This is a genomic window from Polymorphospora sp. NPDC051019 (genome assembly GCF_040683055.1).
Lineage (GTDB): Bacteria > Actinomycetota > Actinomycetes > Mycobacteriales > Micromonosporaceae > Polymorphospora > Polymorphospora lycopeni.
The window spans coordinates 1-208454 of record NZ_JBFBCH010000015.1 but is presented as its reverse complement, the minus strand read 5'-3'; the positions used below and the strand labels follow the sequence as shown (position 1 = coordinate 208454).

Sequence of the window (208454 nt, the reverse complement as noted above, 5' to 3'; positions counted from 1 at the left end):
GTCTTCGCCCTGCGGGCCGCGACCGCTTCGCGGCGCGGTCCTCGGGCTCCAGACGGTGCGGCGGCGCTCGGTCGACTCGCGACTCTGGTCGCGGTCAGCCCTGTCCGTCGATTGCTTCGTCGAGCGTCCGGGTCTTCGGTGGTCACCGCCGTCGCGCGGCTGGCGACCACTGTCCACTTTGTCGGGATCGTGGGCGGTGAACGTTGTTGATCTGAGCGGGAGGGACCTTATCCGGCGCGGGTAGGGTCCCTCCCGCTCAGATCAACGTCACGCCCGGCAGTACCCGTGCGAGGTTGCCGTGGCGGTTGTCCCTTTTGTTCCGGTCAGGGCTGTGGGCGGGCGGTGCGGCGGTCAGGGTGAGCGCCAGCGGGTCCTACCGGGCGACCGGTCGCGGACCCGCGACGTTCGGCGAAGCAAGCGACGGACAGGGCCAACCGTGACCAGAGTCGCGAGTCGACCGAGCGCCGCCGCACCGTCTGGAGCCCGAGGACATGCGGCGAAGCCGTCATGCCCGCAGGGTGAAGACGGTGCACTTGGGCGGCGCGAAGCGGAGCGAGCCAGCCGAGCCGAAGGCGAGGCCAACAAACACAGCTCACTCCATCAGGCGGGCCAGGCCGGCGACGTTCAGGGCGTGGCGGACGTACGGCTGGGCGCCGGTGAGTCGTAGCCGTACCCCGGTGCTGCGGGCGGCCTCCTGGCCGGCGAAGAGTGCCGCTATGCCGGTGGCGTCGAGCAGCGGCACGTCGCCGAGTCCGACGACGACCTCGGCGGGCCGGCCGGTCGTGACGGCCTCGACGACGGTCTGCCGGAGCCGGTGCGAGTTGTCGCGGTCGATCTCGCCGCCGAGTTCGACGACGACGTGGTCGCCGGTACGGCGGGTGGTGACGCGCAGGTCGTGCGGGTCGGTGTCGGTGGGGCTGGCGTGCCAGGGCGGCGGGGCCTCGTTGAGCATCGCCTGCCGGAGCCAGGTGAGGGCGCGTGACAGCAGCCGGGAGACGTGCATCTGGGAGATGCCGAACCGGGCGGCGATCTCGGCCTGGGTCTGGTTGCCGTAGAAGCGCATGGCGAGGATGCGTCGTTCGCGCCACGGCAGCCGGTGCAGCAGCCCACTGACGGTGACCCGGTCGTCGACGGATTCGAGGTCGTTGTCCCATTCGCCGACGAGGTCGCCGAACTCGGCGGAGCTTTCCCCGCCGACGGGTGCGTTGAGCGAGGCGGGGCTGTACCCGGCCGCGGACTCGAGGGCGGCGAGGATCTCCTCCTGCGGGGTGTCGAGCCGTCCGGCGACCTCGGCGATCGTCGGTGCCCGGGACAGTTCGCTGGTGAGGGCGGCCGTGGTCTGGCCGACCTCGAGGATGAGGTCGCGCAGCCGGCGGGGTACGTGCACGCCCCAGGTGCGGTCGCGGAAGTGTCGTTTGATCTCGCCGACGATGGTGATGGCGGCGTAGGCGGTGAACGAGCCGCGTTCGGGGTCGTACCGGTCGACGGCGTTGACGAGGCCGAGTCGGGCGACCTGTTCGAGGTCCTCGAGTGGTTCGCCGCGGCCGCGGTAGCGGCGGGCGAGGCGGCCGGCGAACGGGAGCGCGAAGCGCACCAGGTCGTCGCGGGCGGCCTGGCGTCCGCTGGGCGGCAGGCCGGCGATGCGGGCCGCGTACGCGAGTGCGGCGCTGTCGAGGTCTTCGAGCACCCGTTCGTTCGGTGGCGGTGCGGTCGTGGTGCCGGTGCCCGCGTTGCCGGTGGTGCGAGCCGTGCCGGTGCCGCTCTTGACGGTGCCGGTCGTGGCGGTGGTTCCGAACATTCGCGCCCCCTGGAAAGGTTGCCCGCCCAGCGTGGATCCGCCTTGGCAGTCGGCAGACCGCGACAGCCGGGCTGGTAGCGAATTGGTGTCGGGTTAAGCGTTCGAGCACCGGCCCGTGGCCGCCGTGCTCCACCCATGAAGCACGCTACTTCCCGATCCGGGGGGTCGTATTCGGGCCAAGATAAGTTTCGCCAGTCAGAAAATCCCCCAGGAACCACCTCAAGCGGCGACAAGTCAGCATATGAGGAGGCCCTGTTGCGTACCGCTGTCCCGCAGGCCGGTCAGCGCGTCCACGATCCGCAGGCGCTGGGGCGCCGGCAGGTCGTACGGCTGGTTGCGGAGCACCTCGGTGGCGTGCCGGGTCGGTACGGCCGAGGTGGGGTAGCCACGGGCGGCGAGCCGGTCGACGGCGCCCCGGCGGCGGCCGAACGAGGCGGCGGCCCGCCACTGCGGCAGTCCGGCGAGCACCGGTGACGCCATGCCGGGCGGGTCGGGCAGTACGTCGACCGAACTGAACGCCGAGCTGCCGGCGAGCCACAGTTCGGCGCCGGCGACGCTGCGCCGGGTGGCGTTCTCGCACCAGTACGGCACCAGGCCGGCCCGGACCACCTGCCACGGGTCGAGCTGCCGCCCGCATTCGACGACGGCGCGGTCGCCGCTCTTGCCGGCGGCGCGCAACCACAGGCGGTAGACGTCGGCGGTGGCCGCGCTGAGCGCGTCGGGGCGGGTGAACAGCACCCGGTGCAGGGGGCGGCCGGCGCCGGCCAGCCAGTCGCGCAGGCTGGTCTCCAGGCCGGGGTCGATGCCGTGTTCGGCGTACGCGTCGGGGCAGGACGCGGCGGGCGGGTCCCAGCGTGCCCCGTCGCCTCCGACGGAGCGCAGCACCCGGTCGAACAGGTCGCTGTGGCAGCGCAGCTCGGCGGCGTCGAGGCCGCTGCCGGGGGCGCCGACCTGGAAGGTGTGCCCGCCGCCGGCGTCGAGTACCGGCCAGGTCCGGGCGTCGCGCAGCAGCAGGACCGGGGTGGCCGGGGCGAGCCGGTCGCGCAGGAAGCCGCGGTAGGCGTCCGGCAGCCGCGACCACCGTACGAAGAGGGTGAGGGTGGCGCCGGCGAGCACGCCACGGCCGGCGGGATCGTGCACCTGCCGTACGGCGATGGCCGCGGGGTTGGCGGCGAGCAGGCCGGGGGCGACCCGGGAGCCGTGGGCCAGCGCGCGGGCGGGGTCGTCGACGGCGCCGCCGGGCCACTGTACGGAGATCTCGAACCCGGCGGGCAGCCATGGCACGCCGAGCGCGGTCGCGAGGTGTACGGCCGCCCCGTGGGGTGAGCCGATGACGACGCCGGGGTAGTCGCGGCGCGGGTAGTGGTCGACGATCCAGCGGGCGACCGCCTCGACGTCGACCTCGGCGACCTGTGGCGGGGCCAGGGCGGCGCGGGTGCCGGCGCGGGCGACCGCGGCCCGGCGCACCGGTTCGGGGGCGCCCCGGAAGCGGGTCAGCAGCGGCAGGTACGCCAGGTCGGCGCAGTCCCGGCCGCGTAGTGCCCGGGACGTGGCGGCCAGCAGCACCCGGCTGGTGCTGTCGGGCGCCATCACCCGTTCCGGTTCCGGTGGGCCGCCGGTGACCAGCCAGTCCTGCATCTCCCGCACCGGGTGCCCGCCTCTCCTCGCGCTCCTGTCGCGGCGCGGCTTCCCGTCGGACCGGACTTCAAACGTTCCGGGTCCGGTTCGGCACGTTCCGGCATTCGCGGGGCGACGCGGGTGGTGGGCGGGCCCGGCCGACCGGGTGGGTGGGCCGGCCGGGGCGGGTCGTCACGGCCGCTGGTGGACCGTGGAGGTGCTGGCGTCGACGTAGCGCAGGACGGCGCCGAGGCCGTCGTCGAGGGGTGCCTCGTCGGGGTCGACGAGCACCAGGTCGGCGTCGGTGCCGGCGAGGGCACGGACCAGGGCGGCGTCGGCGCGTACCTGGACGGGGTCGGCGACGGCCATCTGCCGCAGCCGGTCGGCGTCGGTGGCGATCTGGGTCGGTTCGGGGCCGATCCAGAGCCGGGCGGTCGAGGACGGGTCGTCGACCAGCAGGAGCGTGTCGACCTGGGCCCGCTGGAGGGCGTCGACGACGGCGGTCAGGCCGGTGGCGGCCTCCTGCTGTACGCCGTACCGGTCGAGGGCGTCGGTGGTGTGCCGCTCGGCGATGTCGGCGACGGCCTGGATGGTGATGTCGTCGAGGTGGCCGCGATCGCCGCCGGGGGCCCGGGAGCCGATGTCGGTCTCCACGACCCGGCTGCGCCAGTAGGCCGGGAGCTGGTCGACCAGCATCCGGCGGGCCTGCGGGTCGCCGCCGACGACGACGACCTCGGCGCCGACGGTTCCGGCGAGTTCGGCCGTCGCGGCGGCGCTGTCCCCGGCGTTGCGCTTCCAGACGGTGACCGCCTCGCGCTGGAAGCGGGACTGGGCCCAGCCGCCGGGCTTGACCCGCCGGATGGGGTAGCTCTCGCTGCCCCGGATCTGGGCGCGCCGGGCGAGGGAGCCGCTGTGTACGCCGTCGACGCTGGCGCCGGTGCGGTCGGCGACGACGCGCAGCCAGGCGACCTCCTCGCCGCGGCCGGCGACGGCGGGCATGGCGTGCGGCAGCGGGGCGTACGCGGCCAGGTCGACGCGGGGCGGGGCGGGCAGGTACTGCAGGAGGGCGACCTCGCCGTCGGCGGCGAACGCGGCGATGCCGTACGTGCCGGTACGGGGCGAGTGTCCGAGTACGGCGCGTTCGAGGGCGCGGACGGTGTGGGCCGGGGCTCCGGCGGCCTCGAGCTGCTCACGCTGGCCCCGCCAGCGCAGTTCGAAGCTGATCGCGCCGTCCTCGGTGTTACGGGAGGCGTCCAGGTAGACCGAGGCCCACGGCCCGGGGCGGGCGTAGATCGGCTGCAGGAACGACAGGTCCATGGTCAACCCCTCTCCGTCTGGGAGCGGCATACCCGCGCCGGACGGCCTGTCACCGGAACATGAGCGGAATTCATTCATTCCATTCACCCACACCGATCGATACAATCCGTAAGGGATCGCGGACGCTGGGTGCTAGCGATAGCTGGTGACGGCGGCGGTCCGACGGGTGGTCGCCGACCGGCGAAGCGGCCGACCGATGCTTGGGGGGGGCGGGATGGACAGGGAACTCTTTCCCGAACGTGTGGTGCATCCCCGCGCCCGGATCGTCACCGGCCGGGTCAGCCGGCTCAACCCCGGCTACGCCCGCGAGATCAAGGTCGGCCAGCCCGTACTGATGGCGGTCCTCGCCGCCGCCGGCGTCGCCCAGATGGCGGCGCTGCTGGTCAAGTCGGTGCTCCAGGCCGGCACCGGCCGCGCCGGCACCCGGCGGCGCTGGAAGCAGCTGCGTAAGGGACCGGAGTTCCTGGTCACGCCGCTGCGGATGCGCGACGGCGACGGCGTCCTGCACGAGGTCGAGATCCACGGCCACCTGCCGCAGAGCGCCCTGGAACCGGCCGACCACATCCAGGTGACCGTACGCCGGCAGAAGGACGGCGACCTGCCGCCGCGGGTGGAACGGATCGTCAACCTGACCACCGGCCAACTGCTGACCCCGCGGATCCCGACCGTCTGGTCGCACCTGGGGCCGGCGCTGGTGCTGCAGGCCATCCTCGGGCTGATGCTGGTCGGCGCGGTGGCCGCCTGCACCCTCACCCGCTGACAGCCGCGCGGCCGGAGCCGGCGGCGTCGCAACCGGCCGCTCAGCCGGCCGGTGCCGGGGCGGGTTCGGGCTCACGCCCGGCGCGCAGCATCCCACGCCGCTGCGCCCACCGCTCGAACACCAGCGTGGCGAACGGCGGCACCGCGCAGGCCAGCGCCACGAGCGTCGCCGGCCAGCTCCACCGGTTCAGCCGCGACACCACCAGCACCAGGGCGACGTAGACCATGAACAGCCCGCCGTGGATCGGGCCGAAGATCTGCACCCCGATCTCGTTCTGCGGCGGGCCGTACTTGGCCGCCATGCCGGCGAGCAGGGCCAGCCAGGAGATCGCCTCCGCGATCGCCGCGACCACGAACAGCGTCATCGCCGTACGGCGCATGGTTCCTCCCGAAGTCGTCGAGCCGGAATCCTAGGCGGCCGGCGCGCGGCGGCCGGCACCGGCCGCACCCCGGCGAGAGCCCGGTCACCCTGAGGTAGGAGACGACGGTACGACGTACGACAGCCGGCGTACGCCGACTGCCACCGGGTGGTGGACGCGGACGGCCCGCCCGGCGAGCATCATGTGTTCATGATCCGCCTCCAGGTCACCCGCCCGTGAACACCGGCGACCTTCCGACACCCGGCGGCCTGCTGGCCGCCGCCCCGCTGCCCGCCGGTGACCTGCCCGCGGGCGCCCTGTTGATCTCGGTCGCGCTGGCGGTGGCGTCGGCGGGCGCGTACGCGCTGGGCGCGGTGCTCCAGCAGCGGCTGGCGGCCGGCCCGGCGCCGCTGCTGCGGCTGATGACCCGGCGCGGCTGGTGGTACTCGGTGGCGCTCAACGGCGCGGGTGGCCTGCTGCACGTCGGCGCCCTCGCCTACGGCCCGCTGTCGGTGGTACAGCCCCTGGGCGTACTCACCCTGGTCCTGGCGCTGCCGATCGGCGCGTTCCTGGTCGGGCGGCGGGTCGCGGCCGTGCACTGGCGGGGCGCGCTGGCGACGGTGGCCGGCCTGGTCGTCCTGCTGCTCCTGATCGCGCCGGCGAGCGGCGGCGAGTCGCTCGGCACCGGCGGGGCGTGGACCGTGGTGGCGGTCGCGACGGCGGCGGTCGTCACGCTGTGCCTGCTGGCCCGCGGCGCCCGGCCGGCGCTGCGCGCGGTGCTGTACGCGACCGCGTCCGGGGTGTCGTTCGCGGTCGCGTCCGCGCTGACCCAGACCGTCACCCGGCGGTTCGCCGAGGACGGGACGGCCGGTCTGCTGTCGCCGCTGTCGGTGGCGCTGGCCGCCATGGCGACCGCGGGGCTGCTGCTGTCGCAGGTCGCCTACCGCGGGTCGGGGCTCGGCGCTCCCCTGGCCGTGGTCACGCTCTCCAACCCGGTCGCCTCGGCGGTGATCGGCGTGACGATGCTCGGCGAGGGGTCGGTCGCCGGCTTCGCCGGTGCGCTGGTGGCACTGGCCGCGGCGGCGCTGGCCGCGCACGGCGTCGTCCTGCTGTCCCGCCCCGCCCCGGCACCGGCGCCACCCGCTCCGGTTCCGGCCGGCGTCGCCGGGCACGCGGAACCGGGCACTGCCACCGGGCCGGCGATCATCGTCGCCCCGGTCGCGGCCGGCCCGGTCGTCGCCGAGGCGGTGGAGGCCACCGGCCCGGCGGGCGGCTGACCGGCGGGGCCGGCGCCGGCCCGGACGCCCGGAACCGGCGGCGGTTCAGGAGGCGGCGACGACCACCGCCGACTCCGGCGGAAGCTCGACCACGTCCCGCATCACCGTGACCCCGCCGCGGCTGGCCAGCAGCACCGACCGCACCAGGCCGGGCAGGGTGATCCGCTGCGCCCGCGGCGCCAGGTTCGCGGCGACCACGGTACGGCCGCGCCGTACGACGACGAACTGGTCGCCGTGGCGCACCTCGACCCGGTCCAGCCGGGGATCGGTGAGATCCGGCCGGCTCTTGCGCAACGCGATCAGCCGCCGGTGGAAGTCGTACGTCTCGCGGTGCTCGGGCTTGTCGAGTTCGGCCCAGTCGAGCCGGGACCGGGCGAACGTGCCCGGGTCCTGCGGGTCGGGCACGTCACCCTCGGGCCAGCCGTGCGCGGCGAACTCGCGGCGCCGGCCGTCGGCGACCGCGGCGGCCAGTTCCGGCTCCGGGTGGCTGGTGAAGAACTGCCACGGCGTGGTGGCCCCCCACTCCTCCCCCATGAACAGCATCGGGGTGAACGGGGCGGTCATCAGCAGCGTCGCGCCGACCCGCAGCAGGTGCGGCGACAGGGTGGCCGAGATCCGGTCGCCGGTGGCCCGGTTGCCGATCTGGTCGTGGTTCTGGAGGTAGGCGACGAACCGGTGGCCGGCGGTGCGGGTGCGGTCGACCGGCCGGCCGTGCACCCGGCCCCGGAAGCTGGACCAGGTGCCGGCGTGGAAGAAGGCGCCGGTGAGCACGTCGGACAGGCACTGCAGCGAGCCGAAGTCGCCGTAGTAGCCCTGCCGCTCGCCGGTGAGCAGGCTGTGCAGGGCGTGGTGGGCGTCGTCGTTCCACTGGGCGTGCAGGCCGTGGCCGCCGGCCTCGCGCGGGGTGATCAGCTTGGGGTCGTTGAGGTCGGACTCGGCGATCAGCGACAACGGCCGGCCGACGTGCGTCGACAGCGCCTCGACCTCGACGGCGAGTTCCTCGAGCAGGTGCACGGCGCCGTGGTCGCGGAGCGCGTGCACGGCGTCGAGGCGCAGCCCGTCGACGTGGTAGTCGCGCAGCCACATCAGCACGCTGTCGATGATGTAGCGGCGTACCTCGCCGGAGTGCGGGCCGTCGAGGTTGATCGTGCGTCCCCAGGTGTTGCCGCCGGTCTCGGCCAGGTACGGCCCGAACATCGGCGCGTACGCCCCGGAGGGCCCGAAATGGTTGTAGACGACGTCGAGGACCACCCCCAGGCCCCGCCGGTGGCAGGCGTCGACGAAGCGTTTGAGCCCGTCCGGGCCGCCGTACATCTGGTGCGGGGCGAACCAGCAGACGCCGTCGTAGCCCCAGTTGTGGTCGCCGTTGAAGGCGTTGACCGGCAGCAACTCGACCAGGTCGACGCCGAGTTCGACGAGGTGGTCGAGGCGTTCGATCGCCGAGTCGAAGGTGCCCTCCGGGGTGAACGTGCCGATGTGCAGCTCGTAGAGGACGCTGCCGGGCAGTTGGCGGCCGGTCCAGCCCTGGTCGCCCCAGCGGTGGGTGGCGTGGTCGTAGACCCGGCTCGGCCCGTGCACGCCGGCCGGTTGCCAGGCCGAACGGGGGTCGGGCAGGGCCTGCTCGTCGTCGTCGAGCAGGTAGACGTAGTCGGTGCCGGGTCCGGCGTCGGGTACGTCGAGCGTCCACCAGCCACCGTCACCGGCGGTGAGGTCGCGGTCGGGCTCTCCGATGATCCGCAGGCGCACCCGGGATGCCGCCGGCGCCCAAACACAGAATTCAGTCATGGCCTCACCAGTGGACGAGCAGGGGTTTCGGCGGGCGTGAGCAGGGCGACGGGATACCGGTCGAGCAGTTCGGCAACGGCTATCCGGGACTCACTGTAGACCCGTCCTGTGAACGTATCGACAACGGACCGTGATGAGGGAAGGAATGTGTGATCCCATCCGCCGAGGCGGGTCAGGCCGAGCGGCAGCCGGGTGGCGACGGCGACCGCGCCGCCCCGGTCGTACGCGACGACGTGGTCGGCCGCCGGCCCGTCGGCGGCCACCGGCCGGTATCCGGTGAACAGGTCGGGCCGGTCCCGGCGCAGCCGCAGGGTCCGGGCCACGACCAGCAGTTTCGCCGCGCCGGTGGCGTCGACGTCGGGCTGCCGGCCGGCGTCGACGCGGGCGAGCAGGTCGCGGCGGGCCGCGAAGTCGACCGGGCGCCGGTTGTCGGGGTCGACGAGGCTGTTCTGCCACAGCTCGGTGCCCTGGTAGACGTCGGGTACGCCGGGCATCGTGAGCTGCACGAGTTTCTGCCCCAGCGCGTTCGACCAGCCGGCGGGGGTGATCGTGTCGACCAGGTCGGTCACGTCGGCGCGCAGCGCCGGGTCGTCGTAGATCCGGTCGACGACGGCGTGCAGGGTCCGTTCGAAGTCGACGTCGGGGCTGGTCCAGTTCGTCGAGGCGGCCGCCTCGCGGGCCGCCTTCTCGACGTACGCGTGGAGCCGTTCGCGTTCGATCGGCCAGGCGCCGGCGACGGTCTGCCACAGCAGGTGGGCGAAGGCCGGGTCGGGCAGCGGTGCGGCGGCCGTCCACCGGTCGACGGCGGCGGCCCAGGTCCCGGGCATCTCGGCGAGTACGGCGAGCCGGGCCCGGACGTCCTCGCCACGTTTGGTGTCGTGGGTGGAGAGCGTCGTCATGCCGAGCGGGAACCGTTCCTGGCGGCGGGCGGCGGCGGTGTGGAAGTCGGCGACGGGGCGGCCGAAGCGGGCCGGGTCGCCGCCGACCTCGTTGAGGGCGACGAACCGGGTCCACCGGTAGTAGGCGGTGTCCTCGACGCCCTTGGCCATGACGGCGCCGGAGAACTGCGGGAACCGGGCGGCGAGTTCGTCGCCGGGGTCGCGCAGCCGGGCGGTCAGCGTGTCGAGGGTGGCGGCGAGGTCGGGCCGGCGCCGGCCGGCCTCGGCGCGGGCGGTGGCGAGATGTCGCAGCCCGTCCGGCGGGTACGACCGGTAGACGGGGTAGTTGGCGGCGAGTTCGGCGAGCGCCGGCCCGGCGTCGGGCAGGTCGGGGGCGAGCCGGGCGAGCCGGCGCAGTTCGGTGGCGAGCAGTTCGGTGGCGGCGGCGAGCCGGCCGGCGTGGGTCAGTTCGGGCCAGGACGTGGCCCGCCCGGTGAGCCGGGTGTCCAGGGTGGTGAAGGCGGCCTCGCCGGCCGGGTCGACGAAGAGGTCGGTCACCTCGGCGAGCGCGTCGTAGCCGGTGGTGCCGTCGACCGGCCAGGCCGGCAGTTCCTCGCCGGGTTCGAGGATCTTCTCGATCAGCAGCCAGGCGTGCGGGGCGGCGGCGCGCAGCCGGGCGAGGTAGCCGGCCGGGTCGCGCAGCCCGTCGGGGTGGTCGACCCGGATCCCGTCGACGTCGCCGGCGGCGACCCAGCGCAGGATCTCGGCGTGGGTGGCGGCGAAGACGGCGGGGTCCTCGACGCGCAGGCCGGCCAGTTCGGAGACGGCGAAGAACCGCCGGTACGTCAGTTCGGCGTCGCCGCGCCGCCAGGAGACCAGCTCGTAGTGCTGCCGGTCGTGGACCCGGCGGGCGGTGCCGGGGGTGTCCGGGGCACCGTCCGGGCCGGTGCCGTCGACGATCGGGAAGCGGTGTTCGTGGTAGCGCAGCTCACCGTCGACGATCTTGAGGTCGTCGAGGGCGTCGGGCTGGTCGGCCAGCACCGGCAGGAGCAGCCGGCCGCGGGACCAGTCGATGTCGAACCAGGTGGCGTACGGCGATTCGCGGCCGGCGCGCAGCACGTCCCACCAGGCCGGGTTGGCCGCCGGTACGGCGACGCCGGCGTGGTTGGGCACGATGTCGACCAGCAGCCGCAGGCCGTGGTCGCGCAGGGCGGCGGCGAGCTGCCGGCGGCCGGCCTCGCCGCCGATCTCCGGGCCGACCCGCCGGTGGTCGACGACGTCGTAGCAGTGCGCGGAGCCGGGGGCGGCGGTCAGCAGCGGCGAGGTGTAGAGGTGGCTGGCGCCGAGGTCGGCGAGGTAGTCGGCGAGGGCGGCGGTCGCGCCGAGGTCGAAGCCGGGCCGCACCTGCACCCGGTAGGTGGCCGTCGGCGCGGTGCGGCCGGCGGGGCCGAGGCCGTCGGCGGGCGGGGATGCGGCGGCGGGCATCTCAGATGGTCCGGTCGAGCACGACGAGGCAGCGGTCGGGTACGACGACCGTCCCGCCGGCCTCGAACACCTTCGGTTCGTCCGGTCCGGGCTCCGCGGTGGTGATCACCCGTTCCCACTTCTGGCCGTGGTCGTGGCCGGGTACGACGAAGTCCAGCGGCTGGTCGTGGGCGTTGAACAGCAGCAGGAACGAGCTGTCGACGTGGCGCTGGCCGTACGGGCCGCGTTCCTTGATCCCCTCACCGTTGACGAAGAGCATGACGGCACGGCCGAAGTCGTTGCCCCAGTCCTCGCCGGTCATCTCCCGCCCGCCGGGGGTGAACCAGGCCAGGTCGGGCAGCGGTGCCCCGGCGGTGCGGGTCCTGACCGGCAGCCCGGTGAAGAAGCGGCGGCGGCGGAAGACCTGGTGCCGGGCCCGGAAGGCGGTCAGCTCGCGGGTGAAGGCCATCAGCTGCTCGTCGACGTTGTCCCAGTCGATCCAGGCCAGTTCGCTGTCCTGGCAGTAGGCGTTGTTGTTGCCGTGCTGGGTGCGGCCGAGTTCGTCGCCGTGCCCGATCATCGGCACGCCCTGCGACAGCATGAGGGTGGCCAGGAAGTTGCGCCGCTGCCGGGCCCGTAGCGCCAGCACGTCGGGGTCGTCGGTGGGTCCCTCGACCCCGCAGTTCCAGGACCGGTTGTGGCTCTCGCCGTCGCGGTTGTCCTCGCCGTTGGCCTGGTTGTGCTTGTCGTTGTAGGACACCAGGTCGGCCAGGGTGAACCCGTCGTGGCAGGTGACGAAGTTGATGCTGGCGACCGGTCGGCGGCCGTCGTCCTGGTAGAGGTCGGCGGAGCCGGAGATCCGGGAGGCGAACTCCGCGAGGGTGTTCGGTTCGCCGCGCCAGAAGTCGCGTACGGTGTCGCGGTACTTGCCGTTCCACTCGGTCCACACCGGCGGGAAGTTGCCGACCTGGTAGCCGCCGGGGCCGATGTCCCACGGTTCGGCGATCAGCTTGACCTGGCTGATCACCGGGTCCTGCTGGATGACCTCGAAGAACGTCGAGAGCCGGTCGACGTCGTAGAACTCGCGGGCGAGGGTGGCGGCCAGGTCGAACCGGAACCCGTCGACGTGCATCTCCTGCACCCAGTACCGCAGCGAATCCATGATCAGTTGCAGCGAGTGCGGGCTGCGTACGTTGAGGCTGTTGCCGGTGCCGGTGTAGTCGACGTAGTGCTCCGGGGACTCCTCGGACAGCCGGTAGTAGCTGCGGTTGTCGACACCCTTGAAGCCGAGCGTCGGGCCGAGGTGGTTGCCCTCGGCGGTGTGGTTGTAGACCACGTCGAGGATGACCTCGATGCCGGCGGCGTGCAGGGCCCGGACCATGCCACGGAACTCCTGGACCTGCTGGCCGAGGTTCCCCAGGGCGGAATAGCCGTGGTACGGGGCGAAGAAGCTGAGCGTGTTGTAGCCCCAGTAGTTGCGCATCCCCATGTCGACCAGCCGGTGGTCGTGGACGAACTGGTGCACCGGCATCAGCTCGATCGCGGTGACGCCGAGACGGGTGAGGTGCTTGATCATGTCGGGGTGCGCGATGCCGGCGTACGTGCCGCGCAGCTCCGGCGGGATGGCGGGGTGGCGCATGGTCAGCCCGCGCACGTGCGCCTCGTAGATCACCGAACGGTGGTACGGGATCCTCGGCAGCCGGTCGTTGGCCCAGTCGAAGTACGGGTTCACCACGACGGACTTCGGCACGTACGGCGCCGAGTCGGCCTGCGACATCCGGCCGGGGTCGTCCAGCTCGTAGCCGTAGACCGCCGGGTGCCAGTGGACGTCGCCGTCGACCGCCTTGGCGTACGGGTCGACCAGCAGCTTGTTCGGGTTGCACCGCAGTCCCCGCGCCGGGTCGTACGGGCCGTGGACGCGGTAGCCGTAGCGTTGTCCGGGCTGGACGCCGGGCAGGTAGCCGTGCCAGACGTAGGCGTCGACCTCGTGCAGCTTCACCCGGCGCTCGTTGCCCAGCCCCCACTCGTCGAACAGGCACAGCTCGACCGACTCGGCGACCTCGGAGAAGATCGCGAAGTTGGTTCCGGTGCCGTCGTACGTGGCGCCCAACGGATACCGCTGACCCGGCCAGACCTGCATGGTGCTCCTCGTTTACGCGGGGTCGCCAAGCACGCCGGTGACGCGGGCCACCGGCGTGCGGCAGGACTAATGCCCAGTCGACGGTAGCCTCAATCCAGCCGTTCGACCGATTGCGACAGGCCCACGCTTGCACCATGACAATCGATCGGGTGTCATCGGTCACCATCCGGGCGTTTCAGGATGCGATTCGCGGTGGCGTGCCGTTTCCTTGTAGCGGGAACGAGCGACGCACCGCGGCGGCGCCGGACCCACCCGGCCTTTCGGCCACCCTTTTCCAACCCACCAGGCCGTTCGGCCACACCTCAACCTGCTCGCGCCGTCAGTGGTGCCGGCGAAACACGCGCCAATTCATGGATGGAGATCGATGTGACGACCCTGCGGGTCGGCGCCGACAACGCCCCGGTCACGACGGACGGCCCCTGCCGTCCGAACCTCACCTCCCGCACGCACCACGCCGCCCCCGCCACCGGTCTGCCGACCGCCGGCGGGATGGCCCCCGACAGCCGCCGCCGCATCCTGATGCTGTCCTGGGAGTACCCACCGGTACTCGTCGGCGGGCTGGGTCGTCACGTACACGCGCTCTCCGTCGCCCTGGCCGCCGCCGGCCACGAGGTCACCGTCGTCACCCGGCACGCCGAGGGCGCGCCGCTGGAGGAGTACGCCGAAGGGGTCCGCATCGTCCGCGCCCCCGAGGACCCGGTGACGTTCCCGCTGGCCACCTCCCACCTGCTGGCCTGGACCATGGCGTTCAACCACACCCTGACCCGGGCCGCGCTGCGGGCCGCGCAGTCCGGCGAGTACGACGTCATCCACGCCCACGACTGGCTGGTCGCGCACACCGCCGTCTCGCTGTCCGAGCACCTCGACCTGCCGCTGGTCACCACCATCCACGCCACCGAGGCCGGCCGGCACCAGGGCTGGCTGCCCGAGGAGATGAACCGGTCGATCCACTCCATGGAGTGGTGGCTGTCGCAGGAGTCCGACCGGGTCATCGTCTGCTCCGGCTACATGCGCGACGAGGTCACCGGCCTGTTCGACGTACCGGCCGGCCGGGTCGACGTCGTACCCAACGGGGTCGAGACGCACCGCTGGCAGGTACCGGCCAGCGCCGTCGCCGCCGCCCGGCAGCGCTTCGCCGGCGACGGCCCGCTGGTCACCTTCGCCGGCCGGCTGGTCTACGAGAAGGGCGTCCAGCACCTGATCGCCGGCCTGCCCAAGCTGAAGGAACAGCACCCGGGCCTGCGCGTCGTCATCGCCGGCGACGGGCCGTACCGGCAGGAACTGGAGAACGACATCGACCGCCTCGGACTGCGTGAGACGGTCAGCTTCCCCGGCTTCCTCGGCGGGGTCGAACTGCCGGCGATGATGGCCGCCTCGGACTGCTTCGCGGTGCCCAGCATCTACGAGCCGTTCGGCATGGTCGCGCTGGAGGGCGCCGCCGCCGGCGTACCGCTGGCCGTCGCCGCCACCGGCGGGCTCGCCGAGATCATCGAGCCCGGCGTCAACGGCATGACCTTCGCCCCGAAGGACCCGCAAGGCCTCGCCGACGCGGTCAGCTCCCTGCTCTCCGACGGCGACCGGGCCCGCCGGCTCGCCCGGGAGGCCCGCACCATGGTCCACGACCGGTACGGCTGGTCGTCGATCGCACACCGCACCGCCGCGACGTACTCCGCCGCCATCGCGCACGCCCCGGCGTTCGCCGCCGAGCAGGCCGAGGCCCGGATGGCCCAGGGCCGCCCCCAGCTCAAGATCCGCGAGGGCAACCTGCTCGCGGCGGTCGGCGGCCGATGATCGACCCGCTGCACCCGGCCCGGCCCGCCACGGCGCACCCCGCCGCGGTGGGCCGGCCCGCGAATACCGCGTCGGGGACCGACGTGCCGCACGCGGCATCGGCCCCGGTGCCCAATACTGTTTCGATGATCGGCGAACTCGACCTCTACCTGTTCGCGCAGGGCCGCCACGAACGACTCTGGCAGATGCTCGGCGCCCACCCCGGCGACGGCGGCACCCGGTTCTCGGTGTGGGCGCCCCACGCCCGCGAGGTACGGGTCGTCGGCGACGCCACCGGCTGGGGCCCGTACGACGGCGCGGTGATGGACCGCGTCGGCGACAGCGGCGTCTGGTCGGTGTTCGTCCCCGGCGCCGAACCCGGCCAGCGCTACAAGCTGCGGATACACGGCGCCGACGGGCAGTGGGTCGACCACGCCGACCCGATGGCCCGCGGCACCGAGAGCCCCCCGTTCAACTCGTCGGTCATCACCACCTCGCGGTACCGCTGGGACGACGGCGACTGGCTCGCCGAACGCCGCGTCGCCACCAACCACCACGCCCGCCCGATGTCGGTCTACGAGGTGCACCTCGGCTCCTGGCGCCCCGGCCTGAACTACCGCGAACTCGCCGACCAGCTCACCGCGTACGTCACCGACCTCGGCTTCACCCACGTCGAACTGATGCCGGTCATGGAGCACCCGTACGGCGGCTCCTGGGGCTACCAGGTCACCGGCTACTACGCCCCGACCGCGCGGTTCGGCTCCCCCGACGACTTCCGCTACCTCGTCGACCGGCTGCACCGGGCCGGCATCGGCGTACTGCTCGACTGGGTGCCGGCCCACTTCCCGCGCGACGCCTGGGCGCTGGCCCGCTTCGACGGCACCCCGCTGTACGAGCACCCCGACCCGCGCCGCGGCGAACACCCCGACTGGGGCAGCCTGGTCTTCGACTACGGCCGGCCCGAGGTCCGCAACTTCCTGATCGCCAACGCGCTGTACTGGCTGGAGGAGTTCCACATCGACGGCCTACGGGTCGACGCCGTCGCCTCCATGCTCTACCTCGACTACTCCCGCGGCTCCGGGCAGTGGCTGCCCAACGCCGAGGGCGGCAACTCGCACACCGAGGCGATCGCCCTGCTGCGCGACCTCAACTCCGCCGTCTACCGGCTGCACCCCGGCGTCGTCATGATCGCCGAGGAGTCCACCGCCTGGCCCAAGGTCTCCCGCCCCGTCGACTGGGACGGCCTCGGCTTCGGCCTGAAGTGGAACATGGGCTGGATGCACGACACCCTGCACTACCTGTCGCGCGACCCGCTCTACCGCTCCTACCACCACGGCGAACTGACCTTCCCCGGCATCTACGCCTTCGACGAGCAGTTCCTGCTCCCGATCAGCCACGACGAGGTCGTACACGGCAAGGGTTCGCTGACCGCGAAGTTCCCCGGCGACCGCTGGCAGCGCCTCGCCGGCCTGCGCGGCTTCCTCGCCTACATGTGGTCCTTCCCCGGCAAGCAACTGCTCTTCATGGGCAGCGAACTCGCCGACGAGCGCGAGTGGAGCGAGCACCGCGGCCTCGACTGGGGCCTGCTCGCCGATCCCGGCGCCCGCGGCGTCACCGACCTGCTGCGCGACCTCAACCGGATCTACCGCGACGGCCCCGAACTGTGGTCGCAGGACACCGTCCCGGCCGGCTTCCGGATGATCGCCGGCGACGACGCCACCAACAGCGTGCTCAGCTTCCTGCGGTACGGCGCCGACGGGTCGGTGCTCGCCTGCGTGGTCAACTTCTCCGGGGTGCCGCGCAACGACTACCGGATCGGGCTGCCCGTCGAGGGGCGCTGGGACGAGGTCCTCAACACCGACGCGGCCACGTACGGCGGCTCCGGGGTCGGCAACTTCGGCGCCGTCGACGCCGACGGGCCGGCGACGCACGGCCTGCGGACGTCGGCGACGGTGCAGGTCGGCCCGTACGCCGCGGTCTGGTTCCGCCCGTCAAAGCCCACCCAGGAGTGACCGGCGCGCCCCTCTGCGCGCGCGGCCCTCTGCGCCCAGGCGGCCCTCTGCGCGCGGCCCTCTGCGCGCGGCCCTCTGCGCGCAGGCAGCCTCTGCGCGCGTTGATCAAGGAGAAGTCGTGGGTCGCTCCGGGTGTTTTGCCCGGCACATCCCCTTGATCGCGCCGGAGGTGCGGCGGACCCGCCCCGCTCGCGTTGATCGAGGACTAGTCGTGGGTCGCGGCGGCCGCTTTGCCCGATACATCCCCTTGATCGCGCCAGAACTGCGGCGCGCCCCACGCACAGAGCCCGCCGACCCCGCACGCGACCGCCATCCGCCGCGCACACGCGACCGCCGCCCGGGTGCGCTGATCAAGGGGCAATCGTGGGTCACACGGGGCGACCCGTCCGATACATCCCCTTGATCGGCGCGCGGGCGGCGGCGGAGGTGGCGCGGTGGCCGGCGTGCCTACACGGGCGGCACGGCGGCCGGGTCGAGCGTCGGGTCAGCGCTTCTCGATCGGGACGAACTCGCGTTCCGGCGAACCGATGTAGAGCTGGCGCGGGCGACCGATCTTGGTCTCCGGGTCGTTGATCATCTCCCGCCACTGCGCGATCCAGCCGGGCAGCCGGCCGAGCGCGAACAGCACGGTGAACATCTTCGTCGGGAAGCCCATCGCCTTGTAGATCAGGCCGGTGTAGAAGTCGACGTTCGGGTAGAGCTTGCGCGAGACGAAGAAGTCGTCGGCGAGCGCGATCTCCTCGAGCTTCATCGCGATGTCGAGCAGCGGGTCCGGCTTGGCCATCCGGGACAGCACGTCCTGGGCGGCCTGCTTGACGATCGCGGCCCGCGGGTCGTAGTTCTTGTAGACCCGGTGCCCGAAGCCCATGAGCTTGACGCCCTGTTCCTTGGCCTTGACCCGGCGTACGAAGTTCGCCGCGTCACCGCCGTCGGCCTGGATGGCGCCGAGCATCTGCAGGACCGCCTCGTTGGCGCCGCCGTGCAGCGGGCCGAAAAGGGCGTTCACACCGGCCGACACCGACGCGAACAGGTTGGCCTGGCCGGAGCCGACCAGCCGTACGGTCGAGGTCGAGCAGTTCTGCTCGTGGTCGGCGTGCAGGACCAGCAGCATGTCCAGCACCTTGGCGACGACCGGGTCGACCTCGTACTGCGCGGCCGGCACCCCGAAGGTCATGCGCAGGAAGTTGTCGACGTAGCCGAACGCGTTGTCCGGGTAGAGCAGCGGCTGGCCGATCGAGGTCTTGTAGGCGTACGACGCGATCGTCGGCACCTTCGCCATCAGCCGTACCGTGGAGATCTCGACCTGGTCGGCGTCGAACGGGTCGAGGCTGTCCTGGTAGAAGGTCGACAGCGCGGAGACCGCCGACGACAGTACCGGCATCGGGTGGGCGTCGCGGGGGAAGCCGTCGAAGAACCGCTTGAAGTCCTCGTGCAGCATCGTGTGCAACTGGACCTTCTCGGTGAAGGCCGCGAGCTGGTCGGCGGTCGGCAGCTCGCCGTAGATCAGCAGGTACGACGTCTCCAGGAACGACGCCTTACCGGCCAGCTCGTTGATCGGGTAGCCGCGGTAACGCAGGATACCGGCGTCACCGTCGATGTATGTGATCTTCGACGAACAGGCCGCCGTGTTGACGAACCCCGGGTCGTATGTGACGTGACCTGTCTCCGCCAGGAGCTTACCGACGCCGATTCCCGCGGGACCCTCGACGGCCGGGTTCACCGGCATCGAAAGCTGTCCGCCAGGGTGTTCGAGCTTGACATCTGTCATGTGGTCCCTCGCTTCGCCGGCAGATCTTCGTTGAAAGCCCATGTTTACGGTAAACGTGCGTGACGGAAACCCGACAGCGATGGTTTTGGGTGAGGTCTGCGTCACGCATGTTGCGAACCGGTTCCGAACCGGGTACCCGGAGGGGTTGCGCGGCACACCGGTCCGATTCGTTCAAGACCCCGCCCCCCGACCGCCGCTAGCGTGAGCCACATGGCAGTCAAATTCGACTTTATCGGACTTCTCGTCGCCGACATGGGCCGCTCGCTCGCCTTCTACCGGCGCCTCGGCCTGGACATCCCCGCCGCCGCCGACACCGAGCAGCACGTCGAGGTCACCCTCGACGGCGGCTTCCGGCTCGCCTGGGACACCGAGGAGGTGGCCCGCCAGATCGATCCCGGCTTCACCCCGCCGCCGGCCAGGGCGGGCCGGATCAGCCTCGCCTTCCGCTGCGACAGACCGGCCGACGTCGACCGGGTCCACGCCGAGCTGACCGCCAGCGGCCACGAGAGCCACCGCGAGCCGTGGGACGCCTTCTGGGGCCAGCGGTACGCCATCGTCTACGACCCGGACGGCAACAGCGTCGACCTCTACGCCGCGCTCGGCTGACCCGCACCGCCGCGACCGCGCCCCGGACCGCGGTCGGCCGGTCAGCCCACCGCGCCCGGCCTGCCCCTCGCGGTGGGCCGGTTCGCTGCCGCAGCGGGCTGGTCTGCCCGCCGCGGTGGGCCGGTCAGGCCGCCGCGACCGGCCGGTCAGGTCGCCGCGGGCGCAGCACCCCGAGCGGCACCCCGGCCAGCGCCTTGATCTCCCGGGCCAGGTGCGCCTGGTCGGCGTATCCGGCGGTCACGGCCACCTCGGCCGCCGCCCGGCCGGCGTCGACCAGCGCCAGCGCCCGACGCATCCGCAGGATCCGGGCCAGCGTCTTCGGGCCGTACCCGAAAAGGGCGTGGCTGCGGCGGTGCAGCAGCCGCTCCCCCAGGCCGACCGCGGCGGCGGTCGCGGCCACCGACCGCCCGGCGCGCAGCCGGGCGACGACCTCACCGGCGAGCGGGTCCGGGCCCGGTCCGGCCCGCAGCCGGTCCAGCGCCGCCGCCTCCAGGACCCGACCCGGGTACGGCGAGCGGGCCACCAGCCCGGCCAGCCGGCGTACGTCCGCGGCCGGCCACAGGTCGGCCAGCGGCACCCGCTGATCACGCAACTCGTGGGCGGCCAGCCCGAACACGGCCGGGCCGGTGCCGGGCGGGAACCGTAGCCCGATCGAGGTCTCCCCGGCGCGCCGGGTCGCCAGGTGCGCCACCGTGTCCGGGCCGGCGACCAGCAGCCCGCCGCGGTCGGACCACATCAGGTCCATGCAGCCGTCCGGCAGTACCCGCACCTCGTGGTCGTCACCGACGCCAGCGCCGCGCCACCGGACCGTGCCGGGGACGGCGGAGGGCTGTTCGCCGTACACGGTGTGTCAGGGCCGGTCGGGATCGGTGCCCTGGTCGGCGCCGCTGCCACGGCCGCCGCCGGCGCCGACCGCGACCCCGAACGCCACGCCGAGGGCGACACCTATCCCCAGCCCGATCGCCAGGTTGTCCATGGCGAAGCCGATCATGGCGCCCATCACGATGCCGAACACCATTCCGGTGGCGAGCGAACCGCCCTTGCCTTCCACGAGAGCCCTCCCTGGTCCTGTTGAGGACATCATTCCCTGCCGCGCCCGCCGCCGAACCGCAGGTCGGCGCCGTTCAACCACGCCTGCCGCTACGCCACCCACCTCGTCGCCGTGCGCGACGGTCGCATCGTCGCCCAGGGCGCCCCCGCCGACATCGTCGACGCTGACGTCGTAGGCGAGGTCTTCGGCCTGCCCTGCCGCGTCATCCCGACCCGGAGACCGGCAGCCCGCTCGTCGTATCCGCGGCCCGCCGCAGCCTGAACACCGTCCACACCGCCACCCCCGTCACGCCTCGCCACCGCCTGCTCTTCGAGCCTGATCCGACGCGCGGTCAAACACGGTCGGGCAGAGCCGACAGCCCTTGGCGTAGACACTCGGCCAGCCGTACGGCGATTCGTCCGTCGGGGTCGAGGCGGGGGTTGAAGATTGTCACGTCGAGGCCGACCGCTTGACCGCTCGACATCGCCGTCCGCAGTACGGTCTCCAGCTCGGCCCAGGTCAGCCCGTCAGGCAGACGGTAGTCAACGGCGGGCATGACGGCGTCGTCGAGGACGTCGACGTCGAGATGGACCCAGTAGCCGGAGCCGGGACCGGCAGAAAGCCAGTCGACGGCCTGCCGCGCCGCCATCGCCGCGCCGGCTGCGCGTACACCCTCGAGATCGATCGTGCGCAGCGACGGCGGCAGCGGCTGCATCCCGGCCCGCGCCGACTCCGCGCTGTCACGGAAGCCGAAGGCCACTACGTCCTCGTCGCGCACCAGTGGCCCGCGACCCTCGATGTCACTGAGCACCTGCGGCCCTCGGCCCGTCGCCAGCGCGAGATCCATCGACGCCGCCTCGCCGGTCGGCTCGACGGCCGGCTGGTAGAAGTCGGTGTGCCCATCGACGAAGAGCAGGCTGTGATGCCCACGGCGGCGCAGGGCGAGCAGGTTGCCGAGCAGGATGGTGCAGTCACCGCCGAGGACCACGGGAAAGCGACCGCGGGCGAGGGCCGCGCCGACCACGTCAGCCAGCGCGACGCTGTATCGCGCGATCCCGCCGCCGTTGAGAATCCCCGTTTCGGGGTCCCGCTCCGGGTCGTACGCCGGCGCCTCGACCCGGCCGCCCGGCACCGCTCCAGGAAGGTCTCGCAGACCGGCGTCGAGCAGCGCCGCCGGCAGGTCCTCCACGCCACCGGGCCGCAGCCCCAGCACTGAAGGCGCCTCGATCATCGCCAGTTCCGGCACCGTCGACTCCCTCGCCAGCCAGGCGCGCGGACCACTTCCGCACGCCGTCACGCGCCGCACCACCACGCCGGCCGGGTCGCTCCAGCCGCGCCTGCCGCCCTGCCCGCACACCTGGCCTGCACGCTAACGGCAGGTTCCGTGCCCAGGCCGGTCTTTCACCGATCCCGACCCCGCCCCTGAGCGGCACCCAGGTTCGGATCCGGGCCGGTCCCGTACCTGCTGAGCACGGCGGATACGACATCCGATGGCCCGCACAGGTGCTACACAGAGAACATCCAGTGCCGGCACAGCGGGCGCGGCCAGGATGAGGGCATGGTGACCATGGATGCCCGATCGGCCGGTGCCGCCCGATCCACCAAGCATGTCGAGTTGCGGCGCCCGGACGGTGATCCCGTACGGGTGCTGGTCGTCGACGACGAGCCGACGCTGGCCGACCTGCTGTCGATGGCGCTGCGCTACGAGGGCTGGGAGGTGCGCAGCGCCCCGGACGGCATGGCGGCGCTGCGTACGGCGAAGCAGTTCCAGCCGGACGCGGTCGTACTCGACGTGATGTTGCCGGACCTGGACGGGTTCGAGGTGTTGCGGCGGCTGCGGGGGCAGGCGCCGTCGGTGCCGGTGCTGTTCCTGACGGCGAAGGACGCGGTCGAGGACCGGGTGGCGGGGCTGACGGTCGGCGGTGACGACTATGTCACCAAGCCGTTCAGTCTGGAGGAGGTCGTGGCGCGGCTGCGGGCGTTGATGCGGCGGTCGGGGGTCGGCGTGACGGCCCGGGACGAGGCGGTGCTGGTCGTCGGCGACCTGAGTCTCGACGAGGACAGCCACGAGGTGCGCCGGGGCGGCGACCTGATCACGCTGACGGCGACCGAGTTCGAGCTGCTGCGCTATCTGATGCGTAATCCGCGCCGGGTGTTGAGCAAGGCGCAGATCCTGGACCGGGTGTGGAGCTACGACTTCGGGGGGCAGGCCAACGTCGTCGAGCTGTACATCTCGTACCTCCGGAAGAAGATCGACGTGGGCCGGCAGCCGATGATCCACACGCTGCGAGGCGCCGGGTATGTCCTCAAGCCCGCGGTCTGACGGCGGGCCGGAGGGCGGCCGGCGGTGGCGGCCGCTGGCCGGGTGGTCGTTGCGGGCGAAGCTGCTCGCCGCCGTCATCGGGCTGCTCGCCGCCGTCTGTCTGGGCGTGGGTGTGGTCACCACGGTCGCGTTGCGGCACACGCTGGTCGACCAGGTCGACCGGCAGTTGACGGCCACCGAGCGGCGTGGCGGGCCGCCGCGTGACCTGCGCCCGGACTTCGAGCTGCGGCGGCAGCTCGTCGGCCAGCCGCCGGGCACGCTGGCCGCGGTCGTCGGGGACGGGCGGGTGGCGGCGGCCGTACGCGACGTCGACAGCACCGGTGGTGTGTCGGACGTGCCGGGCGACGCCCGGGTGACGCTGGCGGCACTGCCGCCGGACGGCGAGCCGCGCAGCCGCGACCTGGGTACGCTCGGCCGCTACCGACTGCTGGCGAGGGAGCTGCCGAACGGTGCCGTGACGGTGACCGGGTTGCCGCTGTCGAGCGTCGAGGACACCCTGCTCGGCATGGTGGCGGCGGAGGCCACGATCGCCGGGGCCGGGCTGCTGCTGGCCGGGGGCGCCGGCGTGTTGATCATCGGCCGGGCGTTGCGGCCGTTGCGCCGGCTCGCGGCGACGGCGGGCCGGGTCGCCGAGTTGCCGCTCGACCGGGGCGAGGTGGCGCTGTCCGTACGGGTGCCGGCGGCGGACACCGATCCGCGGACCGAGGTCGGTCAGGTGGGCGCGGCGCTGAACCGGATGCTGGGGCACGTCGGCGCGGCGCTCGCCGCGCGGCAGGCCAGCGAGACCCGGGTACGCCAGTTCGTCGCCGATGCCAGCCACGAGTTGCGTACGCCGCTGGCGGCGATCCGCGGCTACGCGGAGGTGACGCGGCGGGGGCGGGACGCGGTGCCGCCCGACGTGGCGCACGCGCTGCGCCGGGTGGAGTCGGAGAGCCTGCGGATGACGGTGCTCGTCGACGACCTGCTGCTGCTCGCCCGGCTCGACACCGGCCGGCCGCTGGCGAGCGAGCCGGTGGACCTGTCGGCGCCGGTCGTCGACGCGGTCAGTGACGCGCACGTGGCCGGTCCGGAGCACCGGTGGAACCTGGTGCTGCCGGAGGAGGCGGTGACGGTCGCCGGGGACCGGGCACGGCTGCACCAGGTGTTGGCGAACCTGCTGGCGAACGCACGTACGCACACCCCGGCGGGGACGACGGTGACCGTGACGCTGGCGGCGGAGCCGGCGGGTGGCGCGGTGTTGACGGTGGCCGACGACGGGCCGGGGATTCCGGCGGAGTTGCAGCCGGAGGTGTTCGAGCGGTTCGCGCGGGGTGACACGTCGCGGTCCCGGGCGGCCGGCAGTACGGGGCTGGGCCTGGCGATCGTGGCGGCGGTGGTGGAGGCGCATGCCGGGCGGGTGGGTGTGGACAGCCGCCCGGGTCGGACGGTCTTCACGGTGCGGCTGCCGGCCTAGGTCCGCGCTGGCCGGACCTGCGCCGGCGACGGGTCGGAACCCCGGCGCCGAACGGGAGCCCACCGCCGCACAGGAGCCCGCTGCCGCACAGGAGTCCGCGGCCAGCCGGGACCCAGGCCGGAAGAGGGCCGGCGGTGTCCGGCGCGGGAGCACAGGATCCGCACAGCGTCGGCGAAGCCGGCCGGAAGGCGGCGGGTCCACGGTGGATGACATGACGAACTCGATGACGCAGCCCAGCGGTCCGACCACCTGTCCGGGCGGACGCCCGCCGTCGGCCGGATCCCGCTCGCCGCCGGCGGTGCCCCCGTCACCGTCGGCCCCTCGGTGCCGGGTGGGCCGCACGCGCCGGCCTCGGTGGCGTGGTCCGCCGGTCCGGTGCCGGTACCGACCGGTGCGGCTCCCGTCCCGCCGGCGCCGGCCGCTGCCGGGGTTCCGGCCGTACCGCCAGCGCCGGCCGCTACCGGAATGCCGGCCGTACCACCGGTCGCGACGGCGCGGCCGGGCCGGCGGCGCATCCTGGTCGTGGCGGTCGCGCTGGCCGGCGGGGCCGGCGGCGGGGCGCTCGCGGCCCGGCTCGCCGAGCCGCGTACGACGTCGGTCGTCACCGCCGGCACGGTCTCGACGGGCGGTGTGGTGGATCTCGCCGCCGTCGCGTCGTCGGTCGCGCCGAGCGTGGTCACCGTCGAGGTCGCCACCCGCGGCGGCGCCGTGACCGGATCGGGCGTGGTCCTGAGCGACGACGGCCGGATCCTGACGAACGACCACGTGGTGGCGGACGCGACGGGGCCGGTGACGGTGCGGCTGGCGGACGGGCGTACGGCGCGGGCGACCGTGGTCGGCGGCGATCCGGAGACCGACCTGGCGGTGTTGCGGGCCGAGGGGGTCGACGGGCTGACGCCGGCGGTGTTCGGGGACAGCTCGGCGGTACGGGTCGGCGGCACGGTGCTGGCGCTGGGCAGCCCGCTGGGGCTGGAGGGGACGGTGACGGCCGGGATCGTGTCGGCCGTCGACCGTACGGCGGACTGGCTGACGGGTCTGATCCAGACGGACGCGCCGGTCGACGCCGGCAGCTCCGGTGGGGCGGTGGTCGGCACCGCCGGGCGGGTCGTCGGGATCACGGTGGCGATCGCCACCACCGGTGCGGACACCGGGAACATCGGTGTGGGCTTCGCGATCCCGTCGGACACCGCCGGGTCGGTCGTCACCCGGCTGCTCGCGCAGGCCGGTCAGGGCTCGTGATGATCCGCGTGATCAGGGGGTTTCGGGCGCGGCGCGCCGCCGACACGCGCGACGTACTCCCTGATCACGCGGATCAGGGTGAGCTGGTGGCGGGTGCTAGGCGCCGTTGGTGGACGGCTCCGGCTCATCCGCGGGCGCGGGGTGCATCGCGATGTTGAAGACGGTGAGCGCGAAGAACATGACCGCGCCGAAGAAGATGGCGATGTCGGCGACGTTGCCGATGAACCAGTCGAAGTACGCGATGAAGTCGACGACGTGTCCCTGCCCGAACGACGGCTCACGCAGCAGCCGGTCGAGCAGGTGGGTGGTCGCCCCGCCGAGCACCAGGCCGAGGCAGATCGCCCACACCCGGGACCGCACCCGCCAGGCGTACCAGGCCGCCGCGACCACACCGACGGCGGTCAGGACCGTGAAGATCCACGTCGCGCCCGAGCCGATCGAGAAGGCCGCGCCCGGGTTGTAGGTGAGCTGGATACCCAGCGCGTCGCCGACGAGCGGGGTGCGCTCGCCACGGGTGAGGCTGCCTTCCGCCCACATCTTCGAGAGCTGGTCGGTGGTGATCACCGTGACCGCGATGAGGGCCGCGATCCACGGCGCGTGGTGGGTCCACCGCTGCGCCCGGGGCGTGGTCGTGGTGGTGTCGACGGCCGCGGGGGCGGCGTCGTCGGTCTTCGACTGCTCGTCCGTCACCCGACGATCCTCTCACTGTTCGTCCGCAGGCCGGCCCGGCGCCTTCCGCGCCGCCCCCCGCCCTCCGCCCGGCCGGCCCCGCCCGCGTGCCGGCCCCGGCCCGCCCTGCGTGCAGGCTCGGCGGGCCGCCCCCCGCCGATCGAGGACCAATCATGCCCGGTTCGCACTTTTCGTCGCACAACAACTCCTTGATCAACGCTCCCGGCCGCGCGCGCTCCCGCGACCCGCGCTCCCGGCCCGCCGGCGCGGGTGGGGTGCGGTCGTTAGGTGGGGCGTTGGGCGGGTAGGCCCGATGGCGGAGAAGCGGGAGGTCGTGACCATGGCGCACAGGGAGTCGACCGGGGACGGGGCGTTCGAGGCCAGCGCGACGGCCGAGGGCGGCCGGGTCCGTACCGACGACGGGGAGCTGTCCACGGCGCTGGCGTCGCCGCTGGCGGACCACTGCACCGGGCTGACGCCGGAGCAGCTTCTCGCCGCCGCGTTCGCGTCCTGCCTGCATCACGCGGCGGTGGAGGCGGCGGCGGGCATCGGCGACGAGTCGCACACCGTACGGGTGAACGCGCGGGCGAGGCTGGCCCGGGACCCCGACGGGCGCTACCGGGCCGAGGTGCAGGCCACGGTCGGCTCGGCGGGGCTGACCCGGCAGCAGTTGACCGATCTGGCGCGGGGCGCGGACCGGCTGTGGCCGTTCCCGAGCACCGGCGAGCCGCGGCACACGCTGACCGTCGTACCGGCGGTCGTCTCCGGCGGGTGACGGCCGCCGCCGGATGTGGCGGCGGTCAGAAGCGGAAGCCGGCGGTGACCGCGCGGTGGTCGCTGCCGGGGGTACGCACCACGCCGGCGGACGCGGCGGTCAGGCCGCGGTAGAGCACGTGGTCGGGGCGGGTGACCGGCAGTGCCGAGGGCCAGGTGAACCCCATTCCCCAGCCGGCGTCGGCCTGCGCGTCGGAGAGCTGGTCGGTCAGTGGAGTGATCACCCGGTCGCTGGCGGCGGTGTTGAGGTCGCCGAGGACGACGAGCCGTTCGGCGTCGTCGCCGCGCAGTTGGCCGGCGAGGGTGGCGATGGTGTGGTCGCGGACGCTGGTGTCGCCGATCCGGGCGGAGCCGAGGTGCGCGACGTAGACGACGACATCGCCCTGCGGGGCGGCGACGACGGCCCGCAGGGCGCGGGTCCAGTCGAGGCCGGTGTCGACGCCGACGTAGCCGCGGATCGGGAAGCGGCTCCACAGTGCGACGGTGGAGACGTACGCCTGGTGCGGGTAGCGGTCGGCGAGGGTGTCGGCGATGGTGCCGCGGATGCCGCCGGACACCTCTTGCAGGCCGATGATGTCGGCGTCGATGTCGACGAGGGCGCGCACGGCGCCGTCCGGCTCGGGATTGCCGGCCTGGAGGTTCTGGCTGACGACGCGGAGTTGGACCGGCCCGCCGCCGCCGAACGGCAGCCAGGCGGCGCCGAAGAGGCCGGCCCACAGCAGGCCGGGCACGAGGACGACGGCCAGGGCGAGGCGGGCCCGGCGCAGCAGGGCGATCAGGGCCAGGATCGGTACGGCGATGCCGAGGAACGGGGCGACGCTGTCGAGCATGCTGCCCAGGCCGCGCACGTTGGGCACGAAACGGTAGCCGGCGAGCAGGAGGGCCAGGAGCAGCGCGGCGGTGATGACGAGTCCGCCGCGACGGGACGGGGTGGGTGCCGGTGGCCGGCCGGCCGAGTTGTTGATCTTGCTCAAGACCACGGCAGGATCGTACCCGGCAAAAGGGTGAGCAAGACCGCCACCCGCCCGACCGACCCGACTATCAGCCACTCAGCCGAGTCGTGGATCGGCCGGACGGGCGAGGCGCCCGGATCGCACCGACCGAAGGAAACGGCCGACGGAATCACCCGGGCCCACCCGGTAAGCCGGACATGCCAGATTTGATCGACTGGCTACATTGACCCTGATTTGAAGCTATTATTGGCATCCCATTGGTGAAAATTGTGGGAAGAGCCATAACCGGTACGGTTTTCGCTGGCCGGGATCCTGCCTAGTTTCGGCGGGTGCACCCCGACGACGCCCCCCATCAGCAGCCCTCCCCCGCCCCCTGGCATACCCGTTCGGTGGAGCCGGGGTCCGACGGTCGTCGCCGTGGCCGGCACCGCGCCGCACGGCACCGCCGGCGGACCTCCACCCCGGTCCGGATCTGCCTCGCCGCCGGCCTGACCTGCTGTCTCGGCGTCGTGGCGGTGGCCCAGCTCCGCGACTTCGACCCGGCCGTCGACGACGTACGCACCGACCGGGCCGCCGTCGCCGACCGGGCCGCCGCGGCCGGCGACGACGCCGCGTCCCGGTCGTACGACCGTTCACCCGCACCCGGCCCGTCGCCCAGCCCGTCGGCCAGCGCCGCACCGAGCAGCCCCGCGCCGCCGGCGAAACCGAAGCCGGTCGCCGGGCTCAACCAGACCCAGATGGACAACGCGCACACGATCGTCAAGGTCGGCCGCGAACTCGACATCCCCACCGACGGGCTGGTCGTCGCGGTCGCCACCGCCATGCAGGAGACCAACCTGCGCAACCTGGCCAGCGACGTCGTGCCGGAGTCGAAGAAGTACCCGCACGAGGGCACCGGATCCGACCACGACTCGGTCGGCCTGTTCCAGCAGCGGCCGAGCACCGGCTGGGGCAGCGTCCGCGACCTGATGGACCCCGAGTACGCCGCCCGCCGCTTCTACGAGGCACTGAAGAAGGTCGACGGCTGGCAGCGGCTCAGCCTCACCGCCGCCGCCCAGGCCGTCCAGAAGTCCGCCTACCCCGGCGCGTACGCCAAGCACGAGAGCCGGGCGACGACGATCGTCAAGGCGCTGACCTGACCGGCACCGCCTCCCCCGCCCGGTAGACGTCCTCCTCGTCGGCGACGAGTTCCACCTCGCCGACCGGCTCCGGGAAGCCGTCGATCATCCGCAGGACGCGGTCCGTGTCGCGCTCGCGGCACCGGCGGGCGTGCAGGGCGGCCTCGAAGTCGCGGCGGGCCTGCACCGCCTCCTCGTACGTCCGCTCGCGCAGTTCGATCGCCGCCCGCTGGGCGTCGGCGAGTTCGTCGTACGCCTGCGACACGATCTCGGCCGCTTCCTCCTCGGCCATCGTCAGCATCTGCTGGATGCGTTGCGAACCCTGGTAGACCGCCGGCCGGCCGTGCAGCATGGCGCGCAGCCGGCGGATCTCCGCGCGGGCGTCACCCAGTTCGCCGTACGCCGCCTCGACCTGCTCGGTCTGGGCACTGAGCCGGGCCAGCTGCCGGCCCAGATCGGCCAGGCAGCAGTTGACCTGCTCCGGGTCGTAGCCCCCGTCCACGACCGCGAACTCCATGCCCTGTTCCCGTACACCGCCAGACATCGTCCCCTCCTGGCATCGCTGCTTCACCGGTCCGCGCGGCATTCCCGGAAAACCCGGGCAGTAGAGCCCGCACTCTGGGAATTCACGGCCGATTTCCACGCCCCGTGTTCGGGCATCATCGGTCGCGTGGCGGGTAGTGGAGGTCGTCGGCCCGCTGGTACGGCCGACGGCCGCCACCTGCCGGGGGGAACGTGATGCGCGCCGTACGGTTGACCGGGCCGGGAACGTTGGAGCTGATGGACGTGCCGGTGCCCGAGCCGGGGCCGGGCGAGGTGCGGATCAAGGTCGGTGCGGCCGGCGCCTGCCACTCCGACCTGCACATCCTCGACGCGCCGGCCGGGGCGTACCCGGTCCCGATGACGCTCGGCCACGAGATCGCCGGCACGGTCGACCGGGCCGGTGACGGGGTCACCGCCTGGCGGCCCGGCGACCGGGCCGCGATCTACGGCATCCAGGGCTGCGGGCACTGCCGGGGCTGCCTGAGCGGGCGGGAGAACCAGTGCCGGACGGTGCCGGTCGGCGGGGTCGGCCTCAGCCGCGACGGCGGGCTCGCCGAGTACGTCGTCGTGCCGGCGTCACGGCTGCTGCCCACCGGCGACCTGGAGCTGACCCAGGCGGCGCCGCTGACCGACGCCGGGCTGACCCCGTACCACGCCGTCGAACTGGTCCGGCCGGCGCTGCGGCCCGGCACGTTCTGCGTCGTCATCGGCATCGGCGGTCTCGGCCACATGGCGGTGCAGATCCTGGCCGCGACGACCGCGGTCACCGTCATCGCGGTCGACACCAGCGACGCCGCGCTGGAACTGGCGACCCGGGTCGGCGCCCACCACACGTTCCGTTCCGACGCCGAGGCGGCCGGCCGGATCCGTGCCCTGGTCGGCGACCCGCCGGACGGCGCGGACGTGGTGCTCGACTTCGTCTCCGTCGACGCCACCACCCGGCTCGGCCGGACCGTGGTCGCCACCGGCGGGCACCTGCTGCTGGTCGGGCTCGGCGGCGGCCAGCTCACCCTGAAGCCGACCGCGGAGGAGCCGCCGCCGGTGCCGCTGGAGGTGACCGCCCGGATCCCGTTCTGGGGCACCCGCGCCGAGTTGCAGGAGGTGATCGCGCTGGCCCGGCTGGGGCGGGTGCACACCGAGGTCGAGACGTTCCCGCTGGAGGAGACCGTGCGCGCGTACGAGCGGCTGCGGGCCGGCGACATCCGCGGCCGGGCGGTGATCGTGCCCTGAGCGGACCGCCCGGCCGGGCGCCGGCCGGGCGGGGCACCGTCCGGGCGGTCCTGGGTCAGCGGAGCATCGACAGGGCGGCCCGGACCGGCGCCCGCCGTACCAGGCGGTCGAATCCGGGCTCGCCGCGGCAGAAGCGGGTGAACACCCGCCAGCCGGGCGGGGTGGCGAGCACGCGGTGGAACATCCCGGGCCGGCGGGTGAACGCGGCGAGCAGGTCGCGGCCGGCCCGCATCGACGGCACCAGCGAATCGTGTACGGCCGTCACGTAGCCGTCGAGGTCGCCGCGGGCGGCGGCCGCTCCGGCCAGCGCACCCGAGCGCAGCGCGAAGCTGATCCCCTCGCGGGTCCACGGTTCGAGCAGTCCGGCGGCGTCACCGGCGACGACGACCCGCCCGGCGCGCAGCGGTGACGTGTCGGTGCGGCAGCGGGTCAGGTGGCCGGAGTCGTGGGCCGGTTCGATGCCGGACAGGCCCAGCCGGTCGACGAAGCGGCGCAGGTAGGCGCGGGTCTCGTCGCCCTGGCCACGGGCGGCGATGACGCCGACGGTGAGCCGGTCGCCCTTGGGGAAGACCCACGCGTACGAGCCGGGGATCGGGCCCCAGTCGATGAGCAGCCGCCCGCACCACCGCCCCTGTACGTCGCGCGACACCGGCAGTTCGACCTCCAGGCCGAGGTCGACCTGGCCGTACTCGACCCCGACGTGGCGGGCGGTGATCCCCGACGAGCCGTCGGCGCCGACGACCACGCCGGCGGTCACCTCCGAGCCGTCGGCGAGGCGTACCCGTACCCGGTCGGTCTCCTGTTCGAGGGCGCGGACGGCGACCCGCTGGCGGACCTCGGCACCGGCGGCGACCGCGGCGGCGCGCAGCCGGTCGTCGAACTCCTCCCGGCGCACCATCGCGACCAGGGTGCGGCCGGGCTCGCGGCGGGTGAACTCGCGGCGGCCGTCGTGGGTGAAGGTGACCGCGTCGACGTGGTCGTGGGCCGGGATCTCGATCCGGTCGCCGAGCGCGTCGAGCGACAGTCCGATCAGGCCGCCGCCGCAGGTCTTGTAGCGCGGGTGTTCGGCCCGCTCCAGGACGATCACGCCCGCCCCGGCGCGGGCGGCCGTGTAGGCGGCGGAAAGGCCGGCGGGCCCGGCGCCGACGACGGCTACGTCATACGCGGTCACGCGGGCAGCGTAAGGCACCCGGCTGGGCGGGCAAGATCAGGCCGCCGGGTATCCGGCGCGGGGGCGGCCCCGGCCGCCGGGGCGGAAAGCGCGCCAGGAAACGGATTTGCAGGATTGTTGCATAACGTTGACACCCATCAAATCAAAAGTTACGTTCTGATTTCAGGAATGCGCTTTCCTAGTCAGTTCACATTATCCGGACGGACGGTCCGAATTCCCGCTCAAAGGAAGGTCCACCATGGATCAGCGTGGTCTCCCGCGCCCGAAATCCAGGCGGAAGATACCCGTCGTCGCCGCCACGATCGGCGCGCTGACCGCCGCCGCCGTCGCCTTCTCCCCCGCCGCCAGCGCGGCCACCGAGTTCAGCGCCAACTTCGAGGACCGCAACATCAGCGGCTGGGCGAAGTCCGGCGGCACCTGGGCCGTCGTCGCCGACGGATCGCAGGTCGCCCGGCAGTCCAAGACCGACAGTGAGAACGCCCGCCTCTTCAACGCCTCGACCAGCCTGACCAACTACACCGTCCAGGCCCGGGTCAAGCCGGTCAGCCTCGGCTCCAACGGATTCGTCGGCCTGCTGTCACGGGCCTCCGGGTCGACCACGTTCTACCGGCTGGCGTTGCTGCCCGGCCGGGCCGAACTACAGGCGGTCCGGGGCAGCTCGGTGACCGTACTCGGCAGTTCCTCGCGCACCGTCGCGAACGGCACCTTGTACACCCTGTCGATCACCACGAACGGCACCACCGTCAGCGGGTCGGTCAACGGCGCGCAGTTCGCCTCCGGCACCAGCTCGGTGTCGTCCGCGGGCCGCATCGGGCTGCAGACGTCGCACTCCTCGGCCTCCTTCGACGACGTGGTGGTGACCAGCGGCGGCACGGCCCCGCCCACCACGCCACCGCCGACCACGCCGCCCCCGACCGGCCAGCCGACGACTCCCCCGCCCACCACCCCGCCCCCGACGACGCCGACCACGCCGCCGCCGACCGGCCAGCCGGGCAACGTGGACGGTCTGATCGGCTTCGCCACCGTCAGCGGGTACGGCCGTACCGGCACCACCGGCGGCGCCGGCGGGCCGACCGTGACCGTGACCAGCTACGCGCAACTGGCGGCCGCCGTCGCCGACGACGTGCCACGGATCGTCCGCGTCTCCGGCACCATCACCGGCTCCGGCGCCGACATGCTCGACATCGGCTCCAACAAGACGATCATCGGCGTCGGCACGAACGCGACGATCAGCGGATTCGGGCTCGACATCAACGGCTGGGGGCCGGACGAGATCGCGTGGGGCGGCGACATCTGCGACCCCGCCGAACGCGACCGGTTCACCCCCGTCCAGAACGTGATCGTCCGCAACCTGTCCTTCCGCAACTCGCCGGACGACTCGGTGAACGTGCAGTGCTACTCGCACCACGTGTGGATCGACCACAACACGTTCCACCCGTCCAACGACGGCTCGCTGGACATCAAGCGCGGCTCCGACCTGGTGACCGCCTCGTACAACCGGTTCGTCGGCACGGACAAGTCGATGCTGCTCGGCCACAGCGACAACAACGGCGCCCAGGACCGCGGCTACCTGCGGGTGACGTACCACCACAACTGGATGGACGGCTCCAACACCCGGCACCCGCGGGTCCGGTTCGGCTACGCCCACCTCTTCGCCAACTACGTCGAGGTCGACGACTACTTTGTCGGGCTCGGTGTCGGCGGCCAGGTGTACGCCGACGCGAACTACGTGGTGAGCGCCAAGACGATCACCGAGGACTTCGGCGACACCCGGCTGACCTGGACGGACAACAACTGGTACGACCCGGCCACCATCACCCGGGCCAACGACAGCGGCAAGGAGAAGGACGACTGGCTGCGCGAGGACGACACCGTCGCCCGGCCGCCGTACAGCTACCCGGCCGGCAACGCGTCGGCCACTCCCCCGGCGGCCGGCGCGGGCGTACCCGGCGCCGACCGAATCCCCTGACCCGTAGCCCCAAGTCGTCCCACCTCATGATCCGCGTGATCAGGGAGTAGGTCGGGCGTGTCGTCGGCGCGCCTCGATGCAAACTCCCTGATCACGCGGATCTCGGGGTCAGTGGCGGCGGGTGGGGGCGTGCAGCAGGCGGAACAGGGTCAGCCACTGCTCCGGCCACACGTCGGCGACGACCGTGGCCCGGTCCAGCCGAACCGCCCGGAACGCGGCATCCAGCCGGCCGACCGGATGGTGCCGGCGCAGTGAGGCGTACAGCGAACCGCCGGCACCGCCGAACCCGATCCCGACAAGCCGCTCGTACGCCGGCAACGCCGTGGATGGGAGCAGCGGCCGCGGGCGGCGCTCCAACCGCAGCACCCCGGCGTCGACGCGGGGCACCGGGCGGAACGCCGTGCGGGGCACCCGGCCGGCCAGCCGCCACTCGAACGACGGCCAGGTGAGCACGGTCAACCGGCTCCACCGGCCGTAGCCGCCGGTGCGCTTGCGGGCGTACTCCCACTGGGTGAGCAGGGTCGCCGCCGTCAGCGTCGGCGCGGCCAGGCACCAGTCGACGACCGCGGCGGTCATCGCCCACGGGATGTTGCCCGCCAGCGCGAACGGTCCGCGCGGCGGCCGGGCCAGCAGGAAGTCCTCGATCCGGCAGGTGACGTTGGGCAGGGTCCGGCACGTCGCCGCCAGGTCCGCGGCGAGACCGGGATCGACCTCGTACGCGACGACCCGCCCCGCGGCGCCGGCCAGCGCCCGGGTCAGGTGGCCCCGACCGGCGCCGACCTCGACGACGAGGTCGTCCGGGCCGGGCCGGGCGGCACGTACGAAGCTCTCGACGACGGCCGGGTCGGTGAGGAAGTTCTGCGACAGGATCCGGCGCGTCCGGTCGACACCGGTACGGTTCGGCGCCCGGCGCGGCGGGAAGCCACCGGAGCCGCCGGACTGCCGGTCCGGGGCGGGAACGGTGTGCCGACCGGGGGCCGGATCAGGGACGGACCGTCGACCCGGGTCCGGCTCACGGCCGGCACGTCGATCGGAGTCCGGCGCGGCGGAGCGCCGCCGGAAGTCGGATGCCGAGGGCTGGCGGCCGACGTCGTCGGATCGCCCGGTGCCGGGAGTGTCCGGGTACGACTCCGAGTGCTGCGGGGGGTGGGAGGCGGCGGGTCGCCGCCCGGGGTTCGGGAGATTGGGGCGCGAAGCGCGTGGTGCCACAGCCGGTGTCCTGTCTGCCGGCCGGCGGGGACGCCGGGCGGCGGGCGTGGACAGGCAGCACGAAGCGGGGCCTGTCCGAGCGGATCTGGACTCGGATGGCCCTGGCGTGCGCGGTGACGCGCGGGAAGCTGGGTGAGGTCAGTCAGTCGCCGACGCGTCCTGGCGGGCCAGGGCGGGCCGGATCCGGGGGCGCGACACGAGCAGCGAGCCGTACCGGACCGGCGCGGCGCTGTTGATCAGAGCGTGCGTGGCTGCCATGCCGGCCACGCTAAGCCAACCCCACGCCGTCCCCCAACCGATTTCCCGCCGGCCCGCCCCGCCGGCCCGCCCCACCGGCCGGGCCCGACAGCCGCGGCCCTCAGGCCGGCCGATCAAGGAGAAGACGTGGGCGTTTCGCCGAATTTGTCGCGTAACTTCTCCTTGATCAACGCCCCGACCCCGCGCCGCCCCCGCGCGCCGCCCCCGCGCGCCGCCCCCGCGCGCCGCCCCCGCGCGCCGCCCCCGCGCGCCGCCCCCGCGCGCCGCCCCCGCGCGCCGCCCCCGCGGACGGTACGCGGACGGCACGGGGGCGGTGCGGGGGCGGTGCGGGGGAAAACGGCCCGGTGGGGACGGGTGGCTGCATACGCTCGTGGGCGTGACAGTCATGACGGCGCGACGGTACGACGTGCACGAGCCCGGATCGGTGGAGTTCCCGACGGCGGTGTTGCCCAACGTCGGCGGCGGGGGCCCGGTCCCGGGCGCCGATCCGGCGCCGGAACCGGCGTCGGCGCCGGGCGAGACCACCGAGGGTGACATCGACGACGACGGCTGGGATCCCGATCTCGACAGGCTGCCGCAGACCGACTGACCGCCCCGGCGGCGGTGGCCGTCGGCGCTGGTGGAGCCGGCCGGGGGAGGCCGGTTTCGGCCGCCTGGACCGAGGCCGTAAAGTCGCCCGGTGGCTGACATACGGGTAGATGTGGACCTATCCCACCCCGCCACCCGGGTATGGCGTGCGCTGACCGAGCCTCGCCTGCTCGGGCAGTGGTTCGGGGAGACGGACATGGTCCCGCGGATCGGCTCGCAGTTCCAGCTACGCCCGACCGACATGCCCGGCTTCAACGGCCCGGTCGCGGCCCGGCTCCTCGAGTACGGCGAGCCGCGCCGGCTGTCCATGGAGTGGCGGCTGGACCGCGTGCAGACCCTGGTCGTCTACGAGCTGGAGCCGACCGACGCCGGTTCCCGGCTCACCCTGCACCAGTCGTGTTTCGTCAACCAGTGGTACGACGAGCACCGCGAGCAGCTGGAGGAGACGTACGAGCACGTCCTGACCGGGCGCCTGCCGGCCGTGCTCGACTGGCTCGCGTTCTCCGAGGTCGATCTCGCCGGCCCGGCCGAGCCGGCCGGCGCGGGTGATGCCGGCGGGGTGGGCCCGGTGACGCGGCGTGGCGGTGCCCGGCGGGCGCTGCCGTCGGGACCATTGGCGACACTGGCCGGCAAGGGCCGCGCGGTGCTGGCCGGCAACAGGCGCGCGGTGCTGGCCGGCGGCGCGGTCGCGGTCGCCCTGCTCGCCGCCGGGCTGGTCGCGGTGGTCGCGCTGTCCGGTGGCGACGACGCGGACCGGTCGGCGAGGCCGGCGCCCGGCTCGGGGCCCTACCTGCCGGCGCCGCTGGCGTCGGGGCCCGGCGAGGTGACGGCGACCCCGACGCGGCCGCCGCTGGCGGCGTCGGCCGCGCCCACGGCGTCGCCGTCGGCGAGCCCGAGCGGGTCCTCGTCGGCGCGGCCCACCGCCGGCGTGCCGGCCGCGGTACCCCTCCAGGCCGAGTTCAACCGGCTGTCGACGGCGGCGTTCGGCTATCGCGGCGAGGTCACCGTCGAGAATCCGGGAGACACCGCCGCCCGCTGGACGGTCACGATCACCCTCACCGACTCGGGGACGGTGGGCGGGGTCACCGGGGCGGAGTACACCCAGGAGGGTCGTACGGTGACGTTCACCGGCGCGGCGGCGCCGCCCGGCGGGTCGGCCCGGTTCCGGTTCGACGTCACCGGCGAGTCGGTGTTCGGCCCGAAGCGCCCCGCCGGTTGCACCATCGACGGGCGGCCGTGCAGCGGCCTGTGACGCCGCGCCTCAGCCGGCGACGACCACGTCCGGCACGTGTTCACGCAGGGCCGCCAGCGCGTCGTCCGGGGTGCCGGGGTCGGTGACCACGGTGTGTGCCCGGTCCAGGGCCGCGATCGACGAGATCCCGACGGTGTCCCACTTGGTGTGGTCGGCGAGCACCACCAGCCGGTCGGCCGCCGCGACCAGGGCCCGGTCGGTGTCGGCCTCCATCAGGTTCGGCGTGGTGTAGCCGGCCCGCACGCTCATCCCGTGCACGCCGAGGAACAGCAGGTCCAGGTGCAGGGTCCGGATCGCGGCCACCGCGACCGGCCCGACCAGGGCGTCGGACGGGGTGCGTACGCCGCCGGTCAGCACCACGGTGTGGTCGGGCCGGGCGGCCCGGTGCAGGATGTCGGCCGCCGGGATCGAGTTCGTCACCACCGTCAACCCGGGCACGTCGACCAGACACCGGGCGAGTTCGGCGGTGGTGGTGCCGGCGGACAGGGCGACGGCCATGCCGGGGCGTACGAGGTGGGCGGCGCGGGCGGCGATCGCGGCCTTCTCGCCGCGCTGGCGGTCGGACTTGGCCGCGAATCCGGGCTCGTCGGTGGCGCCGGGGTGGACGGTCGTCGCCCCGCCGTGCACCTTGGCGAGCAGGCCGCGGTCGGCGAGCACCTCGAGGTCGCGGCGGATCGTCATGTCGGAGACGCCGAACTCGGCGGCGAGGTCGGTGACGCGTACGCCGCCGGTGAGCCGTACCCGGTCCAGGATCACCGCCTGGCGCTGCTGGGCGAGCATCCTAGGAGCGTACGGCGGCGCGGCCGGCGTGCAGGAACCGGTGGGCGCGCGGGAAGTCGTGCAGCGTCTCGGCGTAGACGTCGAGGACGCGGTCGAGGGTGTGCGGCGGCACCTTCCGGCTGTCGAGCACCTCGACCATCCAGGCGATGAACGAGGTGAACAGGGCGTCGTCGTCGACGTAGACGGCGGCGGTGAGGAAGTCGACGATGTGGCCGAGGTCGCTGACCGTCGAGTCGAACTGGGCGGTGGTGTAGTCCGCCATCGAGGGCACCCGGGCGGTGAGGTCGCGCAGGCCGGTGTCGATGAGGTCGGCGCGGCTCTTGACCAGGCCGGGGTATTCGTCGTCGGCGAGGTGGTCGAGGTCTTCCGACGGCGGCCGGTGCAGCCGCCGCTCGTCGGCGAGCAGGTCGGCGGCGGCGGTCGCGTCGCCGGCCCAGTGGACGCCGAGGCGACGTGCCCACCGGCCGTCGGGGCCGAAGCCGCGGCCGCCGACGAGGATCGGTACGTCGGCGCGCCGGCACGCCTCGATCATCCGGTGGGCGTCCGGCAGCCGCATCGGCAGCGCGCAGGCCAGCGCGACCGCGTGCGCGTCGTCGCGGTGCAGGTAGGACACCAGGTGGGCGGCGGGCACGCTGGCGCCGAGGAACGCGACGTCCCAGCCGCGCAGCCGGAGCACCTCGCCGACCAGGCGGGCCGGCAGGGCGTGCCACTCGCCGTCCATGCACGACACGACGACCCGGCCGAGGTGCGGGCGTACCCGGGTGTGGGCGGCGACGGCGGCGACCGCCCGCTCGCTGACGTGGGTGGCGGCGTGTTCCTGGGCGACCGACCACACGTTGCGCTGCCACCACCGGCCGACCTGTTCCTGGGCGGGCGCGATCAGGTCGAGCAGCACCCGTTCGGCGGGTACGCCCTCTTCGAGCAGCCGCAGGGCGACGTCGGTGGCGGCGTATTCGTCGGCGGCGGCGAGGCAGTCGAGGAATTCCGGATATGCCTCGACGGGGCCGGCGGCGGTCGGTGCGGGGGCGGTCACTGGCGCTGGTCCTCCGGTGCGGTGGCGCGGGGCGGGCCCGCCTCGGCGGCGGCCGGCCGGGCGGACGGGGCCGGTTCGGGCCCGGGCCGCTGATCGGGTACGGCGTGCAGGTGCCGGGCGGCCGACGTGCGGCGGCCGCCGGCCGGGTGGGCCTTGACGGTCAGCACCGCGATGTCGTCGTGGTCGCGTCCGGCGAGCCAGTCGCAGGTCACCTGTTCGACGCGCTCGGCGAGGGCGGGGGCGGGCATGGTGTGGCAGCCGGTGACGGCCTCGACGAGACGGGTGGCCCCGTACTGCTCGTCGCCGTAGCGGCCGCCGCGGGCCTCGGTGACGCCGTCGCTGTAGAGCAGGCACGTCTCGCCGGCCGCGAGGTGCACGGTGGCCTGGCCGATCCGCGGGTCGGGGACGACACCGATCAGCATGCCCTTGAGGGTGACGGCCTCGATCTCGCCGTCGGCGCGCAGCAGCAGCGGTGGCAGGTGGCCGCCGCCGGCCAGGGTGAGGGTCAGGCCGCCGTCGCGGGCGGGATGGGCGACGCCGAGCACGATGGTGGCGAAGCGGCCCTGCCCGTGCGCCCGGGTGGATTCGAGGACGGAGTCGTTGAGCAACTGCAGCAGCCGTCTCGGGTCGCTCTCGACCCGGCGCAGGGCCTGGATGCCCTGCCGGAGCTGGCCGGTGAAGACGGCCGCCTCCACGCCCTTGCCGGAGACGTCGCCGAGGAAGAACAGCGAGCCGCCGTCGGGCAGCGGGTGCGCGCCGTAGAAGTCGCCGCCGATGCGCAGGGTGGCCTGCGCCGGCCGGTAGGCGGTGCCCCACTGCAGGCCGGGCACCGGTTCGGGCTGTGCGGGCAGCAGGCTGGCCTGGAGCGTCTCGGCGATCTCGGCCTGGTCGCGGTAGAGGACGGCGGCGTTGAGGGCGGCCCCGGCGCGGGCCGCGAAGCCGCGCAGGGTCTGCAGGTCGGGATCGTCGAACGCTTCGTCGGCGGGCCGGGCGACGACCAGCGCGCCGGTCGGCGCGCCGCTGCCGGGCAGCGTGACCGCCCGGGCGGTGACGTCGGGTACGGCCAGTCCGGGCAGCCAGCCGGCCTCGGTGAGCTGGTCTTCGAGCCAGTCGGCGGCGTGCGCCTCGACCCCGGCGAGCGCCTGCGCGACGGCGTCGGGCAGGGCGTCCTCGGGCAGGGTGCCGCCGTCGACGGTGGTGGTGTCGTCGTCGGCCCCGGTCGCGCGCCACCACCGGACCCGGCCCTTGCGGGGTGACAGCACCAGTACGGCGACGTCACCGAGGGTGGGTACGGCGAGACGGACGGCGGCGCGGGCCGCCCGGTCCTCGTGCAGGGGGTTGCCGAGCTTCTGGCTGGCGCTGGCCAGGAACCGGGACCGGGACCGCTCGGCGAGAAGGGCGTCGGCGCGCTCGACGGAGTCGGTGACGTCCTCGACGTACCAGGCGAAGCGGTGGGAGGTGAGCGGCACCCGGCGGGCCCGCAGCCGGCGGCCGCCGTGGCCGAACTCGACGGCCGGCACGTCGTCGCCGCCGGGGGCGTCGCGCAGCGGACCCACGGTGACGAGTTCTCCGGCGGTCAGCTCGGGCAGCAGCCGGGCGGCGACCTGGCTGATGTAGCGGACCACGTGCGCGGCGTCGCAGATGACCAGGCCCTCGCGGAAGTTGTCGGCGACCCGGGGCCAGCCGGCCGCGCCGGGGGCGTCACCGCCGGCTCCGGCGGCGGGCGCGGACGGGGTGGCCGGAGCCGTGCGGGCCCGGCCCGGCGCGTCGCCCGGATCCGACGTGCGGATCCGGGTCCCGCCCGGGTCAGTGTCCCTGGCCTCGGTGTCCACCTGCTCCGGCCCCACTCCTTCGCTGGACAACTACGTCTGCTGTGTGGGGCGGCCGGGTCGCCGGGGCCCGCGTCAACCACCCTACGCCGATCCGTCCGGGCCGCCACCGGAGCACCGCCGGGGTGGTTCCGGGCCGGGACCGGCCCGTACGGACGGGCGGGCTCGGGTTAGGCTGAGCCATCATCCGGCTGTATCCCGCCACTCGAAGGTCCGGAAGGGCGTGATTGGCATGCTTCGTGGCGAACGCGCCGGAGGCACGCCGCTCGCCGTCCGCGTCGATGTGACCGACCCCACCCGCCCCGTCGTGACGGTCGGCGGCGACCTCGACTTCCAGACCTCCGGTGTGCTGCAGGACGAACTCGCCCGGCTGGTCGCCGGCGAGCCGTCGCTGGTCACCGTCGACGTGGCCGGCCTGCGGTTCATCGACAGCACCGGCCTGGCCGTGATCGTGCACGGCTGGCGGGTCGGCCACGAGGCGGGCACCACCCTCGAACTGCGTGGCACGCCGCCGTTCCTGGCCGCGATCCTGGAGGTCACCGGCGTCGGCGACCTCCTCGCCCGGCCGCCGGGCCGGCCCGGCGCGGCGTGGGGTGCCGCCGAAGGCGCCTGGGAGTCGACCGGATGAGCGACATCCGGAATCCAGGACAGGTTTCCGGCCCGTCCGAGGACGGGTATCACTCCCCGATGGCACCGGACACGCTCACCGTCGAGGTCGTCCGCCGGCCGCCCCGGTCGGCGCGGCTGAGCCTCTCCGGGGACCTCGACTACGACAGTGCCGACCACCTGCTGCGCGTGGCCGGGCAGGTGGTGCGCGACGGCTGCCGAGACCTGGTCGTCGACCTGTCCACGCTGGGCATCTGCGACTCGTCGGGGCTCGGGGCCCTGATCGAGGTGTCCCACCTGTGCCGCACCGCCGACGGCCGGATGCGGCTCGCCGGGGCCGGCCCGCACCTGCGGCAACTGCTGGCGCGTACCGGGCTCGACGAGGTGTTCGAGATTCAGGCACGCACCGGACTCGGCCCCTCGACGTCGGCACCCACCGGGTTGGACGCGTCGTCGGGTTCGCCCGCCTCGGGCGCCTGATAGACATACCGGACGAAGTCCCACCCGCTCTCGTTGTCGTCGGCGCCCGGCCACTGGCCGATCGAGTCGACCCCGACCACCTCACGCGTCGGCACGTCGGTGTCCTCGACCAGCGCCCACACCGTGACCGGGTACGAGCGGGTCGCCTCCGGCGACTGCCGCCAGCGGGCGTACCAGCCGGGTCGGGCGGGAACGATCTCGATGATGCGTTTCATGGCCGGCCTCTCGACGCGGGATCATGGCTTCCGCCACGATCGTCGCGCCGCGCCGGGTGACCGGCCCTCCCCCGGTGCGGATGAGTCGGGTCAGCGGGCCAGCGGCAGCTTGGAGCCGCCGAGCGCCCCCTCCGGGTTGTGGACCGCGCACATCACGTCCCGGTCGCCGTTCGCCCAGGTCTCCTCGGTCGGCAGGATCGGGTAGAAGTCCAGGCCGGACTCGTCACGGCTGCCCCACCGGGCCTGGAAGTCGCGTTCACAGCCGGCCCAGGCGAACGCCGCCAGCGCCGGGCGGTTCCAGGGGCCGTCGGGGGCGTGCAGGAAGCCGTACGACTGGTTGTAGGCCCCGTCGTCGCAGGACCGGTAGAGCACGACGACGTCCCCGGCACGGGCCAGGTATGCCGGGTCGGAGAAGCACTCGCCGCCCTCGATGTCGAGGATGCCGGCGGTCTGGGCGTCGATGAAGTTGTCGCCCTTGACGGGCGCGGCCCGCAGCGGCTCGGTCGCCGGCAGCAGCGCCAGCACCACGGCCAGCCCGAGCAGCGGCCAGCGCAGCCGGCGCCAGCCGGGCGCCGTGGTCGCATCCGACGCCGCTTCCTCCCCAACCACGCCCGACCTCCCACGGATCCGGGGCACCCGCCCGCGGCGACGCGTGTCGATGGCGTCCTGCCGGGGCGTACGCCCTGCTCAGAGCGTTCCGTTCGGACCGCTCGCCGGATCCTAGGCGGCCCAGGGTGAACGGTTCACGGACCTCAGGTTGATCATGGACGGCCGCCCGGTTACGGGACCGTTCAAGCTGGTCAGGACCATGATCAATTCATCTGTTGGCCAACCTGACGTCGCACCTGCGTCGGTCGCTCCCGGCTGAATGCGGTTGTCCGCCGGCACCCCTGCCGGTGGGCCAGTTGCAATCGGAGAAGGGTGACGACCCCTTGAGCAACATCAAGACACGGTGGGTGAGCGCGCCGAACAAGGCCAAGCTCGCCGCGATCGGCGCCGCCGCGCTGCTCGTCGGCGGCTTCGCGATGAGCCCGGCCGCGTTCGGTGACTCGCCGCCGGCGAAGTTCCCCGCCGCGGAGATCCACAAGCCGAGCCCGGTTCCGGACCGGATCATCCTCATCCCGACCACCACACCGTCGACCTCGCAGAAGGTGACCTGGCGCGCCGAGGCGCCGGCGAACTGGGCGCAGGCCGAGATCATCGAGGCCCCGCGGGCCTTCGTGAGCGGCAACGTCCCGTCCGGCACCACCGCGACCAAGGTGATGGCCTCGGCCACCAACTCGGTCAACACCTCGCTGGGCTACGCCTCGACGCACCACACCGTCGAGTTCACCGGCCTGAAGGCGGACACCCGCTACTCCTACCGGGTCGGTGACGGCACCAACTGGAGCGAGTGGATCGACTTCACCACGGCCGCCGCGGACGCCTCGCCGTTCTCGTTCATCTACTACGGTGACGCGCAGAACAACATCGACACCGCCGTGCCGCGGGTCTTCCGGCAGGCGTTCGCCGACCGGCCGGAGGCCAAGGTCATCGTCAACGCCGGTGACCTGATCGACCACGCCAACAGCGAAGAGCAGTGGGGCCAGTGGCACAACGCCGACGGCTTCATCAACAGCCAGATCAACAGCATCTCGGTGCCGGGTAACCACGAGTACAGCGGTGGCCTGTCGCAGTTCTGGCGGCCGCAGTTCCCGTACCCGGACAACGGCCCGGGTGCCGCGGAGCTGAAGCAGACCGTCTACTACGTCGACTACCAGGGCGTACGGTTCGTCGGTCTGGACACGAACTACCAGAGCAACGCCACCCTGATGGCCGCGCAGACCGCGTGGCTGGAGGGTGTGCTGGCGGACAACCCGAACAAGTGGACGGTCGTCACCTTCCACCACCCGGTCTACTCCACCACCGGCTCGCGCAACAACCCCAACGTGCGTGCCCAGTGGGGCCCGCTGTTCGAGAAGTACGGCGTGGACCTCGTCCTGCAGGGCCACGACCACTCGTACGGCCGGGGCAACCTCCAGACCGCGCGCAAGTCGACCACCGTCCACAACGGTGTCGCCTACGTCGTCTCGGTGTCCGGCGGCAAGATGTACGCCCTCAACAACGGTCAGAACTGGACCGGCAACGGTGCCGAGGTACGCAGCACCAGCCAGAACACCCAGCTCTACCAGATGATCGACGTGGACAAGGACCAGATCCGGTTCGAGGCCCGCTACGCCAACGGCGAGCACCACGACGGTTTCACCATCCGCAAGAACGACGCCGGCGAGCGGACCGTCAACGACTTCCGCACCCCGGAGAACACCAAGGGTGAGCAGGTCGAGGTCGCCAAGACCGACATCCAGCAGCTCAGCAAGCTCGGTTTCAAGGCCTACGGCTACGACCCGGGCGAGGACGTGACGGTGTACTTCCGGCGCACCACCGAGCCGGAGGACAAGAACGGCACCCGGATCGCGGTCAAGAAGGCCGACGAGCTGGGCAAGTTCAACTACACCTTCACCCTGCCGTCCGGTGCCAAGCCGGGCGACACCTACCAGGTGTACCTGGTCAGCAAGAACCAGCAGATCACCAGCCCGGTTCTCACCATCACCAAGTGACACCGTGCCGGGGGCGGGCCGGGCGACCGGCCCGCCCCCGGTCGGCACGGAACAGGAGATACGCGTGACGACGCGTACGCTGGCGGGCGCCCTGCTCGCCGCCGCGGCCGGGCTGGTGGGCGCGCTGTCGCTCGCCCCGGCCGCTCCCGCCTCGGCTCACCCGTTCGGGCCGCCGTCGACCGCCGACGTACGCGTCGACGGCTCGCGGATCGAACTGGTGTGGAAGGCGGCCGAGGACGACTGGGTCGCGCTCGGCCAGTCGCTCGGCGCGTTCGAGGACCCGACCACCGGCCCGGTCGACGTCACGCTGACCGGCGAGCAGAAGCTGGAGCGTTCCGAGGCCGTACGCGGCTACCTGCTGGCGAACCTCACCGTCAGCCAGACCGGCAACGCCTGCGAGGGGTCGCTGGACACCCTCGACCGGCTGCTCGAGCGCGGTGCCCGGTTCACCTTCGACTGCCCCGCGCCGGTCACCGAGGTCGACGTCACGCTGCGTACGCTGACCGACCTGAACCCGGCGTACCGCACGATGCTCACCGCCAAGGCGGCGCCGGCACAGACCCTCTTCACCGGCGAGGCGACCACCCACCAGATCCGGTTCGACCCGTCCGGCGGCGGCATGACCACGGCCGTCACGACGGTCGCGGCCGGCACCGGGGTCGCCGCGGTCGGCATCATCACCTTCTTCCTCGTACGCCGCCGTCGCGGGCGGCGGGCGTGAACGACCCCAGCGACCGAGAGGACCCCCGGCGATGAACGGGCTTGGCGGGATCGAGGGCCGGCTGGTCGCCCTCTTCGACAGCGGTGCCGTGTTCTGGCTGGCACTGCTGGTGGCGCTCGGGGTCGGGGCCGCCCACGCGGTCGCCCCCGGACACGGCAAGAGCGTGACCGCGGCGTACCTGGTCGGCACCCGCGGCCGGTACCGGGACGCGCTGCGGCTCGGGCTGATCGTCGCGATCATGCACACCTTCTCGGTGCTGGTACTCGCGGTGGCCTGGGTCGGCGTCAGCGGCCTGGCCGGGTTCGGCACCGAGCGGGTCACCGCCTGGATGCAGGTGCTGGCCGGCCTGGTGGTGATCGGGGTCGGGGTGCACCTCACCTACCGCCACATCAGGGGCGGCGGCCACTCCCACTCGCACGGCCACGGCCACTCGCACGGCCATTCGCACGATCACGGGCACTCGCACGGGCACGGCCACTCGCACGATCACGGGCACGGCCACTCGCATGACCACGGGCACGGGCACGACCACCCGCACTCCCCGGCCGGCCCGGCCGGTGGCCAGGAGGCCGGCCAAGTCGTCGTCGCCGAGCGGGCGGCCGAAGCCCCGGCCACGCCCGCCGAGCCCGCGGCCCCCGCCCCCGCGCCGACCGACCCGTGGTCGCGCCGTGGCCTGGTCGCCCTCGGCCTGTCCGGCGGCCTGCTGCCCTCCCCCTCGGCCTTCCTGGTGCTGGTCAGCGGCCTGCTCACCGGGCGGGCGCTGGACGCCGTCCTGCTCGTCATCGCCTTCGGGGTGGGCATGGCGCTCACCCTCACCGGGGTCGGCGTGATCACCATCCGCGGCTTCGCGCTGCTGTCCGGCCGTACGAGCCGGTGGGCCTGGGCGTCGACGCTGGTGGCCTGGCTGCCCGCGGCCGCCGGGGTGGCGGTCGCGATCGGCGGCTGCCTCTACCTGGTCGCCGCCGCGGGCTCGCTCGCCGGCTGACGACGGAACCCGGGGCACCGGAGGGTGCCCCGGGCCCGCTCAGCCCGGGATGTACTCCATGATCCGGTGGTCGGACCAGGCCCGGCGCCGGGCGCCGGGCGCCGGTGATCATGCCGATCGCGGCGAGGACCGCGGCCCCCGGGTTGAGCTGGGTCAGCGGCGGCAGGGCGGTGGGACCGGCCGTAGTCGCCGGACTGGGACATGCCGCAGATCATGTTCGCGATCCGGCAGGTCTCCCCCGCCGGAGGGACGTCGACCCGGTTCTCGTCGTACGTCCGAACGGGACCGGGACCGCCCGGTCATCCAGGAGCACCCGGTGCGGGAGGTCGTCGCCTGACCCCGGCCGGCGCGCCGGCCGGATCGGCGGCCGCCGCCTCGTGCACCAGCGGCAGCACCCGGTACGGGATCTGGGTCTGCAGCGCGATGGTGCTGGCGGCCCGCTCGATCGCGGCGGTGGCGACCAGCCGGTCGATGACCCGCTGGAGGTCGGCGTTCGACCGGGCGACGACCCGCAGCAGCATGTCGGCGGTGCCGGTGATGGTGTGCGCCTCCAGCACCTCCGGGATGTCCACCAGCAGGCCGGCGACGGCCTCGTGCCCCACCGACTGGGTGATCTCGACGCTGACGAACGCGGTCACCGGATAGCCGAGTGCCGCCGGGTCGACCTCCGGGGCGAAGGAGCGGATCACCCCACGGGCGAGCAGCCGGTCGAGCCGGGCCTGGACCGTGCCCCGGGCCACCCGCAGTTGCCGGGACGCTTCGAGGACCCCGATCCGGGGCTCGCGGCTGAACAGGTCGAGCAGCCGGGCGTCGAGATGGTCGAGTTCCGTACTCACCCGCACCACGATAGTCATCCTGCACAGTGATCCGACGAGGTGGCTTCGCATTCTGTACACCCTGACCAGCACACGGTCGAACTGTTGCACAACACCGGAGGATGCGGTTCGCTCGCCACATCGGCGTACGACGACCAACCCCGGAGGTGGACCGATGACGATCCAGCCGACCCTCACCCCGCAGGAACGCCAGGCCGACCTGGACCTCCAGCAGCTCAAGCAGCTCGTGGGCCTGGTCGAGTACGACGCGAGCGGCGACCCGTTCCCGGTCACCGGCTGGGACGCGGTCGTCTTCGTCGTCGGCAACGCGACCCAGACCGCGCACTTCTACCAGTCGGCGTTCGGGATGGAACTCGTCGCGTACAGCGGACCGGAGACCGGCAACCGCGACCACAAGGCGTACGTCCTCAAGAGCGGCTCGTGCCGGTTCGTGGTCTCCGGTGGGGTCGACCCGGCCAGCCCGCTGCACGACCACCACCGCCGGCACGGCGACGGGGTCAGCGACATCGCGCTGGAGGTGCCCGACGTCGACCGGTGCGTGGCGCACGCCCGCGCGCAGGGGGCGAAGGTGCTGGAGGAACCGCACGACGTCTCCGACGAGCACGGCACGGTGCGGATCGCCGCGATCGGCGCGTACGGCGACACCCGGCACACGCTGGTCGACCGGTCCCGCTACACCGGCGTCTACCTGCCCGGTTACGTCGCCCGGCAGTCCGAGTACGTCCGGCGCGACGGCGCGCCGAAGCGGCTCTTCCAGGCGCTGGACCACGTGGTCGGCAACGTCGAACTCGGCGAGATGGACAACTGGGTCGCCTTCTACAACCGGGTGATGGGCTTCGTCAACATGGCCGAGTTCATCGGCGACGACATCGCCACCGACTACTCGGCGCTGATGAGCAAGGTGGTCGCCAACGGCAACCACCGGGTGAAGTTCCCGCTCAACGAGCCGGCCGTGGCCCGCAAGCGGTCGCAGATCGACGAGTTCCTGGACTTCTACGGCGGACCGGGCGCGCAGCACCTGGCGCTGGCGACCAACGACATCCTCCGCACCGTCGACGCGATGCGGGCCGAGGGCGTGGAGTTCCTGTCGACGCCGGACTCCTACTACGAGGACCCGGCGCTGCGGGCCCGGATCGGGCAGGTCCGGGTGCCGATCGAGGAGCTGAAGAAGCGCGGCATCCTGGTCGACCGGGACGAGGACGGCTACCTGCTGCAGATCTTCACCAAGCCGGTCGGGGACCGGCCGACGGTGTTCTTCGAGCTGATCGAGCGGCACGGCTCGCTCGGGTTCGGCAAGGGCAACTTCAAGGCGCTGTTCGAAGCGATCGAGCGCGAGCAGGAGCGGCGCGGCAATCTCTGACCGGCATCAGGTGTAGGCCGGCCCGTCCGGTGGGTACCTGTACCCGCGCGCCGGGTCGGCTCTCGCTCTGTTCGATCCCCGGCGGCTGGATATGCGTGGACGGGGTTTGAGCGTGGACGGGCGATGAGGGCCTTCGCGGTGATGTCGGCGGACGTGGAGTCGGGGGCGCTTCTGCTCACCCTGCGCGGGCCACTGACGATGCCGGCGGTGGCCGCGTCGTGGTTCGCCCTGCAGCGGTGCCTGGCGCACTTCCCCCGGGCGGTCGTCGTGGACCTGTCGGACGTGGTGATGGTGGGTGCGGTGGCGGCCACGCTGCTGCCGGTGGTGCTGCGTCGCGGCGCCCGGCTACCCGGCGTGTCGGTACTGGCACACGGTGCCACGCCGAGGCTCGCCGGTCGGCTGGCGGCCGGCCGGCACGGGCCCCGGGTGCTCCCGGCCCGGGCGCAGGCGGTCGCGGCGGCCGGCGCGCTGCCCGACGTGCCCGGCGTCCGGCGGACGCACGCCCGGCTCGCCGCGGCGCCGCAGGCCCCCGGCCGGGCCAGGGAGCTGGTCGACGGCGCCTGCCGGAGCTGGGGCCTGGAGCACGTCGTCGACGACGCCAAGCTGATCGTCTCCGAGCTGGTGAGCAACGCCGTCGAGCACGCCGGGACCGATATCGACGTGACCGTACGGTGCCACCGGGGACTGTTGCGGCTGGGGGTGGCCGACCGCAGCGCGGTGGCGCCGGTGCCCGCGACCCGGGACGGCGACGGCCCGGCGGTCGCCGGGCCGGTCGCGTTGCGGGGCCGTGGGCTGCCGATGGTGGCGTCGCAGTCGCGTGCCTGGGGGGTCATCCCCGCCCCGGGCGGCAAGATCGTCTGGGCGGCGCTGCCCACGGCACGCGGATAGCGCGTCGCGTCAGGCGGTCGCGAGCTGGCGGGCCTGCGCGTAGCTGCCGTCGAGTTCGATCCGGGCCAGCGCCCCGACCAGCCAGGCCAGCTTCTCCGACTCCCGGCGCCCGGTCAGGTCGGCCAGGTCCTGTGCCGAACTGCCGAGCCCGAGCCGGCGGGCGGCGGTGAGGGCGTTCCGGTCGGCGAACGGGCCGATCTCCGGCCACAGCACCTGGACGTCGCGGAAGAACAGGTCGACCACGCCGTCGTCGACGCCCGGCAGTTCGCGCAGCAGAGCCCGTTCGGCGGCCGGGTCGCGGCGGGCGGCGGTCCGCAGCCGGCGCGGGTCGCCGCCGTACCGTTCGGCCAGGGCGGCCGCGGTCGCGCCGAGCCGTCGCGCGAGCGTGCCGGCGGCCCGCTGGTCGTACGCGCGCAGCACGGCGGCCCGTTCCCCGTCCGGGCTGGCGGCCATCCGGGCGGCGGTGTTCCAGCCCCGGTCGCGCAGTGCCCGGGCGGCGGCGGTCGCCCGCCGGTGGTCGGCCGATCCGCGCAGGATCTGGGCCAGGCTGAGCAACTGGTAGAGGTTGGCCGGGTTGTTCAGCACTGGGAGGCCGTACTCCTCGGCGAAGCCGCGCCCGCCGTGGCGGACGAGTTGCCGTACGAACCGGCGCCGGTCCGGGATCTGTGCTGCCATACCGGTCGGCTACCCGCGCCACGGCGGCGTAGTCGTGCCGTCCCGGGTGCCCCGCGCCTCCCGCCGGCATAGTCCGGCTGCCGGCGGGAAGGCGCCGGACGGAGGTGCGTGATGCGCGTGATGGACCTGGTGGAGCCCGTCGAGGACACCGAGACCGACCTGATCACGGCGCTGCAACTGGTGCTGGAGAACAGTTGGCGGATGGACGCGTACGCGCGCGAGGCCGACCGGGCCGGCGACGCCGAGCTGGCGGGGTGGCTGCGGGGGGTCCGCGACGACAGCGAGCGGGCCGGCGACCGGGGCAAGGTGCTGCTGGCACACCGGCTGGACCGGGCCGGGCGGTGAGCGTGATGGCGAGTTTCCGACACCGGATCGCCGAGAACCACGCTCGGTGCCCTCTCGACTACCGGCCGACTTAGGTTAACCTAACCCTATGACGGATCGCAGGACGCCTCAGGTCCACCAGGCCACGGTGGTACACACCGAATGGCTCACGCCGCACATGATCCGTGTGGTGTTCGGCGGTCCGGGGCTCGCCGGGTTCAGCGCCGGCACCTACTCCGACCACTACCTGAAGCTGCTGTTCCCGGTCCCGGGGGTCGCCTACCCGGCCCCGTTCGACATCGCGGCGATCCGCCGCGACATGCCGCGCGAGCAGTGGCCGCGGACCCGGACCTACACCGTGCGCCGCTGGGACCCGACGGTCGGCGAGCTGACGGTCGACTTCGTCCACCACGGCGACGTGGGGCTGGCCGGCCCGTGGGCGGCCGCCGCCCGGCCGGGTGACGAGATCATGTTCCTCGGCCCCGGTGGCGCGTACGCCCCGGCCGATGACGCCGACTGGCACCTGCTGGCCGGCGACGAGAGTGCCCTGCCGGCCATCGCCGCGTCGGTCGAGCGGCTGCCCGCGGGAGCCCTGGCGAAGGTGTTCATCGAGGTGTCCGGGCCGGACGAGGAGCAGAAGCTCTCCACGTACGGGCGGGCCGAGGTGGTGTGGCTGCACCGGGGTGACCGGCCGGTCGGCGCGGCGCTGGTCGAGGCGGTCCGGGCGCTGGAGTTCCCGCCCGGGACCCTGCAGGCGTTCGTGCACGGCGAGGCGCACTTCGTGAAGGAGCTGCGCCGGTTCCTGCGGGTCGAGCACGGCGTGACCAGGGAGCGGTTGTCGATCTCGGGCTACTGGCGGCTCGGGGCCGACGAGGACGGCTGGCAGTCGTCGAAGGCGGACTGGAACCGCCGGGTGGAAGAGGAAGAGGCCGCCGCGGTCGGCTGACCGCCGGGCGCGACGCCCTCATCCACCGCCACCGGCGGGGTTGCGCGAACGGCGGGTGCCGCGGGCGTCCGTACGCCCGCGGCACCCGCCGGGTGGGATCAGAACGCGGCCAGCACCGAGCCCTGGTACTTGTCGGCGATGAACTGCTTGACCTGCGCGGAGTGCAGCAGCTTCTCCAGCTTCACGATCCGCTCGTCGGTCTCGTCGCCGGCCCGCACCACGACCAGGTTCGCGAACGGGTTGTTCTCGCCGCTCTCCAGCGCCAGCGCGTCGGTGGCCGGGTTGAGCCCGGTCGCGATCGCGTAGTTGCCGTTGATGACCGAGATCGCGGTGTCGTCGAGGCTGCGCGGCAGTTGCGCGGCCTCCAGCGCCTCGAACTTGAGGTTCTTCGGGTTGGTGACGATGTCGGCCTCGGTGGCCTTGACGCCGACGCCGTCCTTGAGGGTGAGCAGGCCGTTCACGGCCAGCAGGTTCAGCGCCCGGCCGGAGTTCGCCGGGTCGTTCGGGATGGCGACCACGCCGCCGTCGGGCACCTCGGCCAGGCTCTTGACCTTCTTGGAGTAGACGCCGAGCGGCTCGATGTGCACCGGGGCCAGGGCGGTGAAGTCGTACCCCTTGGCCGCCTTCTCCTCGTCGAGGTACGGGATGTGCTGGAAGTAGTTGGCGTCGAGCTGCTCGTCGCGCAGGGCCACGTTGGGCTGGATGTAGTCGTTGAACTCGACGATCTCCAGCTCGAGCCCTTCGGCGGCGGCCAGGTTGTCCTGGACGTACTTGAGGATCTCGCCGTGCGGCACCGGGCTGACGCCAACCTTCAGCGGGCCGGTCCCGGCCGCGCCGTCGCCGGAGTCGGAGCCGCAGGCGGCCGCACCCAGGACGAGGGTGGCCGCGGTGAGCAGGGTGAGGACGGTGCGTCGCACGGGAAAGGCCTTTCTTTCGGTTCGCCGGTGGCTTCTCCACCGGTTGGCGAGCAATGCGGGAATGCGGTCAGCGGTGGGACAGGCGGCGGGCGACCCAGTCGCCGAAGCTCTGGGTCAGCTGCACGAAGACGACGAGCAGCACGACGGTGGCGATCATGACCTCCGTCTCGAAGCGCTGGTAGCCGTAGCGGATGGCCAGGTCGCCGAGGCCGCCGCCACCGACCGCGCCGGCCATCGCGGAATAGCCCACGAGGGCGACCAGGGTGATGGTGAGACCGGCGACCAGGCCCGGCCGGGCCTCCCGGAGCAGGACCTTGACCACGATCGCGGTCCGCGACGCGCCCATGGCACGGGCGGCGGCGACCACGCCGGGGTCGACCTCGCGGATCGCGGTCTCGACGATCCGGGCGTAGAACGGGATCGCGCCGATGGTCAGCGGCACGATCGCCGCGGTGGTGCCGATGGTGGTCCCGACCACCGCCCGGGTGAACGGGATCACGGCGACCAGCAGGATGATGAACGGCAGCGAGCGGCCGATGTTGACGACCAGGCCGAGCAGGGCGTTGACCGGCCGGGCGGCGAGCAGCCCGCCCCGGTCGGTCAGCACCAGCAGCACGCCGATCAGCAGCCCGCCGACCGCGGTGACGGCGGTCGACACGCCGACCATGTAGGCGGTCTCCTTGCTGCCCTCCCACAGCAGGGGCAGCATGTCTTCCCAGGTCATCGGGGGTCCTCCACGAGAATGCCGGCGCCGCCCAGGTATTCGCGGGGCCCGTCGGTGGCCGCCGCCGCTCCGGACAGCGCCAGCCGCAGCCGGCCGGCGCGGGTGCCGGCGAGGCTCTCCACTCCCCCGGCGACGATGCGTACGTCGAGGTCGAAGCGGCGGGCGAGGTCGGAGACGAAGGTGCCGTCGGCGGCGGCGCCGACCACGGTGACGTCGAGCAGGGTCGCGCCCTTCAGCGGTGGGGGCGGGCCGAGCGGGAAGATCCCCCGGGTGAGTTCGGCGCCGGGGCGCAGCAGCAGGTCGGCGACCCGGCCGCTCTCGGTGATCCGGCCGTCGTGCATGACCGCGGCGGAGTCGCAGATCCGCTTGACCACCTCCATCTCGTGGGTGATCAGCAGGACGGTCAGCCCGAGCCGCTGGCTGAGGTCGCGCAGCAGGTCGAGGATCGAGCCGGTGGTCTCCGGGTCGAGCGCGGAGGTGGCCTCGTCGGAGAGCAGCACGGTGGGCCGGCCGGCGAGCGCCCGGGCGATGCCGACCCGCTGCTTCTGGCCGCCGGAGAGCTGGGCCGGGTAGGCGCCGGCCCGGTTGGCGAGGCCGACGAGGTCGAGCAGTTCGCGGACGCGTTCGGCCCGTTCGGTCCGGGACACCCCCATGATCTCCAGCGGGAACGCGACGTTGCCGGCGGCGGTGCGCGACCCGAGCAGCGCGAAGTGCTGGTGGATCATGCCGATCCGCTGCCGGGCCCGGCGCAGCCCGTCCTCGCGCAGGCCGCCGAGGTCGACGCCGTCCACGACGACCCGCCCGGCGTCGGGGCGCTCGAGCATGTTGACGCAGCGCAGCAGGGTGCTCTTGCCGGCACCGCTGCGGCCGAGGACGCCGTACACCTCGCCCTTGGCGACGGTCAGGTCGACGCCGTCGACCGCGGCTACCTCGGTGCGGCGGGTCCGGTAGACCTTGCGCAGACCGGTTATCTGGATCACGGAGGGGGTTTCCTGTCGCGGGGCATGGCTCGGCACCGCAGACGAAGCGGGCGCCCGGACGGGACGCCCGCCGGCCGGCGGTGCGCGATGGGTTTGTGCGGATGGTGGTGTCGACCGGACCGCTGTCAGCGGGCGGCGGACCCGGGACGGGGTCCAGCCGTCAGGCGGCCCCGTGCGGGGACCGGGTAGGCGGCGGGCACGCCGGTCCGGCCGGCGGGCACGCCGGCGGTGTCACTGGCAACAGCGCGCCGTGGAGACCAACCCGTAGTCGACCACCCGGCGCCTGGTCAGGTCAGCCGCACCCTTCATGCGCCCCACTATTCAGGTAGGAATACCCAAAGGAAAATCCGGTCCCAGAGAATGGGACAGCGCAGCTCAGCCGCCACAGACGAAGCGGGGCTCGGCGTCGTAACGCCAACTGAACTTCTCCCGCTTGAGTTCCTTGCCGTCCTTGCGGAAGATCCGCCAGGCGTCCTGGGTGAAACCGTCGATGCCGTTGGTGGCGATGCACGACGGTCCGGGTTCCAGGTGGACCACCCGCGGCTTGGTGATGTTGCGCCGGGGCCCCCACTCGGTCTTCACGCTGTCGTAGATCTTCGTGCTCCAGATCGACACCGTGATCGAGTCGCTCGTCCACGACGTGTCGATCAACACCCCGTACGGGGTGTCGTTGCGGAACTTGAAGTCCAGGTTCGGGTAGAAGATCGTCGACTCGATCACCGGCGGGTAACGGCTGAACCAGTACGAGTGCGGCTTGTGCTCGACGTCTTCCAGCCCGGCGTAGTAGGTCGCGTTGAACAGGGTGGTCGTGAACTGCGACGTACCGCCGCCGACCCCCGGCACCAGCTTGCCGTCCATGATCACCGGCGCGTCCTTGTAGCCCTGCGCGTAGCTGCGCTCCCCGGTGTGCCCGTTGAGCGAGAAGGTCTCCCCCGGCTGCACGATCGTCCCGTCGACGTCCCTGGCGATCGTCACGATGTTGTTGCTGCGCGGTGCCGACAGCCCGCCGGTGAAGTTGGTGGTGAACGTGGAGACCCGCTCCCTGATCCCCAGCGCCGCCGCCTGCTCGTCGGTCATCGCCGGCCGCGCCGCCGTCAGCGTCCCGGCCACCCGCCGGTCGGCCGTACGGGGCAGCACGGCGAGCAGGTCGCGGCCCAGGGCGGCGGTGTCGAGTCGCTGCCCGTCGGTGCCGGGCACCACCTTCGGCTTCCCGCCGTCGAGGACGACCGTCGCGTCCTTCGGCGCCACCTCCACCTCGCGCAGCCCGGTGCCGAGCGCCGACCGCAACGCCTTCTCGTCGACGCGCGGCTCGATGCGGCCGCTGTCGTCGGCGGCGAACACGAGACTCTTGGCGATCGCGGCCGGCGGCACCGGCAGGTCGCCACGGTCCGTGGTGACCGTGACCGGTCCGCTCACCGCGGGCCTGGCCAGTTCGGCGAGCAGCCGGTCGACGTCGGCGGTGGTGGTGGCCGGGTGCACGTCGAGCAGCGGCACGGTCACCTCGCGGGCGTCCGGCCAGCCGGCGCGCAGCGCCCCGGCGGCCGTCGCGGGGTCGAGGACCCGGCCGGACTCCGGGTAGACCGGGCGGGGCGTGGTGCCGTCGTACGTGATGGCGGGCGCCACCACCGGCTGCCCGACGTCGCCGACCGCCGCCCGCAACGCCGCGTCGAGCCGGCCCTGGTCGACGGCCACGACCGGGTCGACGGTGGGCGAGCCGAACAGGCGCGCGAACACCCCGGGCCGGGCGTCGGCGGCGGCGGCGACGGTGGCGTCCACGTCGACGGCCAGCCCGACGGCCGACGGGTCCACCCGCGCCGTCCGGTCCTCGACACGTACGGTGACCGGCGCCGCCAGGTCGGCGGACCGCCGGGCGAGTTCGGCGCGCAGCGCCTCGCCGGCCGCCGCCCGGTCGAGCCCGCCCAGGTCGACACCGAGGACGGTCACCCCGCGCGGCACCTCACCGGTGTAGGCGTAGCCGACGGCGGCCCCGGCCGGCAGCAGCACCGCCGCGGCGACGGCCGCCGCGACCAGCGCCCGGCGGCGTGTCGGCCGCTTCGCGTCCGGCGGGCTGGTGGATACGTCGGTACGCCGCACGTCGTCGGGCTGCACGTGGAAAACCTCGCAGGCGGTGGTCTGAAATGTCGGAACGCCGAGTGAGGATCATATTGGGCGCCCGGACACGCCGGGACCGCCACCACGTACGGGTGACGGTCCCGGCGGTCGGATCGGCCGGATCAGCCGGGTCGGCCGGTCGGCCGGGCCGGTCAGGTCGCCGGGCCGGCCGGATCAGCCGGCCAGCAGGTCGGCGCAGTCGGTCTCGTCGGGCAGCAACGGGCGCAGGTGGACCGTGAAGCTCTTGCCCTCCGAGGTCCACGGGGTGGCCGAGGTCGCCGTACCGGCCGCCGACAGGACCTTCGTGGCGGCCTCGCCGTCGGCGCTCACGCAACCGACCTCCAGGCCGGGGCCGACCGGCTTGCCGGGCAGCGCCGGGCCGGGCCAGGCGACCTCCGGCGGGGCGGGCAGGGCCGGGTCGCCGGCCACCCACGGCTCGGCGATCGCGGCGACAGCGGTCGGCACGTACGGCTGGGGCGCGCCGACCGCGCCGGCACCGAGCGTGCCGGACAGGTCGTTCAGCGACGCCACGAACTCCTTGACCTTGGCGCGGGCGTCGACCTGCGTGGCGTTCAGCCCGGCGCCGTCCTCGGGCGTCTCCTCGAGCGCGTAGACCTCGAGCACCTTCTCGCCGTCACTGGTCGTGACGGTGATCCGGGTCGAGGCGGCGTCGGCGACCGGCGGCTGGCCGAAGTCGGTGGCCTGGCCCACCCCGGCGGCCAGGGCCCGCTCGATCAGGGCGTCGACGTCGTTGGCGTTGATCGTCTGCACCTGGAGATTGGGCAGCGCGGGGCCGGGATAGACCATGACCTGCGGGCCCTGGGTGATGACCCGGCCGTCGCCGTAGACGGCGATCAGCGGTAGCCGGGCGGCGATCATGCCCGGGGTGCTGAAGCCCCCGGTGTAGTCGACCCGGATGGCGGCCACGTCGGACTCCAGGGACACCGGGCCGGGGTCGGGACCGCCGGCGTCGTTGCCACCTTGGGCGCAGGCGGCGGCGGTCAGCAAAAGTACGGACAGGGTTGCGGTGGCACGAATGCGGCGAAAGATAGTCACCCCACTGTGACGGTGCCGGTCCCCGTCCGGTTCCCGCTGTCATGGGCGGCAACCGGACGGGTGAACCGGCGCAGGTCAGCGCAGGGCGTACTCCTTGTCGGCCGTCCCGATCTCGTCGGACTCCTGCAGACCGGCGGCCTGCTGGAGCCTGCGCAACGGTCCGGGCGCCCACCAGACGGCGTCGCCGAGCAGGCGCATGACCGCCGGTACGAGCAGCATCCGGACCACGGTCGCGTCGAGCACGAGCGCGATGATCATTCCGACGCCGATGAACCGCATCATGGCGACGGTGGCGAACGCGAACGCCCCGGTCACCACCACCAGCAGCAGCGCGGCGGCGCTGATCACCCGTCCGGTGCGGACCAGGCCGGTGGTGACCGCCTCGACGGTGCTGACCCCCTTGGCGCGGGCCTCGACCATCCGCGACAGCAGGAACACCTCGTAGTCGGTGGACAGGCCGAACACCACCGCCGCCATGAGGACCACGATGCCGACCTCCAGCGGTGCCGGGGTCACCCGCAGCCAGCTCTCGCCGTGCCCCTCCTGGAAGAGCCAGACCAGGATGCCGAACGTCGCCGACAGGCTGAGCACGCTCATCAGGATGGCCTTGATCGGCAGCAGGATCGAGCCGAAGGCGAGGAACATCAGCACGAAGGTGGCACCGGCGAGCAGGCCCGCCATCAGCGGCAGCTTGGCGATGGTGGCGTCGAGGCTGTCGACGTTGCGGGCGGTGGTGCCGCCGACCAGCAGGTCGGTGCCGGCGGGCGGGGTCAGCGCGCGGATGTCGGCGACGGTGTCCCGGGCGGTGTCGCTGAGCGGGTCGCGGTCGGCCAGCGTCGCCGTCAGCACCACGAGGTCGCCGCCGGCGCCACCGGGGTTGACCGCCTCGACGCCCGGGACGGCGCCGACCCGGCCGGCGAACGCCTGCGTCGCGGCCTGGTCGGGGGCGGTGCCGCCGGTGCCGCGCAGCACCACCTGTACGCCGTTGCCGCTCATCGCCGGGAATTCGGTCTTCAGCGTCTCGATCGCCTGCCGGGCCGGGTCGCTGGCCGGCAGCACCCGCTCGTCGACCTCGCCGAACCGGACCTGGCCGATCGGCAGCGCGAGCAGCACCAGGACGGCGAGGATCGGGGCGGCGACCAGGATCGGGCGGCGCATGACGACGGCGGCCAGCCGGGCCCAGCCGCCTCCGCCGGCCGCCGCCCGGCGCCGGGGCAGCCGTACGGCGAGCTTGTCGACGCGCGGTCCGAGGATGCCCAGCAGGGCGGGCAGCAGGGTCAGCGAGACGACCGCGGCGAGCGCGACGGCCGCCATGCCGCCGTACGACAGCGACTTGAGGAAGCCCTGCGGGAAGAGCAGCAGGCCGGCGAGCGCGATGATCAGCAGGGTCGCGGAGAACATCACGGTACGGCCGGCGGTGGCCACGGTGTGCCGTACGGCGACCTCGGGCGAGCGGCCGGCGGCCATCTCCTCGCGGAACCGCCCGACCATGAACAGGCCGTAGTCGATCGCCATGCCGAGGCCGAGCAGGCTGGCGACGTTGACCGCGAACGAGTTGACCTCGGTGGCCAGGGCCACGACGTGCAGGATGCCGAGCGAGCCGAGCACGGCCAGGCCGCCGACCAGCACCGGCAGCGAGGCGGCGACCAGCGAGCCGAAGATCAGGACGAGCAGGATCAGCACGATCGGCAGCGAGACGAGTTCGGCGCGGGTGAGGTCGGTCTTGGACCGGTTGGAGGTCGAGTCCTGCAACGGCCCGCTGCCGGCGATCTGCGTCCTGGCCCCGTCGACGGCCAGTTCGTCCTTGATGGCCCGGTAGGACTCGAGCTTGGCGTTCTCGTCGTCGCCGGCGAGCGTGATGACGGCCAGTGCGCTGGTCTTGTCGGGGGTGGCCAGCTGCGGAGCGCCGGTCTGCCAGTAGCTGCTGACGTCGAGCACCGCCGAGTCGGGCAGCGCGTCGAGCCGGGCGGTCACCCGCTGGGCCAGGCCGGGGTCGTCGACGGTGCCGGACTCCGGGGTGTAGATGGCCACGACGTCGCCGCCCTGCGGGCCGAGCGCCGACTCGACCGCGGCGGCGGCCTTGGCCGACTCGCTGCCCGGGTCGATGTAGCCGCCCTCGGTGAGCTGGTTGAAGACCCCGAGCCCCCAGATGCCGGACCCGACGACCACCACGGCGACGACCGCGAGGACGGTCCAGCGCAGGCGGTAGGTGAATGATCCCCAGGAAGCGAACACGACCCGTCCCCCGGTCACGATGAGAGTGCGATGGCACGGACTGCCTAAAGTGAATGCCGTTCACCGCGAACGCTAGGTCGCGGCCGCCGCCGTCGGCTACCCGGATCCCCGGTTGATAACCAACGTCACAGCACACCGGCGGTCGGCAGGGCGCCGCCACGCCCCCTCGATGTGCTAGGAGTGCCGGGCCCGCACGACCGCCCGTACGGTCAGCAACGCCACCACCATGACGATCTGGCCGCCGAGGATCACCTTGTTCAGGTCGAGCGCCGGATGCCAGCGGACCCGGCCGTCCCGCAGCACGAACACCCCGATCGGGCGCGCCGACAACCGCATCCCGGCGCCCGAGCCACCGCCCGCGTGCGCCGCCGGTCCGCCCCCCGACCCGTTGCCCTGCTTGGCCTGACCGGCGGCCGCGGGATCGGCGTTGCCGCCGCCACCGCCTCCACCCCCGTGCCCCTTGACCCGGGCCACCGGGATCACGGTGACGTCACCGCGGGTGACCGGCTCACCGAACACCGTGCCCGCCGTCGTCTCACCGACCGCCCGCTTGACCAGGTCCAGGACGGCCACGCCCATCGCGTTCGTCATCTCACCACCCCCTGCGGCCATCGTGGCCCAGCCGGCGAAGATCAGGCGGCCGAACCGGCGGCATCGCCGCGCCGGGCCGGGACGTCCGCCCGACCCGCGAATCGCTGGTACGGGGCTGGAACCGCCGCTGTCGGGTTGGCATCAAAGTGGGAGTCCAACCGACGGATCATGACCTAGCGTTGCCGTCAACACAGAGCGGGAACCGAAAAAGGAGAAAGTGAAATGTCCGAGGTCTTCATGGAGGACGTCAACGGTGACGGCGTCGAGGACATCGTCGCGTACGAGCAGTTGCCGGACGGCGGGATCATCGCCGGTGCCGACACCGACGGTGACGGCCTGATCGACGTCATGACCTACGACCAGGACGGCGACGGCGTCGCCGAGCAGGTCTGGGAAGAGGGCGTCGGCACCTACGACGTCGCGCCGACCGAGCCGACCACCGAGGCCGCCCCGGACTACACGGCGGACTACTCGTCGGACAGCGCGCCGGTGGAGTCCGGCGGGTACTACGACGCCGCCGCGGTCTCGGACATGCTGGCCACCCAGCACGAGGCCTCGATGTCGATCATCAACAACATCTGATCCACCCCATACCGCCACGGGCGCGGCACCGGTTCGGTGCCGCGCCCGTGCGCTGTGCGGGGGTCGGTGCCCCGCCGGTTTCCGGCGTCAGCGGTGCGCGGCCAGCGCCTCGCCGGCCATCGTCACCGCGCCCAGCAGCGCCGCGTCGTCGGCGAACGTCGACAGGACCACGTCCGGCCGGTGCGGCAGCACCGCGGTCAGCCGTTCGGCGAGCAGTTCACGGACCAGGTCGTTGCGGGCCACTCCCCCGACCAGCACGACCCGCCGCGGGTCGACCAGCAGGCAGCAGGTGGCCAGGTGGCGGGCCAGCTCGTCGACCCGGGCGAGCAGCGCGACCCGGGCCGGCCCCGGCCGCTCGGCGTGCCGGCACAACTCCTCGGCCCCGCCGGTCAGCCCGAGATCGGCGGCGAGCAGATCGAGGGCCCGGCCGGAGAAGACCGCCTCCAGCATCACGTCGTGCGGGTCGGCGGGCCAGTCGGCGCCGGTGACGGCGTACGCGATCTCGCCCGCCGCGCCCCGGTGCCCGGCGACCACGGTCCCGGCGACGGTCAGCGCCGTCGCGACGCCGGTGCCCAGGCCGACCACGAGCCCGGGGTCGGCGTCGCGCAGCGCGCCGAGGCGCAACTCGGCCAGGGCGGCGGCGTTGAGGTCGTTGCCGACCTCGACCAGGGATACCGGCAGCGCGGCGCGGACCGCGTCGGCCAGCCGCAGCCGCTCCCAGCCCGGCACGTTCGGGGCCAGGTCGATGCCGTCGTCACGGACCACGCCGGGCGACGCGATCCCGGCCGCGGCCAGCGAGCCGCCGACGTCCGAGACGAGCCGGCCGGCCAGCTCCAGCGCCCGGTCCAGCGCCTGCGCGGCGCCCCGCCCGGCATGCGTCGGCACCCGCTGGGAGCGCAGGATCCGGCCCTGGGCGTCGGCGACCGCGACCGCCATCTTGGTGCCGCCGAAGTCGATGCCGAGCAGCCGCCGCGCGTCGGGGCGCACCGGCTCCGGCCGGCTGTCGACGACCGGGCCACTGTGGACGGTCACCGGCCCACCCGTCCGGCCACGGCCGCGTCCAGCGCCTCGTCGGCCCGGGCCAGCCGCTCCCGCAGCCCGGCCACCCGCGCCGACACGCCGTCGAGCGTCGTACGGACCACGGCCACCTGGGCACGTACGGCGGCGACACCGGGACCGTCGGCCTGGGCCCGGTCGAGGACCAGTTCGGGGCGTACGGCGGCGGCGATCAGGTCGGCGACCGCGCCGTCATCCAGCGGTTCCGGCACCCCGACGTCGGCCGCCGCCGCCCGCACCTGCTCCGGGGTCCAGGTGTCCGGGCCACCGCCGCGGATCAGCCGGCCCACCACCGAGTGCGCGGCCCGGAACGGCACCCCGTGCCGGGTGAGCGCGTCCGCGGCGGCCGTGGTCGTCGCGCCCGAGGCGACGATCTCCGCCGGTGCCGGCGGCTCCAGCGGAGTCAGCTCGGCCAGGAAGCCGCCGAGCAGGGCGAAGAACCGCTCGGTGCGGTCGTCGCTGTCCCACAGCCGGGTCTGCACGTCGGTGGTCGCGTTGTTGGAGTCCTCCCACCAGGCGGCGCCGACGTTGTTGAGCACCGACGCGGCGTCGCCCGCCGCGGCACCGGCCATCGACACCAGGTGTTCCAGCACCACCGGGTTGCGCTTCTGCGGCATGATGCTGCTGCCCTGGGTGAAGCCCTCCGGGGTGTTCACCCAGCGCCAGCTCAGCCAGTCCATCAACGTACGGGCCAGCCGGGCCCCGGTCGCCAGCGCCTGCGCGTTGAGGGTGGCGACCCGCACCAGGTGGTCGGCGCCGGCCACCGCCTCGTACGAGTTGGTCACCAGCCCGTCGAAACCGAGCAGCTCGGCGAGCCGGGGCGGGTCGATCGGCAGGTCGGTGCCGGCGAACGCGCACGAGCCCAGCGGCGAGCGGTTCATCTGGTCGAGCAGGTCGGCGTAGGCGACCGCCTGGCCGGCCAGCGCCTCGGCGTACCCGGCCAGCGCGTGCCCGATCGTGGTCGGCTGCGCCGGCCGGCGGTGCGTGTAGCCGGTGATCACCACGTCGGCGTAGCGGTCGGCGCGCTCCAGCGCCGTCACCCCGGTGGCCAGCAGCCGGTCGACGACCCGCAGCAACTGCTCCCGCAGCACCATCCGGAACACCCCGGCGTCCAGGTCGTTGCGGCTGCGGGCCATCTGCACGTCGAGCTGTGACGTCGGGATACCGCAGGCGGCGGCCAGCCGCTTCTCCACGGTGAAGTAGACGTCCTCGACACTGCCGTCGAACACCAGCGGCTCCCCGCCGTCGCCGCGCAGCTCCCCGAGGCCGCGCAACAGCAGGGCCGCCCGGTCCGCCGGGATCAGCTCCCGCTCGGCGAGCATGACCACGTGCGCCTGGCTGGCCCGCACCATCGGACCGAAGAGGTGACTCGCGTGGTGCTCGAACGCGACACGCAGATGGTGCTGCTGGTAGGTGTTGAGGCTCATGACAATCCCTCGTTCGTCGCGCCGGGCGGACCCGGCGGTCGCTGGCTAGGTCGGCAGACCCAGCAGCCGTACGGCGTTTCCGGCGAAGATCGCTTGCAGGTCGGACTCGGGCATCCCCATCTCCCGGCAGATGCGTAACTGGTCGTCGAGGTAGCGGCCGACGTAGCCGCGCGGGAACCACGACGAGTCGCTGCCGAACACGATCCGCCCCGGGCCGATCGTCTCGTAGCAGCGGCGGAACAGGTCGTCGAGCGTGAGCCGGTACGGCATCCAGCGCACCCACTGGTTGGAACCCGACGTGTCGACGTGGATGTTCGGGCAGCTCCAGCAGGCGAAGAGCAGTTCCTGCACGTGCTGCACCCCGAAGTGCGGCACCACGAACGGCAGCTCCGGGAACCGCCGGGCGACCCGGGCCAGGTGGTTCGGGCTGTCGTGCGGACTCGACGACAACCCGCCCGCGCTGCCGTAGTGGCCGACGTGCACCAGGACCGGCACCCGCAGCCGGTCCGCCGTACGCCACACCGGATCCAGGTCGGGGTGGTCCAGCGGGCCGCGCAGCAGCGGCGCGAACAGCTTCAGGCCGCGCAGCCCGCGTACGGTCACCGCCCGCTCCAGCTCGGCGGCCGCGTCGGGCGCGAACGGGTCGTGGTGGGCGAAGCCGAGGAACAGGTCCGGGTGCCGGTCGACGGCGTCGGCGAGCGCGTCGTTGCCGCCGCCGGTGACGAACACCGCCCGGCGTACGCCCTGGGCGCGCAACTCGTCCGCCCACCGGTCGGCCTCCGCCAGCCGGTCGGCGGGCGGTTCCGGGTCCGGGAACGCCCACGCCCGCCGCCACGCCGCCGCGTACGGGGCGTTGGCGGCGGCGCGGACCGACCGCTCGTGCTCGCCGCCGGGGTGCATGCCGGCGGCGTCCTCGCAGGAGCGGATGACCGGGTCGTCCTGGATGCCGAGGTGGAGATGGAAGTCGACTACGTCGATCGCTCGTTCCCTGCTTCGGACGGAACTCATCGTGGTCCGGATTCCGCCAGCGGGGTGGCGTCGGGTTCGGCCGGCAGCGGGGCGGCGAGCCAGGCGTCGATCAGCTCGGTCAGCCGGGTGGCGGCGAGTTCCCGGACCCGGTCGCCGGTGTCCCGCGTGGCCAGCGAGATGTGGCCGGACCAGCCCTCCCAGGGATTGGGGCGGGACTCGATCAGCACGTACGGGTGGGCGGTGGCCAGTTTCGGCCGGGGCGGCAGGTCGGTGACGGAGTCGGGGCGTACCGCGTCGGGGTCGAAGCCGAGCACCGCCGACGTCTCGTACGCGCCGCCGTGCCCGCGGGCCGGCAGCTCGCCGTAGATCTGCGTGGTCTCCGCCGGGGTGACCAGCTGGAACCAGTTGGCCAGCAGCAGGCTGGCCCGGCGCCGGCCGGACACCCATTCCATCGCCGCCCGCACCGTCGACATGTTGGCGTCGTGCCCGTTGACGACCAGGACCCGGGGGAACCCGGCGGCGACGATGCCCTCCAGCACGTCGCACAGGTACGCCACCGCGATCTCGGGCCGGATCGCGATCGTTCCCGGCCAGGGCCGGGTCTGGCCGGGGCAGGCGGTGTACGGCACCGCCGGGAACAGCACCCCGCGCCGGCCGTCGCCGCCGGTGCTCCTCGCGAAGCCCTCGGCGAGGATCAGGTCGGTGCCGAGCGGCAGGTGCGGCCCGTGCCACTCGACCGCGCCGACCGGCAGCACGGCGAAGTCGGCGGTGGCGGCCACGTCGGCGAGTTCGCCGCCGGGGACCCGGCTGACGTGGATCAGTTCACCCATTGCGTCGCCTCCCGGGAGGTGCGCCGGCCGCCGTTCTCCAGCCGGCCGGACACCAGCATCACCACGAAGATCAGCGCGACCTGGAGCATGCCGTACGCGGCGGCGGTGCCCATCTCGAACGAGTACATCCGGTTGTTGATCGCCACCGAGATCGGCGTGGTGCTTGAGGTGTAGATCAGCACCGAGGCGACGAACTCGCCGACGCCGTGCACGAAGGCCAGCAGGGCACCGGCGAACACGCCGGGCAGCATCAGCCGCAGGGTGACCGTGCGGAACGCCCGCCACCAGGTGGCGCCGAGGTTGCGGGCGGCCTCCTCCATGCTCGGGTCGAGCTGGGCCAGCGCGGCCGAACTGGACCGGAACACCAGCGGCAGGAACCGGACGAAGTAGGCCAGCGGCACGATCCAGAAGGTGCCGACGAGGACCTGGCCGAGGCTGAACGCGTTGCCGGTGCTGAACGCCGAGATCAGGTTGATCGCCACGACGGTGCCGGGCAGCGCCCAGGCGATCATGACGGCGACGTCGAGCAGGCCGCGGCCGAAGAACTTCAGCCGCCGTACGGCGTACGCGGTGAGCACGCCGATGACGATGCAGCCGACCGTGGCCAGCGCGCTCATCTGCAGCGAGTTGAGGATCGGCTGGAACGACCGCGGCTCGGTGAAGATCGCGACGAAGTTCTCGGTGGTGTAGACGCTCGGGATCACCTCGGTGGTCCACGAGCCGTCCTGGGAGAAGGCGACCAGCGCGATCGTGGCGACCGGGGCGAGCAGGACGACGGTGGCCAGCAGCGAGCCGAGCAGCGCCAGCCAGCGGCCGAACGGGTTGGTGATCTCGCGGCGGTGGGCGGCGATGCCCTTGGACATCGAGCGGTAGCTGCGCCGCCCCTCGTACCAGCGCATGCCGAGCAGGAAGACGATCGAGACGATGCCGAGCACCGAGGCGTACGTGGACGCCATCGGCAGGTCGCCGTTGGTGCGGTTGATGTAGATCTGCATGGTCATCGTCTGGTCGACGCCGAACAGCAACGGCGCGGTGTACGACGCCAGCGACGTCATGAAGACCAGCAGCGAGCCGCTGACCAGGGCCGGGGTCAGCATCGGCAGCAGGATGGTGCGCCACACCCGGACCCGGCTGGCACCGAGGTTGTACGCGGCCTCCTCGACCGACGGGTCCATGCCGGCGAGCGCGGCGGACGCGGCGAGGTAGAAGAACGGGTACATGGTGAAGGTGTGCACCACGAGCACGCCGGCGATGCCGTCGAAGGCCAGCAGCGGGCTCGCGGTGCCGAAGAGCTGTTGCAGGGCGCGGGGCAGGATGCCGGTCTCGCTGTAGAGGAGCTGGAACGAGATCGCGCCGATCAGCGGCGGCAGCGCGGCCGGCACCAGGATGATCGCCTCGATGAGCCGCCGGCCGGGGAAGGTGAACCGCTTGAGCAGGAACGCCATGCCGACGCCGACGATGCCGCAGAGCAGGACGCTGGCGGCGGAGATGGCGAGCGAGGTGAACAGCGAGGCGCGCGCGACGCCCGCGCTGCCCAGGAAGCTGAGGTAGTTGCCGGCGCCGTCCTCGGCGACGCTCTCCCCGAAGGTGGCGAGCATCGGCTGCACGACGTAGCCCCACAGGACCAGGGCCAGCGGCAGGACCAGCAGGTACGGGAACCAGCCGGCGCTGGATCCGCCGCGCAGCCGCCCGGTGAGGACGGCGGCACGGGCGCCGAGGGTGGTCGAGGTCACGGCCGAACCACCCACATGCGGTCGGCGGGCAGCCGTACCTCGAGCCGGTCGCCGACCGCGACGGTGGCGGGTACGTCGATGGCCGACACGTTGACCGTGGTGCCGGCGACGTCGAGGGTGAGGTTCGTCGACATGCCGGTGAACTCGACGTCGGTGACCTGGCCGGGCAGGGTGTCCTTGTCGCCGGGGCGGGCGAGCGCGACGTGTTCGGGCCGGATGGAGACCAGGGCGGTGTCGTTCTCGGTGAGCCCGTGGCCCTCGGGTGCCTTGGCGGTGGCCCGCCCGCCGCCGGGCAGGCCGACGTCGACGGTGGTGTCGGTGGCGCCGAGGACCGGCAGGGACAGCACGTTGCTGCGGCCGATGAAGCGCGCCACGAAGGTGGTCGCCGGGCGGTGGTAGATCTCCTGCGGGCTGCCGACCTGGCGGACCTTGCCGGACTCCATCACCGCGATCCGGTCCGACATGGCCATCGCCTCGGCCTGGTCGTGGGTGACGTAGATGGAGGTGAGGCCGGCGTCGCGCTGGATGCGGCGGATCTCGGCGCGGGTCTCCTCGCGCAGCTTCGCGTCCAGGTTGGACAGCGGCTCGTCGAGCAGCAGGGTACGCGGACGGATGACCAGGGCGCGGGCCAGCGCGACCCGCTGCTGCTGGCCGCCGGAGAGCTCGTCGATGCGGCGGGTGCCGTAGCCGCCCAGGTGCACCTGGGCCAGTGCCTCCTCGACGCGGCGGGCGGACTCGGCCCGGCCCACCTTGCGGATCTTGAGCCCGTACGAGACGTTCTGCGCGACGGACATGTGCGGGAAGAGCGCGTAGTTCTGGAAGACCATGCCGGTGTCACGCTTGTTCGGCGGCCGCCGGGTGACGTCCTCGCCGCCGAAGCGGATGTGTCCCGAGGTCGGGAAGTAGAAGCCGGCGACCATCCGCAGCGTGGTGGTCTTGCCGCAGCCACTGGGTCCGAGCAGGGTGAAGAACTCGCCGGCCGCGATGGTCAGGTCGACGTCGTCGACCGCCGCCACGTCGCCGCCGCGCGCGAAGCGCTTGCTCACCGACTCGAGCGTGACATCGATCATGATGTGCCTTTCGGGATGTGCGTGGGGGCCCCGCGATGGGAGCGGGCGCGGGTGGTGCGCGGCCGGGCCGGTGCCGGGCCCGGCCGCGTACCGGTCGTCAGCCCTTGTTCTTGATCTCCGCGTTCCAGTGGTTGATCCACTCGGTTTCCTTCGCGGCGACCACGGACCAGTCCACGTTCATCGGCTTGAGGTCGAGTTCGGTCAGCCACTGCGGCTGCTCGGCGATCTCGACGGCCGGGATCTGGAAGTAGTCACGGGCCAGGTCGGCGCGCAGGCCGTCCTCGTAGATGAACTCGAGGAACTTCTGGGCCCCGGTGCTGTTGCCGCCCTTGACCGCGGCGACGCCGTCGACGAGGATCGGCGCGCCCGAGGCCGGCATCACGTAGCCGAACGGCATGTTCGACTGGTTGGCCTGGAGCAGCACGTCCTGGAGGTTCCAGGCGCTGACCACGCCCTGCTCGCGGGAGAGCTTCAGGTAGAGGTCGGCCGGGTTGGCGGCGTAGTCGGCGGTGTTGGCGTCGAGCTTGAGCAGCCAGTCGAAGCCGGGCTGCGGGTTGGAGCCGTCCGGCGAGAACCGCTGGATCATCGACGAGTAGATGGAGCGCATGCCGCCCGAGGCCGGCACGTCCCGGATGATGATCTTGTCTTTCCAGGCCGGGGTGATCAGGTCGTCCCAGTCCTTCGGCGCCTGCTCCGGGGTGACCGCCTTGTTGTTGTAGACGATGACCTGCGGCAGCAGGATCTCGCCGAACCAGCGGTTCTCGGCGTCCTTGTAGTTGGCGTCCATGCCCTGCGCGAAGGTGGGCTGCCAGGGGGCGAGCAGGTCCTCGCCCGCGCCGGCCGACAGGCCCTGCTGGGTGCCGCCCCACCAGACGTCCGCCTGCGGGTTGGCCTTCTCGGCGCGGACCCGCTCCAGGATCTCCTGGGCGCCCATGTTCAGGACCTCGACCTTGCCCTGGTATTCGGGGTTGGCCTGGGTGAACTTCTCGATGACGAAGTCGGTGACCTTCTTGTCACGGGCGGTGTAGATGACGATGTTCTCGACCGAGCCGGACGACGTGTCGTCGTCGCCCCCGCCGCCACCACATGCCGTGGTGACGGTCATGAGCGCGGCGAGCGCGCCGGCCAGAGCTAGGCGACGTCTCATGGGAACCTCCGGTGAAGGGAACTAGCGGGGATGGGAACTACGACGGGGAGGACTGGTGGGTGGCGGCGGCGGACAGCGCGTAGCTGACCGCGCCGTGCAGGACCGCCCGGTCGCCGAGCACGGCCCGGCGTACGTCGGTCGCCGCGGGGGCACGGGTGGCGACAAGGTCCTGCAGGCGGTCGAGCGCGGCGTCGTCGAGCTGTGCCGCGGCGCCGCTGAGCAGCACCCGGCCGGGGTCGACCACGCAGACGCAGGAGACGATCAGACGGGCCCAGGCCTCGAGGACCTCGGCCAGGTAGTCGGCCGCGGCCGGCTCGCTGCCGGCCAGTTCGACGAGGGTACGCACGGCCTCGGCCGGACGGCGACCGGGACGCAACGCCACGACCCGCTCGGCGATGGCGTTCTCCGACCAACGGGCCTCGAACGGGCCGACGCCGTCGAAGCCGCGCTCCTCGCCGTCCAGCGGCAGGAACCCGACCTCGCCGGCGGCACCGGCGGCGCCCCGGCGGACCCGCCCGTCGAGGATGAGGCCGGCGCCGACCCCGTCGGCGACGTGCAGCAGCAGCAGGTCGTCGACGTCGGCCCCGGCGCCGGCGGCGTGTTCGCCGGCGGCCATCAGGTTGACGTCGTTGTCGACGACGACCGGCACGCCGAGCCGCTGCCGTACCGATTCTCCTATCGGCCGGTCCTCGACCAGGCCGACCGACGGGGCGAGCCGGACCCCGCCGTCGGAGGAGACGCCGGGCGCGGCGATGGCGACGCCCCGCAGCGACGGCAGGGCCGCGCCGACCAGTTCGGGTACGAACGCGCAGACGGTCTCGACGACGTCGGCGCCGAGCCGGGCGGTGCGGTGGGCGATGACCGCGCCGTCGCTGTCGGCGATCTCGCAACTTATCCGGGAGGACTCCAGTGACACGGCGGCGACGAGTTCGGCGCGCGGGTTGAATTCGAGCATGGTCCGGGGCCGGCCCGACCGCGACGCGGCGGTGCCCCGTTCGACGAGGTAGCCCTCGGCGATCAGCTCGCGGACGAGCGGGGTCAGCGTGGCCGGGCTGAGCCCGGTCAGCTCGGTCAGTTCCGCACGGGAGAGCACGCGCACCTGCCGGGCGGTGGAGATCACGGAAATCCGCTTGATCTCACGCGCCCGTTCCCGGCTCACGGGGCTGCTTGGTGGAGTCACCACGTCGGTCACACTTTCTTCCTACGGCGAACGAACTATGGACGTCAAGTCACGGGTTGATCTCGAACGGCCGGTGCCACGCTACTGAACAGGACGAACGTCGCACTCCGGGGGATGCCGGGCGGCAGACGGCGTTGATGACCGCCCCGCCCGGACTCCGATTGCTTCCTTCTGGAAAGAAACAAAAGGTGTCCGGAGGATTGACGTACGCCCGTAAACGATCTTTGCCAGCACCGGACGAAAGCACTCGGCAGTGTGCCCGGACCCTCCGCGCGCTGCCACCCCTGATCGGCCGCCATCGACACGCCGACCGACCACTGTCGACAGACACGGGGCACCGCCCGGCGCCCCGCACGACGACGGGCGCCAGCGGGGCCGTCACGTCCGGACGGCCCCGCTGGCGCTCAGATGGCGGTGCCTCAGGTGCTGGCGACGGCCTTCGTACGGCGGGACTCGGCCACCAGCACCGCCAGCACGGTCGTGATCGGCACCGCGGCCACCAGGCCGATCGTGCCGACCGCGCTGCGGACGATCTCCTCGGCGAGGAACTCGCTGGTGAGCAGGTTGCCCAGGTCCTGGCCGCCGGCGGCGATCAGCAGCATCAGCGGCAGGGACGCGCCGGCGTACGCGAGCACCAGCGTGTTGACCGCGGACCCGACGTGCGACCGCCCGACCCGGGCCGCCGCCCGGTACAGGTCCCGCCGGGACATCGGGTGCCGGGACAGCTCGGCGACCGTCATCGCCTGGGTGACGGTCACGTCGTCCAGGGCGCCCAGCGCGCCGATGATGATGCCGGCCAGCAGCAGACCGCGCATGTCGACGTTGCCCTGCATCACCGCGAGGTAGGCGCTCTCCTCGCTGCCGATCCCGGTCAGCTGGGTCAGCGCGGTGAAGCCGGCGCCGAGCAGTCCGGTCAGCACGAGGGCGGCGAGCGTGCCGAGGATCGCCACCGAGGTGTGCACGCTGGTGCCGTGGGTCAGGTAGAGCACCGCGAACATGATCGTCGCGGCGCCGACGACCGCGACCAGCAGCGGCGACGAGCCGGCCAGGATCGCCGGGATGACGAACAGCAGCAGGACGGCGAAACTGACCACGAGCCCGGCGATGGCGCTGACCCCCCGCCAGCGCCCGAATCCGATGATCACGGCGGCGGTCAGGGCGACCAGCCAGATCATCGGCTGGCCCCGCTGGTGGTCGGTGATGGTGTAGGCGACGCTGCCCGGCACCATCCCCTCCAGCACCAGCAGCACGACGTCGTCACCAACGGCCACGCCGGGCGCACCCGGTCCACGGGGCAACTCGACGGTGGCGGTCTGGCCGGTGCCGGCGCCCTTGGTGACCCGTACGTCGGCGGTGCCGCAGGGCCAGCCGGCGAGCCCGCCGGGGTCCTCGGTCGACTCCCCGACCGACGGGTCGCCCTCCGGGCACGGCTCCTCGACCACCCGCACGACCTCGCCGTACGCGCGTTCGGTCGGGTCGGCGGCGGCCGGCGTGGCCCGGTCGCCCGGCCAGAGCACGAGCAGCCCGACCAGGGTCGCCACGGCCGCCGGGATCAGGATGGCGAAGACCGCCCGGCGGGTGTGTGCCGACGCCGGCCCGGCCGGCCCGTGGTGGTGGTGACCGACCGGCGCCGGCGCGTCGGGCTGACCACCACCGGCCGGAACCGGATGCCGGTCCTCGGCAACCGGCGGCCCGGACCGGTCCGACGGGGCGGGGTGGCCGGCCGGCGGATGTGGGTGCCCGCCGTCGGCGGGGGGCGCCGCGGGCTGCGGCCAGCCCGGTCCGGCCGGCTCACCGGCCAGCGCGGCGGCCGGCGGCGGCTCGGCGCGACGCTGGCGTGGCGTACGGTCGTCGGTGCCCGGGTCCCAGGTCTGCGGCCCCCGATCCGCCCATGGATCGTCCCGCGTGGCCCATCGGTCGTCGGTCACGTAGCCCTCTCCGGTCGTCCCGCCGGCCGGCGGCTCCGACCGGCGCCGGCCACCCCGCCGCGCCGGCCCGCACCGTCACCTGTGCCGATGACCTGGGCGTCCGCGTCGGGGCAGCGCCGAGCCTAGCCGATCGCGGCGGGCCCGCCGGGTACCGCGCGGCCGGCGGGCCTCACCGGGCCAGGCCGGCGATCAGATTGATCGCCGCCGCGATGATCACCGCCCCGAACAGGTACGACAGCAGCGCGTGCCGCAGCGCGGTGGCACGTATCTCGCTGTCGGTGATGTTGGTGTCGGACACCTGGAAGGTCACGCCGATGGTGAACGCGACGTAGGCGAAGTCGGCGTAGCGGGGCGCCTCCCGCTGATGGAAGTCGATGCCGCCGTCCGGCCCCGTGTAGTAGAGACGGGCATAGCGGGCGGTGAAGACGGTGTGCACCACGGCCCAGGACAGCACGACGCTGCCGACCCCGGCCGCGACGTACGGGTTGGTGAGCCGGCCGTCGCGGGCACTCGCGTCGACCAGCACGAACCCGACCGCGACCAGGCTGGCGACACAGGCGGCGAGCAGCAGCACGTCGGTGACGCCCCGGCTGGGGTCCTCACGCAACGCCAACCGGGCGGTCTTCGCCGCGTCCATCCGCCAGATCGCGGACCAGACCCAGATCAGGTAGACGGCGGCGGTCACGTCCCAGCCGACGAGCGGGGCGGGCAGCGGCGAGTGGAGCACCGCCGCCACCACCCCGGCCACCAGGCCGAAGGAGGCGATGACCGCGAGGTGGGTCACCGACGCCCTCGGCCGGTCGTCGCCTGCTTCCGTCATCGCGTCGTCCGGTCTCCCGAGCCGGGCGTCGCCCCTCCCCCGCCTGCCACCCTGCCCGACCCGTCGGCATGATCGCGCCGTTCCGCGCGGATCCGCCCGGCGGCGGGTTCAGCGGTAGCGCCAGACGCGCAGCCGGTCGGGACCGACCTGGCAGACGATGTGGGTCGGGGTCGACCGGCAGTCGTGCACCGGGTACGGGACCGTGCCGAGGAAGCGCAGGGCGGTCGCGCCGGGTTCGAGCAGCGCGAACGACGACCGATGCCCGTCGCCGTCCCGGCGGATCAGGACCGCCGGTGCCGTCGCCGGCGACTCGGCCAGTTCCACCCAGCCGGGCATCTCGATCAGCGTACGGCCGTCCGGGGCGAGGGAACGCATGGTCCCGCCGTCTCCCGCCCCGTCGCGGATCAGCAGGTGGCCGGCCCGGTAATGGGGGCTACCGGTCCGCGGGATGCCGCCGAGGACCGTGCCGTCGGCGGCGTCGAGCAGCGTCAGCCGCCCGTCGCCGCGGACGCAGACGTGGGGGCCGCAGGCCGTCGTCACACCGCGCCCGGACGGCGACGTGAAGCTCCAGCGGGTGTCGAGGGTGTCGGCCGCGTGCCCGGTGACCTCGCCGAGGAAGACGACGATGAGCAGGTCGTCGACGTTGCCGGCGACGCTTCGCCATCGTCCCGGCTCGGCACCCAGCGCGGCCCGGACCGTTCCGGTGCGTGGATCGCGGACCTCGACGCCCTGGTCGACGGTCTCGACGACAAGAAGCGCCCCGGTCGCGCCGGTGAGGAACCGGCCGGATCCGATCGGTCCCGACGTCCACAGTTCCGCCCCGGTCACGAGGTCGACACCGCGCAGCACCTGCCCCCGGCCGTCGCCCGGGGCGACCGCCGGGTCGGTGGGCGGTGCCAGGCTGAGCCCCACCCCGTGACCGCCGTGGTCCAGGATGCCCGGCCGGGTCGACCACCGGACCTCGCCGGTCGCCGGGTCGAGCCCGGAGGTGCCGTCGTGGCTGCTGACCAGGAGCTGCTCACCCGTCGGCCAGACCGCGAGTTCGATGTCCAGGCCGAGGCTGTCGGCGCCGGCCGGCGGTTCGACCACATTGGTCCAGCGCGCCGCGCCGTCGCCCAGCTCGTAGGCGGTGACGACGCGCCCGCCGCGGCGCGGGTCGAGTTCGGCACTGTAGAGACGGTCGCCGGCCAGGGTGTGGTTGTGCATCGGCGAGGTCGGCACCACCGCCACCTCGACCAGCGCCGGCTCCGCCGGCGGCTCGGCGCCACCGGTCACCAGGAGCAGCAGCGCGGTCAGCCCCGCCAGCACCGTACGCCGGTGGTGGGCGGCCGGCCGGCGGGCCGGCGCGGGCCGCTCCCCGTCGAGGGCGGGCACCCCGAGGTCGATCACCGTGGACACCGAACCTCCCCGACCGTGACGGACGCCGGCGCGTAGCGTAGCGGGCCGTGGCGCGTCGGCGCCGGACTCAGCGGTAGCGCCAGACGCGTAGTTCCTCCGGCGCGGTCTGGCAGGCGACGTGGGTGGCCGACGACTGGCAGCGGTAGGACTGGTGTGGCACCGACCCGAGGAGGCTGACCCGGGTGTCGCCGGGCTCGAGCACCCCGAACCACTGCCGCGGCCCGTCGCCGCTCCGCCTCAGCAGCAGCGGTGACCGCTCGTCCGACCAGACCGGGTCCGGCCAGCCGGTCAGGTCGATCAGGGTACGGCCGGTGGCCGGGTCGACGGTGTGCACCGGGACGCCGTTCTCGTCGCGCTTGATCAGGTGGCCGCCGCTCTCCTCGGCGAGCCAGCCGTCCACCATGGCGCCCACCGGCCGGCCGTCGGCGGCGTCGAGGAGGATCGTGTTGCCCCGCCCCGGTCCTTCGGTGGGGGACTGCCAGTAGCAGACGTACCGGCCGCAGGGTATGCCCTCGCCGTTGCCGTGCGGCACCGGTACCCGCCACCGCCGCTCCAGCGTGTCGGCGGCGTACGCGGTCAGGGTCGACGTCTCGTCGGTGACGTAGATCTGCCCGCCGCCGGTGGTGACGGCACGGGTCCGGACGCCCGGACCGGTGATCCGCTGCCGGACCGTCCCGGTGCGCGCGTCCCACACCTCCGCCCGGTTCTCGGCGGTGACGACCAGCAGCGCCCCGTCCACGCCGGGCAGTGCCTCCCCGAACCGGACCGGTGGCGAGACCCACAGCTCGGTTCCGGTACTCAGGTCGAAGCCGCGCAGCAGGACCCGCAGGTCCTCCTCCGGATAATCGCCGACCGGGGCGACCACCGGCGCGCCGTCCCCGCCCGCCAGCACCGGCCGGCTGCTGTAGCCGATGCCGTCGGTGCCGGTCGGGATGATCCGGTGCCGGGCCGTCCACAGTGTCCGGCCGGTGGCGGTGTCGACGCCGATCGTCGAGTCGGCGTTGTTCAGCAGGACCCAGTCACCGTCGACCTGGAGGAACAGGTTGACCCACAGTCCGGCCCGCCCGAGGATGTTGTCGCCGGCCGGCACCTGCCACCGTACGGATCCGTCGCGCAGGTCGTGCGCGCTCAGGGTGCGTGACGTCTCGCCGTACTGGGCACCGAGGCTGTACAGCACGCCGTCGGCCAGCACGTGCCGGTAGGCCGGGGCGGTCGGTACGACGGCGATCTCGGTCAGCCGCGGCCGCACCGGGGGTGCCGATCCGGCGGCGAGCCCGACCAGGAGCACGGCCACCACGGCGAGGGCGGTGCGGAACTGCCGCGCACGCGAGGGCCGGGACGGCTCGGCCTCCGGCTCGTGTTCCCGCAGCCCAAGTTCGATCACGGTCATCGCCGCACCTCCGTCGATCTCGGTGCCGACACCGGCAGTGATCAGCGGTAGCGCCAGACCCGCAGCTCGTCGGCATCGGTCCGGCAGGCGACGTGCGTCTCCGAGGGATAGCAGTCGACCAGCTTGTACGGTACCGACTTGAACTCCCGCGCGGAGGTCTCGCCGGGCTGGACGACGGCGATGACCATGCCGCCGTCCGGGTCGGCGTCGCGGGCGGCGACCAGCGGGGCGACGGTCCGGGTCGGCGCGCTCACCACCGGCCAGTCGGTCAGGTCGACGGCGGCGTCGCCGGTGCGCGGGTCGACGATCGCCCGCTGGCCGGTCGCCGCCGGGTCGGTGACCACGTGCCCGGACCAGTCGAGCGGCAGACCGAACCGGAGCGTGCCACCGACGGGCCCGCCGGTCCCGGCGTCGAGGAATCCGGTCTCGGTGCCGCCGCTGAGCAGGCACAGGTAGGTGCCGCAGTTGCCGACGACCCGTACGCCCGCCGGCACCGTGGTGCGCCAGCGCGGGGTGAGGGTGTCGGGGTCGTACCCGGTCACCGCGGTGTCCTCCTGCACGGCGACGAGGCCGGCGCCGACGACGGGCATCGGGGTCGGCCCGCCCGGGGTGGCGTCGTGGCGGCCCCGGACCGCGCCGGTGCGGGCGTCGCGGGTCTCGACCGACCGGTCCTCCGTCCACACTGCGACGACGTCGGCTGCGGTGGGCGGGGCCCAGTGGTACACCGGTGGCGAGGTCCAGAGTTCGGCGCCGGTGGCCAGGTCGACCGCCCGTACGGCGTGCATCCCGCGCCCGTCGTTGTCGAGTTCGACGTCGGCCGGGATCGGGGCGGACACCAGGCCGGTCGTCGCGGTGAACCGCTCGAACCGGTCCGGGCCGGTCCACAGGGTACGGCCCGTGACGGCGTCGTGGACGGTCGTGCCCTCCGGTCCGGTCACCACGAGCAGCCCGGCGCGGGCCGTCATCGCCAGTTCGCTGGAGGAGCCGCTCGGTCCGGTGAGGTCGCGGACCGACGCGGTCCACCGCTGCGCGCCGCCGGGCAGGTCGTGCGCGGCGAGGTCGCCGGTGGTCCGCAGGCTGTAGACGACGTCGCCGGCGAGCAGGTGCTGGTGGTATTCGGAGGACTTCACGACGGCCTCCTCCACCAGTTCCGCCGGTTCCGGCGGCTCGGTCTCCGCCGTGCCGCAGGCCGTCAACACCAGCGGTACGACCAGCACCGCGGCGGCCGTGCGCAGGCGGCGATCCCACGGTGGTGCGGAGCGGGACCTGTCGCGGGCGGCACCGGACCGGAACTCGAACACCACGGCCTCCATCCACATTCGAAGGCGGACAGCCTAGCCCCCGGTCCCGGCTGGCCGGCACCGTACCGACCCGCATCGACACCCGCCTTTACCAGCGGCGGCAAGCCATTGACGATGTTCGCCACGCATGATCTGATCGCGATTGCGGAGAATCTTTCACGTTTCGATGCCTGGATTGGAGATCCCTCGATGTTTCGTCGCACAGCGATCGCCGCCGCCATACTCATCACGGTGGCCCTGGTCGGCGGTCCACCCGCGTCCGCCGCACCCGCCCAGGTCGCCAGCCTGCCCACCGCGGCGGTCGCGCTCGGCGACAGCTTCGTCAGCGGCGAGGGCGCCGGCGCCTACGCCCCGGTCGCCGACGTCAACGGCGTCGCGCAGAACTTCCCCGGCTGGTCCGCGCCGAACAGCAACGCCTACTTCTGCCACCGCTCGGCAAACGCCTCCCTGCACCAGGCGAACCTGCCGGGCATCCAGGCCAGGTTCAACCTCGCCTGTTCCGGCGGCCGGCCCTACGACATCACCAGCGCGTCCAACACCCGCGACAAGGGCCGTACGGTCAAGTCACAGCTCGACCAGCTGCGGGCCGTCGGGCAGACCCACGACATCGACCTGGTCCTGATCGGGCTCGGCTCCAACAACAGCTCGTTCACCTTCGGCGACGTGGCGACCAAGTGCGCCAACCGGTTCATCGCCGACGCCTGGACCGGCTGGTGGGAGTTCTGGGCCTACCTCGGCGGCCCGGTCGAGCAGGCCCCCTGCGCCTCCGGCGACCTGGCCACCGACGCCCAGATGGCCGCGGCCGCGGCCGAGACGACCACCGCGATCCGGGCCCTGCTCACCACGCTCGCCGAGATCGACGCCGACGGGCAGCACCGGGTGGTCTTCCAGGACTACACCAACCCGCTGCCGTTCGACCTGAACTCCGCCTACCACAAGGCCGACGGCCGCGACGACAGCCGGGACAAGTTCCGCGACCTCGGCGCCGTACGGTACGCCGCCGGCTGCCCGATCCACCGGGCCAGCCTGTCCGCCGGCCACATCTTCTCCGGCAACCTCGGCAACCTGGTCCGCTCGGCGCACACCACGCTGTCGGCCGAGTTCCCCGGCGCCGACCTGGTCTACCTCAACGTGCAGCGGGCCTTCGACGGCGCCCGGCTGTGCGAGAACACGGGCAGCCCGACCGGCACCCTGGCCACGCCGATCCGGCTGATGGACGGGCCGACCGGGTCCTTCGTCACCAGCCTCTCCGGCAAGGACAAGATCGCGATCCAGCGGATCGCCAACGCCTGCGTCACGTACTTCCAGACCTGCCAGGAGTCGTGGCACCCGAACGCCGCCGGACACGCCGTACTCGGGCAGTGCCTCTCCGGCGCGGCGGCGACCGCCAACCGTACGGTCGCCTGCGTCCGCTCCGGCAACGGAACGATCACCGTGAGCTGACCGCCGGACGACGACGGGCCCGCGCCGATCCCCGGCGCGGGCCCGTCGCGTTCCGGCGGTGTGTTCCGCGCGCCCGTGGGTACGCGAGCCGCCGGCGGGCGGACACGGACGCGGGGCGGTCGGATGGGCAGCGACGGGCGGGACGGGAACGCCCCGGCCGCCAGCCCGCTCAACCCGGACGCCGAGTTTCCCGCCCTGACCGACAACGAACGGGCCGCCCTGCACCGCATCGGCGAACAGTGGACGGCCACCGTCCCCGGCCGCGCCGGCCGCGACGCCCCCATGCCGGTCGACCCGGCGCTCGGCCTCGCCCCCGACACCCGACCCAGCCGGCTCGCCCGGCTGGCGCCGATCCGGCTCTTCCGGGCCGCGCCGGACCACCCCGGACGTGACGAGCTGGTGACCACCACGCCGGCCCCCGCGCCCGACTCGGCGGCCGGCCGGGCGCTGGTCCGCCTCCGCCGGCTCGTCCTCGGCCCGCCGCTGGCCAGCACCGCCCTCGTCCGCGAGCGCATGCGCAAGCTGGTGGCGCTGCCGGTGCTCTCCTCCGACCTGCTGTCCTCGGTCGCGTACGGCCCCGAGGCCATGCTCACCGTGCTGGCGCTCGCCGGCACCGCCGCCCTCGGCCTGTCGCTGCCGCTGGCCGCCGCGCTGATCGGCCTCATGATCGTGGTCGGGGTCTCCTACCGGCAGACGATCCCGGCCTACGCCCACGGCGCCGGCTCCTACCTCGTCGCCAGCGACAACCTCGGCCACCGGGCCGGCCTCACCGCCGGCGTCGGGCTGATGACCGACTACATCCTGACCGTGTCCGTGTCGGTCGCGGCCGGCGTGCACACGGTCACCTCGGCGGTCCCCGCCCTCGCCCCGTTCACCGTGCCGCTCGGGCTGCTGTTCATCGGCGTACTGGTCGCCGGCAACCTGCGCGGGATCCGCGCCGCCGGCAACCTGTTCGCCGCACCCACCTACATCTTCGTCCTCGCGATCGCCGCGCTCGTCGCGTTCGGGCTGGCCGACGCCGCCGGGCGCGGCTTCACGCCGGTGCCGCCGCCACCGGTCGCCGCCGCCGAAGGGCTCGGCCTGCTGCTGGTCCTGCGGGCGTTCTCGTCCGGCGCCACGTCGATGACCGGGATCGAGGCGATCTCCAACGCGGTGCCGATCTTCCGCCCGGTCGAGTGGCGCAACGCCCGCACCACGCTGACCTGGATGATCTTCATGCTGGTCGTACTGTTCGCCGGGCTGATCGTGCTGTTCCACCTCAACGGGCTGGTCCCCCGCGCCGACGAGACGCTGCTGTCCCAACTCGCCCGCACCACGTTCCCCACCGGCCCCTGGTATCTGCTCGTCCAGGCGGCCACCGCGCTGATCCTGATGTTCGCCGCGAACACCGCGTTCAACGACCTGCCCCGGCTGCTGTTCTTCGTGGCCCGCGACGGCTACGCCCCCCGCCGCTTCCTGCACATGGACGACCGGCTGGCATTCGGCAACGGCATCCTGCTGCTCGCCGGCACGTCGGCGCTCATCTTCGTCGCCTTCCGGGGACACACCGAATCGCTGATCCCGCTGTACGCCGTCGGGGTGTTCCTGGCCTTCACGCTGTCGCAGGTCGGCATGGTCGTGCACTGGCGGCGGCACCGGGAGCGGCACTGGACCCGCAAACTGGCCCTCAACGCCACCGGTGCGGTGGCCTGCGCGCTGGTGCTGGTCACCGCGGCGGTCACCAAGTTCACCGAGGGCGCCTGGGTCGTGGTGGTCGCCATCCCGCTGATGGTCCTCGGGGCGCTGCGGATCCGGGCACACTACGACGCGGTACGGGCCGCGCTGACGCCGCGACCGCCCGGGCCGGGCCCCTCCCCCGACGGGGACACGGCCACGGACCGGGCCGGATCCACGGACCGGGCCGAATCCACGGACCGGGCGGCGGCCACCGACCGGGCGGCCGGGCCGGAGGCCGAGGAGGTGCCGCGACAGGTCCGACACCTCGTCGTCGTACCGGTGCTGCGGCTGGATCTGGCCGCCCTGCGGGCACTGGCGTACGCCGCCTCGCTCGGACAGCCGTGCCTCGCCGTACACATCAGTCCCGACGACGGCGAAGCCGACCGGTTCCGCGCCGAATGGCAGGCGTGGGGCGACCACCTGCGGCTCGAGGTCGTCGTGTCGCCGTACCGGGCGGTCATCGCCACCCTCGTCGGCTACCTGGAGGCGCTGCGCGCACTGCGCCCCGACGTCGCGTTGACGGTCGTGGTGCCGGAGATCGTGGTACGCCGGCGGTGGCACCGGCTGCTGCACGGCGGTACCCCGCGCCGGCTGCGCCGGGCCCTGCGCGGCCGGCCCGGGCTGGTGATCACCAGCGTGCCGATCCACATCACCCGCTGACCGGCCGGCGGCTACCGTACATCGTCGTGGGAAGACGGACGGGCCGGACCCGGCAGGACGGCGTCGAGCAGGTCGTCGACCTCGGGATGGCCGAACTTCGGCCGGACCCGCAGCGCCCGACCGGGGTCACGCTGCTCGTCGACGGCGTACCCCAGTCGTACGTCGACCGCACCGACCCGACCTACCTGCACTTCGACTACGTACGCCGGATCGCCTCGGTCGTCGACGCCGTCGCCCCGGCCGGCGCGCCGCTGCGGGTGCTGCACCTCGGCGGCGGCGCGCTGACCCTGCCCCGTTACGTCGCCGCCACCCGCCCCGGCTCGGCGCAACTCGTGGTCGAGCGCGACGCCGCCCTGGTCGAACTGGTCGGCCGCACCCTGCCGCTGCCCGCCGGCCACGACGTCCGGATACGCGTCGGCCACGCCCGCGACGTGGTCGACTGGTTGGCCGACGGGCCGTTCGACCTGGTCGTCGGCGACGTCTACCGGGGCGCCCGGCTGGCCGGCGGGGTCGGGACCGCCTCGTTCGCCACCGGGCTGCGCCGGATACTGGCGCCCGACGGCGTCTACACCCTCAACGTCACCGACCTGCCTCCGCTGGTCCTCTCCCGGGTGCAGGCGGCCACCCTGCGCGCCGCCTACGGCGACGTGTGCGTGGTCGCCGCCCGCACGATGCTGCGCGGGCGGCGGTACGGCAACGTGGTGCTGGCCGCGGCCGCCGCCGCGGGGCGGCTGCCGGTCGACCGGCTCGTCCGGGCGGCGCTACGCGACCCGGTACCCGGCATCGTGCTGCACGGCCCGTCGCTCGACGACTTCACCGCACACACCCACCCGTCCCCCGACTGACCCGATGCCCCCTGCCCCCGCGCCCCCCTGCCCACGCACACCACTGCCCACGCCCCGGCCCACGCACCACTGCGAGAACGGGGTACGGCTGGCTTCCCGCGCCCGCGTGGCGGGCCGCGATGGGCCTGGCCCGTCGATCAAGGAGCAAACGTGGTCGCGGCGGGGCGGAATGTCCGCCAGATCCCCTCGATCGACGGACCGGGAGGGGGTGGCACGGTTCACCCGGCCCGGACGGGAACGGGGCGCCGCACGGCAGGGGCATGGGCTGGTGGTGAGCGTCCGGCGGCGGCGGGATGGGGTCGCTGTCTGGGTCCACAGCGTTTTCGCTGTGGATACGCCGAATTCGCTGTGGCGCCCGACAGTGACATCCCCGCCCCGACGTTCGACGCCCGGCAACCGGCTTCCTGCCGGGTCACCTCGACCCGGCGGTCTGCGCCGAAGCGGCAGGCGGCGACCGGCCCGCCCGGTCGTCTACGTCGGCGCCGCATCATCGGCCCGCTGTGATCGTCTGCGGTTCCGGCACTCGACACGCCGGGACCGCAACGCCTGAGCCGCAGACGATCACGCCAACGATCCCGCCGCCGGCCGAAGAGACGCACCACGCGGCAACCAGAGGCCCGTCCCGAAACGCTTTGTCCTTGATCGACGCGCCTGCCTCGGCCAAGGTGCCCGCCCGCCCGAGGCAGGCACGGAGCCGGAGGGATCAGTCCCAGTCGGCCTGCGGCACGGCGACGACGACGCGGTGGTTGGCGTACTCGGTCTGGGTCCACAGGTAGTCGGCGACGCCCTCGGTGGGGTCGTACCAGTACGACAGGTCCTCCGGCCCGAACGCCCAGGTGTACGACGCGGTCCGGCCGGTGCCGCTGTTCCAGTGCCGCAGCGTGCCGAAGTGCGACGCCACGGTGCCGCCCCGGCAGCCGTTGCTGCTGCCGAACCAGTATTTTCCGTTGTACGCCGCGACGCCCTGCATCTGCCGGTAGCCGGTGTTCCAGGCGGCGGTCGCGGTGACCGTACGCCCGTCGGCGCCGGTCGTCAGCTTCGAGTCGGCGCCGAGCGGGAAGCGGACCAGCCGGGAGGCGGTCGCGGCGGTGGCGGCGTCCTCGGCGTACTCGCCGACGACCAGGGCCCGGTTGGCGGCGGCCGGGCCGCGGTCCACGGTCAGGAACGAGAACCGCAGGTCGTTGGTGCCGGTCGGCCGGACCCGACCCACCTGCGGCATGACGTAGCGGTAGTCGAAGGCGTGGTAGCTGCCGTCCGACTGCCGCCCGACGGCATTGGCGAGCCCGGTCGAGACCTCGTAGATGCGTTCGAAGTCGAAGACCCGGAAGCCGCCCCGGGTGTCGGCGACGTAGAGGTGCTGGCCGTACCAGCCGATGCCGCCGGCGTGCAGCGACTCGCCGTTGCTGCTCAGCAGCGGCTTGTACGTCCCCCGCCCGGCACTGTCCACGGTGGGCTCGACCAGCAGCAGGTGGCGGTAGGTGTTGGCGAAGTCGGCGTCCCAGTCGACCAGCGACAGTCGTACGCCCTTGATCGGCAGGCGGGCGGACTGCGGCACCTCGGGGTCGCGCGGGCAGCGCCCGTCGAGGGTCACCCCGGTCCCCTTGTGGTACGCGGCCGAGGCGACCAGTTGGCGTCCGGCGTAGTGGCCGCCGTCGACGGCCTCCCGGGTGGTGGTCAGCCCCTGCGGGTACCACTGGGCGGTGGCGTCGTCACCGTCGTTCCAGCAGAAACCGATCGTGTCGGCGCCGGAGCGGTCCCGCAGCGCCTGCCACGTCGACTGGTTGCACAGCGCGGTGCGGTCCCGGTTGGCCGTGTCCATCACCTGCGGGACGCTGCGCCGCCGCCCGGCCAGCGCGGTGTCCAGCGCGGCCAGCGCCGGGGTGAAGGCGGTGAAATCCTGGTCGAGGGTGAACCTGGCCGGATTCAGCGTCGCCGGGGCGGCCAGGGCGGGGGTGGGCACCGCGAGTGCGGCACCGGTGACCGCCAAAACCGTCACGGCGGCCGCTACAGGTCGAAAACGCATCCACGCATCTTAATGCGGGGCGGGCTACTCCCCCCGCCCCGACCGCCCCGCTGATCAGGAGTTGTCGTCCCCGGATCGGGGCGGAATGCCCGAAGCATCCCCTTGATCGCGCCGCGAGTCGCGCCGATCCGGGGCGGGGCGCCGACGCGGGGGTTACGGGAGGACGATCGCGGTGATCAGGAGGCCGTCGGAGATCAGGTAGCGGCCGGTGAAGGTGCTGACCGGGGCGCCGGCAACCACCGGGCCCGGGACCAGCAGCCGGGCGGTGAACGTCTCGGCGTCGGCGTCGAACACGATCTCCGCCTCCTCGAACCCGAGCCACCTGCCGGTCAGCGGGAACCAGGTCTTGTAGACCGACTCCTTGGCGCTGAACAGCAGCCGGTCCCACCAGACCTCCGGGCGGCCCGCGCCGAGTTCGGCGAGGCGCTTGCGCTCCTCCTCGAGCGAGACCGCGTCGAGCACCCCGGACGGCAGGGCCTCGTGCGGTTCGGCGTCGATGCCGACCGAGGCGATGTCACCGGTGCGGGCGAGGGCCGCGGCCCGGTAGCCGGCGCAGTGCGTCATGCTGCCGAGCACCCCGGCCGGCCAGCCGGGCGCGCCCCGCTCGCCGGGCACGATCGGCGCCGCCGGCAACCCGAGGGTGGCGAGCGCGCCGCGGGCGCAGTGCCGGACCGTGGTGAACTCCCGCCGCCGCTTGTCGACGGCGCGGGCGACCGCCGCCTCCTCCTCGGGGAAGAGGACGACGCCCGGCGGATCGTCGAACGCCTCGACGGCCACCACGGTCGACGGCAGGATCCGCTCGATCACGTCACTGTCCTTCGTACGGCAGGATCTGGCGCGGTGCCGGCGGGGTCGGCCCGCGGTGCTTCCACTCCCGCGGGTAGCCGACCGACACCTCCTGGAAGCGCACCCCGTCGTGCCAGGTGGTGCGCGGGATGTGCAGGTGCCCGTAGACCATCGCGGCGGTGCGGTATCGGGTGTGCCAGTCGGCGGTCAGGTCGGTGCCGCACCACTGGGCGAACTCCGGGTAGCGCAGGATCCGGGTCGGCTCGCGGACCAGCGGGTAGTGGTTGACGAACACGATCGGCAGGTCGGGGTGCTCGCGTTCGTCGAGCCGGCGCAGCGTCTCGTCGACCCGCGCCCGGCACCAGTCGTCCCGGGTCGGGTACGGGTCCGGGTGCAGCATGACCTCGTCGGTGCACACGATCCCGGTCTCGTACGCGTACGCCAGCGACTCCCGCTTGTCGCGGGTGTGCTCGGGGCGCCACGTGTAGTCGTAGAGCAGGAACATCGGCACGATCAGCACCGGCCCGCCGGGGCCGTTCCAGATCGGGTACGGGTCTTCGGGCGTGACGACGCCGAGCCGGCGGCACAGCTCGACCAGGTGCTCGTAGCGCTGCACACCCCGGGCCTGCACCGGGTCCTCGCGGGGCGTCCACAGCTCGTGGTTGCCGGGGACCCAGACGACCTTGGCGTAGCGCCGGGCCAGCACGGTCAGCGTCCATTCGACGTCGGCGACCTGCTCGGCGATGTCACCGGCGATGAGCAGCCAGTCGGCGGGCGACTCCGGCCGCAGCCCGGCGACGTGGTCCCGGTTTTCCTGGTAACCGATGTGCAGGTCGCTGATGGCCATCAGCTTGCCCGCCGGGGGCGGGGTCGTCGGCGAGGTCAGGACTCGACCCACCCGTGCGTCTGGGCCAGCCCGGTGACCCGCTGCCGGATCAGCGCGATCTGGCTGCCGGTCAGCGACGGCACCTCGTCGATCAGCAACTCGGTCAGCTCGTTGCGGAACTCGTCGGCGGAGAGCACGTCGCACAGCCCGTCGTCGTCCTCGCCGTTCGCCGTCTTTCCGGCGAAGCGGGCCTCGACGGTCTTCGCCACCGCCGGCCGCCGGGGGGTGCGGTCCAGCACCCGGACCGACGACGCCTTGAGCCCCCGCTCGCCCTCCTCGAGGTCGAACTCGACCGCGACCCCGGGGCGGATCAGGTATTTCTCGTCCCGCAGGTCGTTGGCGTGCAGGAAGACGTCTTCCCCGCCGGAATCCGGCGCGATGAACCCGTATCCACGCGTCTCGTCGAATCGCAGAACCTTGCCGACAGCCACCGCTTTGCCACCCACCCTCTACACCCGAACATCCGCATCGGTGCGATACAGCTTAGGGGGTCAGGGCCCGTACCGCGTCCCGGGTCGCGGCGACCGCCGGGTGGCCGGCACCGCCCGGGACACGGCCGAGCCGGTGGTCGAGGGCGGTGTGCCGGCGTCCGGCGCCGACGGTACGCACGGCGGCGGCGAGCGCCCGCCGCGACCCGACCAGTACGACGATCTTCCGGGCCCGGGTGATGGCGGTGTAGAGCAGGTTGCGTTGCAGCATCATCCACGCGCTGGTGGTCAGCGGTACGACGACCGCCGGGTATTCCGAGCCCTGCGAGCGGTGGATCGTCATCGCGTACGCGTGCGACAGCTCGTCGAGTTCGTCGAAGTCGTAGTCGACGAGTTCGTCCTCGTCGGTGCGTACCTGGAGGGTCTGGTCCTCGGTCGACAGGGCGGTGATGACGCCGAGGGTGCCGTTGAAGACCCCGGCCACGCCCTTGTCGTAGTTGTTTCTGATCTGGGTGACCTTGTCGCCGATCCGGAAGATCCGGCCGCCGGAGCGGCGTTCGGGCAGTCCCTCACGGCCCGGGGTCAGCTTCTGCTGGAGCAGTCCGTTGAGGGCGCCGGCGCCGGCCGGGCCACGGTGCATCGGGGTGAGGACCTGGATGTCGCGGCGCGGGTCGAGGCCGAACTTCTTCGGCATCCGCTCGCAGGCGACGTCGACGGCCAGGGTCGCGGTCGCCTCGGTGTCGTCGCACGGGAAGAGGAAGAAGTCGGTCAGCCCCTGGGTGACCGGCGGCCGGCCGGCGTTGATCCGGTGGGCGTTGGTGACCACGCCGGACTGCTGCGCCTGGCGGAAGATCTGGGTCAGCCGTACCCGGGGGACGGGCGCGGCGGCGAGCAGGTCGCGCAGCACCTCGCCGGCGCCGACCGACGGCAACTGGTCGACGTCGCCGACCAGCAGCAGGTGCGCCCCGGGCGGTACGGCCCTGACCAGCTTGTTGGCCAGGATCAGGTCGAGCATCGACGCCTCGTCGACGACCAGCAGGTCGACGTCGAGCGGGTTGTCGCGGTCGAAGCTGGGGTCGCCACCGGGCCGGAGCTGGAGCAGCCGGTGGACGGTGGCGGCCGGGTGCCCGGTCAGGTCGGCGAGCCGTTTCGCCGCCCGGCCGGTCGGCGCGACCAGGGTCACCTTGGCCTTCTTGGCCACGGCGAGGGTGACGATGGAGCGTACGGTGAAGCTCTTGCCGCAGCCGGGACCGCCGGTCAGGACCGCGACCTTCGACGTCAGCGCCAGCCGCACCGCCTGTTCCTGCTCGGGTGCCAGGTCGTTGCCGGTCCGGGTACGCAGCCAGGCCAGCGCCCGGTCCCAGTCGACGTCGGCGAAGGCGGGCATCCGGTCGGCGCGGTCACGCAGCAGCCGGGTCAGGGTGCCGGCCAGTGACGTCTCGGCCCGGTGGAACGGCACCAGGTAGACGGCGTCGACCGGCCCGCCGTCGGGTCCGGGGACCGGCTCGCGGACCACACCCTCCTCGGCGACCAGGTCGTCGAGGCAGCCGGTGACGAGGTCGGCGGGTACGTCGAGGATCTTCGCGGCGTCGGCGACCAGGTCGGGCGCGGGCAGGTAGCAGTGCCCGTCGTCGGTCGCCTCGGACAGCGTGTACTGCAGGCCGGCCTTGACCCGCTGCGGGCTGTCGTGCGGGATGCCGACCGCCCGGGCGATGGTGTCGGCGGTCTTGAAGCCGATCCCCCACACCTCGGCCGCCAGCCGGTACGGGTCGTCGCGGACGACCGCGATCGACTCGTCGGCGTACTTCTTGTAGATGCGTACGGCCAGCGAGGTGGAGACGCCGACCCCCTGAAGGAAGATCATCACCTCCTTGATCGCCTTCTGTTCCTCCCACGCGGCGATGATCTTCGCGGTGCGTTTCGGGCCGAGTCCCGGCACCTCGACCAGCCGGGCCGGGGTCTGCTCGATCACGTCGAGGGTGTCGAGTCCGAAGTGGTCGACGATCCGCTCGGCGAAGACCGGACCGATCCCCTTGATCAGGCCCGATCCGAGGTAGCGACGCAGCCCCTGCACCGTGGCCGGCAGCACCGTCGTGTACGACTCGATCTCGAACTGGCGGCCGTACTTCGGGTGGCTCGACCAGCGGCCGACCAGCCGCAGGCTCTCCCCCGGCTGCGCGCCGAGCAGCGCCCCGACCACGGTCAGCAGGTCGGCGCCGCGGCCGGTGGCGACCCGGGCGACGGTGTAACCGGTCTCCTCGTTGACGTATGTGAACCGCTCCAGCACCGCCTCCAGCACGGCCCCGCGCGGCGGACCGGCCGGCGGGGCGGAGGATCCGGACGTACGGGGCGGCGACGTGGTCACGGCGACATGCTGCCGGCTACCCCTGACATCCGCCAAGCCGATGCCGCCCACCGGCGCACGGGCCACGGGGTGCCGGCCTCGTTCCCGGCCGGGGCCGTGCCGGGATCTTCGCGCATGATTCCGGAGTCACCCCGAAAAAGCGGTCAGATCCTGTCCGCTTCCGCTGCGAGGCTTGTCCTCGTGCCAGCCGACGAGAACGACCACGAGGACGCGCGATGACCGTACTGGACACCAGGGCGCTCAACCGCGCGACACTCGCCCGGCAGTTGCTGCTCGACCGCGCCGACCTGCCCGTACACGACGCCGTCGCGCACCTCTGCGGCCTCCAGGCACAGGAACCGCAGGAACCGTTCGTCGGGCTCTCGTCACGGCTGCGCGCGTTCGACCCGGCGGACCTCTCGGAACTGCTGACCGGACGGCGCGTGGTGCGGGTCCACCTCATGCGCCGCACCGTCCACCTCGTCACCGCGCAGGACGCCCTGGCCTGGCGGGCCCGGCACGCCGCCATGCTGCGCCAGCAGGTGCTCGGCGTCTACCGCCGCGAACTCGACGGAATCGATCTCGACGAACTCGCCGCGGCGGGCCGGGCGGTGCTGGCCGACGGCGAGCCCCGCTCGATGGCCGAGGTCGTACGGGTGCTCGCCGGGCGCTGGCCGACACCGGGCCACCGGGCCCTGGGTGAGATGGTCGTCGCCGCCCTCGTACCGGTGGCGCAGATGCCGCCGCGCGGGCTGTGGCGTACGAAGGCGGGAGTACGCAACGTACTGCTCTCCTCGTGGCTCGGGCGCGAGATCGATCCACTGGCGCAGGACGGCACCGATCCCGTCGGCGAGGCGCTGGTACGGCGCTACCTCGCCGCGTACGGCCCGGCGACCGCCGGCGACCTGCGCGCCTGGTGCGGCCTGGCCGGGCTGCCGGCCGCGGTGGCCGCGATCCGCGAGGAGCTGGTGACCTTCCGCGACGAGCGCGGACGCAAACTGCTCGACCTGCCCGACGCACCGCGCCCCGACCCCGACACGCCGGCCCCGGTGCGGTTCCTGCCCGCGTTCGACAACGCGATCCTCGGCTACCAGGACCGCAGCCGGATCATCGACGACGTCCACCGGGGGCTGTCGGTGGCCGGCGAGCGCGTCGTTCTGGTCGACGGCCGGGTCGCCGCCACCTGGACCGTCGAGGCGGGCACCGTGGTCGTCACCCCGCTACGCCGCTTCTCGCGGGCCGACCGCGCCGCCGTCGGCGAGCAGGGGCGGGAGGTGGCGGCGTTCCTGTCCGACGACGAGAGCCACCGGGTACGGGTCGCCGCCTCTCCCGCGTGAGCGGCACCCCGCTCGGCTTCCCGTCGCGGCAACTGTGCGATCGCACCGCCACGTGTCACCCGCAACCACTTCCTTGACGTCGGGAAGTGGCCACTCGTCGAATTGTCGCCGCAGCGCCTCCAGGTCGCCGGCCCAGTCGGACAGGTTCAGCCTCGGACGCTCATCAGTAGCGGAAATTACGGAAGTCCGTTTCCTCCCACTCCTCCTGGTTGTGTTTGTGGAGCACGCCCCCGACCCGGGTCAGCAGGAGAACGTCGTTGTTCACCAGAAGTGCCGCATCCTCCGCCGTGCCACCGAGCACCTTGGCCACCGTCCCCAGCATGTTGGGCCTACCCAGGTCGCTCAGGGTGTCCTTGCGCATGTGGAAGGCGAGTGCGACATATTCTTCCGGCTCCCACAGCCACCGGGTACCGCGGTCGGCCCGAGCCTCGTAATAGCCCTGCCGCCCGCCGTAGATGGTCACCGAATACCCGTCCCGTTCGGGCTGCCCACCGGCCAGAAGGCGCCCGTACCCGGTCCGGGCCGGCCGCTCCGCGACCGTCACGGCGGCCAGTTCACCGACCCGTTCCAACGGCATGTCCGTCGCCAGGGCCAACAGATAATCGATCGACACAACCAATCTCTCCTCAGTCCGTCCGCAGGATCTGCACGATCGAACCATCCCGTTTCACTGCGACCACTTCCTTGAGATCGACCACAGGCCAGTCATCGAACTGTCTTTGCAGGTCGACCAGACGACCGCGCCGGTCCGCGAGATGGACTGCCACACGCTGGGTCTGTTCCTCCCTGACCTTCCTGACCACCGCAGTCCAGACACCCCGAACGGAGGTTTCCGCCTCCGGGGCATAACAGTCGAAGACATGCCCTTCGACCAGGTAGTCGGGTGCCTTCTCCGGATTACCGGTGTCCCCGGTACTTCGTCGGGCCTCCGCGACCGCCACCCGCGTCGGGTTCTGGTGGACCAGGTAGCCCCGATCGGCCAAGACATCGGCGCACTCGTTTTCCAGTTCGTACGAACGCCGTTCCCGCGGTTTCTCCTTCGGAGAGATGCTGGTACGGGGACCGGTCGGTTGCCGCCGGGAACGCCGGGTTGCCGGCCGGGACCACGGCACCCCGGCGGCCGGGTGTGGAGTCGAGCCGGCAGGGCTGGCCGGTGTGGGTCCGCCAGCCCCGGTCAGTTTCCCGCCGCGCCCAGCCGCCGGGCCTCCGCGATCGCCGCCGCCACCTGCTCGCCGGCGGTGGCGACACGCTGGCCGAGCTGGCCCAGCACCTCCCGGATGCCGCCCAGCGCCGACAGCAGCGGACCGGGGTCGCCGCCACGCAGGACCATCGCGACCAGTCGCTGCGCCTCGCCGACCTGGCCGGCGGTGGCGGTCACCGCGTCGCGGGCGGTGGCCAGTTCCCCCTGCACCGACCCCAGTACCGAGATCGTCTCCTCGGAGGAGGCCTGCCGTGGTACGGCCGCGCAGGCCGTCGCCGCCTGGCCGAACGTTTTCCCGATGCCGGACAAGCCACTCTGGATACTGCCGATCGTGGACCGTACCTGCGCCATGCCGGCCGCGACCGCGATGAACCCGGCGGCGGTGGCCCGTACGGCCGCCTCCTGCGCCCGGTTGTCGGCCGTCGCGGCCAGGTTGTGCGCCGCCTCGACCCCCGCTGCCAGAGCCCGCAGCTCATCAGTGATCTTCTCGACCTGCGACACGCGATCCACCCCCGACGGTTCCAGCCTCCGGGCTACAACGTATCCGGCGACACCCGCCCCGTCTCGCGCCGCGCCCCGTCTCGCGGGGCGCGGCCGCGGTGATCGTCTGCTGTTCCGCAGCCTCGGGCACGGCGTGCCGAACGGCGGAACAGCAGACGATCTTCAGGGGCCGGGCGGGCCGGCCCCGTCCGGGTCAGACGTTGGCGATCAGGACCGCCGGTTGTTCGACGCAGTCGGCGACGAAACGCAGGAAGCCGCCGGCCACACCACCGTCGCAGACCCGGTGGTCGAACGTGAGGCTGAGCTGGCCGACCTTGCGTACGGCCAACTGCCCGTCGACCACCCACGGCTTGTCTACGATGCGGCCGACGCCGAGCAGCGCCGCCTCCGGGTGGTTGATGATCGGCGTCGAACCGTCCACACCGAACACCCCGTAGTTGTTCAGCGTGAACGTGCCGCCGGTCAGCCGCGCCGGCGGCAGCGTGCCGGCCCGCGCGTCGGCCGTCGTACGCGCCAGTTCGGCCGCGAGTTCCGTCGTGGTCATCCGGTGGGCGTCGGCGATCACCGGCACGACCAGCCCACGGTCGGTCTGCGCGGCGATGCCGAGGTGCACCCGGCCGGAGCGGACGATCTCGCCACGCCCGGTGTCGACGCGCGAGTTCAGGTCCGGGTAGCGCCGCAGCCCGGCCAGGCAGACCCGGGCCAGCAGCGCGAGTACGCTCACCGGCTGCTCCGGGTTCGCCGCGTTGATCGCCGCCCGGGTGTCGAGCAGGCCGGTCGCGTCGACGTCGACCCAGATGGTGACGTCGGGGATCTCCCGCCGGCTGCGGGACAGCTTGTCGGCGACCGCCTTGCGTACCCCGCGCAGCGGAACGACCACGTCGTCCTCCGCCGCCCCGGAAACGGCCGCGACGGCGGGCGCGGCTGCGGGCGTCGGGGCCGAGGGGGCTGCCGCCAACACGGTCGAAGACGACGCCGCGGTCGACGCCTCCTCGACGTCGGCCCGGCGGACGATGCCACCCGGCCCCGTGCCGCGCACCGTGGTCAGGTCGATGCCGCGTTCCCGCGCCAGCCGCCGCACCAGCGGCGAAATCACCAACGCCGCACCAGCCCCCGCCCCGACCGAAGCCGCGCCGACCCTCACCGCCCCAGCCCCCGCCGCGTCGATCGAGGAGAAGTCGTGGCCGGGAGCGGACGAATCCCCCACGATTTCCCCTTGATCAACGCGCGGCCCGGCGCTCGACCCCATGCGCGGCGCGGTGCTCGACCCGGCGCTCGACCCCGCGCGAAACCCGGCGCTCGACCCCACGCCCGCCCCGGCGCCCGCCCCGACGGGGGGCGTGCCGACGCGGCGACGGCGGCGGGTGTTCGGGGCGTGGCCGGTGCCGTAGCCGATCAGGACGTTGCCGGACCCGGCCCGTTCCTGTTCCCGGTACGCCGCGTGGCCGGGCGGCTCGGGCCGCCCGTCGCCCGGCAGTCCGGCGTCCGGTGATCCGCCGGCCACGTCGAGCGGGGCGATGGTGACCAGCGGCTGGCCGACCGGCCGGCTCTCCCCCGCCGTCCCGTGCAGGGCGACGACCCGGCCGGCGTACGGGCACGGCACGTCGACGACCGCCTTGGCCGTCTCGACCTCGACGACGATCTGGTCCACGGTGACGGTGTCGCCGACCGCGACCCGCCACGAGACGATCTCCGCCTCGGTCAGCCCCTCCCCCAGGTCCGGCAGGTTGAAGACGCGGCTCATGCCGCCACCGCCGGCAGCCAGCGGGTGTCGGGGCGGTCGTCCCACTGCAGGCGGGCCACCGCGTCGAGCACCCGGTCGACGCCGGGCAGGTGGACGTGCTCCAGCTTCGGCGCCGGGTACGGGATGTCGAGTCCGCTGACCCGCAGCACCGGGGCGTGCAGCGAGTGGAAGCAGCGTTCCTGGACCCTGGCCGCGATCTCGGCGCCGACGCCGGCGAAGCCCTGCGCCTCCTGGATGACGACGCAGCGGCCGGTGCGGCGGACCGAGGCGGTCACCGTCTCGTCGTCGAACGGCACCAGGGTGCGGCAGTCGACGACCTCGAGGTCCCAGCCCTCGGCGACCGCCGCCTCCGCGGCCTCGAGCGCGACCGGCAGCGACGGGCCGTACGCGATCAGGGTGGCGTCGCGGCCGGGCCGGCGGACGACGGCGGTGCCGAACGGCTCGGCCCGGACCGGCAGGTCGGCGTCGGCGCTGGCGAAGTAGAGCTTCTTCGGTTCGAGGAACACCACCGGGTCCGGGTCGGCGATCGCCTCGCGCAGCAGCGAGTACGCGTCGGCGACGGTGGCCGGGGTGACGACCTTCAGCCCCGGCGTGTGGGCGTAGTACGCCTCGCTGGAGTCGCAGTGGTGTTCGACGCCGCCGATGCCGCCGGCGTACGGGACCCGGATGACGATCGGGACGCTCAGCGCGCCACGGGTCCGGTTACGGATCTTGGCGACGTGCGAGGCGATCTGCTCGAACGCCGGGTAGGCGAACGCGTCGAACTGCATCTCGACGACCGGCCGCAGGCCGGACATGGCCATGCCGACGGCGAAGCCGACGATGCCGGCCTCGGCGAGCGGGGTGTCGAAGCACCGCTCCTCGCCGAAGTCGGCGAGCAGCCCGTCGGTGATCCGGAAGACGCCGCCGAGCTGGCCGACGTCCTCGCCGAAGACGACGACGCGTTCGTCGTCGGCCATCGCGTCGCGCAGCGCGGCGTTGAGCGCCTTGGCCATGGTGAGCTTCGCCATCAGCGCTCCCCCTCACCGGCGAGTTCGGCCTCGGCCGCCAATTCGGTTTCGGCGGCAAGTTCCGCGCGGACCTGCTCGCGCTGCTCGCGCAACTGCGGCGTCGGTTCGGCGTAGACGTGGTCGAAGAGGCTGAGCGGGTCGACGGCCGGTTCCTCGGCCATCCGGGTACGCAGGTCGGCGGCGTACGCCTCGGCCCGGTCGTGCACGGCCGCCACCGCGGCGTCGTCGAGGGCGCCGACGCCCCGCAGGTACGTCTCCAGCCGGGCGATCGGGTCGCGCCCGAGCCAGGTCTCGACCTCGTCGCCGGTGCGGTAGCGGGTGGCGTCGTCGGCGTTGGTGTGCGGCTCGATCCGGTAGGTGTGCGCCTCGACGAGGTAGGGGCCGCGGCCGGCGCGGGCGTGCGCGACGGCGGCGTTCACGACCGACAGGACGGCGAGCGGGTCGTTGCCGTCGACCTGCTCGGCGGGTACGCCGTACCCGACGCCCTTGTGGGCCAGCGACGGGGCGGCGGTCTGCTTCGACAGCGGGACGCTGATCGCGTACTTGTTGTTCTGCACGAAGAAGACGACGGGCGCCTTGAAGACGGCGGCGAAGTTGACCGCCTCGTGGAAGTCGCCCTCGCTGGTGGCGCCGTCGCCGATGAAGACCAGCGCGACGGTGTCGCGGCCCTGCCGGGCCTCGCCGTACGCCAGGCCGGCGGCGTGCACGGTCTGGGTGGCGAGCGGGGTGCACTGCGGCGCGGTGCGGTGCGCGGCCGGGTCGTAGCCGCAGTGCCAGTCGCCGCGCAGCAGGGTCAGCACCTCGACCGGGTCGATGTCGCGGGACACCAGCGCCATCGACTCGCGGTAGGTGGGGAACATCCAGTCGGTGGGGCGCAGCGCCAGGACCGCGCCGACCTGGCAGGCCTCCTGGCCGCGTGACGACGGGTAGACGGCGAGCCGGCCCTGCTTGGTCAGCGCGGTGCACTGGACGTCGAAGCGGCGGCCGACCACCATCCGGCGGTGCAGTTCGACGAGCTTCGCGACGTCCGGCTGGTCGCCGGTGGGGCCGACGAGGGCGCCGGTCTCGTCGAGCAGGCGTACGGGCTCGGGGCTGGGCAGCAGGGCGGCGGCGGGGTCGGGCCGCTTGACCGTACGGCGGCTGCGCGGGGTTGTCCCGCGGACCGCCTGTCGTGTCGTCGTCACAGGGACCTCCTGGGTCGGCGTGGGCCTATGCTCACGCTGTCGGATGATTGCCTCAACCTCGCCGGAAAACGCGGGACGGATGACCGACGGGAGCCCCCTCGATGAGCCAGATGTCCGCAGATGAGAGCCAGGTCACCGCAGCACCGGGACGAACGGCACGGCCGCCGGACGACGTCGACCGGCGGCTGCTGGACGCGCTGGTCCGCGACGGCCGGGCGTCGATCCGTACCCTCGCCGAGCGGCTGCACATCTCCCGGACCAACGCGTACGCCCGGGTCGAGCGGCTGGTCCGCGACGGAGTGATCACCGGCTTCCACGCCCGGGTGGCGCCGGAGCCGGCCGGGCTGGGCACGTCGGCGTACATCGCGCTGCGGATCGAGCAGAACACCTGGCGGGAGGTGTCGGCGGCGCTGGCCCGGGTGCGCTACGTCGAGCACGCCGCGCTGCTCGGCGGCGACCACGACGTGCTGGTGCTGGTCCGGGCGCCGGACAACGCCGCGCTGCGCGACCTGGTCCTGGGCCGGGTGCAGGGCATCCCGGGTGTGCTGTCGACGACGACCTGGCTGGTCTTCGACGAGTTCGACGGCGTCGACACCCCGTGGACGTGAGGCAGCATGGAAGCGTGAGCGAACCGATCGACGCCCTGGCGGAGCTGGTGGGGACCGGCGACGTCGTCGTCCTCAGCGGGGCGGGCCTGTCCACCGAGTCCGGCATCCCGGACTACCGGGGGCCGAGCGGGGTGGCCCGCCGGCACACCCCGATGACCTACCAGACCTTCACCGGCGACCCGGACGCCCGGCGGCGCTACTGGGCGCGTAGCCACCTCGGCTGGCGGACGATCGCCCGTGCCGCCCCGAACGCCGGGCACCGGGCGGTCGCCGACCTGGAGCGGGCCGGCCTGCTCACCGGGATCGTGACCCAGAACGTCGACGGGCTGCACCAGGCCGGCGGTGCCCGGTCGGTGGTCGAACTGCACGGCAACCTGGACCGGGTGGTCTGCCTCGGCTGCGGCGCGGCCGGCCCGCGCGAGGAACTCGACCGGCGGCTGCGGGCGGCCAACCCCGGGTTCGCCGGGCAGGCGCTGGCCGTCAACCCGGACGGTGACGTCGAGCTGGGCGACGACGACGTGGCCCGGTTCCGCACCGTCGACTGTGCCGGCTGCGCCGGCGGGATGCTCAAGCCCGACGTGGTGTTCTTCGGTGAGACGGTGCCGCCGGGCCGGGTCCGGGACTGCTTCGAGCTGGTGGAGAGGGCCCGGTTGCTGCTGGTGCTGGGTTCGTCGTTGACGGTGATGTCCGGCCGCCGGTTCGTGATCCGGGCCGACAAGCTCGGCATCCCGGTGGCGATCGTCAACCAGGGACCGACCCGGAGCGACGGGTGCGCCACGCTGGCGGTCGACGCGCCCCTCGGTGCCGTACTGCCGGAACTGGTCCGCCGGGTGGCCGCGACCGCCTGCCTGCCCGGACGCTAGACCACGGCGTGGATCTTGTCGGCGTGCTCCAGCGGGGTGGCGGCGTCGATCCAGAGTCCCAGCCGGCGCCGGGAGAAGAGCTTGTCGGCAGCCATGAAGGCGGCACCGGCCAGGCCGGCGCGGTCGCCGAGCAGGGACAGTTCGATCCGCAGGCCGCGGGTGGCCAGCGGTAGCGCGTACTGGTAGACGGCCTGCCGGACGGCGGCCAGCAGCGGATCCCCGGCGGTGGCCAGGCCGCCGCCGATCAGCACCAGGTCGGGGTTGTGGGAGTTGACCAGGCCGGCCACCATCACCCCGACCCACCCGCCCGCGCGGCCGATCAGGTCGGCGCTGGCCGGGTCACCGGCAGCGGCGGCGGCGATGACGTCGGTGGCCCGGATCTCGCCGGCCGCCGTGTGCGCGGCCGCCAGCCGCGGGCTGCGGCCGTCCGCCGCCGCCTGCGCGCCGTCCCTGGCCAGCGCCCGGCCACTGGCCAGGGCGGAGAGGCAGCCGGTGTTGCCGCACCAGCAGCGCGTCGCGGACGTGGGGTCGACCCGGATGTGCCCGACCTCGCCCGCCGCGCCCCGCGCGCCGCGGTGCAGCCGGCCGTCGCAGATCAGGCCGGCGCCGATGCCGGTGCCGACCTTGACCAGGATCAGGTCGCGGCAGCCCCGGCCGAGACCGGCCCGCAGTTCGCCCAGGGCCATCAGGTTGCACTCGTTGTCGGCCCAGACCGGTACGCCGTACCGGCGGGCGAGCCGGTCACGGACCGGGTAGCCGCCCCAGTCGACCAGGACCGGCAGCCGGGCGGGTGCGCCGGTCGCCGCGTCGACCGGCCCGAGCACCCCGATCCCGGCGGCCCACACCCGTGGCGCGCCGGCCGGGCGCCGGGCGAGCAGTTCGTCGAGGAGTTCCTCGACCCGGCCGAGCACGGCGTCGGGTCCGTCGGACATGCGGGCCGGTTCGTGCCGCTCGTCCAGGAGGTGGCCGGCGAGGTCGGTCGTGCCGACGCTGATGCTGGTCGCCCCCAACTGGGCCACCAGCAGGTGCCCGGCGTCGGCGTGGAACCGCAGTTCGCGCGGTGCCCGGCCGCCGGTGGACGGCCCGTAGTCGCCCTCGGCGACGAGCCCGGAGTCGGCCAGTTGGACCACCCGCTGGGTGACGACCTTGCGGCCGAGTCCGGTGCGCTGCACAAGTTCCGGTCGGGTGCGCGCGCCCCGCCGTACGAGGTCGAGCACTGCCACGAGCGTGTCCAGTTGCTCCGACGGTGGTGCCATCGCTCTGTTGCCCCCGAGTGTGACGCCGGACGACGACCGGAGGGTCGTCGGCTCCGTCGGCTCCGTCCTGACGAGGGTACGGCGTCGCGAGATGCCGGGCCGCTGCCTGTTTACACGACCGAGAACTTCTCCTACATTGATCATCACTTTGGTTCTTCACGAACCAAAGTCAGTTCGAAAGGAACCTTACTTTTCGCATCGGCGTCCCTGCGAGGAGTCCGGATCCCGGCGTGGCACCCGGGATCGCCCCCTTCCCCTCGATCGGAGAGCCATGCCCGGACGACGCCGCCTACTGGCGGCCCTGACCACGTCATTCCTGCTCGCGGCCCTGCTGCCGGCCGCCGCGACCGCCCACCCCGGCCCGCACGACGACCCGCCGCCACCCGACGAGCGCTTCCAGAAGGTGCTGCTGGAGAACACCGGACTGACCCAGCCGATGCGGCTCTCCGTCGCCCCCGACGGCCGCGTCGTCTACATCGAGCGCGACGGCCGGGTGAAGGTCTGGGATCCGCGGACCCGCAACTCGGTGGTCGCGGGTTCCGTACCGGTCCGGGTCACCGGCGAACTCGGCATGGTCGGCCTCGCCCTGGCCCGCGACTTCGCGCAGACCGGCCACCTCTTCCTGCACTTCTCTCCCCCGGAGTGGGACACCACCTGGATCTCCCGGGTGTCGCGGTTCACCCTCGGCGCAGACAACACGATCGATCCGGCCTCCGAGAAGCTGGTCCTCGACATCCCGCACCCACGCGGGGTGGGCGGCGGGCACAGCGCCGGTGACCTGCTCGCCACCGAGGACGGCTACCTCTTCATCGCCACCGGCGACAACACGAGTTGCTGCGCCTCGCGCGGCTTCCCCGGCACCGACGAGCGGCCCGGCCAGGCGAACGGCGACGCCCAGCGTACGTCCGCGAACACCAACGACCTCAACGGCAAGATCCTGCGCATCGTCCCGAAGGCCGACGGCGGCTACGACATCCCGGAGGGCAACCTCTTCCCGGTCGGCACCGACAAGACCCGCCCCGAGATCTACGCGATGGGCTTCCGCAACCCGTTCACCATCGGCGACTGGGACCCGGCGACCGGCCGGCTCTGGATGGCCGACTACGGCCCCGACGCCGTGCTGCCCGACCCCGAGCGCGGCCCCGCCGGACACGTGCAGGTCTTCCTGATGGACGGCCCCGGCAACTACGGCTGGCCGTACTGCACGATGAACAAGGTCCCGTACAACGACTGGAACTACGTCGAGGACGAGCCCGGCCCGTGGTTCGACTGCGACGCCCCGGTCAACGACTCACCGAACAACACCGGCCTGGTGAACCTGCCGCCGATCAAGGGATCGACGATCTACTACACGTACGACAAGCAGGAGTACTTCCCCGAACTGTTCGGCGGCGGCGCGATGGCCGGCCCGATGTACCACTACGACGCCGACAACCCGTCGACCACCAAGTTCCCGGAGTGGTTCGACGGCCGCCGGTTCCTCTACGACTGGACCACCGACTGGATCCAGACGACCGGCCTCGACGCGCAGGGTGCGCCGTACCAGATGCACGAACTGCTGCCCGACCTCGACTTCCGCAAACCGATGGACATGGAGTTCGGCCCGGACGGCAGTCTCTACCTGCTGGAGTACGGCAACGGGTGGGGCGCCAGCAACGACGACGCCGGCATCTACCGGATCGACCACGTCGAGGGCAACCGGGCGCCGCTGGTGAACACGTCGCTGAGCGCCGACTCGGGCGCGCTGCCGCTGACCGTACGCTTCGACGCGTCCGCCTCCACGGACCCCGACGGCGACGCGCTGACCTACGCCTGGGACTTCGACGGCGACGGCACCGCCGACGCCACCGGCCCGGTGGCGACGCACACCTACACCACCGCCGGCGAGTTCCAGCCCCGGGTGACCGTACGCGACGCGGGCGGCGCGGAGTCGATCGCCAACCTGTCCGTGGTCGCCGGCAACACCCGGCCGGTCGTCACCATCGAGACGCCCGCCGACGGCGGCTGGGCCGAGTTCGGCGAGAACCTGCCGTTCAGGGTCAGGGCCACCGACGCCGAGGAGGGCGCCGTCGACTGCACGAAGATCAAGGTGGCGTACCAGCTCGGCCACAACAGCCACGGGCACCCGATGGCCGAGGCCACCCCGAACGCCGACTGCACCGGCGTGCTGGTGCCCGGCCGGGACGCCTCGCACGGTCCCGGCGCGTACGTCTTCCACGTGCTGGAGGCCAGCTACACCGACGGCGGTGGGGTGGCCGGCGCCCCCGCGCTGACCGGCTCCGGCGACATCGTCCTGCACCCGCGCCAGTACGCCGCCTCGACGTACCAGAAGGGCGAGGGCGTCGGCCTCTACACCGGGCAGCTCTTCGTCCCCGGCACCGGCAACTGGTTCATGTTCCCCCGGATCAACGTCGCGGGGATCACCCACCTCAACGTCGAGTTCGCCACCCGCCTGCCCGGGGTCAACCTGACCGTCCGGGCCGGCTCGCCGACCGGGCCGGTGGTGGCCACCTTCTCCAACGTGCCCGGCACCGGATCCACCTCGCTGTCCAGCCGGGTCTACAAGTGGTCCGGCACCCCGGTGCGCAACCCCGGCGGCGTGCACGACCTGTACTTCGTCGCCGACTGGACCGGCCAGACCCAGCCGGAACTGTTCGTCCGGGGCATCCAGTTCCAGACCACGCCGGCGGTGACCGCGACGGTGTCCCCACAGGAGCCGACCGCCGGCTGGTACACCGGCGACGTCACGCTGACGTACGCCGGACTGACCACCGGACTGTGGACCGGGCAGCACTCCGTCGACGGCGGTACCACCTGGGTCGACGCGGCCGCCGACGGCACCGCCACCATCGGCGACGTCAAGGGCCAGGTGCTCTACCGGGCCGTCGACCGGGCCGGCAACACCAGCAGGCAGCGTTCGCTGTGGCTGCGGGTCGACAGGACCGGCCCGACGGTCGACGTCACCGGGATCACCGACGGTGCGTCGTACGGCAACTCCGGCACCCTGACCCCGGACTGGACGGTCACCGACGCCACCTCCGGCGTAGCCGGCAACACCAACCTGGCCCGCCTCGACGACCGCGAGGTCCGGCGGGGCCGCGCGATCCGGCTGGCCGACCTCGCGCCGGGCGACCACACCCTGGTCGTCACCGCCACCGACCGGGCCGGCAACACCACCACGAGGACGGTCCGGTTCACCACCACCACGTCCGTCGAAGACCTGCGGGCGCTGGTCGACGGCTACGCGGCCGCCGGCACCATCTCCGCCACCAGGGCGGGACAGCTCACCGGCAGCCTCGACCGGGTGGCGACCGCGCTGGCCGCCGGTGACCGGGCCGGGGCGGTCGCCGCCCTGGACACCTTCCTCAACCAGGCCAACACCCTCAACGCCCCCGGGCCACGGGCGCAACTCGTCCGCGACGCCCAGGTGCTGATCGTCGAGATCCGCTGAGCGAGGCGCGGGCCGGCCCGGGCGGGCCGGCCCGCGCCTGTGGTCTGATCGGGGCATGAGCCGGGCCGTCGAGGAGACCAACCGCCGGTTGCTGCGCGCCCGCGACGCGATGGACCGGTCGTACGCCGAACCATTGGACATCCCGGCGCTGGCCCGTATCGCCCTGGTCTCCGAGGCGCACTTCATCCGCTCCTTCCGCGCCACGTTCGGCGAGACCCCGCACCGCTACCTCCAGCGCCGCCGGGTCGAGCGGTCGATGTCGCTGCTGCGGGAAACCGACCGCAGCGTCACCGACATCTGCATGGCGGTCGGCTTCAGCAGCCTCGGCACGTTCAGCCGGACCTTCCGCGGGATCGTCGGCGAGTCGCCGAGCGCCTACCGGGAGCGGGCCGCCGTGACCGCCGCGCCGACCTGCTTCACCCGGCGGTGGATGCGACCGAGCAGTTTCGGAGAAGCACCGGCCGGCAGCAGGCCAATAGCGTGAACCGCATGTTGAACAGCATCCGACTCTCCCAGATCTACGTACTCGACCAGGACGAGGCGCTCGACTTCTACGTCGGCAAGCTCGGCCTGACGGTGCACACCGACGAGGACCTCGGCTTCATGCGCTGGCTCACCGTCTGCGTACCCGGCGAACCCGACCGGCAGATCCTGCTGGAGCGGCCCGGCCCGCCCGGCCTCGACCCGGCGACCGCCGACCAGGTCCGCGAACTGGTGACGAAGGGTGCGACCGGCGGAACGCTCGGCTTCACCACCGACGACGCCCAGAAGACGTTCGAGACCCTGCGGGACCGGGGTGTGGAGATCACCGACGAGCCGATGCGGCGGCCGTACGGGACCGACTTCGGGGTGCGGGACCCGTTCGGCAACGCGATCCGCATCCTCCAGCCGCCGTCGGCGCCCGCGGCCTGACGCCGGGGACCGGGCGCCCGCGGCGAGCCGCCGCCGGCGTCCGGTGCCGTACGCCGTCACCTGATGCCGCCGGATCGGAACCCGGGCACATTCCTCCCCGAACACGGCCTAATGACCTCTGTGCCGCCCAAGCATGTCCGGGCGTATCCGGCCCGTGGCACAGGAGGATCAATATAATGACGCTTCCCGATATCAACTCGCGCATTCGATCATGGGGAGATCGATCATGCGACCGAGGGAGAAGGTCGGACACCCGCGGTCCGGAATCCGCCGATGAGGGCCGAGCGCGATGCGGCCGGACGAACGCCTGAAGATGCCGCCACGCCCGTACCGGAGAAATCGGATGCCGAGGCCAGACCGGTCGACCCCTTCGATGTCTCCCTACCGTCACGACGAGAAGCCCGGGCTGAGGTTGCAGCCCTGGCCGCCGAACATGATCGAGGTTCGTCCACACCTGACGCGACGGGCATCCGAGACATCCTGCTCGCCACCGACCTCCAACTCAGCGGCCACGAATACTCCGAGTCGGACGGACACTTCTACGCCACCCGGGTCTTCAAGGGCGGACGCGAGGACGGTCAACCGGTCTTTGTCGGCCACGGCTTCTACCGGGAGGGGAGCGGCCACCTCACCGTACCGACCGGCACGTCCATCTCGTTCTACTGCGCACACAGGGAAGCACTTCCCGGACTCAGCGGTCTTGCGATCGAGGCCGGGGTGCATCCCGGCCTGCCGGTCGAGACCTTCCGGGAGGGTGATCAAGTCCCCGACTACTACCTGACCAAGCCCGAAGCGACTCCCCCTGGAGGGTTCAGCGTGTTCGAGAACTCGACGACCGTCCGCGCCCAGGCCAGGCTGAGCGATCTGCTCGTCGAAGGAATGGGGCATACCCACTGGGCCGCTTGCCGAGAGGTGCAGTAGATGACCGCGACCAGACCGGCCACGATCCAAACGGAGGTGTCTGATGGAAACCTATGAGGAGGCCGAAGCTCTCTGGGGAGGTCCGACCCTCACCCTGAAGATCACCAAGAGCGACCTCGACCCCGAGGCCGTGACCCGTAGGCTCCGCCTGACGCCCACGGCGAGCGCCGGTCCGGGATTCGACCCGTACGCTCCCCTGTCGGGCAGCGACGGGCGATGGTTCTTGGACTCGGACACGAGCGGCCGCGCCTCCCAATTCACGACGGCGGCGGGCGACCTGCTGGTCCGGTTGACCGCCGCATCGGCCGCCATCCGTGATCTTGTCGACGAAGGCTACTCGGTGCAGTTGATAGTCCGGGGCTACTCCGGACCGCGGTCCACCGCCCTCGTCGCACCCGAGGTGTTGCGGCGGATCGCAGATCTCGGGCTCCCGCTCGTCGTCGTACCCAGCACCAACGAGCGCTGAGGGATGGTGAACCGATGACCGGTGGGCCATTGCGGTGGGAGAACGTGAGCGTCGCCCTGATCGTCACCCGTGCCGATCTGGTGCCTGACGAGATCACCAGCCGGCTCGACTGGGAGCCCGCGGTGGCACGTACGCCGGGGTCGCCGTCCGCCTTCAGACCGGGCGTGGGCTGCTGGGTCGGTGGTTACGACGACTCGTTCTCGACCGATCCTCACCGTCAGCTCGACGCGCTGCTCGCCAGGCTGTCCCGGCGGGCGACGGTCCTGGCCGAACTGCGTGCCGAAGGCTGCACCGTGCAGATCGACATCGCCGCCGACGTGGCGAACAGGGCCGAGTTCACGTTGGCCCCGGCGGAACTCGCCACGATCGCCGGCCTGGGACTGCCACTGTCGTTCACGTTCCGTTCGGCCGTACCCAACTCCGAGGCGGTCCTCGACGAACTCTTCCCGCATCTGAAGCGGACATGAGCCGTCGTCGGGTTCAGGCGGCGGCCGGACGTGACCCGGCGGACCAGGGCCAGGGGACGTCGCGGAAGGCCGCCTCGACCAGGAGGCGCTCCACGTCGAGCAGGAACCCCTCGGCCGGCCCCGGCGGCAGGTAGCGGGTGTTGACGGTGAGCACCACCCCGAGCGCGCCGGGCACGTCGATCACCTGCATCCGGCACCGCCACAGGAACACCGGCGGCGGCTCCAGCCAGGTGATCGTGGTGCGGGCGGTCGCCGTACGCACGGTCGCCTCGTCGGGGGGCGGGCCGACGAATCCGGGGTGCCGGGGCAGCCGGATGTCGTTGAGATAGCAGTAGGGCTCCAGCACGGTGCGGGGGTCGTACCCGAGGTCGGCCATGGCGCGGTCGAGCGCCAGCGGGTCGTAGTAGGCGTACCGGTAGGCGTCGAGCGCCGCCGCGGCGGTGTGGTGGAGCAGGGTCGTGAAGTCGGGGCGGCCGGCGAGGTCGACGACGCACAGGCCGATCTGGTTGAGTTTGGCGACGGCCTCGCCGTAGCCGGGCTGGAACCGGTTGCCGGCCATGGTGAGCACGCCGCAGGTGGTGGCGTCCTGCCGGGCGGCGACGACCGCGGCGGTGGCGGCGAGCAGGACGGTCGAGGTGCTGACCCGGTGCCGGGCGGCGATGATCCGGGTGGTCAGGTCGAGCGCCTCGGAGGTCAGCAGCGCCTGCCGGTACGGCGGTTCGAGGGCCGGACCGACCGGGTCGAACATGCTGGCCGGCAGCCGCCGGAAGCCGCCCCTCCAGTGGGCGACGGACCGGTCGGAGCGGTGCCGTTCGCGGCCGGCCTCGCGGCGGGCGATGTCGATCGACTGGAGGCCGGCGGGGGTGGACACCGTGCCGCGCAGCAGGAGTTGGCGCAGGTCGCGCAGGACGATCTCGGCGCCGTGGAAGTCGACGGTCCCGTGGCTGAAGACGATCACGACGTGGCGTACCCGGTCGTCGACGACGACCAGGGCGACCCGCAGCGGCCATTCCTCGGCGAGGTCGAACGGGGTCGCCCCGAGCCGGTCCATCAGGGCGCGGGCGGTGCCGGCGCCGCCGTCGGGGTCGTCGCGGCCGTCGGCGACGAGCAGCGGGAGCCGGCCGTGTTCGGCGGCGACCTGGGCGGGTTCGCCGTCGACGGGCCGGATCCGGGTGCGCAGCGACTCGTGCCGGCCGACCAGCGTGCCGAGGGCGGCGGTGACGGCCGGGAGGTCGGCGCGGGCGCGGGGCGAGACGCTGACGGTGCGCCGCAGGTGGAGGAAGATGCCCTGACCGGCGAGATCGGCCGGGGAGCGCCACATCGACCGTTGGCCCCAGGTGAGCGGCGCGGTCGCCGATCTCGTCCCCCGAAACGGCGCGTGGACGATCTCGCCCGTCACCAGGTCTGTCGGCACCTTCACCTGCTCATGTCGCCTGTCCCGTCGGCATCGTCGCATCGCCGGGCCACACATCGAAACACAGCCGGGTCGGGGCCGACAACACCGGTTCCGGTAACGCCCGGGAGACGGACGCCTTAATTTCGGTCCTATATGGATGGAATCGATGGTTCGGGTTCAATGTGGTGCGCCGTTCGGCCGATCCCACCCAGGGTGCCAGTACAGGCACACTGCGAAGCGGGTCACCGGGAAGACCCGTCCATGATGATCAACTACGCCGCCGGCACGCGGCACACCACCGGTGTGTCCGGCGAAATGAGGGCAAACGGCATGACAGGTGTCGACCTACCAACCCGTCCCGAGGCCGCACCTGAACGGGTGATCCCCGAAGTGGCACCGGAGGCCGCGCCACCGTCGTTCGGCCAGGAACGACTGTGGTTCATGGAGCAGTTCGCGCCCGGCACCCCGGCGTACGTGATCCCCTCGACGATCCGGCTGCGCGGGCCGCTCGACCCCGACCTGCTGCGGCAGGCGTTCGACGCGGTCGCCACCCGGCACGACAGCCTGCGGATGCGGTTCACCCAGACCGCCGACGGGCGGCCCCGGGTGGAGGTCGCCGACGTGGTACGCGTCCCCCTGCCGGTCGTCACCGCCGACGACGAGGAGCACGGCCGCGCCCTGGTGGCCGACGCCGCCCGGCAGCCGTTCGACCTGACGCACGCCCCGCTGGTGCGCGCCCTGCTGGTCCGGCTCGGCCCCGACGACCACCTCCTGCACGTCGCCACCCACCACATCGTCAGCGACGGCTGGTCACAGGACCTGCTGTTCGCCGAGGTCGCCGCGCACTACGCCGCGAGCCTCGGCGGCGAGCCGGTGCCGCCCGCACCGGTGACCCGGTACACCGACTACGCCGCCTGGCAGCGCGACCGGGCCGACGGGCCGGCCGCCACCGGCGAACTCGACCACTGGCGCGAGGCGCTCACCGGCGTACCGCCGCTGGACCTGCCGACCGACCGGCCGCGCCCGGCCGAGCAGCGCTACGACGGCAGGTCGCAGCACTTCCAACTCGACGCCGAACTCACCGACGGACTCAAGCGGCTGGCCCGCGGCCGGCGGGCGACGCTCTACATGACCCTGCTGGCCGGACTCCAGGCACTGTTCTTCCGCTACACCGGACAGCGCGACTTCGCGATCGGCTCCCCGGTCGCCGGCCGGGTCGTCCCCGAACTGGAGAACATGATCGGCCTGTTCGTCAACACGCTGGCGCTGCGCGCCGACGTGTCCACCGACGACGGTGCCGAGCCCAGCTTCGCCACCCTGCTCACCCGCACGCGCGGTACGGCGATCAAGGCGCTGACCCGCCAGCAGGTGCCGTTCGAGCGGCTGGTCCAGGAACTGAACGTCACCCGCGACGTCAGCCGTACCCCGGTCTTCCAGGTCCTCTTCGCCCTGCAGAACTACCAGCGCGGCAGCAAGCGGTGGCCGGCCGGGCTGACCGCCGAACCGTTCAACACCCGGGTACGCAGCGCCCGCTTCGACGTCTCCTGCTACCTGACCGAGACCCCGGACGGGATCCGCGGCGAGTTCCTCTACAACACCAACCTCTTCGACGCCGACACCGCCGGCCGGCTCGCCGACCACTACGTCAACCTGCTGCGCGCCGCGGTCGCCGCGCCCGACCGGCCGCTGGTCGACCTGGACCTGCTCGGCCCGGCCGAGCACGAACGGCTGCTCGGCTTCGCCACCGCACCCGACCCGCTGCCGGCGCCCGCCGCCGTCCCTGCCGGCGCCACCCTCGCCGACCTGGTACGCACGCACGCGGCCGCCACCCCGGACGCCCCGGCGGTGGTCTGCGGCGCGGACTCGATCACCTACCGCGAACTGGACCGGCGCGCCGACAAGCTCGCCCATCACCTGCGCGGGCGCGGCGTCGGCCCGGACACCCTGGTCGGCGTCTGCCTGGAACAGTCGGTCGACCTCGCGGTGGCGCTGCTCGCCGTGCTGCGGGCCGGTGGCGCGTACGTGCCGCTGGACCCCGAGCAGCCGCCGGCCCGGCTGGCCACCATGCTCGCCGACGCCGGGCTGTCCCTGCTGCTGACCGGCAGCGACCTGCTCGAGCCGCTCGCCGCGGCCCGGGCCGATCGGCCCGCCGGCGCGATCCCCGAACCGGTCTGCCTCGACCGGATCGGCGCCGAGGTCGACGCCGGCCCGTCCGGGCCGCCCGACGGTGGTCCGGCCCCGGACAACCTCGCGTACGTCATCTACACCTCCGGCTCGACCGGCACGCCGAAGGGCGTCGCGGTCGCCCACCGGCAGGTGGTCAACTACCTCGCCGACGTACGCCACCGCTTCGACATCGCGCCGGCCGCCCGCTACGCGCTGCTGCAGTCGATGTCGTTCGACTTCAGCGTCACGGTGTTCTACCTGGCGCTGTCGACCGGTGGGGTCGTACACCTGGTGCCGCGCCGGTGCACCGGCGCCGAACTCGCCGACGAGCTGGCCCGCAACGCGATCGACTACATCAAGATGACGCCGTCGCACCTGGCCGCGCTGGCCGCCGACACCGGCCCCGGCCCGCTGCTGCCGCGCCGCGCGCTGATTCTCGGCGGCGAGGCGTCCGACCTGTCGTGGGCGGCCGGGCTCGCCGCCGGCCCCACGGCCGTCCTCAACCACTACGGACCGACCGAGGCCACCGTCGGGATCACCACCGACCGGGTACGCGCCGACGACGCCGGCCCCGGCATGGTGCCGATCGGCCGGCCACTGCCGCACGCCCGGGTGTACGTGCTGGACAGCACCGGCCGGCCCGCCCCGATCGGCGTACCCGGGGAGATCTACCTCGGCGGCGACCGGCTGGCCCGCGGCTACCTGGGCCGGCCCGACCTGACCGCCCAACGGTTCGTCGCCGACCCGTACGGCCCGCCCGGGTCCCGGATGTACCGCACCGGCGACCTCGGCCGCTGGCTGCCGGACGGCCGGCTGGCGTTCCTCGGCCGCGGCGACCACCAGGTCAAACTGCGCGGCTACCGGGTCGAGCTCGGCGAGGTCGAGGCGGCGCTGCGGGACACGGCCGGGGTCGGGCAGGCGGTCGTGGTGCTGCGCGACGACCGGCTGGTCGGCTACCTGGAACGGGCCGGCGACGGCACCGACGTCGAGCCGGCCGAGTTGCGCCGCCGGCTCGCCGACCGGCTGCCGGAGTACATGCTCCCGGCCCGGTACGTGTGGCTGGACCGGTTGCCGTTGCAGGACCACGGCAAGGTCGACCGCAGGGCGCTTCCCGAGCCGGTCGACGACCGGCCGGCCGGCGAGCGGGTGCCGCCGCAGGGGCCGGTGGAGACCACGATCGCGCTGGCCTGGGCGGAGATCCTGAAGCTGCCCGAGGTCGGCGTCACCGACGACTTCTTCGAACTCGGCGGGCACTCGCTGCTGGCCACCCAGGTCGTCGCGCGGCTGCGCCGGGAACTGCCGGCGGCCACCGGCGCCGAACTGCGGCCGTTGAGCGTCATGGACCTGTTCAAGCACCGCACCGTACGTGAACTGGCCGCCCTGGTCCTCGGCGACGCCGGCCGGGCCGGCGGGCTGCTGCACGAGCTGACCCCCGCCGTACCGGCCGGGCAGGTGGTCCGGTCGCTGGTCTGCGTGCCGTACGGCGGCGGCAGCGCGGTGGTCTACCAGCCGCTCGCCGACGCGCTGCCGGCCGGCCACCGGCTCTACTCGGTGGCGGTGCCCGGGCACGACATCGGGCTGGACGACGAGCCGGCCCCGATCGAGGAGGTGGCCCGGGCGGTCGCCGACGAGGTGCTGGCCACCGTCGACGGGCCGCTGGTCCTGTACGGCCACTGCGGCCCCGGCGGCGCCCTCGCCGTCGAGGTGGCCCGGCTGCTCGAGGCCGCCGGTCGCGACCTGGACGCGATCTACCTGGGCGGGGTCTTCCCCTTCGGCCGGCCGGTCGGCGGGGTGCTCGGGCCGCTGATGCGGCTGCGGATCGCCGAGCGGATCCGCAGCGACCGGATCTACCGCACCTGGTTGCAGGCGCAGGGCGCCGACATCGGGGCGCTCGACGCCGACCAGGCCGCGTTCCTGATCCGGGCGATGCGGCACGACGCCGAGGTGTCCGAGGACTACTTCAGCGCGCTGATGCACCGCGGGGTCACGCCGCTGCGGGCGCCGATCGTGTCGGTCGTCGGCGACCGCGACCGGGGCACCGAGTGGGCCGAGGAACGCTACCGGGAGTGGCACTTCCTCAGCGACCGGACCGCGCTGGTGTCGATCGACGAGGGCGGGCACTACTTCCTGAAGTACCGGGCCGAGGAGCTGGCCGAGATCGTCACCACGGTCGACGGGCGGCTCGACGGGCCGGCGCCGGACGGTGGGCCGGCCGCGGCCGCGACGGCCCCGGACGACGCCGCCCCGGGCAGCGCCACGATCGCGGACGACGACGGTCCCGAACCGGCGTGGCGGCTGGTGGAGGTGTCCCGCCACGACGGCAGCCCGGCCCCGGCGAAGTCCACGCCGGCCGGAAAGCCCGCCGGCCGCAAGGAGCGCCGGGAGCCGACGCCGAGCATGAAGCGGTTCGGGCTGGTCGCGGCCGGCCAGATCGTCACGATGGCCGGCACCGCGCTGACCAGCTTCGCCGTACCACTGTGGATCTTCATCGAGACCGGCTCGCTGGCCCGGTTCGCGCTGTTCTCCGTACTCGGGCTGGTGCCCGGCATGGTCGTCGCACCGTTCGCCGGCGCCCTGATCGACCGGACCAGCCGGCGCCGGGTCATCCTGCTCGCCTGCTGCGCGGCCGGCGTCGCCAAGCTCGCCGTCGCCGTGCTGCTGCTGACCGACCGGGCCCAGACCTGGCACTTCTACGTCCTGGTCGGCTGGCTGTCGGTGACGCTGGCGTTCCAGCGGCTGGCGTTCGTGTCGGCCGTGCCGCAACTGGTGCCCAAGCGCTTCCTCGGGCACGCCAACGGCATCGCGCAGATGGCCACCGGGCTGACCCAGTTCATGGTGCCGCTGGTGGCGGTCGCCCTGCTGGAGGCGATCGGCCTCAAGGGCATCCTCGTGGTCGACGTGGTGACGTACGCTCTCGCGATCGTGATCCTGCTCGCCATCCGCTTCCCGCGCACCATGGCCCTGCGCCGGCGGGAGACCCTCACCGCCGAGATCGCCGGCGGGGTGCGCTACTCGCTGCGCCGCCGCGAGTTCCGCGCCATGCTGGCGTTCTTCGCCACGCTCAACTTCTTCCTGTTCCCGGTGCTGTTCCTGCTCTCCCCGCTGGTGCTCGGTTTCGCCGATCTGGCGGAGGTGGCCCGGATCGCGATCGTCGGCGGGATCGGCGGTGCCTGTGGCGGCCTGGTGATGCTGGTCTGGGGCGGTCCCCGGCACTACCGGATGCGGGCGGTGCTGATCGGCACCCTGGCCATCGCCGCCGCCTGCGTGCTGACCGGCATGCGGCCGTCCCTGGTCGTGATCGGGGCCGGCGCCTTCGGGATGTACTTCGCCCTCGCCCTGGTCAACGGCATCTACAACACCGTCGTGCAGACCAAGGTGCCGCAGCGGTTCCACGGCCGGGTGTTCGCGCTCAACCAGATGGTGGCCTCGTCTACGATGCCGATCGGCTGGGGGATCGTCGCCCCGCTGGCGTCGAAGGCGGCCGAGCCGCTGCTGCTGCCCGGCGGTGCGCTGGCCGGCAGCGTCGGCGCGGTGATCGGGGTCGGACCCGGTCGCGGCATCGGCCTGCTCTACCTGGTCTTCGGGCTCGGCATCGCGGCGACCGCGGTGATCTCGATGCGGACCCGGATCCTGTCCCGCTTCGACGACGAGGTCCCGGACGCGCCGCCGGAGGACGTGATCGGGATCGAGGCCCGGCGGGCCCGGACGGTCCCCGGACCTCGCAAGCCGGCCGACGACGGCCTCGTCGGGCCGGACGACGACAGTGACGACCCGGCCCGGCGGCCGGTGTCGGTGGCGAGCGGGAGCTGAGATGGCGTCCACGACGGTCACCCCGGCCCGCAGGGCCGCGCGTACGGTGCCGGACCTGCTCGCCTGGCGGGCCGAGGCACACCCCGACCGGGTGGCGATCGAGGTGCACGGCGCCGCGACGCTGACCTTCGCGGCGTGGGAGTCGGCGGCCGGCGCGGTCGCCGCGGCCCTGCACCGCCGGGGCGTACGTCCCGGCGACCGGGTCGGGCTGGTCTTCGGCGCCCGCGACTGGGTCGACTTCGCGGTCGCGTACTGCGGGGTGCAGCGGGCCGGCGCGGTGTCGGTGCCGCTGTCCGACCGGCTGGCGCCGGGACAGCTCCGGCACGCCCTGGAGCACTGCGCGGCCGCCGCCGTGCTGCACGGCGGTGCCGCCGGTACGGGTCCGGACGGCGCCGACGGGCTGCCGGCGTACCCGGTGGCGGAGCTGGCCGGCGAGCCGGCCGGTGACGCGCCGGTGGTCGACCACCGGGTCCGGCCGGGCGACCTGGCGCAGATCCTCTACACGTCGGGCACGACCGGGCGGCCGAAGGGGGTCGGCGCGACGCACGCCAACCTGACCGTGCACGCGCCCAACCATCCGCGCCGGCTGGCGCTCGGCCACTCCGAGCGCTTCCTGCACGCGTTCGCGATCGGCACCAACGCCGCGCAGACGATGCTGTTCAACGCGCTGTCCGCCAAGCCGACGGCGTTGACGCTGGCGCAGTTCACGCCGGGCCGGTTCGCCCGGCTGATCGCCACCCCCGGCACCGGCACCGTGTTCCTGGTGCCGTCGATGGCGATCGAACTGCTCGACTCCGGGGCGCTGGCCGGCCGCGACCTGTCGCACGTACACCTGATCGGGTCGACGGCGGCGGCGCTGGCACCGGCGGTCGCCGCCCGGCTGTCGGCGGCGTTCCCGTCCGCGGCCGTGGTCAACTACTACTCGTCGACCGAGGCCGCCCCGGCGCAGACCACGATGATCTTCGACCCGGCGCGGCGCGACGCGGTGGGCAAGGCGGTCGGCGGCACCCTCATGATCGCCGACGACGACGGCGAGCCGCTGCCGGCCGGCGAGACCGGCCACGTCTGGCTGCGCTGCGACCATCCGCGCGCCTACTACCGCGACGCCGAGGCCAGCGCGGCCACGTTCCGCGGCGAGTGGGTCCGGATGGGCGACATCGGCCGGATGGACGCCGACGGCTACCTCTACCTGACCGACCGGCACCAGGACGTGATCAAATCCGGGGCGTTCAAGATCTCCAGCCTGGAGGTCGAGGCGGCACTGCACGAACACCCGGCGGTCGCCGAGGCGGCCGTGGTCCCGGTCCCCCACCCGGTCCTCGGGTCGGCCGTCGCCGCCGTCGTGGTGGCCCGTCCGGACACCCCGCCCGCCGACCTGGAACTGCCCGCGCTGCGCGGCTTCCTCGCCGGCCGGCTCACCGACCACCAACTGCCCACCCGGGTGCTCGTCGTCGAGGACCTGCCGCGCAACGAGGGCGGCAAGGTCGTCAAACGGGAGCTGATCACCCGCTTCGAAACCCAGGCCGAAACTCAGGAGGGTCCGTGACCACCGCCGAGGCGACGTACGCCCAACACGCCGTCTGGTTCACCGAGCAGGCCGGCGTCGCCGGCACCGCCTACCACATGGCGCTCGGGATCCACTTCGACGGCACGCTCGACGAGCGGGCGCTGACCGAGGCGTGCACCGCCGTCATCGCCCGGCACGAGGGACTGAGCAGCGCGGTCGAGACCGATGCCGACGGGGTGCCGCACCTGGCGCCCGCCACCGAGAAGATCACCCTGGGCAGCGGGCCGCTCACCGACGACCGGGTACGCGCCGAGATCGACCGCCCGTTCGACCCGCGCCGGGGGCCGCTGGCCCGGTTCACCCTGCTGACCGGCGCCCCCGACCGGCACCTGCTGCTGGTGACCGCCCACCACCTGGTCTTCGACGGCATGTCCAAGGACGTGCTGGCCCGCGACCTCGCGCACGCGTACGACGCCGCCGTCGCCGGCCGCCCCGCCGACCTCGGCCCGGCCGCCGACCACAGTGGACACGCGGCGACCGAACGGGAGCGGGTCGCCGCCGCGCTGCCGGCCGCCCGCGACTACTGGGCGGGCCGGTGGAACCCGCCCGGCGACGTCGTCCTGCCCGGCCTGACCCGGCAGCCGGTCGCCGCCGCACCGGGCGCCACCGTCGAGTTCGACCTCGACGCCGACCTGGTCGCCGGCACCGCCCGGCTCGCCGCCGACCTCGGCGTCAGCCGCTTCGAACTGCTGCTGGCCGCCGTCCACGCCCTGCTGCACCGGTACGGCAACGAGGCGCTGCCGGTCGGTGTCGGCCTGTCGACACGTACGCCGGACACCGCCGGACAGATCGGCCTGTTCGTCAACGAACTGCCGGTGCCCGCCCCCGCCCCGGACGCCACCTTCCGGGCGTACGCGTGCGCGCTGCGCGCCGAACTGCGCCAGCTCTACCGGCACCGGGACGTGCCGCTGGCGCAGGCGGTCAGCGGGCTGCGCCCGGCCACCGCGCTGACCCCGGTGTCGGTCGGCTACCGGCGCCGCGCCCCCGAGCCGGCGTTCACCGGCGTCGCCAGCCGCGTCGACTGGACGATCTTCGGCGGCACCGCCCGCAACGCGCTGCACGTGCAGGTCGTCGACAGCGGCACCGGCCTGACCGTCGGCCTGCAGCACAGCCCGGACGCGATCCCCACCGACGCGGTCGCCCGGATCGGCGCCCACCTGCGCACCCTGATCGCCGGGGCGGTCGCCGACCCGGACCGGGCCGTCGACGAACTGCCCATCCTGCCCGACCGCGAACTCGACCTGGTGCTGGAGATCTTCAACGGCACCGCCCGCGACTACGCCGCCGACAGCCTGCCGGCCCGGTTCGCCGAGCAGGTCCGGCAGCGCCCCACCGACATCGCCCTGGTCGACGGGGACCGGGAGCTGACGTACGCCGGGCTGGAGGCGGTCAGCGGCCGGCTCGCGGCGGTGCTGCGTGACCGTGGTGTCGGCCCCGGTTCGCTGGTCGCGGTCGGGCTGCACCGCTCCTGGACCGCGGTGGCGACCCTGCTCGCCGTACTGCGCGCCGGAGCGGCGTACCTGCCGGTCGACCCGGACCTGCCGGCGGCCCGGCAGGCGGCGATCCTCGCCGACGCGGCACCCGCCCTGGTCGTCACCACCGCGTCGGCCACCACCGCCGACGTCGCCACGGAACTGGCCGGCGGGCCGGACGTGCTGCCGGTCGACGACCTCGACACCCTGCCGGAGCCGGCCGGCGTCCCGGCGACCGCCGACCCGGCCGGCACCGACCTCGCGTACGTGCTCTACACCTCGGGCTCGACCGGCCGGCCCAAGGGCGTACGGGTGCCGCACGCCGCGCTGGCCAACCTGCTGTACGCCATGGGCGACGTGCTCGACAGCCGCCCGACCGACCGGTGGCTGGCGCTGACCTCGATGTCGTTCGACATCTCGCTGGTCGAGATGTTCCTGCCGCTGGCCACCGGCGGCCGGGTCGTCGTCGCGTCCGGGGTCAGCGCCGCCGACGGGGCCGCCGTCGTCCGGCTGGTCGAGTCGCACGGGGTGACGAACGTGCAGGCGACCCCGTCCGGCTGGCGGGTGCTGCTGGCGGCCGGCATCGGCGGCGCCGACCGTGAGCTGGTCGCCCTGGCCGGCGGCGAGGTGCTGCCGACCGCGCTGGCCCGTGAGCTGCACGACCGGGTCGCCCGGGTGGTCAACGGGTACGGCCCCACCGAGGCGACGATCTACGCCACCACCGACGAGGTGACCCGGGGCCGGGAGGTGACGATCGGCCGGCCGGTCGCCAACGCCCGCGCCTACGTCCTCGACCCGCGGCTGCGTCCGCTGCCGATCGGCGTACCCGGCGAACTGGTCCTCGGCGGCGCCGGGGTGGCCGACGGCTACCTGGGCCGGCCGGAGCTGACCGCCGACCGGTTCCGCGCCGACCCGTACGACGCCCCGCACGGGCGGCTCTACCGCACCGGCGACCTGGCCCGGTGGACCACCGACGGGCGGCTGGAATTTCTCGGCCGCGCCGACCACCAGGTCAAGATCCGCGGGCACCGGGTCGAACTCGGCGAGATCGAGACGCGGCTGCTGGAGCACCCGGCGGTCACCGGCTGCGCGGTCACGCTGCGCGACGGCGACGAGGGCGACAGCCGGCTCGTCGGCTACGTCGTGCCGGCCGGTGTCGCGCCCGACCCGGCCGCGCTGCGCGCCCATCTGGCCGAGACGCTGCCGGCGGTGATGGTCCCGGCGACCTGGGTCTTCCTCGACGCGCTGCCGCTGAGCCCGAGCGGCAAGCTCGACCGGGCCGCGCTGCCCGCGCCGGCCCGGGAGCGGACCGGGCCGGCGGCCGGCGCGCCCGGCGACGCCGGCCCGGACGACGGCACGGCGGTCGCCGACGAGGTGGTCGAGGAGATCCGGACCATCTGGCAGGACGTCCTCCAGATCGACGACATCGGCCTCGACGAGGACCTGTTCGACCTCGGCGGCCACTCGCTGACCATCACCCGGATCAGCAGCCGCATCCACCAACGACTGGGAGTTGAATTGTCACTGGAGGTCTTCTTCGAAATGCCCACGATCGCGGAGATCGCCGAGGTCGTCCGGGAGGCCCGTCGATGACCGCGGCCGGCCCGCTGCACCAGCGGCTCGCCGAACTCGTCCACGAGGCAACCGGCGGCGCGGTGCCGGTCGCCGACGCGCTGGCCGGTGACGTTCCCCTGGTCGCGCTGGGCCTGGACTCGCTCGGACTGCTCCGGTTGATCGATGCGATCGAGAGCGAGTACGACGTCGAGATCGACCTCCAGGGCAACACCGGCAGCCTCGACGACATCGCCGCACATCTGGCCGAACGGGTTTCCGCGACTCCTCCGACAGGCCGGCTAACGTAGAGGGCGGCTGCCGGATGTCGGCCCGATACCGGCTCGGCTACCGTAAACTGCCGACTTTCCCGGGTTACCGGGCAACTGTGAGGTGGTGTTGATGAGTCCTGACAGGGAGCATCCGCTGCTCGACGTCACGTCGACGTTCGATCTGCGATCGTTCGCCGAGTTTCGCGAGACGCGGAGCCGCGATTCCGCGACGAGTGGCATCGCGGCATCGCTACCGCCCGGTGCGGCGCTCCTGGCCATCCACCAGGGTCCCAACGCCGGCGCCCGGTTCCTGCTCGACACGGACCTGACGACGAGCGGCCGGCACCCCGACAGCGACATCTTCCTGGACGACGTGACCGTGTCCCGGCGGCACGGCGAGTTCCACCGCAACGGTGACACCTTCACCGTGCGTGACGCGGGCAGCCTCAACGGCACCTACGTCAACCGGGAACGGGTCGAATCGGCCACCCTCAACGACGGCGACGAGGTCCAGATCGGAAAGTTCCGGATGACCTTCATCGCCGCGCAGCGCCGCCCGCACCACGACGCCTGACCCCCGGACGCGACACTTCGACGGTCTCGCACCCGCCTGCCCCCGTCGGGCGGCGGGTGCGGGACCGTCCGGCCGGGCGACCGTCCCACCGGGTGGTCGCCCGCCGGCCCGGAAAACGATCATGCTTGGATGGGGGCATGCCTACTCGAGGTGAGCGTGGCACGGGTGACGGCGGCCGTGGATCCGGGGACCGCTTCGTCCCGGTCGACCGGCTGTCCGCCCTGGCCCGTGCGCTGCTGAGCGACGATCTCGGCGGCCGGGACGTCGTACCCGCCCGACTCGCCAGCCGGGTCACCGGGCAGGCCGACGAGTGGGCCGCCCACGGGTTCACCGAGGAGACCGTACGACCCTGGCGCGAACTGTCCCCCGAGGCCGCCGGATACCTGGCGAGCCGGGGCGTCGACCCCGCCGTGCTCACCCTGTCGGTGTCGCCCGGTGGGATCGGTCCGGTGCCGCTGGCCACCGCGATCGCCACCCACCAGATCCCGGTGCAGCGGGCGTACGAACTGCTGGTGCTGACCGGCGAACACCCGCGTACGCCGCTGACCGGCGAGCCGGCAGCGGCACAGCCTCCGCCGCGGGCGGTCGCCCCGGTGGTCTTCTCACACGTGCCCGCCGACTCCGACACCTGCCGGTAGACACCGCTCCACTTTGGAGCTGTCAGGCGTTGTCCACCGTCTGTGAGAGATGTAACGGGCGCATTGACCGGGGCGCCGGGCGGGCCGACCGTGGACGTCATGAGCTATCGCCCAGCGTCCGAAGATGATCAGATCCCGCCCGACCTGGCGCGCGTTCGCGACGAGGTGGCGTGTGAGCTGTACGCGCAACTCGCGCTGCGCGGAGAGACGATCGATCAGGCCGACGTCTGTGGGGTCGCCCACTCGGTGGCGGTCCGGCTCGGCGGGAGGTTCCGGATCGAAGAACGCCCCGGACCCGACGCCGGCCCGGGCGACGACGACTCGCTGGGCCTGGACGGCGCGACCTTCCACGGTTCGGTCCTGCCCGGCGGGGACGGCCGGGGACCGTCGGAGCGGTACCCGGTTTTCGACCGGGCATGGCCGGCCCGCCCGTGACGGGTTGCCCGGCGGCGCTCCCCGAAGCACCGACCGGGACATGATCGTCTGCTGCTGAGGTGCACGAGGACGGCGTGTCGTACGGCTTCTCGACTAACGATCATGAGCGGCGGGCCCGAGTCTTGTCCCGCCGGGGGCGCCCGTCAGTCGAAGGTGACGTGGGCGAAGGCGAACGGCTCGGCCAGGTCGGCGTGGCGGCTGCGCAACCCGTCGAGTTCGCGGGCCAGCGCCGACCGGGCGACGAGTTCGGGTTCCACTGTGGACAGGTTCTTGAGGCGTTCGCCGACCGCCATCACCGCCAGGTCGGCGGCGAACCGCCCCGGGTCGACGCCGCAGGAGAAGCCGTGCTGCCAGACCCGGACCCGTTCGAAGACCGACAGCCCGGCGCGCACCTCCACCCAGGCCCAGCCCTCGGCGGGCCCGTCGGTCCACCGTACGTGCAGGTCGCGGATGATCGGGTCGGTGAGCTGCCGGCCGGCGTACGCCTCGACGGCCGCCGCCCGGGCGAGCGCACCCAGGTCGTTGACGTGCCCGGTCCGGCCGTCCGGCAGCCGGCCGAGGATGTCCCGGAAACCGGGCAGCCCGTCGGGCGGGTCACCGGCGGGATCGGCGGTGGCCCGCTGGAAGGCGCGGGCGTCGAGGACGTACTCCACGATCCGCCGGGCGACCGGCGGCAGCGCCGCCGACTCGAACCGCACCAGGCCGAACCCGGCCGCCGCGCACACGGTGCCGGTCATCCGGTCGGTCCGCGACGCGTCCGCCTCCCGCCGGCCGGGGTCCTCGAACCGGATACCGGCCAGCGCCGGGCCACCGCCGGCCTCGTGTACGACGTAGTCGAGCCGGGTCCGCAGCGCCGACGACCACTGGTTGCCGGTGATGCCGGCCGGCCGGCGGTGCAGCACCGTGCTCAGCCGGCGGTCGACGTGCACCAGGTGGCCGCCGCGCTCGAAGGTGTCCGGGCCGGCCGGCGACCCGTCGGGGCGGCGGGTCACGGGCACCGGCCGCGTCTGCGTGGCGTCGGCGGACTTCACCATCTGTCCCCTGTCTTCGTGTGGTGCGTCGGCGGGCGGCGGCCCGCGCCCATGGTAGGACCCGGCCCGGAGCACGCGTCGGACCGGATGTCGCAGGGCGTCGTTACAGTGCGGCCGACGATCAGGTGGCGGCAAGAGGGGGCAGCGGGTGCGTGACTTCGAGTTCGTCGACGGCGGTTCGGCGAAGTTCTGGCGGATCGACCGCAACGGCTCGTCGGTGACGGTCAGTTACGGCCGGCTCGGCACGGAGGGCCGCACCCAGGTCAAGCACCTGGGGTCGGAGCAGGCCGCGATCGCGCACGCCGACCGGCTGGTCGCCGAGAAGGTCCGCAAGGGATACGTCGAGGCCGGCGGGACGCCGTCCTCCCCCACCGCGCCGGTAGCGGCGGCGGCCGACGCCGCCGAAGCGGCCCCGGCCGGGCCGGGCGACACCGGAGCAGCCGAAACCGGAGCGGACGACGCCGGGGCGGACGACGCCGGCCCGCAGTCCCGGCCCGACGAGGACACCCTCGTCATCCCGGTCGCCTGGCGGCGCCGGATGCACCCGCGCCGCGGCGGGCTGGCCAGCTCGACGACCGTCGACCGCAGGGCGGTCGGGGTGGCGGCAACCCTGTTCGAGAACCACCGGAAGCAGATCGAGCGGATGTTCGCCCGTACCGACGCCGACCTGGCACTGGTCGCCGAGGTCGAGCCGGTGCTGCGCGACGGCCTGCGGGCCGGGCTCGCCGACCCGGCCCTGACGGCGCGCGGCGCGGCCGCCGTCGCCGCCGCCGTCGCGAAGGCGGTGACCTGGTCCGACGAGGACAAGCTGCGGGCCTTCGCCGACGCGTGGACGGCCGTCCGCGGGACCACCTTCGCCGCCCGCGCCACCCTGGAGGTCTACGGGCTGGCGATCAGCCCGTCGTCGCGGCTGCTCCACATGAGGGACGTCCTGGTCCGCCCCATCACCGATGACGAGGCCAGGTCGGTGTGGAAGTGGCCGGCGGAGTCCATCACGGTACGGATGCGGAGCCTGCTCGCGGCGGCCACCGACGACGACTACCTCGAGGCGACCGCGGTGATCGCCGAATACCGGGACAAGCTGGTCGTGCAGCGGGTGACCACCTCCTACCTGGTACCGACCCGCACCGACTGGGTCGACGAGGACCTCACCGGCACGGTCAACCGGTCGCGGCTGCTCTGGTCGCTGTACACCCGGGAGCAGTTCGAGACGTTCATCGCGGGCCGCCTGCAGGGACACGGGGATCCCACCTTCGGCGACCTCGCCACCGTGCTGGAAGCGGTCGGGCCGGCGCCGGTCGCCACCTACATCGCCTGGTTCGGCGACCACATGGCCGCCGACGGCGAGAAGCGGCTCTACACGCTGCTGTCGACGCTGCCCACCGACGAGGCGTTCGCCACCCTGCTGGACCGCATCGACAGCCGCTACGCGCAGCCGGCGCTCACCGAGGCGATGGTCCGGTTCCCGGTCCGCGCGCTGCGCCTGATGCCCGCCGCCGCGACCGGCCAGACGGCGAAGGCGAGGCTGCTCGCGGACCTGCTGCGGATGCACGTCTCCGGCAACCCCGAGCTGGTCGCCGCGACACTGCCCGACCTGCCGGAGGCCGACCGGGCCCATCTGGCCGCGCTCGCCGACGACGCGGCGCGGGTCGCCGAGGCCCCCGCCGAACTGCTGCCGGAACTGCTGCGCAACCCGCCGTGGACGGCACGGTCGACCGCCCGGCCGGTGGTGGTGACCGGGCTGACGCCGGTCGAGGAGGCGGCCGTCGCCTGGCGGCCGGGCGAGCGCGACGAGTGGCTGGCCACCCACTGCAACTGGATCGCGACGACGCCCGACAAGGGTCGCACCTGGGAACAGACCCGGGACGCCTACCTGGCCGGCAACCTCCGCCACCACCTGCGGGTCGGTCTGATGATCGGCGCCCCGAAGGAGATCGTCCGCCCCCTGCTGGCCAACTGGCATCCCACCCACAACTGGGACGCCGCCGAGTGGGGCCGGGTCCTCGCCGGCCGGTACGAACTGGACGCGCTGCCGGCGATCCTGCGGATGGCCCCCACCGCCCCGACCGCCGTCGCGGAACTGCTCGCCCCGTACGCCAGCAGTGCCGCCGCCCCGCTGATCGCGCAGTGGCTGCAACGACTGAAGTCGGCCCGCCGGCCGGCACTGGCCTGGCTGACCCGGCACCCGGAGGTGGCGGCGCGCGCCCTGGTGCCCGACGCGCTCGGCAAGGCCGGACCGGCCCGGCGCAACGCCGAGGCCGCACTGTGGGCGATCAACACGGCCGGCCACGGGGAGCGGGTGCTGGCGGCCGCGGGGACGTACGGCGAGCCGGCCCGGGCCGCGATCGCCACGCTGGTCGCCACCGACCCGCTGGCGGTCCTGCCGCCGAAGCTGCCGGTGGTGCCGGCCTGGGCGGACCCGATGATGCTGCCGCCGGTGCTGCTGCGCGACCGTCGGCACGCGCTGCCCCGTACGGCGGTCACCCACCTGATGATGACGCTGGCGCTGTCCCGGCCCGGTGAGACGTACGCCGGGGTCGACGTCGTACGCGACCTCTGCGACCCGGTGTCGCTGGCCGAGTTCGGCTGGGGGCTGTTCCAGCGCTGGCTGTCGGTCGGCGCCCCGGCGAAGGAGATCTGGGCGCTGGACGCGCTGGGGCTGATCGGCGACGACGACACCGTACGCCGGCTCACCCCGCTGATCCGGGCCTGGCCGGGCGAGGCGGCGCACGGCCGGGCGGTGTCCGGGCTGTCGGTGCTGGCGTCGATCGGCACCGACGTCGCCCTGATGCACCTGCACAGCATCGCCGAGAAGGTGAAGTTCAAGGGGCTGAAGGAACGGGCCGCCGAGAAGATCGCCGAGGTGGCCGAAGACCTGGGGCTGAGCCCGGAGGAGCTGGCCGACCGGCTGGTGCCGGACCTCGGGCTCGACGCCGACGGCAGCCTCACCCTCGACTACGGGCCACGGCGGTTCGTCGTCGGCTTCGACGAGCAGCTCCGGCCGTACGTCGCCGACACCGCCGGGCACCGGCGCAAGGAGCTGCCGAAGCCGGGCGTACGCGACGACGAGTCGCTCGCCCCGGAGGCGTACAAGCGGTTCGCCGGCCTGAAGAAGGACGTCCGGACCATCGCCGCCGACCAGATCCGCCGCCTGGAACGGGCGATGGTCACCCAGCGGCGGTGGACCGGGGCCCAGTTCCGGGAGCTGTTCGTCGGGCATCCGCTGCTGTGGCACATCGTGCGCCGGCTGGTCTGGGCGATCTACGACGACGCCGGCACGGTCACCGGCTTCCGGGTGGCCGAGGACCGTACCCTGGCCGACGCCGACGACGAGACGCTGACCCTCGCCGACGACGCCTCGGTCGGCATCGCCCACCCGATGCACCTCGGCGAGGCGCTGCCGGCCTGGTCGGAGCTGTTCGCCGACTACGAGATCGTGCAGCCGTTCCCACAGCTCGGCCGCGAGGTGCACCGGCTCACCGACGAGCAGGGCGAGGCCACCGAACTGGCCACCGTGGCCGGCATCACGGTCCCCACCACGGCCGTGCTCGCCCTCGAGCGGCGCGGCTGGAGCCGGGGCGAGCCGATGGACGGCGGCGTCCAGTGCTGGATGGAACGGCCCCTGCCCGGCAACCGCACGCTGGTGGTCGACCTCGACCCGGGCATCATCGTCGGGCTGGTCACCGAGTGGAAGGAGCAGAAGCTCTCCGAGGTGTGGATCAACAACGCACCGCGCGGCGACTTCGGCCGCTGGCGCGCGAAGGGGCTGCCGTTCGGCGTACTCGACCCGGTCACCGCCTCGGAGGTGCTGCGCGAACTGGCCGAACTGACCGCCGCCCAACCGTGACGGAGGTGTCGTGAGCAACCGGATCCGCCAGGTCGCTGCTGGTGACGACACCGCCCGCCGCGCTCGCGGTGTCGTCAATCATGACCGGGTCGCGCTGTGTCATGGTGGGGCGTGACGTCACGTAAGACCCCCACGCCCACCCCGGACGCCGACCGTTCGGGGCTGATCCGGCAGCTCCTGCGGGAGTTGCGCGGCTGGCGGCCGACGCTGGCCCGGCTGCGGCAACTCGTCCGCAGCATGGTCACGTCGTTTCTCGTGCTGAGCGGCACGCTGTGGCTGATGCCGGGGGTCAACGTCAACGGCGTCGTCGCGATGCTGTGGCTGGTCGTGCTGGTGGCGGTGGTCGGCGCGCTGCTGCGGCCGCTGCTGCTGGCGCTGGCGACGGTCCTCGGCGGGCTCGGCGCGCTGCTGGTCGGGGCGAGTGTGCAGACGATCGTCATGTACGTGGCGCTGCGGCTGGACCCGGCCTCACACCTGTCCGGGCTGCCGGCCGCGTTCGCCGCGGCCTGGATCGCGGTCGCGCTCGCCGCGGTCGTCAACTGGTTCGCCGACGCCGGCACCGACGACGCGTTCACCGCCGAGGCGTTGCGGCTGATGGGCCGGGTACGGCGGGTCCGGGCCCGGTCCGGGCTGGCACCGGCCGGGCGGGGCGAGCCGGGCCTGGTGGTGGTGCAACTCGACGGGGTGCCGACGCCGCTGCTGCGGTGGGCGGTGCAGGCCGGCAACCTGCCCAACATCGGCCGCTGGCTGCGGTCGCGCAGCCACACCCTGACGAGTTGGCACACCGGGCTGCCGGCGACCACGCCGGCGGGCCAGGCCGGCATCCTGCACGGCGACGCCCGGTCGGTGCCGGCGTTCCGCTGGTACGAGAAGGACGCCGAACGGCTCATCGTCACCAACCGGCCGCGGGACGCGGCGGTGGTGGAGCGCCGGCTGTCGGACGGCAACGGCCTGCTGCGCGACGGCGGGGTGAGCATCAGCAACGTCTTCTCCGGCGACGCGCCGATCACGCTGTTCACGATCAGCCGGGCGGCGTTGCCGGGGCGCCGGACGCGTGGCTACGCGGCGTTCATGACCAGCCCGTACGGCTTCACCCGCGCGATCGTCCTCGGCTTCGGCCGGATGCTCAAGGAGGTGCACCAGGCCCGGATCCAGCGGCGCCGCGACATCCGGCCACGGGTGGGGCGGGCCGGCGCGTTCCTCGCGCTGCGACCGCTGACCGCCCTGCTGCGCGACCTCAACGTCACGCTGATCGCCGAGCAGATGGCCCGCGGCGCCCCGGTGATCTTCTGCGACTTCGTCGACTACGACGAGGTGGCGCACCACGCCGGCCCGGCCCGGCCGGAGGCCCTCGAGGCGCTGACCGAGCTGGACCAGATGCTCGGCATGCTGCAGCGGCTGGCGGTCGAGGCCGACCGTGACTACCACCTGGTGGTGCTGTCCGACCACGGGCAGAGCCAGGGCGCGACGTTCCAGCAGCGGTACGGCGAGACACTCACCCAACTCGTCGGCCGGCTGACCGGCACGCTGGCCACGCCCGAGCCGGCCCCGGAACCCGCCGAAGGGCTGCCCGCACCGGACCGGCCGGTCCCGGTCGCGCACACCGACCGGGCCGAGCCGGCGCCGGTGACCCGGCCGGCCCAGGTCGACCAGCCGGCGCCGGGCACGACCACGGACCGGCCGGTCGACGCGGACGCCGACCGGGCGGCCGTCGGGTCGGCGCCGCCGCTGCGGGCCGCCCGGCCGCGCCGCCCGCGGCACCGGCCGGTCGGGCACCGGCTCGGGGACGGCCTGTGGACAGGCCGCGCCGACCGGGAGCAGCCGCCGCGGGCCGCCGCGGCGACCGGTGCGGTCGAGACCTGGGGACCGGTGAACACGCTGCTCACCGAGATCGCCGGCCAGCCGGGTGCGGGTGCGGCGGCGACCCGGGCGGCGATGCGGTCACGGACCACGGACCGGCAGGTGACGCTGGGCCCGGCGGGGGCGGAGACCCGTACGGCGGCCCGCCCGGAGACCGACTCGGTGGTGGTGGCGTCCGGCAACCTGGCGATGATCTACCTCCCCCATCGTCCGGGGCAGGTGGACCGGGCCGGGATCGAGGCGGCCCACCCCGGGCTGGTGGCCGGGCTGGCCGCCCATCCGGGCATCGGGCTGGTGGTCGTCGCCGACGGCGAGCGGGGGCCGGTGGCGGTCGGGCACCGGGGCGAGCACCGGTTGCGGGACGGCGTGGTCACCGGTGAGGACCCGCTGAAGGGCTACGGGCCGCGGGCCCGCGGCGATCTGCTGCGGCACCAGGAGGTCGACCATGTCGGCGACCTGGTGCTGATCAGCGCGATCGACCCCGGCACCGACGAGGTGGCGGCGTTCGAGGAGCTGGTCGGCAGTCATGGCGGGCTCGGCGGCTGGCAGACCGACGCGGTGCTGCTGCACCCGATCGGGTGGCGGATCGACGAGCCGGAGCTGGTCGGGCCGGACAGCGTCCACCGGCAGCTCGTCGGCTGGCTGGAACAGCTCGGGCTGCGCGAGCGGTCAGTGCCCGCGGCGGGTCTGCGCGAGGCTGATCAACTGGGTGACGAGCAGCACCACGATCACCGCGACGAGGACGCTCTGCCACGGTTTCGGGAAGATCGCGCCGCCGAAGATGCCGATACTGGCGTACACCGCTGACCACAGCAGGCAGGCGGGGGCGTTGGCCAGCGCGAACCGCCGCCAGTCGAGGCCGGTCACGGCGATGGTGAGCAGCACCGGGATGCGCCCGCCGGGCAGCAGCCGGGAGACCAGCAGCACCGGGATCTCCCGCTCGTGCAGCCGCTCGGCGAGTTCGTCGAGCCGGTGGCCGGCGCGCAGCCACCGTACCCGGCGGGCGAACTGTTCCCCGCCCCAGCGGCAGACGACGTAGGTGACCGCGTCGCCGGCGTACGCGCCGACGGCGCCGGTCAGCACGACGACGACGGTGGTCAGCGGGTGCTCGTGGAAGGCGAGCGCGGCGGCGGCGCTGACCGCCGCGCCGGTCGGCACGACCGGTATGACCGCGCCGAACGCCACCACCGCGAGCAGCCAGGGCAGCCCGTAGAGAACATCGGTCACGTGGGCGGGTCCAGGGTCAGGCTGGCGCCGGGTACGAGTTCGGTGACGCTGGTGCCGGGGGCGGTCGCGGCGGCGTGGCGGGTGAACCGGGCACCGGGCTCGTGGAACATGTACGGCCGTACCCGGGTCATGCCGACCGGCCAGAACGTGCCGAAGTGGATGGGTACGGCATGCCGGGGCGCGGCCCGCCGGACGGCCTCGGCGGCGGTGACCGGGTCGAGGTGGCCGTGGCCGAGGGTCGGCCCCCAGCCACCGACCGGGATCAGGGCGAGGTCGAGCGGGCCGAGTTCGGTCATCTCGTCGAACAGGCCGGTGTCACCGGCGAACCAGGTGTCGGCGGCGCCGTGCACGGTGTAGCCGACGGCCAGCGCCCGGTGCCGGGACCACGGGCCACGGCCGCCGTGGTGGGCGGCGGGTACGGCCCGGACGCGCAGGGCGTCGACGGTGGTCTCCTCGCCGGGGGCGAGTTCGACGTGGCGGACGTCGGCGCCGAGCGCCCGGCGCAGGAAGGTGCCGGCGCCGGCCGGCACGACGATCGTGACGTGCGGCGGCATGCGGCGCAGCGACGGCAGGTCGAGGTGGTCGGCGTGCAGGTGCGAGACGAGTACGGCGTCGGGCGCGCCGGGCAGCCGGGGGGTCGGGCCGCGCATCCGGCGCAGGTGCGCGACCCGGTTGCCGAGCACCGGGTCGGTCAGCACGCGTACGCCGGAGTCCTCGATCCAGACCGTGCTGTGGCCCCACCAGGTGACGTGGACGCTGGTTGTCACTCCGACACCGTACGGGTCCCCGCCCGCTTGCGTTGATCAAGGGCTAATCGTGGGGGTTTTGTCGCAATCCACCCGCGACGAGTCCTCGATCGACGAGTCGGGACCGGCGGGATCGGGGGTGGGGTGGGTGCTCCAGGCTCGGGCCAGGGCGGCGCAGACGATCAGCTGGATCTGGTGGAAGAGCATCATCGGCAGCAGGAGCAGCCCGAGGCTCGCCCCGCTGAACAGCACGGTGGCCATCGGCAGGCCGGTGGCCAGACTCTTCTTCGAACCGCAGAAGACGATGGTGACCCGGTCCTCGCGGGAGAAGCGGAGCAGCCGGGCAACGCCGTACGCCAGGCCCAGCACGGTAGCGAGCAGTGCGGTCACGACGAGCAGCAGGCCGGCCAGCCGGCCGGGCGAGACCTGTTGCCAGACACCGGCGACGACCCCGGCGCTGAACGCGGTGTAGACCACCAGCAGGATCGAGGAGCGGTCGACGATGCCGGTCAACCGCTTGTGCCGGCCGAGCCAGTCGGCGGTCCAGCGCCGGGAGAGCTGCCCGGCGGCGAAGGGCACGAGCAGTTGCAGTACGACCGCGCCGATGGCGCCGCCGGTCAGCGAGACGCCGCCGGTCCCGGTGAGCAGGGCGGCGGCCAGCAGCGGGGTGATCCCGATCCCGGCGAGGTTGGAGAACGACGCGCTGAACACGGCGGCGGGTACGTTGCCGCGGGCCATCGAGGTGAACGCGATCGAGGACTGGACGGTGGACGGTACGGCGCACAGGAACAGCAGCCCGAGGTGCAGGTCGTTGGTGAGCAGGGTGGGTACGAGCAGGCCGGCGGCGATGCCGAGCAGCGGGAAGACGGCGAAGGTCAGCAGCAGTACGACGATGTGCAGCCGCCAGTGGCGGGCACCGGCGAGGGCGGCCCGGGGCGCGATGCGGGCACCGTGCAGGAAGAAGAGCACGGCGACCCCGATCTTGGCGATCGTGCCGGCGACGTCGGCGGCGGTGCCGCGTACGGGCAGCAGGGTCGCCACCACGACGAGGGCGAGCATCGCGACGATGAACGGGTCGATGACGAGCCACCGTGGCCACCGCACTGCGCGCATCCCCTCTCCTCGGGTCGGCGCCGGTGGCGTACCAACCCTGGTCGTCACGGCCCCGACCTGCTCCTTCGCGGATCGGCACCTATTCTGCGGCCGGCGATGGTGATCGGAAAAGGCGATCAGCCAACTGACTGTCATCACGTGGTGCGATAACCTTCGGCTGATGTACGACGCCGTGCAGTTGCGCAGTTTCCTCGCCGTGGCCCAGGCCCTGAGCTTCACCCGGGCCGCCGAGCGACTCGGCGTACGCCAGTCGACGGTCAGCCAGCACGTCCGCAAGCTGGAGCGGGAGGTGGGTCGGCCGCTGTTCGCCCGGGACACCCACGCGGTCGACCTGACCGTCGACGGCGAGGCACTGGTCGGCTTCGCCCGCGACATCCTGGAAGCCCAGGACCGGGCCCGCCGGCACTTCGCGACCCAGCCGGTACGCGGGCGGCTGCGGCTCGGGGTCTCCGACGACCTGGTCGCGACCCACCTGCCACAGGTGCTGCGCGACTTCCGGCGCAGCCATCCGCTGGTCGACCTGGCCCTGACCGTCGACCTGAGCGGCTCGCTGCACCAGCGACTCGACGCCGGCGAACTCGATCTGCTGTTCGCCAAGCGGCTCGCCGGGCAGTCCCGCGGCCGGCTGGTGTGGCGGGACCGGCTGGTCTGGGTCGGCGCGCCGGGGCTGCGGCTGGACCCCGACGAACCGGTCCCGCTGGTGGCCTATCCCCCGCCGAGCATCTCCCGGGCGCAGGCCCTGGCCGCGCTGAGCGGCGCCGGCCGGAGCTGGCGGTTCGCCTGCGTGAGCGGCAGCCTGGGCGGGCTGGTCGCGGCGGCCGGCGCCGGGCTCGGGGTGCTGGCCCACTCCCGGGGCCTCGTCCCGTCCGGCCTGGTGCCGATGCCCGCCGGCCACCGCCTGCCGCCGCTGGGCGAGGTCGAGGTGATCCTGCTGCACCGGGCCGGCCCGCCGACCCCGTCGGTGGCGGCGCTGTCGGCGGCGGTTCTCGGCGTGGCCGGACCGGACCCGGCCGGCGCCGGGCCGGGCTGAGCCGGCACCGCCCACGAGCGGACCGCGCCGGCGAACGCCGCTACTCGAAGTTCCGGCCGACCAGGTCGAGGGCCTGCTCCATCACCTCGGCCAGGGGACGGGCCCCCTGGCCCTCCAGCCACGTCTCGACGGCGATCCGTTGTGCCGACAGGAACGCGGCCACCATCAGCCGGGCGGCGAGCGGGTCACCGGTGCGCCGGCTGATCTCCTGGGCGAGTTCGCGTTCGGTGTTGGCGTGTACGGCCATCTGCTGGGCCCGCAGCGACGGGTGCAGGCGGATCAGCCGGGTCTGGGCGACCCACCACGGATCGAGTTCGTCCCAGTCGGCGTAGCGCGAGGCCGCGACCTGGCGCAGCGCCTGCCACGCCGTCTCGTGCTCGGGGCGGGACCGGGCCTCGTCGAGCAGCCGGCGCACCCGGACGCGGTCCTCGTAGAGGAGCGCGTCCTCCTTGTTCGCGAAGTAGTTGGAAAACGTGCGCCTCGACACGTTGGCCTCGTCGGCGATCGCCTCGACGGTGACCTCGGACAGCCCGTGCGCGATCGCCAGCCGCATCGCCGCCTGGTGCAGCGCCAGGCTGGTCGCGGCCTTCTTCCGGTCGCGCAGCCCCTGGCCGTCGGGGCCGGCGGGGGCGTCGCACGCCTGCCGCGGCCGTCCGGCGTCGTTCGCGATCTGCCCGGTCTCCACGGCGTGCACGATACCCACCTTCCCTGAAAGCTGCCCACTGAGCAACTTTGCGCATTGGGCAAGATCGTGGCAACCTTGTTCCGACCGCCACGACCCGTTATGGAGGCAGCGCGGATGAGCGCCAGTTCCACCGCCGCCACACCCGTCATCGCACCGCCCGCCGCACCGCCACCACCGGCTCCCGCGATGACCCACCGGCAGATCCTCGAATCGCTCAGCGGCCTGCTGCTGGTGCTGTTCGTGGCGATGCTCAGCGGCACCGTCGTCTCCACCGCGCTGCCCCTGATCATCGGCACGCTCAACGGCACCCAGACCCAGTTCACCTGGGTGGTCACCGCGACCCTGCTCACCGCCACCGCCACCACGCCGATCTGGGGCAAGCTCGCCGACCTGTTCGACAAGAAGAAGGTCGTCCAGGTCGCCATCGTGCTGTTCGTCGTCGGATCGCTGGTCAGCGGACTCGCCCAGACGGCCGGTCAGCTCATCGCCGCACGCGCGTTCCAGGGCATCGGCGTCGGCGGCCTCCAGGCCCTGGTGCAGATCGTCATCGCCGCGATGATCCCGCCCCGCGAGCGCGGCCGCTACAACGGCTACGTCGGCGCGGTCGTGGCCGTCGCCACCGTCGGCGGCCCGCTGCTCGGCGGCCTGATCGTCGACGTCTCCTGGCTCGGCTGGCGGTGGTGCTTCTTCGCCGGCATCCCGGTGGCGGTCCTGGCGTTCGCGGTCCTGCACAAGACGCTGCGGCTGCCGCACGTACCCCGGGCCGGCGTCCGCATCGACTACCTGGGCGCCGGACTCATCGCCGCCGGGGTCAGCCTGCTGCTCATCTGGGTGTCGTTCGTCGGCGGGCCGTTCGCGTGGCTGTCCTGGCAGAGCGCGGCGATGGTCGGTGGCGGGCTGGCCATCCTCGCCGGGGCCGTACAGGTCGAACGGCGGGCCGCCGAACCCGTTGTGCCGCTTTCCATCATCCGCCGCCGCGACACCCTGCTGGCGATCGTCGCCAGCACCGCGGTCGGCATGGCGATGTTCGGCGGCGCCGTCTTCATCGGCCAGTACTTCCAGACCGGCCGGGGCTACGGGCCCACCGAGGCCGGCCTGCTGACCATCCCGATGATGGCCGGCGTGCTCGTCTCGTCGACGGTCAGCGGATCACTGATCAGCCGGAGCGGCCGGATCAAGCCGTACATCGTGACCGGCACCGTCGTGCTGGTCGGCGGGTTCGCCACGCTGGCGGTCATCGACCACGAGACACCGCTGTGGTTCGTCGGCGTCGGGCTGGCACTGGTCGGCGTCGGGGTCGGCATGACCATGCAGAACCTGGTGCTGGCGGTGCAGAACACCGTGCCGCTGCGCGAACTCGGCGCGGCCAGCTCCGCGGTGGCGTTCTTCCGCTCGCTGGGCGGCACGGTCGGCGTCTCGGTGCTCGGCGCGGTGCTGGCCAACCGGGTCGCCGCCAACATCGGCGGTGGCCTGACCGGCGCCGGCGCCGACACCAGCAGCCTCAACACGACCGCGCTGCCGGAATCCGCCCGCGAGGTGGTTCAGGCCGCCTACGGCGACGCCACCGGGCTGATCTTCGCCATCAGCGCCGGCATCGCCGTCGTCGGGGTGGGCGCCGCGCTGCTGCTCAAGCCGGTCCGATTGCGTACCAGCCTCGACCTGACCGCTCCGGCCGCCACCGACGCAGTCGCGCCGCCGGCGCCCGCCGTACCCGGCAAGTCCGCGACACCGGTCACGGCCGGCACCCAACGCGAAAGCGCGCGGCACACCCGCTGCTGACCGCCGCCGGGTCCGGGGTCGACGACCCCGGACCCGGCGGGTCGGTCACTACTCGGCGGTGGCAGTGGCCGCCGCCGCGGCCTGCTCCTCGCGGCGCCGCAGGGTGCGGATCCACGCCTGCGCCGTGTGCCGGGGCACGTTGTAGTGGTCGGCGATCGCGCCGGCGCTGCCGGCCTGCTGCAACACGAGCGCCAGATCCTCCGGCGAGCGGCGGTAGTTGCGCCCGCTGGCGGCCGGCGCGGCCTTCTTCGCCTTGGCCCGACCGGCCTTCGGCGTCGCCGCCCGGCCGGCCTTGTCCGCGTCCTCGGCGGCGTCCGCCGCCTTCTTGCCGGCCTTCCGGGTACGCGTGGCCGGGGCCGCCTTCTTCGTCGCCCGGCGGGCGACGGGTGCCTTGCGCGGTCGCGGCACCGGAGCACCGGCGACGTCGGCCACCGGCCCGGCCGGCGGCTCCTCGACCGCTTCGACCACGGCTTCGACCTCGGCGTCCACCTCGACCGGGGCCGGCGCCTCGGGCACCGGCTCCACGGCCGGCTCGGCGGCGATCGTCGCGGCGGTCGGCGTGATCGCGGTGGTCGCCGCCGACGGGTTCACCGCGCGCAGCAGCAGGTCGAGGTCGACGGCGGGAAGCTGGTTGGCGGTCAGCCCAGCCCCCTCCGACGGCCGGACCAGCAGCTCGGTGATGCGCGCGGCGCCGCCTGTGACGTCGATGCGAAGTGTCGTGGTCGCCTGGGACGTGTCGTCCGGGGCGATGGTGATGGTGTAGGAACTCACCGCAATCAGATCCTCCGTTGAGTCTGCATGAGGTGACCACGGGCTCCGGCCGAGCCGACGGTCACCGGAAAAAGCCTTTGACATAAGTGCCGGCGGACAAATTACCGTCGCCCGGTCAGCCCTGACCAGCACCGACGTCGGTAACCTGTGCCACCGGGGCGAGTGGCGCCCCGGCCGCGGACCCTGTCGCACCCCCGAATGGTGACAGTTACTCTACGTTGGACCCCCAACGCCCGCAGCCGGACCCACCAACTCGCCGGATCGAACCCGGGTGACACCGCGCCGACCGCGACCGTCCCGGCGGCCCGGTCGTCGACCGGGGCCGTTCCATGGTCGTGGTCCTGACCCAACCCGACGCGCTCGCCATGGATCTCGGCGAGGTGGCCCGGCCGAACGGCTGCCCGCCTCAGAGCACCGAACCCCGGGTGCGACCACTGTGGAACGTGACGGGGGCGGCCACGCTGCCGCACGCCACCGAAGCGTCGAAACGCGCCGCTCATGGTTCGGCGTTGCGGCCTTCACGATCGCCACACCGCCGGCGGTCGACCGGAGACAGCAATCACCTCCCGCCGGCGCCATGTCCCGGGTTGCGGTCGGATGCTCCGCCGCCCCCGACCCGCAGGTGCCCAGGGGCGGATCCGGTCAGTTCGCCGGCTCGGAGCAGGGCAGGTGCCGGGCGTACCGGGACGTGCGGCCCGCCACCCCCGGCGACCTCGCCGGCCGCCACTGCCCGGACGCGCCACGCCGTGGGCGTTCCACGCTGATGTGACAAGGATCGCACCTTTTAGCCGCTCTGACCGTCCCGTCGCCCCACCCATCGACCACCGACGCTGCCGTGAGCGCGGGACGGGCCGCCTCCCCGACCCGCCACGACCGGTCCCGCCCCCTGCCCGACCACCTCATCGGTAACGACATAGCCGCAGGTCAGCGGCTTATGGCCGGGATACCGACGGCCCCCGTACGCTGGATCGTCGTGCCCCGTCCCGCCGTCCGCCGCCCCGGTCGACAGCGAGCCGAACGGGGCCGCCTGTCAAACCGGCCGCCGTCGCGCGCCGGGCGGCCACTCCCGCGCCCTGGCAGGCTGCTCCGCGAAAAGAGGCAGTGGAGGAGGCACCGATGACCTCGTCACCAGACGCGACAGCCGTGGCATCCCCCGGCGAGAAGGCCGAGGCTCACCGGTCGCCGGTGGCCCGCGGCCGCGACCGCTACCTCGACCTGTGGCGGGCGGCCGCGCTGGTACGGGTGGTCTACTACCACATCTTCGGCGGCGCCTGGCTGACCCTGCTGTTCCCGGCGATGGGTCTGATGTTCACCCTCGGCGGCTCGCTCATGGCCCGGTCCCTGGACCGGGGCGGCCGGCGGGCGGTCGGTGCCCGGCTGCGCCGGCTGCTGCCGCCGATCTGGGCGTTCGGTCTGGTCGCCGTCGCCCTGCTGGTGTACGCCGGCTGGCGTACCCCGCCGCCGACCACGCTCGGCTGGGCCGACCTGCTCTGGTGGCTGTTCCCGGCCCGGGTGCCGCCGGTCGGCGGCGACGCGTGGGCCTGGACCTTCGTCGCCGTGCTCTGGTACATCACGACGTACCTGTGGCTGGTGCTGCTGTCGCCGGCCCTGCTGGCGATCTTCCGCCGCTGGCCGTGGCCGAGCCTGGCGGGCGCCGTCCTGCTGCCGGTCGCGATGCTGTTCGACGTGGTGACCATCGGCGGCTACTTCGCCGAGCAGGCCGACCACGTCAGCGCCTACCTCGCGCTGTGGATGCTCGGTTTCGCCCACCACGACGGCCTGCTGCGCCGGATCCCGGCCCGCCGGTACGCGATGGGGGTCGGGGTGCTCGCCGTGGCCGGCGCCGGATGGGTCTGTGTCGCCGCGCTGACCACGACCGGCACGTTCGACCTCAACCGCATCCCGGCCGGCAAGACGCTGTGGTCGATCGCGTTCGTCGCCACCGTGCTGCGGTTCCGGCCCCGGCTGGAATGGCTCGAACGGATCAAGCCGCTGGACCGGGTGGTGGACCTGCTCAACGGCCGGGCCGTCACGATCTACCTGTGGCACATGCCGGCCGCCCTGCTGGCCGCGCTCCTGTTCACCCCGAGCGGTTTCGAGCCGGGCGTGACCGAGATCGTGCTGCGGCTGGCGCTCGTCTGGCTGCTGGTCGGGATCGCGGTCGTCCTGTTCGGCTGGGTGGAGGATCTCGCCGCCCGGCGCCGGCCGACGCTGCTGCCCCGCCCGTCGGCGCCACGCACCGCCGACACCACGACGGCCGGCACCGCCGGCCCGGCGGCCCCTGCCCTCCCGACTGTCCCCGCCCTCCCGGCCGCGCCTCACGCTCTGGCCGGCCCGACAGTGCCGGTCGCCCCCGCCGCCGGCCCGGCCGGGCCGGCGGTGCCGCCGCCCGTCGCGGTGCCATCGAATCGACCGGTCGGACGGCCGGCCGGGCAGTGGAACCGGATCATGGTCGCCGGGGTCGCGGCCGTCGCGGTCGCCCTCGCCGCCGCAGGGGCGAAGGTCGTGCCCGGCCCGGTGGGCGGCAACGAGCAGGTCCAGGCCGAGAACGCCCGCTACCTGTCCGACATGCTGCTGGTCGTCGACGGCACCCCGGCCGTCGACCAGCCCGATCCGGAGCCGCGTACCCGGCCGGGTGCGGTCGACCTGGACGGGGCCACCTATCCCAACGCGGTCGTGGTGGCCGCGCCGAGCCGGCTGCGGGTCACCCCGCCGACCGGGTGCGAGCAGTTGCGGGCGGTCATCGCGGTCGCCGACGCGGACGCGGACGACGTCGAGGTCACGTTCACGGTGCAGGCCGACGGCGAGGCCGTGTACGGGTCGGGGCCGCGGACCCGGGTCAGCGCCGCCGAACAGATCGACATCGGGATCCCGGCCGCCACCGTCGTCGACCTGGTGGCGACCAGCGCCACCGGGAACGCGTCGGCGATCTGGGCCGACGCCCGCTTCGTCTGCCCGTCCTGACGGGCCGCGGCGCCTGGAGCGCCGGGGTCCGGGCCCGCCGGGGCCGCGACGACCGGTCCCCGGGTACGCCGACGTCCCGGCGCCTCGGGTCGGGGCGCCGGGACGGGGCGGTTCACCGGGGCGTCAGCAGCGACCGGTCGTGGCCGTGGCGCTGTTGAACGAGCCGGCGACGGCGCGCAGGGTGAAGCCGCAGTCTGAGGGGCCGATGCCCGGCACCGTCACGGTCCGCTCGCCGGTGCCGGCGTGCGGCTGCAGGCTCGTGGTCTCGTACGTGTAGTAGGCGTACGGGATGTTCACGCCGAGCCGCGGGTCCCAGCGGTTGCCCCAGCGCTGCGTCTTGACGGTCAGCTGCCACGAGGTCTCCTCGACGGAGTTGTCCACGAAGGCGAACTGGGCGATGCCGTCGGTGCTGCGGGAGAGCATGCGCAGGTTGGTCGGGGCGGCCAGCGTCCCGTTGTACGTCTTGCAGCCGAGCTGCGGGTTGCCCGGGTGATGGGCACCGGTCGGGACCACGCTGATCGCGTACGCGCAGACCTGGTGGGTGCCGAGCCCGGCCGGGATGGTGGCCTCGTAGCCGCGGTAGGCGCCGTACGACGGGTAGACCTGCGCCACGTCGGGCCGGTAGGTGTTGGCGGTCAGGGTCTGCTTGAACACGCCGTCGATGTAGATGTCGACCAGCAGCGGGCTGCTGCCGCTGTCGGCGTCGTACGCCCAGCCGCCGACCCGGACGGCGTTGCCGACGTAGGTCACGCCGTCGAGCGAGCCACGGGCGGCGCTGTCCCGCACGGTGGGCTCGGGCTCGTAGCCGGGGTCGCAGGCCGGCGGCGGTATCGGCCGGTCACAGTAGGGGTCGGCCTGGGCCGGGGCGGCCAGTGCGGCGCCGAAGGCCACGGCCATGGTGACGACGGCGGTACGCGCCAGCAGTCGCTTCATCGTTGTTCCTCTCAGGTTCTGCCCACCGTTGTGGTGGTGAGAGGAACGCTAGAGGGACGGCGGGTCGTGCCGCCCGGCCCCGAACCGGTTGCGGCACGATCCCGGGAGAGTCCACTGTGCTCGGTCATCGAAGAACGTCCCTGGCCCGGATAGATCCCCGTGATCAGGGAGTTCGCGGTCCGCCGCGCCGGCGACCCGCCCGACATACTCCCTGATCACGGCGATCCTCGGCGGCTCCGGGGGTGGAACGGCCGGCGGGTGCCCGGGGTCACCGGGCACCCGCCGGGCGCGGTCAGCGCTGTCCGGTGTCGGAGACCTTGACCGTGCAGGTGGCGGTCGCCCGCACCGTCGGGTCGCTCTCCGAGACGGCGGTCAGCGACACGGTCGCGGTCGGCGTCGAGCCGGGTTCCCGCGCGACGTAGACGGTCACGCTGTCACGCTTGTGGAACGGGATCGCGGTGACCTCGTTGTAGAGTTCCGCGTCCCAGCCGGCGCCTTCGGTGGTGACGCTGAGCCGGTAGATGTCGGCCCGCGCCATGTCCTTGACGTCGGTGGGGTGCGTCGCGCGGTCGAACGAGACCGGCTTGCCGGAGTTGATGACCGGGAAGGTGCACCGGGCGGCCTTGCCGGGCTTGTGGCGGCCGGCCTTGCCGTCGTTGACCTGTACGCCCCGGGTGTGCGGGCCGGCACCGTCGAGCGAGCGCACACCCACGGTGTACGTCCGCACGCCGTCGGCGTCGTGGTTCAGGTCGATGATGTAGAAGTGCAGCCGGTTGTGCGGGTCGACCCACTCGAACTCGGTGCCGGAGTTGGTGCCGACGTTGAAGGTGGCGTCGTTGAGCTGGCGCGGGTCACCGGGTACGACCATCCGCGGCGTACCGTCCGGCTGGTAGAAGTCGACCATCCCGATGTCCTCGGGCTTGGGGTCGATCGTCCAGGCGAAGCAGGTCGCGGTGCCGCAGTTGGTGGCGCGCGGCTTGGTCTTGTTGATGATGACGCCGTTGCCGGGGATGTACGAGTCGACGCCGATCTGCTGCACCGTCTCGATCGTGTAGTGCGTGTAGTCGCTGTTGCCGGCGCAGTTGACGCCGCCGGTCGACGGGTGGCACGACGGGGTCCGGTCGACCGGCGCGGCGCCGTCGAGGGTGACCCGTACGCCGAGCAGTTCGTCGGCCAGCGGCCCGGCGGCGCGGGCGCGGACCTTGGCCACGACGAGCCCGGACTGCTTCAGGCCCTCCCGGCTCAGGTCGACGATGTCGGCCTCGGAGATCAGTCCGAGCTGGAGCTTGTTGCGGATGTTGTGGTGCGGGCCGACGGTGGAGCCGCCGTCCGCGGGGACCTTCCAGCGGGTGTGCATGCCGGTCGGGCCGTTCCACGAGCCCTGGCTCATCATGTCCCACTGCCCGGTGAAGGTGCGCTGGGCGGGGACGGCGAAGGCGCCGTTGTAGTTGTCGCCGATGCCGAGGATGTGGCTGAACTCGTGGGCGTACCCGGCGGTGCCGGACGACTCGGCCATGTTGCCCGAGCGGTTGCCGGCGCTGGCCCAGGTGAACGAGCCGGCCGCCCAGGACGTCCACGGGATGTAGCGGGTCTTCATCGCGTTGGGCATCTTGTTCTCGGGGTCGAACTCCGCGGGCGGTCCCCACGCGTCCGGCACGTCCTCCGGCCCGTTGAACATCATCTCGCCGAAGACCTGCCAGGCGGTCGACTCGTCGAGGCCGGCGCCCATGTAGAACACCTGGTCGTACGAGTTGGCGACCTCCTCACCGACGTCGGCGACCCAGGCGGCGCGGGCGTCGCGGGCGAAGTTGCCGTTGCAGGTGAAGTTGGGCGGGCAGCTCTCCGCGTCGCCGTACGGCGCGTTGCCGTACTCGAAGTGGTTACGCGGCATCCGGTACGAGCCGTACGAGGTGAGGTCGACGCCGTACTTGCCGTACGAGACCTCCATCCAGTACGAGTTCAGCGTCTGGCCGTGGTTGAGCTTGCCGGGCTTGTTGAGCAGGTCGCGGTAGAACTCCGGTACGTCGTCGCGCGGGATGTCGCCGACGCCGATCGGGTTACCGAAGATCGTCGAGCCCTCGGGCTGGGTGATCTGGAACGGCATGTTCGGGTAGTCGAGGACGACGAGTGCGGCGTTCCACTTGTCGACGGTCGGCTGCCGGTTGGGGTCGGTCCAGTCGATGCCGGGGACCGGCTTGAAGTCCTCCCAGGTGAGGTCGTACTGGTTGTCCCAGTCCTGGGGGTCGAGCGGGGTGATCTTCGGGCTGTACTCGGGCACGGTCGCACCGGCGGGTTGCGGGTGGACGATGGCGCCGACAGCGAGGGCGGCGACGAGTGTCACCGCACCCAGCCGACGCCTGGATCTGCCGTTCAGAGCCATGCGGTCTCCTCTCGGGGGTGGTGGATGCGTGGCCCCCGTTGACACGCATGAGCCTCGGGCAGAGTTGAGTGAGGCAGTAATATTGTAGTGTCACCCACCACCTCTCACAACACCCTTTCAGCTAGGCAGTGATCCCCCTCCATGACAGCTCAGAATCCCTATCGATGAGCCAAACCAGGGCTCGATCACGATTCAGATACGATAGTGCAATTGCACATCGCACACGAGCTCTGACATGGTTAGGTCCTTCCACATGGCCGGCGGTAAACCGGCTACCGGCGCCTTAACCAGGGCGACCGACCGGCGAGCGTCGACACGGGGCGGGGTGGCGCCCGACCGGACCGCGGCGCGCCCCCAACGCTGGGACAACCAAGGAGAACGGAATGCGTATAACCGGCAAACTACGCCCGGTTGTCGCTCTGACGGCTACTGCTGCCCTCATCGCGGGTTGCAGCGGCTCGGGCGACAGCTCCGATCGCGACGGTGACCGTAAGACCTTCATCTTCGGCGCATCGGACGACCCCAAGACCCTCGACGCGGCCTACGTGTCCGACGGTGAGTCCTTCCGGGCGATCTTCCAGATCTACGAGACCCTGGTCGCCCTCGAGCCGGGCGGCACCGAGGTCGTCCCCTCGCTGGCCACCGACTGGACGATCAGCGACGACGGCCTCGCCTACACCTTCAACCTGAAGCCGAACGTCAAGTTCCACGACGGCGAGGCGTTCAACGCGGCGGCGGTCTGCTTCAACTTCGACCGCTGGTACAACTTCAAGGGCGCCCAGCAGAACGGCGACATCTCGTACTACTGGCAGACGATCTTCGGTGGCTTCGCCACCAAGGACAACGACTCGGTCCCGGAGACCAGCCGGTACAAGTCGTGCGAGGCCACCAACGACACGACGGTCACGCTGAACCTGGCCCAGCCGTCGTCGGCGCTGCTCGCCGGCCTGGTCCTGCCCGCCTTCTCGATCGCCAGCCCGAAGGCGATCACCGACGGTGGCACCGACGTCACCGTCCAGGGTGACTCGATCTCCTACAGCGGCGGCTTCGGCTCCACGACCGTCGCCGGCACCGGCCCGTTCAAGTTCGTGAGCTGGGAGCGCGGTGACCGCCTCGTCCTCGAGGCGAACGAGGAGTACCACGAGGGCCGGCCGAAGCTGGACGAGATCATCTTCCGGCCGATCGCCGACGCCACCGCCCGTCTCCAGGCCCTCCAGGCCGGTGAGATCGACGCGTACGAGGGTGTCGCGGCCGCCGACGTCGCCGCCGTGGAATCGGCCGCCCAGGTCGTCTCCCGGCCGGCGTTCAACGTCGGTTACGTCGGCTTCAACAACAACATCCCGCTGCTGAAGAACCAGAAGATCCGGCAGGCGATCGCGCACGCGCTCAACCGCCAGGGTCTGCTGGACGCCCAGTACCCGCAGGGCGCCGAGGTGGCCAACCAGTTCCTGCCGCCGTCGCAGTGGGGCTACAACAGCACCATCACCGGCTACGAGTACAGCGAGGAGAAGGCGAAGCAGCTCATCGCCGAGTCCGGCGAGACCAACCTGACGCTGGAGTTCTGGTACCCGGCCAACGTCTCCCGGCCGTACATGCCGAACCCGCAGGCGGTCTACGAGTCCTTCGCGGCCGACCTGGAGAAGGTGGGCTTCACCATCGTCCCCAAGACGGTGCCGTGGACCCCGGACTACCTGCAGAACATCCAGAGCGACAACCTGGGCCAGCTGTTCCTGCTGGGCTGGAGCGGTGACTACGCCGACCCGGACAACTTCGTGGGTACCTTCTTCCGCGAGAACAACCCGCAGTTCGCCCTGAACGAGCCGAACATCCAGGGCAAGCTCAACCAGGCGCTGGCCGAGACCGACCAGGCCGCCCGCCAGGCGCTGTACGAGGAAGTCAACCAGCTCCTGTTCGAGTACATCCCCGGTGTGCCGTTCGTGCACAACCAGCCGCTGCTCGCCCTGGCCAAGGACGTCACCGGCTACACCCCGTCTCCCGTGAGCCTGGAGTACTTCAAGCTCATCGACCTCGGGAGCTGAACCGACGTGCTGCGCTTCGTCTTCCGACGACTGATCCAACTCGTCCCGATCCTGCTCGGGCTCTCGATCCTGCTGTTCGCGTGGGTACGCGCCCTGCCGGGTGGTCCCGCTCAGGCTCTGCTCGGGCAACGGGCGACGCCGGAGGCAGTCAGGGACATCGAGGTGCAGCTCGGCCTGGACCGCCCGCTGTGGGAGCAGTACCTGCAGTTCCTGTGGCGGGCGGTCCGGCTCGACTTCGGCGCGTCACTCCAGACCGGCCAGCCGGTCGTCGACGAGATGATGCGCCGGTTCCCGGCGACGATCGAACTCGCCCTCTGCGCGCTGCTGATCGCGGTCGCGATCGGCATCCCGCTCGGCTACCTGGCCGCCCGCCGGCACGGCACCTGGGTCGACCACGTGGTCGTCTCCGGGTCGCTGCTGGGCGTGACCGTACCGATCTTCTTTCTCGCCTACCTGCTCAAGTTCGTCTTCGCGGTGCAGCTCGGCTGGCTGCCGACCGCCGGCCGGGCCGACGCCCGGGCCCGGACCGAGCATCCCACCGGCTTCTACGTCCTGGACGGGATAATCACCGGTGACCTCGGCGCCAGCTGGGACGCGATCACACACCTGATCCTGCCGGCCCTGGCACTGGCGTCGATCCCGCTCGCGGTGATCGTCCGGATGACCCGCGCCTCGGTGCTCAACGTCCTCAACGAGGACTACGTACGCACCGCCGAGGCCAAGGGCCTGCTCGCCGGCACGATCACCCGCCGCCACGTACTGCGCAACTCGATGCTGCCGGTGACCACGGTCATCGGTCTGCAACTGGGTGTGCTGCTCGCCGGCGCGGTGCTGACCGAGACGGTGTTCGCGTTCGCCGGCGTCGGCAAGTTCATGGCCGACGGCATCGTCGAACGCGACTTCCCGACCATCCAGGGATTCATCCTGGTCATCGCCGTCATCTACGTCGTGGTCAACATGATCGTCGACCTGGTGTACGGCCTGCTCGATCCGCGGGTGAGGGTTTCATGAGCGTTACCGAAGCCGGTTCCGTCCCGGTCGGAAAGGCACCACTCGAAGCCGGGAAGCCGGACACCGACTCCCGCCCGCCGGCCCGGGGCCTGCGCGGCGAGGCCGCCCGCCGGTTCTTCCGCAACCCGATGGCGATCGTCGGCCTGGTCCTGATCGCGATCTTCGTGACGGTCGCGATCCTGGCGCCGTGGATCGCCCCGTACTCGCCGAAGGACAACTCCTGGCTGTCCGAGGTCCGCCCCGGCGTCTACCCCGGACCGTCGGCCGAACACTGGCTGGGCATCGACCCGCTGGGCCGCGACGTGTTCTCCCGGCTCGTCCACGGCGCCCGGCAGTCGCTGCTGATCGGTGTGGTGTCGCTGACCCTCGGCGCCACCGCCGGGGTCTTCCTGGGCCTGCTGGCCGGCGCGTTCGGCGGCTGGGTCGACACGGTCGTCATGCGGTTCGTCGACATCATGCTCTCCGTACCCGGCCTGCTGTTCGCCATCGCGGTCGCCGCGATGCTCGGCCAGAGCCTGACCTCGGTGATGATCGCCATCGCGGTGGTCAACGTCCCGATCTTCGCCCGTCTGTTGCGCGGCGAGATGCTCGGCCAACGCACCGCCGACTACGTGCTCGCGGCGAAGTCGCTGGGCATCTCCCGGGCGGGCATCGTCTTCCGGCACGTGCTGCCGAACTCGTTCACCCCGATCCTGGTCCAGGGCACCCTGACCCTGGCCCTGGCGATCGTGGAGGCGGCCGGCCTGGCGTTCCTCGGCCTGTCCGGCAGCGACCCGTCCACCCCCGAGTGGGGCCGGATGCTCAACGACGCGCAGAGCACCCTCGCCGCCGCCCCGATGCTGGCGTTCTACCCCGGCCTGGCGATCGTCCTGGCCGCGCTCGGCTTCACCCTGGTCGGCGAGTCGCTGCGGGAAGCCCTCGACCCGAAGATGCGGCGGTGACCCGATGAGTTTCCTCCAGGTACGCGACCTGACCGTGACGTTCCAGCGGTCCGGTCACCCACCGGTGCGGGCCGTCGACGGGCTCACCCTCGACGTGGCCGCCGGCCAGTCGGTCGGCATCGTCGGCGAGTCCGGGTCCGGCAAGTCGGTGACCTCGCTGGCGATCATGGGCCTCCTCCCCCGCCGCGGCGTCAAGGTCACCGGCCAGGTACGCCTCGGCGACCGGGACCTGACCGCCCTCACTCCGCGTCAGATGCGCGACGTACGGGGCAGCGAGGTCGCGATGATCTTCCAGGACCCGATGACGTCCCTGAACCCGGTGATCACCGTGGGCCGCCAGCTCACCGAGGTGATCACCCGGCACTCGCAGGCGTCCAAGGTGGACGCCCGCCGGGAGGCCGAGTCGCTGCTGCGCCGGGTCGGCATCCCCGATCCGGCCCGCCGTCTCGGCGAGTACCCGCACCAGTTGTCAGGCGGCATGCGCCAGCGCGTCATGATCGCCATCGCGATCGCCTGCCGGCCCAGGCTGCTGATCGCCGACGAGCCGACCACCGCCCTCGACGTGACCATCCAGGCGCAGATCCTCGACCTGCTGCGCGACCTCGTCAGCGAGAGCGGCTGCGGCCTGATCATGATCACGCACGACCTGGGCGTCGTCGCCGGCCTGTGCGACGAGGTGCACGTCATGTACGCCGGCCGGGTCGTCGAGTCGGCGACCGCCACCAACCTCTTCGGGCGGCCGTCGCACCCGTACACCGACGGCCTGCTGCGCTCCATCCCCCGCATGGACGACGACCGCGGCGCCGCCCTGCACACCATCCGCGGCTCGGTACGCGACCTGGTTCCCTGGGACCGCGGCTGCGCGTTCCAACCCCGCTGCGACCGGGCGGTCGACGCCTGCCTGGCCGGCCCGCCGGCGGTGACCGACGTGTCGGTGACCTCGCCGCACCGGGCCCGCTGCATCCGGCCGGTCAACGTCGCGGCCTCCTCCACCAGCGTCAGCAAGGCGAAAGGCGGTGTCCGGTGAGCCTGCTCGAGGTACGCGACCTCAAGGTGCACTTCCCGATCAAGGCGGGCACGCTCTTCCAGCGGACCACCGGTGCGGTCAAGGCCGTCGACGGCGTGGACCTCGACGTCGACGCCGGAAAGACGTTCGGCCTGGTCGGCGAGTCCGGCTGCGGCAAGTCCACGCTCGGCCGGGCCATCATGCGGCTGACCGAGCCGACCAGCGGCTCGGTCACCCTCGACGGCCAGGACCTGCTGGCGCTGAAGGAGCGCCCGCTGCGGTCGCTGCGGCGCACCTTCCAGATGGTCTTCCAGGACCCGATGGCCAGCCTCAACCCGCGGCAGAACGTCGAGTCGCTGCTCACCGAACCGCTGCGGGCGCACAAGATGCCCGGTGGCGCGGCCGGGCACGCCAAGCGGATCCGCGAACTGCTCGACGTGGTCGGCCTGCCGTCGTCGGTGGTCAACCGCTACCCGCACGAGTTCTCCGGCGGCCAGCGGCAGCGGCTCGGCATCGCCCGCGCCCTGGTGCTGAACCCGCAGCTGGTCATCGCCGACGAGCCGGTCTCCGCGCTCGACGTGTCGATCCAGGCCCAGGTGATCAACCTGCTCAAGGAACTGCAGGAGCGGTTCTCGCTGACCTACCTGGTCATCGCGCACGACCTGGCGGTGGTCCGGCACATCAGCGACACCGTCGCCGTCATGTACCTGGGCACGATCATCGAGCAGGCGTCGTCGGAGACCCTCTACCGTACGCCCATGCACCCGTACACCCGGTCGCTGATGAGCGCCGTCCCGGTGCCGGACCCGTCGGTCGAGGTGGCCCGCAAGCGCATCCTGCTGCACGGCGACCTGCCGTCGCCGGCCAACCCGCCCAGCGGCTGCCGCTTCCACACCCGGTGCCCGTGGCGGCAGGCCAGCCGCTGCGACGACGAGCGGCCGGTGCTGCGCGAACTCGCCTCCGGGCACAAGGTCGCCTGCCACTTCGCCGAGGACATCGAGGCCGGCCGGATCCAGCCGCGGACCGACGGCGCCGCCGCCGACCCGGCGCCGGTCAAGGTCGCCGAGCAGCCGGACGAGATCGAGGAGCCGGTGGAGGCCGCGAACCTGGCTACCGGAAGACGGCCGAATGCCCTCTGAGCACACATCCGGCACCGTCCATCTGCACCGCCCCGGGGTCAGTCTCGTCATCGACGCGGCCGGCCCCGGACTGCCGGAGATCAGGCACTGGGGGCCGGAACTCGGCGACGCCGACGCGGCGTACGTCGCCCGGCGACCCGACGAGCCGTCGGCGATCAACACCCCGGACCCGGCGGTGCCGGTGGCGGTCCTGCCCGAGGCCGGCACCGGCCACATGGGCCGGCCCGGGCTGCGCGGCCACCGGGCCGGCGCCGCCTGGTCGTCGGCGTTCACGCTGACCGCGACGAGCGTGACGGCGGACGCCGCCACCTTCACCGCGCTGGACGAACGCACCGGGCTCGAACTCGTCACGCACGTCGAGCTGGCCCCGTCCGGCCTGGCCCGGCTCCGGCACACCGTCACCAACACCGGCGGCACGCCGTACACGGTGGACGCGCTCGAGGTGGCGGTGCCGGTGCCGGCACACGCCGACGAACTGCTCGACTTCACCGGGCGCTGGGCCCGGGAACGCCACCCGCAGCGCCGCGCGTTCGACCACGGTGCCTGGGTACGGGAGAGCCGGCGGGGCCGGACCGGACACGACGCGACGATCGGGCTGGTCGCCGGCACCCGGGGCTTCGGCCACCGGACCGGCGAGGTGTGGGCGGTGCACGTGGCCTGGAGCGGCAACCACGTGACGTACGCCCAGCGGCTGCCCGAGCGGCGGTCCACGCTGGGCGGCGGTGAACTGCTCCTCGCCGGCGAGGTGATCCTCGCACCCGGGGAGTCGTACGAGTCGCCGTGGCTGTACGCGGCGTACAGCGGCGCCGGGCTGGACGGGATCGGCGCCGCCTTCCACGGCTGGCTGCGCTCCCGGCCGGGCCACCCGGACGCCCCGCGCCCGGTGGTGCTCAACACCTGGGAGGCGGTCTACTTCGACCACGACATCGACCGGCTGCGCGGCCTCGCCGACGTGGCGGCCGACCTGGGCGTGGAACGGTTCGTGCTCGACGACGGCTGGTTCACCGGCCGCCGCGACTCCAGCGCCGGCCTCGGCGACTGGTACGTCGACCCGGACGTGTGGCCGGACGGCCTGCACCCGCTGGTCGACCACGTCACCGGCCTCGGCATGGAGTTCGGCCTGTGGGTCGAACCGGAGATGGTCAACCCGGACTCGGCGCTCTTCCGGGCCCACCCGGAGTGGGTGCTGCGCCCCGCCGACGGGGTGCTGCCGCCGCCTGGCCGCCGCCAGCAGGTGCTCGACGTGTCCCACCCGGACGCGTACGCGTACCTGCTGGAACGGCTCGACGACCTGCTGCGCGCGTACCGGATCGCGTACCTGAAGTGGGACCACAACCGGGACCTGGTCGACGCCGGCCACCACGGCCGCGCCGCCGTACGCGAGCAGACCCGAGCGGTCTACCGGCTGCTGGCCGAACTGCGCCGCCGGCACCCGCACGTGGAGATCGAGAGCTGCTCGTCCGGCGGCGCCCGGATCGACCTGGAGGTGCTGGAGCACACCGCCCGGGTGTGGGCCAGCGACTGCAACGACGCCCTGGAGCGGCAGGCGATCCAGCGCTGGACCGGCCTGTTCGTGCCGCCCGAACTGGTCGGCGCGCACGTCGGCCCGCCGCGCTCGCACACCACCGCCCGTACCCACGACCTGTCGTTCCGGGTGGCGACCGCCGTCTTCGGGCACTTCGGCCTGGAGTGGGACGTCACGACCGCGACGGCCGACGAACGGGCCGCGCTGCGGACCGCGATCGCCGGCTACAAGGACCTGCGGCCGGTGCTGCACGGCGGCACCGTCGTCCGCGGCGACCACCCCGACCCGGCCGCCTGGGTGCACGGCGTCGTCGCCCCGGACCGGGCCACCGCCGTCTTCGCCTACGTGCAGCTCGCCACGTCGGTCGACGCCGTACCGGCACCGTGGCGGATGCCCGGCCTGGACCCCGACCGGGTCTACCGGGTCACCGTCCTGCCGGAGTTCGGCCGGCCGGCGACGACCGGCCGGATCGACCCGGCGTGGTACGGCTCCGGCCCGGTCGAGGTCGGCGGGCGGGTGCTCGGCACGGTCGGGCTGCACCCACCGGTGCTCGCCCCCGAGCAGGCCCTGCTGGTCCGGCTGGACGCGGTCGGGCCGGCCTCCGACGGAGGTGTGCGATGACCGCCCCTGACGTGCTGGTGATCGGTGCCGGCGTGGTCGGCGCCGCCTGCGCCTGGTATGCCACCAGGGCCGGGCTGCGGGTCACCGTCGTCGACCGGGGCCCGGTCGCCGGCGGCACGACCGGGGCCGGCGAGGGCAACATCCTGGTCTCGGACAAGCCGCCCGGCGCGGAGCTGCGGCTCGCCCAGCTCTCCTCCGGCCTCTGGCGCGACCTGGGCGAACAGGTCGGCGGCTTCGAGTACGAGCCGAAGGGCGGCGTGGTCGTCGCGTCGGCGGCGGAGACCCTGGACCAGTTGGGGACGCTCGCCGACGACCAGCGCGGCGCCGGCGTCGAGGTCACGATGATCGGACCGGACGGGCTGTCCGACTACGAGCCGCACCTGAACCCGGCGCTGGCCGGTGGCGCGTACTACCCGCAGGACGCCCAGGTCCAGCCGGCGCTCGCGGCCGCCCGGCTGCTGCGCGCCGCGCGGGCCGCGGGCGCGCGACTGCGGTCCGGGGTCGAGGTGCGCGGCCTGCTGCGCGACGGCGACCGGGTGACCGGCGTACGCACCGGCGACGGCGACCTCGCCGCCGGCGCCGTGATCAACGCGGCCGGCACCTGGGGCGGCGAGATCGCCCGGCTGGCCGGGATCGACCTGCCGGTGCTGCCCCGGCGCGGCTTCATCCTGGTGACCGAGCCACTGCCGCGCATCGTGCGACACAAGGTCTACGCCGCCGAGTACGTCTCCGACGTCGCCAGCGGTGACGCCGATCTCCAGACGTCGCCGGTGGTCGAGGGGACGCCGGCCGGGCCGGTGCTGATCGGGTCGAGCCGGGAACGGGTCGGCTACGACCGCACCCTGTCGGTGCCGGCCCTGCGGGCGGTGGCCGCGAAGGCGATCGGGCTGTTCCCGGTGCTGGCCGGGGTGTCGGTGATGCGGGCCTACCGCGGTTTCCGGCCGTACTGCCCCGACCACCTGCCGGTCATCGGCCCGGACCCGCGGGCGCCGGGGCTGCTGCACGCCTGTGGCCACGAGGGGGCCGGTATCGGCCTGTCCGCGGCGACCGGGCTGCTGCTGTCGCAGGTGCTGACCGGCCGGGACACCGAACTCGACCTGACCCCCTTCCGACCGGAGCGGTTCGCATGACCGAGCAACGCGAGGGAATCGACCGGCTCAGCCCGCGGTCATGCGGCCGCCGAGCGAAGCGAGGTGCCGCATGACCGAGCAACGCGAGGACTTCACCTTTGACGACCGGCGGGTCGGTTTCACCGCCGGGCAGACCGTCGGTGCCGCCCTGGTCGGGGCCGGAATCCGGTCCTGGCGCACCACCCGGGTCGAGGGCCGTCCCCGGGGCGTCTTCTGCGGCATCGGGGTCTGTTTCGACTGCCTGATCACCATCGACGGCGTACCGAACCAGCGGGCCTGTCTGGTCCCGGCGCAGCCGGGGATGGCGGTCCGTACCCAGGAGGGTGGTGGCCGTGACCAGCTCGCGGTTTGACGTCGCGGTCGTCGGGGCCGGCCCGGGCGGGCTGGCCGCGGTGACGGCGGCGGTCGCCGCCGGGGCCCGGGTCGCCGTGGTCGACGGGGCCGGGCAGCCGGGTGGGCAGTACTGGCGGCATCCGGCCGGCGACCTCGACGCGGTCGCCGACCTGCACCACGGGCTGCGGACGTTCCGGGCCCAGGTGCGGGCGACCGACGCGGCGACCACGTTCTTCGGCCATCAGGTGTGGACGATCGAGAAGGTGGCCGCCGGTTTCGTCGTACGGGCGGTGGCGGGCGGCACCGAGGTCGAGATCGCGGCGGCGACGCTGGTCCTGGCCCCGGGCGCGTACGACCGGCAGTTGCCGTTTCCCGGCTGGGACCTGCCCGGCGTCTACACGGCGGGCGGGGCGCAGGCGCTGCTCAAGGGCAACCAGGTCCTCGCCGGCCGGCGGGTCGTGGTGGGCGGGACGGGGCCGTTCCTGCTTCCGGTGGCGTCGGGGCTGGCGGCACGCGGTGCGAAGGTCGCCGGGGTGTTCGAGGCGAACTCGCCGCTGGGCTGGGTACGCCGGCTTCCGGCGGTGCTGCCGGTGGCCGGCAAGCTGACCGAGGGGGCGGGTTACACGGCGGCCCTGGCCCGGTACCGGGTGCCGTACCGGTCGCGGCACGCGATCGTCGCGGCGCACGGCACGGACCGGGTGACGGCGGTGACCGTGGCCCGCCTCGACCGGGACTGGCGGGTGGTCGCCGGTTCGCGGCGGCGGGTCGACTGTGACGCGGTCGCGGTCGGCTGGGGCTTCACGCCGCAACTGGAGCTGCCGTTGGCGGTCGGGTGTGCCACCCGGGTCGACGTCGACGGGTCGGTGGTGGTGGAGGTCGACGCGGCGCAGCGGTCGTCGGTGCCCGGCGTGTACGTCGCCGGGGAGGCGTGCGGGGTCGGCGGGGCCGCGCTGGCCACCGTCGAGGGTGCCGTCGCCGGCCGGGCCGCGGCCGGGGAGGCGACCGGCCGGGCGGCGGGCGACGGTGGGGTGCCGCGCCGGCTGGCCGGGCAGCGGAGCCGGTTGCGGGCGTTCGCGGCCGCGATGCACCACACCCATCCGGTACGCGACGGCTGGCGGGAGTGGCTGACCGACGAGACGCTGGTGTGCCGCTGCGAGGAGGTGTCCGCGGGGCGGTTGCGCGAGGCGACCGACGAGCTGGGTGCCACCGACGCGCGGTCGGCGAAGCTGCTGAGCCGGGCCGGGATGGGCTGGTGCCAGGGCCGGGTCTGCGGTTACGCGACGGCGTGCCTGGTGGCGGCGCAGTGCGGCCGGCCGGCCAATCCGGGTTCGGCCGCGGAGCGGCCGGTCGCCGTACCGATCACGTTGGGTCTGCTGTCCCAGGAGCCGGGAACCTGACCGTGGCCAGGCAATTTCCGTCAGTGACGTCAGTGACATTTTACATGTCACCGATTATGGTAATGTCGTACTGGGGCCGAATGTCAGGCACTGATCCTGACCCGGCCCGAAATCTCCCACTTGGCCGTCACCACCGAGAGGACCGCCATGCCTGACGTCGACCGCACCGTCCGCGCCGCCGACGACGCCTTCGAGGCGTGGGAACGGCACGGCCGCACCGGCCGGGCCGAGGTGCTCGACGCGATCGCCGACCGCCTCGAGGCCGCCCGGGCCGACCTCGTCCCCGTCGCCGAGCGGGAGACCGGCCTGGCCACCGCCCGGCTCGAAGGCGAGGTGGGACGGGCCGCCTACCAGTTCCGGCTGTTCGGCACCGTGCTGCGCGAGGGCTCGTACGTCGAGGCGACCATCGACCCGGCCGGTGACACTCCCCTGGGCCGCCGCCCCGACCTGCGCCGGATGCTGATCCCGCTCGGACCGGTCGGTGTCTTCGGCGCCAGCAACTTCCCGTTCGCGTTCAGCGTCGCCGGCGGCGACACCGCCTCCGCCCTGGCCGCCGGCTGCCCGGTCGTGGTCAAGGCCCACCCGTCGCACCCGGAGACCAGCCGCCGGTCGTACGAGGTCATCCGCGCCGCGGTCGAGTCGGCCGGGCTGCCCGCCGGGGTGATCGGCCTCGTCGAGGGCCACCAGGCCGGCGTCGACCTGGTCAACCACCCGGACGTCGCCGCGGTCGGCTTCACCGGCTCGATCGCCGGCGGCCGGGCCCTGGCCGACCTCGCCGCCGCCCGCCCCCGGCCGATCCCCTTCTACGGCGAACTCGGCAGCCTCAACCCGCTCGTCGTCTCGCCCGGCGCCGCGGCCGCCGACCCGACCGGCATCGCCACCGGCTACGTCACCTCGGTCACCGGCAGCCTCGGCCAGCTCTGCACCAAGCCGGGCCTGCTCTTCGTGCCCGCCGGCCCGGACGGCGACAAGCTGCGCGCGGCGGTCGCCGACGCCATCGCCACCACCGGCCCCGGCCGCCCGCTGAACAGCGCGATCAAGGACGCGTACGTCCGCGAGACCGGCCGGCGCCGTGACGACGCCCGGCTGACCCTGCTGGGCGAGGGCGCGACCGCCGGACCCGACGAGGCCAGCCCGGCACTGTTCACCGTCGCCGCCGCCGACCTCACCGGGGACCTGCTGGAGGAGTGCTTCGGCCCCACCGCCCTGGTGATCGGCTACGACAACGTCGACGAGCTGGTCGACGCGCTGCGCCGGCTCGACGGGCAACTGACCGCCACCCTCCACGTCACCGCCGACGAGACGGCGCTGCGCGACCGGCTGCACGACGTGGTGCGCCGCCGCGCCGGCCGGCTGCTCTTCGGCGGCTTCCCCACCGGCCTCGCGGTCGCCTGGGCGACCCACCACGGTGGACCGTACCCCTCGACCACCCTGAGTGGACACACCTCGGTCGGTGCCACCGCGATCCGGCGCTGGCTGCGGCCGGTCAGCTACCAGGACGCGCCGGCGGACCTCCTGCCGGCCGAGCTGCGCGACGGAAACCCGACCGGCATCCCGCGCCGGATCGACGGGACACTGACCATTTGAGACACGGCGGCACGGCCGGCCCACCCGGGCCGACCGGCCGCCGGGCGGGCCCGGCCCGCCGTACGACGAACGTCGGCGACGAGGCCGACGGCACATGACACCATTGCACCGAAGGAGACGAGCGTGGAAGACCGGAAGCCCTGGCACGGCGTCCTCGTGGCGACGCCGACCCCGCTGCGTGCCGACCTGACGGTCGACTACGACAGCTACGCCGAGCACGTGAAATGGCTGGCCGACAACGGCTGCCACGGGGTGTGCCCGAACGGATCCCTGGGTGAATACCAGGTCCTCACCGACGAGGAGCGGGCGCGGATGGTCCAGGTGGCGGTCGAGGCCGCGCCGGAGGGCTTCACCGTCATGCCCGGCGTCGGCGCGTACGGCGCCCGCGAGGCCCGCGCCTGGGCCGAGCAGGCCGCCGAGGCCGGTGCGCAGGTGGTGATGGCGCTGCCGCCGAACTCCTACCGGGGCGACGACCGGGCGGTGATCGAGCACTACCGCGAGGTGGCCAAGGCCGGGCTGCCGGTGTCGGCGTACAACAACCCGCTCGACACGAAGATCGACCTGCGGCCGGAGCTGCTCGCCGAGCTGTACAACGAGGGCCTCATCGTCGGCGTCAAGGAGTTCACCGGCGAGGCCCGGCGGGCCTACCAGATCACCGAACTGGCGCCCGGCCTCGACGTGCTGATCGGCTCCGACGACTCGGTGCTCGAGGTGGGGCTGGCCGGGGCCAAGGGCTGGGTCTCCGGCTACCCGAGCGCCTTCCCGCGCGCCTGCGTCGAGCTGTACGAGGCGACGCTGCGGCACGACCTGTCGGTGGCCCTGCCGCTCTACCGCGACCTGCACGCGTTGCTGCGGTGGGACTTCCACACCGAGTTCGTCCAGGCGATCAAGCTGTCCATGGACGTCGTCGGCCGGTACGGTGGCCCGTGCCGCCCGCCGCGCCAGCCGCTGCTGCCCCGTGACGAGGCGGAGATCCGCGAGCTCACCGAGCGGGCCGCCGCCAAGTACGCCTGACACGGCGGGGAAAGAGGTTCCGATGCGGTCGAAGCGGGTGTTCCACGCGGTGGACTCCCACACCGAGGGGATGCCGACCAGGGTCGTCACCGGCGGCGTGGGCACCCTGCCCGGCGCCACGATGTTCGAGCGCCGCCAGTGGTTCCTGGCCAACGCCGACAACATCAGGAAGCTGCTGATGTTCGAGCCGCGTGGGCACTCGGCGATGAGCGGCGCGATCCTTCAGCCGCCGACGCGGCCGGACGCCGACTGGGGCGTGCTCTACATCGAGGTCTCCGGGTGCCTGCCGATGTGCGGGCACGGCACGATCGGGGTGGCGACCGTACTGGTGGAGACCGGCATGGTGGAGGTGACCGAGCCGGTCACCACGATCCGGCTCGACACCCCGGCCGGGCTCGTCGTGGCCGAGGTCGCCACCACCGACGGCGTCGCCGAGTCGGTGACGATCCGCAACGTGCCGTCGTACACCGACCGCCTGGACGCTCAGGTCACCGTGCCGGGCTTCGGCACGGTGACCTACGACCTGGCGTACGGCGGGAACTTCTACGCCATCCTGGAAGCCGAGCAGTTGGGGCTGAAGGTCGATCCGGCGCAGCAGCAGGAACTGCTCACCGCCGGACTGGCCATCATGGATGCCATCAACGAGCAGGACCGGCCGGTCCACCCGGAGAACGCCGAGATCAACGTCTGCCACCACGTGCAGCTGGTCGCCGCCGGCTCGACCGCCCGGCACTCCCGGCACGCCATGGCGATCCACCCGGGCTGGTTCGACCGGTCGCCTTGTGGCACCGGCACGTCGGCCCGGATGGCACAGTTGCACTCGCGTGGTGAACTGGGGCCCGGCGACGAATTCGTCAACCAGTCGCTGATCGGAAGCCGGTTCATCGGCCGGATCATCGGCGAGACGACGGTGGCCGACCGTCCCGCGATCCTGCCCACCGTCACCGGCCGGGCCTGGATCACCGGAACCGCGCAGTACTTCCTCGACCCGAGGGACCCCTTCCCGGAGGGTTTCCTTCTCTAGGATTGGCAACCAGCGGTCCCGCGGGCTCTCCGGCCCGGCACGCATGCCGCACGACGACTAGCGAGAGACGACACAGATGGCCGACTCCTCAAAGTTGACTCTTCCGACCTTCGCCCGGCGGATGAGCCTGCGCGAGAAAGTGGCCGACGCGCTTCGGGGTGCGATCGTGTCGGGCGAGATGAAGCCGGGCGAGCTGTATTCGGCGCCCGACCTGGCCGAGCGGTTCGGGGTCTCGGCGACCCCGGTCCGCGAGGCCATGCTCGATCTCGTCAAGCAGGGGCTGGTCAATCCGGTACGGAACAAGGGCTTCCAGGTGACGGCGGTGTCCGAGGCCGACCTCGACCACATCACCCGGATCCGGGAGCTGCTCGAACCGCCGGCGGCCGGCGAGGCGTGCGGGCACATCACCCCGGAGCTGCTGACGACGTTGCAGTCGCTGGCCGGCGACATCGTCGCGGCGGCGGCCGAGGGCGACCTGATCCGGTACATCGGGGCCGACCACGAGTTCCACCGGCGCCTGCTGGGCGCCGGTGGCAACCACCGGCTGGTCCGGATCGTGGAGGACCTGCGGTCGCAGAGCCGCCTCTACGGGCTGGCCAGCCTGGCCGAAGCCGGACAACTGGTCCGTAACGCTCTCGAACACGTCCAGATGTGCGACCTGATCCAGGCCGGCAAGGCCAGCGATCTGGAAGACCTGATGCGTACGCACATCGGCCGCGTCCGCCGCGAGTGGGCCGGCCGCCCCTCCTAAGTCACCCCGCTTTTCCCCCTCCCCCCTCCTTCTCCTCTCTCCCCCACCCCTCTTCGTTCCGCGATCTTGCAGTTATCTCCCCCTTTTGCGCACTTTGTCGGGCGACAAGTGCAAGATCGCGGGGAAAGGATGCCGCATGGCGTCCACCGTTCTGATCAACGCCCGGGTCCTCGACGTGACCACGGGCGACTACCGCAGCGGCAGCCGCGTCGTCCTCACCGACGGCCGGATCACCGAGATCGGCCCGAACGCCACCGCCGAGGGCGCCGAGACGATCGACGTCGGCGACCGGGTCGTCATGCCCGGCCTCCTCGACGCCCACTTCCACCCGATGATCGCCTCGATGCACATCGGCTCGCTGCTCGACTGGCCGATGACGCTGCTCTCCCAGTACGCCCGGCGGGCCCTGGAGGACGCGCTGGCCCGGGGCTTCACCACCGTACGGGACCCCTGCGGCAGCGACCGCGGCCTGGCCCGGGCGGTCGAACTCGGCCTGATCCGCGGCCCCCGCATGTTCGTCTCCGGCCGCGCGCTGTCGCAGACCGGCGGGCACGGCGACGAGTGGCCTTCGGACATCGGCTGCCCCGGTCACCACCACAGCCCGTTCTCCCGCATCGCCGACGGCGTCGACGAGGTCCGCAAGGCGGCCCGCGACGAACTCAAGCGCGGCGCCGACCACATCAAGATCATGGCGTCCGGCGGCATCTCGTCCCCGACCGACGAGATCTGGACCCTGCAGTACACCGAGGCGGAGATGGCCGCCGCCGTCGAGGAGGCCCGGGCCCGGCGGGCGTACGTGCTCGCCCACGCCTACACGGCCGACTCGGTGGCCCGCGCCGTACGCGCCGGGGTGCGCTCGATCGAGCACGGCAACCTCATCGACGCCGACACCGCCGCCCTGATGGCGCAGCACCGGACGTTCCTGGTGCCGACGCTGGTCGCGTACGAGAAGATCTTCGAACTCGGTGAAGAGCTGGGCATGCCGGAGAACCAGCGGCGCAAGGTCGTCGACGTCATCGACGCCGGCCTCGACGCGGTCAACCTGGCCGCCGACGCTGGCGTACGGATCGGGTTCGGCACCGACTTGCTCGGCCCGGCCCAGGTGCACCAGAGCCGGGAGTTCGGCATCCGGGCCAAGGCGCAGGAGCCGATCGACGTCATCCGGTCGGCCACCGTCGTCAACGCCGACCTGTTCGGCATCGCCGACCGGGTGGGGCTGGTCGAGCCCGGCTTCGACGCCGACCTGATCGTCGTCGACGGCGACCCGCTCGCCGACGCGGCCGTGCTGTCGCACCCGGAGACGGTGCGCCTGGTGATGCGCGCGGGCGAGGTCATGGCCGGCGGGCTGTAGACCGGACGGCGGCCGGCCGCGCGCCGGTCGCGTGGCGATCGTCTGCGGTTCAGGCGCCGCGCCGACGGCGTGTCGGCCGCCCGAACCGCAGACGATCAACGAAAGGGCGCCCCCGGTGGAACCGGGGGCGCCCTTCGTGGTGCTGGTGGTGCCTACTTCTCGACGCGGCAGTTCGCCGTCGCCTTCTTGGTCGGGTCGCTCTCCGAGGTGGCGGTGAGCTTCACGACGCCGGCCGACACCGCGGCGTCGGTGGCGCCCACCCAGACCTTGGTCTTGACCGTCTTGCCGAACTTCGCCGTGACGACCTCGGTCGGCATGTCGACCCGCCAGCCCTTGCCGATGACCTGGGCCGAGAGCCGGTAGACGTCCGACTGCAGGTAGGCGCTGACGTTCTCCGGGTGCGCCTGGCCGCCGGCGACGTACGTGCCGGTGTTGGTCACCTCGAAGGTGCAGGTCGCGCCCCGCTTGGTCGGGTTGCCCGCGACGGTGGCGTTCTTGCCGACCTTCACGCCGCGTACGCTGTTGCCGGCGCCGTCGAGCGAGCGGACCGCCAGGGTGTACGTCAGCACGCCGTCCGCGTCGGTCTTCTTGTTGATGACGTAGAAGTGCAGCCGGTTGGCCTGGTCGACGTACTCGTACTCGCTGCCGGAGTTGGTGCCGGCCTTGAACAGCGCGTCGTTGAGCTGCCGGTAGTCGGCGATCGTCCGCTTGACCGGGGTGCCGTCCGGCTTGTAGTAGTCGACCATGTTGATGTCCTGCGGGTTGGCGTCGACCACCCAGGTGAAGCAGGTGTAGCCGCAGGTGTTGCTCTCGGCCGTCTTGTTCTTCGCGATCATGACGCCGTTGTCCGGCGTGAACGAGTCGGAACCGATCCGCTGGATCGTCTCCAGCGTGTAGTGGTCGTACACCGACTGGCCGGCGCACAGCGGGTCGGCGTTCATGTCACAGGCCGGGGTGTTGTCCCGGTTCATGCTGATCCGTACGCCCTGGACGTCCTTCGCGCCGGGCACCGCGGTGCGGGCCTTGACGTCGATGACCGCGACACCGGTCGTGGCCAGCGCCTCCCGGGAGAGCCTGACGACCTGGTCCTCGTCGATGTGGCCCAGCTTCAGCTTGCTGCGCAGGGTCTGCCCGGCCGGCATCGCCGCGCCCTGGGCCGCCGGCACCACCCACCGGGCGTGCGGGCCGCCCGGACCGTTGAACGAACCGCGGTCCATCTGGTCCCACGGACCCGAGCCGACCCGCCGGTACGGCGTGACGTACGGGTTGTTGTTGTTGTCGGCGATGCCGAACGTGTGCGCGATCTCGTGCGTGATCGTGCCGGAGCTCTCACCCTGGCGCATGCTCGACGAGCCCCACTGCTGGGAGCCGGCCTTCCACGAGGTCCACGGCACGTAGCGGCTGACGACCCAGTTCGGCAGGTTGGGGTCCGGCGGGCCCCACGCGTCCGGGACGTCCTCCTTGTTCTGGAACATCATCTCGCCGAACTCCTGCCACACCGACGTCTCGTCGTAGCCGGCGTAGATGCGCAGGACCAGGTCGAACTGCGAGCGGATGTCCGCACCGGCGTCGGCGCGCCACAGCGCGTCGGCGTCGGTCTCGAACCGGCCGTTGCAGGTGAAGCCCGACGGGCAGCCGGACTGGTTCTGGCCGATGTCGTTGAGGCCGTACTCGAACTGGTTGCGCGGCATCCGGTACGGCCCGAACGGCGTGAACTCCACGCCGACCCGGCCACCGGTCTGCTCCATCCAGTACTTGTTGACGGTGTGCCCACGGTTGATCTCGTTCGGGGTGCCCCAGAAGTCCGTGTAGAACTGCGGAACGTCCTCGCGCGCGACCGGGTTGATCTGCGGGTTGCGGAACGCGTCGCTGCCGCGCCGCTGGGTGATGACGAACGGCTGGTCGGCGTAGTCGACGGCGACCAGGGCGATCTTCAGCTTGCGCTGGGTCGGCTCCCGGCTCGGGTCGCCCCAGTCGATGCCCGGGACGGGCTGGTAGTCGTCCCAGGTCATGTCGTCCTGGTCCTGCCAGTTCTGCGGGTCGATCGCCGAGAACGGCCCGCCGCCCGACGTGTCGGCCTGCGCCGGCCCGGCGGTGAGACCCGCGAGCATGACCGCCGCGGCCGCGGCGGCGATCGCGGTGAACGCCTTTCTGTGCCGGAACATCGGCCTTCTGGATCTATTCGCCATCAACAGCACCTTCCTGATACTGGACACACCGAACGCGGGCGGCGGGGGTCGACGCCGGGACGGCTGGTTCGGCCGGCGGACCGTCGTACGGGCGACGGGTCGGCCGTACGGGGGCACGACCGGCGGGCCACCGAAGGCCCGCTTCGATCACGAACGGTAGGGAACGGGCGAGCGGCAGGTCTTCGGACAAGTGCCGAAAGCCCGCCCGCGCGTGGAGAACTTCTGTCGAGATCCGCTTCGATACCGTCCGGCGACCGACCGAATGCCGTACCGCGACGGCCGTACCGTCCGACAGATGAACGAACCCGGCCGGGCCACCGTCCACAAGTCCGCACCAAGCACCGGTTAAGTCGGCCACCGGACCGTAGGGGTGACCCGAGACCGTACGACACCCGGAGCAAGCCCATGACCGCCGACCGCCCGAACCTGGTCGCCTTCCGGATCGTCCATCGCGCCATGCGCGGGGACGCCCGCCGCCTCGCCGACACCGTCGAACGCGTCGCCCGCGGCGCGAGCCCGTGCGGCGCCGCCCGCGGGCGGGCCATCGCGGGATACGTCGACACGCTGTGCGACGGCATCCACCACCACCACGCCAACGAGGACCGGCTGCTGTGGCCGGTGCTGGAACGCAGCGCCGGCGCCGAGGTCGACCTGACCGCCCTCTCCGACGACCACTCCCACCTCGACCCGCTGCTCGACCAGGTGCGGGCCGGGGCGCGGGCGCTGGCCGCGGCACCGGGCGACCGGGCGGCGGCCGGCCGGCTCGCCACCCTGCTCGGCACGCTGCGCGACCTGCTCGACGAGCACATCGAGGACGAGGAACGGACGATCTTCCCGATCATCGACCGGTACGTGTCCGGCGCCGACTGGCGCGCCGTCGAGGACCAGATCCGCAAGGGCTCCCAGATCCGGTTCGACCTGCCCCGGATGGAACGCTTCGCGGCCCCGGACGAACTCGCCGAGTTGTACCGGATGGCCGGCCCGGGTCTGCGGATCATGGTCGCGCTGGTGCGCCCCGGCTACCGCCGCCGGGAACGGCTCATCTTCGGCTGACCGGGGCGATCGCGGCCGCGGCGGTGGCGGCCTGCTCGGCCCAGTGGTCGGCGCCGAGCCGGGTCGCCAGCTCACCGGCCGCCGCGAAGTGCTCGGCCGCCCGCTCCGGCCGGCCGAGCAGCACCGCCAGCTCGCCGAGGGCGTGGTCGACGGGCCCACCGGTGACCGAGCCGCTGGACAGCCCGGCCAGCCGGCCGGCCCACGGCAGCAGCGCGGTGTAGCAGCCGTCGGCGACGGCCCGGTCCGCGAAGGCGACCGCCACCTGGGCCCGGAGCCCCGTCCAGAGCAGCCAGTAGTAGTCCTCGCGTACCGGCAGGTCCGGACGCCACACCGCGCGGGCCTCGGCGGGCCGACCGGCGGCGAGCAGCGCGCCGGCCATCAGGTCGTGGGTGTACTGGGGGATCTGGGCGTACAGGGGCGCCAGCTCCGGCAGCGACTGCTCGACCCGGCCGGCGGCGAGCCGGGTGAAGTACCGCGCCGCCACGCCGACCGCGAGGGCGTTCGGTACGCCGGCCCGGTCGAGCCGTTCCGCGGTCTCGGTGAAGCCGCGTTCGGCCTCGTCGAACTCGCCGGCGACCAGCGCCCGCAGCGCGTCGAACAGCGACATCACGGCGAGCGTCGGGCCGAGCTGGCCGAGGGTGGAGGAGCGGATCGCCTGGTCGACGTGCCGGCCGGCGGCGGCCAGTTCGCAGTTGTCCAGCGCGACCTGGAACAGGATGTGGTGCGCCTGCGACTCGTAGCCGGGCAGGCCGGCGGCACGGGCGACCTCGAGCAGTTCGGCACCGAGCGCCGGCAGCCGGTGGAACCGGCGGGGCGCCAGGTCGACGAAGTACCGCGCGTTCAGCGCGACGCACAGCGCCGCCAGGTCGCCGACCGCCCGCGCCAGCCGCAGGGCCTCCGTCGACGCCTGGTCGGCCCGGTCCGGGTCGTCGCCCTCGATCTCGAAGACCAGGGCGCTCAACAGTCGGCTACGTAGCACGTCGGATCGGGCGGGCAGGGCCGCCAGGGTCCGCTCGATGGTGGCCACGAGTTCGACGTCGACCGCGCGGGCTTCGCGGATCGTCCAGGTCACCGGGGCGTCCATGGCCACCAGGGCCCGGGCGGTGGCGACGGGGTCGGCCAGTGGGCGCGCCGCCGCCACCGCCCGCTGCCGGGTGGCGCGGGCCCCCCGCGAGTCGGCGCACCGGGACTGCGCGGACGCCAACCCGCACAACAGGTCGACCCGGGTCGCCGGGTCCGCGTCGGCGACCTGGTCCAGCGCGGCCAGTGCCCCGGTCCACAGCTCCGCCGCCTCGAGGTGGGCGTTGATGCCGGCGGCCCGCCGCGCGGCCCCGGCGGCGTACCCGACGGCCCGGTCCACGGCCGTGGGCCCGGCGGCGAGCGCGTGGTACGCGAGCGCGGCCAGGTCGTCCGGCCGCTTTTGCTCCAATGTAGACAGCACCCGGCCGTGCATCCGGGTCCGCCGCAACCGGGGCGTGTCCTCGTAGAGCGCGTCCCGGATCAACGCGTGCGTGAACCGCACCCGGCCCGGCGCCGGCTCGACCAGCAGCCCGGTCAGCACGCCCGCCTCCAGGCCGTCGAACACCGTGTCCTCGCCGGCCGGGTCGGCCGCCAGCAACACGTCCACGTCGACGTCCCGACCGATCACGGCCGCGCCACGCAGCACCGTCACCGCGCTCGCCGGCAGCCGCGAGATCCGCCGCCGCAGCACGTTACGGATGCCCGACGGGATCACCTGCACGGCGGCGGCCGGCCCCTCGGCGACGATCAGCCGGGCGGTCTCGCAGACGAACAACGGATTGCCGCCGGTGCGCTCGGTCACCGCCCGTACCGTTTCCGGGTCGACGGCGGCACCGACGTAGCGGCGCAGCAGCCGGCCGACGGACGCCTCGTCCAGGCCGCCGAGGTCCAGCACGTCGGACCGTGGCCCGGCCAGCGCCGCCAGCGTGGCATCGAGGTCGGCGTGGAACTCCGCCGGCCGGTAGGTGCCGACCACCAGCATCGGAACAGCCGTCCGCTCGGCGGCGACCATCCGCAGCACCTGCAGCGTCTCGCAGTCGGCCCGGTGCACGTCGTCGAGCAGCACCAGCAGCGGTCCCTTCGCCGCGACCTCGGCCAGGTAGGCACCGACGGCGCGGGCCAGCCAGAACTGGCCACCGCCCGGCGGACCGTCGCCCAGCAGCGGCGCCAGCCGGTCGGCCAGCCGGTCGCCGATCGGATGGCGCCGGCTCAGCCCCCGCACCACCTCGCTCCACGCCCACGCCGGCGGGGCGCCGCCCTCCACCTCGGGGCACCGCCCGACGGCCACCTGCCAGCCGCGGTCGCGGAGCCGGTCACCGACCGCCTCGACCAGCGTGGTCTTGCCCGCCCCCGCCTCGCCGCCCACCCACCGGACCCGTAACCCGCCGGTGGCGGCCTGGTCGCCGGCCGCCAGCAACGCGGCCAACTCGACGTCCCGCCCGTCAAGTTCCCCGACCGTACGGCCGACCGGCACGCCGCCCCGGGTCGGCGGCGCGGCCGGTGGCAGGGCCGGTGCCGGCCCGGCCAGATGCGGTGCCTGCGCCAAGACGTCGGTCTCCAGGGCGCGTAGCGCCGGGCCGGGGTCCACCCCCAACTCGTCGACGAGCCGCTGCCGGGTGCGGCGCAGCACCGCGAGCGCGTCGCCCTGCCGGCCCGCCCGGTACAGGGCCAGGGCCAGCAGCCGGACCCCCTCCTCGCGCAGCGGGTGCTCCTGGACGTGCGCGTCGAGGGCCGGCACGACCTGCAGGTGCCGTCCCCGGTCCAGCGCCGCCTGCGCGCGCAACTCGACCGCGCCGGCCCGCAACTCGTCGAGCCGGTTCGCCTCGCCGGCCGCCCACGGGTCGTCGACGAACTCGGCGTACGCCGGTCCGGTCCACAGCCCGAGCGCGGCGTCGACCAGTTCCTCGACCCGGTCCGGCCGGTGCTCGGCCCGGGCCTGGCCGGCGTCGGCGAGCAGGGATTCGAACCGCCAGGCGTCGACGTCGTCCGGTTCGAGACGCAGCGCGTAGCCGGGGGCGACGCTGACCAGGACGCCGGCCGGGGTACGTGGCGGCCGGTCCGGTTCCAGCAGCCGCCGCAGGTGCGACACGTAGACCTGGAGCGCGGCGAGCGCCTTCGGCGGCGGCTCACCGCGCCACAGGTCGTCGATGAGCCGGTCGGTGGAGACGACGTGGCCGCCGGCCCGGACCAGCCGGGCCAGCACCGCCCGTTGCCGGGGACCTCCCGGATCCACCGCCGTCCCGCCGACCGTCGCGTGTAGCGGGCCGAGCACTCCTACCCGCACCATGAGGCGCAGCATAGTCGCCGGCAGATGCCATGATCTCGATTGTCGAGGAGGCGACAGGAAGCCGCGGACCGGTGTCCGGGAGCGTCGGATCGGAGGACGACGGATGCGACAGTTGGTGCGGTTCGGGATACAGCAGGCGTTGAGCTGCGTATTCGCCGTCGTGCTGTTCGGGATGCTCGCCGTCACCGAGGTCTGGACCACCCCGATCCCCCGGTACGACCTGCTGCTGATCGGCTGCCTGCTGCTGACCGCCGTACTGTGGCTGGCCCGCGTCGAGACGACCCGCGAGGTGCTGGTCATCGGGGTGTTCCACCTCGTCGGGCTGGCCCTGGAGCTGTTCAAGGTCCGGGCCGGCTCGTGGGCGTACCCGGAGGACGCCTACACCAAGATCGGAGGTGTGCCGCTCTACAGCGGCTTCATGTACGCGGCCGTCGGCAGCTACATGTGCCAGGCCTGGCGTCGGCTCGACCTGGCGCTCACCGGCTACCGGCCGGTGCCGACCTCGATCGCGGCGGCCGGCGTCTACGCCAACTTCTTCACCCACCACTGGCTGCCCGACCTGCGCCTGCTCGGCGCGCTCGCACTGGTCGCGACGACGTGGCGGACCACGGTGTCGTACCGGGTCGGCACGGTGCGCTACCGGATGCCGCTCTCGGTCTCGTTCGTCCTCATCGGCCTGTTCCTGTGGCTGGCCGAGAACGCCGCCACGTTCCTCGGCGCCTGGCAGTACCCGGACCAGGGCGACATCTGGCGGATGGTGCACCTGTCGAAGTTCGGCTCGTGGGCGCTGCTGGTCAGCGTCAGCTTCGTGCTGGTGGCGTCGCTGAAGCGGCTGGACGCGCGAAGTCGTGGTGAGGCCGGCTCCGACTTCGACCGCCCGGCCCCGGCCCGGGGACGGATCTTCCAGCAGCGCCGGGCCGGGGCGGGCACGGCGCGTCGTGACCGCCGGCCGGCCGACGTGTCTCAGGGCATCGGCAGCAACCGGAAGCCCTGACCCGCCACCTCCCGCTCGACGCCGCACAGCAGGTCGTCGATCTCCCGCTCGTACCAGGCGAGATCCTCCGCCGCCTGGACGAACACCACCGCCATCGCCTGGTGCACCAGATCCGGGCTCAGCCCGGCGGGTGTCTCCGGCCGCGCTTCCAACGCGGCCCGTACGACGGCGAGCGTGGTGGCCTCGTCGAGCCGGGGGTCCGTCGCCAGTACGGCGACCCGGCGGGCAAAGACCGCGACGGCTTCCGCCGGCGGGTCCGGCGCGAACCGCCGGTCCAGGGCGGCCAGGGCAGCCGTTCTCCAGAAGGCCACCGCGGCCTCGGCGCTCGGCTCCTTCGGGAGGTCTCCCGGGCGTGCCGGGTCGAACATCGCCCCGGCCCTGAGGTCCTGGCCGAGAACCGTCCTCGGCGCACCCGGCCGGGCGCCCGGGACCGGCGTCAGCCGCGACCCGTGCCCCGCTATGCGGCGTTCGCGGTCGACCCTCAGTTCGGCGGCGCGGACCAGCTCCGTCAATCCGGCCCCGGCCGCGAAGCGGGTCTGCGCGAGACCGGTCAGCAGCGTGACGGCCCAGCCCTGGTCGCCGCCGAGCGCCGACCAGGCCGACAGGGCCGGCGCCCCGTTCTCCAGGGCGGCCACGACGAGCCGGGACGGCGTGTCCGGTCCGGGCCGTCGTCGTGCCCGGAAGGGAGGGAAGGATCTCCCCGGGCTGTGCAGCACCTCCCGTACGTACTTCTCGGCCCGGCCGTGGGTCGTGTCGCGCCCGAACGTGCGGCGCATCGCCACGATCCAGGCCTTGACCGCGACCTGACGCGACGGCCGGCTGAACGCCAGCGCCACATGGCCCGCAACGGTCGGCGCGGCCAGCAGCCGGTGCACCCTGCGGCCGGCAGCCGTCAACTCCTGCCGCTGTCCTGTCACGCCTACCACGCCGCCTCACGTCCCTGCCGCCGGCCGCCCGGCGGTCGTCGCGCCGGCCGGCGTCCCACCGGCCCCGTCGCGGGCGTCATTGTCCCCCGGGCCGCCCGCCACCGGCGCGCGCCGCCGGCCGTCGGGGCCGCCCGGTTCCGGAGCGAACCCCCAGCTTGTCGACCGCCTAGTTGTCGGACCGCTCGGCTAGCCTCCAAGGCGTCCGGTGATCCGGGCCGGGCGGCACCTCGCCGGGTCCAGTCGGTCGCCGATGCGGACATTTGCGCCGGTGCGACAGCTCACCGGTCGGAACGGCGGCCGCTGGTCGGGCCGCGAGGCGAGGAGGGGCACCCGATGGAGAGTTCCGGCGAGGCCGTGAGCACGCTGGTCGACCACGTCGACCCGGTGGTCGACGCGGCCCGGGCCGAGCCGTTCGAGAGCCCGGAGCGCTACGCCGAGGTGATCGAGGAGATCCGGTCGGCGGCCGCCGCCTACTACGGCGGTTCGGACCTGGCGATGGACGACGCGACGTACGACGCGCTGATGGCGCGGGTGGCGGCGACCGAGGCGGCGTTCCCGCGGTGGAAGGCGACCGACTCGCCGACCGAGGTGGTGGCGGCCGGGGCGGCGGTCGTCGGCGACGTCGTGCACAGCTCGCCGATGCTCAGCCTCGACAACGTCTTCGACGAAGAGGGCCTGCGCAAGTGGGCGGCCCGCCTCGACAAGCTGCTCGGCCGGCCGGCCGGCGGCTACACGGTCGAGCCGAAGATCGACGGGCTGGCGATCGCCGCCCGCTACGTCGACGGGGTGCTGACCCAGGTCGCCACCCGCGGTGACGGGCGGGCCGGCGAGGACGTGACCGGACAGGCCCGGCGGGCCGCCGGCCTGCCGGAACGGCTCGGCGAGCCGCTGACGCTGGAGGTCCGGGGCGAGGTCTTCATGACCGACGACGACTTCGCCAAGGCGCAGGTGATGCGGACCGGCACCGGGGAGCCGGCGTTCGCCCATCCGCGCAGCGCCGCGGCGGGCACGCTGCGGGCCCAGGACCGGACGTACGACGCTCCGCTGTCCTTCCTTGCCTACTCGGTGCACGGGCTCGACCTCGGGGAGCCGGTCGCGCACTCGGCCGCGATGGCGCACATGGAGAGTCTCGGGGTGGCGACCACGGCGGCGTCGCCGGTCGGTGCGGTCTGCGCCACGGTGGACGAGATCGTCGCCGCCGTCGAGGTGATCAACACCAAGCGGGGCGGCCTCGGTTACGGGGTCGACGGCGCGGTGATCAAGGCCGACCAGCCGGCCGACCGGGACGCGGCGGGCTCGTCGAGCCGGGCGCCGCGCTGGGGGGTGGCCTACAAGTTCCCGGCCGACACCCGCACCACCAGGCTGCTGCGCATCGACGTGCAGGTGGGCCGGACCGGGGTGATCACTCCGGTGGCCGTGCTCGAGGCGGTGCAGGTCGGCGGGGTCACGGTCACCTCGGCGACGCTGCACAACTTCGGCGATCTCGTACGCCGCAACGTGTGGCCGGGCGACACCGTGTTCGTCCGGCGGGCCGGCGACGTGATCCCGGAGATCACCGGCGCCAAGCTCGACGAGCGGCCGGCGGACGCGGTGGCGTTCGAGCCGCCGACGCACTGCCCGCGCTGCGGCGGCGAGATCGACCGTTCGCAGAAGCGGTGGCGGTGCACCCAGGGCCGGGCGTGCGGGGCGCGGGAGTCGCTGTCGTACTACGCCGCCCGCGACTCGATGGACATCGAGGGACTCGGCGACAAGATCATCGACCTGGTGGTGGCCGCCGGCCTGGTCACCGACCCCGCCGACCTCTACGACCTCGACGTCGAGGCGCTGGTCAAGCTCGACCGGATGGGCGAGACGTCGGCCGGCAAGCTGGTCGCCAACATCGCCGCCTCGAAGTCGCAGCCGCTGTCGCGGGTGCTCACCGGCCTCGGGGTCCGGATGACCGGCCGGTCGATGTCGCGCCGGCTGGCCCGGCACTTCGGCACGATGGACGCGCTGACCGGGGCGAGCGTCGAGGACCTCCAGCAGGTCGAGGGGGTGGGTCCGGAGCGGGCGGTCACGATCCACGCCGAACTCGTCGACCTGGCGCCGGTGATCGCGAAGCTGCGCGAGCGCGGCGTCAACATGGCCGAGCCCGGGGTGAAGGAGTGGACTCCAGGCGCGGCCGAGGCCGCCGAGGAGGGCGACGCGACCGACGCCGGTGCGCCGGTACTGCCGCTGCGCAAGCCGGACGGCAAGCCGATGACGGTGGTGGTCACCGGGTCGGTGCCCGGCCTGACCCGCAACGAGGGCAACGAGGCCGTCGAACTGCTCGGCGGGAAGTCGTCGGGCTCGGTGTCGGCCCGCACCGACCTCGTGGTCGTCGGCGACGGTGCCGGCTCCAAGGCCGACAAGGCCGAGAGCCTCGGCGTCCGGATCATGCCGGCCGACCGGTTCGCGGAGTTGCTGGCCGCCCACCGGGCCGGCGACGCGGCGAGCGTGGCCGAGATCCTGGCCGTGCCCTGACGGGCCGTACCACCCGCTGTCGAGCAGGTGCCGCGCCGCGAGCGGCGCGGCACCCGCTCGTTGACCGGTCGACCGGCACCGCCCGTTGATCGTCTGCGTTCCAGGCGTTCCCGGTCCGGCGTGTCGACTGCCGGAACAGCAGACGATCTTCCAGCCGCGTCGGACGGCGGCCGTCGCGTCAGGGGCCGGTCAGCCGCCCTCTTCGCTGTCGCGGCGGGAGACCCGGGAGCCGGTCGGGTCGAGGAAGACATACCGGATGCTGGGGTGGACGTCGAGCAGCCGCCGCTCGGCCTCGTCGGCGGCGGCCTCGATCTCGGCGCCGGTCGCCACGTCGGCGAAGTCGATCTTCGCCGCGACCAGGATCTCGTGCGGCCCGAGCTGCATCGTCAGCAGGGTGGAGACCCGGTCGACGACCGGGATCGCGGAAAGCTCGGTGCTGATCGCCGACCGCAGCCGGCCCGGGGCGCTGTGCCCGACCAGCAGGGTGATGTTGCTACGGGCCAGGATGGTCGCCACGACCAGCAGCAGCAGCCCGATCGCGACCGACGCCACGCCGTCCCAGAGTTCGTTGCCGGTCGCCTGGGTCAGGCCGAGCCCCGCGGCCGCGAGGACCAGGCCGAGCAGCGCCGCGCTGTCCTCGAGGAAGACGGCCTTCACGGCGGTGTCGGCCGTACGGCTCAGGTAGCGGCGCATCGTGACGCCCCACGGCTTCGCGGCCCGGCGGACCTGGAGCGCGGCCCGGCCCAGCGAGATCGCCTCCAGGACGAAGGCGATGACCAGCACCAGGTAGCTGAGGGTGAAGTCGCTGGTCGGGGTGCCGCTGCGGATGCTGTTCACCCCGTGGGTGATGGCGAAGCCGGCGCCGCCGACGAAGGTGAAGACCGCGGCGAGGAACGCCCAGACGTAGCTCTCCTTGCCGTGCCCGAACGGGTGCCGGCTGTCCGCGCCCCGGGTGCCGCGCCGTACGGCGGTGTAGAGCAGGACCTCGGTGACGGTGTCGGCGAACGAGTGCGCCGCCTCCGACAGCATCGCCGCCGACCCGGAGACCAGCCCGGCGACCAGCTTCGCCACCGCCACCCCGAGATTCGCCAGGCCGGCGAGGATCACCGTACCGGCGCTCTCCGTCCCCTCCCCCGGCCGGGCCATCCCGGCTAACTCCTGGACCGGCGGGCGACGAGGGTGTCGGCCAGCGCGGCGGCAAGCGCGACCAGCATGAAGAACAGGGCGGCGGCCAGCGCGTCGCGGAACGCGATCGACCACTCGAACCCGGTGGCGGCCAGCCGGGCGAAGAAGACCGAGCCGACGCCGGCGATGCCGACGGCCGAGCCGATACGCTGCCCGGTCTGGAGCATGCCGGCGGCGCTGCCGGCGTTGCCGACCGGCACCTGCGACAGGGTCAGCGTCTGGTTCGGGGTGATCACCAGCCCGCTGCCGCAGCCGGCGACGAGCAGCGGCGCGGTGGTCGCCAGCGCGGCGTCGTGGCCGGGTACGAAGTGGAGCGCGACGATGGTGCCGGCCAGGCCGAGCGCCACCAGCAGCAGCCCGACAGCGACCAGCGGCCGCCCGTAACGGTTCACGAGCCGGCCGCCGACGATGGCGCCGACCGCCGAGCCGAGGGCGAACGGGGTGACGGCGAGGCCGGCCAGCAGCGCGCTGTAGCCCAGCCCGGTCTGCAGGTAGAGGGTGAACACGAAGAAGATCGCGGTGAACCCGGCGAAGTAGAGCAGGGCGATCACCGTACCCAGCGTGTACGACCGCAGCCGGAAGAGCGACAGTTCGAAGACCGGGGTCCCGCCGGCGCGACGGTGGTGAATCTCCCAGCGGACGAACGCGAAGAGCACGGCGGCGGCGACCGGCAGCAGCAGCCACTTCACCGGTCCCCGCCACTGCTGTTCCTGCACCAGCGGCAGCAGCAGCGCGACCACGCCGACCCCGAGCAGCGCCACGCCGACCGGGTCGAGGGTCCGCCATCCCGGTACGGCGCCGTGCCGGGTCGGGATCAGCCGCCAGCCGAGGATCGCGGCGACTATGCCGACCGGCACGTTGACGTAGAACACCCACCGCCAGCCCTCGTGCGGGCCGGCCAGATGGATCAGGCCGCCGCCGAGCAGCGGCCCGATCGCGGTGGAGACGCCGATGGTCGCGCCGAGCACCCCGAACGGACGGCCCCGCTCCGGCCCCCGGAACAGCTCCTGGATGAGGCCGGTGACCTGTGGATTCACCACGCCCGCGGCGACGCCCTGGATCAGCCGGGCGACGACCAGCCACGTCGCCGACTGGGCGAGGCCGGCGGCGGCGCTGGCGGCGGTGAACCCGATCAGCCCGACGACGAAGGCGCCGCGTCGGCCGCGGGCGTCACCGAAGCGGCCGGCGGGCACCAGGACCAGGCCGAACGTGAGCGCATACCCGGACAGCACCCACTGCAGGTCGCTGGGGCTGGCGTGGAGCGCGGCCTGCATCGACGGGATGGCGACGTTGACGATGCTGACGTCGAGCAGGGTCATGAACGCCGCGACCAGGCCGACCGAGAGGGCCCGCCAGCGCCGCCGGTCGGCGGCCCGGTCCGGATGGGCGTCGGTCGGTATCGGGGCGGCCATGGTGCCCTTCCGCATGCCGCGCACCGCGGATCGGTGCGCGGCGCTGCGCTTTCCCTCGCGGCCCGCGCCGAAACCGGCCCACCCGGCGCGCGGGTCGGCGTAGGTTACGGGTACGGGCCGGTAGCCGCGTGCGGGGCCAGGCTTCACGGGAGGACGTCCATGGCGGCCATCACCGATCGCGAAGAGCGGCAGATCGAAGAGGCGAACACGTCGGGGCGTACGCCGGTGGTGTTCGTCCACGGGTTGTGGCTGCTGCCGAGCAGTTGGGACCGCTGGCGGGTGGTGTTCGAGGAGGCCGGCTACACGGCGCTGACCCCCGGCTGGCCCGACGACCCCAACACCGTCGAGGAGGCCAACGCCCACCCGGAGGTGTTCGCGCACAAGTCCGTGAAGCAGGTCGCCGACCACTTCGAGGACGTGGTCCGGCGGCTGACCCGCCGGCCGGCGGTGGTCGGGCACTCGTTCGGCGGGCTGCTGACCCAACTGCTCGCCGGCCGGGGTGTCGCCGCGGTCTCGGTCGCCATCGACCCGGCCCCGTTCCGCGGGGTGCTGCCGCTGCCCATCTCGGCGTTGAAGTCGTCGTCACCGGTGCTCGGCAACCCGGCGAACTACAACCGGGCGGTGCCGTTGACGTACGAGCAGTTCCGGTACGCGTTCGCGAACGCCGTCGACGAGGACGAGGCGAAGGAACTGTACGAGACGTACGCGGTGCCGGCGTCCGGGGTGCCGCTGTTCCAGGCCGCGACCGCCAACCTCAACCCGTGGACCGAGGCGAAGGTCAACAGCCGCAATCCCGAACGCGGGCCGCTGTTGATCATCTCCGGGGAGCGGGACAACACGGTGCCGTGGGCGATCGCGAACGCGTCGTACAAGAAGCAGAAACGCAACAGCAGCCTCACCGAGATCGTCGAACTGGCCAACCGGGGGCACTCGCTGACCATCGACCGTGGCTGGCGGGAGGTCGCCGACACCGCCCTCGCCTTCGTCAAGCGCTTCACCTGAGTCGGCCCCGACGCGATCGGCGCGTTGGAGCCCGTGAGCCGGTCGAGCCGTATCGTTAGGGTCTGCTCTGACGGGTCACCGACCTGCTCAGCGGCGACGGGCATGACGCCCGGGCAGGTTCGGCGACGACGAGGAGATCTTCCGTGACGACGGCACGGCTGGTGGACGTTCCATGACCGGGTCCGTCCCGGCCCGGACGGAACCGTTCGTACGGCGGGTACGGGTCCGCAACTACCGCTCCATCGCGGCCTGCGACGTGGAACTCGGACCGCTGACCGTCCTGCTCGGCCCGAACGCATCGGGAAAGTCGAACTTCCTCGACGCGCTGCGCTTCGTGCGGGAGGTGATGTACAAGGCACCGGCCGCCGCGATAACCGACCGAGGCGGCCTCGACGCCCTGCTACACAGATCGACCAGTGGAAGCGTCGAGTCATTCCAGATTCAGCTCGATCTGACGATCCCACCGCGACGTGCGGGTGAACTCGCCCTTCCAGCGACCTACGGCTTCGAGATCGCGGCCGACCCGCGCGAGGAATTGCCGCTGCTCGTCACACAGGAATCCGCGAGGATCCGCCTGCCGGACCGCGAAGTCACCTTGGCCTCGTCCAAAGAACCGACGTCGAGACTGCAACTGCCGGTGTCGAGTGCCCAGGAAGACAGCCCGTTCCTCCGGTTGCAGACCGCGCTGTGGGCGATGCTGTTCTACGACCTCGACTCGGTCGCATTGCGTGCGGTGGACGAGGAGGGCGGTCGCCGGAGGATCCTCACGGAACTCGGCCGAGCCGGCGAACGCCTTGGTCGGGTCCTGGCCGCGCTCGAGCATGAGGATCCCGCCGGCAAGGAACGGGTGGACGCGTACCTGTCGGCGCTCGTGCCGGGAGCGCTCGGTATCGACGAGCGGCGCGAAGGCCGCTACTCGACCGTCCAGGCCCGCTTCAGCTCCGATGCCGGCGTGCAGACGTTCCTCCGGGAGTCCCTGTCGGAGGGCACGCTGCGGGCCGCGGGTGTCCTGGCGGCGCTGTTCCAGGTTCCGGCGTCCGCCGGCCTGGCGACGCTCGTCGCGATCGAGGAGCCGGAGACCGCGCTGCACCCCGCTGGCTTGGGAGCCCTCTACGAAGCCCTGGACGACGCATCGATGCGTACCCAGGTCATCGTCACCAGCCAGAGTTCCGACCTGCTCGACAGTGAGTACGCCCATTTGGACCACATTCGGGCGATCGCCAATGTCGGCGGCGCCACCCGCATCGGCAGGGTCGATGCGTCGGGCTACAACATCGTCGACAAGGGCCTGATGACCATCAGCGAACTACATCGGAGCGGCCAGATGCTGCCGTCCGTGGTCGGCTTCCCGGTCGAGCATCGGCCTAAGGAAGATCGGTGACAGAGGTACGGATCGCCACCATCGTCGAGGGGCAGGGTGAGGTCGCCGCCGTACCGGAGCTCGTTCGTCGGGTGGTCGCCGAGATCGACCCCGGCATCTGGGTCAACTCCCCGCCGCCCTTCCGGATCGGCCGCAATTCCCTGATCCGACCCGGGGGTATCGAACGTGCGGTCGAGGCGTTGGTCGAACGCGTCGGCCCGGCGGCAGGCGTACTGGTGCTGCTCGACGCCGACGACGACTGCCCGGCGAAGCTCGGGCCGGAACTCGTAATTCGCGCGAAGCAGGCACGAAGTGACATCACGGTCGCGACGGTGCTGGCGAATCGGGAGTTCGAGGCGTGGTTTCTCGCGGCCGCACCGTCCCTGTCCGGGCTGCGCGGTCTCGGGCCGAACCTCCAGCGCCCCGCGAACCTGGAGACGATCCGGGACTGCAAGGGGTGGCTGAGTGCGAGGCGCACCGACGGCAGGTCCTACAAACCGTCGGCCGACCAGACTGCCCTGGCCGCGAAATTCGACCTGCGGATGGCCAGGGAACATGCGCCGTCGTTCGACAAGTTCTGGCGTGACCTGCACCGGCTCGTCACCAAAGGACTGCGGTAGCGCCCAGGAGTCCCAGACGGTCCCGGCTGCTGGTGGGTAGCGTCGCAGGGGTGGATCCGGGAGGGCCCGACGCACCACGGGCGGCGATCGAGCGTCGGTTGCGGTCGCTGGCCGTGTTCGAGGCGGCGAACATCCCGCTGCAGGCGGTGATCTGGTTCGGCGTACTCGGGTTGCCCGGCTCGGCCGCGAACCTGGCCGGGTTCGCGCTGTTCGTGTTGCTGCTGGCCGAGGGCACCGCGTACTGGGCGGCCAAGCTGCGGCAGCTGCGCCGGGCCGGCCGCCGGCTGCCCGGTCTGGCGTTCTTCCGGGTCGTCCGGGTGGTCAACGTGCCGCTGCTCGCCGCCGGGCTGGCGCTCGCCGGGTACGCGGTGGCGACCGACCCCGGGCGGGCGTCGTGGCCGGGGCTCGGGTTCGCGGTGTTCGCCGTGCTGGAGCATGTCAACTACTTCCACCTGCAGTTGATGCACGACACGGTCGCCGACTGGCGGCGGTTGCGGCGCGGTGGCCTGCACCGGTCGCATCTGGCCCGGGACCTGCGGACCCGGAACCGGCCCGGCCGTCAGTACATCCGCTTGCCGCCGCCGGCATAGATGATCTGGCCGGAGACCCAGCGGGCCTGGTGCGAGGCGAGGAACACGACGATGTCGGCGACGTCGGCCGGCTCGCCGATGCGGCGCAGCGGGTTGGCGGCGCACAGTTCGCGCATGTCGTCGCTGATCCAGCCGCTCTGGATCGGGCCGGGGGCGACGGTGTTGACGGTGATGCCCGCCGGGCCGAGTTCCTGCGCGGCCGACCGGCTCAGGCTCTCCAGGGCGTACTTGGAGGCGCCGTACGAGACCTCGCCGGCGAACTGCGGCGCCGCGTCGGTGCTGATGTTGACGATCCGCCCCCAGTCCGCCGCCCGTTCCAGGTGGCGGCGGTGGAACTCGGCCATCAGCAGGGCCGGGGCCCGGGTGTTGACCGCGAGGTGGGCGTCGAGGCTGGCCGCGTCGAGCACCGGGCTGTCGCGGTGGAACAACTGGTCCCGGTCGGGGACGAACGTGTCGGGCGCGCTGTGGGCGGCGTTGTTGACCAGGATCTCGACCGGGCCGAGCGCCGCCTCGACCCGGTCGAACAGCGTGACACAGGCCGCCGGGTCGGCCAGGTCGACGACGAAGATCTCGGCGGGTACGCCGGTTCGGCGTACCTCGTCGAGGACGGTCCGGCCGTCGCTCGCGGTGGCGGCCGCGTAGCGCTCCGGGCCGGGTACGTCGGTGTCGGCGCCGGCCGGTCCGGGGGCCGGTGTCGGCTGGAAGGCCAGCGCGATCGTCGCGCCCTGGTCGGCGAGGGCCCGGCTGATCGCCGCGCCGATGCCGAGCGGGCTGTTGGAGCCGGTGACCAGCGCGACACGTCCGGCGACACCTGGGTCGATCACGGGTGGGACTCCATGGTGGTCAGTCGTCGATGGCCGCGTAGGCGGTGGTCCAGAAGTCGGCGTGTACGGGCGACGGCTCGGCGGTGGCGAGGCGCTGGGTGAGGACGATGCCGATGAGTTCCTCACGCGGGTCCGAGGCCCACGAGGTGCCGTAGCCGCCGTCCCATCCGTACCGGCCGGGTCCGGCGGAGATGTCGTCGCGGGCGGTGACCATGGACACGCCAAAGCCCCAGCCGCGGTTGTCGCCGAGGAAGGCGTGGGCTCCGGCCAGTTGCTCGGGGGTGAGGTGGTTGGCGGTCATGGTCTCGACCGACGGGCGGGAGAGGATGCGCGGGCCACGGCGGTAGCGGCCGTTGCCGAGCAGCATCCGCACGAAGGCCAGATAGTCGTCCACGGTGGACACCAGGCCGCCGGCGGCGTCCGGGAAGGCCGGCGGGCCGCTCCACTGGCTGTCGGCCACCGTGTCGTGCGGGGTGAGCCCGTCGGCGCCGGCCTCGTAGCACTCGGCGAAGCGGTCGAGCCGGTCGGCGGGCACGCTGAAGCCGGTGTCGGGCATGCCGAGCGGGTCGAAGATCCGCTCGCGCAGGAAGGACTCCAGCGGCTGCCCGCAGGCCCGCGCGATCAGTACGCCGAGCACGTGGTAGGAGGTGTCGTAGAGCCATGCCTCGCCCGGCTGGCGCAGCAACGGCAGCGCGCCCAGTTCGCGCATCCACGCGTCGGGCGGGTGCGATGTGGACGGTTTCGGCGGGCCGAAGGTCCGCAGGCCGGCGTCGTCCTCCGCGCGCATGATCGGCGTCGACAGCGGGGCCACCATCGGGTGCCCGAAGCCCATCCGCATGGTGAGGAGGTCGCGCGGGGTGATCGGCCGGTTCGCCGGCCCGGTGTCGTCGAGCGGGCCGTCGACCCGGTTGAGGACCCGCCGGTCGGCGAGTTCGGGCAGCCACCGGTCGACCGGGTCGTCCAGCCGCAGGACGCACTCCTCGACCAGGATCATCGCGGCGACGGCGGTGACCGGTTTGGTCATCGAGGTGATCCGGAAGATGGTGTCGCGGCGCATCGGGGTGTCGCCGTCGACGGCGGTGGTGCCGATCGTCTCGACGTGGACCTCGTCGCGGCGGCTCAGCAGGGCGACCAGACCGGGAACGGTGCCGCGTTCGACGTGCCCGGTCAGGACCCGGCGCAGGCGGCCGGGCCGGTCCGCCGACAGGCCGGCGGCACTCGAGGTCCTCACCCACCCGATCTTGCCAGATTCCCGGCCGGCGGCAGCCCACGTCGCCGCACCAGCCACTCGGCGACGACGAGGTTCGGCAGCCAGCAGAGGAACGGGACGGCGTAGTAGGCGTTGTCGAACAGGGCCTGGAAGTCGGTCCCGGGCGCGGCGAAGGGGACCTGCACGAAAATCAGGACGGCCAGCCACAGCCGCAGTGCCGGCGCGGCGTACGTCAGCGCGTAGTTGCGGATCATCCACGCCTCGTGCTCGGCGAAATCCCGGCGGCGGACCGCCCGGTAGCCGCGCCAGGCGGTGAACGCCCAGAGCACGGCGAGCGTGCCGAACCCGAAGAAGCCGACCATGCCGGCGGAGTTGAACGGGGCCATGACCAGGGCGGTCAGGCTGGCCAGGGCGACCGACAGCAGGTAGGCGCGGCCGATCCCACGGTGGACCGGCCGGTGCCGCCCGCGTAGCCGGTGGGAGAACTGCCACGGGCCGAGCAGCAGGGCGAGCGCGCCGGTGACGACGTGTGCGAAGAAGGCGGCCTGGACCGGTCCCGGCGTCGCCGCGTAGTTGTCGGCGAGCCCGATCTCGGCTTCGGCCATCGCTTCGAGGGTGCCCTGGGCGTACAGCGCCAGCGAGTAGCCGGCGACGGCGAGCGAGGTGAGGGTGACCAGGGCCCAGCCGGTGCGGGACCGGGGCCGGCGGCGGGGGGTGCCGGTCGGTGGCGCGACGGTGAGGGTGGCGTCGGGCATCCTGCCTCCTCGGCAGCGGAACGAATGTATGAGACTCTTACAATGTAAGAGTTATCAACATAAGCCCTGATGTTAATGTCGTCAACATGTCGTCCAGCTCCGGGAACCGCGCCTCGTACCACCACGGGTCGCTGCGCGAAGCCCTGGTCGACGGCGCCCGCCAACTGCTGGTCGAGACCGGCGAGGCCGGCTTCAGCCTCAACAACCTGGCCCGCCGCCTCGGCGTGAGCACCGCGGCGCCGTACCGGCACTTCGCCGACCGCGACGCGCTCCTCGCGGCCGTCGCCGACGGGGGGTACGCCCAACTCGACACCGCCCTGCGGACCGCCGCCGGCGAGTCGGACGGCCCGGCCGACCAGCTCCTGCTGATGGGCCTCGCCTATCTGAGCTTCGCCACCGAGAATCCCGCCATCTTCGGCATCATGTTCCGCCCCGGGCCGGACGGCGTGAAGGAGTCCAACACCAAGCCGTTCCAGGTGCTCGTCGACGTCGTCGAGTCCGCCCAGTTCGCCGGCGCCCTGCGGGACGACGTACCGCCGCGGATCCTGGCCCGGACGATCTGGGCCACCGTGCACGGCCTGTCCTGCATCGTCCTGGCCGGCGGCCTGGCGCACCTCGAACTGGACGACACCCCACGGCGGCTCGCGATGGACACGCTGCGCACCTTCCTGCGCGAGGAGCGGGCCTCCTGACGACACCGCCGGGTCCGGCGATCCGCCCGCCGGGACGGACCGGCCGGCCTACCGTCATGAGGTGACCCGAGTCCTCGTGACCGGTGCCGCCGGGTTCATCGGCGGCCACGTCGTCGACGCGCTGCTCGCCGCCGGCCACGAGGTCACCGCCCTCGACGCCGGCCACCCGGCCGCCCACCGTGGCACCCCGCCGGCCACCGTCGCCGGTGTCCCGGTCCGGACCGCCGACCTGCGCGACGCCACGGCGGTACGCGACGCGCTCACCGGCGTCGGCGCCGTCGTGCACCAGGCCGCGATGGTCGGTCTGGGCGTCGACCTCGACGACCTGCCCGAGTACGTCGGCTGCAACGACCTCGGCACCGCCGTGCTGCTCGCCCAGATGGCCCGGGCCGGGGTACGGCGAATGGTGCTCGCCAGTTCCATGGTCGTCTACGGCGAGGGCGGGTACGCCTGCGCCGACCACGGTCCCGTACGTCCCCCGCCCCGCCGCACCGCCGACCTCGCCGCCGGCCGCTTCGAGCCCGCCTGCCCGGGCTGCGCCGCCCCGCTCACCCCGACCCTCGTCGACGAGGACGACCGGCTCGAACCCCGCAGCGTCTACGCCGCCACCAAACTCGCCCAGGAAAACCTGTGCGCCGCCTGGGCCGAAGCCTGCGCCGGCACGGTCGTCGCACTGCGTTACCACAACGTGTACGGTCCGGGGATGCCGCGGGACACGCCGTACAGCGGGGTCGCGGCGATCTTCCGGTCGGCGCTCGCCGCCGGACGGGCACCACGCGTCTTCGAGGACGGCGCGCAACGCCGCGACTTCGTACACGTCGGCGACGTGGCGAACGCCAACGTGGCCGCGCTCGCGGCCGGCCGACCCGGGTTCCGGGCGTACAACGTCGCCTCCGGCTCGCCGACCACGATCGGGGCGGTCGCGGCCACGCTCGCCCGGGCGACCGGCGGCCCCCCGCCCGAGGTGACCGGTGAGTTCCGGGCCGGCGACGTACGGCACGTGGTCGCCTCGCCGGCGCGGGCCGCCGCCGAACTCGGCTTCCGGGCGGCCGTCGAACCCGGCACCGGGCTGACCGGGTTCGCCACCGCTCCCCTGCGCCCCTGACCCGCGCCGGCCTCGCCCCGGACCGGGCGCTAGTCAGGCCCCGGGCCGGTCGGCGCGCCCGACGAGGACGGCGATGACGAGCCCGGCCGCCACGGTGACCAGGACGGCGGCCACTCCGGCGTACGCCTGCAACCCGTGGGCGACGGCGTCACGTACCGGTCCGAGCAGATCGGGAAGCTCGGCGGCGGCGGCGAATCCCTCGTGGACGCTGGACGCGGCCGCCTGGACGGCCGGTTCCGGCACCTGCGCCGAGCCGGTGCCGGTCAGCGTGGCACGGTAGACGAGCAGGCCGACGGCACCGCCGGCGGCCACCCCGAGCGCGGTGCCCAGTTCGCCGCCCACCTCCTGGGCGGCGGCCGCCGAGCCCGCCTGCCGGGCCGGAGCGCCGCTGATGATCAGGTCGCTGACCAGTGCCGTCGCCGTCCCCTGCCCGAGGGCGACGACCGAGATGGAGCCGACGAGCGGCACGAGCGAGGTGCCCGTACCGGCGGCGAGGACGAGCAGGGCCGCCCCGGCGGCGGTGACGGCGAGCCCGGCCGCGACGACGGTCGGGGAGCCGAACCGGGCGGCGAGGGCGGGCGCGAGCATCGCCCCGGCGATGTTCACCACGATGTACGGCAGGGTCCAGAGGCCGGCCTGCAACGGCGAGAGCCCGGCGACCCATTGCAGGTACTGGGTGAAGAGGTAGAACGTGCCGACGACGCCGACACCGACGAGCAGCAGGGTCGCCAGTGCGGTGCCCGTGCGGCGGTTGGTGAGCAGGGCGAGGTCGAACAGCGGGTCGCGCAGCCGGCGCTGACGGCGGACGAAGGCGGCCAGGACGGCGACGCCGGCCGCGACGACGGCCAGGTCCGGCCAGACCGGTCCAGCGCCGCTCTCCTGCCCGGCGGCGAGTTCCTGCGACCCGTAGACGACGGCGAGCATCCCGGCCACGGACAGCGCCACACTCACCGCGTCGAGCCGTACGGCGGTCCGCTCCCGGTGTTCGGGGAGCAGCCTGGTGCCGGCGGCCAGCAGCAGGAGCATCGGCGGCAGGTTGATGAGGAAGACCGACCCCCACCAGAAGAACTCCAGCAGCGCCCCGCCGAGGAGCGGGCCGACCGCCCCGCCGGTGGAGAAGGCGCTGAACATGATCGCGATGGCGAGACGGCGTTGCCCCTCGTCGTGGAACATGAGGCGCAGCAGCGAGAACAGCGAAGGCATCAGGGTGGCCCCGGCGATGCCGAGCAGGGCCCGGGCCGCGATCAGCATCTCGGCGCTGACGGAGAAGGCCGCGACGGCGGACAGGGCGGCGAACGCGGTCGACCCGAGCAGCAGCAGCCGCCGGGGGCCGAGCCGGTCGCTTAGCCGCCCCATGGTGACCAGGAATCCGGCGATGAGGAACCCGTAGACGTGCACGATCCACAACACCTGGGTGGCGCTGGGCTCGAGGTCCGCGCTCAGGGTCGGCAGGGCGAAGAAGAGCACGGTCAGGTCGGTCGACAGCATCAGCATGGGCAGCACCAGCAGGGCGAGTCCCGCCCACTCCCGCCCGGTGGCGCGTTCGGGCGCGGTGTCGTCGCGGTCGAGGCGGGCCGTCCCGTCCGGCCCGCTCACCGTGCGGCCCCGGGCCGGGCGGTCGGGTGGTCGTGGAGGTCGGTCGCTGCCGGGCGGGGGGCGAGTTGGTCGGTGGACGCCGACATGGTCGCCACTCCTCTCATCTTTATTACGTGACGACTCGTAACGTTAACGGGTCGTCGGACACCCGTCCACCCCCGGCACGACTCCCCCGCCCGGTCGACGGCCGGCGTCAGCCCCCGCCCGCGCGGGCGGCCACGAAGCAGAGGCCGGCGAGGACCAGCGCGTACGACGCCCGGAACCAGCGCTCCCAACGGCTGGACGAGGCCGCCTTCAGCACCGCTTCGAGCAGCAGGAGTCCGAACAGGACCCGGACGCCGTACGCGGCCACCACCGCCGGCACCGCCGGTGGGCCGAGTCCGGCCCGGCCAAGCACGATCAGCGCGGCCGAGGCCCGGACGACGACCGCCACCCCGCTCGCGACCCGGGCCCGCACCCGGCCCGGCAGTACGCCGGCGTGGCGCCGCCGAACGCGGCCCGACCAGCGGCGCGCCGGCCGCCAGGGCCGATTGGAACAGGGCGAGGCCGATCAGCACGGCGGCGGCGCCGATCGCCGCCACGTCGGCGCTCACCGGCCCGTCCCGGGGGCGACGGCGGGGAGCTGGTCGAGCACGGCGAGGCATTCGTCGGCCCAGGCGACGGCCGCCCGGGCCGGGGTGCCGGCCGGATCGCGCTCCACGTGGCCGGCCGGCCCGACGAGCGCCGCCCCGGATCGGGCGCATCGTCGCGTGGGTGAAAGATGACGGGATGCCGAGCCGTCTTGCCGTCGTCGCCATCGACGCCACCCGCCCGCGGCTGATCGCCGACTTCTGGTGCTCGGTGCTCGGCTGGCGGATCGTCGACGAGGATGCCGAGGTGATCACCATCGCGGCCGTCGACCGTTCCTGGCCGATGATCGACGTGGTGGCCGTACCCGAGGGCAAGGTGGTCAAGAACCGGTTGCATTTCGACCTGCGTGCCGACGGCGTGTCCACCACGGAGGAGCTTGACCGGCTGCTCAACCTCGGTGCGCGACCCGTCGACGTGGGACAGCCGGCCGACGTGAGCTGGGTCGTGCTCGCCGATCCGGAGGGCAACGAGTTCTGCCTGCTGTCACGTCCGGTCCAGGAGCAGGGCCGATCAGGTCCGGCGTCGGGACCGGCCCTATCCGACGACGCGTAGCACCAGCGGCAGCGGGTCGGAACCGATCTGCGCGGCGAGCAGCATGGCCCGGTCCCTGGTGAACCGGCCGCTGATCTCGGTGTCGCCGGTGATCACACCCTGGACCGCCGGCGCCGACACCACGAGGTTGTCGAGCACGACGGCCACCTGGTTGTCGCTGCCCGCACCGGCCGTCTCCCTGGTCAGGTCCGTCCACCGCCGCTGGCCGGCGTCGGTGAAGCTGACGGCGACGATCCACTGCCCGGTCTGGTTCGGCTTCGCCTCGGCGTTCCCGACATCGGCGCTGCCGACCCGCACGACGTCGAGCAGGTATTTGACCGGCGGATCGGCCGCGTCGCAGGCGACGGTCGGCTCGGTCGCCGGGCCTCCCACCGGCCAGGCCGTCAGCTGGGCGCAGGTGACGGTCGGCACGCGGAACCGCATGTCGGGCGGCAGGGCGGCGACCTCCGCGGGGGTGAGCGCGGCGAACGGCGCCAGCCCGCGCACGGTGGCCGGGTCCAGCGGACCGGGTGTCGTGATCGTCTCGGCCAACCGGTAGGCCGGGCCGAGCTTCGCGGCGACCTCGTCCCGCGCCGGCACCGGCCCCTGGTCCGGAGTGGACGGCGTCGCACCGCCCGTGCCCTGGTCGGCGACCGCGCCGAGGACGCGACGGAAGCCCAGTTCCCCGGTGCCCGCGAGCGACCGCAGGTCGTCCTCGTGCCCGGTGCCGCCCACCCGCAGCACGAGGCGGTCGCCTTCGATGTCGACCGACGGCCGGTCCAGTTCGGCGGCGGCGAGCCGGTCGGCGAGCACGTCGCGGGTCCGTTCGAGATCGGCCCGCCCGGGTGCGGAGCCGTCGGCCGTCACCGCCTCCACGGTGAGCGTCGTGGCGCGGGAGTCGCCGAGGAGGCGGTCGCGCAGCAGGAAGGCCGCGCCGCCACAGGCGAGGATGCCGAGCAGCGCGGCCCCGGCCAGCACGGCGACGACCACGACGAGCGTCCGGTCGGGGCGCGGAACTCCCGTGGCGGGTGGTGGCGGGCCGGCGGGTGGGGGCGCGGGATACACACGTCGAGCCTAGAACGGTTTGTCGATATATGCCCGCATGAACATCCACCGACGGCGATCTTCCTTCACTTCGACCGGTTCCCACACAGGCAAAGACGGATATCTTTGACCTTGCGCCGAAGGGCCGACCACCGACGCCGGCAGCGCCTCGTTGGCGGGCTCCGCGGTGCCCGCCGTGTTCGACCCCACCGAGACGGCTCCGGTCCGTGCACCAGAGCCAGATCCAGGAGGCCAAGTCATGAACACCATCGCCTCACTCGCCCGCCGGCTGGGCCGCCCCGGCGTCGTCGCCGCCGCCGTCCTGCTCGCCGTGGTGGTCAACCTGATCATCTACGCCGTCGGCCGGGGCGCCGGCGCCACCTATGTATTCACCGCCGGCGGCCAGTCGACACACGTCGAACCACTCACTCTCGTCGGCTTCACCGCCGTGCCGCTGGCCGTGGGCCTGACGGCCGCGGTGCTCCTGAGCCGGTGGTGGCACTGGGTCATCCCCGTCGCGCTCGTCGTCGCCCCGGTCCTGGCGCTGCTCTCGATCCCGGCCATGACGCTCCCGTCCGACCTCGACACCACCGGCAAGATCGCGCTCGCGCTGTGCCACGTGACCCTCGCGCCGATCTCGGTCGCCGGCCTGCTCGCCATCCGCTCGCTCACGCAGCCGGCCGTCCCGCCGCTGACCGCAGCGCCATGACCACCCGCCCCGGGCGGCGGAGACATCGGCGCGTCATCCGCGTGGCACCGCCACGCGGGGTCGTTCGATGCGACCCTGGGCGGATGACAGCATGGCGGGACGTGGAACAGGCGGCGCCGGAGTTCGCGCGGCGCGTACGGGCGCTCTTCGACGCACACAAGCACAAGACGATCGCCACCCTGCGGGCCGACGGCTCGCCACGGATCTCCGGCATCGAGGCGGCCTTCGAGGACGGCGAAGTGGTCCTCGGCTCGATGCCGAACGCCCGCAAGGGCGCTGACCTGCGGCGGGATCCACGGTTCGCCCTGCACAGCGCCACCGTCGATCCGGTCGAGGGCGCCGAGGCGCAGTGGCCGGGCGAGGCGAAGATCTCCGGCCGTGTGATCGTCGCGGGGTCGAGCACCGGGGCGGACGGCGACCGCTTCCACGCCGACATCACCGACGTCGTGCACACCCACCTCGACGACAAGGCCACGACGCTCGTCGTCGAGTGGTGGACGCCCACGCACGGGCTGCGCAGGGTCGAGCGCGGGTAACCGGCGCCGAACACCTCCGTCGCCGCCTCGGTGATCGATGTCAGGGCGGGTACGGCGCGGCCGGGCAACTGACAACACCGCGGGCGGGGTGTGGCCGTCGCCGCACCCCGCCCAATCCACGAACAGCGGCGGCGCCTGCCCGACCGCCCGAAGAGCACCGAGCTGACCTGCGTGGAATCGGGAACAGCAGAAGACGCGGACGACACAGAAACCCGGCGAGTGCTCGCCGTGCCGCACTGTCGAAGGCAGCCCGCGATGACGGGCCGATCACGGCCCAGGACGTCAACGCGTGCTCGGGCGACCGGGCATTCCAACTCCTTGCGGGTCACTCGGCAAGCCGCCGGTATCCATCGACGGCGTTGCCCACGAGGCGGTTCGAGCCAGGGCGGATGCGTCCGGCGAATTCGGACGGTGAGACAAATGTCCACATTGGCGTGGGTTGTCGACGATCAAAGCTTGAAGATCGCGATCACCCGTGGTCTGCACAGGGTGATCTAGTTATTGTTACCGGCAAGTTGGCTGCCGGTAAAACCGACGGGCCGCCGACATTCCTCTGCCCCCGCAGAACGGAGGATCCCGTGACTTCATCTGCCGAGAAGGCAGCGACCGGCGACGGCGTCGAGCCGCAGCGGCCCATACCCCGCTTCCTTACGCACTTCACGCCGACCCGCTACCGTCGCCGGCTCAGTCCTTTCTCCCGGCTACCCAAGCACTCCAAGATCGGCGAGACCTGGCACGTGGCGGCCAAGACCGCCCCGGACGAGCTCGTCATCGCCGACCGTCCCCTCGACATCGACCCGGCCGGGCCGGTGAGCCGCACCTACACCGAGTGGGCCGCGCTCGTCGACCGGGCCGCGGCCTGGTTGCACCAGGCCGGCGTACGGCCGTGGGACCGGGTGGCGGTCCTCAAGGCCAACCACATGGACATCGTCATCCTCGAGTGCGCCATCGCCCGGATCGGCGCCATCCCGTGCATGTTCTCCGGATCGTACGGTCCGGAGGCGATGATCCCGATGCTGAAGCGGCTGGAGCGGCCGTTCCTGCTCACCGACCGGCACCACATCGAGAAGTGCGGCATCACCGCCGAGGTGACCGAGCAGGACACGGTCCGCACGATCAGCGTCGACCCGGTCGCCGACCGGCCGGACGTGTTGCAGCTCGACGACTTCAAGGACGCGCCCGCGGTCCAGCCGAGCATGCGCGAGTTCTCCGAGCCGATGGTCATCACCCACACCTCGGGCACCACCGGCATCCCGAAGCTGGTCATGCACTCCGCCGAGTCCATCTATTCGCTGGCGATCCTCGAGGTCGAGCGGTGGCCCGGGTTCGCGCTCAAGCGCACCGACACGGTGGCGTTCTGCGACCCGTACACGCATGAGCGGCTGGCGACGATGCAGCTCGCGATGGCGGCGATCGGACCCAAGGTGATCTTCCTGTCCGACCCGCTCTCGCCGCGGGTCCGGGAACTGATCCTGGAACACAAGCCGACCCTGGTCGAGGCGCTGCCGAACATCTACCTCGCCTGGGAGCCACTGGCCCGCGACCCCGCCGGCCTGTTCAGCAACGTCCGGGAGTACGTCAACTCGTTCGACGCCATCCACACCCGGACCATCCGCACGTTCATGGCCGCGACGAAGCACAAGTTCCCGATCTGGGTCCAGTCGTGGAGCCAGACCGAGAACGGCGCGCTGGCGATCCGGCCGTTCTTCCGCTTCGTGGTCAAGCGCAAGGGGCACCGGCCGCCGCCGACCCAGTTGATCGGCTGGCCGATGCCGTTCCACGCCAAGATGCGGGCGATCGACCCGGTGACCGGCAAGGAGGTGCCGCGTGGCGAGGTCGGCCTGATCGAGATCGACCAGCCGGGCCGGTGCCTCGCCTACGTCGGCGAGCAGGACCGGCACGACCTGAAGGTCAACGGCAACTGGTGGAACACCGGTGACCTCGGGATCATGAACAAGTGGGGCGCCGTACGGATCGTGGACCGGGAGATCGACCGGATTCCCGGCGGCAGTGCGATCGAGTTCGAGGACCTGATCCTGGACCGGATCGAATACACGACCGAGGTCGTCGTCCTGCCCCGCGCCGGGGAACTGCCGGTGCCGGTGGTCAGCACCCTGGACGACGTACCACTGTCCAAGGAGGACTGGGCGCGCGCGGTCGCCGACCTCGGCCCGATGGCCGACCCGATCCAGATCCGGTGGGACGAGTTCCCGCGTACCGGAACGTGGAAGATCCGCCGGGTGGCGCTGCGCGAGCAACTGTTCTCCGGCTCGCAGGCGATCGGCATCGGCCGCTGGACCTGAGCACCGCCGAACACTGAGACACCACTGTGGCGCCGGCCCGTGCGGCCGGCGCCACAGCCGGTCCGGCGACCGTACGCGGTCGAGCGAAGGGAACACCCATGTTGGACCTGCTCGGTCGGCTCGCGCACCAGGCGCGGTGGTGGCTGATCGGTGCCTCGGCCGTCTTCCTGGTCGCCGCCGGCGCCTGGGGAGCGAACGCCTTCGACGACCTGGCCGGTGGCGGCTTCACCTACGCCGCCAGCGAGAGCTCGCGGGCCGCCGACACCGAACGGGAACGGCTCGGCCGCAACGACGCCGACGTGGTGGTGCTGTTCCACAGTGACCGCTGGACCGTCGCCGACCCGGCGTACCGGGACGCGGCCCGGGCCGTCCTCGACCGGCTTCCGCCGGACCGGATCGAAGGGGTGGTCGACTACTGGCGGACCGGCGAGAGCACCCTGGTCGGCACCGACCAGCGGGCGACGTTCGCGGCGGTGCAGGTCGCCGGCGCGACCGAGAACGACCGGCTGACCAACTTCCTGGCCATCAAGGAGCAGTTGACCAGCCCCGACCTCGACGTCTCGGTCGGCGGGCCGCTCGCCGTCTTCGACGACGTCAACACGCAGAGCCGCACCGACCTGATCCGCGCCGAGGCGCTCGCCGTACCCGTGCTCTTCCTGCTCCTCATCCTGATCTTCCGCAACCTGCTGGCCGCGCTGCTGCCGGTGCTCGTCGGAGTGCTCGCGATCGTCGGATCGCTGGCCGGTCTGCGCCTGCTGGCCCAGTTCACCGACATCTCGATCTTCGCCGTCAACGTGGTCACCCTGCTCGGCCTCGGCCTCGCCGTCGACTACAGCCTGTTCATGGTCAGCCGGTTCCGGGAGGAACTCGGCACCGGCCAGACGGTCCCGCAGGCCCTGCGCCGCACCATGGTCACCGCCGGTCGGACCATCGTGGTCTCCGCGGTCACCGTCGCCCTCGCCCTGGCCAGCCTCGCCGTCTTTCCCCAGGTCTTCCTGCGCTCCGTCGCCATCGGCGGGGTGGCGGCGGTGCTGCTCGCCGGCTTCTTCTCGCTGACCGCGATGGCCGCCATGCTCGCCCTGCTCGGCCCGCGGCTGAAGGAACGCCGTCGCCGTAAGGCCGCCGCGGCCGACCCCGACGCGGGCGCCTGGGCCCGGATCGCCCGGACCGTGATGCGCCGGCCGGTCCTGGTCGCGACGAGCGTCGTCGTCCTCCTGGTGCTGCTCGGGCTGCCGTTCCTGCGGATCTCGTACGGCTGGCTGGACACCCGGGTGCTGCCGGCCAGCGCCGAGAGCCGGCAGGTCCAGGTCGCCCTCGAGGAGTCCTTTCCGGACAGTGTCACCCGCGCGACCGACGCGATCGTCACGCTGGCCGGACCTGTCGGCGAGCCGGCCGGACAGCAGCAGCTCGCCGGCTACCTGGAGCGGGTGACCGCCGTACCCGGCGTCGGGCGGGCCGACGTCACCGGCGCCGAGGGTGACACCGCCCGCATCACCATCCGGTCCGACGTCGAGCCGATCTCCGCCGAGGGGCGGGAACTGGTCGACGCGGTCCGCGCGGTCGAGCCGCCGCCGGGCGGAACGGTGCTGGTCGGCGGCGACGCCGCCGGCTTCGCCGACCTGATGGACATGCTCGCCGAGCGGCTGCCCTGGATGGCGCTACTGGTCATCGCCACCACCTTCGTACTGCTCTTCTTCGCCTTCGGCTCGCTGGTCCTGCCGGTCAAGGCGATCCTGATGAACATCCTCAGCCTGACCGCGGCGTTCGGCGCGGTGGTCTGGATCTTCCAGGACGGTCACCTCGCCGACCTGTTCCGGTTCACCTCCACCGGCAACATCGACGTCGTACAACCGATCCTGATCTTCGCGGTGGCGTTCGGGCTCTCCATGGACTACGAGGTGTTCCTGCTCTCCCGGATCCGCGAGCAGTACGACCTGACCGGCGACAACGCCGAGGCGGTGGCGATCGGGCTGCAACGCTCGGGCCGGATCATCACCAGCGCGGCCCTGCTGCTGGTGGTGGTCATCGTGTCGTTCGCGACGTCCAGCGTGCTGGTCGTGAAGATCATCGGGGTGGGGCTGGCGATCGCGGTCATCGTCGACGCCACCATCGTCCGGGCGCTGCTGATGCCGGCGACCATGCGGCTGCTCGGCGACCTCAACTGGTGGCTACCGGGACCGCTGCGCCCGCTCTACCGCCGCTGGGGCATCCGCGAGAACGGCTGACACGCGGCCGGGGCGGTCCCCGGACCGCCCCGGCCGCCTACGCGCTGCTCAGAAGATGAGTGCCCGGCCCAGTCCCATGTCGGTGAGCCGGGTCGAGTGCACGGTGCTGGTCACCTCGAGCGCCTTCTGGATCCGCTCCTGCGCCGTCGTGTCGACCAGCCGGCGGCCGTCCCAGGCCTCGTAGTCGCCGATCAGCGCGTGGTGCGGGACGATGCCCTCCTGGAACCAGTTCTCCCACCGGGTCAGCTGGTCACCGACCGGCAACTGCTCCCACAGCCGCATCCCCTCGCGGATGATCTCCACGAGCCGGTCGCGCTCGTCCGGGTTCTGGTGCACGGCGTCGCGGATGATCGAGGTGCCGACGGCGAGGTGTCGTACCTCGTCGATCCCGGCACCCTTCTCCATGTCCGCCATCCGCGGATCGATCGGCCGCCACTTGCGTTCGCTCAGCTCGAACGACGGGGCGAGGAACCCCTCGATCAGGATCGTCAGCAGGACCACGCCGCCGAGGAAGTCCCGCCGCTCCCGGACGATCGGGATGCCCAACTCCTCCAACGGGTCGAGGATCGCCGCCCGGTCCGTCGCGGTCTGCGCGGCGATGACGGCGTCCACGTCGCTCGCGTCCACGCCGAGGTTGCGCAGGTGGTTGCGGAAGATCATGGAGTGCCGGGTCTCGTCCATCAGCTGGGTCGCGTAGAACTCGACCGTGGCGGAGTCCGGTGCGCACGCCACCAGGTAGCCGATCGCGCGGGCGGCCCGCTCCTCGGCCAGCGCGCGGAACGCCACCTCCTGGACCAGCGCATCCCGCAGCGGCCCCGGCTCGCGCAGGAAGTCCGGCGTGACCAGGTCGGGGGAATATCCGACGATGTTGCCGCGCAGGGTACGTTGCGGCACGTTGGCGAACCAGTAGCGCAGGTCGCAGTCGGCCGGGGTGAGCCGGATCCCCTCGGCCCCGTCGAAGAGCGACATCGCCTGGTCCCAGTCGGCCGCGTCGCTCGCGGTCGCGGTCGAGGTCTGCACGGCCGTGCGCGGCGTGACGGGCTGCGGGTCGTACGCGACGGCCACCGGCTCCGCCATCTGCCGCGGGGCGGGCACGGTGACCGTGGCCGGACTCCTGGTCTCGGGGCTGGGCCGTGCGGCCCCCGCCGCCGGACCGGTCCCGGTGACGGCCGGTCCGGCCGGCGCCGAGTCGTCCGGTGCCGATTCGGCCCGTACCGGCTCGGCCGGCACCGCTTCGGCCGGCACCGCTTGGGTCGGCACCGGGGCGGTCGACCGTGCCGGGTCGGCGGGGCGCGGCGCGGTCGGGGTCGGGTCGGCCGGCCGCGTGTCGGAGAAGATGAACGGACCCGTCCCGTCCACGTAGTCGAGCAGCGACGCCGCGACGCTGCCGCGCGACGGCGGATGGAACGCGACACACTGGCAGGCCGCGATCAGGTATGCCACGTCCGGGGAGCCGATGAAGGACATCCCGCCGAGCAGTTCGACGGCCCGCTGGGCGGCGTCGGTGAGCGCGTCCTGGGCGCCGTACCGGGCCATCAGCACCCGGGCCAGGGCACCACTGTCCGTCTCGCCCGCCATCAGCGCGCGGGCCGCTCCCTCGATCAGTTGGGTGGCGGTCTCCAGCCTGGTCGCGAGCGCGGCCCGCTCGGTGGTCCCGCCCCTTCCGGCGGTCAGCGCGCGCTCGACGAGCGCGCTGGCCATGCCGAGATAGGAGGCGGTGATCAGCAGCTCGAACCAGATGAACCCGACGGTCTGCAGGTCGTCGAGCATCCCGTCCGGACCGTTCTCGGTCGGGATGACCAGCTCGTCCTCGATGAAGACGTCGGTCAGCCGGATCTCGTCGCTCTCCGCCCCGGCGAGCACGCTGCTCCCCCAGAACGGATGCCGGCTGATCCCGCGCAGCGTCGCCGGCATCAGCAGGAACGCCGTCTGCGTCCCGCCGTCGCTGGCCGGCACCGAGACGCTGGCGGTGAGCAGGTCCATCGAGTGGGTCAAACTGCACGGCTTCTTGGACCCGTTGATCCGGTAGCCGCCCTCGACCGGGGTGGCGGTCATGGTGGGGGCAAGGATGCCCTGTGCCGGGCGGCCCTCGGCGAACCCGGAGGAGACCAGCAGGTTGCGGCTGGTGATCGCCTCGAGCAGCGCCCACTCCATGCCGGAGTTCTTGATGCTCTCGGCGAAGGTGAACAGCGTCGCCACCGAGAAGTGGTGCATGGTGGTGGCGACCGCGAGCGACGGCGCGAGCGAGCCGATCGCCCGGGTGACCCGGACGGCGTCCAGCGGGGTGGCGCCCAGCCCGCCGTAGTCCTTGGGGATCACCAGACCGGGGCCGCCCGCGTTACGGAAGACCGGCAGGGTGGCGCCGCCCGGCGCCTCGCGCCGGTCGAACGGCAGCTCGGTGAGCCCGTCGATCAGGCCCGGCAGGTACGACTCGCACAGGGTCCGGGCCTGATCGAGTGAACGCATCGAAAATTCCTCTTCGGATCGGGTCAGGGGACGAGGGTGCGGGCCGCCGACCGGCGCAGCTTGCCGGACGGGGTCTTCGGCAGTGACCCGGGGGGCAGCACCACGACGGTGGCCGGCCGGGCGTCGATCTCGGCGACGACCCGGTTGACCACGGCGTCGCGCAGGTTCCGCTCGGCGTCGGCGTCACCGGCCAGGCGCGACTCGACCAGTACCGCGAACGATTCCCGGTCCACGCCGTCGCCGGCCAGCATCCGGACCGCCGCCACGTTGCCGGTCCGCACACCGTCGACGGTGGCGGCCGCCCGCTCGATGTCGGTCGGGTAGATGTTGCGGCCGGCCATGATGATGACCTCCTTGGCCCGGCCGCAGACGACGAGTTGGCCGTCGACGCGGTAGCCCTCGTCGCCGATCTCGAGCCAGCCGTCCTCGTCGAGGGCCGCGACCGGCCCCTGCTCGGTGAGATAGCCGGCGGTGACCGACTCGCCGCGCAGTTGCAGCCGGCCGACCTCGCGGTCGCCGAGTTCGGCGCCGGACTCGTCGACGACCCGGACGTCGACGCTCGGGAAGGCGGGGCCGAGCAGCGGCAGCCGGCGTACGGCGCCCGTGGGTTCGCCGGTGACCGGCACCGCGCGCCGGTTCTTCTCCAGTTCGAGTGCGTCGACGGTGTCGAGGACCATCGGGTCGCCGAGCGGTGAGAGCGAGATGACCAGGGCGCTCTCGGCGGCGCCGTAGCAGCAGTTGATCACCGTCGGACGCAGCCCGAAGCGGGCGCCGGCCGTGGTCAGGGCTTCCACCGAGGCGGGGTCGATCGGTTCGGCGCCGTTGAACGCGATCCGCATCCGGGACAGGTCCAGGGATCCGGCCTCGGCGCGGGCGAGCTGGCGGGCCAGGATCGCGTACGCGAAGTTGGGCGCGGCGGTGATCGTGCCGCCGTACTCGGTCATCAGTTCGGCCCACAGCAGTGGCCGGCGCAGGAACTCCGGCGGGGTGACGCTGACCAGCTCGAAGCCGGAGACCATCGGCACGACCAGGCAGCCGACCATGCCCATGTCGTGGAAGAGCGGCAGCCAGGTGACCATCACGTCGTCGTCGCCGCACTCGATGTGCGCGATCGTGTCGGAGACGTTGGCGTACAGGTTGCCGTGGCTGATCTGGACCGCCTTCGGCTCGGCGGTCGAGCCACTGGTCAGCTGCAGCAGCGCGGTGTCGGTCTCGGCGGCCGGCACGATCTCGAACTCCCGGTCACTGTCCAGGTCGGAGATCATCCGGTAGGCGATGCCCTGCGCGTCCAGGACGGCGGCCATCGCCTCGAACGGCGCGCCGAGCAGCACCAGCCGCGCGTCGATCATGCGCAGTACGCGCACCGTGTCCTCGGCCCAGGCGGCGAGATCCGTCCGCGGCGTCGGCTGGTGCAGCATGGTGACGCTGCCGCCGGCCAGCCAGGTGGCCCGCACGACGCGGGCGACGTCCACCGGCTCGCCGGCGAGGATCGCGACCGCCTGGCGGGCCGAGAGTCCACTCTCGACCAGCGCCGCCGCGGTGCGCGTGGCGGCGGTGTGTAGCTGTCCCCAGGTGCGCCGCGAGGGTGCCGCGGGTGCCCCGGTGACCATGCCGCGTCGCGATCGGGCGGCGGCGTCGACCATTGCCTCTACGAAACGGCTCACGTCGGTCCAGTCACGATCATGACGACAGCCTAGGCAGTAACATGCCGGAAACCAAGGGTGGATGATCACGCCGGAAGGTGGCAGTCGTGGGTGACCGCGAGACGCAGCAATGGTTGGATGTCGTCCGCGCCGAGGTGGCCGCGGTGCTCGGCCGCGCACCCGAGGACGTGCCCCCGGACGGCGCGTTCGCCGAACTCGGCTTCGACTCGCTGAGCGCGTTGGAACTCGCCGAACGGCTGGCTGACGCGAGCGGCCTGGAGTTGGCGGGCACGCTGGCCTTCGACTATCCCAATCCGGCCACTTTGGCCGGATACCTGGCCGCACGGACGAATCCGCCCGCCGCCGCGGCAGCGCCGGCCCCGGTAGCCGGCGCTTCCGCCGGTCCCGACCCGTCGGCCGACCCGATCGCGATCGTGGCGATGGCGTGCCGCTTTCCTGGCAATGCGTCCACTCCGGACGAATTCTGGGCGAACCTCATCGAGGGGCACGACGGGATCGGCGCGTTCCCGATCGACCGTGGCTGGGACCCGGACGTTTTCCACCCGGACCCGGAGCATCCCGGCACCACCTACGCCCGGCACGGCGGCTTCCTCTACGGCGCCGGTGACTTCGACGCCGGATTCTTCGGACTCTCCCCACGCGAGGCGCTCGCCACCGACCCGCAGCAGCGGCTGATGCTGGAGACCACCTGGGAGGCGCTGGAGCGGGCCGGCATCGACCCGCACCGGCTGCGCGGCAGCCGCACCGGCGTCTTCACCGGTGTCATCGGCGCCGACTACGCGCCCCGGCTGGGCGCCATCCCGCCCGACGTCGCCGGTTTCCTGCTGGCCGGCAACGCGTCGAGCGTCGTCTCCGGCCGGGTGTCCTACACGCTGGGCCTGGAGGGGCCCTCGCTGTCGGTCGACACCGCCTGCTCGTCGTCGCTGGTCGCGCTCCACCTGGCCGCCCGCTCGCTGCGGGCGGGCGAGTGCTCGCTCGCCCTGGCCGGCGGGGTGACCGTGATCGGAACGCCGCTGGTCTTCACCGAGTTCAGCCGCCAGCGCGGCCTGGCTCCCGACGGCCGGTGCAAGCCGTTCGCGGCGGCGGCCGACGGAACCGGGTGGGCCGAGGGAGCCGGCGTACTCGTCCTGGAACGGCTCTCCGACGCCCGCCGGCACGGCCGGCCGGTGCTGGCCATCCTGCGTGGCAGCGCGGTCAACTCCGACGGGGCGTCGAACGGGCTCACCGCGCCGAACGGGCCGTCCCAGCAGCGGCTGATCGCCGACGCGCTCGCCGACGCCGGGCTGCGACCGGCCGATGTGGACGTCGTCGAGGCACACGGCACCGGGACCCGGCTCGGCGACCCGATCGAGGCCCGGGCCCTGCTCGACGCGTACGGCCCGGACCGGCGACGGCCGCTCTGGCTCGGCTCGGTCAAGTCGAACATCGGGCACACCCAGGCGGCGGCCGGTGTCGCCGGGGTCATCAAGATGACGCTCGCGCTGCGGCACGAGCGGCTGCCCCGCACCCTGCACGTGGACGAGCCGACCCCGTTCGTGGACTGGTCCGCCGGCCCGCTGCGGCTGCTCACCGACGCCCAGCCCTGGCCGGCCGGGGCCGTACCACGCCGCGCCGCCGTGTCGTCGTTCGGCATCAGCGGCACCAACGCGCACGTCATCATCGAGGAGGCGCCGCCGGCCCCCTCCCCCGCCCCGGCGCGGCCCGGCCCGGCGCCGCTGGTGCTCTCCGCGCGCACCGCGCCCGCGCTGCGCGAGCAGGCCCGCCAGCTCGAAAGCCACCTGCGTCGCCGGCCGGAGCAGCCGCTGCCCGAGGTGGCCGTGGCGACCGCCGCCCGCACCGCGTTCGCGCACCGGGCCGTCGTGCTCGAACCCGCCGGCCTCGCCGACCTGGCGGCCGGCCGGCCGCACCCGGCGGTGGTGACCGGCACCGTCGCCGAGGGCAAACTCGCCGTCGTCTTCCCCGGCCAGGGCGCGCAGCGGCAGGGCATGGGCCGCGAACTCGCCGCCGCCGACCCGGAGTTCGGCGCCGACCTGGCCGAGGTCTGCGCCGCCTTCGACCCGTACCTCGACCGCCCGCTGCGGATCGTCATCGACGACGAGCCGGACCTGCTCGACCAGACCGGCTACACCCAGCCCGCGCTCTTCGCTGTCGAGGTCGCCCTCTACCGCCGGTTGCGACGCGCCGGGGTACGCCCCGACTACCTGCTCGGCCACTCGATCGGCGAGCTGACCGCCGCCCACGTGGCCGGCGTGCTCTCCCTCGCCGACGCCGCCCGCCTCGTCGCCGGCCGGGCCCGGCTGATGCAGGCCCTGCCGGCCGGCGGGGCGATGGCCGCCCTGCAGGCCGCCCCGCACGAGGTCGAGGCGCTGCTCGACCCGGCCGGGCAGACCGGCATCGCCGCGGTCAACGGGCCGACCGCCGTCGTCGTCGCCGGGCCGGCGGCCGAGGTGGACCAGCTCGTCGACGCCTTCGCCGGGCAGGGTCGCAAGACCACCCGGCTACGGGTCAGCCACGCGTTCCACTCGCCACTGATGGAGCCGATGCTCGCCGAGTACGGCGCCCTGGCCGAAGGCGTCGAACACGCCGCGCCGCGGCTACCTGTCGTCGGCAACGAGACCGGTGAACCGGTCGAGGAGTTCACCGCCGGGCACTGGACCCGGCACGTCCGGCAGCCGGTGCGCTTCGCGCAGAGCGTGCGGTGGCTCGCCGCCCAGGGCGTGACCCGGTTCCTGGAGGTCGGCCCCGGTGGCGCGCTGTCGGCCATGGTGCTGGACTCGGCCGGCGACGCCCCCGACGCCGCGACCGGACCGGTCGCCGTGCCGCTGCTGCGGACCGGTCGCGCCGAGCCGGAGTCGTTCACGCACGCGCTGGCCCGGCTGTTCACGCTCGGCGTCGCCGTCGACTGGTCCGCCGTCGTCGGCCCGGCACCGCGCGCCGAGCTGCCCACCTATCCGTTCCAGCGCCGGCGGTACTGGCTCACCCCGCCGACCCGGCCGGTGCTCGGCGAGCCCGTCGAGCTGCCGGCCGCCGCCGGGCGCCCCGGGCTGATGTTCGCCGGGGAGCTGTCGCTGGCCGCCCAGCCGTGGCTCGCCGACCACCGGATCCGCGGCACCGTCGTCGTACCCGGCGCGCTGCTCGCCGAGTTGGCGGCCGCCGCCGGTGACCGGGCCGGCTGCCCCGAGGTCGCCGAACTGCTGCTGCACGCGCCGCTGACGCTGCCCGACACCGGCGCGGTGCAGACCCGGATCGTCGTCGCCGAGCCCGGCGCCGACGGCGCCCGGCCGCTGGCCGTCCATGCCCGCCCGGCCGGCGGCACCTGGACCCGGTACGCCACCGGCACCGTCGCCCCGGTCCGGGACAGCGACGCCACCCGGCTGCGGATCTGGCCGCCGCCCGGCGCCGCCGACCTGTCCACCGCCGACTGCTACGCCGACCTGCGCGCGGCCGGCTACGAGTACGGGCCCGTCTTCCAGGGCCTGGGCCGTGCCTGGCAGCGCGGTGTCGAGACGTTCGCCGACGTCGCGCTACCGCCCGAGGCGGCCGGGACGGCGGACCGGTTCCTGCTGCACCCGGCCCTGCTCGACGCGGCACTGCACGCCCTCGGGTTGCGCGCCGACGCCGACGACCAGCTGGCGCTGCCGTTCTCCTGGACCGGGCTGCAGGTGCACGCCCGGGGCGCCGCCGCCGTCCGCGCCCGGCTGACCCGCACCGGCGACGGGATCGAGGTGATGCTCGCCGACCCGACCGGCGCGCCGGTCGCCTCGATCCGCCAGCTCGCCCTGCGTCCCGTCGATCCCGACCAGTTGGCCGCCGCCCGGCCGCCGGACGGCACGTACGAACTGTGCTGGGTGCCGTACGACGCGGGAGCCGGGACATCGACCGGGGGCGACGCCGCGATCACGTGGCTCGACGAGCTGCCGGCCGACGCCGCGGTGCCCGACGTGGTCTTCGCCGCCCTGCCCCCGGGCGGCGACGAGCCGGCCGGGGCGGTCGCCGCCGCCCTCGAGCTGGCGCGGCGCTGGCTGACCGATCAACGGTTCGCCGCCGCCAGGCTGGCGGTGGTGACCCGGGGCGCCACCGGCGAAGCGCCGGCCGACCTCGGCCACGCGGCGGCGTGCGGGCTGCTCCGCACGGTGCAGTCGGAGTATCCGGGCCGGGTGACGCTGATCGACGTGATCGGCGACGCCCCCGTCCCGCCGGCGGCGCTCGCCGCGGCCGGCGCCGGCGACGAGCCGCAGGTCGCGCTCGCCGGCGGCGACGTGCTGGTGCCCCGCCTGCGGGAAGGCGGCGCCGCTGCCACCCCTGGCGCGTCCTGGGACCCGGCCGGCACCGTGCTGATCACCGGCGGCACCGGTGCCCTCGGCCGGCTCGTCGCCCGGCACCTGCTGGAGCACGGGCGGGCCCGGCATCTGCTCCTGACCTCCCGGCGCGGCCCCGACGCCCCGGGCGCCGCCGACCTCGCCGCCGAACTCGACGCGCTGGGCGCCGCCTCGGTACGCGTCGTCGCCTGCGACATCGCCGATCCGGCGGCGGTCGCCGGGCTGCTCGCCGGCGTTCCGGCGGAGCACCCGCTCACGGCGGTGCTGCACCTGGCCGGCGTACTCGACGACGGTGTCGTGGCCACGCAGACGCCGGAGCGGATCGCGGCCGTACTGCGGCCGAAGGCGACCGGCGCGTGGCACCTGCACGAGCAGACCCGCGACCTCGACCTCGCCGCGTTCGTGCTCTTCTCCTCCGCCGCCGGCCTGTTCGGCTCGCCGGGCCAGGCCGGGTACGCCGCCGCAAACGCCTACCTCGACGCGCTGGCCGCCCGCCGGCGCGCGCAGGGCCTGCCGGCGCAGTCGCTGGCCTTCGGGCTGTGGGAACTGCCGGGTGGGATGGCCGACCAGGTCGGCGCCGCCGGGTTGGGCCGGATGCGCCGCGCCGGGCTCGCACCACTGTCCGCGGAGGCCGGCCTGGCCCTGCTGGACCGGGCGCTGGCGGCGAACCCGCCGCTGCCGGTCCTCGCCGACCTGGACCTGACCCTGCTGCGGGGGCAGGACCGCCGGCTGCTGCCGAGCCTGCTGCACGACCTGCTGCCGGCGCAGCCCGCCGGCGGGGCCCCGGTCGCCGCGGAGCCGGGTCTGGCTGGCGGTGCCGGCGGTGGCGCGGCGCGGTCGGACGGTCCGGACCTGGCCCGTACCCTGCCCGGGCTCGATCCGGCCGAGCAGGACCGGGTGCTGCGCGAGCTGGTGCTCACCGAGGTCGCGCTGGTGCTGGGCCACCGGTCGAGCGCCGATCTCGATCCGGCGCGGAGCCTGCCCGAGCTGGGCTTCGACTCGCTGACGGCGGTCGAGCTGCGCAACCGGCTGGCCGCCGTCACCAAACTCACCCTGCCGGCGACCCTGGTCTTCGACCACCCCGGCGTGCACGAACTGGTCGCCTACCTGCGCGGCGAACTGGTGCCGGAGCGGGCCGCGTCCGCGCTCGGGGTGCTCGAGGATCTGGGCCGGCTGGAGTCCGACCTGTCCCACCTGGCGATGGACGGGGTGTCCCGCAAGCGGGTGGCCGACGCCCTCGGCCGGCTCATGTCCCTCGTGGACGCCAGCGGCGACAAGATCGATGCGTCGAAGGACGACTTCTACGACCTGATCGACTGACCGCGACCCACGCCGGTGCGGCCAGCGGGCCGCACCGGCACGGGCCGGCTCGGGAACCTAGACGGCGACCGGGGCCGCCTCGACCGCGTCGATCTCGATGTCCGCGCCGAACAGCCCGCGCAGGATGTCACCGACCGCGTCCCGCAGCGCCGCGCAGGCCACCGGGTCGATCAGGCTGGCCAGCGAGGCGATGCCGAGGTCGAACCGACTGGCGAACTCCACCCGGACCACGTCGCCCTCCTCGACCACCAGCCAGGAGCCGGTGAAGACCGAGAAGTCGCCCTTGGTCTGCGCGAAGTCGATCCGCCGGGCCACTGCGTCGATGTCGTCGCGCTCGGTCCAGACCAGGATGCCCTTACGGAAGTTGACCTCCCACGCCGACTCGACCTGGGTCGGGGAGAGTTTGGTGACCGCGACCGTCCGTACGGCATCGGTGAATTCCGGGTACGCGCCGAAGTCGGCGAGCCGGTCGAACGTCCGTTGGGCGTCGGCGCCGGGTAGCAGCGCGTGCACGACGACCGAGCACTCCATCGTGGCTCCTCAGTCGGGTAGATGATCACTTTTGCAGGCCGCGGATCAGTTCGCGGATCGAGCGTCGCCAGGCGTCCTCGACCTCGGCGGGCGTCAGGGCGGCCGGACCGCCGGGCAGCGCGCCGAAGGACGTCGGCAACAGTTCCGGGATGATGACCAGGCCGCAGACCGCCACCACCGAGTCCAACCGGGCCAGGTCCTCCGCCGGCAGCACGTCCGCGAACGCGGGCCGGACCAGCCGGTCCACGATCGACGGATCGGCGACCCGGGACGCCGGGACGTCCAACCCGCACTCCCGGCCGGTCTCGGTGACCAGTTCGAGGTAGCGCTCGACCGGCACCCCGGCCGGACCGGCGGTCAACCAGAACTCTCCGGCGCGCAGGTCGGCGTCGAGCACCGCGCGGATGCCCTTGGCGACCAGGTCCTGCGGGACCAGGTCGAAGAAGGTGCCCGGGTGTGCCGGGATGAACGGCAGCCGGCCCGTCAGCAGGTATTCGGCCAGTGTGTGCACCGCCTGGTTCTGCCGGATCACCCCGGTCGTCGAGTCGCCGATGACGATCGCCGGCCGGACGATGACGTGGTCGAGGCCGCTGTCGCGGACCATCACCTCGCCGAGGTATTTCGAGGCCACGTACTCGTCGGTCCGCGCCGACCCCTTTTCGGTGCCCCGGCGCTCGCCGCCGCCGGCCTTGCCGTGCCGCGCCACGTAGGCCGTACTCACCTGCATCAGCAGGGCGTCCGCCTCGGCGGCGAACTCGATCACCCGGCCGAGGCCCTCGATGTTGAGCCGGTCGACCTCCGCCTGGTCGGCGGAGAAGTTGACGATCGCCGCCGAGTTGATCACGACGTCGACCTCGGCGCAGAGTTCCCGGTAGGCGCGCCGGTCCAGCCCGAGCGACGGGGCGTGCAGGTCGAGCCGGACCGCCCGGTCCGAGCCGGTCGGCAGCCGCCGGAACACCCCGGCGATCACGTCGTAGTCGGCCAGCTCGGGCAACACCGCGGTGCCGACGACGCCGCTGGCGCCGGTGACCAGCACCGTACGGCCGCTCATCCGGCTACGCCCGGGGCCGGAAAGCGCTTGGCGAGCGCGGCGCAGGCGCGGTCGAAGGAGGCGGTCAGGCGTTCCTCGTCGGCCGCGGTCATCGTGGCCGGCGGGGTCAGCCGCAGCACCGGATGGGCGTTCATCGAGTGGTTGACCACCACGTCGTTGTCGAGCAGGTCCATCAGGAACTCGGCGGCGTGCTGCCCGTCGCGGAACTCCACGCCGATCAGCAGCCCGGCGCCGCGCACCTCGGCGACCAGGTGCCCGATCCTGCGTACCGAATCGGTCAGCGCCGCGAGCAGCCGGCCGCCCAGCCCCGCGGCCCGGTCGACCAGCCCCTCGTCGCGGATCACTTCGACGGTCGCCCGGACCGCCGCCATCGCCAGCGGGTTGGCGGAGAACGTCGACGTGTGCAGGTAGGGATCCTTGTCGAACGGGGCGAACACCTCGGCGGTCGCCAGCGTCGCCGCGACCGGCACCAGCCCGCCGCTGAGCGCCTTGCCGACCAGGAGCAGATCCGGCCGTACGCCGTCGCGGTCTGCGCCCCACCAGGTGCCGAGCCGGCCCAGCCCGGTCATCACCTCGTCGAGGACCAGCAGGGCGCCGCGTTCGCGGCAGAGCGCGGCGACCGCACCGAGGTAGCCCGGCTCGGGAATGATCACCCCGCCCTCGCTCTGCACCGGCTCCACGACCACGCAGGTCTCACCGTCGACGACGTCGGCCAGGCCGGCCAGGTCGCCGAACCGGACATGTCCGACCTGCGGCAGCAGCGGCCGGAACGGATCCTGGTAGAGCGCGCGGGCGGTCAGCGACAGCGCCCCGGTCGTCTTGCCGTGGTAGCCACTGTGCATGGAGACCAGCCGGCGCCGCCCGTTCGCCCGGGCGATCTTGATGGCGGTCTCCACCGCCTCGGCACCCGAGTTGGAAAAGTGCACCTTGGACAGCCCGGGCGGCGCCACCGAGGTCAGTGCCGCGGCCGCCCGGGCCGCCGGCTCGTTGAGCAGCACCCGGGTGGACAGTGCCTGCCGCTCCAGTTGGTCACGCACGGCGGCCAGCACCCGCGGGTGGCCGGCGCCGACGAAGAAGACGCCGTAGCCGCCGCAGTTCAGCAGGTCACGGCCGTCCTCAGTGTGCACGACGGAGCCGGTGGCACCGACCTCCAGCGGCGTGTTGAGCATCGCGGCCACGCGGCCCTGCCCGTCGCTGAGGTGCCGGCGGTAGAGATCGAGGACATCGGTGGACACGGCGGAAGTCTGCCCGAACGATCTTCAGCCGGCAAGGTCACGGCCCGAAAGAAGCTTGGCGCACGGCCGCCCCGGACCGACGATTGCCGCCCGGCCACCGGCGATCTATGGTTTCCGGCGTGGATGCGTACAGCGAGATCACGTACGGGGTCGCGGACCGGATTGCGACGATTTCGCTGAATCGGCCCGATACCCGCAACGGCTACACCGTACGGATGGCCGACGAACTGGCACACGCCTTCGACCGGGCGGACCACGACGACGACGTACGCGTGGTCGTCTTCACCGGCGCCGGCGAACACTTCTGCGCCGGCCTCGACCTGTCCATATCGGAGTTCGACACGCCCGCCGACGGTGATGCCGGGGAGTGGGACGAGCCCGCCGGCCGCTGCTCGATGCGCATCTACACGATGAACAAGCCGGTCATCGCCGCCATCCGGGGTGCGGCCGTCGGCGCCGGCGCGACCATCGTCCTGCCCGCCGACTACCGGCTCGCCGCCACCGACGCCCGGTTCGGGTACGTCTTCAGCCGGCGCGGCATCTACGCCGAGGGCGCCTCCGCCTGGTTCCTGCCCCGGCTGGTCGGGATGGGCCGCGCCCTGGACTGGATGATCAGCGGGCGGGCCTTCGACGCCGCCGAGGCGCTCGACGCCGGCCTCGTCCACAGTGTCCACGAGCCGGAGCAGCTTCTGGACAAGGCATACCAGCTCGCCCGCACCATCATCGCCACCACCGCACCCGTCTCCGTCGCCGTCATCCGGCAGCTGCTCTACCGGATGAGCGCCCTGGACTCGCCGTACCCGGTGCAGCGCCTGGACTCCCGGCTCGCCGCCGACAGCCTGGACAGCGCCGACGCCCGCGAGGGCTTCGACTCCTTCCGGCAACGCCGGGAGCCCGCGTTCCCGGGCCGGGTCAGCACCGACCTGCCCGGCTACCTACCCTGGGAAAACGGGTCGAGGGCTCGCCGTGACAGCGAATGACGCCTACGGTGGCGGGATGATCGAGGAACTCGCGGAGCGGATCACCGTCGCGGCGCCGACCGAGACCGTCTATGCCGCCGTCGCCGACCTGCGGCGGATGACCCGGTGGAGCCCGGAGTGCTTCGCGATCTGGGTGACCGCCCGCAACGGCGGCCGCCCCAGCCGCTTCGTCGGCTGGAACCGGCGCGGCCCGTTCCTCTGGTTCACCACCGGACGGGTCGTCGTCGCGGAGCCCGGCCGCGAGTTCGCCTTCGACGTCACCGCCTTCGGCCAGCCGGTCGCCCGCTGGGGCTACCGGTTCACCCCGGCTGACGGAGGCACCGAGGTGACCGAGTACTGGCACGACCGGCGCAACCGGGCGGCCATGGTGCTCGGCCGGATCTTCACCGGCAAGGTGGCCAAGGTCCGGCCGGCGGCCAACCGTGAAGGGATGCGGCAGACGCTCACCCGACTCAAGGACGACGTCGAGGGCCACTGACCGACGTCCCGTTCCGCCCCCGGCACAGGCGCGTGGTCCGCCGACGCCCCGCAGCTCACGGCACCACAGCGACGCTGCCGCCAGGGAACTGAGCCCTTGACCAGAGGTATAGTCGACCTACAGCCATCCTAGCGGGCACCTGCCCACTCACGGCTGGAGGGCCGACCAGAGGAAGGCCGAGCAGAGGAAGGAGGTTGCCGGATGCCGACGGGGATAGCTATCCGGGACGCGCGCAACCAACTGTTCGACGCCGCCGAGCGGGTCCTGCTGCGGGATGGAGCAAATGCGCTGACCAGCCGGGCGGTCACCACCGAGGCAGGGGTCGCCAAGGGCGTACTGCATCGACACTTCACCGATTTCGACGCCTTCCTCGCCCAACTCGTCGAGGACCGCATCACCCGCCTGGACGGACAGGGCGCAGCGCTGCGCGGCCGGGCGGGCATCGGCACCGTCACCGAGAACCTGACCGGCGCCCTGATCGACCTCTTCGGGTCGGTCGCCGTGGCGATCATCAGTCTGGTCATCTCCCGCGATGAGCTGCGGGCCCGGCTGCGCAAGAACCGGCCGACCGGTATCCCCCTCCTGACCGAAGCCACGGCCATGATCGCCTCCTACCTCACCGCCGAACGGGAGCTGGGCCGCATAGCGGCCGACGCCGACGTCAACACCCTCGCGCCCACGCTGATCGGGGCGGGACATCTGCTCTTCGCCGGCCGTGAGGGCAACCCACCGGAGCACGCGGCCGTTCACAAGGTGGTGACCACGGTCATCGCCGGCGTCGTGCAGTAACCGTTCTCCGGACAGCGTCGTGGCTCCTCACGGCGTCGCGGAGAGCACACGGCGGAGGCCGTCGGCGAAAGCCTCCGGCTCGCTCTGGAAGCCGGTGTGGTCGCCAGGGAAGTCGACGAGGGGCACGGCGAGTTCGGCGGCAAGCGCCACCGCGGCCCGGTGGGCCAGCTGACCTCTCGACGTCGTGCCGGCGGCCACCACGATGCGGGTGGATGCGCTCCGCAGTGCCGCCAGGTCGGGCCGGTAGCAGGCGGTCGGGCGGAGAAGATGCCGGAAGAACCGGTCGAGGACCGCCCGCACGTCGACAGGTTCGGTGAACTCCGCGGTGCTCTGCAGATGGCGCGGCGGCTGCGAGAACCGGTCGATGCCGGTCATGACCGTGTACCTCTTCAGCGCCGCCTCCCGGCCGTCATTGACGTAGACCTCGCAGACCTCGCCGGTCGCCGCCCGTAGCTGCTCCCTGTCCGCCAGCAGTTCGGCCAAGGGCGGCTCGTGCGCGACGAACGTACGCACCTGGTCGGGGTGCCGGGCGACCAGTGCGAGACCGGTCACCGCGCCGCCGCTGCTGCCGAACAGATGCGCCGGGCCGGCGTCGAGGTTCGCCACCAGCCGGTGGAGATCATCGGCCAGCAACTCCGGTGTCGTCTCCTGGGCCGGGTCCTCGACCGTACTGCGGAACATGCCGCGCGGGTCGTAGGTGACAACCGTGTAGTCGTCGGCGAGCAGCGGCGCCATCGCCGCGAAGCCCTTGGTGCCCATGGGCACGCCGTTCAGCACAAGCAGCGGTCCGGTGCCCCGGACGTCGTAGTGCAGGCGCGCGCCGGGCACTTCCAGGAAATGCGACGTCACGCCGGCGGTTGCCATGTCGAACCCCTTGCCTGCGGTCACCTGGCCTCCCGCCTTACGCCCAGCGCACATAGAGCGGGATCCGCCGCGCCCCGAAGATCCCCCGGGCGTCGTGGAATTCGACTCCGGGGCCGACCGAGAACTCGCGCCAGCGGCTCAGCATCCTCTCCAGAGCGATCCGGGCTTCCAGGCGGGCCAGGGGAGCACCGACGCAGAAGTGAATACCGTGACCGAAACTGAGGTGTGCGTTGGGCTCGCGCCGCACGTCGAACCGATCGGGCTCGGGGAACTGCCGTTCATCCCGGTTCGCCGAGGCCAGCCAGGAAAGGACCATCTGCCCCTCCGGCACGGTGTGATCGCCCAACCGGACCGGCCGGGTGGTCCGGCGCATCGCCGGCGCCAGCGGCGTGCGGTACCGCAACACCTCTTCGATCGCCGTGGGTAGCGCGCCGGGATCGGCGCGCAGCGCCGCGGCGGCGTCCGGCTGCTCGTGCAGGCACAGGATCGCATTGCCCAGCAGCACCGTGGTGGTGATGTGGCCCGCGAGCAGCAGCAGGCCCACGAACCCGACGATCTCCTCGTCGTCCAGACGTTGACCGTCCACCTCGGCGGCGATGAGCTTGCTGGTCAGGTCGTCCTGCGGCCGGCGGCGACGCCGCCGGATGTGGTCCAGGCAGTACGCGTTCATGTCCCGCATGACCACCGCCATGGACTCCAGGCGTCGCGCGTTCGGGATGAAGCTCGTCTGGCTTTCCGGTCCGACCAGCCCGTCAGCCCAACGCCCGAACAGCGGACGGTCCTCGACCGGTATGCCCAGCAACTCCGCTATCACGGTCACCGGCAGCGGGTACGCCAGTTCGGAGATCATCTCGACCCGCGGCTCGCGGCTCATCGCCTCCAGCAGATCGTCCGTGACAGCGGCGACGCGGGGCGCCAACCGGGCGACCGTACGCGGGGTGAATGCCTTACTGACCAGGGTGCGCAGCTTGCGGTGCTGGGGTGGATCCTTCCGCAGGACATTTCCCTTGATGAATCGGTCGACGTCCTCCTGGGCCGGCATCAGCGGGCTGAAGTCGGAGGAGAAACTGGTCGCGTCGTCCAGTACCCGCGCCGCGTCGGTGTAGCCGAACACATGCCAGACGCCGGCCTCCTCGTCGTGGCTGACAGGTTCGTGCGTTCGCATCCGCCGGAACCAGGCGAGTATCGCCTCGGTGTCGGGAGACTGGTCGGCGAGTCCGACGCCTCGCTCGGTGGCGGTCATCGCGGTGATACACCTCTCGGTAGCATTCGTCAGCCCGTCCATACGGAGAACTGCCGCATCCCGTACAGCAGCGGCACATCCGACGAGATCTCCACGGCGGTCACCTCGCCGATCACGACCATGTGATCGCCGATGGGGAAAAGGCCGGCGACGGTGCACTCGGCGACGGCGAGCGCGTCCGCCACCAGCCAGGGAAGGCCCTCTGCCGCAGTCGGTTGCCATCGGACGTGGGCGAAGCGATCGTCGACCGGGGACGCGAAGACCTCCGCGGTACGTCGTGCCCGCGCATGCAGCAGGTTCACCGCGAAACAACCGCGTGCCCTGATCGCCTCCAGGGTGCTGCTGCGTGTCGTGAGACAGACCAGCAGTGTCGGCGGCGCTAGCGTGACGCTGCTCAGCGAGGAGCAGGTGGCCCCGCGCGGCGACGTGTCCGCTCCGATGCTGGTCACCACCGCGACGCCGGTCGGAAACGAACTCATCAACAGCCGATAGTCGTCCGCGGCCACGTGTCGGCGCACCCGGCGTCGCGGACCGGGAGCGGCGAGGATCTCGTCACTGGACTCCACGTCAGCGGCCATGTCAGGGCACCACGCCGTGCGGCCCGGCCCCTACCGCCAGGCGGGCAAGGGTCCGCAACGAACTGTCGGCGCCGGGCGGATCGTCGGCGTCCCACGTCACATGGAATTCCCGTTCCACCCGGTCCAGCAGGGTCACCAGGGTGAGGGAGTCGACTCCCAGGTCCAGCAGGGACACCCCACTTGCGGCCTCCAGATCCGGAGGGCACTCATCCCACACATCCCTCAACATCGACTGCAAACGCGTGACGGCTTTCTCCAGCTCGTCGCTCTGGGCGCTCATCGTGACGTCATCCTTCACTGCGGGGCTCGGGCTCGGAGAGCTGCTCGGCGTAGCCGGCGGCCTGCGCGCGAAGCTCCCGTCGGGTGACCTTTCCGGCGGCGTTTCGCGGGAGCGCCGCGACGATCTCGTACTCGACCGGGCGCTTGTACGAGGCGAGACGCTCGCGGCTCAACTCTCGTAGCGAGGCGACCAACCCGTCGGCGGCGCCGGATGCGACGACATAGGCGATCGGAACCTCGCCCCACTGCTCGCTCGGTGCCCCGACCACACAGACCTCGCGTACCGCGGGATGGCCGAGGAGCGCCTGTTCGACCTCCGCGGGAAAGATCTTCTGGCCACCACGGATGATCACGTCCTTCACCCGGCCGCTGAGGTGGACGTACCCGCCCTCGTCGACCGTTCCGAGGTCGCCGGTACGCACCCAGCCGTCGCGCATCGCCTCGTCGGTGGCGGCGGGATCATCCCAGTACCGACGCATGACACCGGGGCCGTACACCCACAACTCTCCGATGCGACCGGAGGGTGCCCCGTGGTTCGTGTCGGTTCGGGGCCTGATGACGGTGCCCAGGATCGCCCGGCCCACGGACGCCGCTGCGCCCCGGGCCTCTCCCGGGCGGTAGTCGTGTTCCGACGGTGCGAGGGTCGCCACCGGTCCACCGCCCTCGGTGATGCCGTAGACCTGGCGGAAGTCGCAGCCGAGCGCGGCCCGGGCTTCGAGGAGCAGCGGGCGCGGCATCGGGGCCGCCGCGTAGATGACTTCGCGAAGAGAGGTCAGCGTCGCCTGCCTGAGCCCAGTGGACTGCAGGATGAACCGGAGCATGTCCGGCACCAGGAACAGATGCGTCACCGCGGCCCGGCCGATCACGGCGAGGCATTCGGGCGGGGTGAACATCCGCATGAGCACGACCGTGGCGCCGGCCGCCATGTAGACCAGCGGAAGCACCATCGCCCCGTGCGACAGCGGGCCGCAGTGCAGGAAGACGACGTCGTCGTCGGGCCGGACGTCGGCCAGGTAGGCCTGGGTCACCGAGCGGAGCGAGCCGTGATCGACGCATACCCCCTTGGGCCGGCCGGTGGTCGCCGAGGTGTGCAGGATGAACATGAGCTCGTCCTCGGTGACCCGGTGCGTCGACGACTCGGTATCACCGGTGACGGCCCCGTCGTATTCGGCGCTCCCGAACGTCAGGCTGAAACAGTCGGAAGTGCCGGGTACGCGCCGTACGAGATCCGCCTCGCCGACGATCGCGGCGGCGCCGCATTCCTTCACCATGGCCGCCACCTCGTCCGGGACCGCTCCGTAGTGGACGGGAACCGCGATTGCTCCTATTTTCCCGAGCGCGAAATAGGTTTCGAGTACTTCCAGACGATTGTGGGAGATCACCACCACGCGATGACCGGGCTCCACACCCATCGCCAGAAATGCGGCCGCCAAGCCGTCGGTGCGCCGATCCAGCGCGGCGTAGGTGACGTGCCGGTGGCCGTCGATCACCGCGATACGGTCACCGTGCCACTGCCGGCCCCTTTCCAGAAGGTGCGCCATCCAGGACATCGGGTCTCCCAATCTTCGGCCACCCGGTTCGGGCGTGAGACTTGCACGCCGAGGTCGGCGTGGATACGCCACGAGGCGCATAGCCGCGAATACGGAAGTCACATTGCCGCACGGCTCCGGTCGCAACAATCCCTGATTTGACGGGGGTACATTCCGGAAGAGGGGTGTGCTACGCTCCCGCGCTGAATATCACGGGCGGCGATGCCGCCCGGAATCAATTGACCGGCGGACCCGCGTAAATTAGCGTGGGCACGTGCCCACTTCATCGGAACGCGGAACCGCTCCACAACCCGACCTTCGTCAGCTCCGCACCGTCGCGGAGTCGTTCGGCACGGATCCCGAACGCTACGACCGCGCCCGTCCCCACTACCCCAGGGCCATGGTGGAGCGAATCGTCGCCGCCAGCCCCGGACCCCGGATGATCGACGTCGGCTGCGGCACCGGCATAGTCGCCCGGCAGTTCCGCGCGGCCGGGTGCGCGATGCTCGGTGTCGAACCGGACGTGCGGATGGCCGAGTTCGCGCGCCGGGACGGGCTCGACGTCGAGGTGGCCACCTTCGAGGCGTGGGATCCCGCGGGCCGACAGGTCGACACCATCGTCTCCGGGCAGACCTGGCACTGGGTGGATCCGGTCGCCGGCGCCGCCAAGGCGGCACAGGCGCTGAAACCGGGCGGACGGCTGGCCGTCTTCTGGAACGTGGAACAACCGCCCCGCGAGCTGACGGAAGCCTTCGCCGCGGTATACCGCCGGGTGATGCCGGACTCGCTCGCCGCCGGCCTGTGGAAGCCGGAAAGCTCGGCGGCGTACGCGATGCTGTGCGCCCGGGCCGCCGACGGAATCCGGCAGGCCGGCGCCTTCGGTGAGCCGGAACAGTGGCAGGTCGGCTGGGAACGGAGGTACACCCGCGCGGAGTGGTTGGACCAGCTGCCGACCCAGGGCGACCACAGCCAGTTTCCACCGGCCAGGCTGCAAGAGGTAGTCGCCGGCGTGGGGGCGGCCATCGAGGCGCGGGGCGGCGGCTTCACGATGCGGTACAACACGATGGTCGTCGCGGCGACCCGCACGGGCACGCCCTGACCTCGGCATCTCCGGCCCACACCGATGGAAAGGCCCGCGATGACCCGCGCACGACCACCCTACGACCCGGAACTCCAGAAGATCCTCGATACCGTGCTCGCCGATCCACCCCCGCCCCTCGATGCCGAGACCCTGCCAGGCGTACGCGCCCGTGCCGCGGCCATGTACACGCCGATCGGTGTCGTCATCGAGGGCACCGGGCTGGAACACGTCGAGATGACGGCACCCGGCACCGCGGGCGCACCCGACGTCACGCTCTCGGTCGTCCGCCGGCCCGGCCGTGGCGAGCCGGCGCCCTGCATCTACCACGTCCACGGCGGCGGGATGGTGGCCGGGAACCGGCATCTGGGCGCACGGGCCTTTCCGCGCTGGGTGGAGCGTTTCGGCGTCACGGTCGTGTCCGTGGAGCACCGGCTCGCGCCCGAACATCCGCACCCGGCGCCCGTCGAGGACTGCTACACGGGCCTGTGCTGGATCGTCGACCATGCCGCGGAGATCGGCATCGACGCGTCGCGCATCATCATCGCGGGAGGCAGCTCCGGCGGCGGACTCGCGGCCGGGACCGCCCTGATGGCTCGTGACCGGGGCGGCCCCGGTCTGATCGGCCAGCTGCTGATGTGCCCCATGCTCGACGACCGCGACGCCACCACCTCCACCCGTCAGTACGACGGCGCGGGTCTCTGGAGCCGGGCAGACAACCTGTTCGGCTGGACCGCGCTGCTCGGCACGGCCCGGGGTGGCGCGGACGTCCCGCCGTATGCCGCGCCCGCCCGCGCCGCCGATCTCGGCGGGCTGCCGCCGGCGTACCTCGATGCCGGTTCCGCCGAGGTCTTCCGCGATGAGGTGGTGGACTACGCGAGCCGGATCTGGGCCGCCGGTGGTCAGGCCGAACTGCACATCTGGGCCGGCGGCTTCCACGGTTTCGCCATGATGGCCGGGCACACCGAGGTGGCCCGCCTGGCGCAGGCCGCGGTGGACAGTTGGCTCACCCGCCTGCTGGGTGCCGGAGAGTACGGCTACTGACTGCCGGACAGTGCGCAGCGAGCACATGCCACCGAACCCGCTGGCATGTGCTCGCTTTCGCGTCCGCGGCGTCTACCGCTCCGGCGCGGTCGCGACGATGATGCCGTAGCCGAAGCCGGCCGACTTCAGGAGCGGGAGGACGCTCTCGTACTGCGCCACGACCCGCTCGCCGAACTTCCGCACCAGCTCGGCCCGGTCGTCGGCCAGCTTCTGCTCCATGCAGGCGAGCGTACGCAACACCGTGTGCTCGGTGACGTCCGTCAGCTCGACGGGGATCAGACCGGCCTGTTCCAACAGGGACTCGTAGTCCGCCAACCGGATCGGCTTGGCCATCAACGGCGAGAACCCGTGATCGGACGCGTGTTCATCGAGGTCGCTCACGGCCCGCTGAAGGGTGGCCGGCGCCGGCGCGCGATCCAGAATATCCGTGATCGCCACCCGCCCACCCGGCCTCAACACCCGCCTCACCTGCCGCAACGCCCCCAACC

Annotated in this window: 166 protein-coding genes and 3 pseudogenes; 83 read left to right on the top strand and 86 right to left on the bottom strand. The window is 72.9% G+C overall.

Going from position 1 to position 208454, the window contains the following annotated elements:
* Positions 1–592 precede the first annotated feature (592 nt).
* From AB0M79_RS24775 to AB0M79_RS24765, 3 genes are all read right to left on the bottom strand, one after another.
* Entirely contained in the window at positions 593–1798 is a 1206-nt protein-coding gene (locus AB0M79_RS24775) for a SigB/SigF/SigG family RNA polymerase sigma factor (RefSeq protein WP_357535654.1), read from the bottom strand.
* Between the two features lie 234 nt (positions 1799–2032).
* Complete coding sequence (locus AB0M79_RS24770; protein ID WP_364217819.1) at positions 2033–3436, bottom strand: hypothetical protein; 1404 nt, start codon at positions 3434–3436, stop codon at positions 2033–2035.
* 171 nt (positions 3437–3607) lie between these two features.
* Entirely contained in the window at positions 3608–4732 is a 1125-nt protein-coding gene (locus tag AB0M79_RS24765) for a Vms1/Ankzf1 family peptidyl-tRNA hydrolase (RefSeq protein ID WP_364217817.1), read from the bottom strand.
* A 214-nt stretch (positions 4733–4946) separates the two neighbouring features.
* Here AB0M79_RS24765 and AB0M79_RS24760 point away from each other — a divergent pair, with 214 nt between their 5' ends.
* On the top strand, positions 4947–5492 hold the full coding sequence (locus AB0M79_RS24760; RefSeq protein ID WP_364217798.1) for a hypothetical protein: 546 nt from the start codon (positions 4947–4949) through the stop codon (positions 5490–5492).
* A gap of 40 nt (positions 5493–5532) precedes the next feature.
* Here AB0M79_RS24760 and AB0M79_RS24755 read toward each other — a convergent pair whose 3' ends face one another.
* The gene (locus tag AB0M79_RS24755; RefSeq protein WP_364217796.1) at positions 5533–5871 is read right to left on the bottom strand and encodes a DUF3817 domain-containing protein; all 339 of its coding nucleotides are present in this window, start codon (positions 5869–5871) and stop codon (positions 5533–5535) included.
* Between the two features lie 215 nt (positions 5872–6086).
* On the opposite strand from AB0M79_RS24755, the gene AB0M79_RS24750 reads away from it, so the two are divergent.
* The gene (locus tag AB0M79_RS24750; RefSeq protein ID WP_364217794.1) at positions 6087–7127 is read left to right on the top strand and encodes a DMT family transporter; all 1041 of its coding nucleotides are present in this window, start codon (positions 6087–6089) and stop codon (positions 7125–7127) included.
* A gap of 45 nt (positions 7128–7172) precedes the next feature.
* Here the strand turns inward: AB0M79_RS24750 and treZ are convergent, their stop codons facing one another.
* Genes treZ through glgX form a run of 3 tightly spaced genes read right to left on the bottom strand, consistent with a single transcriptional unit; the run spans position 7173 to position 13394 of the window.
* Positions 7173–8912 carry a malto-oligosyltrehalose trehalohydrolase gene (treZ, locus tag AB0M79_RS24745; protein WP_364217792.1) on the bottom strand — a complete coding sequence of 580 codons (1740 nt, stop codon included), beginning with the start codon at positions 8910–8912 and terminating at the stop codon, positions 7173–7175.
* Positions 8909–11275, bottom strand: coding sequence for a malto-oligosyltrehalose synthase (gene treY / locus AB0M79_RS24740; RefSeq protein ID WP_364217790.1), 2367 nt, complete (start codon positions 11273–11275; stop codon positions 8909–8911). Before treY ends, treZ begins: the two co-directional genes overlap by 4 nt.
* Before the next feature lies 1 nt (position 11276).
* Positions 11277–13394: a glycogen debranching protein GlgX gene (gene glgX, locus AB0M79_RS24735; RefSeq protein ID WP_364217788.1), complete on the bottom strand. Its 2118-nt coding sequence runs from the start codon at positions 13392–13394 to the stop codon at positions 11277–11279.
* A 489-nt stretch (positions 13395–13883) separates the two neighbouring features.
* On the opposite strand from glgX, the gene AB0M79_RS24730 reads away from it, so the two are divergent.
* Together AB0M79_RS24730 and glgB are read left to right on the top strand one after the other, a co-directional pair.
* Positions 13884–15185 (top strand): glycosyltransferase family 4 protein, encoded by a 1302-nt coding sequence (locus tag AB0M79_RS24730; protein ID WP_364217815.1) that lies wholly within the window; start codon positions 13884–13886, stop codon positions 15183–15185.
* Between the two features lie 125 nt (positions 15186–15310).
* Positions 15311–17176 carry a 1,4-alpha-glucan branching protein GlgB gene (glgB, locus tag AB0M79_RS24725; RefSeq protein ID WP_364217785.1) on the top strand — a complete coding sequence of 622 codons (1866 nt, stop codon included), beginning with the start codon at positions 15311–15313 and terminating at the stop codon, positions 17174–17176.
* 484 nt (positions 17177–17660) lie between these two features.
* Here glgB and AB0M79_RS24720 read toward each other — a convergent pair whose 3' ends face one another.
* Positions 17661–18944, bottom strand: a complete 1284-nt coding sequence (locus AB0M79_RS24720; protein WP_364217783.1) for a citrate synthase — start codon at positions 18942–18944, stop codon at positions 17661–17663.
* 210 nt (positions 18945–19154) lie between these two features.
* Between AB0M79_RS24720 and AB0M79_RS24715 the strand changes: the two genes are divergently transcribed.
* Positions 19155–19550 carry a VOC family protein gene (locus AB0M79_RS24715; protein ID WP_364217781.1) on the top strand — a complete coding sequence of 132 codons (396 nt, stop codon included), beginning with the start codon at positions 19155–19157 and terminating at the stop codon, positions 19548–19550.
* Between the two features lie 124 nt (positions 19551–19674).
* Here the strand turns inward: AB0M79_RS24715 and AB0M79_RS24710 are convergent, their stop codons facing one another.
* Complete coding sequence (locus AB0M79_RS24710; protein ID WP_364217779.1) at positions 19675–20394, bottom strand: helix-turn-helix domain-containing protein; 720 nt, start codon at positions 20392–20394, stop codon at positions 19675–19677.
* A gap of 6 nt (positions 20395–20400) precedes the next feature.
* Positions 20401–20601 carry a hypothetical protein gene (locus AB0M79_RS24705; protein WP_357534844.1) on the bottom strand — a complete coding sequence of 67 codons (201 nt, stop codon included), beginning with the start codon at positions 20599–20601 and terminating at the stop codon, positions 20401–20403.
* Between the two features lie 75 nt (positions 20602–20676).
* Here AB0M79_RS24705 and fecE point away from each other — a divergent pair.
* Positions 20677–20852, top strand: a pseudogene (gene fecE / locus AB0M79_RS24700) (Fe(3+) dicitrate ABC transporter ATP-binding protein FecE); the annotation flags it as partial.
* A gap of 80 nt (positions 20853–20932) precedes the next feature.
* Here fecE and AB0M79_RS24695 read toward each other — a convergent pair.
* The gene (locus AB0M79_RS24695) at positions 20933–21826 is read right to left on the bottom strand and encodes an arginase family protein (protein ID WP_364217777.1); all 894 of its coding nucleotides are present in this window, start codon (positions 21824–21826) and stop codon (positions 20933–20935) included.
* 321 nt (positions 21827–22147) lie between these two features.
* Here AB0M79_RS24695 and AB0M79_RS24690 point away from each other — a divergent pair, with 321 nt between their 5' ends.
* From AB0M79_RS24690 to AB0M79_RS24680, 3 genes are all read left to right on the top strand, one after another.
* Complete coding sequence (locus AB0M79_RS24690; protein ID WP_364217813.1) at positions 22148–22903, top strand: response regulator transcription factor; 756 nt, start codon at positions 22148–22150, stop codon at positions 22901–22903.
* Positions 22881–24356, top strand: a complete 1476-nt coding sequence (locus AB0M79_RS24685; RefSeq protein WP_364217775.1) for an ATP-binding protein — start codon at positions 22881–22883, stop codon at positions 24354–24356. Before AB0M79_RS24690 ends, AB0M79_RS24685 begins: the two co-directional genes overlap by 23 nt.
* A gap of 465 nt (positions 24357–24821) precedes the next feature.
* Positions 24822–25595 (top strand): trypsin-like peptidase domain-containing protein, encoded by a 774-nt coding sequence (locus AB0M79_RS24680; protein WP_364217773.1) that lies wholly within the window; start codon positions 24822–24824, stop codon positions 25593–25595.
* A gap of 96 nt (positions 25596–25691) precedes the next feature.
* Here the strand turns inward: AB0M79_RS24680 and AB0M79_RS24675 are convergent, their stop codons facing one another.
* A complete protein-coding gene (locus tag AB0M79_RS24675; protein WP_364217771.1) occupies positions 25692–26285 on the bottom strand; it encodes a signal peptidase II in 594 nt (197 codons plus the stop codon).
* Positions 26286–26604: 319 nt separating this feature from the next.
* Here AB0M79_RS24675 and AB0M79_RS24670 point away from each other — a divergent pair, with 319 nt between their 5' ends.
* Positions 26605–27039, top strand: coding sequence for an OsmC family protein (locus AB0M79_RS24670; RefSeq protein WP_357534879.1), 435 nt, complete (start codon positions 26605–26607; stop codon positions 27037–27039).
* Between the two features lie 25 nt (positions 27040–27064).
* Here the strand turns inward: AB0M79_RS24670 and AB0M79_RS24665 are convergent, their stop codons facing one another.
* Positions 27065–28018 (bottom strand): endonuclease/exonuclease/phosphatase family protein, encoded by a 954-nt coding sequence (locus AB0M79_RS24665; protein ID WP_364217769.1) that lies wholly within the window; start codon positions 28016–28018, stop codon positions 27065–27067.
* A 302-nt stretch (positions 28019–28320) separates the two neighbouring features.
* Here AB0M79_RS24665 and AB0M79_RS24660 point away from each other — a divergent pair, with 302 nt between their 5' ends.
* Positions 28321–29130 (top strand): hypothetical protein, encoded by an 810-nt coding sequence (locus AB0M79_RS24660; protein ID WP_364217767.1) that lies wholly within the window; start codon positions 28321–28323, stop codon positions 29128–29130.
* On the opposite strand, the gene AB0M79_RS24655 is transcribed toward AB0M79_RS24660, so the two are convergent.
* On the bottom strand, positions 29114–29653 hold the full coding sequence (locus tag AB0M79_RS24655) for an ATPase (protein ID WP_364217765.1): 540 nt from the start codon (positions 29651–29653) through the stop codon (positions 29114–29116). The genes AB0M79_RS24660 and AB0M79_RS24655 overlap by 17 nt on opposite strands.
* Before the next feature lie 194 nt (positions 29654–29847).
* Between AB0M79_RS24655 and AB0M79_RS24650 the strand changes: the two genes are divergently transcribed.
* Positions 29848–30882: an NAD(P)-dependent alcohol dehydrogenase gene (locus AB0M79_RS24650; RefSeq protein WP_364217763.1), complete on the top strand. Its 1035-nt coding sequence runs from the start codon at positions 29848–29850 to the stop codon at positions 30880–30882.
* Between the two features lie 55 nt (positions 30883–30937).
* On the opposite strand, the gene AB0M79_RS24645 is transcribed toward AB0M79_RS24650, so the two are convergent.
* Positions 30938–32053, bottom strand: coding sequence for a geranylgeranyl reductase family protein (locus tag AB0M79_RS24645; RefSeq protein WP_364217761.1), 1116 nt, complete (start codon positions 32051–32053; stop codon positions 30938–30940).
* Between the two features lie 238 nt (positions 32054–32291).
* On the opposite strand from AB0M79_RS24645, the gene AB0M79_RS24640 reads away from it, so the two are divergent.
* Positions 32292–34022, top strand: a complete 1731-nt coding sequence (locus AB0M79_RS24640) for a family 16 glycoside hydrolase (protein WP_364217759.1) — start codon at positions 32292–32294, stop codon at positions 34020–34022.
* Between the two features lie 108 nt (positions 34023–34130).
* Here the strand turns inward: AB0M79_RS24640 and erm are convergent, their stop codons facing one another.
* A complete protein-coding gene (erm, locus tag AB0M79_RS24635) occupies positions 34131–34892 on the bottom strand; it encodes an ErmE/ErmH/ErmO/ErmR family 23S rRNA (adenine(2058)-N(6))-methyltransferase (protein ID WP_364217811.1) in 762 nt (253 codons plus the stop codon).
* Positions 34893–35865: 973 nt separating this feature from the next.
* Between erm and AB0M79_RS24630 the strand changes: the two genes are divergently transcribed.
* Complete coding sequence (locus AB0M79_RS24630; RefSeq protein ID WP_364217757.1) at positions 35866–36078, top strand: hypothetical protein; 213 nt, start codon at positions 35866–35868, stop codon at positions 36076–36078.
* 90 nt (positions 36079–36168) lie between these two features.
* On the top strand, positions 36169–37329 hold the full coding sequence (locus tag AB0M79_RS24625; protein WP_364217755.1) for an SRPBCC domain-containing protein: 1161 nt from the start codon (positions 36169–36171) through the stop codon (positions 37327–37329).
* A gap of 9 nt (positions 37330–37338) precedes the next feature.
* On the opposite strand, the gene AB0M79_RS24620 is transcribed toward AB0M79_RS24625, so the two are convergent.
* The 3 genes from AB0M79_RS24620 to AB0M79_RS24610 are packed head-to-tail and all read right to left on the bottom strand — an operon-like array spanning position 37339 to position 41004.
* Positions 37339–38109, bottom strand: a complete 771-nt coding sequence (locus AB0M79_RS24620) for a DeoR/GlpR family DNA-binding transcription regulator (RefSeq protein WP_364217753.1) — start codon at positions 38107–38109, stop codon at positions 37339–37341.
* 1 nt (position 38110) lies between these two features.
* Positions 38111–39142, bottom strand: a complete 1032-nt coding sequence (locus AB0M79_RS24615; protein WP_364217751.1) for a cobalamin B12-binding domain-containing protein — start codon at positions 39140–39142, stop codon at positions 38111–38113.
* Entirely contained in the window at positions 39139–41004 is a 1866-nt protein-coding gene (locus AB0M79_RS24610) for a PP2C family protein-serine/threonine phosphatase (protein WP_364217749.1), read from the bottom strand. The genes AB0M79_RS24615 and AB0M79_RS24610 overlap by 4 nt, the downstream gene beginning before the upstream one ends.
* Before the next feature lie 199 nt (positions 41005–41203).
* On the opposite strand from AB0M79_RS24610, the gene AB0M79_RS24605 reads away from it, so the two are divergent.
* Together AB0M79_RS24605 and AB0M79_RS24600 are read left to right on the top strand one after the other, a co-directional pair.
* Positions 41204–41599, top strand: a complete 396-nt coding sequence (locus tag AB0M79_RS24605) for an STAS domain-containing protein (protein ID WP_364217809.1) — start codon at positions 41204–41206, stop codon at positions 41597–41599.
* Positions 41596–42057, top strand: a complete 462-nt coding sequence (locus AB0M79_RS24600) for an STAS domain-containing protein (protein ID WP_364217747.1) — start codon at positions 41596–41598, stop codon at positions 42055–42057. Before AB0M79_RS24605 ends, AB0M79_RS24600 begins: the two co-directional genes overlap by 4 nt.
* Here AB0M79_RS24600 and AB0M79_RS24595 read toward each other — a convergent pair.
* Together AB0M79_RS24595 and AB0M79_RS24590 are read right to left on the bottom strand one after the other, a co-directional pair.
* Positions 41973–42272, bottom strand: coding sequence for a hypothetical protein (locus AB0M79_RS24595; protein WP_364217745.1), 300 nt, complete (start codon positions 42270–42272; stop codon positions 41973–41975). The genes AB0M79_RS24600 and AB0M79_RS24595 overlap by 85 nt on opposite strands.
* 90 nt (positions 42273–42362) lie before the next feature.
* On the bottom strand, positions 42363–42881 hold the full coding sequence (locus AB0M79_RS24590) for a hypothetical protein (RefSeq protein WP_364217743.1): 519 nt from the start codon (positions 42879–42881) through the stop codon (positions 42363–42365).
* Positions 42882–43228: 347 nt separating this feature from the next.
* Here AB0M79_RS24590 and AB0M79_RS24585 point away from each other — a divergent pair, with 347 nt between their 5' ends.
* The 3 genes from AB0M79_RS24585 (at position 43229) to AB0M79_RS24575 (ending at position 46575) form a co-directional block, all read left to right on the top strand.
* Entirely contained in the window at positions 43229–44869 is a 1641-nt protein-coding gene (locus tag AB0M79_RS24585) for a metallophosphoesterase family protein (RefSeq protein WP_364217741.1), read from the top strand.
* Positions 44870–44933: 64 nt separating this feature from the next.
* Entirely contained in the window at positions 44934–45590 is a 657-nt protein-coding gene (locus AB0M79_RS24580; protein WP_364217739.1) for a hypothetical protein, read from the top strand.
* Between the two features lie 31 nt (positions 45591–45621).
* Positions 45622–46575: a hypothetical protein gene (locus AB0M79_RS24575; RefSeq protein WP_364217737.1), complete on the top strand. Its 954-nt coding sequence runs from the start codon at positions 45622–45624 to the stop codon at positions 46573–46575.
* Positions 46576–46874: 299 nt separating this feature from the next.
* Here AB0M79_RS24575 and AB0M79_RS24570 read toward each other — a convergent pair whose 3' ends face one another.
* On the bottom strand, positions 46875–47429 hold the full coding sequence (locus AB0M79_RS24570) for an Lrp/AsnC family transcriptional regulator (RefSeq protein ID WP_364217735.1): 555 nt from the start codon (positions 47427–47429) through the stop codon (positions 46875–46877).
* A gap of 136 nt (positions 47430–47565) precedes the next feature.
* Here AB0M79_RS24570 and hppD point away from each other — a divergent pair, with 136 nt between their 5' ends.
* Positions 47566–48771 (top strand): 4-hydroxyphenylpyruvate dioxygenase, encoded by a 1206-nt coding sequence (gene hppD / locus AB0M79_RS24565; protein ID WP_357534805.1) that lies wholly within the window; start codon positions 47566–47568, stop codon positions 48769–48771.
* 123 nt (positions 48772–48894) lie between these two features.
* Positions 48895–49659 (top strand): ATP-binding protein, encoded by a 765-nt coding sequence (locus tag AB0M79_RS24560; RefSeq protein ID WP_364217733.1) that lies wholly within the window; start codon positions 48895–48897, stop codon positions 49657–49659.
* 9 nt (positions 49660–49668) lie between these two features.
* Here AB0M79_RS24560 and AB0M79_RS24555 read toward each other — a convergent pair whose 3' ends face one another.
* The gene (locus AB0M79_RS24555; RefSeq protein ID WP_364217731.1) at positions 49669–50334 is read right to left on the bottom strand and encodes a hypothetical protein; all 666 of its coding nucleotides are present in this window, start codon (positions 50332–50334) and stop codon (positions 49669–49671) included.
* A 111-nt stretch (positions 50335–50445) separates the two neighbouring features.
* On the opposite strand from AB0M79_RS24555, the gene AB0M79_RS24550 reads away from it, so the two are divergent.
* Together AB0M79_RS24550 and AB0M79_RS24545 are read left to right on the top strand one after the other, a co-directional pair.
* Positions 50446–50679, top strand: a complete 234-nt coding sequence (locus AB0M79_RS24550) for a hypothetical protein (RefSeq protein WP_364217729.1) — start codon at positions 50446–50448, stop codon at positions 50677–50679.
* Between the two features lie 88 nt (positions 50680–50767).
* Positions 50768–51604: a siderophore-interacting protein gene (locus tag AB0M79_RS24545; protein WP_364217727.1), complete on the top strand. Its 837-nt coding sequence runs from the start codon at positions 50768–50770 to the stop codon at positions 51602–51604.
* 98 nt (positions 51605–51702) lie between these two features.
* Here AB0M79_RS24545 and AB0M79_RS24540 read toward each other — a convergent pair whose 3' ends face one another.
* The 7 genes from AB0M79_RS24540 to AB0M79_RS24510 all read right to left on the bottom strand — a co-directional run bounded on the left by AB0M79_RS24540 (position 51703) and on the right by AB0M79_RS24510 (position 60219).
* Complete coding sequence (locus AB0M79_RS24540) at positions 51703–52521, bottom strand: MetQ/NlpA family ABC transporter substrate-binding protein (protein WP_357534798.1); 819 nt, start codon at positions 52519–52521, stop codon at positions 51703–51705.
* 67 nt (positions 52522–52588) lie between these two features.
* The gene (locus AB0M79_RS24535) at positions 52589–53245 is read right to left on the bottom strand and encodes a methionine ABC transporter permease (protein ID WP_364217725.1); all 657 of its coding nucleotides are present in this window, start codon (positions 53243–53245) and stop codon (positions 52589–52591) included.
* Entirely contained in the window at positions 53242–54225 is a 984-nt protein-coding gene (locus AB0M79_RS24530; RefSeq protein ID WP_364217723.1) for an ATP-binding cassette domain-containing protein, read from the bottom strand. Before AB0M79_RS24530 ends, AB0M79_RS24535 begins: the two co-directional genes overlap by 4 nt.
* A 375-nt stretch (positions 54226–54600) precedes the next feature.
* A complete protein-coding gene (locus AB0M79_RS24525; RefSeq protein ID WP_364217721.1) occupies positions 54601–56334 on the bottom strand; it encodes a VanW family protein in 1734 nt (577 codons plus the stop codon).
* A 177-nt stretch (positions 56335–56511) separates the two neighbouring features.
* Complete coding sequence (locus AB0M79_RS24520) at positions 56512–57393, bottom strand: hypothetical protein (protein ID WP_364217719.1); 882 nt, start codon at positions 57391–57393, stop codon at positions 56512–56514.
* Positions 57394–57468: 75 nt separating this feature from the next.
* Entirely contained in the window at positions 57469–59628 is a 2160-nt protein-coding gene (locus tag AB0M79_RS24515) for an MMPL family transporter (protein ID WP_364217717.1), read from the bottom strand.
* Between the two features lie 174 nt (positions 59629–59802).
* Entirely contained in the window at positions 59803–60219 is a 417-nt protein-coding gene (locus AB0M79_RS24510; RefSeq protein WP_357534788.1) for a sporulation protein, read from the bottom strand.
* 222 nt (positions 60220–60441) lie between these two features.
* Here AB0M79_RS24510 and AB0M79_RS24505 point away from each other — a divergent pair, with 222 nt between their 5' ends.
* Positions 60442–60801 carry a hypothetical protein gene (locus AB0M79_RS24505; RefSeq protein WP_357534786.1) on the top strand — a complete coding sequence of 120 codons (360 nt, stop codon included), beginning with the start codon at positions 60442–60444 and terminating at the stop codon, positions 60799–60801.
* An 87-nt stretch (positions 60802–60888) separates the two neighbouring features.
* Here AB0M79_RS24505 and AB0M79_RS24500 read toward each other — a convergent pair whose 3' ends face one another.
* From AB0M79_RS24500 to AB0M79_RS24440, 13 genes are all read right to left on the bottom strand, one after another.
* Entirely contained in the window at positions 60889–61833 is a 945-nt protein-coding gene (locus AB0M79_RS24500; RefSeq protein ID WP_364217715.1) for an ROK family protein, read from the bottom strand.
* Complete coding sequence (locus AB0M79_RS24495; RefSeq protein ID WP_364217713.1) at positions 61830–63284, bottom strand: lyase family protein; 1455 nt, start codon at positions 63282–63284, stop codon at positions 61830–61832. Before AB0M79_RS24495 ends, AB0M79_RS24500 begins: the two co-directional genes overlap by 4 nt.
* A 45-nt stretch (positions 63285–63329) precedes the next feature.
* Complete coding sequence (locus tag AB0M79_RS24490) at positions 63330–64292, bottom strand: amidohydrolase family protein (protein ID WP_364217711.1); 963 nt, start codon at positions 64290–64292, stop codon at positions 63330–63332.
* A complete protein-coding gene (locus AB0M79_RS24485) occupies positions 64289–65083 on the bottom strand; it encodes a creatininase family protein (protein WP_364217709.1) in 795 nt (264 codons plus the stop codon). Before AB0M79_RS24485 ends, AB0M79_RS24490 begins: the two co-directional genes overlap by 4 nt.
* Positions 65071–66816, bottom strand: a complete 1746-nt coding sequence (locus AB0M79_RS24480) for an iron ABC transporter permease (RefSeq protein WP_364217707.1) — start codon at positions 66814–66816, stop codon at positions 65071–65073. The genes AB0M79_RS24485 and AB0M79_RS24480 overlap by 13 nt, the downstream gene beginning before the upstream one ends.
* A complete protein-coding gene (locus AB0M79_RS24475) occupies positions 66813–67862 on the bottom strand; it encodes an ABC transporter ATP-binding protein (protein WP_364217705.1) in 1050 nt (349 codons plus the stop codon). Before AB0M79_RS24475 ends, AB0M79_RS24480 begins: the two co-directional genes overlap by 4 nt.
* 121 nt (positions 67863–67983) lie before the next feature.
* Positions 67984–69033: an extracellular solute-binding protein gene (locus AB0M79_RS24470; RefSeq protein WP_364217703.1), complete on the bottom strand. Its 1050-nt coding sequence runs from the start codon at positions 69031–69033 to the stop codon at positions 67984–67986.
* Between the two features lie 37 nt (positions 69034–69070).
* The gene (locus AB0M79_RS24465; protein ID WP_357534773.1) at positions 69071–70192 is read right to left on the bottom strand and encodes an ROK family protein; all 1122 of its coding nucleotides are present in this window, start codon (positions 70190–70192) and stop codon (positions 69071–69073) included.
* Positions 70193–70632: 440 nt separating this feature from the next.
* Positions 70633–72141, bottom strand: a complete 1509-nt coding sequence (locus tag AB0M79_RS24460) for a YibE/F family protein (protein ID WP_364217701.1) — start codon at positions 72139–72141, stop codon at positions 70633–70635.
* Between the two features lie 169 nt (positions 72142–72310).
* Positions 72311–72961 carry a DUF1345 domain-containing protein gene (locus AB0M79_RS24455; protein WP_364217699.1) on the bottom strand — a complete coding sequence of 217 codons (651 nt, stop codon included), beginning with the start codon at positions 72959–72961 and terminating at the stop codon, positions 72311–72313.
* Between the two features lie 108 nt (positions 72962–73069).
* On the bottom strand, positions 73070–74359 hold the full coding sequence (locus AB0M79_RS24450) for a PQQ-binding-like beta-propeller repeat protein (protein WP_364217697.1): 1290 nt from the start codon (positions 74357–74359) through the stop codon (positions 73070–73072).
* 67 nt (positions 74360–74426) lie between these two features.
* Positions 74427–75749, bottom strand: coding sequence for a PQQ-binding-like beta-propeller repeat protein (locus AB0M79_RS24445; protein WP_364217695.1), 1323 nt, complete (start codon positions 75747–75749; stop codon positions 74427–74429).
* A gap of 41 nt (positions 75750–75790) precedes the next feature.
* Entirely contained in the window at positions 75791–77050 is a 1260-nt protein-coding gene (locus AB0M79_RS24440) for a PQQ-binding-like beta-propeller repeat protein (RefSeq protein WP_364217693.1), read from the bottom strand.
* A 189-nt stretch (positions 77051–77239) separates the two neighbouring features.
* Here AB0M79_RS24440 and AB0M79_RS24435 point away from each other — a divergent pair, with 189 nt between their 5' ends.
* The 3 genes from AB0M79_RS24435 (at position 77240) to AB0M79_RS24425 (ending at position 81714) form a co-directional block, all read left to right on the top strand.
* The gene (locus AB0M79_RS24435) at positions 77240–78493 is read left to right on the top strand and encodes a hypothetical protein (protein ID WP_364217691.1); all 1254 of its coding nucleotides are present in this window, start codon (positions 77240–77242) and stop codon (positions 78491–78493) included.
* Positions 78494–78616: 123 nt separating this feature from the next.
* Positions 78617–80869 (top strand): APC family permease, encoded by a 2253-nt coding sequence (locus tag AB0M79_RS24430; RefSeq protein ID WP_364217689.1) that lies wholly within the window; start codon positions 78617–78619, stop codon positions 80867–80869.
* A 26-nt stretch (positions 80870–80895) separates the two neighbouring features.
* On the top strand, positions 80896–81714 hold the full coding sequence (locus AB0M79_RS24425) for a fused MFS/spermidine synthase (protein WP_364217687.1): 819 nt from the start codon (positions 80896–80898) through the stop codon (positions 81712–81714).
* A gap of 703 nt (positions 81715–82417) precedes the next feature.
* On the opposite strand, the gene AB0M79_RS24420 is transcribed toward AB0M79_RS24425, so the two are convergent.
* The 5 genes from AB0M79_RS24420 to AB0M79_RS24400 all read right to left on the bottom strand — a co-directional run bounded on the left by AB0M79_RS24420 (position 82418) and on the right by AB0M79_RS24400 (position 88136).
* The gene (locus tag AB0M79_RS24420; protein WP_364217685.1) at positions 82418–83737 is read right to left on the bottom strand and encodes a hypothetical protein; all 1320 of its coding nucleotides are present in this window, start codon (positions 83735–83737) and stop codon (positions 82418–82420) included.
* A 153-nt stretch (positions 83738–83890) separates the two neighbouring features.
* Entirely contained in the window at positions 83891–84544 is a 654-nt protein-coding gene (locus AB0M79_RS24415; protein WP_364217683.1) for a 4'-phosphopantetheinyl transferase superfamily protein, read from the bottom strand.
* Between the two features lies 1 nt (position 84545).
* Positions 84546–85370 (bottom strand): metallophosphoesterase, encoded by an 825-nt coding sequence (locus AB0M79_RS24410; RefSeq protein ID WP_364217807.1) that lies wholly within the window; start codon positions 85368–85370, stop codon positions 84546–84548.
* A 35-nt stretch (positions 85371–85405) separates the two neighbouring features.
* On the bottom strand, positions 85406–85840 hold the full coding sequence (locus AB0M79_RS24405) for a cold shock domain-containing protein (protein WP_357534754.1): 435 nt from the start codon (positions 85838–85840) through the stop codon (positions 85406–85408).
* Between the two features lie 52 nt (positions 85841–85892).
* The gene (locus AB0M79_RS24400; RefSeq protein WP_364217805.1) at positions 85893–88136 is read right to left on the bottom strand and encodes an ATP-dependent RecD-like DNA helicase; all 2244 of its coding nucleotides are present in this window, start codon (positions 88134–88136) and stop codon (positions 85893–85895) included.
* Between the two features lie 281 nt (positions 88137–88417).
* On the opposite strand from AB0M79_RS24400, the gene AB0M79_RS24395 reads away from it, so the two are divergent.
* On the top strand, positions 88418–89518 hold the full coding sequence (locus tag AB0M79_RS24395; RefSeq protein WP_364217680.1) for a winged helix DNA-binding domain-containing protein: 1101 nt from the start codon (positions 88418–88420) through the stop codon (positions 89516–89518).
* A 163-nt stretch (positions 89519–89681) separates the two neighbouring features.
* Here AB0M79_RS24395 and AB0M79_RS24390 read toward each other — a convergent pair whose 3' ends face one another.
* The 6 genes from AB0M79_RS24390 to pdhA all read right to left on the bottom strand — a co-directional run bounded on the left by AB0M79_RS24390 (position 89682) and on the right by pdhA (position 95158).
* A complete protein-coding gene (locus AB0M79_RS24390) occupies positions 89682–90131 on the bottom strand; it encodes a SitI3 family protein (protein ID WP_364217678.1) in 450 nt (149 codons plus the stop codon).
* Positions 90132–90144: 13 nt separating this feature from the next.
* The gene (locus AB0M79_RS24385) at positions 90145–90501 is read right to left on the bottom strand and encodes a hypothetical protein (RefSeq protein ID WP_364217676.1); all 357 of its coding nucleotides are present in this window, start codon (positions 90499–90501) and stop codon (positions 90145–90147) included.
* A 191-nt stretch (positions 90502–90692) separates the two neighbouring features.
* Entirely contained in the window at positions 90693–91220 is a 528-nt protein-coding gene (locus tag AB0M79_RS24380; protein ID WP_364217674.1) for a DUF6244 family protein, read from the bottom strand.
* Between the two features lie 193 nt (positions 91221–91413).
* Entirely contained in the window at positions 91414–92964 is a 1551-nt protein-coding gene (locus AB0M79_RS24375) for a dihydrolipoamide acetyltransferase family protein (RefSeq protein ID WP_364217672.1), read from the bottom strand.
* Positions 92961–93974, bottom strand: coding sequence for an alpha-ketoacid dehydrogenase subunit beta (locus AB0M79_RS24370; protein ID WP_364217670.1), 1014 nt, complete (start codon positions 93972–93974; stop codon positions 92961–92963). The genes AB0M79_RS24375 and AB0M79_RS24370 overlap by 4 nt, the downstream gene beginning before the upstream one ends.
* On the bottom strand, positions 93974–95158 hold the full coding sequence (pdhA, locus tag AB0M79_RS24365; protein WP_364217668.1) for a pyruvate dehydrogenase (acetyl-transferring) E1 component subunit alpha: 1185 nt from the start codon (positions 95156–95158) through the stop codon (positions 93974–93976). Before pdhA ends, AB0M79_RS24370 begins: the two co-directional genes overlap by 1 nt.
* 110 nt (positions 95159–95268) lie before the next feature.
* On the opposite strand from pdhA, the gene AB0M79_RS24360 reads away from it, so the two are divergent.
* Both AB0M79_RS24360 and AB0M79_RS24355 read left to right on the top strand, forming a co-directional pair.
* Positions 95269–95766 carry an Lrp/AsnC family transcriptional regulator gene (locus tag AB0M79_RS24360; protein ID WP_357534744.1) on the top strand — a complete coding sequence of 166 codons (498 nt, stop codon included), beginning with the start codon at positions 95269–95271 and terminating at the stop codon, positions 95764–95766.
* Positions 95767–95780: 14 nt separating this feature from the next.
* Positions 95781–96629, top strand: coding sequence for an NAD-dependent protein deacetylase (locus AB0M79_RS24355; protein ID WP_364217665.1), 849 nt, complete (start codon positions 95781–95783; stop codon positions 96627–96629).
* Here AB0M79_RS24355 and AB0M79_RS24350 read toward each other — a convergent pair.
* Positions 96626–97885 (bottom strand): ROK family protein, encoded by a 1260-nt coding sequence (locus AB0M79_RS24350; RefSeq protein ID WP_364217663.1) that lies wholly within the window; start codon positions 97883–97885, stop codon positions 96626–96628. The genes AB0M79_RS24355 and AB0M79_RS24350 overlap by 4 nt on opposite strands.
* A gap of 271 nt (positions 97886–98156) precedes the next feature.
* On the opposite strand from AB0M79_RS24350, the gene AB0M79_RS24345 reads away from it, so the two are divergent.
* The 6 genes from AB0M79_RS24345 (at position 98157) to AB0M79_RS24320 (ending at position 104102) form a co-directional block, all read left to right on the top strand.
* The gene (locus tag AB0M79_RS24345) at positions 98157–101336 is read left to right on the top strand and encodes a PQQ-dependent sugar dehydrogenase (RefSeq protein ID WP_364217661.1); all 3180 of its coding nucleotides are present in this window, start codon (positions 98157–98159) and stop codon (positions 101334–101336) included.
* Positions 101337–101391: 55 nt separating this feature from the next.
* Positions 101392–101820, top strand: coding sequence for an AraC family transcriptional regulator (locus AB0M79_RS24340; protein WP_364217659.1), 429 nt, complete (start codon positions 101392–101394; stop codon positions 101818–101820).
* A gap of 5 nt (positions 101821–101825) precedes the next feature.
* Positions 101826–102248 carry a VOC family protein gene (locus tag AB0M79_RS24335; RefSeq protein ID WP_364217657.1) on the top strand — a complete coding sequence of 141 codons (423 nt, stop codon included), beginning with the start codon at positions 101826–101828 and terminating at the stop codon, positions 102246–102248.
* 273 nt (positions 102249–102521) lie between these two features.
* On the top strand, positions 102522–103169 hold the full coding sequence (locus tag AB0M79_RS24330; protein WP_364217655.1) for a putative adhesin: 648 nt from the start codon (positions 102522–102524) through the stop codon (positions 103167–103169).
* A 43-nt stretch (positions 103170–103212) separates the two neighbouring features.
* Positions 103213–103635 carry a DUF4279 domain-containing protein gene (locus AB0M79_RS24325; protein WP_364217653.1) on the top strand — a complete coding sequence of 141 codons (423 nt, stop codon included), beginning with the start codon at positions 103213–103215 and terminating at the stop codon, positions 103633–103635.
* Between the two features lie 14 nt (positions 103636–103649).
* On the top strand, positions 103650–104102 hold the full coding sequence (locus tag AB0M79_RS24320; RefSeq protein WP_364217651.1) for a DUF4279 domain-containing protein: 453 nt from the start codon (positions 103650–103652) through the stop codon (positions 104100–104102).
* 13 nt (positions 104103–104115) lie between these two features.
* Here AB0M79_RS24320 and AB0M79_RS24315 read toward each other — a convergent pair whose 3' ends face one another.
* Positions 104116–105516 (bottom strand): condensation domain-containing protein, encoded by a 1401-nt coding sequence (locus tag AB0M79_RS24315; RefSeq protein ID WP_364217649.1) that lies wholly within the window; start codon positions 105514–105516, stop codon positions 104116–104118.
* A 360-nt stretch (positions 105517–105876) separates the two neighbouring features.
* Here AB0M79_RS24315 and AB0M79_RS24310 point away from each other — a divergent pair, with 360 nt between their 5' ends.
* The 7 genes from AB0M79_RS24310 (at position 105877) to AB0M79_RS24280 (ending at position 117983) form a co-directional block, all read left to right on the top strand.
* Positions 105877–111474: an amino acid adenylation domain-containing protein gene (locus AB0M79_RS24310; protein ID WP_364217647.1), complete on the top strand. Its 5598-nt coding sequence runs from the start codon at positions 105877–105879 to the stop codon at positions 111472–111474.
* A 1-nt stretch (position 111475) separates the two neighbouring features.
* Complete coding sequence (locus tag AB0M79_RS24305; protein WP_364217645.1) at positions 111476–113020, top strand: AMP-binding protein; 1545 nt, start codon at positions 111476–111478, stop codon at positions 113018–113020.
* Positions 113017–116106 carry an amino acid adenylation domain-containing protein gene (locus tag AB0M79_RS24300; protein WP_364217643.1) on the top strand — a complete coding sequence of 1030 codons (3090 nt, stop codon included), beginning with the start codon at positions 113017–113019 and terminating at the stop codon, positions 116104–116106. Before AB0M79_RS24305 ends, AB0M79_RS24300 begins: the two co-directional genes overlap by 4 nt.
* On the top strand, positions 116103–116375 hold the full coding sequence (locus AB0M79_RS24295) for an acyl carrier protein (RefSeq protein ID WP_364217641.1): 273 nt from the start codon (positions 116103–116105) through the stop codon (positions 116373–116375). The genes AB0M79_RS24300 and AB0M79_RS24295 overlap by 4 nt, the downstream gene beginning before the upstream one ends.
* Positions 116376–116463: 88 nt before the next feature.
* On the top strand, positions 116464–116910 hold the full coding sequence (locus AB0M79_RS24290; protein WP_357534870.1) for an FHA domain-containing protein: 447 nt from the start codon (positions 116464–116466) through the stop codon (positions 116908–116910).
* A 137-nt stretch (positions 116911–117047) separates the two neighbouring features.
* A complete protein-coding gene (locus tag AB0M79_RS24285) occupies positions 117048–117548 on the top strand; it encodes a hypothetical protein (protein WP_364217639.1) in 501 nt (166 codons plus the stop codon).
* 99 nt (positions 117549–117647) lie between these two features.
* Complete coding sequence (locus tag AB0M79_RS24280) at positions 117648–117983, top strand: hypothetical protein (RefSeq protein ID WP_364217637.1); 336 nt, start codon at positions 117648–117650, stop codon at positions 117981–117983.
* A 143-nt stretch (positions 117984–118126) separates the two neighbouring features.
* Here AB0M79_RS24280 and AB0M79_RS24275 read toward each other — a convergent pair whose 3' ends face one another.
* Positions 118127–119017: a hypothetical protein gene (locus tag AB0M79_RS24275; protein ID WP_364217635.1), complete on the bottom strand. Its 891-nt coding sequence runs from the start codon at positions 119015–119017 to the stop codon at positions 118127–118129.
* Positions 119018–119162: 145 nt separating this feature from the next.
* On the opposite strand from AB0M79_RS24275, the gene AB0M79_RS24270 reads away from it, so the two are divergent.
* Positions 119163–122861, top strand: a complete 3699-nt coding sequence (locus AB0M79_RS24270) for a DUF4132 domain-containing protein (protein ID WP_364217633.1) — start codon at positions 119163–119165, stop codon at positions 122859–122861.
* A 111-nt stretch (positions 122862–122972) separates the two neighbouring features.
* Positions 122973–125528, top strand: a complete 2556-nt coding sequence (locus AB0M79_RS24265; protein WP_364217631.1) for an alkaline phosphatase family protein — start codon at positions 122973–122975, stop codon at positions 125526–125528.
* Between the two features lie 33 nt (positions 125529–125561).
* Here AB0M79_RS24265 and AB0M79_RS24260 read toward each other — a convergent pair.
* From AB0M79_RS24260 to AB0M79_RS24250, 3 genes and pseudogenes are all read right to left on the bottom strand, one after another.
* Positions 125562–125879 (bottom strand): annotated as a pseudogene (locus tag AB0M79_RS24260) (VTT domain-containing protein); the annotation flags it as partial.
* Between the two features lie 65 nt (positions 125880–125944).
* Positions 125945–126715, bottom strand: a complete 771-nt coding sequence (locus AB0M79_RS24255; protein ID WP_357534720.1) for an MBL fold metallo-hydrolase — start codon at positions 126713–126715, stop codon at positions 125945–125947.
* Positions 126716–126751: 36 nt separating this feature from the next.
* On the bottom strand, positions 126752–127807 hold the full coding sequence (locus AB0M79_RS24250) for a bile acid:sodium symporter family protein (RefSeq protein ID WP_364217628.1): 1056 nt from the start codon (positions 127805–127807) through the stop codon (positions 126752–126754).
* Positions 127808–127967: 160 nt separating this feature from the next.
* Between AB0M79_RS24250 and AB0M79_RS24245 the strand changes: the two genes are divergently transcribed.
* Positions 127968–128837 carry a LysR family transcriptional regulator gene (locus tag AB0M79_RS24245; RefSeq protein ID WP_364217626.1) on the top strand — a complete coding sequence of 290 codons (870 nt, stop codon included), beginning with the start codon at positions 127968–127970 and terminating at the stop codon, positions 128835–128837.
* Between the two features lie 40 nt (positions 128838–128877).
* Here the strand turns inward: AB0M79_RS24245 and AB0M79_RS24240 are convergent, their stop codons facing one another.
* Complete coding sequence (locus AB0M79_RS24240; RefSeq protein WP_364217624.1) at positions 128878–129531, bottom strand: TetR family transcriptional regulator; 654 nt, start codon at positions 129529–129531, stop codon at positions 128878–128880.
* A 177-nt stretch (positions 129532–129708) separates the two neighbouring features.
* Here AB0M79_RS24240 and AB0M79_RS24235 point away from each other — a divergent pair, with 177 nt between their 5' ends.
* Positions 129709–131301: an MFS transporter gene (locus AB0M79_RS24235; protein ID WP_364217802.1), complete on the top strand. Its 1593-nt coding sequence runs from the start codon at positions 129709–129711 to the stop codon at positions 131299–131301.
* 48 nt (positions 131302–131349) lie between these two features.
* Here AB0M79_RS24235 and AB0M79_RS24230 read toward each other — a convergent pair whose 3' ends face one another.
* Positions 131350–132072, bottom strand: a complete 723-nt coding sequence (locus AB0M79_RS24230) for a hypothetical protein (protein ID WP_364217622.1) — start codon at positions 132070–132072, stop codon at positions 131350–131352.
* Positions 132073–133188: 1116 nt separating this feature from the next.
* On the opposite strand from AB0M79_RS24230, the gene AB0M79_RS24225 reads away from it, so the two are divergent.
* Positions 133189–135036 carry an acyltransferase family protein gene (locus AB0M79_RS24225; RefSeq protein WP_364217620.1) on the top strand — a complete coding sequence of 616 codons (1848 nt, stop codon included), beginning with the start codon at positions 133189–133191 and terminating at the stop codon, positions 135034–135036.
* Between the two features lie 123 nt (positions 135037–135159).
* On the opposite strand, the gene AB0M79_RS24220 is transcribed toward AB0M79_RS24225, so the two are convergent.
* Both AB0M79_RS24220 and AB0M79_RS24215 read right to left on the bottom strand, forming a co-directional pair.
* Complete coding sequence (locus AB0M79_RS24220; RefSeq protein ID WP_364217618.1) at positions 135160–135969, bottom strand: hypothetical protein; 810 nt, start codon at positions 135967–135969, stop codon at positions 135160–135162.
* Between the two features lie 292 nt (positions 135970–136261).
* Positions 136262–138349, bottom strand: coding sequence for a M6 family metalloprotease domain-containing protein (locus AB0M79_RS24215; RefSeq protein ID WP_364217616.1), 2088 nt, complete (start codon positions 138347–138349; stop codon positions 136262–136264).
* Between the two features lie 383 nt (positions 138350–138732).
* Between AB0M79_RS24215 and AB0M79_RS24210 the strand changes: the two genes are divergently transcribed.
* The 14 genes from AB0M79_RS24210 to AB0M79_RS24145 all read left to right on the top strand — a co-directional run bounded on the left by AB0M79_RS24210 (position 138733) and on the right by AB0M79_RS24145 (position 155218).
* On the top strand, positions 138733–140388 hold the full coding sequence (locus tag AB0M79_RS24210) for an ABC transporter substrate-binding protein (protein WP_364217614.1): 1656 nt from the start codon (positions 138733–138735) through the stop codon (positions 140386–140388).
* A 6-nt stretch (positions 140389–140394) separates the two neighbouring features.
* Positions 140395–141399 carry an ABC transporter permease gene (locus AB0M79_RS24205; RefSeq protein WP_364217612.1) on the top strand — a complete coding sequence of 335 codons (1005 nt, stop codon included), beginning with the start codon at positions 140395–140397 and terminating at the stop codon, positions 141397–141399.
* Complete coding sequence (locus AB0M79_RS24200; RefSeq protein WP_364217610.1) at positions 141396–142340, top strand: ABC transporter permease; 945 nt, start codon at positions 141396–141398, stop codon at positions 142338–142340. The genes AB0M79_RS24205 and AB0M79_RS24200 overlap by 4 nt, the downstream gene beginning before the upstream one ends.
* A gap of 4 nt (positions 142341–142344) precedes the next feature.
* Positions 142345–143367, top strand: a complete 1023-nt coding sequence (locus tag AB0M79_RS24195; protein WP_364217608.1) for an ABC transporter ATP-binding protein — start codon at positions 142345–142347, stop codon at positions 143365–143367.
* Positions 143364–144485 carry an oligopeptide/dipeptide ABC transporter ATP-binding protein gene (locus tag AB0M79_RS24190; RefSeq protein ID WP_364217606.1) on the top strand — a complete coding sequence of 374 codons (1122 nt, stop codon included), beginning with the start codon at positions 143364–143366 and terminating at the stop codon, positions 144483–144485. Before AB0M79_RS24195 ends, AB0M79_RS24190 begins: the two co-directional genes overlap by 4 nt.
* Positions 144475–146631 (top strand): alpha-galactosidase, encoded by a 2157-nt coding sequence (locus AB0M79_RS24185; protein WP_364217604.1) that lies wholly within the window; start codon positions 144475–144477, stop codon positions 146629–146631. The genes AB0M79_RS24190 and AB0M79_RS24185 overlap by 11 nt, the downstream gene beginning before the upstream one ends.
* On the top strand, positions 146628–147761 hold the full coding sequence (locus AB0M79_RS24180; RefSeq protein WP_364217602.1) for an FAD-binding oxidoreductase: 1134 nt from the start codon (positions 146628–146630) through the stop codon (positions 147759–147761). The genes AB0M79_RS24185 and AB0M79_RS24180 overlap by 4 nt, the downstream gene beginning before the upstream one ends.
* A gap of 70 nt (positions 147762–147831) precedes the next feature.
* On the top strand, positions 147832–148113 hold the full coding sequence (locus AB0M79_RS24175; RefSeq protein ID WP_364217600.1) for a (2Fe-2S)-binding protein: 282 nt from the start codon (positions 147832–147834) through the stop codon (positions 148111–148113).
* Positions 148094–149491 (top strand): NAD(P)/FAD-dependent oxidoreductase, encoded by a 1398-nt coding sequence (locus AB0M79_RS24170; protein WP_364217598.1) that lies wholly within the window; start codon positions 148094–148096, stop codon positions 149489–149491. Before AB0M79_RS24175 ends, AB0M79_RS24170 begins: the two co-directional genes overlap by 20 nt.
* Positions 149492–149611: 120 nt before the next feature.
* Complete coding sequence (locus AB0M79_RS24165) at positions 149612–151078, top strand: aldehyde dehydrogenase (NADP(+)) (RefSeq protein WP_364217596.1); 1467 nt, start codon at positions 149612–149614, stop codon at positions 151076–151078.
* Positions 151079–151201: 123 nt separating this feature from the next.
* A complete protein-coding gene (locus AB0M79_RS24160) occupies positions 151202–152092 on the top strand; it encodes a dihydrodipicolinate synthase family protein (protein WP_357534690.1) in 891 nt (296 codons plus the stop codon).
* A 22-nt stretch (positions 152093–152114) separates the two neighbouring features.
* Positions 152115–153116, top strand: coding sequence for a 4-hydroxyproline epimerase (locus tag AB0M79_RS24155; RefSeq protein WP_364217594.1), 1002 nt, complete (start codon positions 152115–152117; stop codon positions 153114–153116).
* Positions 153117–153192: 76 nt separating this feature from the next.
* Positions 153193–153867, top strand: coding sequence for a GntR family transcriptional regulator (locus tag AB0M79_RS24150; protein WP_357534687.1), 675 nt, complete (start codon positions 153193–153195; stop codon positions 153865–153867).
* 136 nt (positions 153868–154003) lie between these two features.
* Positions 154004–155218 carry an amidohydrolase family protein gene (locus tag AB0M79_RS24145; protein WP_357534686.1) on the top strand — a complete coding sequence of 405 codons (1215 nt, stop codon included), beginning with the start codon at positions 154004–154006 and terminating at the stop codon, positions 155216–155218.
* A gap of 152 nt (positions 155219–155370) precedes the next feature.
* Here AB0M79_RS24145 and AB0M79_RS24140 read toward each other — a convergent pair whose 3' ends face one another.
* Positions 155371–157383: a peptidase M6 gene (locus AB0M79_RS24140; protein WP_364217591.1), complete on the bottom strand. Its 2013-nt coding sequence runs from the start codon at positions 157381–157383 to the stop codon at positions 155371–155373.
* Between the two features lie 429 nt (positions 157384–157812).
* Here AB0M79_RS24140 and AB0M79_RS24135 point away from each other — a divergent pair, with 429 nt between their 5' ends.
* Complete coding sequence (locus tag AB0M79_RS24135) at positions 157813–158460, top strand: hemerythrin domain-containing protein (RefSeq protein WP_364217589.1); 648 nt, start codon at positions 157813–157815, stop codon at positions 158458–158460.
* Here the strand turns inward: AB0M79_RS24135 and AB0M79_RS24130 are convergent.
* Entirely contained in the window at positions 158447–161767 is a 3321-nt protein-coding gene (locus AB0M79_RS24130) for a BTAD domain-containing putative transcriptional regulator (protein WP_364217587.1), read from the bottom strand. The two genes, AB0M79_RS24135 and AB0M79_RS24130, sit on opposite strands and share 14 nt — an antisense overlap.
* Positions 161768–161870: 103 nt before the next feature.
* Here AB0M79_RS24130 and AB0M79_RS24125 point away from each other — a divergent pair, with 103 nt between their 5' ends.
* Positions 161871–162761, top strand: coding sequence for a DUF817 domain-containing protein (locus AB0M79_RS24125; RefSeq protein ID WP_364217585.1), 891 nt, complete (start codon positions 161871–161873; stop codon positions 162759–162761).
* Here AB0M79_RS24125 and AB0M79_RS24120 read toward each other — a convergent pair.
* On the bottom strand, positions 162731–163678 hold the full coding sequence (locus AB0M79_RS24120) for a hypothetical protein (protein WP_364217584.1): 948 nt from the start codon (positions 163676–163678) through the stop codon (positions 162731–162733). The genes AB0M79_RS24125 and AB0M79_RS24120 overlap by 31 nt on opposite strands.
* Before the next feature lie 342 nt (positions 163679–164020).
* Here AB0M79_RS24120 and ligA point away from each other — a divergent pair, with 342 nt between their 5' ends.
* Positions 164021–166189 (top strand): NAD-dependent DNA ligase LigA, encoded by a 2169-nt coding sequence (ligA, locus tag AB0M79_RS24115; protein ID WP_364217582.1) that lies wholly within the window; start codon positions 164021–164023, stop codon positions 166187–166189.
* A 189-nt stretch (positions 166190–166378) separates the two neighbouring features.
* On the opposite strand, the gene AB0M79_RS24110 is transcribed toward ligA, so the two are convergent.
* Positions 166379–167335 carry a cation diffusion facilitator family transporter gene (locus tag AB0M79_RS24110; RefSeq protein ID WP_364217580.1) on the bottom strand — a complete coding sequence of 319 codons (957 nt, stop codon included), beginning with the start codon at positions 167333–167335 and terminating at the stop codon, positions 166379–166381.
* Between the two features lie 5 nt (positions 167336–167340).
* On the bottom strand, positions 167341–168786 hold the full coding sequence (locus tag AB0M79_RS24105) for an MFS transporter (protein WP_364217800.1): 1446 nt from the start codon (positions 168784–168786) through the stop codon (positions 167341–167343).
* 159 nt (positions 168787–168945) lie between these two features.
* Between AB0M79_RS24105 and AB0M79_RS24100 the strand changes: the two genes are divergently transcribed.
* The 4 genes from AB0M79_RS24100 (at position 168946) to AB0M79_RS24085 (ending at position 172358) form a co-directional block, all read left to right on the top strand.
* Positions 168946–169788, top strand: coding sequence for an alpha/beta hydrolase (locus AB0M79_RS24100; protein ID WP_357534672.1), 843 nt, complete (start codon positions 168946–168948; stop codon positions 169786–169788).
* A 172-nt stretch (positions 169789–169960) separates the two neighbouring features.
* Positions 169961–171169, top strand: a complete 1209-nt coding sequence (locus tag AB0M79_RS24095; RefSeq protein WP_364217578.1) for an AAA family ATPase — start codon at positions 169961–169963, stop codon at positions 171167–171169.
* Complete coding sequence (locus tag AB0M79_RS24090) at positions 171166–171768, top strand: DUF4276 family protein (RefSeq protein ID WP_364217576.1); 603 nt, start codon at positions 171166–171168, stop codon at positions 171766–171768. The genes AB0M79_RS24095 and AB0M79_RS24090 overlap by 4 nt, the downstream gene beginning before the upstream one ends.
* Positions 171769–171818: 50 nt before the next feature.
* On the top strand, positions 171819–172358 hold the full coding sequence (locus AB0M79_RS24085; RefSeq protein WP_364217574.1) for a hypothetical protein: 540 nt from the start codon (positions 171819–171821) through the stop codon (positions 172356–172358).
* Here AB0M79_RS24085 and AB0M79_RS24080 read toward each other — a convergent pair.
* Genes AB0M79_RS24080 through AB0M79_RS24070 form a run of 3 tightly spaced genes read right to left on the bottom strand, consistent with a single transcriptional unit; the run spans position 172328 to position 175147 of the window.
* Positions 172328–173182: an SDR family oxidoreductase gene (locus tag AB0M79_RS24080; protein WP_364217572.1), complete on the bottom strand. Its 855-nt coding sequence runs from the start codon at positions 173180–173182 to the stop codon at positions 172328–172330. The two genes, AB0M79_RS24085 and AB0M79_RS24080, sit on opposite strands and share 31 nt — an antisense overlap.
* A 19-nt stretch (positions 173183–173201) precedes the next feature.
* Positions 173202–174413, bottom strand: coding sequence for a serine hydrolase domain-containing protein (locus AB0M79_RS24075; protein WP_364217570.1), 1212 nt, complete (start codon positions 174411–174413; stop codon positions 173202–173204).
* Complete coding sequence (locus AB0M79_RS24070) at positions 174410–175147, bottom strand: DUF2306 domain-containing protein (RefSeq protein ID WP_364217568.1); 738 nt, start codon at positions 175145–175147, stop codon at positions 174410–174412. The genes AB0M79_RS24075 and AB0M79_RS24070 overlap by 4 nt, the downstream gene beginning before the upstream one ends.
* 86 nt (positions 175148–175233) lie before the next feature.
* Between AB0M79_RS24070 and AB0M79_RS24065 the strand changes: the two genes are divergently transcribed.
* Together AB0M79_RS24065 and AB0M79_RS24060 are read left to right on the top strand one after the other, a co-directional pair.
* Positions 175234–175839 (top strand): TetR/AcrR family transcriptional regulator, encoded by a 606-nt coding sequence (locus tag AB0M79_RS24065; protein ID WP_364217566.1) that lies wholly within the window; start codon positions 175234–175236, stop codon positions 175837–175839.
* Positions 175840–175900: 61 nt separating this feature from the next.
* A complete protein-coding gene (locus tag AB0M79_RS24060; RefSeq protein ID WP_364217564.1) occupies positions 175901–176944 on the top strand; it encodes an NAD-dependent epimerase/dehydratase family protein in 1044 nt (347 codons plus the stop codon).
* 33 nt (positions 176945–176977) lie between these two features.
* Here the strand turns inward: AB0M79_RS24060 and AB0M79_RS24055 are convergent, their stop codons facing one another.
* The gene (locus AB0M79_RS24055; protein WP_364217562.1) at positions 176978–178540 is read right to left on the bottom strand and encodes an MFS transporter; all 1563 of its coding nucleotides are present in this window, start codon (positions 178538–178540) and stop codon (positions 176978–176980) included.
* A 193-nt stretch (positions 178541–178733) separates the two neighbouring features.
* The gene (locus AB0M79_RS24050; RefSeq protein WP_364217560.1) at positions 178734–178997 is read right to left on the bottom strand and encodes a hypothetical protein; all 264 of its coding nucleotides are present in this window, start codon (positions 178995–178997) and stop codon (positions 178734–178736) included.
* A 311-nt stretch (positions 178998–179308) separates the two neighbouring features.
* On the opposite strand from AB0M79_RS24050, the gene AB0M79_RS24045 reads away from it, so the two are divergent.
* A complete protein-coding gene (locus tag AB0M79_RS24045) occupies positions 179309–179722 on the top strand; it encodes a VOC family protein (protein WP_364217558.1) in 414 nt (137 codons plus the stop codon).
* Here the strand turns inward: AB0M79_RS24045 and AB0M79_RS24040 are convergent.
* A complete protein-coding gene (locus AB0M79_RS24040) occupies positions 179705–180766 on the bottom strand; it encodes a hypothetical protein (protein ID WP_364217556.1) in 1062 nt (353 codons plus the stop codon). The two genes, AB0M79_RS24045 and AB0M79_RS24040, sit on opposite strands and share 18 nt — an antisense overlap.
* A 238-nt stretch (positions 180767–181004) precedes the next feature.
* On the opposite strand from AB0M79_RS24040, the gene AB0M79_RS24035 reads away from it, so the two are divergent.
* The 4 genes from AB0M79_RS24035 (at position 181005) to AB0M79_RS24020 (ending at position 186518) form a co-directional block, all read left to right on the top strand.
* A complete protein-coding gene (locus AB0M79_RS24035; RefSeq protein ID WP_364217554.1) occupies positions 181005–181454 on the top strand; it encodes a DUF6069 family protein in 450 nt (149 codons plus the stop codon).
* An 83-nt stretch (positions 181455–181537) separates the two neighbouring features.
* Complete coding sequence (locus AB0M79_RS24030; protein ID WP_364217552.1) at positions 181538–181990, top strand: pyridoxamine 5'-phosphate oxidase family protein; 453 nt, start codon at positions 181538–181540, stop codon at positions 181988–181990.
* Between the two features lie 578 nt (positions 181991–182568).
* Positions 182569–184293 (top strand): class I adenylate-forming enzyme family protein, encoded by a 1725-nt coding sequence (locus tag AB0M79_RS24025; RefSeq protein ID WP_364217550.1) that lies wholly within the window; start codon positions 182569–182571, stop codon positions 184291–184293.
* A 98-nt stretch (positions 184294–184391) separates the two neighbouring features.
* The gene (locus tag AB0M79_RS24020) at positions 184392–186518 is read left to right on the top strand and encodes an MMPL family transporter (RefSeq protein WP_364217548.1); all 2127 of its coding nucleotides are present in this window, start codon (positions 184392–184394) and stop codon (positions 186516–186518) included.
* A 48-nt stretch (positions 186519–186566) separates the two neighbouring features.
* Here the strand turns inward: AB0M79_RS24020 and AB0M79_RS24015 are convergent, their stop codons facing one another.
* Together AB0M79_RS24015 and AB0M79_RS24010 are read right to left on the bottom strand one after the other, a co-directional pair.
* Positions 186567–188984 carry a hypothetical protein gene (locus tag AB0M79_RS24015; RefSeq protein ID WP_364217546.1) on the bottom strand — a complete coding sequence of 806 codons (2418 nt, stop codon included), beginning with the start codon at positions 188982–188984 and terminating at the stop codon, positions 186567–186569.
* A gap of 23 nt (positions 188985–189007) precedes the next feature.
* Positions 189008–190648, bottom strand: coding sequence for a fatty acyl-AMP ligase (locus AB0M79_RS24010; RefSeq protein ID WP_364217544.1), 1641 nt, complete (start codon positions 190646–190648; stop codon positions 189008–189010).
* 86 nt (positions 190649–190734) lie between these two features.
* On the opposite strand from AB0M79_RS24010, the gene AB0M79_RS24005 reads away from it, so the two are divergent.
* On the top strand, positions 190735–196287 hold the full coding sequence (locus AB0M79_RS24005) for a type I polyketide synthase (protein WP_364217542.1): 5553 nt from the start codon (positions 190735–190737) through the stop codon (positions 196285–196287).
* Positions 196288–196344: 57 nt separating this feature from the next.
* Here AB0M79_RS24005 and AB0M79_RS24000 read toward each other — a convergent pair whose 3' ends face one another.
* From AB0M79_RS24000 to AB0M79_RS23990, 3 genes are read right to left on the bottom strand one after another with little or no spacing between them, the layout of a single operon-like run.
* The gene (locus AB0M79_RS24000; protein WP_364217540.1) at positions 196345–196818 is read right to left on the bottom strand and encodes an SRPBCC family protein; all 474 of its coding nucleotides are present in this window, start codon (positions 196816–196818) and stop codon (positions 196345–196347) included.
* Between the two features lie 25 nt (positions 196819–196843).
* Entirely contained in the window at positions 196844–197869 is a 1026-nt protein-coding gene (locus tag AB0M79_RS23995; RefSeq protein WP_364217538.1) for an SDR family oxidoreductase, read from the bottom strand.
* A complete protein-coding gene (locus tag AB0M79_RS23990; protein ID WP_364217536.1) occupies positions 197866–199104 on the bottom strand; it encodes an aminotransferase class III-fold pyridoxal phosphate-dependent enzyme in 1239 nt (412 codons plus the stop codon). The genes AB0M79_RS23995 and AB0M79_RS23990 overlap by 4 nt, the downstream gene beginning before the upstream one ends.
* A 119-nt stretch (positions 199105–199223) precedes the next feature.
* Here AB0M79_RS23990 and AB0M79_RS23985 point away from each other — a divergent pair, with 119 nt between their 5' ends.
* From AB0M79_RS23985 to AB0M79_RS23975, 3 genes are all read left to right on the top strand, one after another.
* Positions 199224–200084 carry an enoyl-CoA hydratase-related protein gene (locus AB0M79_RS23985; protein WP_364217534.1) on the top strand — a complete coding sequence of 287 codons (861 nt, stop codon included), beginning with the start codon at positions 199224–199226 and terminating at the stop codon, positions 200082–200084.
* A gap of 16 nt (positions 200085–200100) precedes the next feature.
* On the top strand, positions 200101–200562 hold the full coding sequence (locus AB0M79_RS23980) for an SRPBCC family protein (protein WP_364217532.1): 462 nt from the start codon (positions 200101–200103) through the stop codon (positions 200560–200562).
* Positions 200563–200763: 201 nt separating this feature from the next.
* Positions 200764–201351 carry a TetR family transcriptional regulator gene (locus AB0M79_RS23975; protein ID WP_364217530.1) on the top strand — a complete coding sequence of 196 codons (588 nt, stop codon included), beginning with the start codon at positions 200764–200766 and terminating at the stop codon, positions 201349–201351.
* Between the two features lie 27 nt (positions 201352–201378).
* Here the strand turns inward: AB0M79_RS23975 and AB0M79_RS23970 are convergent, their stop codons facing one another.
* The 5 genes from AB0M79_RS23970 to AB0M79_RS23950 are packed head-to-tail and all read right to left on the bottom strand — an operon-like array spanning position 201379 to position 205946.
* Complete coding sequence (locus AB0M79_RS23970; protein ID WP_364217528.1) at positions 201379–202239, bottom strand: alpha/beta hydrolase; 861 nt, start codon at positions 202237–202239, stop codon at positions 201379–201381.
* 13 nt (positions 202240–202252) lie between these two features.
* A complete protein-coding gene (locus AB0M79_RS23965) occupies positions 202253–203458 on the bottom strand; it encodes a cytochrome P450 (RefSeq protein WP_364217526.1) in 1206 nt (401 codons plus the stop codon).
* 29 nt (positions 203459–203487) lie between these two features.
* Positions 203488–204036 carry a flavin reductase family protein gene (locus tag AB0M79_RS23960; RefSeq protein WP_364217524.1) on the bottom strand — a complete coding sequence of 183 codons (549 nt, stop codon included), beginning with the start codon at positions 204034–204036 and terminating at the stop codon, positions 203488–203490.
* Position 204037: 1 nt separating this feature from the next.
* Positions 204038–204316 (bottom strand): acyl carrier protein, encoded by a 279-nt coding sequence (locus AB0M79_RS23955; RefSeq protein ID WP_364217522.1) that lies wholly within the window; start codon positions 204314–204316, stop codon positions 204038–204040.
* 7 nt (positions 204317–204323) lie between these two features.
* The gene (locus AB0M79_RS23950; protein WP_364217520.1) at positions 204324–205946 is read right to left on the bottom strand and encodes an AMP-binding protein; all 1623 of its coding nucleotides are present in this window, start codon (positions 205944–205946) and stop codon (positions 204324–204326) included.
* Positions 205947–206118: 172 nt separating this feature from the next.
* Here AB0M79_RS23950 and AB0M79_RS23945 point away from each other — a divergent pair, with 172 nt between their 5' ends.
* A complete protein-coding gene (locus AB0M79_RS23945; protein ID WP_364217518.1) occupies positions 206119–206943 on the top strand; it encodes a class I SAM-dependent methyltransferase in 825 nt (274 codons plus the stop codon).
* A gap of 39 nt (positions 206944–206982) precedes the next feature.
* The gene (locus AB0M79_RS23940) at positions 206983–207966 is read left to right on the top strand and encodes an alpha/beta hydrolase (RefSeq protein WP_364217516.1); all 984 of its coding nucleotides are present in this window, start codon (positions 206983–206985) and stop codon (positions 207964–207966) included.
* Positions 207967–208038: 72 nt separating this feature from the next.
* Here the strand turns inward: AB0M79_RS23940 and AB0M79_RS23935 are convergent.
* Positions 208039–208454 (bottom strand): annotated as a pseudogene (locus AB0M79_RS23935) (hypothetical protein); the annotation flags it as partial.

Coding starts and splice junctions, on each gene's coding strand:
- AB0M79_RS24775 (WP_357535654.1), bottom strand. CDS start 1,798: ATGTTCGGAACCACCGCCACGACCGGCACCGTCAAGAGCGGCACCGGC.
- AB0M79_RS24770 (WP_364217819.1), bottom strand. CDS start 3,436: ATGCAGGACTGGCTGGTCACCGGCGGCCCACCGGAACCGGAACGGGTG.
- AB0M79_RS24765 (WP_364217817.1), bottom strand. CDS start 4,732: ATGGACCTGTCGTTCCTGCAGCCGATCTACGCCCGCCCCGGGCCGTGG.
- AB0M79_RS24760 (WP_364217798.1), top strand. CDS start 4,947: ATGGACAGGGAACTCTTTCCCGAACGTGTGGTGCATCCCCGCGCCCGG.
- AB0M79_RS24755 (WP_364217796.1), bottom strand. CDS start 5,871: ATGCGCCGTACGGCGATGACGCTGTTCGTGGTCGCGGCGATCGCGGAG.
- treZ (WP_364217792.1), bottom strand. CDS start 8,912: ATGACTGAATTCTGTGTTTGGGCGCCGGCGGCATCCCGGGTGCGCCTG.
- treY (WP_364217790.1), bottom strand. CDS start 11,275: ATGCCCGCCGCCGCATCCCCGCCCGCCGACGGCCTCGGCCCCGCCGGC.
- glgX (WP_364217788.1), bottom strand. CDS start 13,394: ATGCAGGTCTGGCCGGGTCAGCGGTATCCGTTGGGCGCCACGTACGAC.
- AB0M79_RS24730 (WP_364217815.1), top strand. CDS start 13,884: ATGGCCCCCGACAGCCGCCGCCGCATCCTGATGCTGTCCTGGGAGTAC.
- glgB (WP_364217785.1), top strand. CDS start 15,311: ATGATCGGCGAACTCGACCTCTACCTGTTCGCGCAGGGCCGCCACGAA.
- AB0M79_RS24720 (WP_364217783.1), bottom strand. CDS start 18,944: ATGACAGATGTCAAGCTCGAACACCCTGGCGGACAGCTTTCGATGCCG.
- AB0M79_RS24715 (WP_364217781.1), top strand. CDS start 19,155: ATGGCAGTCAAATTCGACTTTATCGGACTTCTCGTCGCCGACATGGGC.
- AB0M79_RS24690 (WP_364217813.1), top strand. CDS start 22,148: ATGGATGCCCGATCGGCCGGTGCCGCCCGATCCACCAAGCATGTCGAG.
- AB0M79_RS24685 (WP_364217775.1), top strand. CDS start 22,881: ATGTCCTCAAGCCCGCGGTCTGACGGCGGGCCGGAGGGCGGCCGGCGG.
- AB0M79_RS24680 (WP_364217773.1), top strand. CDS start 24,822: ATGCCGGCCGTACCACCGGTCGCGACGGCGCGGCCGGGCCGGCGGCGC.
- AB0M79_RS24670 (WP_357534879.1), top strand. CDS start 26,605: ATGGCGCACAGGGAGTCGACCGGGGACGGGGCGTTCGAGGCCAGCGCG.
- AB0M79_RS24655 (WP_364217765.1), bottom strand. CDS start 29,653: ATGTCTGGCGGTGTACGGGAACAGGGCATGGAGTTCGCGGTCGTGGAC.
- AB0M79_RS24650 (WP_364217763.1), top strand. CDS start 29,848: ATGCGCGCCGTACGGTTGACCGGGCCGGGAACGTTGGAGCTGATGGAC.
- AB0M79_RS24640 (WP_364217759.1), top strand. CDS start 32,292: ATGGATCAGCGTGGTCTCCCGCGCCCGAAATCCAGGCGGAAGATACCC.
- AB0M79_RS24620 (WP_364217753.1), bottom strand. CDS start 38,109: ATGCTCGCCCAGCAGCGCCAGGCGGTGATCCTGGACCGGGTACGGCTC.
- AB0M79_RS24605 (WP_364217809.1), top strand. CDS start 41,204: ATGCTTCGTGGCGAACGCGCCGGAGGCACGCCGCTCGCCGTCCGCGTC.
- AB0M79_RS24600 (WP_364217747.1), top strand. CDS start 41,596: ATGAGCGACATCCGGAATCCAGGACAGGTTTCCGGCCCGTCCGAGGAC.
- AB0M79_RS24595 (WP_364217745.1), bottom strand. CDS start 42,272: ATGAAACGCATCATCGAGATCGTTCCCGCCCGACCCGGCTGGTACGCC.
- AB0M79_RS24575 (WP_364217737.1), top strand. CDS start 45,622: ATGAACGGGCTTGGCGGGATCGAGGGCCGGCTGGTCGCCCTCTTCGAC.
- AB0M79_RS24570 (WP_364217735.1), bottom strand. CDS start 47,429: ATGACTATCGTGGTGCGGGTGAGTACGGAACTCGACCATCTCGACGCC.
- hppD (WP_357534805.1), top strand. CDS start 47,566: ATGACGATCCAGCCGACCCTCACCCCGCAGGAACGCCAGGCCGACCTG.
- AB0M79_RS24560 (WP_364217733.1), top strand. CDS start 48,895: ATGAGGGCCTTCGCGGTGATGTCGGCGGACGTGGAGTCGGGGGCGCTT.
- AB0M79_RS24555 (WP_364217731.1), bottom strand. CDS start 50,334: ATGGCAGCACAGATCCCGGACCGGCGCCGGTTCGTACGGCAACTCGTC.
- AB0M79_RS24550 (WP_364217729.1), top strand. CDS start 50,446: ATGCGCGTGATGGACCTGGTGGAGCCCGTCGAGGACACCGAGACCGAC.
- AB0M79_RS24545 (WP_364217727.1), top strand. CDS start 50,768: ATGACGGATCGCAGGACGCCTCAGGTCCACCAGGCCACGGTGGTACAC.
- AB0M79_RS24535 (WP_364217725.1), bottom strand. CDS start 53,245: ATGACCTGGGAAGACATGCTGCCCCTGCTGTGGGAGGGCAGCAAGGAG.
- AB0M79_RS24510 (WP_357534788.1), bottom strand. CDS start 60,219: ATGACGAACGCGATGGGCGTGGCCGTCCTGGACCTGGTCAAGCGGGCG.
- AB0M79_RS24505 (WP_357534786.1), top strand. CDS start 60,442: ATGTCCGAGGTCTTCATGGAGGACGTCAACGGTGACGGCGTCGAGGAC.
- AB0M79_RS24495 (WP_364217713.1), bottom strand. CDS start 63,284: ATGAGCCTCAACACCTACCAGCAGCACCATCTGCGTGTCGCGTTCGAG.
- AB0M79_RS24490 (WP_364217711.1), bottom strand. CDS start 64,292: ATGAGTTCCGTCCGAAGCAGGGAACGAGCGATCGACGTAGTCGACTTC.
- AB0M79_RS24485 (WP_364217709.1), bottom strand. CDS start 65,083: ATGGGTGAACTGATCCACGTCAGCCGGGTCCCCGGCGGCGAACTCGCC.
- AB0M79_RS24470 (WP_364217703.1), bottom strand. CDS start 69,033: ATGAGACGTCGCCTAGCTCTGGCCGGCGCGCTCGCCGCGCTCATGACC.
- AB0M79_RS24455 (WP_364217699.1), bottom strand. CDS start 72,961: ATGACGGAAGCAGGCGACGACCGGCCGAGGGCGTCGGTGACCCACCTC.
- AB0M79_RS24445 (WP_364217695.1), bottom strand. CDS start 75,749: ATGACCGTGATCGAACTTGGGCTGCGGGAACACGAGCCGGAGGCCGAG.
- AB0M79_RS24435 (WP_364217691.1), top strand. CDS start 77,240: ATGTTTCGTCGCACAGCGATCGCCGCCGCCATACTCATCACGGTGGCC.
- AB0M79_RS24430 (WP_364217689.1), top strand. CDS start 78,617: ATGGGCAGCGACGGGCGGGACGGGAACGCCCCGGCCGCCAGCCCGCTC.
- AB0M79_RS24420 (WP_364217685.1), bottom strand. CDS start 83,737: ATGCGTTTTCGACCTGTAGCGGCCGCCGTGACGGTTTTGGCGGTCACC.
- AB0M79_RS24410 (WP_364217807.1), bottom strand. CDS start 85,370: ATGGCCATCAGCGACCTGCACATCGGTTACCAGGAAAACCGGGACCAC.
- AB0M79_RS24395 (WP_364217680.1), top strand. CDS start 88,418: ATGACCGTACTGGACACCAGGGCGCTCAACCGCGCGACACTCGCCCGG.
- AB0M79_RS24375 (WP_364217672.1), bottom strand. CDS start 92,964: ATGAGCCGCGTCTTCAACCTGCCGGACCTGGGGGAGGGGCTGACCGAG.
- AB0M79_RS24370 (WP_364217670.1), bottom strand. CDS start 93,974: ATGGCGAAGCTCACCATGGCCAAGGCGCTCAACGCCGCGCTGCGCGAC.
- AB0M79_RS24360 (WP_357534744.1), top strand. CDS start 95,269: ATGTCCGCAGATGAGAGCCAGGTCACCGCAGCACCGGGACGAACGGCA.
- AB0M79_RS24350 (WP_364217663.1), bottom strand. CDS start 97,885: ATGGCACCACCGTCGGAGCAACTGGACACGCTCGTGGCAGTGCTCGAC.
- AB0M79_RS24345 (WP_364217661.1), top strand. CDS start 98,157: ATGCCCGGACGACGCCGCCTACTGGCGGCCCTGACCACGTCATTCCTG.
- AB0M79_RS24340 (WP_364217659.1), top strand. CDS start 101,392: ATGAGCCGGGCCGTCGAGGAGACCAACCGCCGGTTGCTGCGCGCCCGC.
- AB0M79_RS24335 (WP_364217657.1), top strand. CDS start 101,826: ATGTTGAACAGCATCCGACTCTCCCAGATCTACGTACTCGACCAGGAC.
- AB0M79_RS24330 (WP_364217655.1), top strand. CDS start 102,522: ATGAGGGCCGAGCGCGATGCGGCCGGACGAACGCCTGAAGATGCCGCC.
- AB0M79_RS24325 (WP_364217653.1), top strand. CDS start 103,213: ATGGAAACCTATGAGGAGGCCGAAGCTCTCTGGGGAGGTCCGACCCTC.
- AB0M79_RS24320 (WP_364217651.1), top strand. CDS start 103,650: ATGACCGGTGGGCCATTGCGGTGGGAGAACGTGAGCGTCGCCCTGATC.
- AB0M79_RS24305 (WP_364217645.1), top strand. CDS start 111,476: ATGGCGTCCACGACGGTCACCCCGGCCCGCAGGGCCGCGCGTACGGTG.
- AB0M79_RS24295 (WP_364217641.1), top strand. CDS start 116,103: ATGACCGCGGCCGGCCCGCTGCACCAGCGGCTCGCCGAACTCGTCCAC.
- AB0M79_RS24285 (WP_364217639.1), top strand. CDS start 117,048: ATGCCTACTCGAGGTGAGCGTGGCACGGGTGACGGCGGCCGTGGATCC.
- AB0M79_RS24280 (WP_364217637.1), top strand. CDS start 117,648: ATGAGCTATCGCCCAGCGTCCGAAGATGATCAGATCCCGCCCGACCTG.
- AB0M79_RS24275 (WP_364217635.1), bottom strand. CDS start 119,017: ATGGTGAAGTCCGCCGACGCCACGCAGACGCGGCCGGTGCCCGTGACC.
- AB0M79_RS24250 (WP_364217628.1), bottom strand. CDS start 127,807: ATGCGCGCAGTGCGGTGGCCACGGTGGCTCGTCATCGACCCGTTCATC.
- AB0M79_RS24245 (WP_364217626.1), top strand. CDS start 127,968: ATGTACGACGCCGTGCAGTTGCGCAGTTTCCTCGCCGTGGCCCAGGCC.
- AB0M79_RS24235 (WP_364217802.1), top strand. CDS start 129,709: ATGACCCACCGGCAGATCCTCGAATCGCTCAGCGGCCTGCTGCTGGTG.
- AB0M79_RS24225 (WP_364217620.1), top strand. CDS start 133,189: ATGACCTCGTCACCAGACGCGACAGCCGTGGCATCCCCCGGCGAGAAG.
- AB0M79_RS24220 (WP_364217618.1), bottom strand. CDS start 135,969: ATGAAGCGACTGCTGGCGCGTACCGCCGTCGTCACCATGGCCGTGGCC.
- AB0M79_RS24215 (WP_364217616.1), bottom strand. CDS start 138,349: ATGGCTCTGAACGGCAGATCCAGGCGTCGGCTGGGTGCGGTGACACTC.
- AB0M79_RS24210 (WP_364217614.1), top strand. CDS start 138,733: ATGCGTATAACCGGCAAACTACGCCCGGTTGTCGCTCTGACGGCTACT.
- AB0M79_RS24200 (WP_364217610.1), top strand. CDS start 141,396: ATGAGCGTTACCGAAGCCGGTTCCGTCCCGGTCGGAAAGGCACCACTC.
- AB0M79_RS24195 (WP_364217608.1), top strand. CDS start 142,345: ATGAGTTTCCTCCAGGTACGCGACCTGACCGTGACGTTCCAGCGGTCC.
- AB0M79_RS24185 (WP_364217604.1), top strand. CDS start 144,475: ATGCCCTCTGAGCACACATCCGGCACCGTCCATCTGCACCGCCCCGGG.
- AB0M79_RS24180 (WP_364217602.1), top strand. CDS start 146,628: ATGACCGCCCCTGACGTGCTGGTGATCGGTGCCGGCGTGGTCGGCGCC.
- AB0M79_RS24175 (WP_364217600.1), top strand. CDS start 147,832: ATGACCGAGCAACGCGAGGACTTCACCTTTGACGACCGGCGGGTCGGT.
- AB0M79_RS24155 (WP_364217594.1), top strand. CDS start 152,115: ATGCGGTCGAAGCGGGTGTTCCACGCGGTGGACTCCCACACCGAGGGG.
- AB0M79_RS24150 (WP_357534687.1), top strand. CDS start 153,193: ATGGCCGACTCCTCAAAGTTGACTCTTCCGACCTTCGCCCGGCGGATG.
- AB0M79_RS24145 (WP_357534686.1), top strand. CDS start 154,004: ATGGCGTCCACCGTTCTGATCAACGCCCGGGTCCTCGACGTGACCACG.
- AB0M79_RS24140 (WP_364217591.1), bottom strand. CDS start 157,383: ATGTTCCGGCACAGAAAGGCGTTCACCGCGATCGCCGCCGCGGCCGCG.
- AB0M79_RS24135 (WP_364217589.1), top strand. CDS start 157,813: ATGACCGCCGACCGCCCGAACCTGGTCGCCTTCCGGATCGTCCATCGC.
- AB0M79_RS24130 (WP_364217587.1), bottom strand. CDS start 161,767: ATGGTGCGGGTAGGAGTGCTCGGCCCGCTACACGCGACGGTCGGCGGG.
- AB0M79_RS24125 (WP_364217585.1), top strand. CDS start 161,871: ATGCGACAGTTGGTGCGGTTCGGGATACAGCAGGCGTTGAGCTGCGTA.
- ligA (WP_364217582.1), top strand. CDS start 164,021: ATGGAGAGTTCCGGCGAGGCCGTGAGCACGCTGGTCGACCACGTCGAC.
- AB0M79_RS24110 (WP_364217580.1), bottom strand. CDS start 167,335: ATGGCCCGGCCGGGGGAGGGGACGGAGAGCGCCGGTACGGTGATCCTC.
- AB0M79_RS24105 (WP_364217800.1), bottom strand. CDS start 168,786: ATGGCCGCCCCGATACCGACCGACGCCCATCCGGACCGGGCCGCCGAC.
- AB0M79_RS24100 (WP_357534672.1), top strand. CDS start 168,946: ATGGCGGCCATCACCGATCGCGAAGAGCGGCAGATCGAAGAGGCGAAC.
- AB0M79_RS24095 (WP_364217578.1), top strand. CDS start 169,961: ATGACCGGGTCCGTCCCGGCCCGGACGGAACCGTTCGTACGGCGGGTA.
- AB0M79_RS24070 (WP_364217568.1), bottom strand. CDS start 175,147: ATGCCCGACGCCACCCTCACCGTCGCGCCACCGACCGGCACCCCCCGC.
- AB0M79_RS24065 (WP_364217566.1), top strand. CDS start 175,234: ATGTCGTCCAGCTCCGGGAACCGCGCCTCGTACCACCACGGGTCGCTG.
- AB0M79_RS24045 (WP_364217558.1), top strand. CDS start 179,309: ATGCCGAGCCGTCTTGCCGTCGTCGCCATCGACGCCACCCGCCCGCGG.
- AB0M79_RS24035 (WP_364217554.1), top strand. CDS start 181,005: ATGAACACCATCGCCTCACTCGCCCGCCGGCTGGGCCGCCCCGGCGTC.
- AB0M79_RS24030 (WP_364217552.1), top strand. CDS start 181,538: ATGACAGCATGGCGGGACGTGGAACAGGCGGCGCCGGAGTTCGCGCGG.
- AB0M79_RS24020 (WP_364217548.1), top strand. CDS start 184,392: ATGTTGGACCTGCTCGGTCGGCTCGCGCACCAGGCGCGGTGGTGGCTG.
- AB0M79_RS24015 (WP_364217546.1), bottom strand. CDS start 188,984: ATGCGTTCACTCGATCAGGCCCGGACCCTGTGCGAGTCGTACCTGCCG.
- AB0M79_RS24000 (WP_364217540.1), bottom strand. CDS start 196,818: ATGGAGTGCTCGGTCGTCGTGCACGCGCTGCTACCCGGCGCCGACGCC.
- AB0M79_RS23995 (WP_364217538.1), bottom strand. CDS start 197,869: ATGAGCGGCCGTACGGTGCTGGTCACCGGCGCCAGCGGCGTCGTCGGC.
- AB0M79_RS23980 (WP_364217532.1), top strand. CDS start 200,101: ATGATCGAGGAACTCGCGGAGCGGATCACCGTCGCGGCGCCGACCGAG.
- AB0M79_RS23975 (WP_364217530.1), top strand. CDS start 200,764: ATGCCGACGGGGATAGCTATCCGGGACGCGCGCAACCAACTGTTCGAC.
- AB0M79_RS23965 (WP_364217526.1), bottom strand. CDS start 203,458: ATGACCGCCACCGAGCGAGGCGTCGGACTCGCCGACCAGTCTCCCGAC.
- AB0M79_RS23960 (WP_364217524.1), bottom strand. CDS start 204,036: ATGGCCGCTGACGTGGAGTCCAGTGACGAGATCCTCGCCGCTCCCGGT.
- AB0M79_RS23955 (WP_364217522.1), bottom strand. CDS start 204,316: ATGAGCGCCCAGAGCGACGAGCTGGAGAAAGCCGTCACGCGTTTGCAG.
- AB0M79_RS23950 (WP_364217520.1), bottom strand. CDS start 205,946: ATGCGCCTCGTGGCGTATCCACGCCGACCTCGGCGTGCAAGTCTCACG.
- AB0M79_RS23940 (WP_364217516.1), top strand. CDS start 206,983: ATGACCCGCGCACGACCACCCTACGACCCGGAACTCCAGAAGATCCTC.